This window comes from Gordonia sp. CNJ-863 (assembly GCF_001942325.1).
Classification (GTDB): domain Bacteria; phylum Actinomycetota; class Actinomycetes; order Mycobacteriales; family Mycobacteriaceae; genus Gordonia; species Gordonia alkanivorans.
Genome location: NZ_MKKG01000044.1, coordinates 1 through 230,686, shown reverse-complemented (window position 1 = coordinate 230,686; position 230,686 = coordinate 1). Strand labels below are relative to the sequence as shown.

The 230,686-nt window shown below is 67.5% G+C and carries 194 protein-coding genes and 15 pseudogenes; 106 read left to right on the top strand and 103 right to left on the bottom strand.

Annotated elements, in window-relative coordinates:
* Positions 1–1,655: 1,655 nt before the first annotated feature.
* Positions 1,656–2,987, bottom strand: coding sequence for an acyltransferase (locus tag BJF87_RS19395; protein ID WP_006357106.1), 1,332 nt, complete (start codon positions 2,985–2,987; stop codon positions 1,656–1,658).
* Between the two features lie 44 nt (positions 2,988–3,031).
* Here BJF87_RS19395 and BJF87_RS19390 point away from each other — a divergent pair, with 44 nt between their 5' ends.
* The gene (locus tag BJF87_RS19390; protein ID WP_187346522.1) at positions 3,032–4,234 is read left to right on the top strand and encodes a DUF3068 domain-containing protein; all 1,203 of its coding nucleotides are present in this window, start codon (positions 3,032–3,034) and stop codon (positions 4,232–4,234) included.
* 3 nt (positions 4,235–4,237) lie between these two features.
* Here the strand turns inward: BJF87_RS19390 and BJF87_RS19385 are convergent, their stop codons facing one another.
* Positions 4,238–4,708 carry an SRPBCC family protein gene (locus BJF87_RS19385; protein WP_006357104.1) on the bottom strand — a complete coding sequence of 157 codons (471 nt, stop codon included), beginning with the start codon at positions 4,706–4,708 and terminating at the stop codon, positions 4,238–4,240.
* A 68-nt stretch (positions 4,709–4,776) separates the two neighbouring features.
* The gene (locus BJF87_RS19380; RefSeq protein ID WP_006357103.1) at positions 4,777–5,967 is read right to left on the bottom strand and encodes a lipopolysaccharide biosynthesis protein; all 1,191 of its coding nucleotides are present in this window, start codon (positions 5,965–5,967) and stop codon (positions 4,777–4,779) included.
* A gap of 111 nt (positions 5,968–6,078) precedes the next feature.
* Between BJF87_RS19380 and BJF87_RS19375 the strand changes: the two genes are divergently transcribed.
* Both BJF87_RS19375 and BJF87_RS19370 read left to right on the top strand, forming a co-directional pair.
* Positions 6,079–7,014 (top strand): CoA ester lyase, encoded by a 936-nt coding sequence (locus BJF87_RS19375; RefSeq protein ID WP_006357102.1) that lies wholly within the window; start codon positions 6,079–6,081, stop codon positions 7,012–7,014.
* A 15-nt stretch (positions 7,015–7,029) separates the two neighbouring features.
* Positions 7,030–8,745, top strand: coding sequence for a hypothetical protein (locus tag BJF87_RS19370; RefSeq protein WP_075863738.1), 1,716 nt, complete (start codon positions 7,030–7,032; stop codon positions 8,743–8,745).
* Here BJF87_RS19370 and BJF87_RS19365 read toward each other — a convergent pair.
* On the bottom strand, positions 8,711–9,859 hold the full coding sequence (locus BJF87_RS19365) for a glycosyltransferase family 4 protein (RefSeq protein WP_006357100.1): 1,149 nt from the start codon (positions 9,857–9,859) through the stop codon (positions 8,711–8,713). The genes BJF87_RS19370 and BJF87_RS19365 overlap by 35 nt on opposite strands.
* Positions 9,860–9,927: 68 nt before the next feature.
* On the opposite strand from BJF87_RS19365, the gene BJF87_RS19360 reads away from it, so the two are divergent.
* Positions 9,928–10,689, top strand: a complete 762-nt coding sequence (locus tag BJF87_RS19360; RefSeq protein ID WP_075863737.1) for a bifunctional 2-polyprenyl-6-hydroxyphenol methylase/3-demethylubiquinol 3-O-methyltransferase UbiG — start codon at positions 9,928–9,930, stop codon at positions 10,687–10,689.
* A 3-nt stretch (positions 10,690–10,692) separates the two neighbouring features.
* Here BJF87_RS19360 and BJF87_RS19355 read toward each other — a convergent pair.
* The 8 genes and pseudogenes from BJF87_RS19355 to BJF87_RS19320 form a co-directional block, all read right to left on the bottom strand.
* Positions 10,693–11,465 (bottom strand): annotated as a pseudogene (locus tag BJF87_RS19355) (hypothetical protein).
* Between the two features lie 96 nt (positions 11,466–11,561).
* Complete coding sequence (locus BJF87_RS19350) at positions 11,562–14,108, bottom strand: ABC transporter permease (protein WP_006357097.1); 2,547 nt, start codon at positions 14,106–14,108, stop codon at positions 11,562–11,564.
* A gap of 21 nt (positions 14,109–14,129) precedes the next feature.
* Positions 14,130–14,957: an ABC transporter ATP-binding protein gene (locus BJF87_RS19345; protein WP_006357096.1), complete on the bottom strand. Its 828-nt coding sequence runs from the start codon at positions 14,955–14,957 to the stop codon at positions 14,130–14,132.
* 166 nt (positions 14,958–15,123) lie between these two features.
* On the bottom strand, positions 15,124–16,131 hold the full coding sequence (locus tag BJF87_RS19340; protein ID WP_035753757.1) for an esterase-like activity of phytase family protein: 1,008 nt from the start codon (positions 16,129–16,131) through the stop codon (positions 15,124–15,126).
* A gap of 61 nt (positions 16,132–16,192) precedes the next feature.
* Positions 16,193–18,019 carry a phosphoenolpyruvate carboxykinase (GTP) gene (locus BJF87_RS19335; RefSeq protein WP_042375092.1) on the bottom strand — a complete coding sequence of 609 codons (1,827 nt, stop codon included), beginning with the start codon at positions 18,017–18,019 and terminating at the stop codon, positions 16,193–16,195.
* A gap of 173 nt (positions 18,020–18,192) precedes the next feature.
* A complete protein-coding gene (locus BJF87_RS19330) occupies positions 18,193–18,639 on the bottom strand; it encodes a DUF6802 family protein (protein ID WP_006357093.1) in 447 nt (148 codons plus the stop codon).
* Positions 18,636–20,120 carry a hypothetical protein gene (locus tag BJF87_RS19325; protein WP_042375089.1) on the bottom strand — a complete coding sequence of 495 codons (1,485 nt, stop codon included), beginning with the start codon at positions 20,118–20,120 and terminating at the stop codon, positions 18,636–18,638. The genes BJF87_RS19330 and BJF87_RS19325 overlap by 4 nt, the downstream gene beginning before the upstream one ends.
* Positions 20,117–20,994, bottom strand: a pseudogene (locus BJF87_RS19320) (hypothetical protein). The gene BJF87_RS19325 and the pseudogene BJF87_RS19320 overlap by 4 nt, the downstream one beginning before the upstream one ends.
* 179 nt (positions 20,995–21,173) lie before the next feature.
* On the opposite strand from BJF87_RS19320, the gene trmB reads away from it, so the two are divergent.
* From trmB to BJF87_RS19300, 4 genes are all read left to right on the top strand, one after another.
* Positions 21,174–21,962 carry a tRNA (guanosine(46)-N7)-methyltransferase TrmB gene (gene trmB / locus BJF87_RS19315; protein ID WP_006357090.1) on the top strand — a complete coding sequence of 263 codons (789 nt, stop codon included), beginning with the start codon at positions 21,174–21,176 and terminating at the stop codon, positions 21,960–21,962.
* Complete coding sequence (locus BJF87_RS19310; protein WP_006357089.1) at positions 21,959–22,645, top strand: NYN domain-containing protein; 687 nt, start codon at positions 21,959–21,961, stop codon at positions 22,643–22,645. The genes trmB and BJF87_RS19310 overlap by 4 nt, the downstream gene beginning before the upstream one ends.
* A 229-nt stretch (positions 22,646–22,874) precedes the next feature.
* The gene (locus BJF87_RS19305; RefSeq protein WP_006357088.1) at positions 22,875–26,159 is read left to right on the top strand and encodes an MMPL family transporter; all 3,285 of its coding nucleotides are present in this window, start codon (positions 22,875–22,877) and stop codon (positions 26,157–26,159) included.
* A gap of 184 nt (positions 26,160–26,343) precedes the next feature.
* Entirely contained in the window at positions 26,344–27,690 is a 1,347-nt protein-coding gene (locus tag BJF87_RS19300; protein ID WP_006357087.1) for an aromatic acid/H+ symport family MFS transporter, read from the top strand.
* Positions 27,691–27,732: 42 nt separating this feature from the next.
* Here BJF87_RS19300 and BJF87_RS19295 read toward each other — a convergent pair whose 3' ends face one another.
* The 3 genes from BJF87_RS19295 to BJF87_RS19285 are packed head-to-tail and all read right to left on the bottom strand — an operon-like array spanning position 27,733 to position 30,960.
* Positions 27,733–28,428 carry a response regulator transcription factor gene (locus tag BJF87_RS19295; RefSeq protein WP_006357086.1) on the bottom strand — a complete coding sequence of 232 codons (696 nt, stop codon included), beginning with the start codon at positions 28,426–28,428 and terminating at the stop codon, positions 27,733–27,735.
* A gap of 34 nt (positions 28,429–28,462) precedes the next feature.
* Positions 28,463–29,683 carry a MacS family sensor histidine kinase gene (gene macS, locus BJF87_RS19290; RefSeq protein WP_006357085.1) on the bottom strand — a complete coding sequence of 407 codons (1,221 nt, stop codon included), beginning with the start codon at positions 29,681–29,683 and terminating at the stop codon, positions 28,463–28,465.
* Positions 29,680–30,960, bottom strand: coding sequence for an AI-2E family transporter (locus BJF87_RS19285; RefSeq protein ID WP_006357084.1), 1,281 nt, complete (start codon positions 30,958–30,960; stop codon positions 29,680–29,682). Before BJF87_RS19285 ends, macS begins: the two co-directional genes overlap by 4 nt.
* 76 nt (positions 30,961–31,036) lie before the next feature.
* On the opposite strand from BJF87_RS19285, the gene BJF87_RS19280 reads away from it, so the two are divergent.
* Both BJF87_RS19280 and BJF87_RS19275 read left to right on the top strand, forming a co-directional pair.
* Complete coding sequence (locus BJF87_RS19280) at positions 31,037–32,194, top strand: YbhN family protein (protein ID WP_006357083.1); 1,158 nt, start codon at positions 31,037–31,039, stop codon at positions 32,192–32,194.
* A 6-nt stretch (positions 32,195–32,200) separates the two neighbouring features.
* Complete coding sequence (locus BJF87_RS19275) at positions 32,201–32,650, top strand: DUF3054 domain-containing protein (protein WP_006357082.1); 450 nt, start codon at positions 32,201–32,203, stop codon at positions 32,648–32,650.
* A gap of 36 nt (positions 32,651–32,686) precedes the next feature.
* Here the strand turns inward: BJF87_RS19275 and BJF87_RS19270 are convergent, their stop codons facing one another.
* The gene (locus tag BJF87_RS19270) at positions 32,687–34,324 is read right to left on the bottom strand and encodes an NTF2-like N-terminal transpeptidase domain-containing protein (protein ID WP_035753751.1); all 1,638 of its coding nucleotides are present in this window, start codon (positions 34,322–34,324) and stop codon (positions 32,687–32,689) included.
* A gap of 188 nt (positions 34,325–34,512) precedes the next feature.
* On the opposite strand from BJF87_RS19270, the gene BJF87_RS19265 reads away from it, so the two are divergent.
* Positions 34,513–35,274 carry a pirin-like bicupin family protein gene (locus BJF87_RS19265; RefSeq protein ID WP_006357080.1) on the top strand — a complete coding sequence of 254 codons (762 nt, stop codon included), beginning with the start codon at positions 34,513–34,515 and terminating at the stop codon, positions 35,272–35,274.
* A gap of 41 nt (positions 35,275–35,315) precedes the next feature.
* Here BJF87_RS19265 and BJF87_RS19260 read toward each other — a convergent pair whose 3' ends face one another.
* From BJF87_RS19260 to BJF87_RS19250, 3 genes are all read right to left on the bottom strand, one after another.
* On the bottom strand, positions 35,316–36,032 hold the full coding sequence (locus BJF87_RS19260) for a sterol desaturase family protein (protein WP_006357079.1): 717 nt from the start codon (positions 36,030–36,032) through the stop codon (positions 35,316–35,318).
* Positions 36,032–36,793, bottom strand: a complete 762-nt coding sequence (locus BJF87_RS19255; protein WP_035753749.1) for a FadR/GntR family transcriptional regulator — start codon at positions 36,791–36,793, stop codon at positions 36,032–36,034. The genes BJF87_RS19260 and BJF87_RS19255 overlap by 1 nt, the downstream gene beginning before the upstream one ends.
* A 129-nt stretch (positions 36,794–36,922) precedes the next feature.
* A complete protein-coding gene (locus tag BJF87_RS19250; RefSeq protein ID WP_006357077.1) occupies positions 36,923–38,398 on the bottom strand; it encodes an NAD(P)/FAD-dependent oxidoreductase in 1,476 nt (491 codons plus the stop codon).
* 85 nt (positions 38,399–38,483) lie between these two features.
* On the opposite strand from BJF87_RS19250, the pseudogene BJF87_RS19245 reads away from it, so the two are divergent.
* Together BJF87_RS19245 and BJF87_RS19240 are read left to right on the top strand one after the other, a co-directional pair.
* A pseudogene (locus tag BJF87_RS19245) lies at positions 38,484–40,474 on the top strand (M13 family metallopeptidase).
* Positions 40,471–41,049 (top strand): potassium channel family protein, encoded by a 579-nt coding sequence (locus BJF87_RS19240; RefSeq protein ID WP_006357075.1) that lies wholly within the window; start codon positions 40,471–40,473, stop codon positions 41,047–41,049. The pseudogene BJF87_RS19245 and the gene BJF87_RS19240 overlap by 4 nt, the downstream one beginning before the upstream one ends.
* 34 nt (positions 41,050–41,083) lie before the next feature.
* On the opposite strand, the gene BJF87_RS19235 is transcribed toward BJF87_RS19240, so the two are convergent.
* The gene (locus BJF87_RS19235) at positions 41,084–42,211 is read right to left on the bottom strand and encodes an NDMA-dependent alcohol dehydrogenase (protein WP_075863736.1); all 1,128 of its coding nucleotides are present in this window, start codon (positions 42,209–42,211) and stop codon (positions 41,084–41,086) included.
* Between the two features lie 233 nt (positions 42,212–42,444).
* Between BJF87_RS19235 and BJF87_RS19230 the strand changes: the two genes are divergently transcribed.
* Entirely contained in the window at positions 42,445–44,574 is a 2,130-nt protein-coding gene (locus BJF87_RS19230; RefSeq protein ID WP_075863735.1) for an MMPL family transporter, read from the top strand.
* 102 nt (positions 44,575–44,676) lie between these two features.
* Entirely contained in the window at positions 44,677–45,633 is a 957-nt protein-coding gene (locus BJF87_RS19225; RefSeq protein WP_075863734.1) for a R2-like ligand-binding oxidase, read from the top strand.
* Positions 45,634–45,753: 120 nt separating this feature from the next.
* Here BJF87_RS19225 and BJF87_RS19220 read toward each other — a convergent pair whose 3' ends face one another.
* Genes BJF87_RS19220 through BJF87_RS19200 form a run of 5 tightly spaced genes read right to left on the bottom strand, consistent with a single transcriptional unit; the run spans position 45,754 to position 50,777 of the window.
* Positions 45,754–46,365 (bottom strand): ABC transporter ATP-binding protein, encoded by a 612-nt coding sequence (locus BJF87_RS19220; protein ID WP_006357071.1) that lies wholly within the window; start codon positions 46,363–46,365, stop codon positions 45,754–45,756.
* Entirely contained in the window at positions 46,362–47,213 is an 852-nt protein-coding gene (locus BJF87_RS19215) for an ATP-binding cassette domain-containing protein (protein ID WP_006357070.1), read from the bottom strand. The genes BJF87_RS19220 and BJF87_RS19215 overlap by 4 nt, the downstream gene beginning before the upstream one ends.
* Positions 47,210–48,076, bottom strand: a complete 867-nt coding sequence (locus tag BJF87_RS19210; protein ID WP_006357069.1) for an ABC transporter permease — start codon at positions 48,074–48,076, stop codon at positions 47,210–47,212. The genes BJF87_RS19215 and BJF87_RS19210 overlap by 4 nt, the downstream gene beginning before the upstream one ends.
* Positions 48,073–49,191, bottom strand: a complete 1,119-nt coding sequence (locus BJF87_RS19205) for an ABC transporter permease (protein WP_006357068.1) — start codon at positions 49,189–49,191, stop codon at positions 48,073–48,075. Before BJF87_RS19205 ends, BJF87_RS19210 begins: the two co-directional genes overlap by 4 nt.
* On the bottom strand, positions 49,146–50,777 hold the full coding sequence (locus BJF87_RS19200; protein WP_262339054.1) for an ABC transporter substrate-binding protein: 1,632 nt from the start codon (positions 50,775–50,777) through the stop codon (positions 49,146–49,148). The genes BJF87_RS19205 and BJF87_RS19200 overlap by 46 nt, the downstream gene beginning before the upstream one ends.
* A gap of 92 nt (positions 50,778–50,869) precedes the next feature.
* On the opposite strand from BJF87_RS19200, the gene BJF87_RS19195 reads away from it, so the two are divergent.
* Together BJF87_RS19195 and BJF87_RS19190 are read left to right on the top strand one after the other, a co-directional pair.
* Positions 50,870–51,190 (top strand): helix-turn-helix transcriptional regulator, encoded by a 321-nt coding sequence (locus tag BJF87_RS19195; RefSeq protein WP_035753735.1) that lies wholly within the window; start codon positions 50,870–50,872, stop codon positions 51,188–51,190.
* A 32-nt stretch (positions 51,191–51,222) separates the two neighbouring features.
* Positions 51,223–52,080 (top strand): alpha/beta fold hydrolase, encoded by an 858-nt coding sequence (locus BJF87_RS19190; RefSeq protein WP_035753732.1) that lies wholly within the window; start codon positions 51,223–51,225, stop codon positions 52,078–52,080.
* A 343-nt stretch (positions 52,081–52,423) separates the two neighbouring features.
* On the opposite strand, the gene BJF87_RS26160 is transcribed toward BJF87_RS19190, so the two are convergent.
* On the bottom strand, positions 52,424–52,588 hold the full coding sequence (locus BJF87_RS26160; RefSeq protein ID WP_155225629.1) for a hypothetical protein: 165 nt from the start codon (positions 52,586–52,588) through the stop codon (positions 52,424–52,426).
* Here BJF87_RS26160 and BJF87_RS19185 point away from each other — a divergent pair.
* Together BJF87_RS19185 and BJF87_RS19180 are read left to right on the top strand one after the other, a co-directional pair.
* A complete protein-coding gene (locus BJF87_RS19185; protein ID WP_075863732.1) occupies positions 52,587–53,261 on the top strand; it encodes a slipin family protein in 675 nt (224 codons plus the stop codon). The genes BJF87_RS26160 and BJF87_RS19185 overlap by 2 nt on opposite strands.
* 383 nt (positions 53,262–53,644) lie before the next feature.
* Positions 53,645–54,307 carry a hypothetical protein gene (locus BJF87_RS19180; RefSeq protein WP_373278702.1) on the top strand — a complete coding sequence of 221 codons (663 nt, stop codon included), beginning with the start codon at positions 53,645–53,647 and terminating at the stop codon, positions 54,305–54,307.
* Positions 54,308–54,441: 134 nt separating this feature from the next.
* On the opposite strand, the gene BJF87_RS19175 is transcribed toward BJF87_RS19180, so the two are convergent.
* Positions 54,442–56,643, bottom strand: coding sequence for a 3-hydroxyacyl-CoA dehydrogenase NAD-binding domain-containing protein (locus BJF87_RS19175; RefSeq protein ID WP_006357062.1), 2,202 nt, complete (start codon positions 56,641–56,643; stop codon positions 54,442–54,444).
* Between the two features lie 28 nt (positions 56,644–56,671).
* The gene (locus tag BJF87_RS19170) at positions 56,672–57,883 is read right to left on the bottom strand and encodes an acetyl-CoA C-acetyltransferase (RefSeq protein ID WP_006357061.1); all 1,212 of its coding nucleotides are present in this window, start codon (positions 57,881–57,883) and stop codon (positions 56,672–56,674) included.
* A gap of 129 nt (positions 57,884–58,012) precedes the next feature.
* Between BJF87_RS19170 and BJF87_RS19165 the strand changes: the two genes are divergently transcribed.
* The 7 genes from BJF87_RS19165 (at position 58,013) to BJF87_RS26925 (ending at position 62,751) form a co-directional block, all read left to right on the top strand.
* A complete protein-coding gene (locus BJF87_RS19165) occupies positions 58,013–59,182 on the top strand; it encodes a TetR/AcrR family transcriptional regulator (protein ID WP_139319553.1) in 1,170 nt (389 codons plus the stop codon).
* A gap of 55 nt (positions 59,183–59,237) precedes the next feature.
* The gene (locus BJF87_RS19160) at positions 59,238–60,176 is read left to right on the top strand and encodes an adenylate/guanylate cyclase domain-containing protein (protein WP_006357059.1); all 939 of its coding nucleotides are present in this window, start codon (positions 59,238–59,240) and stop codon (positions 60,174–60,176) included.
* A gap of 159 nt (positions 60,177–60,335) precedes the next feature.
* Positions 60,336–60,731, top strand: a complete 396-nt coding sequence (locus BJF87_RS19155; protein WP_006357058.1) for a hypothetical protein — start codon at positions 60,336–60,338, stop codon at positions 60,729–60,731.
* A gap of 50 nt (positions 60,732–60,781) precedes the next feature.
* Positions 60,782–61,072 carry a hypothetical protein gene (locus BJF87_RS26930; RefSeq protein WP_230461855.1) on the top strand — a complete coding sequence of 97 codons (291 nt, stop codon included), beginning with the start codon at positions 60,782–60,784 and terminating at the stop codon, positions 61,070–61,072.
* Between the two features lie 18 nt (positions 61,073–61,090).
* Positions 61,091–61,900, top strand: a complete 810-nt coding sequence (locus tag BJF87_RS19150) for a hypothetical protein (RefSeq protein ID WP_006357056.1) — start codon at positions 61,091–61,093, stop codon at positions 61,898–61,900.
* Positions 61,901–62,131: 231 nt separating this feature from the next.
* The gene (locus tag BJF87_RS19145) at positions 62,132–62,656 is read left to right on the top strand and encodes a hypothetical protein (protein WP_006357055.1); all 525 of its coding nucleotides are present in this window, start codon (positions 62,132–62,134) and stop codon (positions 62,654–62,656) included.
* Entirely contained in the window at positions 62,623–62,751 is a 129-nt protein-coding gene (locus BJF87_RS26925) for a hypothetical protein (RefSeq protein ID WP_262339053.1), read from the top strand. The genes BJF87_RS19145 and BJF87_RS26925 overlap by 34 nt, the downstream gene beginning before the upstream one ends.
* A 1,087-nt stretch (positions 62,752–63,838) precedes the next feature.
* Here the strand turns inward: BJF87_RS26925 and BJF87_RS19140 are convergent.
* Positions 63,839–64,780: pseudogene (locus BJF87_RS19140) on the bottom strand (sulfate/molybdate ABC transporter ATP-binding protein); the annotation flags it as partial.
* Between the two features lie 282 nt (positions 64,781–65,062).
* On the opposite strand from BJF87_RS19140, the gene BJF87_RS19135 reads away from it, so the two are divergent.
* The 3 genes from BJF87_RS19135 (at position 65,063) to BJF87_RS19125 (ending at position 67,275) form a co-directional block, all read left to right on the top strand.
* The gene (locus BJF87_RS19135) at positions 65,063–65,383 is read left to right on the top strand and encodes a hypothetical protein (protein WP_230461857.1); all 321 of its coding nucleotides are present in this window, start codon (positions 65,063–65,065) and stop codon (positions 65,381–65,383) included.
* A 51-nt stretch (positions 65,384–65,434) separates the two neighbouring features.
* A complete protein-coding gene (locus tag BJF87_RS19130) occupies positions 65,435–66,601 on the top strand; it encodes a hypothetical protein (protein WP_262339052.1) in 1,167 nt (388 codons plus the stop codon).
* A gap of 152 nt (positions 66,602–66,753) precedes the next feature.
* Complete coding sequence (locus BJF87_RS19125) at positions 66,754–67,275, top strand: hypothetical protein (protein ID WP_006357959.1); 522 nt, start codon at positions 66,754–66,756, stop codon at positions 67,273–67,275.
* A gap of 215 nt (positions 67,276–67,490) precedes the next feature.
* On the opposite strand, the gene BJF87_RS19120 is transcribed toward BJF87_RS19125, so the two are convergent.
* From BJF87_RS19120 to BJF87_RS19105, 4 genes are read right to left on the bottom strand one after another with little or no spacing between them, the layout of a single operon-like run.
* Positions 67,491–68,585, bottom strand: coding sequence for a sulfate/molybdate ABC transporter ATP-binding protein (locus tag BJF87_RS19120; RefSeq protein WP_035753723.1), 1,095 nt, complete (start codon positions 68,583–68,585; stop codon positions 67,491–67,493).
* Positions 68,582–69,403, bottom strand: a complete 822-nt coding sequence (locus BJF87_RS19115; RefSeq protein WP_085948631.1) for an ABC transporter permease — start codon at positions 69,401–69,403, stop codon at positions 68,582–68,584. The genes BJF87_RS19120 and BJF87_RS19115 overlap by 4 nt, the downstream gene beginning before the upstream one ends.
* Positions 69,404–69,405: 2 nt before the next feature.
* On the bottom strand, positions 69,406–70,110 hold the full coding sequence (modA, locus tag BJF87_RS19110) for a molybdate ABC transporter substrate-binding protein (RefSeq protein WP_006357962.1): 705 nt from the start codon (positions 70,108–70,110) through the stop codon (positions 69,406–69,408).
* Between the two features lie 32 nt (positions 70,111–70,142).
* The gene (locus BJF87_RS19105) at positions 70,143–70,544 is read right to left on the bottom strand and encodes a molybdopterin-binding protein (protein WP_042377121.1); all 402 of its coding nucleotides are present in this window, start codon (positions 70,542–70,544) and stop codon (positions 70,143–70,145) included.
* Between the two features lie 284 nt (positions 70,545–70,828).
* Between BJF87_RS19105 and BJF87_RS19100 the strand changes: the two are divergent.
* Both BJF87_RS19100 and BJF87_RS19095 read left to right on the top strand, forming a co-directional pair.
* Positions 70,829–71,844, top strand: a pseudogene (locus tag BJF87_RS19100) (ATP-binding cassette domain-containing protein).
* A complete protein-coding gene (locus tag BJF87_RS19095; RefSeq protein ID WP_042377106.1) occupies positions 71,844–72,689 on the top strand; it encodes an ABC transporter permease in 846 nt (281 codons plus the stop codon). Before BJF87_RS19100 ends, BJF87_RS19095 begins: the two are co-directional and overlap by 1 nt.
* A gap of 35 nt (positions 72,690–72,724) precedes the next feature.
* Here the strand turns inward: BJF87_RS19095 and BJF87_RS19090 are convergent, their stop codons facing one another.
* Positions 72,725–73,888, bottom strand: a complete 1,164-nt coding sequence (locus BJF87_RS19090) for an ROK family transcriptional regulator (RefSeq protein ID WP_035753835.1) — start codon at positions 73,886–73,888, stop codon at positions 72,725–72,727.
* 669 nt (positions 73,889–74,557) lie between these two features.
* On the opposite strand from BJF87_RS19090, the gene BJF87_RS19085 reads away from it, so the two are divergent.
* Positions 74,558–75,619 (top strand): sigma-70 family RNA polymerase sigma factor, encoded by a 1,062-nt coding sequence (locus BJF87_RS19085; RefSeq protein ID WP_006357967.1) that lies wholly within the window; start codon positions 74,558–74,560, stop codon positions 75,617–75,619.
* A 12-nt stretch (positions 75,620–75,631) separates the two neighbouring features.
* Here the strand turns inward: BJF87_RS19085 and BJF87_RS19080 are convergent, their stop codons facing one another.
* Positions 75,632–76,048, bottom strand: a complete 417-nt coding sequence (locus BJF87_RS19080) for a VOC family protein (RefSeq protein ID WP_006357968.1) — start codon at positions 76,046–76,048, stop codon at positions 75,632–75,634.
* A gap of 135 nt (positions 76,049–76,183) precedes the next feature.
* On the opposite strand from BJF87_RS19080, the gene BJF87_RS19075 reads away from it, so the two are divergent.
* Entirely contained in the window at positions 76,184–76,891 is a 708-nt protein-coding gene (locus BJF87_RS19075; protein ID WP_006357969.1) for a histidine phosphatase family protein, read from the top strand.
* A gap of 104 nt (positions 76,892–76,995) precedes the next feature.
* Here the strand turns inward: BJF87_RS19075 and BJF87_RS19070 are convergent, their stop codons facing one another.
* From BJF87_RS19070 to BJF87_RS19050, 5 genes are all read right to left on the bottom strand, one after another.
* Entirely contained in the window at positions 76,996–77,742 is a 747-nt protein-coding gene (locus tag BJF87_RS19070) for an SDR family oxidoreductase (protein WP_006357970.1), read from the bottom strand.
* Between the two features lie 38 nt (positions 77,743–77,780).
* Complete coding sequence (locus BJF87_RS19065; protein ID WP_006357971.1) at positions 77,781–78,797, bottom strand: phosphotransferase family protein; 1,017 nt, start codon at positions 78,795–78,797, stop codon at positions 77,781–77,783.
* Positions 78,794–80,008, bottom strand: coding sequence for an acyl-CoA dehydrogenase family protein (locus tag BJF87_RS19060; protein WP_006357972.1), 1,215 nt, complete (start codon positions 80,006–80,008; stop codon positions 78,794–78,796). Before BJF87_RS19060 ends, BJF87_RS19065 begins: the two co-directional genes overlap by 4 nt.
* A gap of 124 nt (positions 80,009–80,132) precedes the next feature.
* Positions 80,133–80,780, bottom strand: coding sequence for a TetR/AcrR family transcriptional regulator (locus tag BJF87_RS19055; RefSeq protein ID WP_006357973.1), 648 nt, complete (start codon positions 80,778–80,780; stop codon positions 80,133–80,135).
* 28 nt (positions 80,781–80,808) lie between these two features.
* Positions 80,809–81,513 (bottom strand): TetR/AcrR family transcriptional regulator, encoded by a 705-nt coding sequence (locus BJF87_RS19050; RefSeq protein ID WP_006357974.1) that lies wholly within the window; start codon positions 81,511–81,513, stop codon positions 80,809–80,811.
* A gap of 83 nt (positions 81,514–81,596) precedes the next feature.
* Here BJF87_RS19050 and BJF87_RS19045 point away from each other — a divergent pair.
* Positions 81,597–82,552: pseudogene (locus BJF87_RS19045) on the top strand (oxygenase MpaB family protein).
* A 62-nt stretch (positions 82,553–82,614) separates the two neighbouring features.
* Here BJF87_RS19045 and BJF87_RS19040 read toward each other — a convergent pair.
* On the bottom strand, positions 82,615–83,895 hold the full coding sequence (locus BJF87_RS19040; RefSeq protein ID WP_035753713.1) for an alpha-hydroxy-acid oxidizing protein: 1,281 nt from the start codon (positions 83,893–83,895) through the stop codon (positions 82,615–82,617).
* Between the two features lie 57 nt (positions 83,896–83,952).
* Entirely contained in the window at positions 83,953–84,246 is a 294-nt protein-coding gene (locus tag BJF87_RS19035; RefSeq protein WP_187346521.1) for a hypothetical protein, read from the bottom strand.
* A gap of 113 nt (positions 84,247–84,359) precedes the next feature.
* Here BJF87_RS19035 and BJF87_RS19030 point away from each other — a divergent pair, with 113 nt between their 5' ends.
* The 5 genes from BJF87_RS19030 (at position 84,360) to BJF87_RS19010 (ending at position 89,751) form a co-directional block, all read left to right on the top strand.
* Positions 84,360–85,502: a polyprenyl synthetase family protein gene (locus tag BJF87_RS19030; RefSeq protein ID WP_006357978.1), complete on the top strand. Its 1,143-nt coding sequence runs from the start codon at positions 84,360–84,362 to the stop codon at positions 85,500–85,502.
* On the top strand, positions 85,499–86,212 hold the full coding sequence (locus tag BJF87_RS19025; RefSeq protein ID WP_006357979.1) for a hypothetical protein: 714 nt from the start codon (positions 85,499–85,501) through the stop codon (positions 86,210–86,212). Before BJF87_RS19030 ends, BJF87_RS19025 begins: the two co-directional genes overlap by 4 nt.
* A 65-nt stretch (positions 86,213–86,277) precedes the next feature.
* Positions 86,278–87,135 carry a carotenoid biosynthesis protein gene (locus tag BJF87_RS19020; RefSeq protein WP_006357980.1) on the top strand — a complete coding sequence of 286 codons (858 nt, stop codon included), beginning with the start codon at positions 86,278–86,280 and terminating at the stop codon, positions 87,133–87,135.
* Positions 87,122–88,255: a glycosyltransferase family 2 protein gene (locus tag BJF87_RS19015; protein ID WP_006357981.1), complete on the top strand. Its 1,134-nt coding sequence runs from the start codon at positions 87,122–87,124 to the stop codon at positions 88,253–88,255. The genes BJF87_RS19020 and BJF87_RS19015 overlap by 14 nt, the downstream gene beginning before the upstream one ends.
* On the top strand, positions 88,252–89,751 hold the full coding sequence (locus BJF87_RS19010) for an NAD(P)/FAD-dependent oxidoreductase (RefSeq protein WP_006357982.1): 1,500 nt from the start codon (positions 88,252–88,254) through the stop codon (positions 89,749–89,751). The genes BJF87_RS19015 and BJF87_RS19010 overlap by 4 nt, the downstream gene beginning before the upstream one ends.
* 228 nt (positions 89,752–89,979) lie before the next feature.
* Here BJF87_RS19010 and crtI read toward each other — a convergent pair whose 3' ends face one another.
* From crtI to BJF87_RS18990, 4 genes are all read right to left on the bottom strand, one after another.
* A complete protein-coding gene (crtI, locus tag BJF87_RS19005) occupies positions 89,980–91,569 on the bottom strand; it encodes a phytoene desaturase family protein (protein WP_006357983.1) in 1,590 nt (529 codons plus the stop codon).
* Complete coding sequence (locus BJF87_RS19000) at positions 91,566–92,477, bottom strand: squalene/phytoene synthase family protein (RefSeq protein WP_006357984.1); 912 nt, start codon at positions 92,475–92,477, stop codon at positions 91,566–91,568. Before BJF87_RS19000 ends, crtI begins: the two co-directional genes overlap by 4 nt.
* A 37-nt stretch (positions 92,478–92,514) precedes the next feature.
* The gene (gene idi / locus BJF87_RS18995) at positions 92,515–93,099 is read right to left on the bottom strand and encodes an isopentenyl-diphosphate Delta-isomerase (RefSeq protein WP_006357985.1); all 585 of its coding nucleotides are present in this window, start codon (positions 93,097–93,099) and stop codon (positions 92,515–92,517) included.
* A gap of 152 nt (positions 93,100–93,251) precedes the next feature.
* Entirely contained in the window at positions 93,252–93,866 is a 615-nt protein-coding gene (locus BJF87_RS18990; protein WP_006357986.1) for a TetR/AcrR family transcriptional regulator, read from the bottom strand.
* A 93-nt stretch (positions 93,867–93,959) separates the two neighbouring features.
* On the opposite strand from BJF87_RS18990, the gene BJF87_RS18985 reads away from it, so the two are divergent.
* Positions 93,960–94,982 carry an ABC transporter permease gene (locus BJF87_RS18985; RefSeq protein ID WP_006357987.1) on the top strand — a complete coding sequence of 341 codons (1,023 nt, stop codon included), beginning with the start codon at positions 93,960–93,962 and terminating at the stop codon, positions 94,980–94,982.
* A gap of 22 nt (positions 94,983–95,004) precedes the next feature.
* Here BJF87_RS18985 and BJF87_RS18980 read toward each other — a convergent pair whose 3' ends face one another.
* The 3 genes from BJF87_RS18980 to BJF87_RS18970 form a co-directional block, all read right to left on the bottom strand.
* Complete coding sequence (locus BJF87_RS18980) at positions 95,005–95,604, bottom strand: CDP-alcohol phosphatidyltransferase family protein (protein ID WP_262339051.1); 600 nt, start codon at positions 95,602–95,604, stop codon at positions 95,005–95,007.
* A 117-nt stretch (positions 95,605–95,721) separates the two neighbouring features.
* Complete coding sequence (locus tag BJF87_RS18975; RefSeq protein ID WP_006357989.1) at positions 95,722–96,603, bottom strand: YhjD/YihY/BrkB family envelope integrity protein; 882 nt, start codon at positions 96,601–96,603, stop codon at positions 95,722–95,724.
* A 68-nt stretch (positions 96,604–96,671) separates the two neighbouring features.
* Complete coding sequence (locus tag BJF87_RS18970; protein ID WP_035753710.1) at positions 96,672–97,292, bottom strand: LysE/ArgO family amino acid transporter; 621 nt, start codon at positions 97,290–97,292, stop codon at positions 96,672–96,674.
* 85 nt (positions 97,293–97,377) lie between these two features.
* Between BJF87_RS18970 and BJF87_RS18965 the strand changes: the two genes are divergently transcribed.
* Positions 97,378–98,286, top strand: a complete 909-nt coding sequence (locus tag BJF87_RS18965) for a LysR family transcriptional regulator ArgP (RefSeq protein WP_006357991.1) — start codon at positions 97,378–97,380, stop codon at positions 98,284–98,286.
* 13 nt (positions 98,287–98,299) lie between these two features.
* Here BJF87_RS18965 and BJF87_RS18960 read toward each other — a convergent pair whose 3' ends face one another.
* Positions 98,300–99,628 carry an MFS transporter gene (locus tag BJF87_RS18960; RefSeq protein WP_006357992.1) on the bottom strand — a complete coding sequence of 443 codons (1,329 nt, stop codon included), beginning with the start codon at positions 99,626–99,628 and terminating at the stop codon, positions 98,300–98,302.
* 60 nt (positions 99,629–99,688) lie between these two features.
* Complete coding sequence (locus tag BJF87_RS18955; protein ID WP_035753708.1) at positions 99,689–100,675, bottom strand: Ku protein; 987 nt, start codon at positions 100,673–100,675, stop codon at positions 99,689–99,691.
* A gap of 108 nt (positions 100,676–100,783) precedes the next feature.
* Between BJF87_RS18955 and BJF87_RS18950 the strand changes: the two genes are divergently transcribed.
* The 4 genes and pseudogenes from BJF87_RS18950 (at position 100,784) to BJF87_RS18935 (ending at position 106,426) form a co-directional block, all read left to right on the top strand.
* Complete coding sequence (locus BJF87_RS18950) at positions 100,784–103,180, top strand: ATP-dependent DNA ligase (protein ID WP_035753832.1); 2,397 nt, start codon at positions 100,784–100,786, stop codon at positions 103,178–103,180.
* A complete protein-coding gene (locus tag BJF87_RS18945; protein ID WP_035753706.1) occupies positions 103,180–104,700 on the top strand; it encodes an MDR family MFS transporter in 1,521 nt (506 codons plus the stop codon). The genes BJF87_RS18950 and BJF87_RS18945 overlap by 1 nt, the downstream gene beginning before the upstream one ends.
* 49 nt (positions 104,701–104,749) lie before the next feature.
* On the top strand, positions 104,750–105,523 hold the full coding sequence (locus BJF87_RS18940; RefSeq protein ID WP_035753704.1) for a dienelactone hydrolase family protein: 774 nt from the start codon (positions 104,750–104,752) through the stop codon (positions 105,521–105,523).
* A gap of 166 nt (positions 105,524–105,689) precedes the next feature.
* Positions 105,690–106,426: pseudogene (locus BJF87_RS18935) on the top strand (metallophosphoesterase family protein).
* A gap of 17 nt (positions 106,427–106,443) precedes the next feature.
* Here BJF87_RS18935 and BJF87_RS18930 read toward each other — a convergent pair.
* From BJF87_RS18930 to BJF87_RS18915, 4 genes and pseudogenes are all read right to left on the bottom strand, one after another.
* A pseudogene (locus tag BJF87_RS18930) lies at positions 106,444–107,471 on the bottom strand (YdcF family protein).
* A 105-nt stretch (positions 107,472–107,576) separates the two neighbouring features.
* On the bottom strand, positions 107,577–108,002 hold the full coding sequence (locus BJF87_RS18925; protein ID WP_006357999.1) for a DoxX family protein: 426 nt from the start codon (positions 108,000–108,002) through the stop codon (positions 107,577–107,579).
* Positions 108,003–108,095: 93 nt separating this feature from the next.
* Positions 108,096–108,512, bottom strand: a complete 417-nt coding sequence (locus BJF87_RS18920; protein WP_035753701.1) for a nitroreductase family deazaflavin-dependent oxidoreductase — start codon at positions 108,510–108,512, stop codon at positions 108,096–108,098.
* Between the two features lie 126 nt (positions 108,513–108,638).
* Positions 108,639–109,115, bottom strand: coding sequence for an Lrp/AsnC family transcriptional regulator (locus tag BJF87_RS18915; protein ID WP_006358001.1), 477 nt, complete (start codon positions 109,113–109,115; stop codon positions 108,639–108,641).
* Positions 109,116–109,444: 329 nt separating this feature from the next.
* Between BJF87_RS18915 and BJF87_RS18910 the strand changes: the two are divergent.
* A pseudogene (locus BJF87_RS18910) lies at positions 109,445–111,738 on the top strand (transketolase-like TK C-terminal-containing protein).
* 69 nt (positions 111,739–111,807) lie between these two features.
* Here BJF87_RS18910 and BJF87_RS18905 read toward each other — a convergent pair.
* From BJF87_RS18905 to BJF87_RS18890, 4 genes and pseudogenes are all read right to left on the bottom strand, one after another.
* Entirely contained in the window at positions 111,808–113,340 is a 1,533-nt protein-coding gene (locus BJF87_RS18905) for an NAD(P)(+) transhydrogenase (Re/Si-specific) subunit beta (RefSeq protein ID WP_006358003.1), read from the bottom strand.
* The gene (locus BJF87_RS18900; RefSeq protein ID WP_006358004.1) at positions 113,337–113,642 is read right to left on the bottom strand and encodes an NAD(P) transhydrogenase subunit alpha; all 306 of its coding nucleotides are present in this window, start codon (positions 113,640–113,642) and stop codon (positions 113,337–113,339) included. Before BJF87_RS18900 ends, BJF87_RS18905 begins: the two co-directional genes overlap by 4 nt.
* A pseudogene (locus BJF87_RS18895) lies at positions 113,642–114,732 on the bottom strand (Re/Si-specific NAD(P)(+) transhydrogenase subunit alpha). Before BJF87_RS18895 ends, BJF87_RS18900 begins: the two are co-directional and overlap by 1 nt.
* Positions 114,733–115,064: 332 nt before the next feature.
* The gene (locus tag BJF87_RS18890; protein ID WP_006358006.1) at positions 115,065–116,627 is read right to left on the bottom strand and encodes a molybdopterin-dependent oxidoreductase; all 1,563 of its coding nucleotides are present in this window, start codon (positions 116,625–116,627) and stop codon (positions 115,065–115,067) included.
* A 169-nt stretch (positions 116,628–116,796) separates the two neighbouring features.
* Between BJF87_RS18890 and BJF87_RS18885 the strand changes: the two genes are divergently transcribed.
* Entirely contained in the window at positions 116,797–118,272 is a 1,476-nt protein-coding gene (locus BJF87_RS18885; protein WP_006358007.1) for an FAD-binding protein, read from the top strand.
* Positions 118,273–118,406: 134 nt separating this feature from the next.
* Here BJF87_RS18885 and BJF87_RS18880 read toward each other — a convergent pair whose 3' ends face one another.
* The 7 genes from BJF87_RS18880 to nadB all read right to left on the bottom strand — a co-directional run bounded on the left by BJF87_RS18880 (position 118,407) and on the right by nadB (position 125,492).
* Positions 118,407–120,731, bottom strand: a complete 2,325-nt coding sequence (locus BJF87_RS18880) for a cation-translocating P-type ATPase (protein ID WP_075863731.1) — start codon at positions 120,729–120,731, stop codon at positions 118,407–118,409.
* Positions 120,731–120,955 (bottom strand): hypothetical protein, encoded by a 225-nt coding sequence (locus tag BJF87_RS18875; protein WP_075863730.1) that lies wholly within the window; start codon positions 120,953–120,955, stop codon positions 120,731–120,733. The genes BJF87_RS18880 and BJF87_RS18875 overlap by 1 nt, the downstream gene beginning before the upstream one ends.
* Before the next feature lies 1 nt (position 120,956).
* Entirely contained in the window at positions 120,957–121,163 is a 207-nt protein-coding gene (locus tag BJF87_RS18870) for a heavy-metal-associated domain-containing protein (protein WP_075863729.1), read from the bottom strand.
* Positions 121,164–121,210: 47 nt separating this feature from the next.
* The gene (locus BJF87_RS18865) at positions 121,211–121,504 is read right to left on the bottom strand and encodes a metal-sensitive transcriptional regulator (RefSeq protein ID WP_006358011.1); all 294 of its coding nucleotides are present in this window, start codon (positions 121,502–121,504) and stop codon (positions 121,211–121,213) included.
* A gap of 170 nt (positions 121,505–121,674) precedes the next feature.
* Entirely contained in the window at positions 121,675–122,595 is a 921-nt protein-coding gene (locus tag BJF87_RS25935; protein WP_075863728.1) for a hypothetical protein, read from the bottom strand.
* Between the two features lie 165 nt (positions 122,596–122,760).
* Positions 122,761–123,765: an alpha/beta fold hydrolase gene (locus BJF87_RS18855; protein WP_075863727.1), complete on the bottom strand. Its 1,005-nt coding sequence runs from the start codon at positions 123,763–123,765 to the stop codon at positions 122,761–122,763.
* A gap of 74 nt (positions 123,766–123,839) precedes the next feature.
* The gene (nadB, locus tag BJF87_RS18850; RefSeq protein ID WP_006358014.1) at positions 123,840–125,492 is read right to left on the bottom strand and encodes an L-aspartate oxidase; all 1,653 of its coding nucleotides are present in this window, start codon (positions 125,490–125,492) and stop codon (positions 123,840–123,842) included.
* 132 nt (positions 125,493–125,624) lie between these two features.
* Here nadB and BJF87_RS18845 point away from each other — a divergent pair, with 132 nt between their 5' ends.
* Entirely contained in the window at positions 125,625–127,160 is a 1,536-nt protein-coding gene (locus BJF87_RS18845) for an FAD-dependent oxidoreductase (protein ID WP_006358015.1), read from the top strand.
* A gap of 11 nt (positions 127,161–127,171) precedes the next feature.
* On the opposite strand, the gene BJF87_RS18840 is transcribed toward BJF87_RS18845, so the two are convergent.
* On the bottom strand, positions 127,172–128,068 hold the full coding sequence (locus BJF87_RS18840) for an SDR family oxidoreductase (protein ID WP_075863726.1): 897 nt from the start codon (positions 128,066–128,068) through the stop codon (positions 127,172–127,174).
* Between the two features lie 124 nt (positions 128,069–128,192).
* On the opposite strand from BJF87_RS18840, the gene BJF87_RS18835 reads away from it, so the two are divergent.
* Together BJF87_RS18835 and BJF87_RS18830 are read left to right on the top strand one after the other, a co-directional pair.
* Entirely contained in the window at positions 128,193–129,788 is a 1,596-nt protein-coding gene (locus tag BJF87_RS18835; protein ID WP_075863725.1) for an NAD(P)/FAD-dependent oxidoreductase, read from the top strand.
* 14 nt (positions 129,789–129,802) lie between these two features.
* On the top strand, positions 129,803–130,237 hold the full coding sequence (locus BJF87_RS18830; protein WP_075863724.1) for an SRPBCC family protein: 435 nt from the start codon (positions 129,803–129,805) through the stop codon (positions 130,235–130,237).
* Between the two features lie 53 nt (positions 130,238–130,290).
* Here the strand turns inward: BJF87_RS18830 and BJF87_RS27125 are convergent, their stop codons facing one another.
* From BJF87_RS27125 to BJF87_RS18815, 3 genes are all read right to left on the bottom strand, one after another.
* Positions 130,291–131,760: an aminotransferase class I/II-fold pyridoxal phosphate-dependent enzyme gene (locus tag BJF87_RS27125; RefSeq protein WP_075863771.1), complete on the bottom strand. Its 1,470-nt coding sequence runs from the start codon at positions 131,758–131,760 to the stop codon at positions 130,291–130,293.
* A gap of 49 nt (positions 131,761–131,809) precedes the next feature.
* Positions 131,810–132,859 carry a hypothetical protein gene (locus BJF87_RS18820; protein WP_035753692.1) on the bottom strand — a complete coding sequence of 350 codons (1,050 nt, stop codon included), beginning with the start codon at positions 132,857–132,859 and terminating at the stop codon, positions 131,810–131,812.
* 75 nt (positions 132,860–132,934) lie between these two features.
* Positions 132,935–133,141 (bottom strand): hypothetical protein, encoded by a 207-nt coding sequence (locus BJF87_RS18815; RefSeq protein WP_006358022.1) that lies wholly within the window; start codon positions 133,139–133,141, stop codon positions 132,935–132,937.
* Between the two features lie 140 nt (positions 133,142–133,281).
* Here BJF87_RS18815 and BJF87_RS18810 point away from each other — a divergent pair, with 140 nt between their 5' ends.
* Positions 133,282–133,527 (top strand): DUF6480 family protein, encoded by a 246-nt coding sequence (locus tag BJF87_RS18810; protein ID WP_035753689.1) that lies wholly within the window; start codon positions 133,282–133,284, stop codon positions 133,525–133,527.
* Between the two features lie 297 nt (positions 133,528–133,824).
* Here the strand turns inward: BJF87_RS18810 and BJF87_RS18805 are convergent, their stop codons facing one another.
* Positions 133,825–134,868, bottom strand: coding sequence for an NAD(P)-dependent alcohol dehydrogenase (locus tag BJF87_RS18805; protein WP_006358024.1), 1,044 nt, complete (start codon positions 134,866–134,868; stop codon positions 133,825–133,827).
* Positions 134,869–135,067: 199 nt separating this feature from the next.
* Here BJF87_RS18805 and BJF87_RS18800 point away from each other — a divergent pair, with 199 nt between their 5' ends.
* Both BJF87_RS18800 and BJF87_RS18795 read left to right on the top strand, forming a co-directional pair.
* Positions 135,068–136,444, top strand: a complete 1,377-nt coding sequence (locus BJF87_RS18800) for an AarF/ABC1/UbiB kinase family protein (RefSeq protein WP_035753683.1) — start codon at positions 135,068–135,070, stop codon at positions 136,442–136,444.
* A gap of 104 nt (positions 136,445–136,548) precedes the next feature.
* The gene (locus BJF87_RS18795) at positions 136,549–137,907 is read left to right on the top strand and encodes a DUF3068 domain-containing protein (protein WP_035753681.1); all 1,359 of its coding nucleotides are present in this window, start codon (positions 136,549–136,551) and stop codon (positions 137,905–137,907) included.
* Positions 137,908–138,227: 320 nt separating this feature from the next.
* On the opposite strand, the gene BJF87_RS18790 is transcribed toward BJF87_RS18795, so the two are convergent.
* Positions 138,228–139,190 carry an alpha/beta hydrolase family protein gene (locus BJF87_RS18790; protein ID WP_006358027.1) on the bottom strand — a complete coding sequence of 321 codons (963 nt, stop codon included), beginning with the start codon at positions 139,188–139,190 and terminating at the stop codon, positions 138,228–138,230.
* Between the two features lie 410 nt (positions 139,191–139,600).
* Here BJF87_RS18790 and BJF87_RS18785 point away from each other — a divergent pair, with 410 nt between their 5' ends.
* The 6 genes from BJF87_RS18785 (at position 139,601) to BJF87_RS18760 (ending at position 148,500) form a co-directional block, all read left to right on the top strand.
* Positions 139,601–141,079, top strand: coding sequence for an amidase (locus tag BJF87_RS18785; RefSeq protein ID WP_075863723.1), 1,479 nt, complete (start codon positions 139,601–139,603; stop codon positions 141,077–141,079).
* Between the two features lie 75 nt (positions 141,080–141,154).
* Positions 141,155–142,816, top strand: a complete 1,662-nt coding sequence (locus BJF87_RS18780) for an FAD-binding dehydrogenase (RefSeq protein ID WP_075863722.1) — start codon at positions 141,155–141,157, stop codon at positions 142,814–142,816.
* Between the two features lie 115 nt (positions 142,817–142,931).
* The gene (locus BJF87_RS18775; protein ID WP_035753676.1) at positions 142,932–143,936 is read left to right on the top strand and encodes a Dyp-type peroxidase; all 1,005 of its coding nucleotides are present in this window, start codon (positions 142,932–142,934) and stop codon (positions 143,934–143,936) included.
* Between the two features lie 50 nt (positions 143,937–143,986).
* A complete protein-coding gene (locus BJF87_RS18770; protein WP_006358031.1) occupies positions 143,987–144,787 on the top strand; it encodes a family 1 encapsulin nanocompartment shell protein in 801 nt (266 codons plus the stop codon).
* A gap of 63 nt (positions 144,788–144,850) precedes the next feature.
* The gene (locus BJF87_RS18765) at positions 144,851–146,584 is read left to right on the top strand and encodes an ABC transporter ATP-binding protein (RefSeq protein WP_035753675.1); all 1,734 of its coding nucleotides are present in this window, start codon (positions 144,851–144,853) and stop codon (positions 146,582–146,584) included.
* Positions 146,581–148,500: an ABC transporter ATP-binding protein gene (locus BJF87_RS18760; RefSeq protein WP_042377116.1), complete on the top strand. Its 1,920-nt coding sequence runs from the start codon at positions 146,581–146,583 to the stop codon at positions 148,498–148,500. The genes BJF87_RS18765 and BJF87_RS18760 overlap by 4 nt, the downstream gene beginning before the upstream one ends.
* Before the next feature lie 101 nt (positions 148,501–148,601).
* Here BJF87_RS18760 and BJF87_RS18755 read toward each other — a convergent pair whose 3' ends face one another.
* Positions 148,602–149,297: a hypothetical protein gene (locus BJF87_RS18755; protein ID WP_042377118.1), complete on the bottom strand. Its 696-nt coding sequence runs from the start codon at positions 149,295–149,297 to the stop codon at positions 148,602–148,604.
* Positions 149,298–149,343: 46 nt separating this feature from the next.
* On the opposite strand from BJF87_RS18755, the gene BJF87_RS18750 reads away from it, so the two are divergent.
* A complete protein-coding gene (locus tag BJF87_RS18750; RefSeq protein WP_006358035.1) occupies positions 149,344–149,913 on the top strand; it encodes a YdeI family protein in 570 nt (189 codons plus the stop codon).
* Between the two features lie 44 nt (positions 149,914–149,957).
* On the opposite strand, the gene BJF87_RS18745 is transcribed toward BJF87_RS18750, so the two are convergent.
* The 3 genes from BJF87_RS18745 to rnhA are packed head-to-tail and all read right to left on the bottom strand — an operon-like array spanning position 149,958 to position 152,205.
* Positions 149,958–150,749 carry an SDR family oxidoreductase gene (locus tag BJF87_RS18745; RefSeq protein ID WP_006358036.1) on the bottom strand — a complete coding sequence of 264 codons (792 nt, stop codon included), beginning with the start codon at positions 150,747–150,749 and terminating at the stop codon, positions 149,958–149,960.
* Between the two features lie 59 nt (positions 150,750–150,808).
* Positions 150,809–151,720 (bottom strand): D-isomer specific 2-hydroxyacid dehydrogenase family protein, encoded by a 912-nt coding sequence (locus BJF87_RS18740; RefSeq protein ID WP_006358037.1) that lies wholly within the window; start codon positions 151,718–151,720, stop codon positions 150,809–150,811.
* On the bottom strand, positions 151,717–152,205 hold the full coding sequence (rnhA, locus tag BJF87_RS18735) for a ribonuclease HI (RefSeq protein WP_006358038.1): 489 nt from the start codon (positions 152,203–152,205) through the stop codon (positions 151,717–151,719). Before rnhA ends, BJF87_RS18740 begins: the two co-directional genes overlap by 4 nt.
* A 117-nt stretch (positions 152,206–152,322) precedes the next feature.
* Between rnhA and BJF87_RS18730 the strand changes: the two genes are divergently transcribed.
* From BJF87_RS18730 to BJF87_RS18720, 3 genes are all read left to right on the top strand, one after another.
* On the top strand, positions 152,323–153,090 hold the full coding sequence (locus BJF87_RS18730) for a methyltransferase domain-containing protein (RefSeq protein ID WP_006358039.1): 768 nt from the start codon (positions 152,323–152,325) through the stop codon (positions 153,088–153,090).
* A gap of 101 nt (positions 153,091–153,191) precedes the next feature.
* The gene (locus BJF87_RS18725; protein WP_075863721.1) at positions 153,192–154,478 is read left to right on the top strand and encodes a DUF4185 domain-containing protein; all 1,287 of its coding nucleotides are present in this window, start codon (positions 153,192–153,194) and stop codon (positions 154,476–154,478) included.
* A 21-nt stretch (positions 154,479–154,499) separates the two neighbouring features.
* Positions 154,500–155,039, top strand: coding sequence for a DUF1697 domain-containing protein (locus tag BJF87_RS18720; RefSeq protein WP_006358041.1), 540 nt, complete (start codon positions 154,500–154,502; stop codon positions 155,037–155,039).
* A gap of 13 nt (positions 155,040–155,052) precedes the next feature.
* Here the strand turns inward: BJF87_RS18720 and BJF87_RS18715 are convergent, their stop codons facing one another.
* From BJF87_RS18715 to BJF87_RS18700, 4 genes and pseudogenes are all read right to left on the bottom strand, one after another.
* Entirely contained in the window at positions 155,053–155,529 is a 477-nt protein-coding gene (locus tag BJF87_RS18715; protein WP_006358042.1) for a hypothetical protein, read from the bottom strand.
* Between the two features lie 58 nt (positions 155,530–155,587).
* Positions 155,588–156,859 carry an acyl-CoA dehydrogenase family protein gene (locus BJF87_RS18710; RefSeq protein ID WP_006358043.1) on the bottom strand — a complete coding sequence of 424 codons (1,272 nt, stop codon included), beginning with the start codon at positions 156,857–156,859 and terminating at the stop codon, positions 155,588–155,590.
* Positions 156,860–156,890: 31 nt separating this feature from the next.
* The gene (locus BJF87_RS18705; protein WP_035753826.1) at positions 156,891–158,285 is read right to left on the bottom strand and encodes a phosphotransferase family protein; all 1,395 of its coding nucleotides are present in this window, start codon (positions 158,283–158,285) and stop codon (positions 156,891–156,893) included.
* A gap of 115 nt (positions 158,286–158,400) precedes the next feature.
* Positions 158,401–158,776 (bottom strand): annotated as a pseudogene (locus BJF87_RS18700) (YybH family protein).
* Positions 158,777–158,874: 98 nt separating this feature from the next.
* Here BJF87_RS18700 and BJF87_RS18695 point away from each other — a divergent pair.
* Positions 158,875–159,753, top strand: coding sequence for a LysR family transcriptional regulator (locus tag BJF87_RS18695; protein ID WP_006358046.1), 879 nt, complete (start codon positions 158,875–158,877; stop codon positions 159,751–159,753).
* Positions 159,754–159,763: 10 nt separating this feature from the next.
* On the opposite strand, the gene BJF87_RS18690 is transcribed toward BJF87_RS18695, so the two are convergent.
* The 3 genes from BJF87_RS18690 to BJF87_RS18680 are packed head-to-tail and all read right to left on the bottom strand — an operon-like array spanning position 159,764 to position 161,690.
* Positions 159,764–160,540, bottom strand: coding sequence for a hypothetical protein (locus tag BJF87_RS18690; protein WP_006358047.1), 777 nt, complete (start codon positions 160,538–160,540; stop codon positions 159,764–159,766).
* 18 nt (positions 160,541–160,558) lie between these two features.
* Positions 160,559–160,999: a CoA-binding protein gene (locus BJF87_RS18685; RefSeq protein WP_006358048.1), complete on the bottom strand. Its 441-nt coding sequence runs from the start codon at positions 160,997–160,999 to the stop codon at positions 160,559–160,561.
* Positions 161,000–161,057: 58 nt separating this feature from the next.
* Entirely contained in the window at positions 161,058–161,690 is a 633-nt protein-coding gene (locus tag BJF87_RS18680) for a TetR/AcrR family transcriptional regulator (protein ID WP_035753667.1), read from the bottom strand.
* A 104-nt stretch (positions 161,691–161,794) separates the two neighbouring features.
* Between BJF87_RS18680 and BJF87_RS18675 the strand changes: the two genes are divergently transcribed.
* Together BJF87_RS18675 and BJF87_RS18670 are read left to right on the top strand one after the other, a co-directional pair.
* A complete protein-coding gene (locus BJF87_RS18675) occupies positions 161,795–162,928 on the top strand; it encodes a phosphotransferase family protein (RefSeq protein ID WP_006358050.1) in 1,134 nt (377 codons plus the stop codon).
* A 4-nt stretch (positions 162,929–162,932) separates the two neighbouring features.
* Complete coding sequence (locus BJF87_RS18670; RefSeq protein ID WP_035753664.1) at positions 162,933–164,069, top strand: hypothetical protein; 1,137 nt, start codon at positions 162,933–162,935, stop codon at positions 164,067–164,069.
* On the opposite strand, the gene BJF87_RS18665 is transcribed toward BJF87_RS18670, so the two are convergent.
* Complete coding sequence (locus BJF87_RS18665; protein WP_006358052.1) at positions 164,066–165,133, bottom strand: alpha/beta hydrolase; 1,068 nt, start codon at positions 165,131–165,133, stop codon at positions 164,066–164,068. The two genes, BJF87_RS18670 and BJF87_RS18665, sit on opposite strands and share 4 nt — an antisense overlap.
* 227 nt (positions 165,134–165,360) lie before the next feature.
* On the opposite strand from BJF87_RS18665, the gene BJF87_RS18660 reads away from it, so the two are divergent.
* On the top strand, positions 165,361–165,930 hold the full coding sequence (locus BJF87_RS18660) for a type 1 glutamine amidotransferase domain-containing protein (protein WP_006358053.1): 570 nt from the start codon (positions 165,361–165,363) through the stop codon (positions 165,928–165,930).
* 2 nt (positions 165,931–165,932) lie between these two features.
* On the opposite strand, the gene BJF87_RS18655 is transcribed toward BJF87_RS18660, so the two are convergent.
* The gene (locus BJF87_RS18655) at positions 165,933–166,550 is read right to left on the bottom strand and encodes a maleylpyruvate isomerase family mycothiol-dependent enzyme (protein WP_006358054.1); all 618 of its coding nucleotides are present in this window, start codon (positions 166,548–166,550) and stop codon (positions 165,933–165,935) included.
* On the opposite strand from BJF87_RS18655, the pseudogene BJF87_RS18650 reads away from it, so the two are divergent.
* Positions 166,549–168,008, top strand: a pseudogene (locus BJF87_RS18650) (aspartate aminotransferase family protein). The gene BJF87_RS18655 and the pseudogene BJF87_RS18650 sit on opposite strands and share 2 nt — an antisense overlap.
* Positions 168,009–168,032: 24 nt before the next feature.
* Here the strand turns inward: BJF87_RS18650 and BJF87_RS18645 are convergent.
* Positions 168,033–170,060 (bottom strand): OPT family oligopeptide transporter, encoded by a 2,028-nt coding sequence (locus BJF87_RS18645; RefSeq protein ID WP_006358057.1) that lies wholly within the window; start codon positions 170,058–170,060, stop codon positions 168,033–168,035.
* A 205-nt stretch (positions 170,061–170,265) separates the two neighbouring features.
* On the opposite strand from BJF87_RS18645, the gene BJF87_RS18640 reads away from it, so the two are divergent.
* Positions 170,266–170,925, top strand: a complete 660-nt coding sequence (locus tag BJF87_RS18640) for a TetR/AcrR family transcriptional regulator (RefSeq protein ID WP_006358058.1) — start codon at positions 170,266–170,268, stop codon at positions 170,923–170,925.
* A 132-nt stretch (positions 170,926–171,057) separates the two neighbouring features.
* Here BJF87_RS18640 and BJF87_RS18635 read toward each other — a convergent pair whose 3' ends face one another.
* The gene (locus BJF87_RS18635; protein ID WP_006359622.1) at positions 171,058–172,665 is read right to left on the bottom strand and encodes a GMC oxidoreductase; all 1,608 of its coding nucleotides are present in this window, start codon (positions 172,663–172,665) and stop codon (positions 171,058–171,060) included.
* Positions 172,666–173,099: 434 nt separating this feature from the next.
* Between BJF87_RS18635 and BJF87_RS18630 the strand changes: the two genes are divergently transcribed.
* On the top strand, positions 173,100–173,936 hold the full coding sequence (locus BJF87_RS18630) for an SDR family oxidoreductase (RefSeq protein WP_075863720.1): 837 nt from the start codon (positions 173,100–173,102) through the stop codon (positions 173,934–173,936).
* Between the two features lie 8 nt (positions 173,937–173,944).
* Here BJF87_RS18630 and BJF87_RS18625 read toward each other — a convergent pair whose 3' ends face one another.
* On the bottom strand, positions 173,945–174,361 hold the full coding sequence (locus BJF87_RS18625) for a DUF5313 domain-containing protein (protein WP_042375989.1): 417 nt from the start codon (positions 174,359–174,361) through the stop codon (positions 173,945–173,947).
* Positions 174,362–174,550: 189 nt separating this feature from the next.
* On the opposite strand from BJF87_RS18625, the gene BJF87_RS18620 reads away from it, so the two are divergent.
* From BJF87_RS18620 to BJF87_RS18600, 5 genes are all read left to right on the top strand, one after another.
* Entirely contained in the window at positions 174,551–175,036 is a 486-nt protein-coding gene (locus tag BJF87_RS18620; protein WP_006359619.1) for a MarR family winged helix-turn-helix transcriptional regulator, read from the top strand.
* A 267-nt stretch (positions 175,037–175,303) separates the two neighbouring features.
* Positions 175,304–176,995, top strand: a complete 1,692-nt coding sequence (locus BJF87_RS18615; RefSeq protein WP_035753659.1) for an MDR family MFS transporter — start codon at positions 175,304–175,306, stop codon at positions 176,993–176,995.
* Positions 176,996–177,104: 109 nt separating this feature from the next.
* The gene (locus BJF87_RS18610; protein ID WP_006359617.1) at positions 177,105–178,295 is read left to right on the top strand and encodes a CaiB/BaiF CoA-transferase family protein; all 1,191 of its coding nucleotides are present in this window, start codon (positions 177,105–177,107) and stop codon (positions 178,293–178,295) included.
* A 94-nt stretch (positions 178,296–178,389) separates the two neighbouring features.
* A complete protein-coding gene (locus tag BJF87_RS18605; RefSeq protein WP_006359616.1) occupies positions 178,390–179,922 on the top strand; it encodes a catalase in 1,533 nt (510 codons plus the stop codon).
* A gap of 123 nt (positions 179,923–180,045) precedes the next feature.
* Entirely contained in the window at positions 180,046–181,341 is a 1,296-nt protein-coding gene (locus BJF87_RS18600) for a competence/damage-inducible protein A (RefSeq protein ID WP_035753656.1), read from the top strand.
* A gap of 17 nt (positions 181,342–181,358) precedes the next feature.
* On the opposite strand, the gene BJF87_RS18595 is transcribed toward BJF87_RS18600, so the two are convergent.
* Positions 181,359–183,005 carry an acyl-CoA synthetase gene (locus tag BJF87_RS18595; RefSeq protein ID WP_035753654.1) on the bottom strand — a complete coding sequence of 549 codons (1,647 nt, stop codon included), beginning with the start codon at positions 183,003–183,005 and terminating at the stop codon, positions 181,359–181,361.
* Positions 183,006–183,298: 293 nt separating this feature from the next.
* Between BJF87_RS18595 and BJF87_RS18590 the strand changes: the two genes are divergently transcribed.
* Complete coding sequence (locus BJF87_RS18590; protein WP_035753653.1) at positions 183,299–184,285, top strand: triacylglycerol lipase; 987 nt, start codon at positions 183,299–183,301, stop codon at positions 184,283–184,285.
* Positions 184,282–185,133: an oxygenase MpaB family protein gene (locus BJF87_RS18585; protein ID WP_006359612.1), complete on the top strand. Its 852-nt coding sequence runs from the start codon at positions 184,282–184,284 to the stop codon at positions 185,131–185,133. The genes BJF87_RS18590 and BJF87_RS18585 overlap by 4 nt, the downstream gene beginning before the upstream one ends.
* A 56-nt stretch (positions 185,134–185,189) precedes the next feature.
* Here BJF87_RS18585 and BJF87_RS18580 read toward each other — a convergent pair whose 3' ends face one another.
* The 6 genes from BJF87_RS18580 to BJF87_RS18555 form a co-directional block, all read right to left on the bottom strand.
* Positions 185,190–186,524, bottom strand: coding sequence for an NtaA/DmoA family FMN-dependent monooxygenase (locus tag BJF87_RS18580; RefSeq protein WP_006359611.1), 1,335 nt, complete (start codon positions 186,522–186,524; stop codon positions 185,190–185,192).
* A 72-nt stretch (positions 186,525–186,596) separates the two neighbouring features.
* On the bottom strand, positions 186,597–187,370 hold the full coding sequence (locus BJF87_RS18575; protein ID WP_006359610.1) for an ABC transporter ATP-binding protein: 774 nt from the start codon (positions 187,368–187,370) through the stop codon (positions 186,597–186,599).
* Complete coding sequence (locus tag BJF87_RS18570; RefSeq protein WP_042375993.1) at positions 187,367–188,254, bottom strand: ABC transporter ATP-binding protein; 888 nt, start codon at positions 188,252–188,254, stop codon at positions 187,367–187,369. Before BJF87_RS18570 ends, BJF87_RS18575 begins: the two co-directional genes overlap by 4 nt.
* Entirely contained in the window at positions 188,251–189,870 is a 1,620-nt protein-coding gene (locus BJF87_RS18565; RefSeq protein ID WP_006359608.1) for an ABC transporter substrate-binding protein, read from the bottom strand. The genes BJF87_RS18570 and BJF87_RS18565 overlap by 4 nt, the downstream gene beginning before the upstream one ends.
* 59 nt (positions 189,871–189,929) lie before the next feature.
* Positions 189,930–190,805, bottom strand: a complete 876-nt coding sequence (locus BJF87_RS18560) for an ABC transporter permease (protein WP_006359607.1) — start codon at positions 190,803–190,805, stop codon at positions 189,930–189,932.
* Positions 190,806–190,808: 3 nt separating this feature from the next.
* Positions 190,809–191,969: an ABC transporter permease gene (locus BJF87_RS18555; RefSeq protein WP_040004230.1), complete on the bottom strand. Its 1,161-nt coding sequence runs from the start codon at positions 191,967–191,969 to the stop codon at positions 190,809–190,811.
* 296 nt (positions 191,970–192,265) lie between these two features.
* Between BJF87_RS18555 and BJF87_RS18550 the strand changes: the two genes are divergently transcribed.
* The 4 genes from BJF87_RS18550 to BJF87_RS18535 all read left to right on the top strand — a co-directional run bounded on the left by BJF87_RS18550 (position 192,266) and on the right by BJF87_RS18535 (position 195,094).
* Positions 192,266–193,120: a GntR family transcriptional regulator gene (locus BJF87_RS18550; protein WP_075863719.1), complete on the top strand. Its 855-nt coding sequence runs from the start codon at positions 192,266–192,268 to the stop codon at positions 193,118–193,120.
* Positions 193,121–193,204: 84 nt separating this feature from the next.
* Positions 193,205–193,720, top strand: a complete 516-nt coding sequence (locus BJF87_RS18545; RefSeq protein ID WP_075863770.1) for an NADPH-dependent FMN reductase — start codon at positions 193,205–193,207, stop codon at positions 193,718–193,720.
* The gene (locus BJF87_RS18540) at positions 193,717–194,223 is read left to right on the top strand and encodes a flavin reductase family protein (RefSeq protein WP_075863718.1); all 507 of its coding nucleotides are present in this window, start codon (positions 193,717–193,719) and stop codon (positions 194,221–194,223) included. The genes BJF87_RS18545 and BJF87_RS18540 overlap by 4 nt, the downstream gene beginning before the upstream one ends.
* Positions 194,224–194,308: 85 nt before the next feature.
* Entirely contained in the window at positions 194,309–195,094 is a 786-nt protein-coding gene (locus BJF87_RS18535; RefSeq protein WP_075863769.1) for an SHOCT domain-containing protein, read from the top strand.
* 27 nt (positions 195,095–195,121) lie between these two features.
* Here the strand turns inward: BJF87_RS18535 and BJF87_RS18530 are convergent, their stop codons facing one another.
* Positions 195,122–196,444, bottom strand: a complete 1,323-nt coding sequence (locus BJF87_RS18530; RefSeq protein ID WP_075863717.1) for an aspartate aminotransferase family protein — start codon at positions 196,442–196,444, stop codon at positions 195,122–195,124.
* 279 nt (positions 196,445–196,723) lie between these two features.
* On the opposite strand from BJF87_RS18530, the gene BJF87_RS18525 reads away from it, so the two are divergent.
* From BJF87_RS18525 to BJF87_RS18515, 3 genes are read left to right on the top strand one after another with little or no spacing between them, the layout of a single operon-like run.
* A complete protein-coding gene (locus tag BJF87_RS18525; protein WP_075863716.1) occupies positions 196,724–197,743 on the top strand; it encodes a phosphotransferase enzyme family protein in 1,020 nt (339 codons plus the stop codon).
* A gap of 48 nt (positions 197,744–197,791) precedes the next feature.
* Positions 197,792–198,568 carry a 3-oxoacyl-ACP reductase FabG gene (gene fabG / locus BJF87_RS18520; protein ID WP_075863768.1) on the top strand — a complete coding sequence of 259 codons (777 nt, stop codon included), beginning with the start codon at positions 197,792–197,794 and terminating at the stop codon, positions 198,566–198,568.
* 16 nt (positions 198,569–198,584) lie between these two features.
* Positions 198,585–199,331 carry a GntR family transcriptional regulator gene (locus BJF87_RS18515; RefSeq protein ID WP_075863715.1) on the top strand — a complete coding sequence of 249 codons (747 nt, stop codon included), beginning with the start codon at positions 198,585–198,587 and terminating at the stop codon, positions 199,329–199,331.
* On the opposite strand, the gene BJF87_RS18510 is transcribed toward BJF87_RS18515, so the two are convergent.
* Positions 199,328–200,617, bottom strand: coding sequence for a bifunctional 3,4-dihydroxy-2-butanone-4-phosphate synthase/GTP cyclohydrolase II (locus BJF87_RS18510; protein WP_006359597.1), 1,290 nt, complete (start codon positions 200,615–200,617; stop codon positions 199,328–199,330). The genes BJF87_RS18515 and BJF87_RS18510 overlap by 4 nt on opposite strands.
* A gap of 300 nt (positions 200,618–200,917) precedes the next feature.
* On the opposite strand from BJF87_RS18510, the gene BJF87_RS18505 reads away from it, so the two are divergent.
* Complete coding sequence (locus tag BJF87_RS18505; RefSeq protein WP_187346520.1) at positions 200,918–201,877, top strand: DUF808 domain-containing protein; 960 nt, start codon at positions 200,918–200,920, stop codon at positions 201,875–201,877.
* A 120-nt stretch (positions 201,878–201,997) separates the two neighbouring features.
* On the opposite strand, the gene BJF87_RS18500 is transcribed toward BJF87_RS18505, so the two are convergent.
* Positions 201,998–203,134, bottom strand: coding sequence for an IS30 family transposase (locus BJF87_RS18500; RefSeq protein ID WP_232283164.1), 1,137 nt, complete (start codon positions 203,132–203,134; stop codon positions 201,998–202,000).
* Between the two features lie 383 nt (positions 203,135–203,517).
* On the opposite strand from BJF87_RS18500, the gene BJF87_RS18495 reads away from it, so the two are divergent.
* Both BJF87_RS18495 and BJF87_RS18490 read left to right on the top strand, forming a co-directional pair.
* Positions 203,518–204,300, top strand: a complete 783-nt coding sequence (locus BJF87_RS18495; protein ID WP_075863713.1) for a sulfite exporter TauE/SafE family protein — start codon at positions 203,518–203,520, stop codon at positions 204,298–204,300.
* Between the two features lie 115 nt (positions 204,301–204,415).
* Positions 204,416–205,197: pseudogene (locus tag BJF87_RS18490) on the top strand (class I SAM-dependent methyltransferase).
* 68 nt (positions 205,198–205,265) lie between these two features.
* Here BJF87_RS18490 and BJF87_RS18485 read toward each other — a convergent pair.
* Together BJF87_RS18485 and BJF87_RS18480 are read right to left on the bottom strand one after the other, a co-directional pair.
* A complete protein-coding gene (locus tag BJF87_RS18485; protein ID WP_006357775.1) occupies positions 205,266–206,096 on the bottom strand; it encodes an aldo/keto reductase in 831 nt (276 codons plus the stop codon).
* Between the two features lie 158 nt (positions 206,097–206,254).
* Positions 206,255–207,160 (bottom strand): MurR/RpiR family transcriptional regulator, encoded by a 906-nt coding sequence (locus BJF87_RS18480; protein ID WP_075863712.1) that lies wholly within the window; start codon positions 207,158–207,160, stop codon positions 206,255–206,257.
* 193 nt (positions 207,161–207,353) lie between these two features.
* Between BJF87_RS18480 and BJF87_RS18475 the strand changes: the two genes are divergently transcribed.
* The 8 genes from BJF87_RS18475 (at position 207,354) to BJF87_RS18440 (ending at position 213,834) form a co-directional block, all read left to right on the top strand.
* Positions 207,354–208,700: a Rieske 2Fe-2S domain-containing protein gene (locus tag BJF87_RS18475; protein ID WP_075863711.1), complete on the top strand. Its 1,347-nt coding sequence runs from the start codon at positions 207,354–207,356 to the stop codon at positions 208,698–208,700.
* The gene (locus BJF87_RS18470) at positions 208,697–209,296 is read left to right on the top strand and encodes an aromatic-ring-hydroxylating dioxygenase subunit beta (protein WP_006357778.1); all 600 of its coding nucleotides are present in this window, start codon (positions 208,697–208,699) and stop codon (positions 209,294–209,296) included. The genes BJF87_RS18475 and BJF87_RS18470 overlap by 4 nt, the downstream gene beginning before the upstream one ends.
* A gap of 2 nt (positions 209,297–209,298) precedes the next feature.
* Positions 209,299–209,607 carry a hypothetical protein gene (locus tag BJF87_RS18465; protein ID WP_006357779.1) on the top strand — a complete coding sequence of 103 codons (309 nt, stop codon included), beginning with the start codon at positions 209,299–209,301 and terminating at the stop codon, positions 209,605–209,607.
* Positions 209,604–210,293: a type 1 glutamine amidotransferase gene (locus BJF87_RS18460; protein ID WP_006357780.1), complete on the top strand. Its 690-nt coding sequence runs from the start codon at positions 209,604–209,606 to the stop codon at positions 210,291–210,293. Before BJF87_RS18465 ends, BJF87_RS18460 begins: the two co-directional genes overlap by 4 nt.
* Before the next feature lie 56 nt (positions 210,294–210,349).
* Entirely contained in the window at positions 210,350–211,840 is a 1,491-nt protein-coding gene (locus tag BJF87_RS18455) for a glutamine synthetase family protein (protein ID WP_006357781.1), read from the top strand.
* A 45-nt stretch (positions 211,841–211,885) separates the two neighbouring features.
* The gene (locus BJF87_RS18450; RefSeq protein ID WP_035754009.1) at positions 211,886–212,206 is read left to right on the top strand and encodes a 2Fe-2S iron-sulfur cluster-binding protein; all 321 of its coding nucleotides are present in this window, start codon (positions 211,886–211,888) and stop codon (positions 212,204–212,206) included.
* A complete protein-coding gene (locus BJF87_RS18445; RefSeq protein WP_006357783.1) occupies positions 212,203–213,450 on the top strand; it encodes an NAD(P)/FAD-dependent oxidoreductase in 1,248 nt (415 codons plus the stop codon). The genes BJF87_RS18450 and BJF87_RS18445 overlap by 4 nt, the downstream gene beginning before the upstream one ends.
* 180 nt (positions 213,451–213,630) lie before the next feature.
* A complete protein-coding gene (locus BJF87_RS18440) occupies positions 213,631–213,834 on the top strand; it encodes a cold-shock protein (RefSeq protein ID WP_005193773.1) in 204 nt (67 codons plus the stop codon).
* Between the two features lie 100 nt (positions 213,835–213,934).
* Here BJF87_RS18440 and BJF87_RS18435 read toward each other — a convergent pair whose 3' ends face one another.
* Entirely contained in the window at positions 213,935–214,576 is a 642-nt protein-coding gene (locus tag BJF87_RS18435) for a trypsin-like peptidase domain-containing protein (protein ID WP_006357784.1), read from the bottom strand.
* A gap of 202 nt (positions 214,577–214,778) precedes the next feature.
* On the opposite strand from BJF87_RS18435, the pseudogene BJF87_RS18430 reads away from it, so the two are divergent.
* The 10 genes and pseudogenes from BJF87_RS18430 (at position 214,779) to BJF87_RS18385 (ending at position 227,593) form a co-directional block, all read left to right on the top strand.
* Positions 214,779–217,081: pseudogene (locus BJF87_RS18430) on the top strand (glycerol-3-phosphate 1-O-acyltransferase).
* Entirely contained in the window at positions 217,078–218,565 is a 1,488-nt protein-coding gene (locus BJF87_RS18425; RefSeq protein ID WP_006357786.1) for an HAD-IB family hydrolase, read from the top strand. Before BJF87_RS18430 ends, BJF87_RS18425 begins: the two are co-directional and overlap by 4 nt.
* 2 nt (positions 218,566–218,567) lie before the next feature.
* The gene (locus BJF87_RS18420) at positions 218,568–220,022 is read left to right on the top strand and encodes a wax ester/triacylglycerol synthase domain-containing protein (protein WP_006357787.1); all 1,455 of its coding nucleotides are present in this window, start codon (positions 218,568–218,570) and stop codon (positions 220,020–220,022) included.
* 31 nt (positions 220,023–220,053) lie between these two features.
* Positions 220,054–220,254: a hypothetical protein gene (locus BJF87_RS18415; RefSeq protein WP_006357788.1), complete on the top strand. Its 201-nt coding sequence runs from the start codon at positions 220,054–220,056 to the stop codon at positions 220,252–220,254.
* A gap of 55 nt (positions 220,255–220,309) precedes the next feature.
* A complete protein-coding gene (locus BJF87_RS18410) occupies positions 220,310–220,543 on the top strand; it encodes a type II toxin-antitoxin system Phd/YefM family antitoxin (protein ID WP_040004014.1) in 234 nt (77 codons plus the stop codon).
* Positions 220,540–220,938 (top strand): type II toxin-antitoxin system VapC family toxin, encoded by a 399-nt coding sequence (locus BJF87_RS18405; RefSeq protein WP_006357790.1) that lies wholly within the window; start codon positions 220,540–220,542, stop codon positions 220,936–220,938. Before BJF87_RS18410 ends, BJF87_RS18405 begins: the two co-directional genes overlap by 4 nt.
* Before the next feature lie 40 nt (positions 220,939–220,978).
* The gene (locus tag BJF87_RS18400; protein ID WP_006357791.1) at positions 220,979–222,421 is read left to right on the top strand and encodes a DUF3375 domain-containing protein; all 1,443 of its coding nucleotides are present in this window, start codon (positions 220,979–220,981) and stop codon (positions 222,419–222,421) included.
* Positions 222,418–223,005 (top strand): DUF4194 domain-containing protein, encoded by a 588-nt coding sequence (locus tag BJF87_RS18395; RefSeq protein WP_006357792.1) that lies wholly within the window; start codon positions 222,418–222,420, stop codon positions 223,003–223,005. Before BJF87_RS18400 ends, BJF87_RS18395 begins: the two co-directional genes overlap by 4 nt.
* Positions 223,002–226,400 (top strand): ATP-binding protein, encoded by a 3,399-nt coding sequence (locus BJF87_RS18390; protein WP_006357793.1) that lies wholly within the window; start codon positions 223,002–223,004, stop codon positions 226,398–226,400. Before BJF87_RS18395 ends, BJF87_RS18390 begins: the two co-directional genes overlap by 4 nt.
* Complete coding sequence (locus tag BJF87_RS18385) at positions 226,397–227,593, top strand: Wadjet anti-phage system protein JetD domain-containing protein (RefSeq protein ID WP_006357794.1); 1,197 nt, start codon at positions 226,397–226,399, stop codon at positions 227,591–227,593. Before BJF87_RS18390 ends, BJF87_RS18385 begins: the two co-directional genes overlap by 4 nt.
* Positions 227,594–227,614: 21 nt before the next feature.
* Here BJF87_RS18385 and BJF87_RS18380 read toward each other — a convergent pair whose 3' ends face one another.
* Both BJF87_RS18380 and BJF87_RS18375 read right to left on the bottom strand, forming a co-directional pair.
* A complete protein-coding gene (locus BJF87_RS18380; RefSeq protein ID WP_075863710.1) occupies positions 227,615–228,946 on the bottom strand; it encodes a DoxX family protein in 1,332 nt (443 codons plus the stop codon).
* Positions 228,947–229,078: 132 nt separating this feature from the next.
* Positions 229,079–230,389, bottom strand: coding sequence for a nitrate/nitrite transporter (locus BJF87_RS18375; RefSeq protein ID WP_035753994.1), 1,311 nt, complete (start codon positions 230,387–230,389; stop codon positions 229,079–229,081).
* A gap of 152 nt (positions 230,390–230,541) precedes the next feature.
* On the opposite strand from BJF87_RS18375, the pseudogene BJF87_RS25930 reads away from it, so the two are divergent.
* Positions 230,542–230,686, top strand: a pseudogene (locus BJF87_RS25930) (IS3 family transposase); the annotation flags it as partial.

The window sequence follows — 230,686 nt, the reverse complement described above, 5'->3', positions numbered from 1 at the left end:
CGTTGGATTCAGATCCGCGCCCTGCGCACCGAGGACGGCACCGCCGGAAACCAGTTCGCCCTCGGTGAGGTGGAGGTGTCGAACCTGCGCACCTCCACGCCGCTGCAGATCAGACACCGCGTCGTCCTGCCCGAACTCGGGGCGGGCACCACCGTCGCCCAGTGGCTGCTGTACTCCGAACTCAACGGGCGGGCCTGGTGCGTCGCCGATCCGGCTCGCGAGAAGACCCGCTGCGCACCGGGCCTCGGCCTGTCACCGGAGACGTCGTCGGTGTTCAGCCGCGCCCTGTCGGTTCCCCAGGACACCGCGGTCACCCCGTCGGCCGTTCTCCGGCCACGTCCCGGCGCCGCACTCGACCGACTGCTCGCCACACCGGGCGGCATGACGGCCACCGGACCGCGACCGGTCACCGACCCCCGCGGCAGCCCGGCCGCGGCCGTCGACGGCGACCCCGGCACCACGTGGACCGCGCCGCAGATCCCCGACGAGGAGAAGCCCGAGGATCGCGAGGACGACGAAGAGCCGGCCGACGACGCCACGCCGACCCTGGTCGTCCACCTGCCCGCCGAGCAGCGTGTCGAATCAGTGAAACTCGTTGCGCCGGGCGACTACCCGGCCACCCCGACCGAGGTCGCCGTCGATCTCGGCACCGGCGAACAGATCCGTGAGGTCGGCAAGGACGGCGTCCTGCGGCTCGACCCGGCGATCACCGACCGCATCGAGATCACCATCCGCGAACAGCGCGACCTGATCGACGTCAACAGCCTCGGATTCGCGACGCCCGCACCACCGGGCATCGCCGAGGTCGAGGTCTTCCCGGCACCGCGCGCACCCGCTGACGGTGACCGGGTCGTCGAGATCCGCTGCGGCGATGGCCTCGGCATCACCGCCGCCGGTCAGGTGGTCGGGATCTCCGCGCGGACCACCACGGCCGCACTGCGTTCCGGGGAACCAGTGGTGGCCCGTGCCTGCACGCCGGGCGAGCTGCGGTTGCCCGCCGGGCAGCAGGAGGTGTCCGTCAATCCCGGTCAGGCGTTCACCGTCGACGCCGTGTCACTGACGGTCGGGTCGCCGGTGGACGGCGCCGCGACGACCACGCCGGACGTTTCCGAGTGGACCGCGGCGAGTCGTGCGGTGCAGATCGATTCCGGTCCCGAACGCCTGCTCGTGGTCCCCGAATCCACCAACCCGGGCTGGGTCGCGCGGGTCGACGGCCGGGAGTTGTCGCCGGTGGTCGTGAACGGCTGGCAGCAGGGCTGGATCGTGCCGGCCGGGGCGTCGGGCACGGTCGAGCTCACCTACCGGTTCGACTCGCTGTACCGCTGGTCGCTTGTCGTCGGACTCGTGCTGATGGCCCTGCTGCTCGTCGCGGCATGGTGGCCGTCCTCGCGACGGGAGGCCGTCGCCGAACCGCGAACCGTGACCACCGGGCGGTTCACCCTGATGGCTGCCGGTCTGGGGATTCTCGGTGCGTCGTGGTTGTTGTCGGGCTGGTGGGGCCTGGCCGTGGGCATCGGGGTGGGTGTGGTCGCCGCGGCGATCCCGCCGAAAGCCGGGGTGACAACGACCTTCGCGATGATGATGCTCGCGACCGTCGGTCTGACCGCCGGTCCGTGGCACGCCGCCGGCGGCTACCACGGCTGGGAGTGGTGGGTTCAGTTGCCCGCGTTGATCGCGGTGTTGATGACCGGCTGGCTGGTGTTCTGGTCGGCCGGGGAATCCGAAGAATCCGCCGACGAGGAAGCAGCAGCCGGCCGGTTGCGTCGTCGGGTGTCGCGGTTGCGCAACCAGTTCCGCGCCGGTTCCTCGACGAAGGCGTAAGACGCCGCGGCGATCCCGACCGAGAGTCCCAGAGTGATCACCAGGACCAGGAGAGTGTTGCCGTTGAACGGCACGATGCCGAACAGCGGAAAGACTACTGCGAGGACCGCGACGTGCCAGATGAAGATGCCGTAGGACCAGCGTCCCAGCGCGAGCATCACGCGTGAGGTGAGGAACCGGAACGGCCCCGGGTTGCAGACGAGCGGCGCGAGAAGCGCGTAGCCGCACAGCGCACCGAGAGTCATCTTGGCGACGAACTCGATGTTGGTGACGTCGCCGAGACCGGTCGGACCGGCGAAGCGGGTGCACGCCAGCCCGTAGGCGACGACGAGGACCCCGAACATCAGCCACCGGTTCGCGCTGAGCCGTATCGCCAGGTTCATCCACCGCCCGCGTGGCGCTCCTGCGGTGTCGAGCACGCCGGCGACCTCGGCGAGGATCAGGCCGGCGACGAACCACGGCAGGTGACCGAACACCCAGTTCTTGGTCTCCACACCATCGGCGACGGGGAGCGAGGTGCCGACCCAGGCCCAGCCGAGGCTGAGAACGCCGAGCACCAAGAGCACCGGGATGCGCGCACCAGCTTGTCGGCCCCGCAACCGCACCAGTGCGAGACCTATGAGCGGGAGCAGCGCGTAGAAGGCGATCTCGACCGACAGGCTCCACATCTGGGTGAGTCCTGCGGTCAGCGTCAGGGGCACGAAGACCTGGGTCAGGGTGAGGTTGGCGAGCCAGACGTCGAAGTCGGCGCCCTGGGCCTCCGGCAGGAGAAGAAGCACCAGCACGACGACCACGACGTACGCGGGCCAGATGCGGACGGCGCGGTGCTTGAGATACCGCGGGATCGACGGATGCCCGGCACCTCGGTGCGCGGCGTCGACCCACGGCCGCCACAGGAGGAACCCGGAGAGCCCGAAGAACAGCGCGACGGCAAGGTCGAGGCGACCGAGGACGGGGCCGAGGACCGCGATCTCGACGGCCCGCGTCTGGAAGGCCACGTGCGTGATCAGGACGCCGATCGCGGCGAGCGCACGCATGCCCTCGAGTTGTGGGTAGAAGCGTCGCGACGTGGCCGCCGGACCGGCGGCGTCGGAGCGCGGCGCGCCGGAGCGGGAATCGGTGTTCGATGCTGCGACTGAGTCGCGGGCGGAGTCGGTGCTGGTCATGCTGGTGACAGGGTAGCCCGGTGGCATCCACTACCCTCGCCACCATGTCTTCGGAGCCGTCCCCGGTGCCCCCATCCGCGGTGGAACAGTCCGCACCTCACCGCTGGTCGACCGCGGATCTGGCCGGACCGACGCTCATCTTCATCGGCAGCTTCCTCGTCGCGGTGACCATCGCGCTGCCGACACTGCTCGTCGGCAACTTCCGCGAGATCCCGCTGAGCACCGACTTCACCACGGTGGCCACCGCCGAGGACGCGACGATCCTCGACCGCTGCTCGCTGGCGACACCCGCCGCACGGACACTCGACGCCGATCTGGTCCGCCAGCAGCGGGTCGTCGCGGTCCAGCCGTCCGACGAACATCGGGTCACGCTGCAGGCCGGCACCTCGGTCCAGGCCGAGACGCTGCGCATCGACGACCGGGCGGTGGAGCCGGAGGATCCGCGGCCCGGCAGTGGCGCCGACGCCGATTCGCCGGACGCCTGCAACGACGCCACGGTCAACGCGGTCAAGGACCGGGTGACCCTCGACCGGGAGACCGCCGAACCGCAGCTGTCCGCGCGCGGGGCGTCGGAAATCCAGTACGACAGCAATCAGGCGCCGGTGCTGGTGCCCGACCGCCGCGGTTTCACCTACCTGCTGCCCTTCGACACCCGCCTGACCGACCACGAGTTCTTCGACGTCGTCACGCGGACGACCGTGCCCCTGAAGTACGACGGCGACACCGAGGTCGTCGGCAAGGACGTCGCCCGGTTCCGCGCCGAGGTCCCCGAGACCGACCTCGCCCGGGCCGCGCTCGGCAGGCCGGTCGGCACGGATGTCGTCATCACCCGGCCGGCATCGTGGTTCGGCATCGACGGCCCGCGCCGCGACCTGACTGCCACTCTGCGACACCGCAGTTCGTGGGACCTGGCCGTCGAACCGCGGACGGGCACGATCGTCGACGCGAAGATCACCGTCGACGAGTTCTACGCCTTCCCCGACGGCACTCCCGGTGTGCCGCCGGACTTCCGGCTGCCGCACCTGCAGGCGACCTTCTCCTACGACGACACGACACAGTCCCAGATGTCGCGTCTCGCTTCGGATCTCGCGACGCCGATCACGATCTGGGGTCGTATCGTGCCGATCGTGACCGGCGTCCTCGGCGTCGCCGCGCTGGTCGTCGGGGCGCTCCTGATCAACCCGGCGTGGATGCCCGCGAGGTTCCGGCGGTCCGGCGGCGGTGGCACCGCCGGAACCGACGGATAGAACTCAGGAAGCAGCCTCGGCCGCAAGACGGCCGAGGGTGTCCTCGAGCTGGGCCTCGGTCACGAGCGGGAACTTCACCTGCTCGAGGAGCTTCTTGTCGGTGACCTTCGACCAGTCGTAGGTGTGCCGGACCAGCGTCTCGTTGGGGCCCTGGGCTTCCAGCTCCCACAACCACTCCCAGCCGGGAGGCTCGGTGCCGGCGGGAGTCGTCTTCCACGCCAGCAGCTTGTCCTTGGCGTACCCGGTGACGTGGTTGTCGGTCTTGTACTCGCCGCCCATGTGGTCGCCCGCCATGTTCATCGTGAACACTTCACCGACGTTCTGGATGCGATCGGCGTGGTCGACGCCGCGGATGAACCCCGAACCGTCGAGTGCCTGATGCCTCTCGGGATTGGAGAGGACGTCGAACACCGCGTCGACCGGTGCCTCGATGACTCGTTGGACAGTGACCTTGGTGACTCCGTTGTCGCTCATCACACAACCCTGCCGAAACTTCCCGATCCCGGCAACGTTCCTGCGTCTGGGCCGAATGTAACCGCCGATCAGCGTGTGAGCGCCCACGTGCCGGCGGCTGCGATCGTCACCGCGACCGCCGCGGTGGCCGCGACCCCGAGCACCGAACCGGCAGCGGTGAGGATGACCACCACCTCGATCGCCACGACGATCCACGTCACGAAGGCGACGCGGGTGCGATCACGGGCGATCGCCGACAGCAACACGACCTGGAGGACGGCGAGGGCGGCACCGATGTAGGCGAAGAGCCACAGGAGTGGGACGAGTTGGTCGTAGCCGTCGCCGAACACGGTCGGCACCAGCGGTCCCGCGAGCCCCGCGCCGAGAGTCAGGACCACGCCGACGCCGGCGACCACCGCCACTGCCTGCCGCAGGGAGACCCGGGACCGGGCGGGGTCGGCGAGGCGCGGGTAGAAGACGACGCCAATGGCCTGCGGCAGCCAGAACGCGACCTTGGTGGCTATCGCGCCGAGCGCGTAGACGCCGACCGACTCGGCGTCGAGAACCCGCGGTGAGAGCAGCAGATCCACCGACGACGCCACGATGAGCACCAACTGGACCTGCGACGCGCGGACCACGCTGAGGACTCCCACCGTGCCCGCGTCCGACGCGCGCTCCCCGACTTTCCCGACGACCAGCCAGACGACGACCGCCGAGACCGCGGCACCCACGGTTCCGGCGAGGAGTCCGCCCGCCGGACCGGCACCCGCGACGAAAGCGCCCACGATGGGCATCGAGCGCAGGATCCCGACCGCGGCCAACACCCACGACAGCGTCCGGAACTCGCCGCGCCCCTGCAGAATGCCCTGACCTGCGGCGATCAGTGCGAGGAACGGGGCAGCGCCGAGGGCGGCCAGTGTCGTGACCACATCGGTGCGCATCAGCAGGGCGACCAGCGGTGTGGCGACCGCGACCAGGAGGACCACATACAGGGTCGTCTGAATCCCCACCCGCCGCAGACGGCGCTCGTCGCAGCCCAGGACCACCTCGCGTGCGACGACGTTCTGCAGCGCCAGCGCGGGTACGCCCAACACGAGCATCGCCGACAGCAGGACCGCGAACTCGCCGTATTCGCTGACATCCAGATAGCGCGCGCTCGCGCTCAGATGGACCACGTACATGCAGATGTTGGCGACCATCGAGCCGACGGCCACCGATCCGACGGCGCCGACGGTGCCCGAAGCGGCCCGGCGCCGTCCGGTCGGCCTGGTCTGCTGCATGGCACAAGTGTGCCGAGTTGACACCGGCTCCCGCGCGCAGGGTGCTTTGCACCGGTCATCGGGCATAGGCAACGATGGGTAGGCTGCAGAATTCACGGACGAGAGACATCGATGTACGACGACAACACGACCTACGACGCCGAATCGACCGATGTCGGTTCGCGTATCGATCCGGTGCTGGCCCGAAGCTGGCTCCTGGTCAACGGCGCCCACTACGCGAAGTTCGAGCCGGCGGCTCGCTCGCGCGCCGACATCGTCGTGCTCGACATCGAGGACGCGGTGGCTCCCAAGGACAAGGTCGAGGCGCGGAACAACGTCGTACGTTGGATCGGCCCCAAGGACGGTTCCGGTCCCGGCGCCGGTGAATGGGTCCGCATCAACGGCTTCGGCACCCCATGGTGGGCCGATGACCTGGAGGCACTCGCGCAGACCGCCGTCGGCGGCGTGATGCTGGCGATGGTCGAGTCCGTCGACCACGTGACCGAGACCGCCAAGCGCCTACCGGGTCTCCCGATCGTCGCCCTCGTCGAGACCGCCCGCGGACTCGAGCGGATCAGCGAGATCGCCTCCGCCAAGGGCACCTTCCGCCTCGCCTTCGGGATCGGCGACTTCCGGCGGGACACCGGCTTCGGCGACAATCCGCTGACGCTGGCCTACGCCCGGTCGCGATTCACCATCGCCGCCAAGGCCGCTCATCTTCCCAGCGCCATCGACGGACCGACCGTCGGCTCCAGCGCTCTCAAGCTGAGCGAGGCCACCGCGGTGAGTGCGGAGTTCGGCATGACCGGCAAGATCTGTCTGACCCCCGCGCAGTGCGCCCCGGTCAACGAGGGCCTGTCCCCGTCCCAAGACGAGATCACCTGGGCGCGGGAGTTCTTCGCGGAGTTCGAGCGAGACGGCGGGGAGATCCGCAACGGATCGGACCTCCCCCGCATCGCGCGTGCCACCAAGATCCTCGACCTCGCGCGCGCCTACGGCATCACCGAGTCGAAGTTCGACGACGACCCGGTGCATGCACCCGCGCCGTCGGACACCCACCACTTCTGAGCCGCGCGGGTCGCGGTGTTCTCCGGACGGTTGCTGCCGACGCTCTACCTGGTGAGTGTCGTTGCGGCCGTGGCCGTCCTGGCGCCGCTGCTCCCCGGGTTGATCGGCGTCGGACCCGGTTACCTGCTGTACCGGGACGCGGTGTCGACGCCGCGCACCCACGTCACCGACACCACGCTGGGCATCGGTGACCTGCCGCCGCGCGCGGTACCGCAGGACTGGTTCGTCGCGATGGCGTCGACAGTGGTCGACGGTGGCACGGTGGTCACCGCGATCCTGCTGGCCGCCTTGGTGTTCGCGGGTGTCGGCTTCGGCCGATTGGCATTCCGGCTCGTCCCCGGCGCCGGGCGTACGGGCGCGGCGGCCGCCGCTCTCGCGGCGATCTGGAATCCCTATGTCGCCGAACGTCTCCTGCAGGGGCACTGGAGTCTGCTGGTCGGGTACGCCGCGCTGGGCTGGATTCTCGTTGCGGCATCGGAACTTCGGGATCACCACGACGCGGCGCGGTTTCTCCGGCTGGGTGGTTTGCTGGCCGCTGCGGGGTTGACACCGACGGGATCGGTGCTCGCCGGGGTCGTGCTGATCGTGGGGCTCGGGTGCCGTCCGGTCGGCCTGCGCCCCGCACTCATCGCCGCCGGACTGTGGGTCCTGAGCACTCTGTCGTGGGTCGTGACGGCCGTGATCAGCGACGCCACCACGACTTCCGCCGCCGCCGGCGTCGATGCGTTCGGCCTCCGGTCGGAGCCGGGCCTGGGACCGGTGGGAACCGTCCTTTCGCTGGGCGGCATCTGGAACGCTGATGCGGTGCCCACCAGTCGCTCCATCTGGTGGGCGGCGATCGCGACGCTGTGCCTGCTGCTCGTGGTCGCGATGGGCGCCGTCCACCTCTTCCGTCGTCGGACGACCCTCGATCCGCTGGTGCGAGGAATCGCCGCACTGTCTGTCGCCGTCGCGGTTCTGCTGATCGGCGGCAGCTTCGGTCCGGGAGAGTGGTTGCTGGAGTTCGCGGTCGAACACGTCCCCGGTGCCGGTCTGCTCCGCGACACCCAGAAGTTCTCCGCACTGCTCGTCCCCGGGGTCACGCTGGCCGTGGCCGGTGCGGTCGCGGCGGCCTGCCGGCGCGTGCCGTCGGGCTTCGCGTTCGTCGGGGTCGTGTTACTCGTCGTCGCCCCGCTGCCCGATCTCGCCTGGGGTGCCGGCGGTTCGGTGCGGCCGGTGGCCTACCCCGACGACTGGGCCGCGGTGTCGGCGATAGTGCCCGACGATCAGGGTTCGGTCGCCCTCTGGCCCGCGGACACCGTGCGGCACTACCGATTCGCGGACGGCGTCTCGCTCGATCCGGCGGCGCGGATGCTGCGGGCCCCGGTGATCGAGTCCGGTGCACTCACCGTCGACGGCGAGGTCGTCGACTCACCGAGTGAGCACGCAGCGGCCGTGGCGTCGGCGCTCGAGGCCGGCGGCTCACCCGAGGATCTCGCGGCACTCGGTGTGGGTTGGGTTCTCGTCGAGAACAATTCCCCGCCCGCCCGGCTCGCGGCGGACGCGCGCCTCGCCCACGACGGGGACGATCTCCGGTTGTACCGGGTCGACGATCCGGCCGATCGCGGTGCGGGAGCGGCCGATCGGACCATGGCGATCGCCGCACACCTTCTCTGGGCGGCGATGCTGGGGACCGGGGTCGTGGGGGCGATCGTCGTCAGCGCGCGAGAACGGCGTCGAACGTCTCGATGAACCCGTCGCACGTGGCGGCCCAGGAGTAGCGGCCCGCCCGAACCCGGGCGCTGTCCCCCAGCCGCTGGGCCTCGTCCGGGTTGTCGATGAGCTTCCTGGTGGCACTCACCAGTTCGTCGACGCCGTCGACGAGGAGACCGGTGTTGCCATCGTCGATGGAGTCGGCGAGACCGACCGAGCTGCGGTAGCCGATGGTCGGAACCCCGTGCTGCGCAGCTTCGACCACCGCCAGACCCCAACCCTCCTTGCGCGAGGGCATCAGGTGGACCCGCGCCTGCGAGAGCAGCTCGTGCTTGCGCTCCTCACTGACGTGACCGTGGAAGGTGACCGCGTCGGTGACCTCGAGTTCGCTTGCCGCCGAGCGCAGTTCGTCGGACCACCAACCACCGCCGATGACATCGAGGTGGACATCGATCCCGGAACGACGCAGCTGCGCCAGCACCGTGAGCGCGTCCTCGACCTGCTTGTGCGGCACCAGTCGCGACAGGACACACAGGCGCACCGGCTCGGAGCCGGCGTCGGACGACCGTACGGCGAGCACAGCGCCGGCGGGGACGGGGTCGATGCCGTTGCGCACGACGGAGATCCGATCCGCGTCGACGCCGAGCGCGACGAGTTCGGTCTTCGACGGCGTGGACACGGTGACATAGCGGTTCCGGCGATGAACCCGCGGCGAGAGTCGTGACTCGATGAACCATCCGACGTGCCCGAGTAACCGACCGGCAACCGGCCACTGCTCGCGATGACAGTGATGGACCAGCACCACCGTCGGTGCCGAGGCGACGGCGGTCGCGAAGAACGGCACCCCGTTCTGGGTGTCGACGACGACCTCCGGCCGACAGTCCCGGAGCGGCCCGAAGCCGAGACGCCCGGCCAGGATCGTCGCCAGCATGCGCGGATACACGCTGATCCGCCCGCCGGCGCGCACGAACCGCATGCCGTCGCGGTACTCCTCGCCGGCGGCGCCCGGATACGCCGAGGTCAAAAAGGTGACGCGGGTACCGCGTCGGGCCAGTTCGGCACCGACGCGCTCCAGATATGTCTCGCTGCCACCGCCCTGAGGGTGGCGGGTATCCCGCCAGCACAGCAGCAGGACGTCGGAAGGTACGCGCATCGCACGACAGCCTACCGCCGAGTAGCTGATGAACTGCCGAGACTCCGGTCGATTAGAGTTTCCCGACGATGACGACCACGACTTCCGGCCGCGACCGTATGGCCCGACTGGCCACCCTGCGGCGCGCGGCCGGGCTGCTGAACGACTTCCGCTACGAGCAGTCCGATCCCGCCCGGTTCTACGGCGCCCTGGCGGCCGACACCGCGGAGATGGTGCAGGCGTTCGTACCCGACCTCGACGGCGGCGTCATCCTCGACGTCGGCGGCGGTCCCGGCTACTTCGCCGACGCCTTCCGCGCACGGGGCGCGCACTACATGTCGGTCGAGCCGGACCCCACGGAGATGCACGCCGGCGGTCTCGAACATCGCGGTTCGGTCCGCGGGTCGGGCCAGAATCTGCCCTTCGCCGACGACTGCATCGACGTGACGGTGTCGTCGAACGTCGTCGAGCACACGCCGACGCCGTGGGAGATGGCCGACGACATGCTGCGCGTGACCCGTCCCGGCGGCGTCGTCATCATCAGCTACACGCTGTGGTGGGGTCCGTTCGGCGGCCACGAGATGGGTCTCACCCACTACCTCGGCGGACACCGCGCCGCACGTCTCTACACCCGACGCCACGGCCACCCGCCCAAGAACCTCTTCGGGACCTCGCTGTTCGCCGTCCACGCCGCCGACGGCCTGCGCTGGGCGGGATCGGTGACCGATCGGGCCGAGCTGCTGGCCGCCTTCCCCCGCTACATCCCGCGCTGGATGTGGTGGGTCATGCGCGTCCCGGGCCTCCGCGAGGTGCTGGGCACGAACCTCGTGCTGGTGCTGCGTAAGCGGTAGCCCCTATTCCGCGGGGAGACCGGCGGTGCAGTTCAGCGTGCCGCCGTTGCTGGTGGCGGTCGCGAGCTGTTCCCCGTCGACGAGGATGCTGCAGGTGACCGGACCGCGGACGACGATGGCCGACAGGGTCGCCTTGTTGCCCTTCACGTTCACCCGCTGCGACCAGGGCGAACCGGTGGCAGCGATGACCGTCGGCGAACCGCCACCCTTGCTGAAGCTGAGCGCCACGACGTCACCGTTTCCGGTGAGCTGGTAGACCACCGTCGCCGGACCCGGCTTCTTGCTCGGACTCGACGTCGTCTCCTCGGTCGTCGTCGTCGTGGTGGTCGGGGACGAACTGGTGGTCGTCGTCTCCTCACTGGTGGCCGTCGTCGACGACGAACCCGCTGCGGTGGGTGAGTCCTCGTCACCGCCGGACTTCGTGACCAGCACGACGACGAGTCCGAGGATCACCAGGGCGGCCAGCGCCACCAGCGCGAGGCCGATGGTGCGTCCCTTCGACGATCCGCCGCGTGGGGGCTCACCACCCGGGGGTGCGTCGTACGGCGATCCCGCATACGGCGAGCCGCCGGTGTACCGGGGATCCGCGTACTGGGGTTCGTCGTACTGGGTCCGGCGTGCGGCTCGGTGTACGGCCCGGGATACGGCTCACCGGCGTGCGGCTGGGTGTAGGCCTGCGACGGCGGCGCCGAGGGGTCGAAGTCGGGATCGAACTGTCGGGTCTCCGGCGGATTGTTCCGCGGATCGTTCGGATCGCCCTGGGGTGGTCGCGTCATGCGGACGATTCTGTCATCCGGTTCCTGATATCGACCTGTGAGCACGCGGCCCGGACAGAACCCGGGTCGCGTGGGCCACAGAACAGGAGGAGGGCGTCAGAGGTCGGCGATCGCCTCGAGCGGCCCCGTCCGGGCGGCGCGGACCGCCGGCCAGAGCGCCGCCAGCACACCGACCACCGCCGAGGCGACCAGCGTGATCACGATCAGCGACCACGGGATCACCGGCGCGCCCAGACCCCACGCCGCCAGCGTGCGCACGAGGGCGACGCCGATCAGCGTTCCGAGGATGACGCCGACGACGGCACCGAAGATCGAGATGAGCACCGATTCGAGGTAGATCGAACGACGCACCTGACCTCGGACCATGCCGATCGCACGCAACATGCCGATCTCGCGCTTCCGCTCCACCACCGACAACGCCAGGGTGTTGATGATGCCCAGCACCGCGATCAGCAGCGCCAGGCCGAGCATCGCGTAGAGCGTGCCGAGCATCTGGTCGATCTGCGCGGAGATCTGGCCCTTGAACTGGTCGCGGTCCTTGACCTGGACGGTCAGGTACCCGGCGGTCGCGTCCTCGAGCCCGGTCCGCAGGGTCTCCAGATCGGCACCGGCCTCGGCCTTCACGAAGACCGTGATGTCGAAACGCGCCGGGGGCGGGACCAGGCGGTCGTAGACCGCGGGACCGACGACCCACGGCTGGAGAGCCTCGTTGTCGGCGTACACGCCCGCGATGGGGACCTGAACCTGTTCACCGATGGGTGAGGTGAAGTTCAGGACCTGGCCGCGCTCCCAGCCCTTCGTCATCGCCGTGCGGTGACTGATCAGCATCCCGTCGGCCGGCAGCGTCGACGACGCGCCGTCCTCCATGTCCATGACCGTGACGTCACTCAGCGGTCCACCGAGCGCGGAGAAACCCTGCACCGGCTGATCGTCGACCTTCGCCTGCACGACGCCGAACGAGACCACCTCGCCGACACCCGGCACCTTCTCCACCGAGGGACCCACCGTGGGCGGCAACGGCCCCTGGTTGGTGCCCGAGAGGATGTAATCGGCGGTGATGCCGGAGTCGACGGCCTCGTCGACCGTGCCCTTGAACGACTGGCCGAGCGTGCCGATGATCGCCACCAGCATCAGGCCCAGCGTCAGGGCGAACGCCGTCGCAGCCGAACGTCGGGGATTCCGAACAGCATTCGTGCGTGCGAGCCGTCCGATCGTGCCGAAGGGCGCACCGACCACACGGCCGAGCACTCCCACGAACGGCCGCGCGAAAGCCGGTCCGACCAGCACCGCGGCCAGCACCAGACCGGCCGCGCCCGCGCCGACCGTCAGCGCCGGTCCGGAGCCCTCGTCCATCGCGCCGACGACGATCGCCACGATCGAGGCCAGGCCGATGACCGCACCGATGAGGGTGCGGTTGCGCAGGGATGCCGATCCCTCGGCGGCCGAGGCACGCATCGCCTCCACCGGCGGCACCCGGGCGGCACGAGCTGCCGGTACCCATGCGCTGATCATCGTCACCACGACGCCGACCAGTATGCCCGCGAGTACCGCGCCGACCCCGATCGTCAGCTCGCCCTCCGGCAGACCCGACGACGCACTGGTGAACGCCTTGAGCGCGGCCGCCAGGCCTATGCCGATGGCCAGGCCCAGCGCTCCGCCGAGCACACCGACGACGAACGCCTCGAAGAGGACCGACCGCGACACCTGTCGCTGACTCGCCCCGACCGCACGCAGCAGCGCGAACTCGCGGTTACGCTGCGCGACGATCATCGAGAAGGTGTTGTAGATGATGAACGTGCCGACGACCAGGCCGATCGCCGCGAACGCCAGCAGGATGTACTGGAAGATCTGCAGGAACTCGTTGACCTGCGCCTTCTGGTCCTCCCGTACCTGATCGCCGGTCCGCACCTCGTACAGATCGGCGTCGGAGCCGAGGAAGGTGCGCACCCGCTCCTGCAGTTGCTTCGGGGACACCCCGTCGACGGCCGACATGTCGACGAGCCCGACGTGGCGCCCGTCGGTGAAGAGCCCCGACGCGGTCGCCGCGTCGAACTGTGCGTTGACGTACCCGCCGGTGGAGGCGGGCAGGTCGATCAGTCCGACGACGGTGACGTCGAGCGGGGTGGAACTGCCCTGGCCGATGACGACCTTGGTCTTCGACCCGACCTTCAGCCCGGCCTCCTCGGCAGCCGAGGCGTTCAGGGCGATCTCGCCGGCGTCGGCCGGCCCGCGACCACCCGGCAGGATCCGGGACTCGTCGGGATCGAGCGCCTCGTTCTCCGGGATGTAGGTGGTGCCCACGCTCGGCGCACCACCCGTCTGGATGGCCTTGCCGTCGGAGTCGGCGACGGTGACCAACCCGCTGTTGTTGACGACGAGCTTGTCGATGCCGAGTGCGGTGCGCTGGTCACGCAACTGGTCGACCACCCACAGCGGAACGCCCGGCGACTGCCGATCAGCGGGCGTCACCTCGACCGCCACACCCTGCGCGGCACTGTCGAAGATGTCGGTGAAGGCCTTCGAGACGGAGTTGGTGAACACGATCGAACCGACCACGAAGGACGTGCCGAGGACGATCGAGAAGAGGGTCAGGAACAGACGTAGCTTGTGCGCCCGCAGGTTTCGCAGGGAAACCCGGCGCATCACCGATGATGACGCCACGGCTCAGAGCGCTCTGGAGGTCTCGGCGGGAGCCGACTGGGAGGGAGCGTCGGCGTGGTGGACCACGTCGAGGTTCTTCATCACCTCGAAGACGTCGTCGGCGCTCGGGCGGGCGAGCTCCTGCACGATCTGTCCGTCGGCGAGGAACACCACCCGGTCGGCGTACGACGCCGCGCGCGGATCGTGGGTCACGATGACGACGGTCTGCCCGAACTCGTCGGTGGCGGCGCGGAGGATCGACAGGACCTCACCCGAGGACCGCGAGTCGAGGTTGCCGGTGGGTTCGTCGCCGAAGATGATCGCGGGCTTGCCGATCAGCGCCCGGGCACACGCCACACGCTGCTGCTGGCCGCCGGAGAGTTCGCTGGGCAGGTGCCCGAGTCGGTCGGTGATGCCGAGTCGTTCGGTGACCGCGTCGAACCACTCGGTGTCGACGGTACGGCCGGCGATGTCGACCGGGAGGGTGATGTTCTCCTTCGCGGTGAGCGTCGGCACCAGGTTGAACGCCTGGAAGACGAACCCGATGCGGTCGCGGCGGAGCATGGTCATCGCCTTGTCGGACAACGCGGTGAGATCGGTGTCGCCGATGTGGACACGGCCGTCGCTCGCGACGTCCAGGCCGGCGAGGCAGTGCATCAGCGTCGACTTGCCCGACCCCGACGGGCCCATGATGGCGGTGAACTCGCCCTCGCGGAACTCGATCGAGACGCCCTTCAGGGCCTCGACGGCGGTGTCGCCCGTGCCGTACCTCTTGGACAGGTTCTCCGCACCCGCAGCCACTCCGTGTTTCGGCGCTCCGGCATCGCGGGCGGCCGCATCAGTCGTCGTCATGCCCTCAACGGTGCCAAATCCGACGCCGAATGGCTATCAGGTAACCCCCTGACACCACCCTGAGGCGGGAATTGTCACACCTTCCCATCCGCTCCCCGCTCAGCCCCGAACCGACGGAGGACCGATCCCCACCGCTCGCTGGGTAGGGCAGAGCTTCCGAGAGTCGCTATCTGGGCAGCTGAACCTCGAACGAGTGGACGCGGGTGGGCGCGCCGGCGTTCTGGGACACGACGAGCAGTGTCCTGCTGCGCGCGTTGGCGAACGGGTTGTCGGGGTGCCAGTTGCCCCAGGCGAGGCCCGACATGTCGCCGGTGACGAGGCGCGGCGTGCCGGTCGTGGAGAAGATGCGACGCTTCGGCATCGCCTTCTCCTTGCCGGAGAGCTTCTTGTTGCCGGTCACCGAGGTCGCGCCGCGGGTGGTGGTCCAGAAGATGTTGGTCAGCTTCCCTGCACCGCGCTCGAGGACGAGGAAGTCGGTGGAGTTGATGGCCAGCACGTCGGCCGCGACCTTGTTGGCGTCGGTGCGATAGACGAATTCGCGGTTGGGCTTGCCGAAGGTGAGCAGTCGCGCCGAGGTGCGACCGTCCTGCTTGAGTCCGCCCGCGGTGAGCACCGAGACCTGGCCCTGGGGACCGACGGCGAGGCCGGTGAGCCCACGCTGTCCGGCGACGCCCGACTTGGACGAGGGACGCCATGCGGCCGGCAGCGGGAGATCGCGGGTGAACTGGCCCAGCGGACCGATCTGCCGGACGAACTGGTTGTTGCCGCCGCTGACGACGGTGTAACCGCCGTTGGTCTTCCGGATGCCCTCGAACTGCGCGCCGCCCGGCAGCAACGGGACGAACCACGGCCCGAGGACCGTGCCGCCACCGTTGAGTGCGGGACGACCGACGAATGATGCGGTCTCCGAGGAGTATCCGATCCGGGCGGTGAAGAACCGTGCGGGGAGCACGTCTTCGGCGATCAGCGCGTACTGACCGTTACCGGTCCGGTCCAGGCCGGTGATCCGGTTGAACGTCGGGACGAAGTCGCCGAGCGTCGTCGTGTCGGTGTAGTACGCGCTGACGCCGGCACCGGAAGCCGGTGCGGCAGTGGCTGGTTGAACTGCGAGCGGAGAGGACAGCCCGAGTACACAGGCTCCGGCGATCGTGGCCCCCCACAAACGTGGCTTCATGAGGGGCACGATACCTCAACCGTCACATCAGCCTCAGGCCGAACTGCCTGATGGCCGCGGATCAGGCGAGACGCTGCTTGAGACCTTCGAGCTCGTCGCGCAGCGAGGTCGGCAGCTTCGGGCCGATGAACTCGAAGAGCTCCTCGATCGACGGGATCTCTTCGCGCCACTCGTCGGCCTTGAACGCCAGCGCCTCGGCGACGTCCTCGGCCGGCACGTCGAGCCCGGACACGTCGATGTCCTCCGGCTTGGCGACGATGCCGATCGGCGTCTCGACACCGTCGGCCTCGCCCTCGATGCGGCCGATGATCCACTTCAGCACGCGGCTGTTCTCGCCGAATCCGGGCCACAGGAAGCGCTTGTCGTCGCCACGTCGGAACCAGTTGACGTAGAACACCTTCGGCAGCTTGGACTCGTCGGCGTTCTTGCCGATGTTGACCCAGTGCTGCAAGTAATCGCCGACGTGGTAGCCCATGAACGGCAGCATCGCCATCGGGTCGCGACGCACGGTGCCGACCTTGCCCTCCGCCGCGGCGGTCTGCTCGGAGCCGACGGTGGCGCCCATGAAGACGCCGGTCTGCCAGTCGCGGGCCTCGGTCACCAGCGGGACGGTGGTCTTGCGGCGGCCACCGAACAGGATCGCCGAGATCGGCACACCCTTCGGGTCGTCCCACTCGTCGGCCAGCGACGGGCACTGCGAGATCGGGGTGCAGTAGCGCGAATTCGGGTGTGCGGCCTTGTGACCGGACTCCGGAGTCCAGTCGTTGCCGAGCCAGTCGGTGAGGTGCGCAGGCGTGGGCCCGTCGATGTCCTCCCACCAGATGTCGCCGTCGTCGGTGCGAGCGACGTTGGTGTACAAGGTGTTTCCGGCCTCGATGGTCTTCATCGCGTTCGGGTTCGAGTCGTAGCTGGTGCCGGGCGCGACGCCGAAGAAACCGAACTCCGGGTTGATCGCGTAGAGACGGCCGTCCTCGCCGAAGCGCATCCAGGCGATGTCGTCGCCGACGGTCTCGGCCTTCCAGCCCGGGATGGTGGGCTGCAGCATCGCGAGATTCGTCTTGCCACAGGCACTCGGGAACGCCGCGGCGACGTAGTAGACCTTGTTCGCCGGGCTGGTGAGCTTGAGGATGAGCATGTGCTCGGCCATCCAGCCCTCGTCGCGGGCGATGACCGAGGCGATGCGCAGGGCGTAGCACTTCTTGCCGAGCAGGGCGTTGCCGCCGTAACCCGAACCGTAGGACCAGATCTCGCGGGTCTCGGGGAAGTGGGTGATGTACTTCTCGGTGTTGCACGGCCACGGCACGTCGGCCTGGCCGGGCTCGAGCGGCGCACCCACCGAGTGCAGTGCCTTCACGAAGAAGCCGTCGTCGCCGAGGATCTCGAGGACGCGCGGACCGACGCGGGTCATGATCTTCATCGACAGGACGACGTACTCGGAGTCGGTGATCTCGACGCCCAGCTTCGGGTCATCCGAGTCCAGCGGGCCCATGCAGAACGGGATGACGAACATGGTGCGGCCGCGCATCGAGCCGCGGTACAGCTCGGTCATGGTGGCGCGCATCTCGGCGGGCTCGACCCAGTTGTTGGTCGGACCGGCGTCCTCTTCCTTCTCCGAGCAGATGTAGGTCCGCGACTCGACGCGGGCGACATCGGCGGGGTCGGAGCTGGCGAGGAAGGAGTTCGGCTTCTTCTCCTCGTTGAGCTTCACGAGGGTGCCGGCCTTCACCAGATCGTCGGTGAGGCGTTCCCACTCCTCGTCGCTGCCGTCGGACCACACGACCCGATCGGGCTGCGTCAGTTCCGCGATCTCGGCGATCCAGGCCAACAGACCCTGATGGTTGGTCGGCGCGCTGCTCGGGTCCAGTCCGGGAATGGTGGCTGCGGTCATCGTTGGGGCCTCCTGGCGAGCGTGTGACCTGCTGGAATGGTCACCGGTCAGTCGTCTAGGTGTCCAGGATACGTGCACCGAGCGGGCGCTAGGTGTGGGGGTCGGCGACTGCGGCTTATCCCACACTCAGGCGATATGGGACCAAAGTCCCTGGAAGACGGCCGTCGGCCTGCTCAGCCGATACGCCCCGAGCCGCCGGGAATCCACTCGCCGGTCTCCGGGTCGAGCACGGCCGAGCTGAAGCCGCCGTCGGCGCCGATCTCGGTGATCTTGTCGACCTGGCCGTCCCGGTCGCTGTCGGTGTACACGGTGAACCCGTCCGGACCGTTTCGCGTGAGGGAGTCGTTGACCCCGTCGTTGTCGGTGTCGACCTCCGCCGGGCCGAGATCCCAGATGCGGCCGTCCTCGTGCATCCACAGGTGGTCGTCGAGGTCGTCGGCGGCCGATTCCGCATGGACCGCGGCGACCGAGTCGACGTGCGGCTCGAACCCGGGGCCGGTGCCGGGCAGGTCGGCGGTCTCGAACGACCCGCCCGACAGCGCCCCCGCGTCGGGTCGGCCGCTGTCGCGCGGATCGGCCCCTGCGTGGTCGCCGTCGAAGATCGAATCCATCTCGTTCACCTTGTCCCGTCCTCGCCGGAGCCGGCCTGATCATTCGTGCTCGGGTCGTTCTCGTCCTTGTCATCCGCCCACAGCTGTTCGGAGCGGGCGAGGAGTTCGCGGTGCACGGCTTCCGCGCGGTCGCGGCGAACACGCACGTCCTGGTTCGCCGTGCCGCTGCGCAGCCTCCGGATCTCGTCGTCGATCTGCGCGACCTGCTCGCTCGTCCGCCGGGCTCTGCGTTCGTGGGCCCGGGCGATCTGCCCCGCGATCCGGGTCTCGGCCGCGGCGAACCGCAGTCCGAGCTGGTGGTCGAGTGCGGAGCGGGCGACGGTCAGCCGCTCGGTGCTGCGGCCCGTGCGGTCGGCGCGATCCAGCGCACCACGCCGGACGCGGATCACCCAGACCGCGACGCCGATCCCCAGCAACAGGGTCAGCGGCATGCTGATCCACTGCAGTGTCTGCACCGACGCCATCGGCGCGACGACGAGACGCCCCACGCCCAATCCGGTCGAGGCGCCGATGATGACGAGCAGCGCGTCCTCCGCACCTCCGCGCCGCCGCCGGTTGCCCGGCCCGTCGGCGGGCAACGGGGTCTCCGGCCACGGCTCCTGCGGGGACGGTTCGGGGTCGAGCCCGACGAGCGAGGTGGCCGCGACCTCGTCGATGCGCTCGTCGGCGTCCCGGCGGATTCCGTCGGCGAGGTCGGCCCACCGACTGCGCAGCCACGACTGGTGCTCGGCGCCGGTCCCCGGCGCGTCGTCGGCGACCAGTGCCGCGAGCCCGCGGACACGAGACTGCAGTTCGGCCGAGGACTGCGCTCGGGCTCGGGTCAGGCCGGCGCGCACGGCCGCGAGTCGATCGACCCGACCGCGATCCCGCGACGACACCAGCCGGCGCCGCGTACTCATCAGCTCGTCCAGCGCGCCGGATGTGTCGGTGTCGGTTCCGGCGTCGGTGTCGTCCAGCAGATGTTCGACGGCCCCGGCTCCCGCAGCGAGGCGGGCCCGCTCGACGCGCACCGCGGCGGGGGCCTCGAGCGCCTCACGTATCCAGCCGACCAGTGCGTCGACCCCGGACTCCTCGACGGCGCCGCCCAGCGAAGCGGCCGCCGACACCCCGAACAGCGGCATCGTCCCGAACGGATCGAGGGTCTTGCGATGGGCACGGACGATGCGGGGCCATTCCCAGAAGGCGTCGATCTTGGTGCACACCAGCGCGACGGTCCCGACCGTCCCACGCACCCGCTCGACGAGGTGGAGTTCCTCGTCACCCACCGACGACGACGGGTCGACGACGACCAGCGCGACGCCCGGCTGGTTTCCGACCTCCAGGGCCCGGGCGTGGGTTTCGAGATCGGGGGCCAGTTCCCGCACGGCGTCGACGAGTGTGCGCACTCCGACGCCGTCGGTCCCGACGACCAGGACCCCGGAGCCGGTACCGACGGCCGCGGCGTCGAATCCGGTCAGTTCCCGCGCTGCCTCGAGAACCCGCGTACTCATCCGGCACCTCCGGCCGCGAGCAGACGTTCGGCGTTCTCCCGATCGCAGCCCCGGGCCGCGGCACGTTCCAGCTCGGCGCGGATCTCGACCTCGCGCCAGAAGCGGACGCGGCCCACGCGGTCACCGAACGCCGCGCCGAGCTGCGTAACCCCGCTTCGGGCGTGAAGAGCACGGTTGAGCGCGTCCGCGTCGGCCGCCTCGTCTGATTCCTCCGTGATCAGCCGCAGCGCGGTGCCGATGCCGAACGCGTCGATCCGGCGCAGCAGTCCTTGCCGCAGCAACCGCTCCTGCAACTCGGGCGCACCGGCGAGGAACCGGCCGGCCATCGACGGCATCTCGGCCCGCTCGGCGGCCAGCCGGGTGAGGGCGGCGAACTCCGCGGCGCCGAGGTCGGCACACGCGAGCAGCTGGGAGACGGCGTGCACGGGCAGGCCCAGCTGCGTCGAGCATCGCCTGGCGACATCGACGGCGGCTTCCCAGTCCGGGTGGGTGTCGGCCTTGCCGAGGACGACGACCACGCGGTCGGCGGGCAGCGAGCTCAGCAGTTCGTGGTCGGCGCGGCGCGGCGGCCCGGCCAGGACGTGCAGCCAGAGGTCGGCGGCGGGTGCGTCCTCGCCCAGACCGGTCACGGTCGGCGCGAGTCGCTCGCGCAGGGCGCGCGCCATCGTGTCGCGCCCGACGCCCGGCCGCCGACCACCTGCACATGTAGAGGACGCAGAAAGCGGTGTCCGGCCGCGGAGAGGACCGGGACCAGCGGCGACGACGGCTCGACGAGGTCGGCGAGTCCGCCCTGCTCAGCGGCCGCCGAAAGCGGATCCCGGGGCGGCCGCCACCCGGGTGGCGGGTTCGTCGTTGTGCGCACGTTCGCCCCCACGTCTCAACAGCCCTTCCCCACAAGACACCCCGCGTGTTCCGCGGCTGGCCCGAGACTAATCCGGATTGGCCCCGATGGGCTTCCGGACCTCCACATCCCCGCCGACAGCGCGCTCTGTCCCCACGAATCCCCGACCGCTCGACGGACACGATCACCCGCGACTTCGCGGACAGGCCACGATGCGCAACGATGGACGGGTGAACAACAGCGCTGACAGGTCACGGTTGTACCCCCGCGTGACGAGCTTCCGATTCCGCCGGGGGACCTTGACGACCGGACAGCAACGCAACTGGGAGACCCTCTGGCCCGTCCTGGGCCGCGACCTCGAGATCGGTCCGGAGCGCATTCCCGAACCCCAGCTCGACCTGGACGCCATGTTCGGCCGGGACAACCCGAAGGTGCTGGAGATCGGCAGCGGCACCGGCATCTCGACCGCGGCGATGGCCGAGGCCGAACCCGACGTCGACGTGGTGGCGGTCGAGGTCTACAAGCCGGGACTGGCCCAGCTGCTCGGTCTCGTCGACCGCAACGGGTTGACCAACGTGCGCCTGATCCGCGGCGATGCGTCGATCGTCCTGCGGGAACTGATCCCGTCGTCGAGCCTCACCGGCGTCCGGTTGTTCTTCCCCGACCCCTGGCCGAAGTCGCGTCACCACAAGCGCCGGTTCGTCCAGACGGGCACACTGGAGCTGATCGCCGACCGTCTCGTCCCGGGGGGCGTGCTGCACATCGCCACCGACCACGCGGGTTATGCCGAGTGGATCGCCGAGAAGCTCGCCACCCAGGACGCCGACCGCCCCCACGTCGTTCAGCTCACCCGCGAGTCCCCGATCCTGCTGGAGCGGCCGACGACGAAGTTCGAGGGTCGTGCGGAACGAGAGGGCCGGTACGTCAGCGAGTTCGTGTACACGCGGCCCATCCCGCCGGCTTCCGCGTCCGGCGACACCCTCGACGGGAGCCCGGCATGACCGACCAGACCACCCCGGCCGGAACAACCGGCGGATTCGCGGACACCATCGCGGGCCAGACCGGCACACGCCGGATGCTGCTGGTCTGGGACGCACCCAACATGGACATGGGCCTCGGCGCCCTGCTCGGCGGCCGTCCGACCGCCGCACATCGTCCTCGATTCGACGCCTTGGGCCGCTGGCTGCTGCAGCGCACGGCAGATGTGTCGGCTCTCACGGAGAACGGCGGCGGCGTCGAGCCCGAGGCGACCGTCTTCACCAACATCGCCCCAGGTAGTGCCGATGTTGTGCGTCCCTGGGTGGATGCCCTGCGTAACGTCGGTTTTGCGGTTTTCGCCAAGCCGAAGCTGTCGGAGGACAGCGATGTGGACTCCGACATGCTCGACCACATCGAACTTCGCAGGCACACTGTTGGACTAGCCGGCGTGATCGTGGCGTCCGCCGACGGCCAGGCGTTCCGCGAGCCGCTCCTCCAAGTGGCCGGCGACGGAGTGCCCGTCACCGTCATCGGATTCCGCGAACACGCCAGTTGGGCCCTCACCACCGAGGAACTGGAGTTCATCGACCTCGAGGACATCCCGGGCGTGTTCCGGGAGCCCCTGCCCCGCATCGGGCTGGACTCGCTCCCGGACGAAGGCGCCTGGCTCACACCGTTCCGGCCGCTCAGCGCACTACTGCGCTGACCGGCGCATGGTGCCTCGTCGCAGGACGCCGAGGTGCTCACTGAGGGCGTCACCGACCCCGACACCTCAGGGATCACTCAGGCAACACTGTCAAGATCTCACGAAGAACTGACAGAATCGCGACCGGCACCGTTCACCTCCGGCACGGCGCCCCGTCCGAGCGCATCGACGGCCCGACACCCCCGATCGCGGCCGGCGCCCGACACGTCGCACACGAAAGGACATCAGCGTGTTCCGAGTAATCGGCACATTCGTGTATCGAATGCGCTTCCTCGTCATCGCGGTGATGATCGCACTGATGGCGGGACTCGGGCTATACGGTCTCGATCTCAGCAAGCATCTGAGTCAGAGCGGTTGGTTCGACCCCACGTCGGAATCCGATCTCGGTGCCCGCTACGCCGACAAGGCACTGGGACGCGATCACACGTCTGATGTCATCCTCCTGGTCACGCCACCGGAGGGCACGACGGTCGACGACCCGACCTTCGGCAAGAAGGTCGAGACCTTCGTCGAAGACCTCATCGCCACCCACCCCGACATCGTCGGGCGCGCCGACCCGGGCCTCTACGACCCGTTCCTCGTCCAGCCCGCACAGAGTGCAGTCCAGGAGCGACTGTTCACCCCGGACAAACGTCAGGCCTTCATCAGCATCGGTGTCGCCGGCAACGACGACACCACGGTGCTGGCCAACTACAACACCATCGAACCGTTCTTCGACGACATCGCCGAACGCTTCGACATACCCGGCGCCACCTTCGAACTCGCCGGCCTGCAGCCGGTCTCCGGGTCGATGGCCGACGGCATGGACAAGGACATCAAGCGCGCCGAGGTGATCGCGCTGCCGGTCGTCGCGCTCATGCTGTTCTTCGTCTTCGGGGGCGTCGTCGCGGCGTGTCTGCCGGTCCTGATCGGCGGCCTGACGATCGCGGGATCGCTGGGCATCATGAAGATCCTCGCGCTGACCACCGAGCTCAACATCTTCGCGCAGTCGGTGGTCACGCTGATCGGTCTCGGCATCGCGATCGACTACGGCCTGTTCATCGTCTCGCGCTTCCGAGAGGAACTCGGCGAGGGCTATTCCACGAAGGCCGCGGTCCGAAGAACGGTGATGACCGCGGGTCAGACCGTGGTCTTCTCGGCGACCATCATCGTCGCCGCCCTCGCCTGCCTGCTGATCATGCCGCAGGGATTCCTCAAGTCGGTGGCCTACGGCGCCATCGCCTCGGTCTCCCTCGCCGCGATCCTGTCGATCACCGTGCTGCCGGCGATCCTGGGCATCCTCGGGCCACGGGTCAACATGCTGTCGATCGGCTCGATCCTCAAGTACACCGCGATCCCGCTGGTCCGCCGCTTCTCGACCGAGGAGCGCGCCGTCGCGCTGGAGAACCGCTTCTCCGGCCGGATGAAGACCAGCCAGGAAGTCGAGAACGGCTTCTGGGGACGCCTCGCGACGTGGGTGATGAAGAACCCGCTGAAGACGGCGATCCCGACCGTGCTCCTCCTGCTCGCCCTGACGGTCCCGTTCGGCAGCATCCAGTTCGGCGGCATCAGCGAGAAGTTCCTGCCGCCGGACAACTCCGCACGTGTCGCGCAGGAGAAGTTCGACGAGTACTTCCCCAGCGAGCGCACCGAGGCGGTCAAGCTCGTCATCGTCTACGACGAGACAAACCAGGAAGACCAGAACAAGCTCGAGGCCATCGCCCGCCAGGCCGACCAGGTTCCGGGCTTCACCAACAAGTTCAGTGATCCCGACAAGGCCGGCTTCGGTTCGTACGACGCCGAGCGGTACCCGAACGTGGGCGTCTACCAGGTCTCGGCCGGCCTGGTCGACCGCACCAAGGCGGCCAAGGCGATCGACCAGCTCCGGGCGATCGACACCCAGGGCCTCACCATGTACGTGACGGGCACCCCTGCGCTCACCCAGGATTCGATCGACGCGCTGATGAACCGGTTGCCCTTGATGGCGATCATGCTGGTCCTGATCACCGGACTGCTGATGTTCCTGCAGTTCGGATCGCTGGTCCTGCCGATCAAGGCGGCGTTGATGACCGCTCTCGGTCTCGGCGCGACCCTGGGCATCCTGACCTGGATCTTCGTCGACGGCCACGGCGCGGGCCTCGCGAACTTCACCCCGGGTCCGCTGTTCGCCGCGATCCTGGTCCTGATCATCGCGATCATCTTCGGTCTCTCCACCGACTACGAGGTGTTCCTGCTCTCCCGAATGGTCGAGGCCAGACAGCGGGGAGCCAGCACCACCGAGTCCATCCGGAGCGGCATCGCCCACACCGGCGGGATCATCACCGCGGCGGCGGCGATCCTAGTCGTCGTGACCGGCGCCTTCAGCCTGTCCGACATCGTGATGATGAAGTACATCGCGTACGGCATGATCGCGGCGCTCATCCTCGACGCCACCGTGATCCGCATGCTGCTCGTGCCGTCGGTGATGAAGCTGCTCGGCGACGACTGCTGGTGGGCACCTCGCTGGATGCAGACCGTGCAGCGCAAGATCGGTCTCGGCGAGGCCGTCCTCGAGGACGAGCCCGACGAGCAGCGCGACTCCCGCGCGGCCCGCAAGATGAGTGCCGGCACGCTGGTCGCGGAGGCCCCGACCTCGGTCATGGCCGCAGCCCGGCCGCGCACCGCGCCCACCGGACCTGCACCCGCTCGCCGAGGGGCACCCGGACGCGACGGCCGGCAGCCCGTTCCCCCGCGTCCCGCACCCGGCGCACCCATGACGAACGCGCCCCAGCCCGGTGTACCCCAGCCGAACGGGCCGCTCACCAACGCGCCGGCGGCGAAGACGCGCCAACCCGGTGCACCCGTGCAGCGCAACGGAGGCCCGGGTCCCGTCCCGCCCGCACCCATGCCCGGGGACTCCCCCGGTCGCGCGGCCCCCGGCCGTGTCGGTCCGTCGGCACCGCCCACCGCGCAGCCGGCCGGTTCCCGGGCACCGGGCGCGTCGGCCGAGGCACCTCGTCCCGAGCGGCGCCCGATGGCGCCGTACCGGCGATCGGGTCTACCCAAGAGCGACCGTCCGGACACCGGCGGGTGGACGCTCGGCGAGGGCGGCATCCGCCTCGGCGACGCCGCCCCGCGGGGGAACGGCGACCGCCCGACGGGCACCACTCCCCCGCCGGCACCGCCGGTCCAGGCGCCTCAGCCGGCCGCCGCACCTGCGCGTGACGCCGATTCGCGGTCCCCACTGGGTCGACGCCCGACCCTCGACGACGCGGGTCGCCGGCCGCTGGCCGCATCTGTGTCGCCGGAGAACTCGACGCCGACGACTCGTGGTCGCCGGACCTCGGGACCGTCGCCGATGGAGCGTGGACTGAGTCCGGACGCCACCCCGGCGGCCACGCCCCGTCCGGGAACCGGCCCCGTCCCGCCGTCCGGGGAGGCCGACTCGGGCCGTCGACGCCCGCGGACCGACCGGCACGCCCGCTCGGACGAGACCGGTGACGACGCCCAGATCAGCGTGCAGGAGCTGCTGAAGCGCAGCCGCTCCGAGAAATGAGCACCGAGAAGTGAGTCGCCGACGGCCGGTGGGGGTTCGCCCCCGCCGGCCGTTCTCGTTATGGATCCGGTGTCGGCGTGGATCAATCGCGGATTGGTCAGGACTGGACATTGCCCCGATGTGACTGTGCCCACACCTGACGCATGATGTCTTCCAGCCCACCAACGCTGGAGGTACAGCCCGCATGGACTCTTCGACCTGGACGTCTCCGGAGCACCGTCGCAGTGTGCTCTGGATCGTCACCCTCGCCGCCGTCGCGATCGTCTTCGACGGCTACGACCTCGTCGTCTACGGCACGGTCCTGCCCACGCTGCTCGAGGACCCGGGACAACTGGGCAGTCTCACCCCGGCCACCGCCGGCGCTCTCGGTTCCTACGCCCTCGTCGGCGTGATGATCGGCGCCCTGGCGGCCGGAGCGTTCGGCGACCGGGTCGGCCGGCGCCGGATGATGTTGTTCAACATCGTGTGGTTCTCGGTCGGCATGGCGTTCACCGCGCTCGCGACCGACCTCGTCTCGTTCGGAATCCTGCGCTGTCTCACCGGTATCGGCATCGGCGGCCTGGTCGCGACCGCGGGGGCGATGGTCGCCGAGTTCGCGCCGACCTCCAAGCGAAACCTGTTCAACGCCATGGTCTACAGCGGGGTCCCGGCGGGCGGTGTCCTCGCCTCGGTGCTGGCGATGCTGCTCGCCGATCACATCGGGTGGCGCGGTCTGTTCTGGATCGGAGCACTGCCCCTCGTCACGCTCCTTCCGCTGGCGGTGCTCAAGATGCCCGAGTCCCCGCAGTGGCTCGCGGCACGCGGACGGTACGAAGAGGCCCGTCGGATCAGTACGCACACCGGTATTCCCGTCGATCTGCGCGCACGCCATCTCGGCATCGCGCCGGAATCCGTGCCCGCGAAACTCGGCTTCGCCGCCCTCGCCACGCGCCGATTCGCTGTTCCCACAATGCTTCTGGGAATGATGAGCTTCGTCGGACTGCTCTTGACCTACGGCCTGAACACCTGGCTTCCGCAGATCATGAAGGCGAACGGATTCGATGCGAAGGGATCGCTGTCGTTCCTGCTGGTCCTCAACGGCGGCGCCATCGTCGGCGGCCTGATCGCCGCCCGGTTCGCCGATCGCCGCGGCCCGCAGCAGGTGGTCGCGACATCGTTCTGCCTGGCCACCTTTGCGCTCGTGTGCCTGACCTTCGGTCTGCCGCTGCCGATCCTGCTCGCCGCTGTCGCGGTCGCCGGCACGGGCACCATCGGAACCCAGGTGCTGATCTACGGTTTCGTGTCGAACTTCTATCCGACCGAGGCCCGCGGCGCGGGTGTCGCCTGGTGCGCCGGCTTCGGCCGCCTGGGTGGGATCGTCGGTCCGGCCGTCGGCGGTCTGCTGATCGGCGCCGGGATCTCGTCGGGCACGGCGTTCTACCTGTTTGCCGGCATCGCGCTGGCCGGCGCGGCGGCCACGCTGCTGGTGGTCACACCGAGGGAGGCGCCGCCGACGCCGGTCCTGCCGACCGCGCTCGCTGCCACCGAATAGTCGCCAGGCACAACAGGTTCGACGGACGGTCTGGACGAGGACTCAGTCCTCCTCCAGGCCGTGCTCGATGACGTAGCGGGTCAGCTCCACCCGATTGCCCAACTGCAGTTTACGGAGCGTGGCCTGGACGTGGTTCTCGACCGTGCGGTGGCTGAGGGACAATCGCCGGGCGATCTGTTTGGCGCTCAACCCTTTCGCCACGAGTCGTAGAACCTCGGTCTCCCGCTCGGTCAGGACCGGCGTCGCCGGGGAGGCATCCGGCTGCTGCGACATCCGGCGGTACTCGCCGAGGACGAGGCCGGCGAGTCCGGGTGTGAAGACCGCCTGTCCGTCGGCGGTCGCACGGACCGCGGACACCAGCTCCTCGCGTGATGACGACTTCACGAGATATCCACTCGCCCCGGCCTTCACGGCCTCGAGAACGTCGTCGCGCTCCCCGGAGGCCGACAGCACGAGGATGCGGGTGCGCGGCGAGACCTCGAGCACCTCCGCGGTCGCATCGGCGCCGGAGCCGTCGGGGAGTTGCATGTCCATCAGCACGACGTCCGGCGTGACCGCGGCGGCACGTCGGCCCGCACTGGCCACCCCGTCGGCGGTGGCGACCACGTCGAAGCCCTCGTCGGCGAGATCTCGGGCGACCGCGTCGCGCCAGATCGGGTGATCGTCGACGACCATGATCCGCAGCCGTCCGGCCTCACCGTCCACCATGCGCCCACCCTCCGATTCGACCGTGCCCATCCGTCTCTCCCATCAGTCCCGCCGACCCTCGGTCCTACCGGCCCAACTGCCGCGGAACGGTGAACTCCCACTCGGTCCCGCCACCGGGTTCGGTGTCGAGGACGACCCTGCCACCCAGCGACTCGATCCGTCCGACAATGGATTTCGCGACACCGAGACGGCCTTGCGACACCGCTTGCGCCAACCGGCCCTCACCGATCCCGACGCCGTCGTCGCGCACACTCACCACCACGTCGTCCCCGAGATCCTCCACCAGGATGTAGGCCCGCGCTCCGGGACCCGCGTGGTGGTGGGTGTTGTCGAGGGCGTTGACCACCGCGGCGCGGATCTCCTGCCCGATGTGAGCCGGTACCGGAACGGGGTCGGCGGGTGCGCTCACCGAGACCCGGTCGTCGGCGAAGACCCGCAGGGCGGCCGCGAGGTCGACGTCGGCGGTTCCTCCTGCGCCGTCGAGCACGGATTCCGGGCTCGCGTCGCCGTCGGAGATCAATCGGCGCAGAGCCCGTTCCTGTTCGGCGGCGAGCGAAGCCAGTTCTGCGGTGGGCCCGCCGATCTCACGTCCGCGCCGGGCGATGAGTGCGAGCACCTGTAACACTCCGTCGTGCACCTCGCGCGACAGGCGTTCGCGTTCCTCGGCTGCCGCCGCGATTCGTGCTGCCGCCGAGAGCTTCTCATGGGAGCGCCGGGCATTCGCCGCGGCCAGCCCCACTGCCATACCGGTCGCGACGATCACGATGATCGTGGCGTTGCGTCCGAAGTTCAGGTTCAGCTCGCCCTTGACGAACGTGCTCGTTCCCCCGACGACGAGTCCGGCGACGATCCCGCCGACCGGTCCCGACAGGATCGCCACCGAGATGACCGCGTTGGTGGCCCACAGCGTCGTCGGCCAGGTCTGGTTGTTCCACGCCCAATCGGCGTCGGCGACATACGAGGTGGACAGCATCAGGCCGCAGACTACGACGACCTCGACGCTCACCCAGTAGCGGTTGCGGGCGAAGCCGACGAAGTACCCGACGCCGCTGACCGCCGTCCAGACGGTCAGCAGACCGAAGAGCGCCCACGCGACGGCCCGATGTTCCAGGTCGTCGTTGATCGCCAGCTGGAAGCCGAGCGCGTAGAGATAGGACAGGAGCCGGAAGATCTGCGCACCACGCCATAGTGGGCCGACCGGATCGACGTCGGCGGCGCGGGCCAACCGGCCCGCCTCGGTGTCCCGCATCTGCGCGACCCACCGCGCCGACGGCTGCGCGCTCATGACGTCCCGGGGTCCTGCGGTTTCGACTCGGGCTCGGCCGATTTCGGGGTCTCTCCGTCCGCCGTCGTCCCGCCTTCGGCCAGCACGTCCGCGGTCGCATCGGGATCGGCGGTGTCCCACACGGGTTCACTGGGTTCGGCGACGTACCCGCCGGTGACCGCCTCGGAAGCGGCGTGGGCGTCCGAGGTGCCCTTCAGGTGCCGAATCGCGGTGTTGAGGAAGGCGATCAGCGGCACCGCCAGCAAGCCGCCGATGATCCCCGCCGAGACCAGGCCCGCGGCGATGCCCAGGACCACCGCGACCGGATGCAACCGGACCGAACGGCCCAGCAGGAACGGCTGCAGCACATGGCTTTCGAGCTGCATCACGCCGACCACGATCGCGAGTGCCACGACCGCCGCGATCCAGCCCTGGGTGATCAGGGCGACCAGCACGGCCAGCGAACCGCTCAGCAGCGCACCGACGATCGGGATGAACGCTCCCAGGAACACCAGCGACGCCAGCGGAAGCGCGAGCGGCACCTGGAGGATCGCGAGGCCGACGCCGATTCCACAGGCATCGACGAAGGCCACGGCGACCGTTGCCCGGACATAGCCGACGAGCGTTCCGAACCCGGCGATCCCCGCTCGCCACACCCGATCGCGACTTCCGTCGGGCACGACGCCGGTCGAGAACCGCCAGATCTGGCCGCCGCCGTAGAGGAAGAAGATGAGGAGGAAGAGGGTGAGCAGAGCACCGGTGATGATCTCGCTCGCCGTGGTGGCGGTCGCGAGCGCACCGCTGGTGACCCGGTCCTGGTTGTGCTGCAGGAAGTCGAGGATGTCGGTGCCCGCGTTGCGAACCTGCTCGGGGTCGAGATCGAGCGGCCCCTCGATCAACCACGACTTGGTGCGTTCCACGGTGGCGCTGACCTCTTCGACCAACTGCGGGACGCCGCGCATGAACTCGCGCACCACGAAGGTCATGACCCCGGCGATGAAGCCCAGGGCCAGGAGGATGTTGAGGAGCACCGCCAGCGATCGCGGCACCCCGCGACGGTCGAGGGCGTCGACCGCGGGCACGAGCATCGCCGCCACGAGGATCGCCAGCGCGACCGGGACCAGGACCTCTTCGAACTCCACGAACAGCTTCGCGGCGACGTAAGCGGTGACGAGGAGCAGGAGCAGTCGCCACGCCCATTCCGCGGCGGCCCGCACCTGCGGGTGGACCCTGGCACGGTCGAGGGACGCGAGGTCGGGGGCAACGGACGGCCGACCGGCCGGTTCGGCTTCGCTCACGAGAGCAACAGTAGACAGTGGAGTCACCCGACGGTGGTGGACATGCTGGAGTACACCCTGGCCTAGGGTGTCACCTATGTCGGAGGATGTTGGCTCGCCGGGGGACGTGACCGCCCGCCCCGCCTCCCGTCCCCGCTTCTGGTGGGTGCGCTGGGTCCTCCTTGCCGTCGTCCTGGTGATCCTCGGTGTCGAGATCGTGCTGATCTGGCCCGAGTTGAAGGGCGCGTGGCTACGCATCGGCGAGATCAAATGGCACTGGGTGTTCGCCTGCGTCGTGGCCGCGATGCTGTCGATGGACAGCTTTGCTCAGGTCCAGCGTGCGCTGTTGCGCTCGGCCGGCGTCCGGGTGACGCAGTGGAAGTCGCTCTCGGTCATCCTCGCCGCCAACTCGCTGAGCCAGACGATGCCGGGCGGCCAGGTGCTCGCCCCGGCCTTCACCTACCGCGAGACCCGCAAGTGGGGCGCGACCCCGGTCGTCGCGTCGTGGCAGGTCGTGATGTCGGGTCTGCTCGCGGGTGTCGGACTCGCGGTTCTCGGCTTCGGCGGCGCACTGCTCGCCGGCGCCAAGACCAGCCCGTTCTCGGTCGTCTTCTCGGTGGCCGGGCTGCTCGCCGTCGCCGTCGTCCTGCAGTACCTCGCGAGCCATCCCGAATCGTTGAAGAGCACCGGCATCCGGATGCTGGGGTGGACCAACCAGATCCGCAACAAGCCCGACGATCACGGCACCGAGAAGCTCCTCGAGCTGCTGGAACAGCTCCGGGCGGTCCAGCTCACCAAGCGCGACACCTCCATCGCTTTCGGTTGGAGCCTGTTCAACTGGGTCGCCGACGTCGCCTGTCTGATGTTCGCCTGCTGGGCCGTCGACGCACATCCGAGCATCGCGGGACTGATGGTCGCCTACGCGGCGGGCAAGGCCGTCGGTACGGCGATCCCGCTGCTCCCGGGCGGGATCGGGGTAGTCGACGCCGTGCTGGTCCCGGCCCTCACCAGTGCCGGGATGCCCGCCGCCGACGCGATCACCGCCGTCCTGATCTACCGCATCATCAGCTACGTGTTCGTCGCGGCGGTCGGCTGGGTCGTCATCGCGCTCATGTTCCGCAACCGGATCAGGCGCGACGACACCTTCATCGACGAGGTGGAGCGCGACGTCGACGCGGCCGCGCGCGAGGACTCCTCCGGTACGGAACCCGGTCAAGGGTCCGACACTGATCCGCCGCCGGACCCGGTACGGTAATCCACCATGTCGATCCCGAACCCCGCCGAGGAGGGGACCTCGCCGGTGCGGGGGACCGCGACCGGACCGGTCGCCGCCCTGTTCGACGCGGTGGCCATCACGATCTTCGTGGTGATCGGCCGGGCCAGCCACGAAGAGGGGTACGCACCGGCCGCCTTCCTGCACACGCTGTGGCCGTTCCTGGTCGGATGTGCGGCCGGCTGGTCGATCACCTACGTGTACGCCCACGTGCGGTCCAGCGACTTCTTCGGCCACGACTTCCGGCCCGACCGCGTCGTGCCGGTCGGGATCGTCATCTGGTTCTGCACGGTGACCGTCGCGATGATCCTGCGGTTCATCCTCAGCCAGGGTGTGGCGGTCAGCTTCGTCATCGTCGCGACCGTGACGCTGGCGCTGTTCCTGCTCGGGTGGCGCGCGGTCTTCGCCTACCTGGGCCGCCGCGCCGCCACCCGCTGACCCCTCGCCGGCGTCTCGGACTGCCGGTGTTCGCGCCTACTTGATGGTGAAGTACTTCTGCGCCACCTGGAGCGCAGCGGTGCCCGACTTCGGCCCCTCGGTGTAGATCACGACGACCTGACCGCCCTGGACACCGACGAACCAGCCGGGGCCTTCCGGGCCGTTGGTCCCGACGAGCGCCTTCAAGCCGGGTGCACGGGTGAGGTCGCTGGCGTCTCCGGTGGCCGCGGTGGTGGTCATCGCCTTCAGGATCGGACCGACGAGCGCGGGGTCGAGGCCGCCGAGCTCACCACCGGCGACCTTGGTGGGCACGTTCTTCAGGACGAACGGCGCCACCGATGACGGCTGTCCCGCCGCGGCGCGTGCCAGTGCGACGCCGAACGCACCCATGTTGGTCATCGACATGTTGGTCTGGCCCGGGCGGTAGCCGATGGTCGCGATCCCGGGCTGGCCCGGCGTGGGAACACTGGCCCCCGGCACAGTGAACTGGACACCGAGACCGAGGCGGTCGAGCAACGTCTCCGCCTTCTCGGGTTGCGGCCCGGCGATGCGCCCGACCTCGTCGAAGACCGGGTTCAGCGTCGAGCCGACCGGGTAGGCCCGATCGATCTCGATGCCACGCTCGACCGCATAGGTGTTCTGCGCCATGCCCAGGATGGCGCCGCTCTGCGCGTCGAGGGTCAGGATCGTGGCCGGCTGCCCCACCTCGACCGCAGCGTCGCCGAGGGTCAGCTGCACACCCTGATCGACGGTCGACAACACATCCGGTCCGGGCGGCCCCTGTTCACCGGCGAGGCGGCGCGGCCGGAGGCCCGGGTTGACCATCTCGACCTGCCAGCCGGCCGTGGCATCGCGGATCGCCTGCCAGTAGTTGGTCAGGCCGTCCTCGAGCGGCGACGACAACCGACGGTCGGCCATCACGAGTTTGTCCGTGCGGTTGACGCTCACACCGGGCACCCGCCCGGGGTCGCCGGCGAGAACCTGCATGTCGGGATCGCGCAGCGTGACGGCGATGACCGGCTTACCCGGCGTCTCGGCCAGCTTCTCGCCGATGACCGCGGGGGTGATCAGCGGCGCGATCGGCGCGATCACGCCGGCCAGCGCTCGCGTCGTGGCCGCCAGATCGCGGGTTTGTGCAGGGTCGATGACGATTTCGTTGACCGGCTGGAGGTACATGAAGACCTTGCCCGACCAGCTGCGCACCGACGGCGCGGGTGTCGCGTCGGTGCGGATCTCGCGGAGGTGGCCGCCGGCACCGAGGCCGGGATGCAGGACCGCCGGATCCCAGGTGACCTTCCACCCGGACGACAGCTTCCGCGCGGTTCCCTCGCTGTTCGCCTCGTAGACGCGCCCCTTGTCCCAGTTCCACTTGGTGGTCAGGGCGAAGGTCGCGGTGCCGTCGCTGTACTCGACGGGTTTCTCGATGTCGACGTCGATCCGTTGTGCCGACATCTCTTTCAGCGTCGTGGTCAGACTCTCACCGGCTTGACCAGGGGCCGTCGTGAACTGCGCGGCACCGCCGGCGTCCTGGCGGCTCAGCGCGGTGGCGAAAGCGTCGATGGCGGCGGCGGCACCGGTGTTGGACGTTCCGGTGAGCGAACAGGAGCTCACAACGACGGCACAGGCGACCGCGGCACAAGCGGCGGACGTTGCGCGCTTGACCCAGATCTTCATGACGACAATTTTCACTCTTGTAACACTCGAAATCGACGCTCCCAGCTTCCATTCGGGAATCAAGCCGGTCACGAACGCGTCTCGTCCCGCAATCTTCGCGCCACAGCTGACGGCCGGGGGTGGTTCCGTTCACGAAACCGCGGCAAACCGGACCCCGGCCCGAGTCGTCCGACTGCGATGATGGACCCATGGCTTTCACGGTGATCCCCGGCGACGATCGCATGGTCACGACGACCGACTGGCTCACCTCGCGGCATGGGTTCTCCTTCGGCGATCACTATGATCCCGACAACACCCACTTCGGCGCCCTCCTCGCGTTCAACGACGAACAGGTGGCGCCCGGCGAGGGCTTCGAACTCCACCACCATCAGGAGAGCGAGATCGTCACCTGGGTGGTCTCCGGGACGCTCGTGCACCGCGATTCGGCCGGGCACTCGGGCGTGCTCTATCCGGGTCTCGTGCAACGGATGAGTGCCGGCACCGGCGTCGAACACTCCGAGCGCAACGACTCCTGGCCCGGGCTACCGGGTTCCGGGACCGAACCGGTGCGCTACGTGCAGATGTGGCTCATGCCCGACCGGCATGGACTCGCTCCGTCCTACGACCAGGCCGACGTCGCCGACCGACTGGCGGCCGGCGAGCTGGTCCCGGTCGCCTCCGGTGACCCCGACCGTGGGGCCGCGATCTCGGTCGCCAACGCCGGCGCCACCCTCTTTGCCGCTCGGCTGAGCCCCGGCGGGACGGTCGAACTCCCGACTGCCCGCTTCACACACCTGTTCGTTGTCGAGGGCCAGGCAGAGGCCACCGTCGAGGGGGAATCCGCCGCCTTGAACGCCGGGGACGCCGTGCGCGCCGTCGACGCCGAACTGATGTCGATCACCTCCGGCGCCGGCGCCGAGATCCTCGTCTGGTCGATGGCGACAGGGCTCGGGGGTTCCTCCGCCGGCTGAGTGGGCGAGGAGCTTGCGACGAGCCGTGTCGAAGCCCTGTCCTACTCCGTCCGCGACAGCGCGTGCAGATCCTTCGCCGTCGGCGACTTCTCAACGGTGTCCGGGTCGGGGTAGGTCCGGAGCAACCGGTCGGCGGTCCCGGCGGTGGTGACCGTGAACCAGTAGTGCTCGTTGCGGTAGTGGTGGAACCGGTGGTTGCGCCAGAGTCGGCGGTAGAACGCGTGTCGCGGCCGGTAGTCGGAGTGGATCAGGTAGTGCGTCCACTCGTAGACCAGGCCGATCGCCGGAAGTACGACGAGGAACGTGAGTCCCCGCTCGACGCTGGTGAAGACCAGCAGTCCGACGACGAGCGCGGCGACGATCACGACGATCAGCACCTGCCATGGGATGAAGATGAGCGGGATGTTGCGGGGGTTGTGATGATGCTCCCGGTGTTTGCGCGAGACGAGCGGATCGATGGTGATCGGCCCCAGCCGCTTGGGGCGCCAATGCAGGACGAACACGTGGATCAGCCACTCCACCAGCGGGAAGCTCGCGACCATGACGACGGGGACGATCAGGTCGGCGAGACCCCAGCCGCCCAACCACACTCGTGCCACCAGCGCGGCGACGAGGAAAGCCGCCATGATCCACGGCGACGGGTGCCTGAGGAACTCGGCGAAGGCGTCGCGCAACGACATCGAGTGCCGCGATCGCATGCGTCGTTCCTCGGCGGCCACCTGTCGGCGTGCCCGGATGTCGATCTCGTCGGCGGACATCAGTGTCCCTCTCCCTGTTTGGTGTCGGTTTTCTGGTCGGTCTCGGCGTTCTCGAGTGCCTCGCACACTGCGAGCAGAGTCGCCGTCGCGGGTTCGAGCAGAGCTCTGGCCGCGACCTCGGCCCGTTCGGGTTCGTGCGCGGCGATGGTGTCGACGAGCGCCCGGTAGCCCTCGATGTTCCCGACCTCGGGTTCCAGGACCCCGGCGAGAGCGGGGACAGCGGGCTCGTAGGCGGCGCGCAGCGAGTTGTACATGAGCCGGAAGGCGATCGAGTCGCCCGCGTCGACAACGGCGCTCCAGAACTCGAGGGCGGCGACCTGCTGGCCGATCGGGTCCGACTCGGCGGCGAGATGATCGAGGACCGCTCTGATCGCGACGAGATCGTTGTCGGTGGCACGCCGCGCCGCGAGGCGGGCGACCTCCGGTCCGACGGCGGCACGCGCCTCGATGATCGACCGCGCGACGCCGGGCACGAGCGCCCCGCCGCGGAGGAGCAGCCTCGGCAGCAGGTCGAGTCCGCCCGTGCGGGCGATGTCCTGGATGCGCGCGCCGTCGCCCTGGCGGATGGTGACCAGGCCGGCCGCTGCGACTCGCTTGAGAGCCTCGCGCACCGTCGGCCGGGAGACCCCCAGCATCCGCGCCAGTTCCCGCTCGCTGGGGAGCGCCTCGCCGGCAGCCAGATCGCCGGACAGCACGCCTTCGACGATCTGGTCGAAGACGATCTCGGGTGCGCTCTGCTGGGTCACCGGCTCGAAGGGCATACGTGTGACGGTAACCACGCTCGGTCAGGTGGTCAAGTGGTCAGACCAATTTCGCCTGGTCGGAAGCGCTGCACGTGGCCGCGCTGTCTCGACGTCGCGAATCCGTGATGAAGTCGCGATTCTGCGAGGTCAGCGCAGCTGATCGAGGAGCCGCAGCCACACCTCGCTGACCGTCGGATACGACGGGACCGCGTGCCACAACCGCGCAAGCGGAACCTCTCCGACGATCGCGACCGTCGCCGAGTGCACGAGTTCACCGGTCTGCGGTCCGACGAAGGTCGCGCCGAGGAGGACATCCCGCGTCGCGTCGACGACCACGGACGCGTACCCCGAGTAGTCCGGCCCCAGCAGATACGACCCGGCCACCGAGATCTCACCCTCGGCGACCCGCACGTCGATCCCGGCGTCGGCGGCCTGCTCCCGGGTCAGCCCGACCGACGAGATCTCCGGTCGGGTGAACACCACCTGCGGCACCGCGGCATGGTCGGAACCGGCGACGTACCTGATGTCGTCGAGTTCCCGGCCCTCGGCCCGCGCGGCGATGACGTCACCGGCGACCCGCGCCTGATACTTACCCATGTGGGTCAGCGCATTGCGGCCGTTGACATCTCCGACCGAGTAGAGCCAGGGGTGGCCCGGCACGGTGAGGTGATCGTCGACCCCCAGCGGCCCCTCGGCCGTCAGTCCGAGCGCGTCGAGACCCACATCGGTTGTCGCCGGCGACCGTCCGGCCGCAACCAGGATCTCGTCGACGGTGAGCTCACCCGCACCGTCGCCGGTGAGCCGGACGACCGCCGGGCCGCCGTGCAGTCGCCCGTATCCCGAGCCAGTGGCATCGGGCCGGTCGACCGCCTCGATCGTCGTCCCGAAGCGGAGGTCGGCGCCGCGCGCCCGCAGCGCGTCGGCAACCCGTTCTCCGGCAAAGGGTTCCATCCGTGGCAGCAGCCGGTCCCCGCGGATCGCCATCACGAGGCCGCGCACGCCGAGGTCGAGCAGCCACGTCGCGGCCTCGCAGGCCACGACCCCGCCGCCGAGCACCACCACCCGCTCCGGGATCTCGAGGATGTTGGTCGCGTCGCGCGACGTCCACGGCAGCGCCTCGCGCAGTCCCGGGATCGGCGGGACGGAGGCGGTGCTTCCGGTGGCGATGACCACCGCCTCGCGCGCGGTCAGCAGTTGGTCACCGACTCGGACCTGCTTCTCGCCGACGAGCCGGCCATGGCCGCGGATCACCTCGATACCGGCACCGTTGGCCCACCGCACCTGACCGGCGTCGTCGTGCGTCGCCCCGCCCCGATGTGCCGAGCTGTCGTCCAGCCGGCCGGTGACCGTGTCGCGCCACTCGAGCACGCCGGAGGGTTCCGGGTTCGACGCCGACGCCCGTTCCCGGGATCCGCCCAGCGATCGCGCCTCGCCGAGAGCGTTCCCGGGGCCGAGCAGCGCCTTGGACGGCATGCACGCCCAGTAGGAGCACTCCCCGCCCAGCAGTTCGTGTTCGACGATCGCGGCGGTGCGATCGCTGCCCCGTATCGCATAGTCTGCGGCGTTCTCGCCCACCGGCCCGCCGCCGATCACGACGACGTCGTAGCTGGTTTCTCCCACCATGGATCCACCGTAGGGACCTGCGCGGGACCTCGCGCGATTTCGCCGGTACCGAACGCTGCTGACGGATCGCCCATCCGGTGACAGGATGGAGCGCGTGACTGCTTCGAATACCGATCTCAAGTCCGGACTCGACCTCGAGTGGGTCGACGATTCCGTCCGCATCCAGGACGATCTGTTCGCCCACGTCAACGGCAAGTGGTTGGAGTCGCACGTCATCCCCGACGACCGTTCCGTCGACGGAGCGTTCCACGTGCTGCGCGACAACTCCGAGGAGAACGTTCGCGACATCATCACCGAGTGTGCGAAGTCGAGCCCCGCGAGCGGCTCCGACGCACAGAAGATCGGCGACCTCTACGCGTCGTTCATGGACACCGACCACATCGAGGCGCTCGGCATCGGCCCGATCACCGGCGAGCTCGAGAAGATCGCCGCCATCGACTCGGTGGACGCACTCGCCCGGCGCATCGGCCGGCTCCAGCGTCACGGCGCCGGCGGACTGTTCGGCTACTACGTCGACACCGACGCCAAGAAGTCCGACCGCTATCTGGTGCACGTCACCCAGTCCGGGCTCGGCTTGCCCGACGAGTCGTACTACCGCGAGGACAAGCACGCGGAGACCCGCACCGCCTACATGGCGCATGTGGAGCGGATGTTCGCCCTCGCCGGGTTCGACGATGCGGCCACCCGCGCCGCCACCATCCTCGACCTCGAGACCGCCATCGCGGCCGAGCACTGGGACGTGGTGAAGCGCCGCGACGCCGAACTCACCTACAACCTGATGACGCTGGACGAATTCTCATCCGCCGCAGACGGTTTCCCGATCGGCGAGTGGTTGGGCGGCCTGGGCACCACTGGTGATCCGACCTTCGCCGAGGTCGTCGTCGCCCAACCCTCGTTCGTGTCCGGGGCGTCGGCACTCATCGCCTCGCGTCCGCTGGACGAGTGGAAGACCTGGCTGACGTGGCGCCTCCTCCGCTCCGCGGCGTCGTACCTGTCGTCGGACTTCGTCGACGAGAACTTCGATTTCTACGGCCGCACGCTGACCGGCGCGGAGACCATCCGCGACCGCTGGAAGCGCGGCGTCGGGTTCGTCGAGGGCGCGATGGGCTTCGCGGTCGGCAAACTCTATGTGGCCAAACACTTCCCGCCGGAGGCCAAGGCCCGGATGGACGAGTTGATCGCCAACCTGGTGAAGGCTTATCGCCGCAACATCTCCGAACTCCCGTGGATGACCCCGGACACCCGGGAGAAGGCCCTCGCGAAACTCGAGAAGTTCACCCCGAAGATCGGCTACCCGGCCAAGTGGCGCGACTACAGCGCACTGAGCGTCGACCGTGGCGATCTCATCGGGAACGTCGCGCGCGCATCGTCGTTCGAGCAGGACCGCGAGTTCGCCAAGATCGGCGGACCGGTCGATCACGACGAATGGTTCATGACCCCGCAGACGGTCAACGCCTACTACAACCCGGGCATGAACGAGATCGTCTTCCCCGCGGCCATCCTGCAGCCGCCGTTCTTCGATCCCGAGGCCGACGACGCGGTCAACTACGGCGGCATCGGCGCGGTCATCGGCCACGAGATCGGCCACGGGTTCGACGACCAGGGCGCGAAGTACGACGGCGACGGAAACCTCGTCGACTGGTGGACGGACCTCGACCGCACCGAGTTCTCCTCCCGCACACGTAAACTCATCGATCAGTACGGCGAGTTCACCCCGACGGGCCTCGACCCGGAGCACAAGGTCAACGGCGACTTCACCATCGGTGAGAACATCGGCGACCTCGGCGGGCTGTCGATCGCGCTGGTTGCCTATGAGATCGCCAATGAAGGCACCGAACCCCCGGTGATCGACGGGCTGACGGGTACGCAGCGAGTCTTCTTCAGCTGGGCGCAGATCTGGCGCACCAAGACCCGCGACGCCGAGGCGATCCGCCGCCTGTCCATCGATCCGCATTCGCCGCCGGAGTTCCGCTGCAACGGCGTCGTGCGCAACATGGATGCGTTCTACGAGCCTTCGACGTGAAGCCCGGCGACGACCTGTATCTCGAACAAGAGCAGCGGGTTCGGATCTGGTGAGCGAGGCATCCGGCGCCCGCGGCCCGCATGACGGCGCCCCGCCGCCGGTACCGGGGTCGCGGGATGCCCTCGTCCTGGCGAAGGGCCGCGAGCTGACGGTCGCGCTCCTCCGGCCCATCGGCGCCGCCGTCGTGCTGCTGGCCGGGTACTTTCTGCTGCCGATCAACAAGAACAGCGACCTCAACGTCCTCGGCATGCTGCTCGGCGCGACCCTGCTCGTGTCGTTCTGCGTCTGGGAGGTCCGCAGGTTCGCCCGGTCGATCCATCCGATCGCGACCGCGATGGAGATGTTGGTCGCCCTGGCGACCTTTTATGTCGTCGCCTTCGCCGCCACGTACTACCTGTTCTCCGAATACGATCCGGGCAGCTTCAACGAGTACCTCACCCGCGTGGACGCCCTGTATTTCTGCCTGACGGTGTTCACCACGACGGGCTTCGGCGACATCGCCGCGGATTCACAGGGCGCCCGGGTAGCGGTGTCGATCCAGATGGCCAGCACCCTGGTGCTCCTCGGCCTGGGGTTGCGATTCCTCAACCTGCTGATCAATCAGCGACGCCAGGCCACCGCGGGGTGACCTGGCGTCGTCGATTCGCGTGTCGTCGGAGCGATCAGTAGTCGTCTTCCCCGTAGACGATCATGCCGCGAATGTTGTTGCCCGCCAGCATGTCGTCGTAGGCCTCGTTGATCTGGTCGAGCCGGTAGGTGTTGGTCACCAGGTCGTCGAGGTTGAGTTTGCCCGCGCGGTATTCGTTGAGCAGGGCCGGGACCTGGGTCCGCGGGCTCGCGCCGCCGAAGATCGCACCCTGCACCCGCTTCTGCATGAGCGTGAGGTCGAACAGGTTCATCTGGGCGTCCATCGCCTGGAAGTTGCCCATACCCACGACGACGACCTGTCCGCCCTTGCCGGTGAGGGCCAGAGCGGGCGCGATCATCGAGCCGTCGATCTCACCGACGGTGAGGATGGTGGTGTTGGCCATCTTGCCCCAGGTGATGTCGCCGATCGCCTCGAGTGCCGCCTCCATCGACGGGAAGGTGTGTGTCGCACCGAGTTTCTCGGCCATCTGCAGCTTGAACGGCACCGGGTCGACGGCGATCACGTGCCGGGCGCCGGCGGCGGCCGCACCCTGGATCGCGTTGATGCCGACACCGCCGATGCCGACGACGATCACGGTGTCGCCGGCGTGGGTGCCACCGATCTCGACCGCCGAACCCCAACCGGTCGCCACACCGCATCCGAGGAGGGCTGCGGCCTGCAGTGGGATGTCGTCCTCGATCTTCACCAGTGACGCTTGGTTGACCGTGATGTAGGGCGCGAACGTGCCGAGCATGCACATCTGCACGAGCGGCAGACCGTCATGGGTGCGCGCCCGGTTGGTGTCGTCGGAGATGGACAAGCCGGTCAGCAGGCGCGCACCCTCGTCGCAGATGTTCTGCTGACCGCGCGAACACGGCTCACACGTCCCGCATGCCGGGATGAACGCTGTGACGACGTGGTCGCCCTCCTTGAGACGGGTGACACCCGGACCGACCTTGGTCACGACGCCGGCGCCCTCGTGTCCGCCCAGCACCGGCATCGGCGCCGGGCTGTCACCGGTGCGGAGGTGATGGTCGCTGTGGCAGAGACCCGAGCTGACGAGCTTCACCTGGACCTCGCCTGCCATCGGGTCACCGAGCTCGAATTCCTCGATCTGCCACTTCTCACCCGGATTGCGGAGAACTGCACCTTTGGTCTTCACGTGTGCTCCTTGCTCGTGTCGCCCCGGAACAGGGCGTTAGATATCGCCGTCGGCTTATGCGACGTACATCACATGTTGGTCCAACTCCTCGGTCGCCGCAGCCAATTCACGTGATCGGTGTCACGCGTTCCCGCCGCGGCCATCCGGCTCCCGGATGGCACCGAAACGGTTGCATGCGACCGCCCTCGAGCCCTTCCTCCGCACGTGCGGAGGAGGAATGGAACGATGACCCCATGCCGGACAAGACCGTTTCGAGTCCCCGTCCCACCCGCAGGCTCCGCTGGCTCATCCCCGCCCTGCTCCTTCTGGGCTGGTTGATCGTCGGCGGCATCACGGGCCCGTTCGCCGGCAAGCTGGCGGGCGTCGCGAGCAACGACAACAGTTCGTTCCTTCCCGCCTCGGCCGAGTCGACGCAGGTCCAGGATCTGCTGGCCGACTTCCAGGACACCGACGAGATCCCCGCCATCGTCATCGCGGAACGCTCCAGCGGGATCACGCCCGGTGACCTCGAATTCCTGCGCACCACAACGGCCGACCTGGCCGGCACGCCCGGTTTCGGTCCGGCGGTCTCCCCGCCGATCCCGTCGCAAGACGGCCAGGCCGCCCAGCTCTTCGTCCCGATCCAGAGCACCGGCGAGCCCGCGGACGCGGTCGAGATCCTGCGCGACAAGCTGGCGAACGCACCGGACGGTCTGACGGTGGCGGTCACCGGTCCCGCCGGCCAGGTCGCCGACCTCGGCGAGGCCTTCGCCGGCATCGACGGCCTGCTGCTGCTGGTCGCGGGCGCCGTCGTGATCCTGATCCTGATCGTCGTCTACCGCAGCCCCATCCTGCCGCTCGTGGTGGTCATCTCCGCGGTTTTCGCCCTCGGACTCGCATCGGGACTCGTCTACTTCCTGACCAAGCAGGGCGTCCTCGACCTCAACGGTCAGAGCCAGGGCATCCTGTTCATCCTCGTCTTCGGCGCCGCGACGGACTACGCGCTGCTGCTCGTGTCCCGGTATCGCGAGGAACTGATAGCCACCGAGGACAAATACACCGCGATCAAGCAGGCGTGGCGCGCGACGATCGAGCCGGTCGCCGCGTCGGCGGGCACGGTCATCGCCGGTGTCCTGTGCCTGCTGCTGTCGGATCTGAACTCCAACAAGAGCCTCGGTCCGGTCGCCGCGATCGGCATCGTCGCGTCTTTCCTGGCGTCGATGACCTTCCTGCCGGCCGCGCTCGCGCTGCTCGGCCGCACCGCGTTCTGGCCCCTCCGCCCCAAGTACGCGCCGGAGGCCTCAGCCGACAGCGGCGCCACCCACCGCCTGTGGAAGCGCATCGCCGACACGGTCGCGTCCAAGCCGCGTGCCATCTGGGCCGGCACGTTGATCGTGCTGCTCATCGGCGCGGCGTTCGCCCCGACCTTCAAGGCCGACGGCATCGCGTCGACGGACTTCTTCATGGGCACGGTCGAGTCGGTGGAGGGCGCCGAGATCCAGGCCAAGCACTTCGACGCCGGTAGCGGCACGCCCACCTACGTCATCGCCGACCAGGCCGCCGGCACCGCGGTGCTCGACGCGGTCCGTGCGACCGACGGGGTGGCCAACGCCGAACTGCTCACCGAAGGCGACGCCCCGAAGGTCGTCGACGGCAAGGTCGCGATCACCGCGACGCTGACCGACAACGCCGAGTCGCTCGCCGCCCAGGACACCGTCTCCGACATCCGCTCGGCGGTGGACTCGGTCCCGAACGCCGACGCGCTGGTCGGTGGCACCACGGCCATCGACCTCGACACCCGTGAGACGTCGATCCACGACCGCAACCTGATCATCCCGATCGTGCTGATCGTGGTCTTCCTCGTGCTGGTCGCACTGCTCCGCAGCATCCTGGCGCCGGCCATCCTGCTGGCGACCGCGGTGCTGTCCTTCGCGACGACACTGGGTGTGGCGGCACTGCTGTTCAACGGTCCGTTCGGATTCCCCGGTGCAGACCCGGTGGTCCCGCTGTTCGCCTTCGTGTTCCTCGTGGCACTCGGCATCGACTACAACATCTTCCTGATGACCCGAGTGCGCGAGGAAGCACTCCGGCACGGGACCCGGATCGGCATGATCCGCGGCCTCACCGCGACCGGCGGCGTCATCACCTCGGCCGGCGTCGTGCTGGCGGCGACCTTCGCGGCACTCGCCGTGATCCCGCTGCTGTTCCTCGCACAGGTGGCGTTCCTGGTGGCGTTCGGCGTCCTCATCGACACGCTCATCGTGCGCACCCTCCTGGTGCCTGCGCTGACCCTCGACATCGGTCGCAAGATCTGGTGGCCGAGCGCGCTGGCCAAGCGCGAAGAAGACGACACGACACCGGAGCCCGTTCTCGACAGGGCGTAACATGAGCTACGGCAAGCGAATTCGCTGAACCTGACACTGTTCGCAGGGGAAAGCGTTAGCGTCAGGTATTCGTATTCTCCACGGCAGTTGGCTGGTGATCTCATGACGCTTATCGAGCACAAGGAAGAGGGCCGCCAGGACTTCTCCTCGTTGCGACCGGGAGGTCTCAACTGGGACTCGTTTCCGTTGCGTCTCTTCATCAAAGGCAACGCCCGCTTCTGGGACCCGACGGCGATCGACTTCTCGCGGGACGCCCAGGACTGGGTCGAGCTGAACGACGAGCAACGCCGTAGCGCAACGTATCTCGTGAGTCAGTTCATCGCGGGCGAGGAGGCGGTGACCGAGGACATCCAGCCCTTCATGAAGGCGATGTCCACCGAGGGCCGCTTCGGCGACGAGATGTACCTGACCCAGTTCTGTTTCGAAGAGGCCAAGCACACCCAGGTCTTCCGGATGTGGATGGACTCCGTCGGCCTCCGAGAAGACCTCCAGGCGTTCGTCGCGGAGAACCCCTTCTATCGCCGGCTGTTCTACGAGGAGCTGCCGGAGTCGCTGCACGCCCTGGAGCACGACGCGTCGCCACGCAACCAGATCCGCGCCAGCGTCACCTACAACCACGTCATCGAGGGCAGCCTGGCGCTGACGGGTTACCACGCCTGGCAGAAGGTCTGCACGCGCTACGACATCTTCCCCGGCATGCAGAAGCTGATCCGCTTCATCAGCGACGACGAGCGTCGCCACATGGCGTGGGGCACCTTCACCTGCCGCCGGCACGTCGCCGCCGACGACTCGCTCTGGGCCACCGTCGGCGAACGCATGGACGAGCTCCTCCCCCTGGCGCTCGGCATGATCGACTGGGTCAACCAGCAGTTCGACGAACAACCCTTCGGCCTCGACAACAACGAGTTCCTCACCTACGCCGCCGATCGCGCCCAACGCCGACTCTCCGCGATCGAATCCGCCCGCGGCCGCTCGGTCGCCGACATCGACGTCGACTACTCCCCCGAGGTTCTCGAAGACGCCATGGGCGAGGACGACGCGGCGCGGTTGCAGATGTAGGTCACGTCCCTCCGCCAAGGACCTCGACGCCGTGGTGATTTCCGTCCCTCTCAGCGTGGTTCGAGGGCAATGTGCCCTCGGACGGCGCTCAGGGGGCCGGAATTGCGAGCCGACCGCCCGTCACGACGGGTCCAGGTCGATGATCTGATCGCTCCGCGCGCCGACGAGCCGACGCTGGTGGCTGACCAGGACCATTCCCGCACCGTCGTCGACCAGCTCCTGAAGTAGTCCGATCACCGCCCGCGCCGAGATGGGATCGAGCATCGCGGTCGGTTCGTCGCACAGCACGAACCGTGGAGCCTGCACCAGCAGGCGGCCGACGCAGGCGCGCTGGAGCTGACCGTCGGAGACCTGTGACGGGAAGCGGTCGAGCAGAGCGGGGTCGAGGCCCACGCGGCCGGCGATCGCCTCGACGTCACAGTTCCGTCGCACGATCGCGGCGGGTTCGGCAACGATCCGTCGCAACGTCCATCGTGGGTTCGCGACCACGCGGGGATGCTGCGCGAGTAACCCGATGTTCCCCGGGCGTGGGTCCACACCGCGCTGCTCCACGCTGCCTGCTGCGGGCTCGGCGAGACCGGCGAGGATGCGCAGCAGCGTCGTCTTACCGGTTCCCGACCGTCCAACGACGCCGGTGATCGATCCTGCGTGCGCCGCGATGTCGAGGCCGGTGAACACCTCACGATCGCCGAAACTCGCGGTCAGGCCGCTGCCGACGAGCGTCGCCGTCATGAGACCGGCTCGAAGAAGGCGGCGACGTACTCGTCATCGGACGTAGCGAGGTCGGCGGCTGGGCGATGCTCGACGACCCGGCCGGCGCGCATGACCGCGACCCCGGCCAACCCCTCGCCCCCTGAACGAACCCCCACCCTTGCGGCGACACCCAACCCCTCGCCCCCTGAGGAGCGTCCGGAGCTTGCGGAGGACGCGTCACGAAGGCCCCCCCTCAGCGTCTCCGTGTCATGGGTGATCACCAGTACTGCGGCTCCGCGTCGGGCGGTAGCCGCCAGGAGGTCCCAGATGGCGGCGGCGAGTTCGGGGTCCAGAGCGGAGGTCGGCTCGTCGGCGACCAGCACCTGCGGATCGCCGGCCAGGGCTGCGGCGATGGCGGCACGCTGCGCCATACCGCCGGACAGTTCGTGGGGGTACAGCTCCAACGCATCGGGATCGAGATGGACAGCGTGACACAGCTCGACGGCGTCGCGCGCGCCGTCAAGGCCGGCGATCACCTCGTGGAGCTGAGAGCCGAGCGTGCGCACCGGCGTGAACGACGTCGCCGCCGACTGGGGGACCAACCCGACCCGGCGACCACGCAGTTCTCGCCAGCGTGGGTCGCGTCCACTGATCTCCTCCCCGCTGAAAGAGTCGTCGCCCAACGAGAGTCGCCCCGTCACGCTCGACCCAGGTGGGAGCAGTCCGCAAAGCGAGGCCGCGACCATCGACTTCCCGCAACCCGACTCGCCGACGAGCGCCGTCATCGACCCGGCAGGCAGTTCCAGGGTCACGTCGTCGAGTACCCGTACCCGTTCGCGGCGTCGGACTGCGACGTCGACGGTCACCCCGTCGAGACGAGCGCTCAACGCCACACCTCCCCGCTCGGCGGCAGCGTGGCCCGACGCAGCGAGGCCGCAGCGCCCGAGCACGCGAGCGCGGTGACGATGAGCGCCACACCGGGTACCACCAGCGTCCACCAGGCGCCGGTGATGACGTCGCCGCGGGCCTGCCCGAGGAGCGTGCCCAGGCTCGCAGCGTCCGGAGAGAGGCCGACGCCGAGGAACGACAGCGTCGTCTCATGCCACACCGCGTGCGGGAGAAGCACCGTCATCGCCACCAGCACCTGGCCCGACACCGCAGGCAGGAGGTGGCGGGTCGCGACGAACGTCCGCGACGCCCCGGCGAGCCGGGCGGTCTCCACCCACCCCGCTGAGGTCGCCTCGAGCAGTTCGGCGCGAACCACCCGTGCCACGGCCGGCCAGTGGGTCAGCGCGATCGAGGCGATGATCGCAACGGGCTCGCCGCGCCACATCGCGGCGATCACCACGCCGACGACGAGGTGCGGTAACGCGTTGACGCCGTCGACGACGCGCATCACGATCGCGTCGACCCACCCCCCGGCCGTCACCGACGCGATGCCGATCGTCACGCCGAGGAGCGTGGCCAGGACCGCGCACGCCAGCGCGATCAGCAACGAGATCCGCAGGCCCTCTGCGGTGCGCACCCCGAGGTCGTACCCGGAATGGTCGGTGCCGAGCAGTGCACCGTCGCCGGGGGCGCGCAACGCCTGCGCGAAGTCGGCGGTCTGGTCTCCCGCGATGAGCGGCCATCCGACCGCGAGCACTCCGATGACGGCGAGAACAATCCACGGGGCGGCAGTCTTGATCCGGTCGGCCGCTGTGGCCCAACGGTTCTCGTCGCGCAACGCCGGCTGGAAGACCGCGGTCATGCCCGTAACCCGATCCGTGGGTCAATCCACACCGCGGCCGCATCCGACAATGCCGATCCGATCAGGACGAGGACAACCGATCCGACGGCCAACGGCGCGAGAAGTGAGAAGTCGAGTGCCACTGCCGAATCGACCAGTGCCTCGGCGAGACCCGGCCAGCCGAAGACGGTTTCGACGATCGCGGCGCCCGCGATGAGTTCGGGCGACCGTGTCCCGAGCAGGGCCAGCGTGGGCAACACCGACACCGGAACGACGTGCCCGCGCAGCAAGGTCCATCCGCCCACACCTCGGGCACGGGCGCCCCGGACCGCGTCGGAAGCGGCCGCGTCGACGACCGCCGAGCGCATCGTCAACAGCAGCCACGGGATCATCGAGATCGTCAGCGCCAGATAGGGCAACACCGCGTGCGTGATCAGTCCGTCGAACGAATAGTCGTCACCCGGTCGTCGTGCGCCCGACGTCGGGAACCACCCGAGCCCCACCGCGAATGCGCTGACCAGCACGAGGGACACCACGAACGGCGGGGTGGCGGCGAGTATCGCGGCGAGCGCCGTGCAGGCGCGGTCGAGGAGCCCACCACGCCGCATGCCGATGACCGCGCCGAGAGCGATGGCGACGGCCGCGGCAGACAGCAACGCCGCCAATGACATTCCGAGGGTGAACGGGAGCCCTTGGCCGATCACGTCCGCCACCGACTGGCGCATGGTCGACGACCACCCCAGGTCCCCCTGGAACACCGCGACCCACCACTTCCACCAGGCCGCGAACCAGTGGTCATCGAGTCCGTATGCCTGCGTCACGGCACCCCGCTGCGCCTGCGTCGCCGACTGGTAATTGTCGCCGAGGTGCGCCGTCAGCGGATCGAACGGCGAGGCCGCGGCGACCGCGAACACCCCCAGCGACACGAGAAGCACCGTGGGGATCATCACCAGGATTCGACGTCCGAGGAGTCGAAGGACGGTCCGGGAGCGAGTGGGGCGTCGTGTGTGTTCGACTGTGCCGAAGGGCCTTTCCGGGGCGGGACGCGGGGTACCCGCGACCGGCTCGGTGGCCGCTCGGGTCTGCGTGGTCACGACGTCGGCGTCCAGGACGGCAGATTCCACCACGGCCCCCACGTCACGCCGTGCGAGTGGGGTTCGAGAATCGGCGCATCATGCGACCATCCGACACTCCTCGCGACATAGGCGTGGTGAACGAAGGCGAGGAAGACCTGCGACGGCCGGGCGGCGTAGACCTGCTGGATGCGACGGTACCGTTCGTCGTTCTCCGGCCCCGCTGCTGATTCGCGTGCCGCGTCCAGCAATTCGTCGAGACCGGGTGCCGTGAAGTTCCCGGGGTTGGAGTAGGGCGAGGAGCCCGGCACACGGGTGTGCAGGGCGTCGTAGACCTGGGCGTCAATGCTGTACGGGGTCGCGCCACCGCCGAGAAGCACACCCGCCGTGTCCATCTTGGTGACGATCTCGTCCCAGCTGGTGCCCCGCGTCAGCACCTCGACCCCGATCCTCTTCATCGACGCCGCGAACGCCACCGCCAGATCACGACGCAGGGTGTCCTCGGCGTTGTAGAGGAGCACGAAGGATGCGCGAACACCGTCGCGGACACGCACGCCATCGGGCCCGGGCCGCCAGCCTGCATCGTCGAGGATCGACGCGGCTCGTGACCGGTTGTAGGCGAACTGGGCGTCGGAATCGTAGGCGTCTCCATAGACTTTCGCGATCGGCGTGCTGGCCGGCTCACCCTTGCCGACGAGGACGTCATCCACGATCGCCGATCGATCGACGCCGACGTTCATCGCCAGCCGCGCGGAAGGATCTGCGGTGAAGGCGTTCTCGGACGGCAACGACACGCCCCGCCAGTCCGCCGACGCCACCACGGCGACGTCGACACCGGGCCGATCGACGAACCCGTCGGCGAGTCGCGGCGGGAGGCTCGCCCCGTCGGCCTCGCCGGCCTGCACCCGCTGCGCACGGGAATTGTCCTCGGAGACATGTGTGTAGACGATCTTGCGCAGCGCGGGCGGCTCCGGACGGTCGTCGCGGGCGACGAGGACCGCCTGGTCGGGGTCGAGGGATTCTAGGCGATACGGGCCTGTCCCGACTGGTTCGGTGTTGAGCGCCCACCGCGCGGCGGGCACCGTCTCCACCTTCTCCGACGGGACGATGCCCAGCAGCAGGTACGGCGAGGGATCGGCGTCGGTGTTCATGGTCAGCCTGATCGCCTGCGGCCCGTCGGATTCGACGGTGACAATCGGGGCGAAGTCGGTCGAGATGCTCGACGCGACCTTCGGGTCGACAGCGGCGCGATAGGTCGCGACCACGTCGGCCGAGTCGAAGGCACTGCCGTCGGAGAAGGTGACGCCGTCCTTGAGCGGCATCCGCCACGTGCGCGGTGCGACGCGTTCGGGCTTCGACGCGGCCAGCGCCGGTACGAGATCGGGGATGCGGTCGTCGCCGTCGGCGGCCGGCACCAACAGTCCGTCGTAGATCGGCGACACCCCGGACTGCCCGTAGCCGAGCATCGGGTTGAACTGTCCGAGCTCCTGGCTTTCGGCGAGCACGATCTGATCCGACTCCGGAGAGCCTTGCCCATCGGCGCATCCCGCGAGAACGAATCCGGCGAGCAGCGTCGTGGCAACCGACACGATCACCGGCCGTCCGCCGCGTCGGAGGGGCCGGCGGCCTACACGTGTCGTCACAGACATATGTTCCCCCAGACACACATCGGTCGCCACTCGGCCCCGCATTCACGGCCGGTGGTGTAATTCGAGGGACGGGACGAGCAGAGGAGGCATCGGTGACCGATTTCGACGCGGACTCATGGGCCGCGCGCTTCACCCTGCTCAGCGACCCGACGCGACTACGACTCGTCGCCGAGATGCACGCCCACCCGGGCTCGACGGTCGCCGAGCTCGCCGCCGCGATCGGCATCACCGAGAACGCCGCCTCACAGTCGATCCGGGCGCTCCGCGACCAGGGCTGGGTGCGGTCGGAGAAGGTCGGCCGGATGGTCCACTACGAGGTCGTCGGCGACGCGATCGTGCACCGCATCCTCCACGACATCATCGGAGTCGGCCACGTCTCCGCAGGTCACGGACACGATCACACACACCCGTGACAACGGATTAGAACACGTTCTAGTCTATTCGCGTGGATGTCTCCTTCGATGCGACCAAACGGGAACTGACGACCGACCAGGGCACCCTGCGCTACCACGAGGCCGGTGACGCCGAAGCGCCGCCGCTGATCCTCCTGCACGGGTCCGGTCCCGGTGTCACCGGTTGGCGCAACTATCGCGGCAACCTCGGCCACTTCGCGCAGACCCATCACTGCTACGTCATCGAGTTCCCCGGCTTCGGCGTCAGCGACGCGGTCGAGGGTCACCCGGTCCTCACCGCCGGCGGCTCGGTGATCCGCTTCATGGATGCGCTCGGTATCGACAAGGCCCCGATGATCGGCAACTCCATGGGCGGCGTCGTCGGCGTCAACCTGGCGATCAAGAAGCCCGACCGCGTCGAGAAGCTCGTCACCATCGGCGGCGTGGGCCCGAATGTGTTCAGCCCCAGCCCCAGCGAGGGCCTGCGACTCCTGCAGGAGTTCACCGACGCCCCCGATAAGGACAAGCTCGTCCGCTGGCTGAACTCCATGGTCTTCGACCGTTCCCTGGTCACCGAGGAGCTCATCGAAGAGCGCTGGGAAGCCGCGATCAACCCGGACGCCCAGAAGACCGCCCAGATGATGTACGGCTCGGCGGCTTTCGAGATGCAGCAGCAGTTCATGGCCGCCTCCGACACGCCTCCGTACTGGGCATCGATGCACAAGGTCTCCTGCCCGACGCTCCTCACCTGGGGCCGCGACGACCGCGTCAGCCCGCCCGACATGGCCATGGTCCCCATGCGCCTCATCCCCGACGCCGAGCTGCACATCTTCCCGAAGTGCGGCCACTGGGTGATGATCGAGGCCAAGGAGGCCTTCGAGGCGGCGGTCACCTCGTTCCTGACCCGCTGAGTTGTGTTCAGCGGTAGCAGTCTTCACCTCCGGCGGCACCCCGCCGCTGCCTGAGGTGCGAGGCGCCACCCCTTGCTGCCTGAGGTGCGAGGCGCCACCCCTTGCTGCCTGAGGCGCGAGGAGCGCAAGCGACGAGCCTCGAAGGCCCGGCGACATGCGCGCCCGAAGCGACCCACCGGAGAATAATCGATTGCCCACCATCGACACTGGTGGCATAGTTCCCGTTCGGCACGAGGACCAGCAGGCCGGAGCGGGGTACCGCGACGTGTTCCTGCGCGTCGGAATCCTGGTGCCTACCTTGATGGCAACGGGTCTTCTCAACCCTTTCAGGTTCGAGTCCTGATCACGGCACCGCTCCCGGGATCACGGGATCGGTCGGTCCTGCGGTCGTGTCGACGGATCGTTCGCGATTCGACGATGCGATCCCACCGGCCGGACCGCCCGCGAGCGGTGTCGCCACCACGTAGACCGACGAGCATTGCGACGCAACGGAAAGGAGGATCGCCATGCTGTTCTACCGCGAGATCACCGTCCCACCGGGTCACACGGTGCTGACCTACCGGGGTACCGAGGTCCGGTCCCTGCCGACCGGTCGTCATCGGATCTCCAAGCCCGATTCGACGGTGACAGTCGACCTGCGCGACCGACTGATCCCTGTTGCGCCGCAGGAGATCCTCACCTCGGATTCGATCTCGATACGTGTCTCGATGTCGTTGCGTGCCCGGGTCGTCGACGCGCGAGCGTTCGTCGAGCGGGCAGCCGATCCGATCGGTGCGGTTTACCTGGCCGCGCAGATCGCACTGCGCCAGGTCTGCGCCGACACCGCGTCGGAGGACCTGATCCGACGCGGTGATGTCGTCGACGTCGGCCCGATCCGCGAGGCGGCGGCCGAGGTCGCCGCAACCGTCGGTGCCGAGGTCCTCGATGCCGTCATCCGCGACATCATCGTGCCGTCGGAGATCCGAAGTGCCGCACTCGAGGTGGTCACCGCGAGGACCCGCGGTCTGGCGAAGCTCGAGGCGGCCCGGGCCGAGACCGCGTCACTGCGGGCACTTGCGAATGCGGGTCGCCTCCTCGACGCGCACCCGGCGCTGGCGCAGCTGCGGCTCGTCGAGTCGGTGCCCTACGGTGCGCGCGTCGTGCTCAGCGTCGGCGGTGCCGAGGTGCCGTCGGCGGACTGAGTTTCGCTCACCACATCCGTTCCCGCTCACCCATGAAAAGTGAGCGGGAACGGATCGTGTGAGCGATCGCTCAAGCGGGAACCCAATCGCCGCGCGCTGCGTCGTATCTCCATGCCACCCTTCCCCACCGATCGGTTCGGGCTCGTACATCGCGACGCGCACTGCACGCGGGTTTCTCCGACGAGCAACTGTCCGGCGCCGTCACGCGCCGCGAACTCGTACGACTGGTACCGGGTGTCTGGGTTCCCGCCGCCGACCAACCGACCGGCGTGGACTCCCTGGAGAAGCGCCACCGCCTACGTGCCCTGGCGGTCGCAACCTCGGGCCCCTCCGACGGTCATCCACTCAGCCACGTCTCCGCCGCAGCCCTTCACGAGTTACCCATGCTCCATCCGGATCTCAGCCTCGTCCACGTGACCACCGGCCGGGCCTCGGGCGGATCGATCCGCGCCCACCGCCACCTGCATGCCGCGCCATTGGACATCGACGAAGTGGTCGAGGTCGACGACATGCGGGTCACCTCCATCGAACGTACCGCCGTCGACGTCGCGACCATGGGGAGCTTCGACCAGGCTCTCGTGGTCTTCGACGCCGCACTTCGGATGAGTGCCGATCGGACGGTCATGGCAGATCTGCTCGCGGGCCGTCGACGCCAGAGTGCCCGGAATGCTCGCCGCGCCTTGCCGTTCGCAGACGCCGCCTCCGAAAGTGTCGGCGAGTCCTGGAGCCGCGCGCAGATGATCGACGCGGGACTTCCGACTCCGACGCTGCAGCGCGAGTTCACCGTCGACGGTCAGAAGTACCGTTGCGACTTCGGCTGGGAGGAACTGCTCGTCGGCGAGTTCGACGGCCTCCACAAGTACGGTCGGCTGCGCGGTGCAGACGAATCGGCGACGGATGTCGTGATTCGTGAGAAGCTCCGCGAGGATCGTCTGCGCGCCGAAGGCATCACCGTCGTCCGATGGACGTGGTCGACCCTCGAGGAACGTCGGCTCGTTCCACTGCTTCGACCCTGGCTCAAGAAGTTCGGGCTCCTCGCCGCCTAGTTTCGCTCACTGAATCCGTTCCCGCTCACCGTTGAAGGGTGAGCGGGAACGGAATGAATGAGCGAACGCAAGAACCCCGACCGGAACGAATCCGGCCGGGGCTCTTGATGTCTGCTGGTCACCCAGCGAGAGCCTTACTTGGCAGCGAGGTTCTCGTTGGTCAGCTTGGTGACACCCTGCTCAGCCTTCTCGACGAGCGAGGCCGGCGGCTCGAAGTGCTTGCCGTACTTGGCGGCGAGTTCCTTGGCACGCGCGACGAAGCCGGGTACGCCACCCTCGTAACCGTTGATGTACTGGATGACACCACCGGTCCAGGCCGGGAAGCCGATGCCGAAGATCGAGCCGATGTTGGCGTCCTCGACGGAGGTGAGCACACCCTCGTCGAAGCACTTGACGGTCTCGAGAGACTCGGCGAAGAGCATACGCTCCTTCATGTCCTCGAGCGGGATCTCCTTGGAGCCCGAGTTGAACTGCTCACGCAGGCCCGGCCAGAGCTGGGTGCGCTTGCCGTTCTCGTCGTAGTCGTAGAAGCCCTTGCCGTCCTTCTTGGCGGTGCGGCCGTTCTCGACCATCCAGTCGACGACGGCGTTCGAGCCGTGCTGCGGGACGTCCTTGCCCTCGGCCTTGAGCGCTGCCTCGGTCTCCTTGCGGATCTTCTGCGGCAGGGTCAGGGTCAGCTCGTCCATGAGCTGCAGCGGCGCGGCCGGGTAACCGGCCTGGGTGCCCGCGTGCTCGATGAACGCCGGTTCGACGCCCTCGCCGACGGCCGCGATGGCCTCGTTGACGAAGGTGCCGATGACGCGGCTGGTGAAGAAGCCACGGCTGTCGTTGACGACGATCGGGGTCTTGCGGATCTGCAGGGTGTAGTCAATGACCTTGGCCAGCACGGCATCCGAGGTCTTCTCACCCTTGATGATCTCGACCAGCGGCATCTTGTCGACCGGCGAGAAGAAGTGGATACCGATGAAGTCCTCGGACCGCTTCACACCCTCGGCGAGGATGGTGATCGGCAGGGTCGAGGTGTTGGAACCCAAGACGGCGTCGGGCTCGACGATGTCCTCGATCTCCTGGAACACCTTGTGCTTGACCTCGACCGACTCGAACGCGGCCTCGATGACGAGGTCGACGCCCTTGAAGTCCTGCGGGTCGACGGTCGGGTGGATGCGGGCGAGGAGCGCGTCGCTCTTCTCCTGCGTGGTCTTGCCCTTGGCGAGAGCCTTCGCCTCGAGCTTCTCCGAGTAACCCTTGCCGCGCTTGGCAGCTTCGAGGTCGATGTCCTTGAGGACGACCTCGATGCCGGCCTTGGCCGAGACGTACGCGATGGCCGCGCCCATCATGCCGGCGCCGATGACGCCGACCTTCTTGGCGGTGTACTTGTCGTAGCCATCGGGGCGCGAGCCGCCACCGTTGATGTGCTGCAGGTCGAAGAAGAACGCCTTGATCATGTTCTGCGCGACCTGGCCGGTGACCAGCGAGACGAAGTAGCGGGTCTCGATGATGTCGGCGGTGTCGACGTCGACGTAGGCACCCTCGACGGCTGCGGCCAGGATGGCGCGCGGAGCCGGCATGTTGGCACCCTTGATCTGCTTGCGCAGCAGGGCCGGCAGAGCCGGGAGGTTCGCGGCGAAGGCCGGGTTGGTGGGAGCACCGCCCGGGATCTTGTAGCCCTTGACGTCGAACGGCTGCTGGGCCTCGGGGTTCTCCTTGATCCATGCCTTGGCGGCGGGGATCAGTTCCTCGATGGAGCCGACGACCTCGTTGACCAGGCCGGTCTCCTTGGCCTTGGTCGGGTTGAAGCGCTGGCCCTGGAGCAGAACACCCATGAGGGCGTTCTGGATGCCGAGCAGGCGGACGGTACGGACGACGCCGCCGCCACCGGGGAGCAGACCGAGGGTGGCCTCGGGCAGACCGATCTGGACACCCTTGACGTCCGCGGCGATGCGGTAGTGGGTGTGCAGCGCGATCTCCAGGCCGCCACCGAGTGCAGCACCGTTGATGGCCGCGACGACGGGCTTGCCCAGGGTCTCGAGACGACGCAGCACCTTCTTCATGGCGTTGGTGGTCTCGGTGATCTGGGTGGCGATCTCGGCCTTGGAGACGTTCGAGCGGTCGCTCGTCATGTCCTTGAGGTCGCCGCCGGCGAAGAAGGTCTTCTTCGCCGAGGTCAGGACGACACCGGTGATGTCGTCCTTCTCCGCCTCCAGGCGGTCGACGGTCGCTGCCATCGACTCCTGGTACAGCGCGTTCATCGTGTTGGCGCCCTGGTTGGGGTCGTCCATGGTGAGGATGACGACGCCGTCGGCGTCCTTCTCCCAGTTGATCATGTTGTCACTCATGGTGTTTCAGAAGTTCTTTCTGTGAAGGTCAGAGACGCTCGATGATGGTCGCGACGCCCATGCCGCCACCGATGCAGAGGGTGATCAGGCCGTAGCGGCCGCCGGTGCGCTCGAGCTCGTCGAGGCAGGTGCCGTAGATCATCGCGCCGGTCGCACCGAGCGGGTGCCCCATGGCGATGGCGCCACCGTTGACGTTGACCTTCTCGTGCGGGATCTTCAGATCCTTCATCCACTTCATGACGACCGAGGCGAAGGCCTCGTTCAGCTCGAAGACGTCGATGTCGTCGACAGTCAGGCCGGCCTTCTTCAGCGCCAGCTCGGTGGCCGGCGTGGGGCCGGTCAGCATGATGGTGGGCTCGGAGCCGACCTCGGCGAAAGCGACGACGCGGCCGCGCGGGGTCAGGCCGTTGCGCTTGCCGGCCTCCTCGCTACCGATGAGCACGAGGCCCGAACCGTCGACGATGCCGGAGCTGTTGCCACCGGTGTGGACGTGGTTGATCTTCTCGACGCTCGGGTACTTCTGCAGCGCGACGTCGTCGAAGCCGGCCATGTCGGCGAGGGCGGCGAAGGCGGCCTTCAGCTTGCCGAGGCTCTCGACGGTCGAACCCGGACGACGGTGCTCGTCGTGGTCGAGGATGGTGACGCCGTTGATGTCCTTGACGGGCACGACGGACTTGGCGAAGTAGCCACTGGTCCAAGCCTTCTCGGCGCGAGCCTGCGACTCGGCGGCGTAGGCGTCGACGTCCTCGCGCGAGAAGCCCTCGATGGTGGCGATCAGGTCGGCGCCGATGCCCTGCGGGACGATGTAGTGGTCGTAGGCGGTGGCGGGGTCGGTGAAGAGTGCGCCGCCGTCGCTGCCCATCGGGACGCGCGACATCGACTCGACGCCACCGGCGAGAACCAGGTCGTCGAAGCCGGAGGCGACCTTGGCCGCGGCGAGGTTGGTGGCTTCCAGGCCGGAGGCGCAGAAGCGGTTGATCTGGGTGCCCGGAACGGTCTCCGGGAGGCCGCTGTTGAGGGCGGCGGTACGTGCGATGACCGCGCCCTGCTCGCCGACCGGCGAGACGACACCGAGGATGACGTCGTTGACGTCGGCGGGATCGAGGCCGCCGTGGCGGGCCAGAACCTCGTCGATCAGACCCGAGACCAGGTCGACCGGCTTGACGCTGTGCAGCGCACCGCCGCGCTGCTTGCCACGAGGCGTGCGGATCGCCTCGTAGATGAATGCTTGATCAGGCACGAAAGTGTTCCTTTCACACGAACCACCAGTTGGTTACTCACCGAGGCTAACGCGGAATCACTTATTTGGCTATACCCCGTGCTCAGCCGGTCTGGATCTCCGCCGAATGTGCGCTATGGTCTGTTCACCATGCCTGACCGAAAGACGACCCGCACCAAGGGCGCCGACCGCAAACGACAGCTCGTCGACTCCGCGGCGTCGCTCTTCGTCCAGCGCGGCTACGCGCGGGTGTCGGTCGCCGACATCGCCCGTTCGGCGGGCGTCACCGCCCCGTCGGTCTACCGGCATTTCGACGACAAGCAGTCACTCCTCGCCGCGGCTGTCCTCGCCGGTGTCGACGACCTCGAAGCGTGCACCGACCGCGTCCTCCGCGACGGCAACGACGCGGTGACGCTGATATCGACCGTGTGCGCGCTTGCCGTCGAGAGTCCGCAGACGGCCTCGCTCTGGCGCTGGACGAGCAACTACCTGACCGTCGAGCAGAACAAGCAGGTCGCGCTCCGCACCCGTGAGGTGATCGGGCAGTGGGCGGCGGCGATCCTGACCGACCGCGACGACCTGACCGAGCGCGAGGCGGTCCAGTTGGCGTGGGCGATACTGAGTGTCAGCGGCAGTTTGACCGTCCATCACACGCGAATGTCGAGCGCCCGCGCCCAGGAGGAGATCGAAAAGCTGGTCCGACGCCTGCTGACCCTGAGTCCGGCGACCGCACCGACCCTCGACACCGCACCGGTGATATCCGGTGTCACACGGTCGCGTCGCGACGAGATCCTCGACGCCGCGGCCGCCCTGTTCGCCGACCGCGGTTACTCCGATGTCGGCGTCGACGAGATCGGACGGGCCGTCGGAATCGCCGGACCCAGTGTGTACAAACACTTTCCGTCGAAGATGGCGATCCTGGTAGCCATCGGTTATCGCAGCGGCGCGCGCCTGGACGCCGGAGTGATGGCGGCGTACGGCGCAACCGACGACCCGGCGAAGCTCCTGGCGGCACTCGTCGACTCTTATGTCGACGTCATCACCAGCACGCCCGACCTCTCGGTCAGCTTCAACAACTCGTCCGTGCTCGCCGGGCAACCCGGCGCCACCGACCTCCTCGACATCCAGCGGCGCTACGTCGCGCGGTGGATCGATCTGCTCGTCGAGGTGGATCCTTCGCTCAAGCGCGACCAGGGCGCGGTCGCCGTACACGCGGCGCTGTCGGTCGTCAACGACGCCGTGCGGATGCGCCGAGGAGCACAGAGCCCGCAGTTCGCCGCTCGAATGGCCTATCTGATGAAGGGCGTGCTGGCGATCTGACTGCCCTGGCGCCGTTGCGCTCCCCAACGGCCCGGCAGTGCGAGACACTTTCTGCATGCCGGAAGACGCCCCCTCCCTCACCGCCGACGATGCCAACGAACCCCGCTACACGCGCGACGAACTGATCGCCGAGCTCGGCATCGAATCGGATTTCGCCGAGAAGGCCTGGAATGCTTTCGGTTTCGTGCGACGCTCGACCAACGACAAGGTCGCCACCGAGAGTGACGTCGCCGCGCTGCGCATGTTCGCCGCGTCGTCGGCGGCGATGCCGGAGTCGACTCAGATCGCGATGGCACGAGCGATCGGCCAGACCATGTCGCGTCTGGCCGACTGGGAGGCCGACCAACTTCGCGAGATCGCCGACGACCCCGACATCCCCTGGTCCCTCGAGCAGATGAGTGCCGCGCTGGGCCAGGTCCAGCAGCTCATCTGGCGACGCCACATGGCGCTGGCGCTGGAACGCCACGCCGATCACTCCGCGGATGAACAGTTCGATCTGATCGTCGGATTCGCCGACATCGTCGGGTACACCAGCCTCTCGCGCCGTATCGATCTGGCCGACCTCGAAGCACTTCTCGGGTCTTTCGAGGACGACACCTTCGACGTCGTCGTCGATCATGGCGGTCGCGTGGTCAAGACTCTCGGCGACGCGGTGATGTTCACCTTCGAGGATGCTCATGCCGCGGCGGCAGCAGCGATCCGAATCCACGAACTGTCCGAGAACGATCACGTCCCGCCGCTCCGCGTCGGACTCGCCCGCGGCCCGGTACTGACCAGGCTCGGCGACGTCTTCGGCGAACCCGTCAATATCGCCTCCCGGCTGGCGAGTTCGGCCCGGCCCGGCACCACTCTCATCGATGACACCATCGCCGACGAGATCAGCGCCGACGACCGGTTCTACCTCAAATCGATGCCCTCCCTGCGAGTCCGGGGATACAAGCACCTCAAGGCGCGCGTGCTCGAAACCCATCGCGACGGGCCGCTCAACGACTGACCGGCGAACCTCAACTCGACCGGCAGATTTCGATCGAGGTCTGGGGGTCGAGTTGAGGTTCGCCGGTGGGCTGTGGACATAGATCTGAAGGCCGCGACCTGCCGAACTAGGGTGGCGACCGAACATCTATGGTGGTCTGCGGCATCAAAAGGGGGATTTGTGTCGGACTTGGTTGTTGACCCGTCAGCGCTCGACACCGCAGCGTCGGATGTCTCGAACTGCGCGTCGCGACTGATGGCGCTCGAGCTGTCCTCGTATGCGGGCTTGGAGGGGACGTCTTCGACGTTCAGCGAACTGGCCGGCAACTTCAAAGGCGCGACCGCCGACATGTCAGTGGTGGCCGCCACCGCAGACGAGCACATCGCCACATCCCTGGCTAACCTGTCCGGCGCAGTCGCCGCGTTCTCCGAACTGGTGGTCGACGCCAAGGAGACCACCGTGGCAACGGACGGTCAGAGCGCCGGTCATATCCGAGACGCCGTTCCGTATCCCACGCGTCAGGGTGACCAGAAGAATCACGTCGTCCCACTCAGCATCCTGTTGTCGGTGCAGTAAAACTCATGCCTCCGAGTTATAGCGAGGTGACCTCTTGGAAACCAGAGGTCATGACACAAATCGCGTTCGGCATTGTTCGGCTCCAGGCACACCTGGAGGTCGAAGCGCCGAAGGCAGGCAACCCGGTCCTGAATCTGACAGGCGCGCAATGGCACGGGGAGGCGAGAACGCCGGCCGATAATCGCGCCGCTGGACTCACGAGCTGGATCAGGAACACCGCCGACGAATACGGCGACCTCGCGGCCGCACTGCGGACGGGCGCAGCCGACATCCGCGGCACCATCACCGCGCTCGAGAACCGCACCATCCTCGCAGACGGGGATGGTTACATCCTCGACTGAGGAAGCCGCAGCTACACAGTGAACTTCGATCAGGCGCGCGCGCCTGAAGGTGCAGAGTACGACGCCGGGCTTGCGTACGAGCACCACGCCGCTCTCATCCGCCTCGGAACTGCGGCTGACGACACCGTGACAGCGACCCGGGATGCTATTAATGGCGCACTCGGCGAGATCGGCGCCATAACGCCACCGTCTGTGGCCTCGAACCGAGGACTCATCGACCCCAACCTCGCGGAAAGCGATGCCAAAGCGGTCCGCGATGGCACGGCCACCCCCGAACAACGCGGACGTTTCGAGCGCATGATGGCGCTGACGCCGCAACAGTTGGAGGACCTAAGAGCGGGCAGACTGAGTGGACTGGACCCGTCCCGAATCGAGTACATCAAGACCGCTCTCGGGCTCGAAGGTGATCTATCCGGGCCAGCGGCGACCGCGGCTATCTCCGCCATTCAGCGACGAGGAGAGGACATCGCCGAGGCCTACCGCCGGACGAGGCGGTCAGTCGGTCAAGCGGGAATGGGTCCAGACGACGTCGCACGCATGAACTCTCTCGGCAAGTCGATGGCCAAAGGCTCATTCTTCCTCGGGTTGGGGGTGACGGTTTACGACGAATGGAGCAAGTACGATCGCGACGAGCAAGATGGTGGCGACGCTGTTACCGCCGTGGTCGGAGCGGTCGGCGGCGGAGCGATCGGAGGGGCGGCAGCAGGCGCCGTGGTGGGCTCGTTTGCCGGTCCTGTCGGCACGGCAATCGGAGCCGGAATCGGAGCCGCCATCGGCAGCAAAGCCGGATCCGACGCAATGAAAGTCGTGAAAGGTTGGTTCGATTGATGGCGCGACATGCTGACTCTGGTGACGGCGACCCGAAATCTCTGCCGCCGTGGAAACCTCGGTCTCAAGACAAAAGTCTGCGACGAAGGCTGTCCACCAGCCTGTCCGACAGTACAACCAGTTTCATGTTCTGGACACCCCTGGCGTGCCTGCCGTCCGGCCTCACTTTCTTCTTAGGACTGATGTGTGGAGGTGCGATATCAAACTGATCTGTGAAGGGGCGGCAAACTCGTGATCGCGGCGCCCGAGTACGCAATCGCCAACTTCGCGGCCACGGCCGAACTCCGGGCGACGTCGGCTGAGCTGACTTTCAATCCGCCGCCAGCGTGGTACGACCTCGAGACCTCCGCCGCGCACGGTGCGATGGCAAGTCGCGTGTTATTACGCGCAGAGATGCCGCCAGCAATGTTCGTGTCGAACGTGGTTGTTCAGTACTTCACTCTCGGTGACATCGAACCGGTTCGCCTCTCGGTACTCGATACGTCGCTCGATATCACGGCTCTTCCGCATGCCACGGTCATCGGCCACACCGTCGACCGAGACGGATACTTCTGCACAGACGACGGCGTGTACACCGCACAGGACACTGAGTTGCGCGTTCGCCGCGCGCAACTGGCCTACCGGACCCCAACCGGGCAGTCGGCCCTGACAATTTTCACTGCCACGACTACCGTGTCGGCGGCGGAAACAGTCCAATCAGAGATCAGAGAAATGGAAGACCAGTGGTTGACGACGACAATAAATGGCGACAGCTGAGCACCTACTTCACCGGCAAACTGTCGATGTTCATCACCTACCCGATCCTGACCTTCTGCATCGGAATTCTGCTCGGTTACCTGGCGTCGTCTTGACATACCTCTCGTCCCTCGGCGGTTCGCCGGGGACGTATCGACTCGATGAAGTGGCTTTCATCGAGTTCGACCTGGATGCGATGCCATCGGCAGTATGGCCGCACGGACAGCGCTTCCAGCGGTTCTTGATCGACTCGCCGTAGTATCCGCGCCCCGAGTTCATACCGGCAGTTACCTGGGTTCAGAGCCACGACAGTCGGCTGAAAGAGATTGGCTGACAGATGAAAGAGCATCGAAGCAGTAGGCATCGAGATCCACATCCCCTGCGCCGCCGGCGACCTGCCTCAGACATCAGATCCGAAGCCATTGCTGGCGCCGGCGACTACCTGAAGATCTGCATGGAGTGTCTGCCTTCGTCAGCCACTCTGTTGCTCGGCTTCTTATGTGGCGTTTCGATATGAGGATGGGCGCGAAATGATCGACAATGATCAAACGAATCGGCCTCGCCACCTACCTATAGTCATATGTGGGTGGGATGGGACGTCTTCGCCGTTCGGCGAACTGGCCGGAAACGTCAAGGATTCGACTGCTGGCATATCGGTAGTGGCGGCCACTGCCGACGAGCACTGGGACGTAGTGCCGGATCGAGCCTAGGCAAGATGGTGAAGGATTGGTTTGACTAGTGCGCAATCGCGAATCGGGAAGACATCGGGACAACGGTCCCGCCAAACTCCGACAATCGTTGGCCGAGAGTTATTCCCACTCGTCTACTGTTGTGAAGACACATTTGATGAACAAACTTGTCGTCGCCCCTTCAGGGGTTACATTCTTCCTCGGTCTTCTTCTAGGGATCAACGCATGGGGTTAGACAGGAAAGATCACTGACCGAAGATGATTGCTGCGCTTGAGTACGCGCTCGTGAAGGTCGGACGTGTCGCGACACTCGTTGCTACGACTCCTGACTAGGATTTCCTCGGTCCACCCGCTTTGTACGACTTGGGCGGCCGAGGTCGCGCATGGCGCTAGCGCGAGCCGGTGCTCTGTCGATCCGAAGGGCCCCGCCCCCGTTCGCTGCAAACATCGCCCTTCAAACTTCAGATTCGGCACCGGCGACGCCATGCTGAGTCCGTGACCTACAGTCTGCAAGTCACCGCTCGGCGACCGCACTGATGCGTACCTCGCTCGCCTTGACCACGAGCACGACGTCGAGCCCGGCGACCAACCCCAGATCGGCAACAGCCGCCCAGGTGACCTCGGCGGACACGACCTGATCGCCGACGTCGGTGTTCACCACCGCATGATCACCGCGGGGCACCACGTCGCGGACGATGGCGCGCAGCGTCGTTCGCGGACTGCCGTGCGGCTCTTCGAGATACACGGCGACGGCACGAGGTGAGAACGTCGCCGCGGCCGGCGTTCCTGCACCTAGACCACCAACGGGCACGTCCTCCCCGACCGACCCGACCACCTGACTACCTGACTCCTCGACGACCGTCGAGTCCTCACCGATCTGCCCCATGAACAGATTCAACCCCGACAGCGATGCGGTGAACCTCGCCCCCGGGTTGGTCAGAACCTGTCTTGTAGAGCCGGATTCGACGACCCTCCCCTGTTCCAGCACGACGATGTCCTCCGCAAGCCCGAGGGCGTCGACCGGGTCATGGGTGACCATGATCGTGGTGCGGCCGTGATCGGCGAGCAGACCGCGCAACAGGGCCCGCAATCGACTCGCCACATCGACATCCAGCGCACGAAACGGCTCATCCAACAGCAGTACCCGTGGTTCGGCGGCCATCGCCCGAGCGATGGCGACCCGCTGTGCCTGACCACCGGACAGCTCGTCGGGCTTCCGGTCCGCCAACTCCTCGACCTCGACGGCCGCCAGCCACCGCGTCACCCTTTCCGCCACCTCGGCACGCGTCAACCGCTGCGCCGACGGCGCGAAAGCCACGTTCTCCGCAACCGTCAGATGAGGAAAGAGCCGCGCATCCTGCGATAGCAGCGCCACACCCCGACGATGCGGCGGCACGAACACCCGATCGTCACGAAACACCTCATCGCCCAGACTGATACGCGATCCCCGGTCCCCCGCATCAGCCCCGCGAAGCTCATCGCGACGGGCCATTCAACGACTGACCGGCAGACTTCAGCTCGACCGGCAGACTTCGATCGAGGTCTGTGTGTCGAGTTGAGGTTCGCCGGTCGCCTGTGGACAGAGATCCGAAGGCCGCGACCTCCCGAACTATGGTGGCGACCGCACATCTATCGTGGTTTGCGACATCAAAGGGGGGGATTTGTGTCGGACTTGGTTGTTGACCCATCAGCGCTCGACACCGCGGCGACGCACGTCTCGAACTGCGCGTCGCGACTGATGACGCTCGAGCTGTCCTCGTATGCGGGCCTGGAGGGGACGTCGTCGACGTTCGCCGAACTGGCCGGCACCTTCAAGGGTGCGACCGCTGACATGTCGGTAGTGGCGGCCACTGCCGACGAGCGCATCGCCACCTCCCTTGCCAACCCGTCCGGTGCAGTGGCTGCGTTCTCGGAACTGGTGGTCGACGCCAAGGAAACCACCGTCGCGACGGACGGTCACAGCGCCGGCCGCATCCGGGACGCAGTACCTTATCCCACTCGTCAAGGGGACCAGAAGAACCATGTCGTCCCGCTCAGTGTCCTGTTGTCGGTGCAGTAGAGACTCATGCCTCCGAGTTATGACGAAGTGGCCTCATGGGAGCCCGAGGTCATGGCACAGATAGCGTTCGGCATCGTTCGCCTGCAGGCCCATCTGGAGGTCGAGGCACCGAAGGCGGGCAATCCGGTCCTGAATCTGACGTCCGGGCAATGGCACGGGGAGGCGCGCGGCGCTGCCGACACCCGGGCCGAGGGCGTCACTCGATGGATCCGGAACACCGCCGACGAATACGGCGACCTCGCAGAGGTCCTGCAGACCGGCGCCGCCAACATTCGCAGCGCGATAACCGCATTGGAAAGCCGGACCGCACTCGCCGACAGCAGAGGCTACATCCTCGACCGCGGAAGCCGTGGGTACGCGATCAACTTCGATCCCGCCCGTGCGCCGGATGGTGCCGAGTACGACGCCCGCGAAGCGTTCGAGCACCAGTCCGCGCTGTCAGGCCTCGCCACTGCTGCTGATGACACGGTGACTGCGACGCGGGACGCGATCAGTCGTGCGCTCGGCGAGATCGGCGGCATCACACCCACTTCCGTTGGCAAGAACCGAGGAGCCGTCGACGCCGCGCTCGCAGAAAGCGATGCCAAAGCGGTACGCGATGGCACGGCCACGCCTGAACAACTCGGCCGATTCACACGAATGATGGATGTCACGCCGGAGCAGTTGGCCGAGTTGAAGAAAGGCAACCATGCCGGCATGGATCCCTCACGGGCCAGGTACATCTTGAACGCGATGGGTTATGGCGACATCGATCTGAAGAGTGCTGCCGCGACGGCGGCGTTCGGCGCGATTGAGCGCCGAGGCCAGGACATCGGGTGGGTCTTCGACCAAAAGCAGCGATACGCTGGGACACGTCATTCTCGCTCAGTGTCCGGATTGACCCCCGAAGAAGTGTCTCGGAATTACAAGCTAGGGCGAGCACTGTTCCGTGGTTCCCAGGTCCTCAGCGTTGCTGTCACCGGATGGGACGAGTTCAGCAAGTACCGAGACGGGGACCAAAGCCTCGGCGACGCGTGGCAGTCACCGCAGGATCTGCGGCTGGGGGTGCGATCGGCGGCGCTGCCGCAGGGGCAGTCGTCGGAACGTTCTTCGGGCCAGTTGGGACCGCGATCGGGGCGGGCATCGGCGCTGCCATCGGCAGTATGGCCGGCGCTGACAGCGTTCAAGCAATTATGGATTGATAGGACGGGGAAACCAGATGAACAGACGTCGTACTGACAGGCCGAGGCACAGTTCGAACCGCCTTCCCCTCGACAACGGAGTCGCCGTAACCGATTGGCTGAAGAATGCCTTGGTTTGCGCTCCCACAGGGGTTGCATTCATCGCCGGGCTTTTCTTTGGCGATTTCCTCGCCTCGTAGGTGTCGAGAAGTGATCTCTGCGATCGAGTACGCAATCGTCAACTATGGCGCTACGGCCAAGCTGCACGCTGTGACAGCCGAACTCGAATTCATACCTTCAGTTTTCTGGTACGACATGGATCCAGAAGCCGCGCATCAGGCTTCCGCAAGTCGGGTACTACTCCGCGCCGAGGAGCCGACACCCCCTTTCGTCGCGAACGTCGTGCTCCAGTACTTCAGTTTCGGCGAGGTCCCGCCCATTCCCCTCGGAAGCCTTGACACGACACTGGACTTCACGCCTCTCGATGGCGCTGAGATACTTGGGCACCAAGTACTCGACGACGGGTACCGTTGTGTTGACGATGCGGAGTACACGTCTGGCGGAATCGATCTACGGGTCCGGCGGACTCAATTGTCTTACCAGATGGCTGACTTCGGATCTGCGCTGGCCATCTACACGGCAACGACGACTGTCGCAGCGTGGGGCGACGTAGAACGAGAAATCATCGAGATGGAAGAGCAATGGCAAACCAGAACGACCCGAATCAATTGAACGCAGAAGACAATCGGTGGACAAAGCCGAGTACCTACTTCACTGGCGTGGTCTCGATGTTGCTCACCTATCCAGCACTGGCCTTCCTTGCCGGCCTCATGTTGGCGTACTTCACCGCGTAGTCGGTAAGACCTCCTGTCAGCCCGCATCCGGCAGACGTCAACTCGACTTCCAGACTTCGATCGAAGTCGCGTAGTCGAGTTGAGGTTCGGCAGTCACCGCTCGGCAACCGCACTGATGCGTACCTCGCTCGCCTTGACCACGAGCACGACGTCGAGCCCGGCGACCAACCCCAGATCGGCAACAGCCGCCCAGGTGACCTCGGCGGACACGACCTGATCGCCGACGTCGGTGTTCACCACCGCATGATCACCGCGGGGCACCACGTCGCGGACGATGGCGCGCAGCGTCGTTCGCGGACTGCCGTGCGGCTCTTCGAGATACACGGCGACGGCACGAGGTGAGAACGTCGCCGCGGCCGGCGTTCCTGCACCTAGACCACCAACGGGCACGTCCTCCCCGACCGACCCGACCACCTGACTACCTGACTCCTCGACGACCGTCGAGTCCTCACCGATCTGCCCCATGAACAGATTCAACCCCGACAGCGATGCGGTGAACCTCGCCCCCGGGTTGGTCAGAACCTGTCTTGTAGAGCCGGATTCGACGACCCTCCCCTGTTCCAGCACGACGATGTCCTCCGCAAGCCCGAGGGCGTCGACCGGGTCATGGGTGACCATGATCGTGGTGCGGCCGTGATCGGCGAGCAGACCGCGCAACAGGGCCCGCAATCGACTCGCCACATCGACATCCAGCGCACGAAACGGCTCATCCAACAGCAGTACCCGTGGTTCGGCGGCCATCGCCCGAGCGATGGCGACCCGCTGTGCCTGACCACCGGACAGCTCGTCGGGCTTCCGGTCCGCCAACTCCTCGACCTCGACGGCCGCCAGCCACCGCGTCACCCTTTCCGCCACCTCGGCACGCGTCAACCGCTGCGCCGACGGCGCGAAAGCCACGTTCTCCGCAACCGTCAGATGAGGAAAGAGCCGCGCATCCTGCGATAGCAGCGCCACACCCCGACGATGCGGCGGCACGAACACCCGATCGTCACGAAACACCTCATCGCCCAGACTGATACGCGATCCCCGGTCCCCCCGCAGTAGTCCCGCGATCACCCGCAGCATCGTCGACTTCCCCGCGCCATTCGGTCCGACGACGGCAGTCGTACGGCCTGCGGTGAATCGGTGTTCCACAGTCAGCGGGGGCACCGCCTGGTCGATGGACACCAACAGGTCCTCGCCACTCACAGAACACCTGCCCCGGTCCGGCGTCGTCGTCGGCTGTGCACACCCACCACGACCACCAGCGAGATCGCCACCAGGACAAGCGACAACGGGATCGCGGCCTGCGGGTCGTCGATCGCCGACACGTAGATCGCCAGCGGTGCCGTCTGGGTGACACCGGGAGCGTTGCCCGCGAAGGTGATCGTCGCCCCGAACTCGCCGAGCGCCCGCGCGAACGCCAGGACCACACCGGCGAGCAGCGACGGCGCCACCAGCGGCAGGGTGACCCTCCACAACGTGCGGGTCGGTCCGGCACCCAGAGTCGCCGCGACTTCCTCGTACCGCGTACCCACCACGCGCACAGCACCTTCGACGCTGATCACCAGGAACGGCAGCGCGACGAAGGTCTGCGCCAGCACGACGGCGGTCGTGGTGAACGCGATATCGATACCGGCGTCGTGCAGATGTTCTCCGACGATCCCGAGGCGCCCGAAGGTGTACAACAACGCGAGGCCCCCGACCACCGGGGGGAGCACGAGTGGGAGCAACACCAGTGAGCGCAGCACACGGACGAACGGGCCGTCGTGGCGCGCGAAGATCACCGCCATCGGCACTCCCATGATCAGACACAAGACGGTGCTGAGCGAGGCCGTGATCAGCGAGAGCCGCAGCGCGTCAACCGAAGACGGGGATGTCACCTGCTCGATGAAACCGCCCCACGGCGACCGGAGCAGCAAAGCCAGTGGCGGCACGACGATCAGCGCGACACCGAGTGCGGCGAAACTGTATGTCCACAGCGGCAATCCGGTGGGATCACGAGGGACGCGACCGGGACGGCGCATCGTCACGGCACCCCGAAACCGGCATCACGCAGTATCCGCCGACCGTCCTCGCCGAGCACCAGGTCCCGGAACTGCGAGGCCAGTTCGTGGTCATCGGCGTCGGCGATCACCGCGATCGGATAGTCGTTGACGACCGTCGCGAACGCCGGATCGTTCACGGTGGTCACCTGGTCACCGGCCGCACGGGCGTCGGTCACATACACGACCCCGGCGTCGGCCTGTCCGGTCGCCACCTTGGTGAGCACCGCGCTCACCGACTGCTCCTCCGACACCGCGTCGATCGTGATCCCCGTGCGGCGTACCACGGTGTCGGTGGCGGCGCCGCACGGTTGAGCCACCTGGCAGACGACGGTGGTGATGCCCGGCTTCGTCAGATCGGCCAAGGACCTGACGTTCTTCGGGTTCCCCGGAGCGGTGACGATCACCAGGGTGTTGGTGGCAAAGATCTCGGGATCGACGGCCAGTTCGCCGAGTTTCGACATGTTCCTCTGATCGGCACTCGCGAAGACGTCGGCGGGCGCGCCCTGCCGGATCTGATTGGCGAGCGTCGACGACCCGTCGAAGGACAGGCGGACGTCGACACCGTCGTGCTGTCTCTCGAACTCATCGGCGATCGCGGTGAAGGTCTTCGACAACGACGCCGCGGCGGAGACGTCGAGGACTCGCCCATCCGACCCGTTCGCCGAGCAACCCGCGACGAGCAGCATCCCGACCACCACGAGGGAGATCACGCACCTCGTCATCGATCGGCTCGGCTCGTCTCGACCATCACGTTGGTCGACTTCACGATCGCGGTCGCGACCGACCCCGGCTCCAGCGCCAACTCTCGCGCCGACTGCGCACTCATCAGCGAGGTCACCTCGAACGGCCCGCACTGCATCGTCACCTGCGCCATGACCCCGTCCACCTGAACCTCGGTGACCAGTCCGGTGAACCGATTGCGGGCAGAACGCGCGACAGGCACCCCATCATCGGGCGCGACAGCACGCTCCCGCGCCAGCTCCGCGAGCCGGGCGCCGTCGACCGTCGCGACCGGGCCGTCGTCGGACTGTGCGAGCACCCCGGATGCGATCCACCTGCGGACGGTGTCGTCGCTGACGCCGAGCAGAGTCGCGGCATCCTTGATCCGTATCGCGGTCACGACGTTCACCCTAACCACATCTGCGTGATAGCTCCGGCTACCTATCCGCAGATGCGGAACAACAGCGCCTCTTGACTTCAAGTGAGCTTCAAGTCTTAGCGTTTACCTCACGCCGACCGTCGGAGTTCGGGCCGTCGGACCGATGAGTTCCGTGGGGGGTCACGGTCTGTCATGTCGAGGAACACCGGAGTTCCCCGACGGCCCCTGAGATGTCCCCCATCTACACCCGGAGACACCGGAAAATCGTTCGCCCTTGTCAGACCCCATCGATACCGTGGAGAGTTATGAGCTCAGTCACAGACCCCGCCGCCGCGCCCGGCGCCCTCGCGACGCCCGACGTCGCGATCGAGGCCATCGACCTGGTGAAACGCTTCGGCGATTTCACCGCGGTCGACGGCGTCAGCTTCACGGTCCCGCGCGGGTCCGTACTCGGCCTGCTCGGTCCCAACGGCGCCGGCAAGACCACCACTGTCCGCATGATGACCACCCTGTCACCACCGACGAGCGGGACCGCCCGGATCGCCGGTTACGACGTCCTCGAACAGCCCGGCCTGGTCCGGCAGAACATGGGCCTCACCGGCCAGGCGCGACCGTCGACGAGATCCTCACCGGTCGCGAGAACCTGCGCATGATCGGCGGCCTCTACGGCATCGGTCGCAAGACCCTGACCCGTCGCTCCGACGAACTCCTGGAGCAGTTCTCCCTCACCGAGGCCGGCAACAAACCCGTCAAGTCGTACTCCGGAGGTATGCGCCGCCGACTCGACCTCGCCGTCAGCCTCCTGGCCGCCCCGCCCGTGCTGTTCCTCGACGAGCCGACCACCGGCCTCGACCCGCGGAGCCGCTCGGAACTGTGGGATGTCCTGCGTGACCTGGTCGCCGACGGGACCACGCTCCTGCTGACGACCCAGTACCTCGAAGAGGCCGACCAGCTCGCCGACGACATCGTCGTCATCGACAAGGGCCGGATCATCGCCCACGGCACGCCGCTGCAGCTCAAGGAACAGGCCGGTTCGGCCAGCCTCGTGCTGACCGTGTCCCGGGGCGAGGATCTTCCGGCGGCCGAGGCGCTGCTGCGCAAGAACGGTGCCGAGGTCTTCGTCGACGTCCCCGCTCGCCGGCTCACCACCGCCTCCGGCGGCCTCGGAGACCTCCCCCGCGTCGCCGCCTGGTTCGACGAAAGCGGTATCGCCGTCGACGATTTCGGACTCGCGCGCCCGAGCCTCGACGACGTCTTCCTGTCCCTGACCGGCCACCGCGCCGAGGACACCACCAACACCACCGACGAGGAGATCGCCTGATGACCACCACTGCTGAGAAAGACGCGGTGGTCGCGAACACATCGCGCATCCATCCGACCACCCTCTGGCAACAGTCCTGGATCATGGTCAAACGCAACATGATCCACACCAGACGTATGCCGGAGATGCTTTCCGACGTCACGATCCAGCCGATCATGTTCGTCGTGTTGTTCGCGTACGTGTTCGGTGCGTCGATCCAGACCGACAGCGCTTCCTACAAGGAATTCCTGCTGCCGGGCATCATGGGCCAGACCATCGTGTTCACCGCGTTCATCGTGGCGTCGGGAATCACGGCCGATCTCGAGAAGGGCATCATCGACCGGTTCCGGTCGCTACCCATCCGGCGATCGTCGGTGCTGATCGGCCGGAGCATCGCGAGTGTCATGCACAGTTCCATCGGCATCGTGGTGATGTCGTTGACCGGTCTCGCGATCGGCTGGCGCATCCGCGGGTCGTTCATCGACGCCGTTCTCGCGTACTGCCTGCTACTCCTGTTCGGCTTCGCGATGATCTGGTTCGGCATTCTCATCGGGTCATGGCTGCGAACCGTGGAAGCGGTGAACGGCTTCATGTTCTCGACGCTGTTCCCGATCACGTTCCTGTCGAACGCCTTCGTCCCGACCGACCCGATGCCCACCTGGCTGCGGACGATCGCCGAATGGAATCCGATGTCATCGCTCGTCCAGGCGTTGCGTGTGCTGTGGGGCAACGGTCCGGAGTTCGGTCCGGGTTCGGCGCTGCCGCTACAGCATCCGGTGATCTCGACCATCATCTGGGCGGTCGCGCTGACCCTGGTCTTCGCACCGTTCGCCCTACGCGCCTACAACAAGCGGACCATCGACTGAGCCGCTAGGACATCGAGGGGACTACAGCGGCCCGTTCAGGCAGTCAGAGTGATCGCTTGCAGCGGGTCGCTGTAGATCGCGTCCAGGGAGACCGCGCCGGCCGCCTGCTGCTGCACCGTGGCTCCCGAATGCGACACTCGCACATCACGCTTGGCGACGATCGAGGTCTCCCGAACCGCGCGTGCCACCGTCGGAAGACTGGTCGGGTAGTCGGTGAACGCCTGACCGCCGAGGATGATGTGGTCCGGGTTGAAGATGTCGGCGATCAGACCGACCGTGCGGCCCAGCACCTCGGCGCGCTCTTCGAAGAGGGCGCGCGCGGTCGCGTCACCCGCACGGGCCAGGCCGTGCAGACCTTCGACGTCGGTCACCGAAAGACCCAGCGCCCGAGCGGCTTCGACGATCCCGGTGTCGCTCACCGCGGGCTCGAGTCGACCCGTGCGGTGCGGATCGAGCAGCGTGGTGGCGCCGGTCGGGAAGTGTCCGATGACCGGAGGTCCCGCGGTCGGGGTGTGGACGGTGCCGCCGACGCTGAAGGCGATGCCCAGCATCTCGCGGGCGTAGAAGTACAGGAAGCTCGACTGCTCGTCGACGGGGTTGAGGACCAGCTCGGCGGCTGCCATCGCCTCGACGTGCGAGGCGACGGACACCGGCAGGCCCACGGCCTCGGCGATCACCCGGCCGACGGGCGCACCTTCCCATCCGAGACGGGGGTGATCGACGATGCCGCCATCGGCGACACGCCCACCGAGCGCCACGCCGACCCAGAGCACGCGCTTCCCGGTCCACCGCTCGGCGAATCGACGAGCGCTCACGCCGATCGCGGCGAGGGTCTCCTCGGGGGTGTCGGCCTCCGGCGTCGGGATCTGGATGGCACCGACCACGCGGTGGAGCAGATCGTGGGTGGTGATCGAGGTGACCTTGTATCCGATGTGGATACCGAGGGTGAGGAACTCGGCGAGGTTGACCTCGAAGGGCAGACGCGGACGACCGATGGCTCCCGACGGGGCCAGGTCGGCGCGTTCGCGGATCAGACCAGCCTTCAGCAGAGCGCTGACCTGGCGGTTGACCGTCGAGATACTCAGACCGGTGCGCTCGGCGGCATCATCGCGGAAGAGGGGGCCGGCCAAGCGAGCGGCCCGGAGGACGAGCGCGGCCGGCTTGTTCGAGAGCTCGAGGCGCGGCGTCGAGACGTGCACCCGCTGATCCCCCTTCTTCACGCCGCGTCGGTCCGCGGTCGATCCCGGGAGCCGGGGCGACGGCACCGACGAAGGTACGGATGACAACGGTACGGGTTGGCGGTTGACCTGCGGTCCGCGGCGCACCGGCCGCGATGCAGGTCGCCGGGTCAGCGGAGTGGGCGCGGTACGCAGGGTACGGCCGGAGATCTCAGGAAGAATTGCAGTCATGATCGTCCTCGTCGAAAACCCCGCGCTCAGAGGGCGGGGCAGGGTGGCTGAAGTGCTCGGAAAAGAGACTTGGAGCGACACCCCGGACGAGGCGTCGGCTCAGCGCATTCGACGACAACAACAGAGAACGCGAGCGAGCGGCAGACGGCAGCCCAGAGCGGTGGTCACATAGGTGACCTCCGACAGGTTGCGGTCGACACTCGTCATGTCGATCAAGTTAGCAACGCCGACGCCGCGGCGGCAAGCCCGTTCCTCCAGGTGACGGAGTTTTCGATACCCACGCGACTACGCGTTCACCGGCGAGTTCAGGCACGTCCGCGACGTCGTACCCGGGTTGCACCCTCTGTGGTTCCACACCGACACCCTGCGGCTACCCGACCTGCGGCCCATCGCCGAGCGGACCGAGGTCGGTTGTTCCACCGAGTCGAGTGTGTCGGTGATCGACGGTAAATTGTGAGCATGACCACAACCGCGGGCGAGTCCGTCTCCGACGCCGAGTTCCTCGAGATCGCCGAACCGTTCCGTCGCGAGATCATCGCCCACTGCTACCGCATGATGGGCTCCCACCACGACGCGGAGGACCTCGCCCAGGAGACCTTCCTGCGCGCATGGCGCGGCTATGCCAAGTTCGACCACCGTTCCTCGGTGCGGACCTGGCTGCACAAGATCGCGACCAACACCTGCCTCACCGCGCTGCAGAGTTCTCAGCGTCGCCCACTTCCGTCCGGGCTCGGGGGCGACGCCTTCGATCCCACCGACGACCTGCTCCAGAACCATGAGGTGCCATGGCTGGAGCCGTACGCCGGCACCGTCGACGAGATCACCCCCGGTGACGCCGCCGACCCCGCCTTCGTCGTCGGCGCACGGGAATCGGTCCGGCTGGCGTTCATCGCCGCCCTCCAGCACATACCGGAACGACAACGCGCGGTGCTGATCCTGCGTGACGTGCTGCAGTGGCGGGCGGCCGAGGTCGCCGACACCATCGGCGTCACCACCGCGACCGTCAACAGTCTCCTGCAGCGCGCCCGCGAGCAGCTCAAGACCGCACGACCCCAGGCGGAGTCGGCGAGTGCGGACTCGTCGGTCCTCGACGACGACGCCAAACGGGAGCTGCTCGCCCGGTACGTGTCGGCCTTCGAGCGCTACGACGTCGATGCGATCGCCGAGATGTTCACCGACAAGGCCATCTGGGAGATGCCGCCATTCACCGGTTGGTACCAGGGCCCGGAGGCCATCGGAACCCTCATCCGCAAGAACTGCCCCGCGGAGAAGGCCGGCGACCAGATCCTGCTGCCCACGGTCGCCAACGGACAGCCCGCGTTCGGTCTGTACATGCGCGAACCCGACGGCGTCCATCGGCCGTTCCAGCTCCAGGTCCTCGACATCGATGCGCAGGCGAAGAAGGTCGGTTACGTGGTGGCGTTCTTCAGCGACACCATGGAAGAGGATTTCGCCAGGTTCGGGCTACCCGCCACTCCGTACGACGCACCCGCACGAACTGCGCCGAGCCCCTGGCACTGACGTCGACGCCGGTCAATCCTCGGAGTTCTGCGGCAGTTGAGAGGGGTCCATCCAGACCACCTCCCAGGCGTGACCGTCCGGATCGCAGAAGCTGTGGCAGTACATGAACCCGAAGTCCTCGGGTTCACGAAGCGGTGTGCCCCCGGCGGTCAGTGCCGTGCCGACGAGGCGGTCGGCGTGCTCTCGACTGTCGGCGGAGAACGAGACGAGAGCCTCTCGCCCCCGCGCGGGGTCGGCGATGCTCATGGCCGCGAACCCTTCGAAGCGTCGGCGCTGCATCAGGATCACCATCGCGGTGTCGTTGATCGGCATGCACACCGTGGCCGGATCGCAGAACATCTCGTCGAACCGGAAGCCCAGCGCGCCGAAGAACCGTCGTGACCGCGCGACGTCGGCGACCGGCAGATTGACGAAGAGCATCGGTGCCACAGGCGGCCTCCAGTCGAGATCGGGTCTCTCGGCCCCACCGCCCGAGCGCGTGCGAATCGCCGGCCGGGAGGGGGCCTCACCCAATACAGACCAGCCCCCGCAAACGAATTCATCGCCATCGAATAATGTTCACTCATGGGCGTCATCTATCTTGTGCGGCACGGTCAGGCTAATGCGTTGGCGTACGGCGTATCCGACGCCACCGACGACCTCCGGAACGGACCCGGCGGACTCACCGCCACCGGCGATACCCAGGCCGCGCTCTCCGGGTCGTTCCTTGCCGGCCAGGTGGAGCGGTTCACCGCAGCAGTCAGCGGCGACCTCGTTCGGCAGAGCCAGACACTGAACGGCGTGCTCGGTAGGTTCGAATCCCGCCCCGACGCCAACGTCGACGCGGGTTGGAACGAGTACTCGCTGCCCGCACTGGTGGGGCACGCCTCGCCCGAGATGTACCACGACAACCGTGCCTACCAGCAGCAGCTCGACAAGGGTTTGGCGGGATGGATCGCCGCCGGCGATCACGAGCCGGATCCGGGTCCCGACGGCGGTCCCGCCGAGAGTTACCCCCAGTTCAAGGCACGCGTGCACGACGCCGCGGCGCGGGCAGCCGAGGTGGCGGGTTCCGGCCAGACCGTTCTCGTGGTGTCCTCCGCGGGGACCATCACCCAGTGGATCGCCCAGTTGTGGGGAATCCCCGACGAGAACTGGCCGGCGATGGCGCGCACCATGGTCAATGCGTCGATCACCAAGCTCATCGTGGGCCGCCAGGGCGTCTCCGTCGTGTCGTTCAACGAACACGGACACCTCTCCGACCGCGAGGGCGGGGTCTCGACCGTGCGCTGAGGCCTACGGCCGCGCAACAGTAGACGAACGCAAGCGAGGAGCCGCGTCGAACCACCCCCGTCGCAGGGAGATTCGACGCGGCTCCTCGCCTGTGTTGAAGCTCGTTACGCCCGATGCAGATTCGTGCCCGGACGCGTGAGCACCACGTTCGGGAGCACCGCGTACCGCGACAGCTGCGTGATCGAGTGTGCGACAACAGCAACGTCTGCGGCCGTGATCATCTCGTCGGCCGGGATGCGGTCCTTGAGCCAGTCGGTCATGTCGGTGTTGACGTAGCCCGGCGCGATCGTCGTCGCGCTGACGCCGTTCTCCGACTCCTCGAGGTTGAACGTCTCGCACAGTGAGATCAGCGCAGCCTTGGTCGCACCATAGGCGGAGAGTTCGGGCTCCGGGTAGACACCGGTGATCGATGCCACCGCGATGACTTTCGCAGCACCTGAAGTTTCCGCGGTTGCCCGCAGCGTCGGGAGTGCCGCCTGCAGCAGGATGTACGGTGCCCGCACGTTGACCTCGTAGAGACGGTCGAAACGCTTGACCGGCATCTCCGCCACCGCGCCCTTGGACCCCATGCCCGCGTTGATGATCAACGCGTCGCAGCGCCCGAAGGCGTCGGCGTGCGCGGCACCGAGCGCGGTGATCGCGTCGGTGTCGGTCATGTCGGCCGGGACGACCTCGACCCGACCTGCGCCGTGCTCGCGGAGCTCGGCCGCCTTCTTCTCCAACGTTTCCCGACCTCGGGCACTGATCGTCAGGTCCCAGCCGTCGGCCGCGAACTTCTCGGCGATGGCCGCCCCGATTCCCCGGGATGCGCCGGTGACCAACGCGGCCCGGGTGTTCGACACTTCACTCATGCACTTGTCCCCGTATCTCTGTCTGCCCGGAATCGAGCTCAGCTGATGTGACGCAGACCGTCTGCGATGAAGGCTGCGGTGGCCTCGCCCGCACGCTCGGCACCGTCGCCCGCCGACGCACCCGAGAGCGCGCGGTAGGTGATGCCCTCGGCGATCACACCGAGTTTCAGATTGGCGAGCCCGAGGTAGAAGTCCCAGTCACCGAGGTCGGAACCGGTTGCGGTGGCGTACTTCTGCGCGATCTCGTCCACGGAGGCATAGCGATCGCTGGTCCACGCCGCGGAGAAGCCGAGCACCTGGTCGAAGGCCCCGGTCCGGTAGACACACATCAGCGCCACGTCGGTGAGCGGGTCACCGAGGGTGGACATCTCCCAGTCCACGACGGCGGCGATGCGCGCCGGATCGTTCGCGTCGACGATGGTGTTGTCGACGCGGAAGTCGCCGTGCACCACCGATTCCCGCGCCTGCTCCGGCACCCGCGCCGACAGCGCTTCGACGAGTCGCTCGACATCGGGCAACTCGCGCGTCTTCACGTGACCCCATTGCCGGGCCCACAGCTTCACCTGTCGGGCAGCGAATCCGGCCGGACGACCGAACTCACCGAGGCCGACCGCCTGGTAATCGACGGCATGGAGGTCGGCGAGAGTCCGGACGAGTCCGTCGAGGTTGGCGGCCACGTCGTCATCGGAGTAGGCGGCGAGATCCTCCGCGGTGCGCACCACACGTCCGTCGACGAACTCGACGACGGTGCAGGGCGCCCCGACGATCGAACCGTCGGCGTCGAAGGCGACGGTGCGTGCGACCGGCACCGAGGTCGACTGCAGCGCACTGGTGACCGCCCACTCGCGGTTCATGTCATGGGCAGACGGGGTGAGGCCACCGGTCGGCGGACGACGCGCGACCCATCTGGTCTGGCCGTCGGTGACGGTGTAGGTCAGGTTCGACTTGCCGCCGCTGATGAGGTCGATCGAGAGGTCACCGGCGAGTTCGACGCCGTTGTCGGCGAGGAGCCGACGGAGCTTGTCGGCCTCGAGAGCTGATTCGACACCGGTCATTTCGCACCCGCCGCAGCCTGTGCCTTCTTCGCGCGGCCGACAGCGCGGCGAGCGATGGCCCACCGATGGACCTCGGACGGGCCGTCGTAGACGCGGAACGGGCGGAGTTCCTGCGACAGTCGCGCGATCGGCAGGTCGGCGGAGACACCGAGTCCGCCGCACATCTGGATGCTGCGATCGGCGATCCGCGAATACGCCTCACCGGCAAAAGTCTTGGCGATCGACGTCTCGTCGGAGGCGTGGTTGCCCAGGTCCAGTTCGTGACATGCCTTGAGCAGCAACGCCCGCGAGGCGGCCAGGTCGATCTCGTTGTCGGCGATCATCTGCTGGATCATGCCGAGGTCACCGAGTCGGCCACCGAATCCCTCACGGCGCGAGACGTAGTCGACGGCGACGTCGTGACAGCGCTTGGCGGCGCCGAGCCAGCGCATGACGTGGGTCATGCGGGCCGGGCCGAGGCGGACCTGCGCGTAGCGGTAGCCCTCGTCGACCTCGCCCAGGATGTCCTCGTCGGGGACGAAGACGTCGTCGAACGTGACCTCGCAGTGTCCGCCGATCATCGCCTTGTCGATGGTGTTGATGTGACGGCCGACGGTGATTCCCGCGGTGCCGGCCGGAGCCAGGAACATCGTGGCGCCGCCGCGATCACCCGGCGACCCCGCGGTGCGGGCCATGATGATGAAGAAGCCCGCACCCTCGGCACCGGTGATGAAGTGCTTCTCGCCGTTGATCTTCCAGCCGCCGTCGACGCGGACCGCCTGCGTGCGCAGCGCATTGGGGTCCGAGCCCGCGCCCGGTGCCGGTTCGGTCATCGCGAAGGCCGAACGAACCTCACCCGTGGCGAGCGGGGCCAGGTACTTGTGGCGCTGTTCCTCGCTGGCGATGCGCTCGAGCATGTGGATGTTGCCCTCGTCGGGTGCACCGATGTGCAGCGCGACGGGGCCGAAGGTGGAGTAGCCGGCTGCCTCGAAAACCGGTGCGCGATCGGCCATGTCGAGTCCGTGTCCGCCGAACTCGACCGGTGCGTGCGGCGCGAAGATGCCCTCCGCCTTGGCCTTTGCGTTCATCTCGCGACGGAGGTCGTCGCCGCCGGCCGCGGTGATGTCGCCACCGTTCGCGTCCTCGAGCGGCAACACGTAGTCGCGGACGAAGCGTTCGGTCTTCTCGACCAGCTCGACCACCGCGGGATCGTGGCGCAGGTCTATGGGCATCGTGACTCCTTTGGCTGGACCGACGGGAAACTCACCCCGACGCCGACCGAGCGATCGTTCGGCCGTCCATACCTTGCCAGGCGATGCGATCCCGGTCAAGGCTGACCGGGTGAAATCCGTGCCCTCAGTTGGTGCGGTAACCGACGAGGGCGCGGGCGAGCTGGAGGTTCCGGGAGATCAGCTCGTCCGGCCCCAGCAGACCGTCGAGCTTGAACCAGGTCGAGACCCCGACACACATCGTCGCCACCGCCCGGGCCGCATCCTTCGGATACTCGGTGGTGAAGTCGCCCGCCTCCACGCCGGCGAAGACGATCTCGTCGACCATCCGCTGTTGACGGTCGCGGTGACCGATGTACTTCGGCCGGTAGTCGTCGTCGAGACTCCGAATCTCCGTGGACCCGACGAAGGCCTGTTCGCGGCGGTACATGTGGAACCGCAGCAGGGATTCGACGACCGCGTCGAACTGCTTCACCGGTTCCGGGCCGGCCTCGAGGATCGCCGCCTCCGAACGGGCCAGCAGGTCGGTCATCGTGCGCTCGAGCAGGCCCTGCAACAGGGACTGCTTCGACGGGTAGTGGTGGTACAGCCCGGGCACCGAGAGGTTGGCCCGCGCGGCGATCTCACGCACCGACGTGCCGTGGTAGCCCTGCTCGGCGAACGCCTCGAGGGCTGCGGCCAACGGGATCGGGAGCTCGGGCTCGCCGTAGTCACGCCAGGCGCCGAGAGGTTGCTTCGCCGGTCGTACGTCGGTTTCGCCGGTTCCGCTGCTCATGGGATCGACCATATCTGCCCGTGGAGCACTACTCACCATCGGCGCTGCCGTGGGACAGGCTCTTCTCCAGGATCTCCGCCGGGGACACGAGCAACGCGACGCTGAGGTCGACGACGTCGGACTGGGAGAGCTCGACGTCTCCCTCGAGCCACGCCGCGAGCAGTCGGCTCAGCCCACCGACCTGGTAGTGCGCCACGCCGGTGGCCTGGGCGGGGCCGACATGAACGTCGAGGATCGACGAGGTGCTCTGCAGTGTCAGACCGGCGAAGAGGGCGGTGGACTCCATCCGCTTCGCGGCGATCACCGGGCTCAGCAGTGCCTGTGAGAACAGCAGTCGGCCTTTGCGTCGATCCCGGTCGATGAGGTCGACGATGGCGGCAACCGCTCCCGACACTTTGGAGCGCATGGTCGCGCCCTCGGAGAACGCCGCCAGACCCGAGTGGGTGATCTCCTCGATGACCTCGTCGTACACCACACCGACGAGCTGATCGACCGACTCGAAGCTCTCGTAGAAATACCGTGCGGTCAGCCCGGCCCGCCGGCAGACGCCGCGCACCGTGACTGCCTCCGCGTCATCGGCTCCGAGCAGGTCGAGGGCTGCGTCGATCAGCGATGCGCGGCGTCGCGCGACCCGGGTATCGCCACCCTCGCCGCCGTATGCGCGAAGGGAAGCAGCCGAATCCGACGCAGCCGCATCAGACCCGGTTTCCGGGGTCGAAGGTCCTCTTCCCATGGTTCCTATCTTGACACCCCGGTAAGTTCATGTTTTATAAACGGGAAACAAACGTTTCCTAAATCGACCAGGAGGGGTGTTCGATGGCAACGGAGCCTATCACCAGTGGAAGTTCGGCCCTGTCGCCGCAAACGCCGGGGGACGTGACGCCGGAGATCGCGGACTTCCTCGCGGCGGAGAAGCCAGACACCGAGTTCCTCCCGTCGACCGCACGCATGTCCCGCGCCGAGCTCGACGCGCTGCCCTCCGCGCAGGATCTCGACCCCCTGGGCATCGGCGTCATCGCCGGCGCGGCGAACGTCATCATGCAGCTGAGCCTGCCCGCGGTCGGTTACGGCGTCTACGAGAGCCGCGTCGATTCGGGCAACCTGTTCAAGCATCCACTCAAGCGGGGTCGCACCACGCTGAGCTACCTCGCGGTTGCGGGTCTGGGCAGCGCCAAGGACCGCAAGGCCTACCGCAAGGCGATCGGCAAGGCCCACGCGCAGGTCCGCTCGACCGCCGACAGCCCGGTGAAGTACAACGCCTTCGACCCGAAACTACAGCTCTGGGTCGCGGCCTGCCTGTACCGCGGGACCGAGGACGTCCACCGGATCTTCGGCGGGGTGACCGAGGTGACCGACGAGTTCTACCAGGCCGGCGCCGTGCTGGGTACCACGCTGCAGGTGCCGCGGGAAGCCTGGCCGGCCGACCGCGAGGCCTTCGAGGAGTACTGGAACTCGACCGTCGAGACGCTCGAGATCGACCCGGTCATCCGTGGGTACCTGCTGCAGATCGCCCGTGCCGAGTTCCTGGGTCCGGTCGTCGCCAAGCTGCTGGCTGGTACTTCGAGATCTTGGCGATCGGCTTCCTGCCGGACAACTTCCGCCGCAAGATGGACGTCCGTCTGTCGCCGTGGCAGGAGCTGTTCTTCGCCAAGCACAACGCCGTTCTGCGCGCGATCATCACCCGCGCACCCAAGCCGGTCCGCAGCTTCCCGTTCAACGTCCTGCTCGCCGACGTCCGCTGGCGGATGCGCACCGGTCGGCCCCTGGTCTGAGCCTTCTGTCCCGGTTGGGGGAAGCCCGTCCCGCTCATCTCGAGCGGGGCGGGCTTTTCGGTTCAGACCCTCCGCAATGCCTCGCGATCGAGAGCGGTGGCATCGGTGTGACCGGCCAGGCCGAGGGTGAGGTCGAGTTCGGCGATGATGTCGGCCACCGCATCCCGGGCGCCGTCGGCACCGGCGAGCGCCAACCCGTACATGTGTGGTCGGCCGATGCATGCGGCGTCGGCGCCCAGCGCCAGTGCCTTGAACACGTCTGAGCCGGTGTAGATCCCGGAGTCGACGAGCACCTTGATCCGACCGTCGACCGCGGGTGCGATCTCGTCGAGGGCGTCGATCGTGCTGATCGCGCCGTCGATCTGACGTCCGCCGTGGTTGGACACGATGATGCCGTCGACCCCGGCGTCGACGGCGCGACGGGCGTCGTCGGGATGCAGCACGCCCTTGAGGACGATCGGCAACGACGTGCGTTCGCGCAGGCCGGCGAGGTCGTCCCAGTTCAGCGACGGGCGCGAGTAGATGTCGAGGAAGGTCTGAACAGCGGCCCGCGGCTGGGGCGACGTGAGGTTCGAGAGGAAGCGTCCGGGTGCGTTGCGCGTGATCGAGATCAGGGTCGCGATGGCGCCGAGCGAGATCTCCGGCCGCTCCTCGGCGGCGGTGCGCAGCCGATCGGCGACGATGTCGACGAAGCGCCGATCGGAGGTGTACTGCGCGATCCCCTCGCCCCGCGCGAACGGCAGCGATCCCAGGTTCAGATCCTGTGGCCGCCAGCCGAGCATCGTGGTGTCGAGGGTGACGACCACCGCGTCGGCGCTGATGGCCGCCGCGCGGGCGAGCAGACTGTCGACCAGGTCATCGTCGGTGGACCAGTACAGCTGGAACCAGCGGGGAGCTCCCGGGGTCACGCCGTCCATCTCGGCCGCCACGGTTTCCATCGGCACGCTCGCCTGGTTCGAAAAGATGTAGGGCACACCGAGCTCCGCGGCGGCATGACCGATCAGACGGTCCGCATCGGGAGCGGCGAGCGAGCCCGCACCCACGGGCGCAAACAGCACGGGCGCCGGGATGCGACGTCCGAACAGCTCCACCTCGAGGTTCCGCGCGGAGACGTCGCGGAGAATACGTGGCACGATCGCCCAGCGGTCCAGGGCCTGCCGGTTGGCCGCCATCGTCCGACCCTCACCGGCGCCTCCGCCGATGTACGCCCACGCGCGAGCCGACATCGACCGCTTGGCACGGCGTTCGAGTTCCGCGAAATCCGTTGGTACGCGGGGCTTTCGCCGATGGACACCAGCGGTGTAGATGTCGTTCTGCCGCGCTCGCCCGTATCCCGTGGTCATGGGAGCCGATCGTAACGTCGGCATCGCAGGCCCCGGGGAGGATTCCCGGGCCGGGTGTCAGCGCGTGGCGACAGCGGTCGCGCCGGCCGCGGCGACCGTCACGACGCCGACCGCCGGCCAGGCGCCGATCTTCTTCGCGAGCGGATGCGAACCGCCGAATGCCGCCAGATATCCGGCCAACAACCCACCGGCCACCGCCGGACCCTGCTTGACCGCCCACTGCCGGGTACACCAGGCACCCGCCGCCGCGAGGACCACCCCGCCGAGCTCTCGTCGACCGCTGTAGCGGGCCGCCGCGAAGCCGCCGACCAGACCCACAGCCACCACGGGCACCGTTGCATCCACTGCCATACGACCCAACCTACCGCCATCTGAGCGCCCCTCACCCATCCGACGGGTGTCACGGCACCGAAGACCGGGTACCCGCAACCCCGCGCCGACCCCGCACCCCGAAGGGCCTCGCCATGACACAGACCGCCGAGATGACCGACTCATCCCTCCCCCACCGGCCTGTCCTCGACACGAACTCCGGTCTCCGCGCGATCGACGACGCGACGACCGACCTCGAACTCGTCGAGGAGGTGCTGACTGCACATTTCCGTCGCCACGCCCTGACGCTGCACAAAGTGGGTGCCGAACTCACTCCGGCGGCGGACGCGATCGCTGCCCGCATCGGCGGCGGCAAACGCCTGCGCGCCGCATTCTGCCTGTGGGGAGCGCGCGGCGCAGCTCGTGGACAGGCGGTCCCCGGTGTCGTCGAGCTGGCGTCCGCGATCGAGCTGTTCCACTTCGCCGCCCTGGTCCACGACGACGTGATGGACGACTCCGACACGCGCCGCGGCCTGCCTACCATCCACCGCCTCTTCGCCGACACCCACCGTGCCCTCGAGCGCCGGGGAGATTCGGACACCTGGGGTACCGCGGTCGCCATCCTCGTCGGCGACATGTGCCTGTCGTGGTCGGACGACCTGGTCGCCGCGGCGGTCGACACCGTCGGCCGCGACACCCGCCAGGCCGTCCGCGAGACCTGGACCGAGATGCGCGACGAGGCATACGCGGGGCAGTTCCTGGACATGCTCAGCCAGACCGAGGATCACACCGACCCCGACCGTACCGAGCGCGTCCTCCGCTACAAGAGCGCCCGCTACAGCATCGGCCAGCCGCTTCGGCTCGGTGGCACTCTCGCCGGAGCCGACGCCGCCCTCCTCGCCGACTACGACCGCATCGGGCTCAGCGCCGGCGAGGCGTTCCAGCTGCGCGACGACATCCTCGGCGTCTTCGGCGACGAGAAGGTCACCGGTAAGCCGGCGATCGACGATATCCGCGAGGGCAAACGCACCATGCTGATGGCGCTGGCCGAGGAATCCGCGACGTGGACCGAACGGCGGATCATCGCCAACTGCCTCGGCAACCCGGACCTCGACGCCGCCGGCGCCGCACAGATGCGTGGCGTCGTGGAATCCACCGGCGCACTCGAACGCGTCGAACAGCGCATCGTCGAACTCGCCGAGGACGCACTCGGTGTCGTCGCGGACGCATCGGTGGACGAGCAGACCCGTCAGGCCCTGACCACCCTCGTCGAACGTTGTGTGTGGCGCCGCTCATGACCTCACGTGCTGTCCCGACGGTCGAGCTGCGCATCTGGGGCGTCGACCGGGTGATGCCCGCGCTCGGCCGGATGGCGTCGGGTCGGCGTGCGTTGCGCGCCACCCCCGGACTCCGGTTCGCCAAACTGCTCGGCACCGGCACCGCACAGACCTTCACGATGGAGAGCGCCGATCTGCGGCACTGGGCGGCGCTCACCGTCTGGCACGACGACGATGCGGCTCGCGCATCGTCGGATTCGCGAGTGCTACGACGCTGGCAGGACTCGAGCACCGAGGAACTTCGCATCACGATGCGCCCGCTCCGATCGAAGGGACAATGGTCGCGGGTCGATCCGTTCGGCCACGAGAGCAAAGGTTCACCGGTTGACCGTGCACGAAACTGGACGGGTCCGGTCGCGGCACTCACCCGAGCCCGGCTCCGGCCGACGACGATGGCGTCGTTCTGGCGGGCGGTTCCGCCGGTGGCGTCGGAACTTGCCGGCGCGCAGGGCAATCGGCTCGCGCTCGGCGTCGGCGAGTTGCCGATCGGCGTCCAGGGAACCTTCTCGCTGTGGGACTCCACGCGTGACCTCACCGACTTCGCCTACCACTCGCCCGCACACAAGTCCGCCATCTCGCGCACCAAACCCGCCCGTTGGTACGCGGAGGAACTGTTCGCCCGGTTCGCCGTCCTCGACGTGACCGGGACCTACCAGGGAAGATCGGCATGAGCACAACCAGACATCTGCCGCCCGGATCACAAGGAGCGCAAGCGGGAGCATCATCGCTGCCTGAGGTGCGAGGAGCGCAAGCGACGAGCCTCGAAGGCCCGCCGCGCAGAGCATCCCACCGCCACCACCTCATCCCGATCGCATGGGTTCTCCTCGCCGCGACCATCGGGGTCCAGATCGCATTTCCGCTGACCGGCGGTGGCACACTCCCGCTCACCGTCGCGAGCGTGGTGTTGCTGGCGTCGGCATCGGCCCTTCATCTCGCCGCCACGCGCGGGTTCGGGGCCGCGGTCGCGCTGGTCGTGATCGCCGGCGGCGGTGGACTTCTCGCCGAGGCGGTCGGCGTCAGCACCGGATTCCCCTTCGGCACATACGCATACACCGACGGCCTGGGGCTCAAGGTGCTCGGCGTCCCGGTTCTGGTGCCGCTGGCCTGGATCATGATGTCGTGGCCGGCGCTCGCCGTGACGCGGCGACTCGTCGGTGCCATGCGCTTGTCCGGCACACGGGCTCGCGTGGTGACCGCTTTCCTGGGGGCGTACGCGCTGACGGCCTGGGACGTCTTCCTCGATCCGCAGATGGTCGACCAGGGTCACTGGGTCTGGCAGTTCCCCGACCCGTCGCTGCCCGGGGTCGACGACATCCCGTTGACGAATTTCGCGGGCTGGCTCCTGGTCTCGTTCCTGATGATCGCCATCCTCGATCGGGTGATCGGTGCCGATGATGCCGACGCCGCCGATGACGCGGTACCTGTCACCGCCTATCTGTGGACCTACTTCTCGTCGGTGATGGCGCATGCGGTGTTCTTCGGTCGCCCGACGGTCGCGCTGACCGGCGCGGTGGTGATGGGCGTCGTCGCGATCCCGCTGCTCGTCCTCGAGGTGCGGGCGCTCCGGTCCAGGAGACACGGTGCGAGCGTCTGACCTCTGGCGCCGCACGGTGGCGGTCGGGACCGGCCTGTCACTGGCGTCGCTCGCTCTCACCGTCGACAACGCGATCCGCGTCCGCCGACCAGGTCTCGCGGACATCCCTCCCGCCGAGACTCTTTCGGTGTTGATCCCCATGCGGAACGAGATCACCCGGGCCGACCGCTGCATCACCGCCGTCCTCGAGGCCGTCGACCGATGGCCAGGGCCTTCTCGTGTGCTCGTCCTCGACGACGGTTCGGTCGACGGCACCGACGCCGTCCTCACACGGCTGGCCGCCCGCGACGACCGGCTCGAGGTGTTCGAGGGTTCCCCGCCACCGCCGGGTTGGCTCGGGAAGTCCTGGGCCTGTCAGCAGTTGGCCGACAACGCTTCCCCCGACGGCACCCTCGCCTTCGTCGACGCCGACGTCGTGGTCGAACCCCAGGCGTTCACGTCGTCGTCCGTGTTGTTGCGCAACGCCGGGCTGGATCTCGTCAGCCCCTACCCGAGGCAGGTCGCGACCAGTGCTGCCGAACGTCTGGTGCAACCCCTGCTGCAGTGGTCGTGGCTCAGCACGCTCCCGCTAGGCCTCGCCGAACGTTCCCCGCGCAAATCCCTGACCGCCGCGAATGGTCAGTTCCTGATGGTCGACGCCGCCACGTACCGCCGTGCCGGAGGGCATGAGGCGGTCCGCGACGTGGTGCTGGAGGACATCGCACTTCTCCGTGCGATCAAGGCTGCCGGCGGGCGGGGCGTGGTGGCCGAGGGAAGCACCGTGGCGACCTGCCACATGTACGACGGTTGGCACGAAGTCCGTGCGGGATACCGCAAGTCACTGTGGTCCGCATTCGGCTCCCCGGCCGGGACGTCGGCGGTGACCGCCGCTCTATGCCTCACGTACGTGATCCCGGCGTTGGCCGCTCTCACCGGTTCGCGCACCGGACTGGTGGGATACCTCGCCGGCGTCGCCTCACGACTCGTGGCCGCGCGCTGCACCGGCGGACGCGCCTTCCCCGACGCCCTCGGGCACCCCGTATCGATCGTCCTGTTCACCTTTCTCGCCGCGGATTCGACGATCGCCCGCCGTCGTGGCGAACTGCAGTGGAAGGGACGCACGATCGAGGTCTCCCGATGAGCCGCGTCATCGTCATCGGCGCCGGCGTCGGCGGACTCGCCACGGCGATGCGCCTGCAGGCGGCCGGTCATGACGTCACCGTGCTCGAGCAATTCGACACCGTCGGCGGCAAACTCGGCGTCATAGAGCACGACGGTTTCGTTTTCGACACCGGCCCGTCTCTGGTGACCATGCCGCACGTCCTCACCGAACTGTTCGACGACACCGGCGCCCCGGTGGACCAGTTCCTTCAACTCGACCGTCTGCCGGTCGCAGCCCGGTATCGATTCCCCGACGGCACGGTCCTCGACCTGCCCGACACCCTCGACGACATCCCCGCCGCGCTCGACACCGCACTCGGACCCGGATCCGGTGACCAGTGGTCGTCGTTTCTCGGTCGCGCCCAGGCGATCTGGGACGTCACCCACGGGCCGTTCCTCGAGTCGCCGATGAGCGTGCGGACGATGATCGGCGGGATCGCCACCCCGTCCGACGTCCGTACCGTGGCGCCCTGGAAAACGTTGCGCGGCCTCGGGTCCGAGTATCTCGACGATTCACGGCTCGCTATGCTTCTCGACCGTTACGCCACCTACACCGGTTCGGATCCGCGGCGCGCCCCGGCGGCTTTGGCGTCAGTTCCGTGGGCCGAGCAGGCCTGGGGTTCCTGGTATGTGCGCGGCGGTCTCGGCCGAATCGCCACCGCGATGCGGGATCGGTTGCTCACCATGGGCGGCCGGATCGAGTTCGGGGTCGAGGTGTCCCGGATCTCGACGGACGAGCACGGCCGCGCCGACGGCGTCGTACTCGCCGACGGCAACCGTCGCCCCGCCGACCTCGTCGTGGCGAATGCCGACGCCCGACAGGTCTTCGACCGACTTGTTCCCCGCCGTTCCGCTCGCATTCCTTCTGCACTGCTTCGTCGTTCGACACCGTCGCTGTCGGGCTTCGTCCTCCTCCTCGCGCTCGACAACCCGCCCGCCGATCAGGCCCACCATCACGTTCTGTTCGCCGAGGACTACGACGAGGAGTTCGACGCGGTCTTCGGTTTCAACGGCCCGCCGCGGCCTGTCGCACGTCCGACCGTGTACATCTCCGCGCCCGACGATCCGGAGATCGTCCCAGGTCCCGACACCGCCGCCTGGTTCGTGCTCGTCAACGCACCGCGGCACGACCCTGAGCACGGAGTCGACTGGGATGCAGCAGGACTCGCGGACAAGTACGCAGACCAGATCATGCAGGTGATGGCCGACCGCGGCCTGGACGTCCGCGACCAGGTCCGTCACCGACTGCTGGTCACGCCGGCAGATCTCGAGCGCCGCACCATGACTCCCGGCGGCTCGATCTACGGCTCGTCGTCGAACGGTCCGCGCGCCGCTTTCCTACGGCCGAAGAACACCTCGCCGATCCCGGGCCTGTACCTGGTCGGCGGGTCGTCGCACCCCGGCGGCGGACTCCCGCTGGTGATGATGTCGGCGAAGATCGTGGCGGATCTGATCGCCCGGTCTCCTTCTCCCTGAGGCGACCCCACCCTTGCTGCCTGAGGAGCGAGCGACGCGAACCCACTCTCGCTCCCTGAGGAGCGAGCGACGGCAGGCCACTGTCGCTGCCTGAGGAGCGAGGAGCGATAGCGACGAGCCTCGAAGGCCTGGTGACGTCATCTCATCAGCCTTCGAGCTCGCTTCGCTCGCACCTCAGGCAGCGGGAGGGGCCGCTTGCGCTCCTCGCACCTCAGGCAGCAGCAGGGGTCAGTGCGTCGGCGTCGGACCGACCGAGCGATCTCCGTTGAGCCGCTTGCGGATCAGTTCCGCGCTGATCAAGCACATCGGCAGGCCGATACCGGGTCGGGTGCTCGATCCCGCGTAGTACAGCCCCTCGACTTTGCGTGAGCGATTCGTCGAGCGCAGGAATGCGCTCTGGCGCAGCGTGTGTGCCGGTCCGAGGGCACCGCCGCACCACGAGTTCACGTTGTCGACGAAGTCCGCGGGACCGACCGTGCGTCGTACGACGATGCGGTCGGCGAGGTCGGGGACTCCGGACCACTGGCCGATCATCGCGATGGCTCGGTCGGCGACCTTCTCGATGTCGGGGTCGCCGGCACCGTTCATTCCGCCGTGTCCGAGGCCTGGATCGGGCGGGACCGGGACGAGGACGAACACGTTCTCGTGACCGTCCGGGGCCACCGAGTCGTCGGTCGCCGACGGCTTGCACACGTAGAGCGATGCCGGATCGGGTACGCGCGTGGGTGATTCGAAGATCGCGTCGAAGTTGGTCTTCCAGTCCTCGGTGAAGTACAGCGAGTGATGGGCCAGTTCGGGCAGCTCACCGCTCACGCCGAGGTAGGCGAGGACCGCACCCGGTCCCGAGGTGGCGCGTTTCCAGTAGCGCTCCGGGAAGGTCTGCAGATCGCCGGGAAGGAGCTTGGTCTCGAGGTGGTGCATATCGGCCGCGCCGACGACGATGTCGGCGGGCAGATCCCGCGTTCCCCCGTCGGCGGTTTGGACGCGAACACCGACCACCTCGGCGCGACGGCGGAGTCGACGACCCGGCCGTTTGCGCGTCAGCACGGAAGTCGCGGCCGTACCGGTGTGGATCACGACGCCGCGTTCGCGCGCGACGCGCTCGAGTGCGTCGACGAGGGTCGTGAAGCCCCCCTGGGGGTATCGGACGCCGTCGGCGAGGTCCATCCAGCTCATCAGGTGATACATCGACGGGGTCCGCTCCGGCGACGAACCGAGGAACACCGCCGGATAGCCGAGCACCTGCTGCAGGCGTCGGTCGCTGAACTTCGACGAGATGAAGGACTGGAGCGAGCGGGTCAGCAGCTTCGCGAGCGTCGGCGCGTTCTTCAGCACCGGCAGGCTCAGGAACGCGCGGGTGGAGTCGAAGCTCGTGTACAGGAACCGTTCGACGGCAAGGTCATATGCCTGGCGAGCCGTCTGGAGGTAGGAGTCGAGAGCCGCTCCGGCACCCGGTTCGATGTTCTCGAACACCTCTCGGTTGCGCTCATAATCGCCGAAAATGTCGAGTGGCGGTTCATCGGAACCGTTCTCCCCGAAGAACACTCGGTAACCGGGATCGAGTCGGACCAGATCGAGCTGTTCCTTCGTCGACGTGCCCAGCATTTCGAAGTAGTGGTCGAACACCTCGGGCATGAGCCACCACGACGGCCCGGTGTCGAACCGGAACCCGTCCTTGCTCCACAGCCCGGCACGTCCGCCGAGGTCGTCGTTCTTCTCGATCACCTCGACGTCGTGGCCGTCGTGGGCGAGTAGCGCGGCGGTGGACAGTCCTGCGACACCGCCGCCGATGACGGCGATGCGTTTGCGTGCGGTCATGCGTCCACTCCCCTTGCTGTGCGCGGCATCCCGCGTCGGGCGACGGCGGCCGCCGCGATCCTGGCCTTGCCGGCGTTGGGAACGCGGACACGGTTCAGTCTGGCTTCGGCGGCCGACGATTCACGCAGGCGTGCAGTGAGTTCCGCGAAGAGATCGTGTGCGGTGCAGACCGCGACGCGGCTGCTCGCCGGCAGGTGCGGGATGGCGGCTGCCGCGGCGGTGAGGTCGAGATCGATGTCATCGAGCCACAGCGACCAGGCGGCGTCGTCCGGGCTGTCCGGGTCCAGGCCGACCAGGTACCGGCGGCCCAATCCGTCACTGTCCTCGCCGAAGTCGCGGAGGAAGTTGATCTTCTGGAAGGCGGCGCCGAGACGACGCGCGCCGGGCGCGAGGTGGTCGTAACGCGCTTCGGCTTTCGCCTCTTCGGCGAGGAACGCGCGCAGGCACATCAGGCCGACGACCTCGGCAGAGCCGTAGATGTAGGACGCCAGGCTCTCGAAGTCGTGCTCGACCTCGGTCAGGTCTGAACGCATCGAGGCGAAGAACGGCGCCACCAGGTCCAGGTCGATGCCGACCCGGCGGGCGGTCCGTGCGAAGGCGTGCACCACCAGGTTGCTGCTCGACCCGGTGATCATCGCGGCCGAGGTCTGATCCTCGAGCTGATCGAGTTCGTTGCTGCGGTCGACGAGGCCTTGCTCGGGACGCGGCGCGTCGACGATCTCGTCGGCCACGCGGACGAGCGCGTAGATGTTGCGGACGTCGCGGCGGATGGCCGGGGCGAGCAGGCGCGAGGCGAGTCCGAAGGAACTCGAGTACGACCTGATCACCAGCGCCGCGCTCGCCTCGGCGACGGCGTCGTACCGCCGATGCGGCGGGACCAGTTCGGTATGACCGGGTAGATGCATCATCCGATGGCTCCTGCGGTGTGACGTTGGGGTTGGTATGTCATGAATTCGATGCCCGGGCAATGATCGGATGGGTCGCATCCGCGGCGTCGACGATTCCGTACGGATCGGGGCCGGGCAGCTGGCGCACCTGGTCGGCGAACCAGGGGCTGACGGCCCAGGGGGTGCGCAACGCGAGATCCCATACATCCGGGACCTCCGCCCAGGCGTACTCGGCGACCTCGTCCGGGCTCGGCTTCAGCGAACCCACGGGCCGCGCGACATACACGGGGCAGATCTCGTTCTCGACGATGCCGCTCGCGTCGACGGCCCGGTACCGGAAGTCGGGCAGGATGCATCGCACGTCGTCGACGTCGATGCCCAGCTCTCGCTGCGCGTACCGGTGCACGGCGTCGACGACGGCCTCGCCCGGACGCGGATGACCGCAGAACGAGTTGGTCCACACGCCGGGCCAGCTGCGCTTGGACAGTGCGCGACGGGTCATGAGGATCCGGTTGTCGGCATCGACCAGGTGGCATGAGAACGCGAAGTGCAGCGGTGTGTCGAGACCGTGCACGCCCTCGCGGTCGGCGGTGCCGCACGGGCGGCCGTCGGCGTCGGCGAGAACCACCGAGTCGTTGGTCATCAGTTCCTCATCAGAGTCGAGATCGTGGGTCGAGCCAGGTTCTCCCATTGTTCGTCACCGGGGGCCGAATCGGATGGGCCGGTCGGTCCCGGACGACGACACGGAGATCGCGCGCCGATTCCCTGGATTCGATGGTAGGCAGTGCGGGCGGATCAGCCCTGATCGCCGAGGCCGGCGGCACGCATCAACGCACACCAGGTGTCCACGTAGGCGTCCAGGTCGACGTCGCCGACGAGCGACTGCTGCACGACGACGCCTTGCATCACCGACACCATCGGAAGGGCCAGTTCTGCCGGTTCACCAGGCAGTTCGTGGCCGGAGTCGCGCCAGCGGACCAGGACGTGCTCGAAGACCTTCCGAAGCCCGAGGATGATCTCGCGAACGATCTCGCGCAGTTCGGGGTTGTTCGCCGCCTCACCCCAGATGGTCATCACCATCCGGAAGTCGTCGGTCAGCGGTGCGATCTCGGCCATCACACGCGCCGCGAGCATCCGGATGGCGTCCTCGGGTGACGCGGGGGCGCCGTCGCCGCCGACGAGGTCGCCGAGGCCGGACTCGTAGGCCAGGAAGACCGACCGCGCGACCGCGGCGATCAGCTGCTCCTTCGACGAGTAGTACGAGTACACCGCCCCGGCGCTCAGGCCGGATTCCCGGATGACGTCGGACATCGACGCCCGGTGGAACCCCTTCTCGGCGAAGCAGCGGCGTGCGGCATCGAGGATCTGCTGACTCCGCTCGAGTTTGCGTTCCGCACTGATCTTCGGCATTCGACAAGTGTAAAACGAATATTCGTTCTTGATTGCCATCAACGCTCGGCGCATACTTCTAAAAACGAGAGTTCGTTCTTTTTGGAGGCAGTGATGACCACGTACACCGAACCGTCCGATCGAAACCTCGCCACCGAGGATCGGCCGCCCGAACCATCCCGTTCACACGGACCGTCGTGGCGCATCGTCGTCGCCCTGGTCTTCGCCATACCGATCGTGGTCAGCACGATCGCGGCCATGTTCGTGTCCCTTGCGGTGGACCCCGAGCCGCACGACGTCCCGCTCGGCCTGGTCGCACCGGCACCCGCAGCGCAGGCCATCGAATCCGTCCTGGCCGATCGCGCCGGTGAGGATGCCTTCGCCGTCGAGCAGTTCGCCGATCCCGCCGCTGCGCGGGAGGCCATCGAGTCCCGGGACATCGTCGGCGCCATCACCGTCGGCCCGCAGGGCGTCACCGCCCTGACCGCCGAAGCCGGGTCCCCGGCGCTCGCCCAGATCGTCACCGGCGTCGGCGCGAGTATCGCCACCGCGCAGTCACTTCCGGTCACCACCGAGTCCGTGGTCGCCCCGCCGGCCACCGATGCACGCGGAACCGGATTCGCGGCGGGCTTGCTGCCGCTGCTCATCGCAGGTATCGCCCTGGGCGCAGCGGCCGCGATCGCCCTCGCCGGCCGGGTGTGGATGCAGGCCACCGTCGTGCTGGTCGGCCCGCTGGTGGCCGGCCTGGGATTTGCGGCGGTCTGGTCGTGGCTCGGGGTCATCGACGGGCGCGTGGTGCCGGTGGCGTTGGCTCTCACCCTCATGATCGGCGCGATCTCCTGGTTCACCGCGGGAGCCGGCTCACTCATCGGCGCACCCGGCGTCGGCATCGCCGCGATCCTGATGATGCTGATCTCCAACCCGCTGTCCGGGCTCGCATCGTCGCCGTACCTGCTCCCGGCTCCATGGGGAGCCCTCGGGCAGTGGCTGCCGACCGGCGCCGGCGGCACCCTGACCCGGTCGGTCGCCTACTTCCCCGACGCTTCGTTCGCCGGCCCGCTGTGGATTCTGTTGGGCTGGATCGCCGTCGGCGCGATCCTGCTCGCCGTCTCCGGCCTCCGGCCGCGCCGGGGCTGAATCGAACGGCGCCGGGCCTGCATCAGGCGCGCAGCCCGCGGGTCTGCCGGAACACCGCGACGAACAACTGGAGAAGGCCGATCGTCGCCAGGGTCGCACCGATCCCGGCGATGATCGCCGCCAGCGTCCGGGCAACGCCGTCGGCGAGCCCGACCTGCCACACGACCGTGGCCACGACCATCGCGATGAAGGCGAGGATCACACGCGACGGCCGCTCCCAGACCGTGACGGTTCCGGGGCCCTTCATCCCGGCGGCCTGGGCCGTTGCCCGCGTGCCTTCGAGGAACAGGGTGAGCACGGCGATCACGACCCCCGACCACGGCGGCGCACCGGCCATCACGACGATGCCCGCCAGGAAGATGTCGGACCATCGATCGGCCATCGTGTCGAGGACCCGGCCCCATTGCGTGGCCGCGCCGGTCTGGGCGGCGATGGCGCCGTCCACCCCGTCGAGGACCGCGGCGAGAAGGATCACGACGGCCGCGACCGCGAACCAGCCGCGCCCGGCGAACGTCACCGCGAAGGCGATCGCGGTGACCGCGGCGCCGCAGACGGTGATCACGTTCGGTGTGATGCCCAGTCGCACGAGGGTCGCGCACACGCGTTGCTGAGGAGCACCCACCGCTCGACCCAGAACGACCCGCGGGGATCGATTCCCCCGTGCAACTCCGACCATGCGTCGAGCACGGCATGCCGTTGTGTCCGGCGGGCCTGTCGGCGACCGGCCCGATGATCCGGTTCAGTCGACACGGCCGCCTCCGGCGGTCCGGCCCAGCGACTGTCCGACGGCCCAGCCGACGATCACCAGGATGTGCAGCACGTAGAGCCACAGTCCGGCCGCCACCACCCCGCCGATGACCCGGAGGCCTCCGTAGGGGATCCCGACGTCGATCGGCAGCGACAGGAACAGCAGGAACCCTTGCGAGAAGCCCGCGATGAACGACGCGGCGCCCAACGCGGTCACCGCCGAGACGAACAGAGACGGACCACCGGGCGTGACCTTCCAGTAGACCCAGGTCAGCGGGATCGTGAGAGTGAGCCAGACGACGAGGAACTCGATCACCACACGGGCCGCGAGATCCCCGAGGTCGCCGGTCCCCCCGCCGTCGGGGGCGAGCGTGGTGATCGACGATGCCACCGCGACCGCGACCGCCGTCAGCGGCGGCACGAAGACGAACAACACCAGGATCGAGAGCCGGGAGCGCCATCCGGTGAAGCGGTCCTTCTCCGGATGCATCATCAGGCAGGCACGTCGAAGTCCTTCCCCGTAGAACGACGCGGGGAAGAGCAGGACGAGCGCACCCCAGCCGGTCAGGCTGGTGCCGACCGACACCGCCTCGCCGAAGACGTCTCGGCCACCCATCTCCGGCGGAATCAGGACCGCCAGCTCACGCCAGGTCGACTCGGCTGCCGCATCCCCGCGCAGCCACGTCGTCGACCAGATCGCGAGGAGCACCCACGGGACGACGGCGATGGCGGCGTAATAGGTCAGGGTCGCCGCAGCGGCGGCGAGGTCGCCGCGGGCGAGGACCTCTTTGGTGCCGGACGCCAGCCGACGTACGGCGGACAGCACCGTGCCCGGCGCGGAACGCGCCTGCGGGGCGGCAGAACTGAGGATCACGCTGTCCGGTGTACCCGAAAAACATCTCGACTAGGCATGTCCCGGAGGAAGTGACCGACGACGCGCCGTCAGATCGAGGCGAAGAGCGCGACCGCCATCCCGATCATGATGACCGCGACGACGGCGTCGAGGATCTTCCACGCCCGCGGGCTGGCGAAGAGATGCGACAGGCGCCGAGCACCTCCCCCGAGCGCGGTGAACCACAGGATGCTGGCCACGCAGGCCCCGATTGCGAACGCCCACTTGCCGTTTCCGTGACCGTTGGCGATCGCGCCCATGGTCAGGACGGTGTCGAGGTAGACGTGCGGGTTGAGCCAGGTGAGCGCCAGCGCCGTGCCCACCGCGACCCATCGTCCGGCCGATTCCGCCTCCTCGGCGTTGGCGGCGATGGCCTCGTTGCTGCGCAGACAACGCTTGGCGGCGAGTAATCCGAGCACGAGGACATAGAGACCGCCGAGAAGCTTGGCGACGGTGATCACCTGCGGATGCGCCGCGACGATCGCGCCGAGCCCGGCCACTCCCGCGACGATGAGCACGACGTCAGAGATCGCACACACCGCCACGATGGCCCCCGTGTGCCGTCGCGCGACACCCTGCCGGAGGACGAAGACGTTCTGCGGACCGATCGCGACGATCAGGCCCGCGCCGGTGAGCAGACCGGCGATCGCGGGGAGGAGGTAACTGGACACTCGGTGAACGCTATGGAGTGCGCAGAGATCAGTACAGCGAATGTTCCTTGTGAATCATTAGCTGTTCTTCATCTAGTCTGATCGCATGGACATCAGCCAGGAGGGTCTGCGCACGCTGGCCGCGGTCCTGCGCGAAGGAACGTTCGACGCCGCGGCGTCGTCGCTGCACATCACGCCCTCGGCGGTCAGCCAGCGGATCAAGGCGCTGGAATCCGCGGTCGGCCGGGTGGTGCTGCGCCGGACCAAACCGGCGTCGGCGACTCCGGACGGCGAAGTGCTGGTCCGCCTGGCCAGGCAGTGGGAGCTGTTGCTCGCCGAGACGCGCGCCGAGTTCGTCGGCGAACCCGATGACGACGACGCCCCGGTGACCTCCCGGCCCCGTGTGCATCTGCCGATCGCGACCAACGCGGACTCGCTCGCGACCTGGCTGCTCCCGGTGCTCGCCCGGTTCCACCGTGAGCATGCGGTGGCCGTCGAGGTGTTCCGCGACGACGAGACCCGCAGCAGCGCCCTGCTGAAGTCGGGTGACGCGCTCGCCGCGGTGACGTCGGACCCGATCGCCATCCGTGGCTGTGCCCTGCAGTCCCTCGGCAGCATGCGGTATCTGCCGGTCGCGACACCGGAGTTCATCGCCACCTGGCTCTCCGACGGCCTCGACGCCGAGGCTCTGGCGAGGGCCCCGATGGTCCAGTTCGACCGCAACGACCACATCCAGCTGGACATGGTCGCGGCGCTGGCCGGACGCGCCGTCGACCCGCCGGCGGCCTACATCCCGTCCTCCACCGAGTACCACCGCGCGGTGTCGCTCGGAATCGGTTGGGGCGCAGTTCCTGTCGTCCAGATCCGAGAGCCACTCGACGACGGCCGCGTGCGCCTGATCGCCGACCACCACCTCGACGTCCCGCTCTACTGGCAGCACTGGAAGCTCAGTTCCCCTCTGCTGCAACATCTTACTGATCTGGTCGTCACCGGGGCCGCAGAGGTGCTGCGGTGACCGGGCAGGAGGGTCAGTCGTTCACCGACACCAGCGTCGGCGGCGTCTCGTCGACCAGTGGGTTCTCGATCTCGTCGCGCCACATGCGGGCCGCGAAGTAGAAGGCCCACGCGATGGGGACCGGCAGGAGGCCGGCCAAGACGAACGTCGCGGTCAGTCCGATCGCCGACGACACCGGAGCGGCGATCGCCATCGACACCGGCATCAGTGCGACCGACACGAAGAAGTCGAGGCTCGCGATCCGGCCGAGCAGTGCCGGCGGGACACGACGCTGGAGCAGCGTGCCCCACAACACCATCGGGCCGTCGAACATCACGCCCATGCCGACACCGGCCGCGACGAACATCCAGGTCGCGTCGGCGACACCCATCAGGACGAGTGGCACGCTCGAGAACGACCAGATGCCGAACATGACGGTCAGATACCGCCGCGGCATCGGCAGCGACGCGAACACCAGCGAGGTGGCGGCTGCGCCGATGCCGAAGCCGGCGAGCACCCACGCGTGCTGGGAGGCGCCACCGTCGATGCGCTCGCGCAGGGCGAAGGGCACGAGCACCTCGATCGGGCCCATCGTCGCCAGAACCAGGACGCAGGCGAAGAACAGGGTTCCCCACAGCCACGGCGTGCGGATCATGTAGACGAAGCCCTCGACGAGGTCGACGACGACACTGCCGCGTGCGCTCGTGCGTGCGACCTCCGCCTCAGAGGTCTCCGGTTCGCCGAGCCGTCGTGAGGTCACCGGGGTCATCACCAGGTAACAGCCACCCGAGGCGATGGACGCGATGGCGGCCAACACGACCGCCTGACCCGGCGCGGTGGCGCCGATGACCGCACCGGCGACCATCGGACCGACGGCCTGGAACACCACCGGACGGAAGAAGCCCTCGATGCCGTTCGCCGCCTGCAGCTCCGACGCGGAGACCACCCCGGGCAGCAACGCCGAGTACGCCGGGTAGTACATGCCCATCGTGACACCGGCGAGCAGCGACGCCATCACCACCATCCAGAGGTCGAGGACTCCGAACACCGAGGCCGCACCCACGGCACCGAAGGCCGCCATCTTGGTGACCTCGAGACCGATCATGATGTGGCGCTGCGAGATCCGGTCGGCGAGGACACCGCCGACGAGGGTCGACACGAGCATCCCGACCGCGGCCGTCCCGGCCGCCAGGGACACCTGTCCCGGTCCGCCGCTGAGGGCGATGACCTGCCAGATCACCGCGATGGTCCAGATCCCGTCACCGAACATCGCCAGGATCAGACCCGACGCCAGCAGCCGGTACTGCCGTCGCGCCAGGGGCTTCAGGGCGCGGGGCAGACGAATGTCGACGTTGGTGCTCACCCTCCGAGCTTGCCGGACGCCGCCGGTCTCAGGCCAGCGAATTTCCCGCGGAGAGCAGAGTCAGCTGGCCTTACGGGAGGCCTTCTTGGCGGGCGCCTTCTTCGCCGTGCTCTTGCTGCCCGACGATCCAGAGCTGCTCTTCGACGCCGCCTTCTTGGCCGGCGCCTTCTTCGCGGGCGCCTTCTTGGCGGCCTTCTTCGCCGGAGCCTTCGCGGCCGTGTCCTTCTTCTCCGCCTCGCCCTCGTCCTCGTCAGAGGAGGAGCCACGATCCTTCACCGAGGCACGCAGGGCGGCAAGCAGATCGGCGACCTCGGAGTCCTCCTCCTCGGGCTTCTCCTCGTCCGACTCCGGGAACGCCTCGCTGCCCTCGGCCTTCGCCTCGATCAGCTTGGACAGTTCCTCCTGGTACCGGTCCTCGAATTCGGACGGGTCGTAGTCGGAGGCCATCGACTCGATCAGCGAGGCCGCCATCTTCAGTTCCTGATCGCGGATCTCGGTGTCCTCGTCGAGGAAGCCGAAGTCGGGTTTGCGAACCTCGTCCGGCCACAACAGGGTCTGCAGCGTCATCACCCCGTCGACGACCCGCAACGCCGCCACCCGCGTGCGGTTGCGCAGGGTGAACGTCGCGATGGCGAGGCGATCGGTCTCCTCGAGGGCCTTGGCCAGCAACACGTAGGCCTTGGGCGACTTCGACGACGGCTCCAGGTAATACGGCTTGTCGAAGTAGATCGGGTCGACCTGTTCGGCCGGCACGAACTCCAGGATCGAGATCTCCGGGCTCTTCTGCACGGGCAGCGTGGCCAGGTCGTCCTTCGTCAGGATCACCGTCTCGCCCGATTCCGACTCGTAGGCGTTGGCGATGTCGGAGTAGTCGACCTCGGTGTCGGTTCCCTCGCGCACCCGGCGGTAGCGGATGCGGGTCCCGTCGGAGGAGTCGACCTGATACGACTTGCGGTCGTGACTCTCCGTCGCGGAATAGACCTTGACCGGTACGTTCACCAGACCAAAGCTGAGATCGCCCTTCCAGATCGAGCGCATGTCGAACATTGTGCCAGGCATTCGCACGGCACGTCGCCAACCGGGCGCAACACGGCGGGGCCGACATCCACGCGTCGATCAACCGGTCTCGGGGCGTCGGGTGTGGACAATGGAGTGATGGCAGGCGGAGAGAACCTGGAGGTCGACGGCCGCCGGATCTCGATCACCAATCTCTCCAAGGTGCTCTATCCGGCGACCGGGACCCGGAAGTACGACGTCATCGACTACTACTCGCGCATCGCCGACGTCATGCTGCCGCATCTGCGGAACCGGATCGTCACCCGCAAACGCTGGCCCAATGGTGTCGAGTCGACGCCGTTCTTCGAGAAGGACATGCCCGACAGTGCACCCGACTGGGTTCGCCGGTACGGAATCCAGCACAGCGAGCGGGTCATCGAGTACGCACTGGCCGAGGATCGCGCCACGCTCGTGTGGCTGGCGCAGATGGCGGCGCTGGAGATCCACGTCCCGCAGTGGCAACTACCGATCGGCCCCGACGGCGAGCGCATGGCCAACCGCATCGTCTTCGATCTCGACCCCGGTCCGCGGGTCCCCCTGCACGAGACCGCGGCCGTGGCGGTGGAGATCCGGAACTGGCTGGGCGGCACCACCACCTATCCGGTGACCAGCGGCGGCAAGGGAATCCACATCTACGCCCGACTGCCCAAGCCGGTGAGCTCCGAGGCCGCACGAAAGGTGGCTCGCGAGGTGGCCAACGAGTTCGCCCGGCAGAACAGCGATTTCATCACCGCCAACATGTCCAAGAAGATCCGCGACGACAAGGTCTTCATCGACTGGAGCCAGAACAACGCCTCCAAGACCACGCTGTCTCCGTACTCGTTGCGCGGGCGCGAGCAACCGTGGGTCGCCGCGCCCCGCACCTGGGACGAGATCGAGGACCCGAAGATCGCCCAGCTGCTCTACACAGAGGTCCTCGACCGCGTCGCCGACGTCGGCGATCTCCTCGGGGGTCTCGACGCGCCGTACGACGACGATCCGGCCACCGACGCCGACAAACATGGCGCCGAGGAGCCCGACGCCGGGGACTCGCAGGCGGGTCAGATCATCAATCTGCGGGAGTACCGTCGTAAACGGGACGAGTCCAAGACACCTGAACCCTTCGGCGACGAGAACCACCGGCAGCGCCTGCGCGAATCCGACGAGGATGCCGACACCGAATCCGAAACCGGCCCGCGCGAACCGATCTTCGTCATCCAGGAACACCACGCGCGGCGCCTCCACTACGACTTCCGTCTCGAACACGACGGGGTGCTGGTCTCATGGGCCGTCCCGAAGAACCTGCCGACCGATCCGGACCAGAACCGGCTCGCGGTCCAGACCGAGGACCATCCGATGGACTACGCCGACTTCGAGGGTGACATCCCGGCCGGTGAGTACGGCGGTGGTCACGTATCGATCTGGGACAAGGGCACTTTCGAGCTGGAGAAGTGGCGCGAGAAAGAGGTCATCGTCCGCCTGCACGGCGAGAAGGTGCAGGGCCGGTACGCACTGATCCGCACCGGGGACAAGAACTGGCTCGCCCACCTGATGACCGACGAGCCGCGCCCCATCGTCCCCGACAGCCTCACCGATCCGCGACCGATGCTCGCGACCGATGATCCGATCGACAAGCTCAACGAACGGGACTGGGCGTTCGAGGGAAAGTGGGATGGTTATCGGCTCCTGGTGCGGTCGATCGGCGGCGAGTTCCGGCTCACGTCCCGGTCGGGAATCGACATGACGAAGGACTTCCCCGAATTCGCGGGCATCGCCGACGATCTCGGACTGATGGACGTCGTCCTCGACGGCGAGGCGGTGGCCATCGACTCGACCGGCCGGACGAACTTCACGCTGTTCACGTCGCGGAAGCACACCGAGGAGCAGTACACGCTCAAACTGCACCTGTTCGACATCCTCTATCTCAACGGGACGTCGTTGCTGCGGAAACCGTGGTCCGTACGACGCGAACTCCTCGAGGAACTCGCGACCGCGTTCCGCCGGTCGCCGTATGTCGATGTGCCGCCGCTGCTTCCGGCGCCCGCGAGCGCGGCGATCGAGTACAGCCGCGAACACAACCTCGAAGGTGTTGTCGCCAAACGACGCGACTCGGTGTATCAGCAGGGCCGACGCTCCACCAAGTGGCTCAAGCACAAGAACTGGAGCGACATCGAGGTGGTGGTCGGCGGTTACCGGCCCGGGCGCGGCAACCGGTCACACACCATCGGGTCGTTGTTGCTCGGACTGCCCGAGGAGACCGGACTGCGCTACGTGGGACGCGTCGGCACCGGGTTCACCGACGCGCAATTACGGGCGCTAGCCGAAGAACTCGAGCCGCTGGAGATCTCGCGGTCACCGTTCCTCGACAAACTCGACCGGCCCATCGCGTCGAGCGCGGTCTGGGTGCTGCCCAAGATCGTCGGCGAGGTGCGCTTCATGGACTGGACCACCGCGGGCCACCTACGCCACCCGAGCTGGCGCGGCATCCGCCGGGACAAACTCCCCGGAGATCTCTGATGTCGAATCCCGCGCACCCACAGTCGAACAAACTCGACCGATCGGTGATCGTGACCGGTCTCGTGATCGTGTCGGGCATGATCATGGTGGTTCTCGACACCACCATCGTCAATGTCGCCCTGGAGTCGCTGAGCACCGAACTCGACGCCTCGCTGTCGACGACGCAGTGGGTGGTCACCGGATATCTCCTCGCGGTCGCCCTGGTCATTCCGCTCACCGGTTGGGCGATGGACCGGTTCGGACCCAAACCGACCTGGATCACCGCGGTGACGCTGTTCGTCGCGGGGTCGGCGCTCTGCGCGGCGGCGTGGTCGATCGAGACCCTCATCGTGTTCCGCATTCTGCAGGGTCTCGGCGGCGGCATGCTCCTGCCTGCTGGGCAGGCCATCATCACCCGCGCCGCCGGCCCCGACCGCCTCGGACGGGCGATGGCCATCCTCGGCGTCCCTATGCTCCTCGGCCCCGTCCTGGGACCGGTGATCGGCGGTCTGCTCGTCGAGTACACGAGCTGGCACTGGATCTTCCTGGTCAACGTGCCGGTCGGCCTGGTCGCGGTCGCACTCGCAGTGTGGAAACTGCCGTTCGGCGACACGGCGCCCGACCGTGACCGCCTCGACCTGCTCGGTCTCGCCGTACTCTCCGGCAGCCTGGTCTCCCTGCTCTACGGTCTGTCGCGGGCGAGCTCCCAGGGCGGCTTCGGCGAACCCGATGTACTCGGCTGGCTCGTCGGCGGTGCGGTGGGGCTGGGCCTCTACACGTGGCACAGCCTGCGCAAGGGAACCGACTCGATCGTCGACGTCCGGCTCCTCACCAACAGGGTGTTCGCCGCAGGCACCGTCTCGGTGTTCCTGGTCGCGATCGGACTCTTCGGCGGCATGCTGCTCCTTCCGCTCTACTACCAGACGGTTCGGGGCGAGGGAGCCCTGAACGCGGGCCTGTTGCTCGCCCCGCAGGGCCTCGGCGCGATCGTGGCGATGGTGATCGGCGGACGGATCACCGACCGCATCGGCGCCGGGTACGTGGTCCCGGTCGGCGTCGTGCTGGCGATGATCGGCACGTACCCGTTCACCCACGTGGGCGCCGACAGTTCCTACCTGTGGCTGAGTGTCGCCCTGTTCGTCCGGGGCATGGGCCTGGGTTCGGTGATGATGCCGACGATCTCGGCCGCTTACAGCGACCTGAGCAGGGAGGTCGTGACCCGCGCCGCCCCCACGCTCTCGGCGATCCAGCAGGTCGGCGCGTCGTTGGGTAGCGCGTTGCTCGTCACGGCGCTGACTCAGCGACTGACCCACGAGCTGAACGCCCACCGGATCCCGTCCTCGGGTGGCGGCACCGATCAGATCGGTTCCGTCCCACCGGAAGCCATGCCCGTCATCGGTCCACTTCTGGCGGACGCTTTCGGCTACGCATTCTGGGTCGCCTTCGCGCTCACCGCGGTGATCTTCGTTCCCGCGATGTTCCTGCCGCGTCACCGGTCCCGGGACGCGGACGCGACCCCGGCGCCACCAGCCGGGATCTGACGGTTTCGACGAACGCCCCGAACCAGCAGCCCACCAGGAGGAGTCACGAATGACACCCGACGTACACGGAGAGACGATCACGGTCCCCGCGGCCTTCGGCGACACCGAGATGTACGTGGCCCGTCCGGCCGTGTCCGACGGCAGGCCGCTGCCCGGCGTCCTGTTCATCACCGATGTGATCGGACTCCGCCCGCGAATTCGCGCGATGGCCGACCGCATCGCGTCGTGGGGTTACGTGGTCGCGGTGCCTCACCTCTTCTATCGCTACGGGACCGCCGACGAGTGGGCCCCGGTCGACGACCTGCTGTTGCCCGAGACCCTCGGCGCGTTCTTCCGGGCGGTGATGCCCCGGGCATCGACCCTCACCTTCGACGTCGCCCGCGCCGACCTCATCGCCTACCTCGGCGCCCTCCGCTCGGTGCCCGGTGTCTCCGCCGGCCCGATCGGCGTCACCGGGTACTGCATGGGCGGGCGACTGGCCCTGAACCTGGCGGCGGCGCGTCCCGCCGAGGTGGCCGCCGTCGGGATCTTCCACACCGGCAACCTGGTGACCGACGCGCCCGACAGCCCTCACCTGCACCTCGTCGACATCGACGCGTTCGTGCTGGCCATCCACGCCGACAAGGACCGCTCGCTTCCCCGCACCGCGGTCGCGCAATTCGAGCATGCGCTCATCTCGAGCGGCGTCACACATTCGGCAAGCGTCTACCCGGGTGCCGCGCACGGCTACACGATGTCCGACATCCCCGCGTACCACCACGAGGCCGCCGAGCACCACTTCGCCGAGCTCGAGGCGCTGTTCCGGCGAACCCTGACCGCCTGAGCGCCGGCCGGGGCCAGTGCGCCAGAGAACCTACCGATCGGTAGGACGACTGAGCCACACCATTGCGAGCGAAGTGTGTTTCGACTCGCGGCGCCCCCGTGGTGCGCGTACACGCGGTTCCTGGGACTAGCCTCATGGGAGTCAGTGACCGTGACAGGAGCTCTTCGTGTTCGTTGTCGCCCACATCAGCGACCTTCATTTCAACGGGACGCAGTTCAATCGCAGCCGCATCCAGTCGACGCTGAGTTACATCAACGCGCGCGCGGCCGGCATCGACGTCCTGCTGGTCACCGGTGACCTCGCCGACGAGGGGGCGCCGAGCGAATACCGAGAGCCTACGGCGTTCTCGAGAGTCCACTGCCGATGCTCATCACCGCCGGCAACCACGATGTCCGCGAACCGTTCAGCGCCACCCTGCTCGGCGCCGAGACCTCCGGGCCCATCAACCACTCCCGCCGCGTCGGCGACGTGTTGTTCCTGATGTGCGACAGCTCCATACCCGGACGAAACGACGGATACATCGACGACCAGACGCTCGCCTGGATGTCGGCCCGCCTCGAGGCCGAGGACCCGCAGACGCCCGTCTTCGTCGCCTTCCATCACCCGCCGGTCGAACTGCACATGCCGTTCATGGATTCGATCCGGCAGACCGGCGAGGAGCGACTGATCCCGCTCGTCGAACGCCACCCGAACATCGTCGCGTTCCTGTGCGGACATGCCCACACCCCCGCGGTGACCCGATTCGCCGACCGCCCGCTGTGCGTCGCACCGGGCGTCGCATCGACGCTCAACCTGCCGTTCGAGGGCACCGAGATCGTCAACCGCGGACAGCCGCCCGGCATCGCCTTCCACATCTACGACAAGGGACGCCTCGTCACCCACTACCGTTCGGTGGTGTTCTGACCGAACTCCCGTTCGGTCTAACCCTCGGTACCCGAACCGATGGCCGACGATCCGGCATCGAGCAGCTGCTTCAGGACCTGGCCGCCGAGATCGGTGAGCAGACCCGGCCCGGGATCGGGCAGATTCTGCGGGAGCGCACCGGGCTGATGGGTGGCGGGGATTCGAGCGGCACGCGTGGCCTCGAGCCGGATTCCCCGCGTCTGATCCTTGGTCAGCGGCGTCAGGTACTTGCTGAGATCGGTGGCAGTGGTGAGGGTTCCGACCACTCGCAGCCCGGTCGCACCGAAGTCCGCCGCCCCGCGACGGATGTGGTTGGGCGAGGTGACCAGGATGATGTCGCGAATACCCTTCGCACGCAGGATCTCCGAGGTGTTCTGCGCATTGGCCACGGTCGAACCCGACTTGTCCTCGGTCAGGATGCGGCCGGTGTCGACGCCGTTCTCGACCAGCCAGGTCTTCATCGCGGCGGCCTCGGTGATGCCGTTCTTGGGGGCCCCGCCGGTGACGACGATCGGTGCGGCGGTGGTGATCTCGGATTGTGCTTTACCCGCCGACACCCGATTCACCAACTCCGGGGCCATCTTTCCGTTCGCGTTCAACCCGAAGCCGAGGACGACGATCGCGACCCGACCCGACACGGGTTTGGGCGTGGTGTCGGGCACGATCTGCGCAGCGGTGGCGACTCCCGAGATCACGTTGCGGGCCGTGGTGGCGAGGAGCGGGTTCAGCACCCGCAGACGGCTGAGCGCGGCATTGCTGACCGACGCCTGCTCCATCTGATCGGCCCAGATCGCCTGTAATGCAAGCGCATCGGTATCCGCGGGAGCCAGGGTCAACGCCTTCTGCAACGCCGCCAGGCCGCCGGCGACGCTCCGTTCGCGAACTTCGACTGGGCCTCGTTGTACAGTCCGGCCGGGTCGACGGCGTCCGCCACTGTCACGACGCCCGCCCCGTCGGCGGGGAGAGATCCGACGGCCACACCGCCGAGCGCGGCGACCGCGATGGTCGCGGCAGCCGCCAGCCGGATACGCTTAACTCTGGTCACACCAGTCACTCGCGTAACAGTGCGAGACCACCGCAACGGCCCCGCACCCGTCCGATTCCAGATCGGTAACGGGCACGAGGCCGTCGCGACGCCTTCTCGTGCTGGTCAGCGGCGCAAGCCGGCAACCTTCAACAGTTCCGGACGACGCAGGACCAGGCCGATCCACATCAGGACGCCGAGGTAGACCGCGAACAGAACCGTGCTGAACAGCGGCTCCTCGATCCTCAAGTTCGCGGTGACCGCGCCGCCCAGGTAGGCGGTGATGCCGAGCGCGCCGAGCACCGCGGTACGCGGAATCGCGTACACGACAAGGCAGACGAGCAACACCACACCCATGACGATGGCCTGATCGGGGTCGAAGCCGAGCTTCTCGGTGCCGTCGATCACCGCCTGCGGGCGAGCCAGCTTCCCGACGACGTCGAAGGCGAGGAATGCGCCGACGATGACGCTGATGACGATTCCCACGATGCGGTGCCAGTTGCGGCTGGCGGTGGTCTCGGACGAGTTCCGTGTGGTGATGTCGGTGGCCATGATGTTCTCCCTGGTGGTCGAGCGGTGTGGTGGTCGTGCAGGGATAGACACAGCTCGTCGGAAAAACTCATCGACCGTCGTAACTCGCCCGGGTCAGGCGGACACCAGCTTCACCAGCGGGTACTCGCGGGTCGCCTTCTTCTGATACTTCGCGTACCTGGGTTGCGCACTGACGACGGCATCCCACGCGGCCTCTCGTTCCGGACCGGTCAACACCACCGGCGTGACCGGGACCGGTTGTCCGCCATGCCGTTCCACGGTTACGGAGTCGGGGTGGGCCGCGAGGTTCGCGTACCAGTCCGGATTGCCTTTTCCGCCACCGGAAGCCACGACCAGCCAGCCGTTGTCATGCGCGAACCAGCTGAGCGGCGTCTCTCGCTGCCGACCCGACTTGCGGCCCTTGGTGCGCAGGATGACCATGTCCATGCCCCACATCGTCCCGCTCTTGTTGCGAATCCGTTTGACGGTGCGCTCGTTCACCTTCCGCTGATACCACTGCCAGATCGACATGATCCTCCTTAGATTCGCTCCCCATACGGTCGTCCTCGACGCTATCCGGCACGACCCGGAGGAGCTTCTCGATTCCTGCTCGATGTACGCGCTGCTGACCCGCTCGGCAGGATCGACGCCAGGCGCCTACTCCGCGAGAGCGTCGAGGAGCGGTCGAACCCGGAAGTCCACCATCTCCCTCATCACGAGGGCGGTCGTCGTGCGCTTGACACCCTTGATGTCCAGGATGTCCCCGGCGATGCGATACAGGTCATCCGCATCCTTGGCGGCGACGTGGACCAGGAGGTCGGCAACTCCGGTGAGGCCGTGGACCTGCAGCACCTCCGGTATCGCCTCGAGCGCTGCACCGACCTGATCAAGCTTGCGCTGGGTGACATTGGTGAGCACGTAGGCCTGCAGTGGATATCCGAGGACAGCCGGATCGACGCGGCGTTCGAAGGACCGCAAGGCGCCGGCCGCATCAAGCTTGCTCAGCCTGGCTTGAACGGTGTTGCGGGACAGCCCGGTCCGTTCGGCGACCGCCATCACCGTCGCTCGCGGGTCGTCGGCGAGAGCCGTCAGGATCTTGGCGTCGATCCGGTCGGCCCGATGTTCGCTTGGCACGATGCCAACCTCCGTTCCACACACACCCATCAGGGTTGTGCATATTGCCCAGTCTCGACGTCAAGTATTGCGCAAAGAGAATGGTGTTGTTGGACTGTGTGCACCCCTTCTCGTAGAACCGGCCAGCTTCGACGGAACACGATCCCGTCGGCGACCCGGTTTTCGCCCCGTCGGCCGCGATCGATCCGTCGCCGCCGAGGGGGCGCCATTCAACATTCACATCCGCACGCCGTGCCGCGGTTCGCGTGGATGGTGTTCGAAAGTGAGTTCCCGTGCCCCAGTCCGCGTTCCTCGAGACCGTCACCGCTCCGCCGGCATCGGACGGCGCGGTGACGGCCGAGCTTGCCGCGCTTGAGTCGATCCAGCAACGTGTGCTCTGGTTGTCGACCTCGATGATCCACCACGCCAACCGGGTTCGGCCGAACCCCACCGGGCTGAAGGTCGGCGGCCACCAGGCGTCGTGCGCATCGATGGTCTCGATCATGACCTCGCTGTGGTTCGAGCACTTGCGTCCCGGCGATCGCGTGTCGGTGAAACCGCATGCGTCGCCGGTGCTCCACGGCATCAACTATCTGCTGGGCACGCTGGACGAGAAGTACCTGACCACGCTTCGCGAGTTCGGCGGTCTGCAGTCATATCCCAGCCGTTCCAAGGATCCGGACACCGTCGACTACTCCACCGGTTCGGTCGGCATCGGCGCGACCGCCCCGATCTGGGGCGCGATGGCACGACGCTACGTCGACACCCACGTCGGAGACACCGGCCGCGGCCGGCAGTACTCGCTCGTCGGAGATGCCGAACTCGACGAGGGCGCCGTCTGGGAGGCCATCCTCGATCCGGGGATCGCCGATCTCGGCGAGGTGGTGTGGATCGTCGACCTGAACCGCCAGTCACTGGACCGCGTCGTACCGAACATCGCCGCCCGTCGCCTGGAGAAGATGTTCGAGGCGGCCGGCTGGCAGGTCATCCCCGTACGGTTCGGTCAGCTGCTCGAATCGCTCTTCGCCCGCCCCGGTGGCGACGCACTGCGGACCCGCATCCTGCAGATGCCGAACCCGGAGTACCAGCGACTTCTTCGCTGCACCGCGGACGAGGTCCGGGACCGCCTGCCCGGCACCGGTTCCGAGAGTCGGCAGATATCCGATCTCATTGCCACGCTGGACGACTCGACACTCCTGGCGGCTGTTCGCAACCTCGGCGGACACGATCTGCAGGCACTGTCGCAGGCGTATCGACAAATCGACGACACCCGCCCTACGGTGATCATCGCCTACACCATCAAGGGTTACGGATTGCCCACCCAGGGCCACCCACAGAATCATTCGGCGTTGCTGACCGTCGAGGAGTACCGACAGCTGGCGGCCACCCTCCGGATGGACCCGGACCAGCCGTGGGGTCGCTTCGCCGAGGACGACCCGGCGGGCCGACTGTGTGCCGCTGCGGCACAACGGCTGCAACGGGATCCGGTCCCGCCGCTGCCCGATGTCGACATCCCGTCCGACTTCGGACGCACCCCGAAGGGCACCAGCACCACCCAGGCCGCGCTCGGCCGGTCGCTGCTCGACCTGACCCGCCAGTCGCCGGATGCGGCGAAAAGAGTCGTCACCGTCAGCCCGGATGTCAGCTCGACCACCAATCTCGGTGGCTGGGTGAACAAGGTCGGCGTCTGGTCGCCCACCGAGCGGCACAACTGGTTCGCCGACGACCCCGAGACGATCATGCACTGGAACGAGCGGCCCACCGGGCAGCACATGGAACTCGGTATCGCCGAGACCAATCTGGTGGGTCTGATCGGCGAACTCGGTGCCACGTGGAGCCGCTGGGGACAGCCGTTGCTGCCGATCGGCGTGCTCTACGACCCCTTCGTCGAACGCGCCCTGGAACCCTGGTCGTACGGCATCTACGCCGGCGGCCAGTCGATCCTGGTCGGCACCCCCTCCGGGGTGACGCTGGCGGCCGAGGGCGGCGCCCACCAGTCGATCAAGACGCCATCGATCGGCCTCGAGCAACCGGGTTGTGTCAGTTACGAACCGGCGTTCGGGATCGACGTCGAGTGGACCCTGCTGGCCTCTCTGTCCCGGCTCGGCCGCCCCGACGGCACCTCGGCGTATCTGCGTCTCTCGACCCGTCCGGTCGATCAGTCCCTCGCCGCGGTACCGGCCGACCCCGCTGCGCGTGAGCGTCGACGCCGCCAGGTCGTCGCCGGCGGTTATCCCCTCCGGCGGGGTGGGGACGCACAGGTGACGATCGTGGCGATGGGGGCCCTGGTCCCCGAAGCCTCAGCGCCGCAGATCGCTTGCAGCAGTCGGGGATCAACGCCGACGTCCTCTGCATCACCAGCCCCGGCCTTCTCTTCGAGGCCTGGCAGGCGCGGCAGGGGCGGGGTACCGGTGAGAGCTGGATCCTCGATCAGCTCTTCCCGGGCGACCGTGCCACCCCGATGGTCACGGTCCTCGACGGACACCCGCACACCCTGGCCTTCCTGGCCGGCATCAACCGGGTGCGCAGCACCAATCTCGGCGTCTCCAGGTTCGGTCAGGTCGGCTCTCTCGACGACGTCTACCGGCATCACGGCATCGACACCGACAGCATCGTCTCCGCCGCCCTCGACATCCTGCCCTGATCAGGCAACAGACCCCCGGGTCCCGCATTCGCGGAATCACCGGGGGTCTGTCGTCGAAACCGTAAGCGACTACAGCGCTTTGAGTTCCTCGATGACGCTGTCGACGCTCTTCTTGGCGTCGCCGAACAGCATCGAGGTGCCGTCGGCGAAGAACAGCGGGTTCTCGATGCCGGCATAACCCGAACTCATCGACCGCTTCAGCACGATCACCGAGCGTGCCTCGTCGACGTTGAGGATCGGCATGCCGTGAATCGGACTGGACGGATCGTTACGGGCCGCCGGGTTGGTGACGTCGTTGGCGCCGATCACGATCGCGACATCGGTACGGCCGAACTCGCCGTTGATGTCGTCCATCTCCTTCATCGCGTCGTACTCGACGTCGGCCTCGGCCAGCAGCACGTTCATGTGCCCCGGCATACGACCGGCCACCGGGTGGATGGCGTACTTGACCTCCACGCCCTTGGCCTCGAGCAGGCTGGCCATCTCCTTGACCGCATGCTGTGCCTGGGCCACGGCCAGACCGTAACCGGGCACCACGATCACCTGATTGGCGTACGCCATCTGGATCGCGGCGTCGGCAGCGGAGGTGGCCTTGACCGTGCCGCCCTCGGCGCCGGGACCACCGGCGACCGCGGCGTCGCCGCCACCGAACGAGCCGAACACGATCGCCGGGATCGACCGGTTCATCGCCTTGGCCATCAGGTTGGTCAGGATCGAACCGGACGCACCGACGATCATGCCGGCCACGATCAGCGCGGTGTTGTCCAGCGCGATACCCGCCGCCGCAGCCGACAGACCGGTCATCGCGTTGAGCAACGAGATGACCACCGGCATGTCCGCACCGCCGATGGGGAACACCACGAACAGACCCATCACACCGGCGGCGAGCAGCAGCCCGACCATCCACCACACACTCGCCCCGCCACCGTCGGTGGCCTGGACGCCGAGGTAGATCGCCAGACCCAACGCAACCAGCAGCAGCACGATGTTGGCGGCCTGGAACAACTTCGCGTTCGCCACGAAGGTCTTCTCCAGACCCTTCGGCATGATCTCCTGCAACTTCGCGAACGCCACCAGCGATCCCCAGAACGAGATCGAACCGATGATCGCCGCGATGAGCGAGCCCACCACCAGCGGCGAGGCCGGTTCGGTGTTGTGGAACACCGAGAACCCGGAGGTCTCGATGAACTCCGCCCACGCGATCAGCGCGACCGTGCCACCACCGACACCGTTGAACAGTGCCACCAGCTGCGGCATCGCCGTCATCTTGGTCTTCAGCGCCGGCGGGATACCCAGCACCACACCGAGAACCAGACCGATCGCGATCAGGACCCAGTTGATCGTCGGCACACCGACGGTCGAATGTCCGTCCTCGCCGACCGCGCCCGCGTTGTAGATGTAGAGCAGCGTCGCCGCCACCGCCAGACCCATACCGGTCGCGGCGATCCAGTTGCCGCGCACCGCGGTCTTGGGGCCGGTCAGGCCCATCAGGCCGTAGATGAACAACGAGAAGGACACGATGTAGAGCGCCATGACCAGGTAGGACAGGCCCTCGCTCGGGGTGTGCGCGCCTGCGGCGAGCACCAATTGCGAGCCGATCACTTGGCGGCCTCCTTCTTACCCTTGAACATGCCCAGCATCCGGTCCGTGACCGCGAAGCCACCGATCACGTTGAGCGTGCCGAACACCAGCGCGACGAATGCGATGATGCGCACACCCCACCCGGCATCGGCAGGGAGCTTGCCCAGCACCACCAGCGCACCGAGCACGACGATGCCGTGAATGGCGTTCGTACCCGACATCAACGGGGTGTGGAGGGTGTTGGGAACCTTCGAGATGACCGCGAAACCGACGAACCCGGCCAACACCAGGATCGCCAGATTCGCCAGAAGTCCGGAATACATCAGGCCTTCACCTCCTGGGGTGTTTCACGCGTGACGCACGAAGCAGCGAGCACCTCGTCGTCGAAGTTCGGTGTGATCGCACCGTTGTCGTCGAGCATCAGCTCGATGAGGGCGAGGAGGTTCTTCGAGTACAGCTCGCTGGCATGCTCGGGCATGGTCGCCGGCAGATTCGGCGGCGCGGTGATCGTCACGTCATGTTTGACGACTGTCTCACCGGGTTCGGTGAGCTCACAGTTGCCGCCGGTCTCACCGGCCAGATCCACCACGACGCTGCCCGGCTTCATACCCTCGACCGCGGCTGCGGTCACCAGGCGCGGGGCCGGACGACCCGGGACCAGCGCGGTGGTGATCACCACGTCGAAGCCCTTGATCGCGTCCTCGAGCGCCTGCTGCTGCTGCGCGCGTTCTTCCTCGGTCAGCTCGCGGGCATAACCGCCCTCGCCGGCGGCGTCGATACCGAGATCGAGCCACTGCGCACCGACCGACCGCACCTGCTCGGCCACCTCGGGGCGCACGTCGTAGCCGGTGGTCCGCCCACCGAGACGCTTGGCCGTGGCCAACGCCTGCAGACCGGCCACACCCACACCGAGCACCAGCACCGTCGCCGGCTTCACCGTGCCCGCCGCAGTGGTCAGCATCGGGAAGAACCGCGTCGACAGATCCGCCGCCACGATCACCGACTTGTAACCGGCGACGTTGGCCTGCGAACTCAACGCATCCATCACCTGCGCACGGGAGATACGCGGGATCGCCTCCACCGCGTACGCCTCCACACCCGCCGCACGCAGGGCGCCGATCTTGTTGTCGGCATTGCGCGGCGCCAGGAAACCGATCAGCTTCTGCCCACTGCGCAGCTTGCCGATCTCGGCATCCGACGGCGGCGACACCCGCAGCACCACATCAGCCGAATACGGATCACCGATCGTGGCCCCGGCCTCGGTGTACGCCTCGTCGGGAATCAGGGCGCCGAGACCGGCCCCGACTCCACCACGACGGGCACACCCTTGCCCACCAGCGAGGCGGCCACCTTCGGGACAAGCGCCACGCGGCGCTCCCCCGGGGCCGTCTCGCGCACGACACCCACTGTCATAACTCTCACCCTGTCTGGTGGCGACGCTGAGTCAGCGCCGCCTTGTTTTCGGCGCCGTCGTCGGCGCACATGCGTACAACGCCGTGACCTGCGTGCAAATCGTGCAGCTCCGCCATGTGTCGGCGGTGCGGACGACCTGACGCAGGTCACGAAGTGCTCGGGCTCTGACAGCGATGACTGTCACCCGGCTCACATATAGAGGTTGGAGAAACATAACACGGGCTCTCAGCGCAATCTCAGGAGAGTCGGATACCTCACTCAACCCTTGACAACGCCATTTCTCATAATCTTTATCTGACCAGCGTCCGGCCCCGAAATCGCTGGTGAGACGATCAGGCGATGGTGTATCTACGCTCGTCCAGACCGGTCGCGCCATCGGGCGCGGGGGACTGATACCGCTCGACCTGTGGGCGCCCCTGTTTGTCGATCGCACGGCACGTGACCGTGTGGTCGCCTTTGTCCGCTTGCCACACGAACTTCCACTGACGCCAGGTGTCGACGCTGTACTCGGTCGCCAGTTCCGCGAGCTGCCACGGCCCGTCGTCGATCCGGACCTCGACGCGCTCGACGCCGATGTGCTGCGCCCACGCCGTTCCGGCGATGACGACCTCACCCGCAGGATGTGAGGTACCCCGGGCCGGGCGGTCGATCCGTGAGGCCAGCTTGATGGGTCCGAGCGCGGACCATCCGCGATCGGTCCAGTACGCCCTGGCCTCGGAGAACCTGGTGATCTCCCAGTCGACCACCCACTTGGTCGCCGACACGTACCCGTACAGACCGGGAACCACCTGACGGACCGGATACCCGTGTTCGATGGGTAGCGGCCCGCCGTTCATACCGACCGCCAGCAGGGCGTCGCGACCATCGGTGATGTCCGAAATCGGTGTGCCACAGGTCCATCCGTCGACACTGGTGGAGAGCAGCATGTCCGCTCCGGGCCGCACTCCGGCGAGATCGAGGACCATCTGCATCGGCACGCCGAGCCATCGCGCGTTGCCGATCAGGTCTCCCCCGACGTCGTTGGACACGCACGCGAGTGTCACGAGCCGTTCGGTCATCGGCATCGCCAGCAGGTCGTCCCAGGCGAGCGTCACCTCCCTGTCGACTTCGCCGTGTATCCGCAGTCGCCATTCGACGGTGGTGAGCGTCGGCACCTGGAGCGCGGTGTCGATGCGGTAGAAGTCGTCGTTGCCGGTGATGAAAGACGTTGCGCCGGAGAGGTCGATCTCGGTACCCGGCGGGATCGGCGGTGCCGGGTCGACGGGCTTCGGCAGCAGGATCCGCGCACGGTCGGCCAGCGTGCTCGCGGTGTCGGCGAGCATGCGACGGCCGATGACGCCGATCGCGACGGCCGCCACGGCAACGCCACCCGCCGCGAGGACGAACCGGCGCGAGATCGGTTGGTGGACGCGATCTTCCGCATCACCATCCTCGACCGGCGGCGGCTCGTCGTCGAGCTGTGCCAGCAGCAGCCTCAGTACGACGATGCCCACGACCCCGGCGAGGACCGACGGCAGCGCATACGTCCACGTAGCGCCCGGCCGGTTCACCGCCGCCAGCACTCCGACGGCAGCGAAGACCGCGATGATCGCGGAACCGAGCGGTGGACGCCGCCGCTCGAGGTACCCGCAGGCGCCGGCGATCACGGCGATGATGATGCCCATCCCGACGAAGAGGGCGACCTTGTCGGCGATGCCGAAGGTCTGGATGGCCCATTCCCGGACCGCCTCGGGCGAGTGGTCGACCACCGACGAGCCGACCGCGAAGTACGGGGACGCGTCCGGCGACACCGGGACCGCGGCGATCTCCCCGGCCGCCAGTCCGGCACCCACCGCGACGATCCCCGCCAGCCACGGGGCCGCGGTGTGCGCACGAGGGGTCGACGAGAAGGTCACACTTCTTGATACCGGAGTTCGGGCACGTGGCGGCGGGTCGCGGCCGAAGGCCCGCCGTTCATCCGACGATCAATCGGCTGACCTGCTGATTCGGTGCGAACACTAAGGTGTCCCGATGAATGGACGCCAAGACTAGAACAGGTTCTAGTTAGTCCGCTAATCTGGCCGCATGGCTACCAGTACCGAGATCCCGGAGACCGTCGCCCTCGAATCGGTGACCGAATTCTCCGACGAGGTCGACGTCGTCGTGATCGGATTCGGCATCGCGGGCGGATGCGCCGCGGCAGAGGCCGCCGCGAACGGGGCGCGCGTCCTGCTCATCGAACGTGCCGCCGCGGCCGGCGGCACCACCTCACTGTCGGGAGGCTTCTTCTATCTCGGTGGCGGCACCGCCGTCCAGAAGGCGACGGGTCAGGACGACTCGCCCGAGGAGATGGAGAAGTACCTGACCGCGGTGTCCATCGACCCCGAGGCCGACAAGATCCACGCGTACTGCGTCGACAGCGTCGACCACTTCAACTGGCTCGAGGGGCTGGGCTTCACCTTCGAGCGCAGCTTCTACCCGGAGAAAGCCGTCATCCAACCGGGCACCGAAGGCCTGATGTACACCGGCAACGAGAAGGTCTGGCCGTTCAAGGACCAGGCCGTCCCCGCCCCGCGCGGTCACAAGGTGCCGGTTCCCGGCGAGACCGGTGGCGCCTCGCTGGTCATCGATTTGCTGGTCAAGCGTCTCGGCGAGCTCGGCGTCGAAGTACGGTATGAAACCGGCGCCCGGCAGCTCGTCGTCGACTCCGACGGAACGGTCGCCGGAGTGACCTGGAAGAGGCCCGGCGAGGAGGGCGTCATCCGCGCCACCTCGGTGATCATCGCCGCCGGCGGCTTCGTGATGAACCCCGAGATGGTCGCCGAGCACACGCCGCACCTCGCCGAGAAGCCGTTCGTCCTGGGCAACACCTACGACGACGGCCTCGGACTCCGCATGGGCCGCTCGGTCGGCGCCGAACTGAAGTACATGGACAAGGCGTTCATCACCGCCCCGATCTACCCGCCGGCCAGCATGGTCATGGGCGTCATCGTCAACAAGTTCGGCGAGCGATTCGTCACCGAGGACTCGTACCACGCCCGCACCTCGGGATTCATTCTGGAACAACCGGATTCGACGGCATACCTCATCGTCGACGAATCGCACATGAATCAGGAGCACAATTACCTGATCAAGTTCATCGACGGTTACGAATCCATCGCGGAGATGGAAGCCGCACTCGGCATCCCCGAGGGCAATCTGCAGCAAACGATGGCGCGGTACAACGAGAACGCCGCGAAGAAGGAGGATCCCGACTTCCACAAGGCGGCCGAGTTCCTCGAACCCCAGGACAAGGGCCCCTGGGCCGTCTACGACCTCTCACTGGGTAAGGCGGTGTACGCCGGTTTCACCATGGGCGGCATGGCGACCTCGCTCGACGGCGAGGTGCTCGACGAGTCGGGGTCGGTCATCAAGGGCCTGTACGCCGCGGGCGCGAGCGCCACCAACATCGCGCAAGACTGCAAGGGGTATTGCAGCGGAACTCAATTGGGCGAGGGATCGTACTTCGGTCGCCGCGCCGGTCGTCACGCCGCGGCGAAGGTGACCTCGCGTGTGAGCTGAAGTACCCACTCACTGAAGACCGCCCCTGAGAGACACCCTGTGGAGCGGGGCCGACGACACTATGTCGCCGGCGCCTCTCTGGAGAGTTGCTCTCAGGGGCGGTTCTCAGTTGGGCGTGTTTTCCGGGGCGGTTCTCAGCGGGTCGGGGAGAACCGGCGCAACCGCAGGCTGTTTCCCACGACGAACACCGAGGAGAGTGCCATCGCAGCCCCGGCGATCATCGGATTCAGCATTCCGGCGGCCGCCAACGGGATCGCGGCGACGTTGTAACCGAAGGCCCAGAACAGGTTTCCCTTGATCGTGCCGAGGGTTCGACGCGCCAGTCTGATGGCGTCGGCGACCACGCGTAGGTCACCGCTCACAACCGTGAGGTCGCTGGCCGCCATCGCAACGTCGGTGCCGGTGCCCATGGCGAGACCGAGGTCCGCCTGCGCCAGTGCCGCGGCGTCGTTGATGCCGTCGCCGACCATCGCCACCACGCGGCCCTGCTCCTGGAGTTCGGCGATCACCTCGAGCTTGCGCTGCGGGCTGACACCCGCGGTCACGTCGTCGATCCCGACCTCGTCGGCCACTGCGCGGGCCGCACCCTCGTTGTCGCCGGTGAGCAGCTTCGGCGTGAGACCCAGGCGCCGGAACTCGGCGATGGCCTCTGCCGACGACTCCTTGATCCGGTCGGCCACCGCGATCACGCCGACCGGAACCGGTTCGGACGCATCCTCTTTCGTATCCCCGACAAGCACGACGACCGCTGTCGCGCCACCCGACTCGGCGGTCGACACCGCGGTCGCGAGGTCGGCGGGTATCTGTACGGTCACCTTGCTGGGCGAGAGGACCCGGACTCGCCTGTCTCCCACGGTGCCGGCAACACCGGCACCTTGCGTGGACACGAAATCCCGGGCCTTCTCCGACACGTGCTCACGCCCCGCGTCGACGACGGCGCGTCCGATCGGGTGCTCCGACCCGGCCTCCACTGCCGCCGCCCACGCGAGGACCTGCGACTCGTCCCTACCGGCGGCCGCGGTCACCGTCGACACCGACATGTCGCCGGTGGTGACGGTGCCGGTCTTGTCCAGCACGATGGTGTCGACGCGCCGGGTCGACTCCAGCACCTCGGGCCCCTTCAGCAGGATGCCCAGCTGTGCGCCGCGGCCCGTGCCGACCATCAGAGCGGTCGGAGTGGCGAGCCCGAGCGCACACGGGCAGGCGATGATGAGGACCGCCACCGCCGCGGTGAAGGCGAAGGTCACGTCACCGCCTGCGAAGTCATCCAACGACGCCGCACCCAGCCAGAAGCCCAGCGTGGCAACGGAGATCGCGATCACCGCGGGCACGAACACCGAGGAGATGCGGTCGGCCAGACGCTGCGCGTCGGCCTTGCCCTCCTGCGCGGCGGCGACCATGCGTGCCATCTGCGAGAGCGCGGTGTCGGAACCCACCGCGGTCGCCCGGACGACGAGCAGTCCGCTGGTGTTGACGGTGGCGCCGATGACCGCATCACCCGCGGTCACCTCGACCGGGATCGATTCCCCGGACACCATCGACGCGTCGATTGCCGAAGCACCCTCGATCACGACGCCGTCGGTCGCGATCTTCTCTCCCGGCCGCACGACGAACTCGTCGCCGACGACCAACTGGCCGATGGGAATTCGGGTCTCGACGCCGCTCTCTGAATCCTGGGCCCGCTCGCTTCGCTCCCGGCGCCCGCGGACCACGACATCCTTGGCCCCGAGGTCCATGAGTGCACGTAGTGCATCACCGGCGCGCCGCTTGGATCGCTTCTCGAAGTAGCGACCCGCCAGCAGGAAGGTCGTGACGCCCGCGGCCGCCTCGAGGTAGATGTGCGATGCCCCATCGGTTCGTTGGGGCAGCAGGTCGAATCCGTGGGTGAGGCCGGGCGTACCGGCCGTGCCGAGGAAGAGGGCGTACAGCGACCAGCCGAACGCGGCGAGCGTGCCGACCGACACGAGCGTGTCCATCGTGGTCGCGCCGTGCCGCAGGTTGATCCAGGCCGCGCGGTGGAACGGGTAGGCGCCCCACACGACCACCGGCGCGGCCAGCGTCAGGGACAGCCACTGCCAGTAGGTGAACTGCCAGGCCGGGATCATCGCCAGCGCGATCACCGGGACCGACAGCACCGCCGACACGATCAGCCGCTGCCGAAGCGCGTCGAGTTCCGGATCTGCGGTCGGTGCGGTGTCGGTCGTGTCCGCTTCCGACCCGGTCGGCGGGTCGGGCAGGATCGGCGCGGCGTCGTAACCGGCGGCCCGGACCACCTCGATGAGGTCGTCGGCGGCGAGACCGGTGGGGACCTCGACGTGGGCGCGTTCGGTCGCGTAGTTCACCGAGGCGGTCACGCCGTCGAGTTTGTTGAGTTTTCGCTCGATGCGGTTCGCACACGACGCGCAGGTCATGCCGGAGATGTCGAGGTCGACCAGTTGCAGGCCAGGACTCGCGGACATCAGTGGTCGCCTCCATTCGTCACGTCGTCGTGATCGGTGTCGGTGTGTGTCGTGTCGCCTCGTGGGCTGGAGTCGGGAACGGTCGTCTCTACGACGCCGTGCGAGGGTGCGTCGTGGGTGACCGGCTCGGGTTGCGGTCCCCATGCCCGGCCGACGCCGAAGGCGATCGCGAAAGCGGCGATCAGCGCGACGACGTAGGCCAGAGGACCCGTGGGGATGCTCATGTCAGATCAGTGAATACCCGGCTTCGGCGACCGCTCCGGCGATCTCCTCGCGCGGGATCTCACGATCGGCGACGACGCGCACGGCTCCGTTCTCGAGGGTGACGTCGACGCTGGTGACGCCGGCGATCTCCTCGATCTCCTCGCGGACGGAGGCGACGCAGTGGCCGCAGGTCATGCCGGTGACGGTGTAGTTGCTGGTGGTGCTCATCCGTACTCCTCTGGTTGAAGTCTCGTGGGTGTGGCCGAACGTCGACGTCAGGACTTCACGAGCCGCGCGATCGCGGCCATGGCCTCGTCGACCTTCTCCTTGCCGGCCGCGTCGCTCTCCTGCGCGGCGCGCACGACGCAGTGGGCCATGTGCTCCTCGAGCAGACCCAGGCTGACCGCCTGCAGTGCCTTGGTCATGGCCGACACCTGGGTGAGGATGTCGATGCAGTACGAGTCCTCTTCGACCATGCGCTGCAACCCACGTGCCTGACCCTCGATGCGGCGGAGTCGCTTGAGGTAGTCGTCCTTGCGGCCGATGTAGCCGTGCTGGTGCTCGTCCATGTCGCTCCTGTTGTGACGGGTACCCCTCAGGGGTATGCCTCACCAGGTATACCAGCGTTCAACCGTCGACGGTACCCCCCTACCGTATGTGATCGCGATCGGCGGCCGTCGAGCGCGAGCGCAACGCGTAACCCCGACACGGGCGCGTCGGGGTTCGGGGATCGCGGGAGCTACGGCCGCAATGCGGCGGCGAGGCGCGCCAGGGCTACGGCGACGTCGTCGAGGGCCGCGCTGATCTCGGCGCGACGTGCGGCTTCGGCTGCGGAAACCGGCTCCGAGGAATGGTCGGCAACCTCTGCCTGCGCATCCGGGACAACCCCGGGCGGGACAGCTGCGCCCGCCGGAGAAGCGGCCTGCGGCACCACCGGGCCGGGTTGCGCCGGGCCGAGTGCCGCAGGGTTGGGTGCTGCAGGGTTGGGTGCTGCGGCGTTCGGTGCCGGAGCGTTCGGTGCCGCCGGGCCGGAAACGTCTCGGCCCGGCGCGACGGACCGGTGGCGTCGGCCGTGGTAGTCCTCGGCGGCGATCGGTTCGGCGTTCGTCGACCGGCGGCCGCCGCGGTATCCCGACTCAGGCGTGGGTTCGGGCTCGGCCCTGTGGGCCGACTCGGGAGCAGGTGCCCCGGCCGGGGGAAGCGGTGCGGGCGGCTGATGCGAGTCCGGCAACCGGTGCGACCCCATCCGCTGCGGATGCGGGGCCGGCGGCTGCGACCCCGTCCGGTCGGGACCGGGAGCAGGGCGTTGATGATGACCGGTTCCGGCACCGGACATCACCGACGGGGCGTGCCCGTTCGAATGCGCATAGAAATGGGGTTCGCCGTGGCCGACGAAGAAGACGCAGCCGACGCCTTCCGGCGATGGGACCGGGCACGGGTTGCGTTCGATGAGGGACTGGGCGCGATCGTCGAAGTCGTTCCACTCGAGCCAGAGGCGGCGGTCGTGCCGCGGGTGGGTGCTCGCATCGGTCGCGTGGTTCCCGCGATGGCCGATCGCGAGACGGCACTGCAACAACCAATCGGAGTCACCCGACAGTCCCAGCGCCGCCCGTTCGGTCGGCCGGCACACCACCGTCGACCAACAGCCTTCGCCGTTCATACGGACTCCCCTTCATACCTGCAGTACTTCACGTCTACGCGCGCCATCCAGCCATGCCACGCCGGTCTTCGCAGTGGTTCTCGAGTGTTCGTGCCGACCTCGGCTCGCCCCCCGGCAAGCGCCACGGCGTCCCCGGCGGCCGCGGTGCTGTGAAGATCCCGGGCGTCAGTCTACGAAGGAGGCCGGTCCGGTGCCACCCTGTTCGCCCCCGCGCGTCCCGGCGACAAACATCACGATCCGGCGATTCACCTCCTCCGGGCGATCGAGGTGGAGGAAGTGTCCGGCGTCCGCGATGACCGCGGCGGCACTGCCGTCGGGCAACACGCCCCGCACGTGGTCGGTGAATCTCGACTGCATGCAGCCGTCGTCGGCGCCGTGCAGATACAGCGTGCGGCAACGGGGTTCACCCAACCAGGCGTCGCGGAGGTCGGCGTACCGCGGATCGGTCCGGGGTCGGAGCATCGCGCGGTAGTAGCCCAGGGCGGCAGCGCGATGTGCGCGTGTCGGCAGGGCGGCCAGGGCACGGTCGACGTCGAGGTCGTAATTCGGCCGCGGGGTTCCGGGGCGTCGGATCCGCCAGCGTCGCCACAGCAGGGGGATCAGCCAGTCGAGACTCCGCTCGGGCAGCCACGGCAATTGGTTGAACCCGATGTACCAGCTCATCGTCGCCTGTCGTGCCAGGAGTCGGACCGCTCCCGGCCCCTCGGCGACCGCGCGCCGGATGGCGGGTATCGGCGGAACAGACATCGCGACCACCGCCGAGTACGGGTTGTCCGAACGGTGCGACAGGGCGTTGACCGTCAACGAACCCCAGTCGTGCCCGATGAGTACCGCGTCGGGACCGGCGCCCACCGCACGGTGGATCTCGCGGGCGTCGTAGGCGAGGGCCGCGACATGAAAGTCCTTGTCCCGCGGGATGTCCGACGGAGCGTACCCACGGGTGAACGGTGCGACGACGCGATATCCGGCGGCGACGAGTTCGGGCGCGAGGAGACGCCACGTCCACGCCGAATCGGGAAAGCCGTGCAGACACACCGCAACCGGGCCGTCGACCGGGCCCCACACCAGCGCGTGGAGGGTGATGTGTCCGAGGTCGATGGTCTCGTGTCGCGGGGTATCGGAGTGGTCGTGGGGTTCGGCGTCGTGCGCGTCTGGTGAGCTCTGGGTCATCGGCGCCAATGTATCGCTCGTATCCGACGACCGCATCTACTTGCGTGTTCGGGTGCGCGGCGCGCGCCTGGTGTTCAGACCGCGATGCCGGCGAATCCCGACTCGCGGATCTCCCCGTCGACGAGGCGGAAGGTGTGGGATTCCCCGACCTCGGCCGTGAGTGGGCAGTCCGTTCGGACGTGAGCGCCGCGCGACTCGGTCCGGGCGGTCGCGGCTGCGACGACCGCGGACGCGGTCAGCGTGAGTGCCGCGTCCTCGACCTCGCGCACCGTTGCGGGGATTCGCCGAGGCGCACTCGCGATCGTCGCCGCCGCGGCTGCCAGTCCGTCGGCGGACCGGCGGAGAGCCACCCGGCGCGACATCGTGTCCTGGAGCAGGTCGCGGTCGAGGATCGGCGCCGGTCCCGGCGTCGTGACGGGAACCGGGCGCGTCGGCCGCAGGTGACGTCGTCCAACGGCGACCGCTGCGGCACGGCGTCCCATGACGAGCCCTTCGAGCAGGCTGTTCGACGCCAGCCGGTTGGCCCCGTGCAGGCCGGTCCGCGCGACCTCCCCGGCTGCCAGGAGACCGTCGACGGCGGTGCGCGCCTCGTCGTCGGTCACCACGCCACCGCAGAGGTAGTGGGCACCCGGCACGACGGGGATGCGGTTGTCGGCAGGGTCGATACCGGCCGCCCGGATTCCGGCGCTCACCGTCGGGAATCGCCGCTCGAAGTCGGGCAACCCACTGATGTCGAGGTAGACGCACGGATGCCCGGTCAGCTCGATGGCGGTCTCCACGGCGTTCGCGACCACATCGCGTGGTGCGAGGTCGCCCATGGGGTGCACGCCGTCGGTCACCGACCGTCCGTGCACGTCGACGAGTCGACCGCCCTCCCCTCGCACGGCCTCGCTGATGAGCGTCCGGCGTCCGCGGGCGCCCGGCGTGTAGAGCATCGTCGGGTGGAACTGGATGAACTCGAGGTCGGCGACGTGCGCACCCGCCCGCAGCGCCAGCGCGATGCCGTCGCAGGTGGCACCGGACGGGTTGGTCGTCGCCGCGTAGAGATGCCCCGCACCGCCCGTGGCGAGCAGGACGGTCGGCGCGTCGACCACACCCCATCGAGCGTTCCGCAGATACGAGACCCCCGCGACCCGGCCGTCGTCGACCCGGATCCCGGTCACGATGGCGTCGTCGAGAAAGCGGATGCACCGCCCGGGGCCGGCTTCCCGCTGCGCGACGGCGTTGTGGAGCGCTCGCTGGATCGCGGCGCCCGTGGCATCGCCGCCGGCGTGGATGATCCGTCGCACCGAATGGCCGCCTTCACGCGTGCGCAGGAGCTCGCCGTCCGCATCGCGATCGAAGTCGGCGCCCCACGCGATCAGCGCGGACACCGACGACCATCCGTCGGCCAGGATCGGGCGCGACGCCACGGGGTCGGTGAGGCCGCCGCCCGCGGCGAGCGTGTCGGCGAGGTGCAGATCGATCGAGTCGACGTCGTCCGGACCGGTCGAGCGGACATCGGGCATGACCACCGCGACGCCGCCCTGGGCGTAGAACGTCGAGGTCGGCTGCTCCCCACGGTCGGGACGCCAGCTCGGGCCCTTGTTGACCACGACGACCGAGAGTCCGCTCTGTGCGGCGCAGAGTGCGGCGGTCAGGCCCGCGATACCGGCCCCCACCACGACGAGATCGGCACGGTCCGCGTCACCCGCGTCCGCCCCCGGTCCGTATGTGGACGTACTCATGTCATCCGCCTTTCGCCGGTCGTACTGTCTCAACTCCGGCGGGATGTTTTCGATTCCCAGTCGAAAACCCTACCCCGCAGCTCCCGGCGGCGAAATGTTTGATCGCGCCTGATCGCGGCAACCCCGACCACCATGAAAACCCTCTGGTTCGACCCGGCGAACGACTCCGATCACGCCGGGCTCCCCGACGTGCGTCCCGAGACCACCCCGTTCGGGACCGTCGACACCTATGACCAGATTGTCGTCGGCGGGGGCATCACCGGCCTGACCACGGGACTTCTGCTGGCGCGGGCCGGACAGAAGGTCGCCGTCCTCGAAGCCCGCCACATCGGCGCCGCCGCGACCGGCCACACCACCGGCAAGCTGTCGCTGCTGCAGGGCACGCGGTTGTCGTCGATCTCGAGTCGGCACGGGAAGCCCGCAGTGCAGGACTACGTCGACGCGAACCTCGAGGGCCAGGCCTGGCTCCGGCACTACCTCACCCACCGGGGTCTGCAGGTCGACGAGCGTGCGGCGCTGACCTTCGCCGCCACCGCGTCGGGTGCGAAGACCGTGGAGAAGGAGTTCGAGGCCTGCCGGGCGCACGACATCCCGGTCGAACACGTCGACGTTCCGGAACTCCCGTTCGACGTCAAGACGGCCATCCGTCTCGACGGGCAAGCGCAGATCGACCCGATGGTGGTGCTGCGCGCCCTCGCCGACGACCTGCGCGGGCACGGCGGCCACCTGTACGAGGGCGTCCGCGTGCAGGGCTTGCGCCACGGCACGCCGCACACCCTCACCACCGATGCCGGCGACGTCCGAGCCGAATCGGTCGTGATCGCGACCGGTGTTCCGTTCCTCGATCGCGCCGGGTTCTTCGCGCGGGTGCATCCGCAGCGCTCGTACGCGGCGGCGTTCACCGTCGACGAGGAGATCCCGCGCGAGATGTATCTCGGCGCCGACAATCCGTCGGTCTCGCTGCGGACCGCGACCCGACCGGGCTACGACGGCGAGCTGCTGATGGTCGGCGGCTTCGGACACGAGGTGGGCCGCACGAAATCCGAACGGCAGCATGCCCTGGACATGATCGCGTGGACCGAGAAGCATTTCCCCACCGCCCGCATGGTGGCGCGATGGTCGGCGCAGGATTACACGACGATCGACGAATTGCCCTACGTCGGACCACTTCTCCCCGGCATGGAGAGCGTTCAGGTCGCCACCGGGTTCGCCAAGTGGGGGCTCACCAACGGCGTCGCGGCGGCGTTGTCGATGACCGGGCGCATCCTCGGTTCGGAACCCCACTGGTCCAAGACCGTTCGCCCCTGGCGCTCCTCCGAGATCACCAAGCCCGGATCACTGGCGTCGGCAGCATCGGCCAACGCGCAGGTGGCCGCCTACATGGTGGGCGGCTACCTCGGCCTGCTGAAACCGGCGAACTCCTCACCCGCCGAGGGCGACGGCAGCGTCGGGCATTCCGGGGCCTCACCGAAGGGCGTGTGCACCGTGGCGGGCCAGACGCAGTCCGTCGCACCGCTGTGCACCCATCTGTACGGCGTGCTGCGCTGGAACGACGCCGAGCAGTCCTGGGACTGTCCGCTGCACGGCTCTCGGTTCAGTCATTCCGGCGAGGTACTCGAAGGTCCTGCGACTCGAAAGCTGTTCTCGCAGGACTCCTCCGACAGCTGATCCGCAGCACGTCACCGCGCGCCGAGAATCCGCCGGAACGCCGGTCCGGTCACCGTCGCGACGGGGCGTTGCAGAGCGCCGGCCAGCAGTCGGACGCCCAGGTCGAGGACCCGTGCGTCGATCCCGACGAGGATTCGGTCGCGGTCACCCAGCACCCCCGCGAGGATCGCGGTCGCCGCGGCGTCGGGGCGGGCACCTGGCAGTCGCCGGTCGAATCCCTTGGTGACGTACTCTCGCACCGCCGGGTCCACGTACCGGGCCCGCCGGGCGATCGCAGTGTGCACGACCCCCGGGCACACGATATGGATACGGGCTCGGGAGTCGTTCGCGCGCAACTGTTTCTGCATGCTCTCCGAGAACCCGCGAGCAGCGAACTTCGACGCCGAGTACGCGGACTGCGCGGGGGACCCCATCAACCCGAATGCGCTCGAGGTGTTCACGATTCGTCCACCAACGGCATCGACATACGGGAGAAACGCTCGCGTACCGTTCACCACGCCACCGAAGTTGACGGCCATGATCCGCCGCGCGTAGTCGTCGTCCTCGTCGAGGACCGACGCGACCATGGTAATGCCGGCGTTGTTGAACACCAGCGCGGGTGCACCGTGCCGTCGCGTCACCTCGTCGGCGTAGGCGGTGACAGCCGCGGCGTCGGCGACATCCACCTCGGTGGCGTCCGGTTCCACCCCATGGCGTGCCACCGATCTCGCGGTCTCGGCAAGGGCCCGCGTGTCCACGTCACTGATCAGCACTGGAATCCCCGCCGCGGCCACCCTGTTCGCCAGCGATCGACCCATGCCCGAGCCGGCGCCGGTGATCACGGCGATCCGCCCCGCACACAACCGGCGGAGGCGTTCGTCGGTGACTCGCGGATGCCACACGTGGCCCAGATTCAGGGAGATCTTCACCGTTTCGGACTACCCGCGCGGTCACGTCCTACACCTTCGCGCCGCGTTTGCCACGCGACCGGACGGGTATCCCTTCCACCCATGGGCCGGACGGCCCGCGTAGCAGCGAAGGGAGTTGGGGCGAGTGTCGGACGCGGTCGTGGTCGGCGCCGGACACAACGGGCTCATCTCCGCCATCAGGCTGGCCGACGCCGGCTGGGACGTCACGGTCCTCGAAGCCGCCCCCGAGGTCGGCGGCGCGATCAAGAGTGCCGAGCTGACCCCCGGTTATGTCACCGATCTGTTCAGCGCTTTCTATCCTCTTGCGGTCGCCTCCCCCGTGTTCACCGACCTCGCACTCGACGAACACGGCCTGAAGTGGAGCCGGGCACCGCTGGCGTTCGGCCACCCGGCCGGCCCCGAGGACGACGACGCCCCGGTCATCCACCCCGACGCCGCCGACACCGCAGCCCACCTTGCCACCTTCGACCGCCGCGACGGCCAGGCCTGGCTCGATCTGGTCGGTCAATGGGAGACGCTCCGACCCGCCATCCTCAACACCCTCTTCGGGCCGTTTCCGCCGGTTCGCGCGGTCCTGTCCCTCCTGCGCTCGATCGGCACCGCGGAAGCACTGCGTCTCGCGCGGTTCCTGGTGCTCCCGGCCGACCAGATGGTGCGAGAGCTCTTCCGCAGCGAGAAGGCCGGATTACTCATCCTGGGCAACGCATTGCATGCCGACATCCCCCTTCACGCACCGGGGAGCGGCGTGATGGGATACCTGCTGACCATGTTGGGTCAGGACACCGGATACCCGGTTCCAGTCGGTGGGGCGAGCGCCCTCTCGGCCGCACTCCGGCGTCGCGCAGAGAGTGCTGGTGCACAGATACATTGCGGCAGCCGAGTCTCCTGGATCGATGTCCGGGGCGGCCGGGCGGTCGGCGTCGTCGACCGCGGCGGACGGCGGTGGAAGGCCGATCGGGCCGTCCTCGCCGACGTCTCGGCATCTGCGCTCTACACAGAACTGCTCTCGCCAGCCGACGTGCCAGCGCGGGTGCTCGACGACCTCCAGCGGTTCGTCTGGGACACCCCGGTCGTGAAGGTGAACTATGCGATCGACGGGAAGATCCCCTGGCGCAGCTCGAATCTGACCGGAGCGGGGACCGTGCATCTCGGGGCGGACGCACGCAACATCGCCTACTCCACCGCCGACATCGAGACCGGCAACATCCCGGAACACCCGTTCCTGCTGTTCGGTCAGATGACGACGGCTGACGCGGGGAGGTCGCCTACCGGCACCGAGAGCGCGTGGTCTTACAGCCATCTCCCCCGTGGCGTCACCGACGACGAGGCCGCTCGACTCCTCGCCGCTCGAATGGACGAGGTCCTCGAGGAACACGCTCCGGGTGTCTCGGACATGATGGTCGGCCGCCACGTGCAGACCCCACACGACCTGCAGACCGCCAACGCAAACCTCGTTCACGGGACGGTGAACGGCGGTACGGCACAACTGTTCCAGCAGTTGGTCTTCCGGCCGACGCCGAACCTCGGTGGCGCCACGACCCCCGTGGACCGCCTATACCTCGCGGGGTCAGCCGCACATCCCGGAGGCGGAGTCCACGGCGCCTGCGGCAGCAACGCCGCCCGCGCCGCCCTCGCCTCTGACGGCCTGCGCGGGCTACCACGACGGACGTTGAGCCGCACCATCAGCAGACACCTCACCAAGTCCCGAGACAAAGACTGAACGGAGAACATTCCATGAATCGCGTCGAACGCCACACATCCGCAACTCCCGCACAGGTCTGGTCGGTGCTGTCCAACGGTTGGCTCTACGCCTCCTGGGTGGTCGGCGCATCACGCATCCGCGACGTCGATGCCAACTGGCCTCAGGCCGGGTCGAGGATCCACCACTCGGTGGGTGTCTGGCCGGCGCTGCTCAACGACGAGACCACATCGTGCGAATCCAAGGCCGGGCTGCTGGAGCTCTCCGCCGCCGGCTGGCCCTTCGGTCGCGCCCGCATCCGGATGACGATCGAGAAGGACGGCAACGGCTCGATCATCGGTATGGAAGAGTTCGTCGAGACCGCACCACTGAAATGGATTCCGCCGGTTGTGCAGCAGACGGCCATGTCTCCCCGGCTGAACGAGTGTCTGACCCGTCTGGCAATGCTCGCCGAGCGCCAACCCAGCTGACCTTCCCCGCCGTTCGCGGGTAACCGTCTACATGGCGTCTGCGCCCTTCGATATCAGGAAGGGCGGCACACGACCTTGATGGTGTCCAGATCGTCGTCTGCGGCATCGGGCAGGTTCATCCCTGCGTTCTTGCCGGTCCGCAGGTACTCGACCACCGCATCGTTCAGCACCTCGCCCGGGACCACCACCGGGATGCCGGGGGGATACGGCGTGATCTGTTCGGCGGCAACATGTCCCGGCGCGTCGTCGAGTGGTACCCGCTCGGTGTCTCCGAAGAACGCATCCCGCGGGAGCATCCTTGTCTCCAGCTGCAGCTCCTCCGGAGTCGGTTGGTGGATCGCCGGAGGGTGATCGAAAGATCCTGCGGCGGAAGCGAGGTCGCTCAGCGCGGTGAGCAACCGATCCGCGGTGTCCTCGTCGTCCGCGTGTGAGATGGTGGCGAGGATACGGCGGTGGTCACTCATTCCGACGTCGACGCAGTGGTGCGATCGGAGCCAGTCCGCACACTGATAGCCGCTGGCCCCGAGATCTCGGACGTCGATCAGGACCTGCATCTCGTCGAGATCGTGACTGGCCTCCTCGTGGAGCAGTTCGTCGTGCATCACGATCAGACCCTCCATCTCGTCGACGCTCCGTCGTATGTGTCGGGCCAACTCCAATCCACCACCGAAGATTTCGCGACCCGATTCGACCATGTTCCGGCGCCAACCGTCGAGCGCGGCGTAAATCGGGACACTCGGGCTCGTGGTCATGAGCAGGTCTGCACACTGGGACAGCCGGGAGCGGTCGATCAGGTCCCCCTGTACGTGGAACACCGACCCCTGTTCGAATCCCGCGCCCATCTTGTGAACGCTGACGACGCACAGGTCGGCTCCGGCATACATTGCCCACGTAGGCAGCTCGTCGTGGAACGGCAGGTGCGCACCCCACGCCTCGTCGACGATCAAGGGCTTGCCGTACTCGTGACACACGTCGGCGATCGCCCGGATGTCCGCGCAGGTGCCGTACGGCGTCGGACTGACGATGAGGAGGCCGGCCGCCTGCGGATCCGTCTCCCACGCCTTGCGTACCTCCTCGGGCGACGGCGGATGCGTCAGGTGGAGATTCTCGTCCCAGCGCGGGCGCACCCACCGTGGACGAAGGCCGGAGAAGATCAACCCGGCGACGATCGACTTGTGCGCGTCCCGGGTGATGAGCAGTTCACCGCCTTCACCGCCGGCCACCGCCATCATCGCTGCCTTCACCGACAACGAACTGCCGCAGGTGGAGAAGAATGCCAGTTCGGCTCCGACGGCATCCGCCATCAGCTCTTCGGCGTCGGACAAGTAGGCGTTGGACATCCGCCTGTCGTCGAGGCCGCCGGACGCGAGGACATCCGATTCGAACGCGGCCGCTCCGATCGTGGTACGGGTGCGCTCGTCGACGCCTCTCCCCTGCCGGTGGCCGGGCGGCGTGTAGCCGTATCGGTTGTTGCGACGGTACTTGTCGAGCGCTTCCAGGAGCGGAGCTCGAGATTGATCCAGAGACGGCATGTCGGACTCCGATCAGTTTGTGGCAGCACGATGCTGCGGGTCAGTGGGATTCGCTCATCTCGCCGCCCTGCGACGACTGCGCTGCGCGGCGTCGCAGGCGTTCTCGATAACCGTACGTCGCCCGGAGCACGTCGTCGTGGCTGTCGGCGCTGGACCCCAGCGCGCCGGCGAAGATCCCCATCGAGGTCGCCAGCCAGGCGAGGTTGAGGTAATTGTTCAGTCCTGCTTGAAATCCGAGCTGTGAGGACAGGAAGGTCTCGTCGATGACGGTCATCGCGGCGACGAGGACCGCGAGGAACAGGCCGACGTAGAGAACCACCGCGCTGAAGACGACGGTGCAGACCGTGGCCGTGTTGTAGAGGCGGGCGCGGGGCCGGTAGGTGTCGGTGGTCCGCTCCCAGAGGCGGTTGTTGACGATCAGCCAGAGTGTCGCCAGCACCATCGACAATACGGAGATGGCGGCCAGGCGCCACGGACTGAGCGCGTTGGCCATCGACCAGATGGTGGAGAAGAAGACACCGAACGACGCCGCCGCGGCCGCCGCTGCTGTCATACCCGTGAGCATCGGGATCAGACGCCACGGCCGGTTGCCGCGGACCATCCCCGCCGTCAGCAGCGCTCGCGAGACAAGACCCTGGGCCACAACGTATTCCGTCTCGCCGTCCCGTTCGACCACCAGTCCGCGAGACAGTTCGAACGGCTCGGTCGAGGAATCCTTGAGCACGGACACGACCATCGTGATCAGTTTTCCCAGCCGTCGGCGGGGCGAGGGCCCCAGCGCCGGCAGCGAGATCACCGCGGCGCCGCGTTCCCGGTCGAGTTCGGCCAGCACGACGCTGTCCCGGGCACGGGTGTCACCACCGAGCCCACTGAACAGACGGGGCATCTCCGTCACGAAGACCACGACCTCGTCCGGAATCCGGTCGGATCCCCAGACGGTCTCGAGATCACCGCGCGGGGTCATCTGAAGTGTTGTGTCACGGGTGACCGTGACCCCGCGGTAGTCCATACCGAACCGTTCGGCTATGCCGCGAATCCGGTCTTCCCCGTTGGTGATCAGCGTCTCCGGCAACCCGTGCTCGGCCACCATGCGCAGACTCGGGATACTCCTGCCCTCCTGGCGCTCGACGGTTGTGGAATCCACCGACGGCCTCCTCGGCGCTGGTCAGTCCGGCGGCTCGGGGTCGCCGGACGCAGGTGCCTCGAGATCGTCCTCGTCGTCGGATGTGGATGTCGGTTCAGCCGACGTCGGCTTCTCATCGGGTTCGTCGACGTGTTCCGCCTCGAGTTCGTCGACCTTGCGGCGCGCGTCGTCGGGTGTCTGGTCCGGTGTGCCGGTCTCGGCCGGCTCCATCGGAAGCTCTTCGGACATGTAGGGCCTTCACCACCAATCCTTTTCGGGTATCCGTCAGATGTCCGGTTTCCCGGTACGGACGTGTTCCAAACGCCGCCCCACGCCCCACGCGCTGGACTCGAAGTGTGGGACCCCGGTGACGCGGGTATGCGACTGACATGTCAGACGAACCACGCGAGTCAATGGACCCAGCACCGGAGGGGACACCCGACCTCGAGGCCGGTGGCGGCGTCGCGCCCGGCGACACCCCTCCCGATACCCCTCAGACGTCAGGCCTTTCGCACGAACAACCCGATCGGACCAAACGCTTCCCGGCCGGCGGGGTCGGCGCATTGCTGGGCGTCGGGCTGCTGGTGATCGCGATGGTGGTGATCATCATCGGGCTCATCACGATGGTTTTCTGAGGTCCGATCGGCCCGTCGGCGATCGGGAAGGATCGTCGAGGACCTGGCGTCGTGCCGAATTCCGTTGCGCCAGGGCACCATCTGTGTCGCGCCCACCCCCTCATGAGTGAAGGGAAGTTCGACGTGTCGCGGCGCATCGGTGCGTTGCTCGACCGGCGCGAGTTCCGTTGACGTCATGCGCGGCCGCCTCCTCGAGGTTGGTGCGGATTGTTCCGCGTACGGATTCCCAGCAACGAGTACATCAAACATCCGGCCCGGCCGCCGGTTGAGCGGACCGGGCCGAGACGAGTCGTCGGGTCAGAGCGTGGCCGTGTCGATGACGAACCGGTAGCGCACGTCCGAGGCGACCACCCGGTCGTACGCCTCGTTGATCCGGTCGGCGGAGATCACCTCGATCTCGGCACCGATACCGTGCTCGGCGCAGAAGTCGAGCATCTCCTGGGTCTGGGCGATCCCACCGATCATCGAACCGGAGAAGCTTCGGCGCTTGCCGATCAGCGCGCCCGCCGGGACCTCGATCGGATGTTCGGGCAGACCGAGTTCGACGAGCGTGCCGTCGAGCGCGAGCATGCCGAGGTATTTCCCGATGTCGAGGTTGGCCGACACGGTGTTGAGGATGAGGTCGAACCGCCCCCGCAACTCGCGGAAGGTCTGCGGATCACTCGTCGCGTAGTAGTGGTCGGCGCCCAGGCGCAGCCCGTCCTCCATCTTCTTCAGCGACTGCGACAGGACCGTCACCTCCGCGCCGAGTGCGTGCGCGATCTTGACGCCGACGTGTCCGAGACCGCCGAGCCCGATGACGGCCACCTTCTTGCCGGGACCCGCCTCCCAGTGTCGCAGCGGCGAATACAGGGTGATCCCGGCGCACAGCAGCGGAGCCGCCACGTCGAGCGCGATGCCCTCCGGGATGCGGCAGACATAGTTCTCGTCGACGACGATGGATGTGCTGTATCCACCGTGGGTGCGTTGCCCGTCACGGCCGGTCGCGTTGTAGGTTCCGGTGTTTCCCCGCTCGCAGTACTGCTCCTCACCGAGGCGGCACGGCTCGCATTCACGACAGGAGTCGACGAAGCAGCCGACGCCGACGCGATCGCCGACGGCGTAGCGGGTGACGCCTGCACCGACGGCCGAGACCGTACCGGCGATCTCGTGCCCCGGCACCACCGGGAACTTGGTGCCGTTCCACTCGTTTCGCGCCGTGTGGATGTCGGAGTGGCAGATGCCGGCGTAGGCGATGGCGATCGCGACGTCGTTCGGCCCGAGGTCGCGTCGCTCGATCGTGGTCGGTTCGAGCGGGCGATCCGCTGCCGTGGCTATGTACGCGTTGACCGTCGTGGGCATACGGGGATCTCCTAGGGGGTGGGGTGCTAGAGGGTGTCGACACTGTTCGCGGTCGAAGGACCGATGCGCGAGGGCGCATGGGTCGGCACGGAACAAGTCTGCCGTCGTCCGTGCGTCTCCGCCACCTCGGCACGTCGGAGCCCGACGCAGCCCGTGGAGACACTGGATCGGACATCGATGATCGTTACAATGGCCGACGGTGACTATCAACAGCTCGGCCGACGACGGCCGGCGCACGCAGTTGCACCCGGTGTCGCCCATCGCCGAGGTCACGCGATTCGGGACGACCACTGCGCACGCGGCTGCGGGCCTCGGACGCTTCGTCCTCCACACGGCAGGCGACGCGCTGCGCGGTCGCGCACCCAGTGCTGCGCGCGCCGCGCATGAACTACGCGCCACCTTCGAACATCTCGGCCCGACGTATGTGAAGCTCGGGCAGCTCATCGCCTCCAGTCCCGGCGTCTTCTCCGACGCCCTCTCCTCGGAATTCGAGTCGCTGCTCGACCGCGTGAAGCCGGCCGATCCCGACGCGATGCGCGCACAGTTCGTCGCCGAACTCGGCCGCCCGCCCGAAGAGGTGTTCGCACAGTTCGATCCGGTGCCGATCGCCTCGGCGTCTATCGCCCAGGTCCACACCGCGACCCTGCACAGCGGCGACGAGGTGGTCGTCAAGATCCAGCGACCCGGGATCGCCGACCGCCTGGCCCCCGACGTCGCGATCCTCGAGAGGGTCGCCGGTCTCGTCGAGATCTCCGAGTACGGCCGGATGCTCAGTGCACGCCACGTCGTCGAGGACTTCGCGGCCGGTCTGGACGCCGAACTCGATTTTCGGATCGAGGCCGACACCATGCGCGAGTGGTTCGAATGCCTACAGCCGGGCCCCTTCGGCGACCGCGTCCGTGTGCCGCGCGTCTACGACGAGTTCACGACGCCGCGCGTGCTGACGATGGAGCGCATCCACGCCGTCCGGATCGACGACGCCGCGGCGGTCCGGGCGGCCGGGCACGACGGCGTCGCGCTGTGCCGCAACCTCTTGTTGTCGCTGCTCGACTCGGCATTCCACGGCGGTCTCTTCCACGGCGACCTGCACGCCGGGAACGTCCTCGTCGATGACGCCGGGAAGATCGTGCTGCTCGACTTCGGCATCGTCGGGCGGTTCACGCCCCGCACCCGTCGCATCCTCCGCCAGCTCGTCGTCGACCTGGTGGTCCGCGCGGACTACGAATCCGCGGGTCGAGCGATCTTCTTGCTCGGCGCCGTGCACAAGCCCGGGTCGACCACCAAGGGCGCCGAGGACATCAAGAAGGTGACGACCCCGTTGTCGACGACCGATCTGGGCTCGATGTCCTACACCGACCTGGGCCGACAGCTCGCCGCGGTGGCCAAGGCCCACGACGCCCGACTCCCCCGCGAGCTGGTTCTGGTCGGCAAACAGCTGCTGTACGTCGAGAAGTACACGAAGCTCCTGGCCCCGAGGTGGAAAGCGATGTCCGACAAAGAGATTTACGGGTACATGGCCGGCATCCTGAAGGAGGCCGAACGCGATCGGCGCGCCGACCGGACCCGCACGAACTGATGCACGATCGCGAATCCCGGCATGTCGGGCCTACTGACGCGTACGGAACGCGAGACGCCCGCTAGGGTGATACCGATTACGCTGCTGATTCACAGGAGTCACACATGAGACGTTTCGTGCCGGCACTGCTGGCCTTTTTCGGTGCCGCGTTCCTCGCGGTCGCCCTTGCCATCCCGCTGTACCTGGTGCCGACGCTGAAGGTGGTGCCCCTCGACCTCGACATCACCTCGGATGCCACGACCGTCGCCGCCGACGGGTCCACCGGTGACCGCTTCCCGGCGGTGATCTTCGACCGTTGCTCGGTGTCGGAGGATCGTGCCCGCACATTCGAGGCGCATCTCACCCAGCAACGCCGCTCGGTGATCGTCGAGCCTTCGGACAGCCGCCAGGCGACTCTGCAGTCCGCGCAGACCGTCCTGATCGACCGCCTGCGCGACGCCGACGGTCAGGAGACCGAGCCCACCGTCGCCGCTGCCGGCGAGACCCGTACCTGTAAGGACGGCCTGCTCACCGCGAGCATCGACCGCGTGTCGGTGAACCGCAAGACGTCGGTCCCCAACGGTGCCGTGAGTTCGCTGCAGCTCGAGGCCGTGCCGCCGGGCGGCAACGTCAACGACGTCTCGGTCGCCCTGGACAACCGCAAGGGCTTCCAGTACAAGTTCGGGTTCGACGTCCAGCAGCGCGACTACCTCTACTACGACCTCAACACCCGCCAGGACTGCACCGCGAAGTTCCAGGACGAGGTCGAGATCAAGGGCATCAAGACCCTTCACTTCGCCTGCGACGTCCCGGAGAAGGACCTGTCGAGCCTGCCGAACGCCCAGGGCGAAGCCGCCCTCGGCACCATGCTGACGATGCCTGCCAAGTGGTGGGGCATCAGCGGTCAGGGCGTCCGCCCGAACGATCCGATCACGATGCACCGCCACGCTGCGGCGGTGCGCCACGTCTACGTCGAGCCGATCACCGGCACCATCGTCGACGGCCGTGAGGATCAGCACCAGTACTTCAAGTCGCCCGACCAGAGCGAGTCCAACCCCGAGGTCGTCCGCAACTTCCGCATGGACGCGCTGAAGGGCACCTTCAAGTGGGCCGACGGGATCGTCACCAAGCAGGCCGACACCGCCAGCGGATACGTGACGCAGCTGAAGCTCCTGGGCTTCTGGCTGCCGATCGTCCTCGGCGTGCTCGGCGTGATCATGCTGGCGCTTGCGGCCTTCATGTTCTTCCGCGGACGTCGCGACGACGCCGCCGTGGCCACCGCAGGCCCGGCTGCCACCGCGCCCGCCGCAGATGACCGCCGGACTTCCATGATCAAGCGGGACGGTCCGGCGGCCGGTACCGCATCGTCGGCCGGCAACCCGTGGGAGCGTCCGACCGAGCAGATCCCGAAGGTCGACGGCGGCGAACCGCCCGCCGACGACTCGTCGACGCGCTCCTTCCGCAAGCAGCCGCCGCCCGAGTAGGGCCAGCTGCCAGAACGACCACCGCGGGTGCATCCGGATCACCGGATGCACCCGCGGTGTTTTCGTATGGGTGCAGATGTAGCGAAAGGTGTCGGTCGGCGATACGTTCCGCTGCATCTGCCCTCGGCGCTCCCGTCGCGAACCCTCACCAGCCCTTCGAGACGGCCCCTCCGCAAGCTCCGGGACCTCCTCAGGGAGCCGGACGAGAGGCTCCGCAAGCTCCGGGCCGCATGCCACCCGCACAACAACAAGGGCCGGTGACCCGAAGGTCACCGGCCCTTGCCGTTGTCTCTATGAAGTTGCGAGACCGCCTACGCGGCTCAGAAGAACGCCGGGCGGAAGGTCTTGGCCCACGACTCCTTGAAGGTGCTCTGCCAGTAGTCCCACCAGTGCGCACCGTCCGGGGTGATCCGGGTGGTGAGCTTGACGCCCGGAACGAGCGCGACGCGGCCGACGTACAGCTGGCTGCTGGTCGACGCGGCGACCTCCAGCGGGATCATCTGCGCGAACTTGACCGGGTCGAAGTTGCTGCTGGTCGGGTTGACCGACGAGTCGTACTTGCTGCCGACGCCGCTACCGGACGAGATGTAGACGTGCTTGCCGGCCAGGTTGCCCGCGCTCAGGAACGGGTCGTTCTGGAACCAGCTGCCGGCCGGGTAGAAGCCCCACATGTTGGACGGGTTGCCGCCCATCTCGATGACCGAGGCCTGGATGCCCTGGGTGAAGCCCGGCAGGGTGACCGTCGGGTAGCCGCTGTAGGAGGCCACCGCTTGGTAGAAGCCCGGGTGACGCGACGCGAGGTTGAGCGCCGAGGTGCCCGACATCGACAGGCCGGCGATGCCGTTGCGACGGTTGTCGCTGCCATGGCGGGCGGCCATGTAGCGCGGCAGCTCGCGGGTCAGGAAGGTCTCCCACTTGTTGTTGCCGAGCTTGGGGTCGAAGGACTGCCAGTCGGTGTAGAAGCTGCCGCCGCCGCCGAACGGGATGGCGACGTTGGTGCCCTTGCCCGCCATGTAGCGGGCGACATCGGTGTTGATGAGCCAACCGCTGTTGTTGTTGGGGGCACGCAGGCCGTCGAGGAGGTACAGCGTCGGCTTCGGTCCGCCGCCACCAGCCGAGACGATGCACACGGGCACGGTCCGGTTCATGGCGTTCGAGCGGACGTACTCGACGTTGCAACCATTGGCTGCGGACGCCGGCGGAGCTGCGACCAGCGTGGCACCTGACACGGCCACGAGAGCCACGAGTCCGGCGACGAGGCGCTTACGGGCGCGAGTCAGCATTCGTCAGTTTTCCTTTGGATCTCGGCCGGAGCCGGCCGCTTCTGGGTCTTGCCTACCGGGTACTGCGGAAGTCATACGTAGGGGGATTCTATTGATCCCCGTCAGGAGCGGTACCCGTCGTTGTGAAGTGTAACGGCACGATAACGTCGCGGCAAAGGCTGGACGGGCCTTCGTGACACCGATGGGCAGTGGTGCGCGTCACATCTGCCTCATTGTGAACAGCTCATATGACCCATATGCGGCACAAGTGTCGGATTTTGCCCTTTGAACGGACGAAATTGTCGCGACCGCACCGTTATTCGTTTGGGTGGTTAACGGTGATGTGGGGATCAGCTCGATCACCGAGGCAGCCGTATCGGCCATCCAGGCCGCACCCCGACCCCGCACTCATTAGGGTCGGGGCCGTGGACATGGGTGAATACCTCGGCGCCGACGCCACCGCCCTCGCCGGGCTCGTCGCATCGGGTGAGGTCACGGCTGCCGAACTCCTCGACCTGGCGCGGGCCCGTGCCGCCGCGGTGAACCCCGACCTGAATGCGATCGTCATCCCGATCGAGGCCGAGGCCGACCACCGGGCCCGCACAGAGCTGACCGGCCCGTTCGCCGGCGTTCCCTTCCTGATCAAGGACCTCGCGCAGGACTACCGCGGCTATCCGACGACGCGCGGCTCCCGGTCGCTGGCGCGGCACGTCGCCACCGAGCACGCGACGGTCGTCCAGCGCTTCCTCGACGCCGGGCTGGTGGTCTTCGGCAAGACCAACACCCCGGAGTTCGGTTCCAAGGCGATCACCGAATCCGACCTGTGGGGTCCGGCGCGCAACCCCTGGAACCTCGACGTGACCCCCGGCGGCTCATCCGGAGGCAGCGCTGCGGCCGTGGCCGCCGGCGTCGTACCCGCAGCCGGCGCCAACGACGGCGGCGGCTCCATCCGCATCCCGGCGGCCTGTACCGGACTCGTCGGACTGAAGGCGTCGCGCGGCCTGATGCCGTTCGGACCCGCCACCGGCGAGCCGCTCTTCGGGATGGGCGTCGAGGGCGTCGTGACCCGCACGGTGCGCGATGCGGCCGCGCTCTACGACGCGATCATCGGGCCCACCGCGTCGTCGACCTATCCCGCACCCCTCCACACCGAGTCGTTCACGGCGCGGATCGCCACTCCCCCGCGGCTGCTGCGGATCGGGTTCACCACCCGTTCGGCCATCAACCCGGCACCTCATCCCGAGGCGGTCGCGGCCGTCGAGCACGCCGCGCAGCTGCTCACCGAACTCGGCCACCATGTCGAGGAGGTGGACCCGCCGCACGACGACGCGGAGCTGGCACGCGACTTCCTCGAGATCTGGTTCGCCAATGCGGCCGCCCAGGTCGACGAGGCACGCCGCCTGTCCGGCGCGGGGGACGCCGACTTCGAGGCGGACACGCTCGCCCTCGCCGAGATCGGCCGGGCGGCCGGGGTCGTGCCGCTCTTCCGGGCACTCGACCACGTCAACCACCACGTTCGCGCTCTCGAACGCTTCCACGACACGCACGACCTGCTCCTGACCCCGACCCTCGCCGTTCCGCCGCCGGCCGTCGGGTCGATGACGACCCCGCCGCTCCTGCAGCGGGCGGCCCGGCTCGCGGCCCGCGCCCGCGTGGGGAAGGTGATGTCGCGGGTGGGGATCGTCGACCAGCTCATCGAGGAGAACCTCGGCTGGGTGCCCTACACGCAGCTGGCGAACATGACCGGACGTCCGGCGATCAGTGTGCCGCTGCACTGGACCGGGACCGGGCTTCCGCTCGGGGTCCAGTTCGTCGGCCGGTTGGGCGCCGACGGTGATCTCCTGGCGCTCGCCGCATCCCTCGAAGACGCCGCGCCGTGGTTCCACCGGTACGCCGACATCTCGGTGTGACGCGGCGCTAATGTTCTCTCTGGGGCGCGTGTCCGGGTGGGGACAGGCGGCACATCGACGCGGTGAGGAGTTGTCGTGACGAAGCAGGTGGCCGACGCGGTGGTCGTCGGTGCGGGTCTGGCGGGTCTGGTCGCGACATATGAGCTCACCAAGGCCGGACGACGCGTGGTGGTCGTCGACCAGGAGAACCGCAACAATCTTGGCGGACAGGCATTCTGGTCGCTGGGCGGACTCTTCATGGTCGACACCCCCGAACAGCGCAGGCTCGGCATCTCCGACTCCGCGGACCTCGCCCTGCAGGACTGGATGGGGTCGGCGGGATTCGACCGCGACGACGAGGACTACTGGCCGCGTCAGTGGGCCCGGGCCTATGTCGACTTCGCGGCGACCGAGAAGCGGCAGTATCTGCACGATCTCGGGCTGCGCATCACCCCGATCGTCGGCTGGGCCGAACGCGGTGGCGGCTTCGCCGACGGGCACGGCAATTCCGTGCCACGCTTCCACCTCACCTGGGGCACCGGCCCCGAGGTCGTCCGGATCTTCGCCGAACCGGTCCTCGAGGCCGAGAAGCGAGGGCTCGTCGAGTTCCGGTTCCGCCATCGCGTCGACGAACTCATCATCGAAGACGGCGTCGCCGCAGGCGTGCGGGGCGCCACCCTCGCACCGACCGACCTCGAACGCGGCAAGGCGTCGAACCGCGATGTGGTGGGCGACTTCGAGATTCGCGCCGGAGCGGTCATCGTGACGTCCGGCGGCATCGGCCACAACCATGACCTCATCCGCAAGAACTGGCCGGTGGACCGTCTCGGCCCCGCACCCAAGACGATGATCTCCGGCGTCCCGGCACATGTCGACGGACGCATGCTCGGGATCAGCGAGGACGCCGGTGCGAGCATCGTCAACCGCGACCGCATGTGGCACTACACCGAGGGCATCCACAACTGGGACCCGATCTGGCCGGACCACGCCATCCGGATCATCCCGGGACCGTCGTCGTTGTGGCTCGACGCCAACGGCAACCGCCTCGCGCCGCCGAACTTTCCCGGCTTCGACACGAACTCGACGATGAAGGCGATCATGGCCGCCGGTCACGACTACTCGTGGTTCATCCTCACCCAGTCCATCGTCGAGAAGGAGTTCATGCTCTCGGGTTCCGAACAGAACCCCGACATCACCTCCAAGGACCTCAAGCTGGCCGCGAAGAGCCGACTCGCCAAGGGTGCCGCCGGACCGGTGGATGCCTTCGTGCGCAACGGCATCGACTTCGTCGTCGCCGACAACCTGCCCGAGCTGGTCAGCGGGATGAACGCGATCGCCCGCGGCCCCGAGCTCGATCTCGCGCACATCGAACGCGTCATCTCCGCCCGCGACGCCGAGGTGGAGAACAAGTTCTCCAAGGACGCCCAGCTGATGGCGATCAACAACGCCCGACAGTTCATCGGCGACAGGATCGTTCGGGTGGCCAAGCCCCACCGGATCCTCGACCCCGCGCACGGCCCGCTGATCGCGGTGCGGCTCAACGTCCTCACCCGCAAGACCCTCGGCGGCCTCGAGACCAACCTCGACTCGCAGGTGCTGCGACCCGACGGCAGCGCGTTCGACGGCCTGTTCGCGGCCGGCGAGGTCGCGGGTTTCGGCGGCGGCGGTGTGCACGGCTACAACGCCCTCGAGGGCACCTTCCTGGGCGGGTGCATCTTCTCCGGACGTGCCGCCGGAAGGGCCGTCGCGCGCAGCTGATCTCGACGTCCCGGCACGGCGGTTCGGGACGGCTCCGAAAAGGGTTGCCTGCCCTACTTTTTGACGGCACGGTCGGCGATCCCATTTCGGACATGGGTCGGCTAGGGTATTGGGCGTGCCCGTGCCGCAGACGATCCTGACGCGTAAGACCAAGTCGGCGATCTTTCTCGTCCTCACCATCAACGACGGTGGCGAGGACACGGTTCGTGATGTGCTGAAGGAGATCCCGGGACTGAACAACGCGGTGTCCTCGCGCGCACCGGAGGCAGCGTTGGCCGGCATCGTCTCGATCGGCTCCGATGCCTGGGACCGGTTGTTCGACGGCCCCCGCCCGCGTTCGCTGCGGCCGTTCGTCCCCTACGAGGGCGCGGTCCACACCGCGCCGGCGACCCCCGCGGATCTGCTGGTCCACATCAAGTCGGACCAGATGGACCTGTGCTTCGAACTCGGCCGCCTCATCACCGACGCCCTCGGCGACGCGGTGACCGTCGTCGACGAGGTGCACGGCTTCCGCTACTTCGACCTGCGCGACCTCATCGGATTCGTCGACGGCACCGAGAACCCCGTGGGACAGGCAGCGATCGACGCGATCACGGTGGGAGACGAGGACCCCGCCTTCGCCGGCGGCAGCTACGTCGCCATCCAGCGCTACGTCCACGACCTCTCGTCGTGGAACGACCTGAGCACGAGTGAGCAGGAAGCCGCGATCGGGCGCACCAAGCTCGACAACGTCGAGATGTCCGACGACGTGAAACCCCCCAACTCCCACATCGCGCTCAACAAGGTCGAGGACGAGAACGGCGAGGAGATCGACGTCGTCCGCGACAACATGCCCTACGGCGACGTCTCCGGGAACGGCGAGAACGGCACCTTCTACATCGCCTACTCCGCCGGCCCCGACGTCACCGAGGAGATGCTGCGCAAGATGTTCATCGGCGATCCGCCGGGTACCTACGACCGCCTCCTCGACTTCACCACCGCTGTCACCGGGTCGCAGTTCTTCACCCCGACCCTCGACTTCCTCGAGGACCTGCCGCCCGCACCCGGCACAGTCGAGCCCACCGTCGCGGCCCCGGCCCGCCGCACCGACGGTTCCCTGGGGATCGGTTCCCTGCACTAGCGCCACCACAGACAGACCATCGCCCGACACCACCGCACCAGGAGGCCACCATGAACAACCTGCACCGCGAGCTCGCTCCCATCTCCGATGCCGCGTGGGCGGAGATCGAGGAGGAGGCGACCCGGTCGTTCAAGCGGAACATCGCCGGCCGCCGGCTCGTCGACGTGAAGGGCCCGATGGGGGCCGACACGGCCGCGGTGACGCTGGGCCATCGCAGCAAGATCGACTCGCCGGCCGACGGCATCCAGGCGTTCATCAGGCGGACGCAGTCGCTGGTCGAGTTGAAGGTGCCGTTCACCGTCTCGCGGGAGGCCATCGACGATGTGGATCGCGGTGCGCAGGACTCCGACTGGGACCCGGTCGTCGAGGCCGCACGCCAACTCGCGCTCGCCGAGGACCGCGCGATCTTCGAGGGTTACGCGGCGGCGTCGATCACCGGCATCCGCTCCGAGGCCACCGCGACCCCGATCCAGCTGCCCGAGGACGTCCGCGACTACCCGGAGGCCGTCAGCCAGGCATTGACCACGCTGCGGCTCGCCTCTGTCGACGGGCCGTACTCCGTCGCCATGTCGGCCGACGTGTACACGCAGGTCAACGAGACGTCGAACCACGGATACCCCATCCGCCAGCACATCCAGCGGCTCCTCGACGGGGACATCGTGTGGGCGCCGGCGATCCGCGGCGCATTCGTCATGAGCACCCGCGGCGGCGACTTCGAACTGACGATCGGGCAAGACGTGTCGATCGGCTACGACTCCCACGACGCCGACGTGGTGAACCTCTACTTCCAGGAATCGTTCACCTACCTCACCCACACCGGGGAGGCGGCCGTCGCGTTGTTCGGCGGCTGATCGACGGGAGACCGACGTTCGCCCTTTAGCGGAGGCAACTAGTCTGGCGCAGGTGATCGTGCCATGTTGACCCGCCTCATCAGTACGTACCTGCAGCGGTACCGCATCAACATCGTCATGGTGGTGTCGCTGCAGCTCGTGGCGACCGCGGCGATGCTGTACCTGCCGAGCCTCAACGCCGACATCATCGACAACGGCGTGGCGACCGGCGACACCGGTTACATCATGCGCATCGGCGGCTGGATGCTGCTGGTGAGCGTCGTGCAGATCGTGGCGACGATCATCGCGCAGTTCTTCGGCGCCCGGGCCGCTCTCGGTGTGGGCCGCGACATCCGCGGCGACCTGCTGCACCGGGTGAACTCGTTCTCGGCCCGTGAGGTCGGCACCTTCGGCGCACCGTCGTTGATCACGCGCACCACCAACGACGTCCAGCAGGTGCAGATGTTGATCGTGATGAGCAGCGCGATCCTCGTGATGGCTCCCATCATGTGCTTCGGCGGGATCATCATGGGTATTCGCGAGGCCCCGGCACTGTGGTGGGTCATCGCGATCGCGGTGCCGATTCTCGGGCTGTCGATGGGTCTCGTCATCGCCCGCATGATTCCCGGGTTCCGGTCGATGCAGGAACGCATCGACGCGGTGAATCGTGTTCTGCGCGAACAGATCACCGGTATCCGCGTGGTACGCGCCTTCGTCCGTGAAGAGTACGAGCGGAAGCGTTTCGGCTCCGCCAACGACCATCTCGCCGACGCCACGCTACGGGTCGGCAAGCTGATGGCGCTGATGTTCCCGCTGGTCTTGGTGATCACGAACGTCACGATCGTCGCGGTCATCTGGTTCGGCGGGCACGCAGTGTCGGACGGCAACGTCGAGATCGGCGCGCTCACCGCGTTGATGAGCTACGTGATGCAGATCCTGATGTCGGTCATGATGGCGTCGTTCCTGGCCATGATGGCGCCGCGCGCCGCGGTGTGCGCCGAGCGCATCACCGAGGTCCTCGACACCGAGACCTCGGTGCATCCGCCGAGCGACCCGATCGGATTCGCCGGCCATCCCGGAACCGTCGAGTTCGACGCCGCCGAGTTCCGCTATCCGGGCGCCGACGATCCGGTGCTGAGCGGCATCTGCTTCCGCGTGACGCCGGGAACCACGACCGCCATCGTCGGTTCGACCGGGTCCGGCAAGACGACGCTCCTAGGACTCGTGCCCCGCCTCATCGACGCCACCGAGGGCAGGGTCAGCGTCGGCGGCACCGACGTGAAGCGACTCGATCCCGACGAACTGCGTTCGGTGATCGGCCTGGTCCCGCAGCGGCCGTACCTGTTCTCCGGGACCATCCGGTCCAACATCCTGCACGGCAAGTCCGACGCCACCGACGACGAGATCTGGGAGGCGCTGCGCATCGCCCAGGCCGACGAGTTCGTCTCGGCGATGCCCGACGGCCTCGACACCCGCGTCGCCCAGGGCGGCACCACCGTCTCCGGCGGACAGCGGCAACGGCTCGCGATCGCGCGTGCACTGGTCCGGCGCCCCGCGATCTACCTGTTCGACGACTCGTTCTCGGCCCTCGACCTCACCACCGACGCCAGATTGCGGGCGGCGCTGCGTCCGGCTACCCGCGACGCGTCGGTGATCGTGGTCGCGCAACGTATCTCGACCATCGTCGACGCCGAGCAGATCGTCGTCCTCGACCGGGGCCGCGTCGTCGGCATCGGCACACACGACGACCTGCTGACCTCGTGTCCCACCTACGCCGAGATCGCCGAATCCCAGCTGGCCATGGAGGAGCGCGCATGACCCGCCCGGGTGGACCGATGGCCGCCGGCGGCCCCGAGTCCAAGCCGCGCTCGTTCTGGCCGTCGATCAAACGGGTTGTCGCCCAGCTCGGTTCGTACCGCGGCCTGATGACGGTCACCCTCACCTCGATCGTCGGCTCGGTGATCCTGCTGGCCATCGCGCCGCGCGTCCTCGGACATGCCACCGACCTCGTCTTCAACGGGGTCATCGGCCGCATGCTGCCGGCCGGCGTGTCGAAGGACCAGGCGGTCGCAGGTCTGCGGGCCCAGGGTGACGACACCTTCGCCGACATGGTCTCGTCGATGGACGTGACACCCGGCGTCGGAGTGGATTTCGGCGACGTCGGCCGAGTCCTGTTCATCACCTTCGCGATGTACGTCGTGGCGTCCGGGATGGCGTGGCTGGCCGCATACCTGCTGAACATCATCGTGGTCGAGACGATCCGGGAGCTGCGCGCCCGAGTCGAGGAGAAGGTCCACCGTCTGCCCCTGCGGTACTACGACACGATGCCGCGCGGTGAGCTGCTCAGCCGGGTCACCAACGACCTCGACAATCTGTCGCAGAGCATGCAGCAGACCGTCGCCCAGTTCGTGAACTCGGTGCTGACCGTGATCGCCCTGCTGGTGATGATGATCTGGATCTCGCCACTGCTCGCACTGATCGCGGTCGCGACCGTCCCGCTGGCGATCGTCGCGACCGCCGTCATCGCGAAGCGTTCCAAGCCGCACTTCTCCGCGCAGTGGGCGTCGACCGGGGCTCTCAACGCCCAGGTCGAGGAGGCGTTCACCGGCCACGAGCTGGTCACCGCCTTCGGCCGTCAGCGCGAGATCGAGGCCACCTTCGACGAACGCAACGAGAAGCTGTACCAGTCGAGTTGGCGTGCACAGTTCATCTCCGGCGTCATCATGCCGACCATCATGTTCCTCGGGAACCTCAACTACGTGGCCGTCGCCGTCGTCGGCGGCCTGCGCGTGGCGTCGGGTTCGCTGAGCCTCGGCGAGGTGCAGGCGTTCATCCAGTACTCCCGCCAGTTCACGCAGCCGCTGACCCAGATCGGGTCGATGATCAATCTCATGCAGAGCGGTGTCGCCTCTGCCGAGCGCATCTTCGACATCCTCGACGCCGACGAGCAGACCCCGGACGTGGCGAACCCCAAGACCCCCGCGGTCGACAACGGGCTCATCGAGTTCGACGACGTCTCGTTCCGCTACGTCGAGGACAAGCCGCTGATCGAGAACCTCACCCTGACAGCGCGTCCCGGACACATGGTCGCGATCGTCGGACCGACCGGCGCCGGCAAGACCACCCTGGTCAACCTGATCATGCGGTTCTACGACGTCGATTCCGGGACCATCCGCGTCGACGGCGTGGACTCGGCCGAGATGACCCGCGATGACCTGCGCGAGCGCACCGGCATGGTGCTGCAGGACTCGTGGCTGTTCGGCGGGACGATCTTCGACAACATCGCCTACGGCGACCCCTCCGCATCCCGCGAGGAGGTGCTCGAAGCCGCCCGGATGAGCCACGTCGACCATTTCGTCCGGACACTCCCGGACGGTTACGACACCGTTCTCGACGACGAGGGCGGCGGCGTCAGTGCCGGTGAGCGTCAGCTCATCACGATCGCCCGGGCGTTCCTCGCCCGGCCCACGATCCTCATCCTCGACGAGGCCACCAGCTCCGTCGACACCCGCACCGAGCTGCTCATCCAGAAGGCGATGGCCAACCTGCGCACCGATCGCACGAGTTTCGTGATCGCACACCGACTCTCGACGGTGCGCGACGCCGACGTGATCGTCGTGATGGAGGACGGTCACATCGTCGAGCAGGGCAACCACGAGGAACTCCTCGCCGCCCGCGGCGCCTACTGCCGCCTCTACGAGAGCCAGTTCACCGGGGCGATCGAGGCGGGCTGACCTCCCGCTCCCCGAGGTGCGAAGACCGTGGGTAGTCACCAGGGGGCAGGTGTCGCCTTTCGTATCGCCCGGCGACACGAAAGGCGACATCTGCCGCGAGCTCAGTCTCCGCGCCCCCGCTCGAGCTCCCCGGCGATCTGGCGCTCGAGGCGTTCGGCGGCCAAGGGCGGCACGTCGATGAGCCCGTCGAGTTCGGCGCGCGCCTTCTTGTACGCGGCCTGGCGTTCCGCGGCGGTGGCACCCGAGTCGGAGGCGACGCTGATCAGCTTGCGGGCGCGGTCGAGCGCTTCCCGTTCGATCGGCGAGAAGCCGGCCTGCTTGCGGCGTCGTGCCTCCCGTTCCGCGGCGTCGAAGGTCGCAGCGTAGTCGCCGACCGCGTCCCGGTAATCAACGAAGTCCGCCGGGGCGAGCGTCGTCTCGGTGTCGCCGGCGTGCGGCGGTTCCGGTCTCAGGTCGTCGGCGTGGACCCGCGCACGATGGAAGGCGAGGGTGAGGGGTTCGCGCATGTCGGTCATGAGCGGGTACTCGATCAGCGTGGCCAGGTCGAGTTCGTAGGCGAACCACTTCTCGTTGAGCCCGTCATGCTGCTTGAGTGTCTTGCGGAGTTGCTCGACGGACGTCGTGGTCAGCTTCAGTTGTTCGGTCTGAGCGGCGGCCTTGATGCGCGCGAGTTCGATCTTGTCCTTGCGCCGCTTCTCGTTGTACTTCGCGATCGACCCGGCCCAGCCGCCGACGACACCACCGATGGGGAAGATCAGCCACCAGTTGTTGCTCGCGAACTCGAGAATGCCGGTCACGTTCTCAACTGTACCGAGGTGGACGGTCCGCGATTAGGGTGAACGCATGGCCGATCCGCGTGCGCCACAGCTCGCCGTCGACACCCTCGACGAGTGGCGAGAGTGGTTGCGCGACAACCACCAGAGCTCGTCCGGTGTGTGGCTCATCTTCTGGCGCAAAGACTCCGGACGCGAGCCGCTCGACTACGACGAAGCGGTCCGGGAGGCGCGCTGCTGGGGCTGGATCGACGGCCACAGCCGTGTCTTCGACGACGCGCGGCGCGGCCTGTGGTTCACGCGGCGTGGCCGCAACAGTCCGTGGGCGGCGTCGAACAAGGCGCGGGTCGCCGACCTGATCGAGTCCGGCCGCATGCAACCGGCCGGCCAGGCGGTCATCGACGACGCCAAAGCACGTGGCCTGTGGACCATCTTCGACGACGCCGAGGCCGGCATCGAGCCCCCCGAACTCGCCGCCGCCCTCGACGCGGACCCGACGGCCCGCGCCAGCTGGGACGCCTTCCCACCCAGCGCCCGGAAGATGGGGCTGGCTCAGATCGCGCTGGCGAAGAGACCCGAGACCAAGACCAAGCGGATCGCGACCATCGTCGAGCAGGCCGCGCAGAACATCCGCCCCTGACTGTCGGCTGAGCCCTCCCCGCTGGTTGAGCCCCGTCGAAACCCCTACAGGTCCGGGATCGGCAGGTCCAGGTTGGGGGCGATGATCCCGCCGTCGACCTCGAGGATCTTGCCGGTCACGTACGCGCCCGCCGGCGATGCGAGGTAGAGCGCGGCGGCGGCGATGTCCTCCGGCTCGCCGAGCCGGTGCATCGGGGTGGCACTCTCCACGGCGGTCCGCATCTCGTCGTTGCCTGCGACGATCTCCAGCGACGAGGTGAGGATCGCGCCCGGCGCGATGCCGTTGACCCGGATCTTCGGGTTCAGGTCCATCGCGGCGATCCGGGTGTAGTGCGCCAGAGCGGCTTTCGCGGTTCCGTAGGCGGCATACGCGCGACCGGGCACCCGGCCGACGGCCGAGGTGATGTTGATGATCGAGCCGTGACCGGTCGTCGCGAGCATCTGCTTGGCGCCGGCCACGACGAGCGCGTGAGCGTTGGCGACGTTGAAGTCGAAGGCGTCGACGAGGTGCTTGGGAGTGGTGTCGAGGAGCGGCCGGGGCATCGCGCCGCCGACGTTGTTGACGATCGTGTCCAGCCGCCCGAACTCCTCCACCGCCGCCTGGGCGAGCGCGGCGGCGGCGTCGGCATTGCTGAGATCGACCGGGACGACGTGGGCGCGCCGCCCGGCGTCGGCGATCTGTCCGGCCACCTGGTCGAGGTCGAACTCGCTGCGCGCCGCGATCACCACGTCGGCACCTGCCTGCGCGAAGGCCACGGCGATGGCCGCACCCAGGCCGCGACCGGCACCGGTGACGACGGCGACATGGTCATCGATACGGAATCTGTCGAGAATCACTCCCCGACCTTGCCACGAACGGGCCGGAAACGAGAACGTGTTCTAGAAACTGGCCTTGCTCAGTAGTCGCGGCCGGGTGTGACCACCGAGATCAGTTCCTCGCCCGCCGCGAATCGGCGCACGTTTTCGGCCAGCCACGGCGCCATCTCGCGTGTCAGGCCCGAGGCCGGGTTCGCGACGTGAGGAGTGATGATGACGTTCGGCAGCGACCACAGCGGGTGGTCCTCGGCCGGCGGTTCGGGATCGGTCACGTCGAGCGCCGCGCCGGCGATCTCACCGTCGACCAGCGCTCGGTACAAGGCCTCCTCGTCGACCAGCGGACCGCGCGCGATGCTCACGACCCACGCGTGACTCGGAAGTGCGGCAAGGGTTTCGGCGTTGATCATGTGCCGCGTCTTCGCCGTCGACGGCGCGGCGAGCACCACATGATCGACCGAGGACCACACCGAGTCCAGTTCGCTGGAGCGTCGCACCTCGTCGGCGCCGGGCACATCGCGGCCCGAACGGTTCACCGCGACGACACGCGCTCCGCACGCCTTCAACCGCGGGCCCAGCGACGCGCCGATGCCGCCGGCGCCGATGATGGCGACCGTCGAACCGTGCAGCGACCGCACCGAGGTGTCGATCCGCTCCTTGTCCCAGTGCCGCGTGACCGCGGTGTTGATCTGGCGGAGACCGGCGAGAAGCAGCGCGAGCGCGTGCTCGGCCACGTTCTCGGCGTAGAAACCGGCCGCGTTGGTCCAGACACGGCGGTTGTCGAGGAGGCCGGCATCCAGGAAGTCCTCGATACCCGCCGTCTTGAGGGCCACCCACTCGACGGCATCCGGCAGCTCGGGGAACTCGGCGGGCGGGCCGATCCAGACCAGTACCCGCGCCTCGTCGAGCCCGACGATCGTGCCGCCGGCGCCCTCGACTGCGGCGACGAGGTGCTCGTCCCGGTTGGGCTCGACGGCGACGGGCAGGCTGCTCACCGGGTGACCGCCCGGGCCGCGGTGGTCGCGAGTTCGTCGGCGATCTCGTTGAAGTGGTCACCGGCGTGACCCTTCACCCAGCGCCACTCGACCTCGTGACGCTTCTCCTCCTCGATGAGGCGGCGCCACAGGTCGGCGTTCTTCACCGGCTTCTTGTCCTTGGTCTTCCAGCCGTTCGCCTGCCAGCCGGCGACCCACTTCATGATGCCGTTCCGCACATAGGTGGAGTCGGTGTAGATGATCACCTTCGACGGCCTGGTCAGCGCGGCGAGACCCTCGATGGCAGCGGTGAGTTCCATCTTGTTGTTCGTGGATTCGGGTTCCGACCCGGAGATCCGCTTCTCGGTGCCCTTGTACCGCAGAACCGCACCCCACCCGCCGGGCCCGGGGTTGCCCAGGCATGCGCCATCGGTGGATATCTCCACGACAGCCGCACCATCGGTGCTGGTCGGGTTCTCGGAAGAAGGGTTCGCGGGATCTGTCACGCAGGGAAGCCTACGGCAGCGCCACGACGACTCCCCAGACCGATCCTGTCGCAGAACCACGCCGGCCGAAGCTCTCGCTCCGTGACACCACCCCCGCCGGACCCCTAGTGTGGACACATGGCTGTCTGGGATCCAGCACGCTATCTGCAATTCGCCGACGACCGGTCGAGACCCTTCCTCGACCTGATCGCGCAGATCCCCACCAATCCCACGACGATCGTCGATCTCGGATGCGGCCCGGGTCATCTCACCAAACATCTGCGCGCCCAGTGGCCGAGCGCCGAGATCCTCGGCATCGACGAGTCCGCGGCCATGATCGACCGTGCCATCAGCGACAACTTCGATCCACGCGCCAACTTCGACGTCGCCGACGTGGTCGACTGGACACCGCACCGCACGTTCGACCTGATGATCTCGAACGCGATGTTCCAGTGGGTCCCCGACCAGCTCGAGGTCATCGACCGTCTGCTGGGCCACCTCTCCGACGGCGGCGCCTTCGCGATCCAGGTCCCCAACGGGCACGACGCCCCGTTCCGCACCGCGCTGGCCGATCTCGCCACGACCGAACCGTTCGCCGAATCGCTGAGCGAGGTCAAGCCGCTCCCACGCCTCGACGCCGAGGACTACCTGCGGTTCTTCGTCGATCGTGGTTTCCGGGTGAACGCGTGGGAGACCACCTACCTGCATGTCCTTGGCGGCAACGATCCGGTGTTCGACTGGATCTTCAGCACCGGCGCCCGGTCGTACCTGCAGGCCTTGCCCACCCATCTGCGCGAGGAGTTCGTCCCCGAGCTCAAGCGTCGGCTCGCCGAGGCCTACCCTCGCCACGACTGGGGCACGCTCATGCCGTTCCGGCGCGCCTTCGCGGTCGCGACGCGCCACTAAGCGGCTCCCGGATCACGCCCCGGTCAAGCTTTGGCCACCTCCACCACTCGGACCTGCCACTTCTGCAACACTGGCATCAGCCGTAGCCACAGGGGGTCCCCATGTCCCGACGCAGCCGTGTACGCCTGCGCCCGTTCTCGCACGCCCTCGTGGTCGGTGGCGTGACCGTCGGCCTGGTCGCGGGCCTCCTCTCCGCGGCGGCCTCCCCCGCCGCCGCGGCGGCCTGCAACGTCACCGGCATCACCGGTGGCGACGTCGGCAGCACGGGCAGCTCCGGGTCCAGCGACCTCGGCTGGGGCAGCATCGACTTCGGTAGTTACCGCGCCGACGGCAAGAAGCCGCAGGGGCCGCTGCCCAAGCTCAAGGGCGCGACCACCGCCGTCTCGTGGGTCACCGGACCGCGGAGCCCTGAACGCACCGACGCCCGCTTCGGGATCACCGCCACCGACGTCGGGGTGCCGTGGGACAACGGTTCGGGTCAGGTCCTCATGGCCTTCGGCGACACCTGGGGTAAATGCGCCGGTCAGATGGTGTGGCGACACAACACGATGCTCCGCAGCGACGCGAACTCGAATCTCGACAAGGCCATCCGCTTCCCGACCGCCATACCCGGGTCGGTCCGCTCCGGCGCATCGGTGACGCCCGCGCATCCCACCTATTCGCAGCCGATGTTCAACGCAATAGGCGTCCGCAACACCGAGGTCGGACGCATCCCGACCGGCGGCATCTCGATCAACGGCACCCAGTTCCTGAGCTTCATGTCGATCCACAAGTGGCTGGGTCCGGGACGATGGGCCACCAACTACTCGGCGATCGCGGTGTCACGCAACAACGGTCAGACCTGGACCGTCGACAACAACACCATCCGTGCGAACCTCGAACTGACCGTGCCCGGCGTACCGCAGATCGCGCAGGGCCACAGCCGATTCCAGATGGGCGCCTTCCTGCGCAGCGGCGACTACATCTACCAGTACGGCACGCCCAACGGCCGGCACGGCTCGGCGTTCGTCGCTCGCTTCCGACCCGCGGACATCCTGAATCTGAGCCGCTACCAATACTTCCGGGGCGGCAACGCATGGTCGCCGAACCCGGCCGACGCCGCGCCGATCGTCGGGCGGCCGGTCAGCGAGATGTCGGTGGCCTACAACAACTACCTCAAGAAGTTCGTCATGCTCACCGAACGTGCCGGCACCGTCATGATGCGCACGTCCCCCACCCCGGTCGGCCCGTGGAGCGGCGAGCGCGTGCTCGTCTCCAACAAGCAGTCGAGCGGCCTGTACACGCCGTACATCCACCCACGTTCGAGCGGAAAGAATCTGTACTTCGTGGTGTCGCGCTGGGACGACTACAACGTGATGCTGGCGCGCACCGACCTGTCCAAGTTGTGAGGCCGCTGCCATCATGAACCGGTGAGCGAATCATCGACGACGCGCATCGTCCTCATCCGAGCGGTCAACGTCGGCGGCGCCAAGCTGCCGATGGCCGAACTACGGGAGATCGCAACCGAACTCGGAGCCACCGATGTCTCGACCTACATCGCGTCCGGCAATCTTCTCTGCTCACCACCGGGTGATCCCGCCGAGTTCGACCGTGCACTCGGGCACGAGATCGAGAAGCGCTACGGGTTCTTCCGCGAGGTCGTCAGTCGCACACCCGCCGAAGTGCGGGCAGCGCTCGACGCGCACCCCTTCGAGGTTGTCGACGACAAGTACTCCTACGTCTACTTCCTCGTCGCCGAACCCGATGCCGACAAGGCTGCCGCCTTCGAGGGGAAGGACTTCGGCGGTGACATCAAACGGGTGATCGGCTCCGATCTCCACATCCGCTACGCCGAGGGCGCCGGCCGGTCGAAACTCACCGCTCCTGCGATCGCGCGAGGGCTGGGTGTGCAGGGCACCGGCCGTAACCTGCGCACTGTGCGAAAGCTGCTGGATCTCACCGAGGGCTGACGAGATCTGCGGGTCAGCCGCGCGACAGGACCCGCGTCACGCGATCCAGGTCGGCGAGCTGATCCGACGTGGGCGCCTCCCACAGTTTCTTGGGCAGGGCCTCGAGCGCCTTGACCGCCGATTCGGCGCTGTCGAGGACCTCGGTGGCCTCGTCGCCACCGGTCTCGGCAGCCGCGATGAGCCGGTCGTCGAGTTCGAAGACCGCGTCGTCCAGCCGGTCGCGCGCCGACACCAGTTCCTCGTCGAGTGGGATGGCCGGATTGGCGTGCACGTCGGCGATCGCGTAACGAATACGCCGATGCAGCAATGCCTCTCGGCTGTTGTCAGTGGTCCAACTCGCCGGTGCGCGTCCTGGCCGGCCGGGGATGAGGTCGGTGGACCGCGCGAAGTTGCGCACCCGTTTGTCGGAGTCCCAGGCGAACCACGCCGCCCCGCCCAGGACGAACAGTGCGACCACCACGGTCGCGACGATGATGATGACCGCGATCATGACCGGATCACCCGATTCGGCACGCTTCGCACACGATCTCGCATGGTGTTCAGCCTACTCAGGCCGAGCCCACTCCCTTGGGCGCCTTGCCCGACATGAAACCGAACAGGTATCCGGCGACGCGTCGCATCTGGATCTCGTCGGCGCCCTCGGTGATGCGGTAACGCCGGTGGTGACGGTAGATGTGCTCGAACGGTTCGTGCCGCGAGTAACCCTTGCCGCCGAACACCTGCATGGCCTGATCGGCGGCGTCGCAGCACAACCGGTTGGCCTGGTAGTTGCACATCGACACCTCCGCCGACGCCGCGAAGTTGCCGTAGGTGTCCATCTTCCAGGCCGTCTCCCGGATGAGCGCGCGGACCATCGCGCAGCGCGTGTGCAGGTCGACGAGCGGGAACTGGATCGCCTGGTTGGTCGAGAGCTTCTTGCCGAACGGCGCCCGCTCGTTGGCGTACTCGACGGCACGGTTCACGCAGTATTGCGCCGCACCGAGACTCGAAGCGGCCTGCCGAATCCGGTTCTCGTTGAAGAAGTGCTGCACCACCTGCAAACCGGCGCCCTCCTCACCGAACACCGCAGACTCCGGCACCCGCACATCGCGCAGGCTGATGTGCGCGTGATCGGTGGGCATGTTGAACGTCCACAGGTACTCCTCGACAGCGAAACCCGGCGCCTGCGGGTCGACGAGAAACGCGGTGATGCCCCGTGCGTCACCGGGTTCGCCGCTCGTGCGGGCGAAGACGATGTCGCGGTGGGCGGCGTGGATGCCGGTGTTCCAGGTCTTCTCGCCGTTGATGATCCAGTCGTCGCCGTCGCGAACCGCGGTCGTCTCCATGTACGTCGCGTCGGAACCGTGCTCGGGCTCGGTGATTCCGAAGGCGAAGAACTTGGTCCCGGCAGCGAGCCCCTCGACCCACTCCTCCTGCTGTTCGGGGGAGCCGTACGCCAGCATCAGCAGCAGTCCGATGTTGTTGCCGACGATGGCGTGCTCGTTCTGCAGATCGCAGTGCAGGCCCAGCCCTTTCGACGCGAGGTGCTCGCGGATGATCGCCATGGAGAGGTTCGATCCGTCGCGGCCACCGAACTCCTTGGGGAACGGGTAGCGGAAATGGCCCGCGGCGTCGGCCCGCCGACGCGCCTCGCCGAGCAGCGCCTCCCATTCCGCATTCGGCAGACCACCGCGCTCCCAGTCCGTGCGCGAGTCCTCACGCCGGTGGTCGAAGAACCGGATGTTGTCGTCGGCCTGCTCGAGCGGCTTGATCTCCGCCTCGATGAAGGCGTCGAGTTCTTCCAGGTAGTCGCTCAGCGACTCGGGCAGTGCGAAGTCCACGGTGAATCCTTCTCGATCGGGTGTCACGCGGTCACGGATGCGGGACCGCGAAGTACTTCGGGTTGGCGACCAGCAACCGCGCCCGGACGTCGGCGGCGATCGCTGCGCGCACCTTCTCGTCGGTGCCGTCGAGTTCGCCGGACCGCAGCGCGTCGCACAGGGCACGCTGATCGGCGACGCCCAGGGCCGCCAGGCGCTGAGCACTCTCCGCGGCGTGGGTCGCGCCGAGCAGCACCTGGCGCCGGACGACGTCCACGACGTTGCCGGCGACCCGGGTGTGGAACCTGACCTGCGGTGACATCTCGGCGGTCACGGAGTCGGAGCGCAGGAAGCCGGCGAGGGCATCGAGCAACTCGAACGACGACGGCGACCCGTGCGGCTCCTCGTCGGGGACAGTGGCTTCGACGCCCAGCGGATCCGGGACAACCTCCGGCGAGACGACTCCCAGATCGAGCAGAGCGTCGAATTCCTGCTCGGCACTTCGTCGTCCGATCGCGGCGAGTTCGACGGACCGTTCGATGCCGTCGAGGTGCCGGTTGGCCTGCACCGCACAGATCAGACCCCACTTCACCGTGGCGTACAACTCCCACCAGCGGAGGGCTTCTTCGGTGGGTCGCCACCCGGCCACCTCGGCATAGGCGTCGAGAAGTGAAGCACGCTCGCCCATTCCGGCGACCGGGGTGGCGCCGCCGAAACGCCAGGCCTTCGCGCACAGCCAGCCGAGATCCTCGACGGGGTCGCCGATGTGGACAAGTTCCCAATCGAGCACCGCGGCAACACCATCGGCATCGACGAGGAGGTTACCGAGCCGGAAATCACCATGGACGACGCAGGAACCGGGAGACGACGGCGGCGGATTGGCCACGAGCCACTGGGTCGCGAGGACCAGGCCGGCCGGCATCGCGTCGAACTCACGCGGGAACAGCGCGTGAAGCGCCTCGACCGGGTCGACGAGTTCGTCGAGTCCCGGCGTCTGCGTGGCGTCGATGCGGTGGACGCGCGCCAGGATCCCGCCGCACTGCTCGACGAACCGGCCGCGTGCGGCGGCATACGTGTCGTCGCGGAGGATCCGCCGCGGGATCGACTCTCCACCGATGAAATTCATTGCCAGGTAGGGGAACCCGAGGACGCTGTCGTCGCCCAGGCCGACGTCGAGGATCTCCGGCACCGGAACCCCGGCGTCGGCGGCGGCCCGCAGGACCTCGGCTTCCGCGCCCAGTCCCCCGTCGTCCTCCGCGGCCGGAACGGCGCGGATGATGATCGGTTCGGGTACGCCGGCGGCGTCGACGAGGGTCGCGGCGTAGGTCGCGCGACTCGCGCCCGCGGGTAGTTGCCTGGCGGATTCGACCGACACCGGGGCGCCTCGCATCGTGCCGAGTCGTTCGGCGACTCGTGCGGCGACTTCGCCGGCCTCAGGCACTCCCACGCAGACCCATCCCTTCACGCGCCGATCGACTGCCGTGCCGGTGTAATCCCCGACACAGCGAAGCTAGCACGGAAGCTGAATCCACTGTCAGAAAAACGGCCGTGGCGGCCCGGCGTCAGCGCGCCGGGGTCTGGAACTCCGGCTGATCGATGATGCGCACCCAGGATCCGTCGGAGCGTCGGGTGACGACCTGTGCGCGAGCACCTGCGCCGTCGCGCGGCGGGGTCGAGGTCAAGGCCACATCGTCGCCGAAGACGAGCGTCGGCAGCGGGGGTTCGGCGACGAAGGTCGGCCGGTGTTCGAGGACCGAGGCCCAGAGGTCCCGGATCGCCGCCCTGCCCCGGGTGACCTGCCCCGGCGGGAAGGCCATGACCGCGTCCTCGTGGTAGATGGTAGAGCGACGCGACGGCGTCGGCATCGCCGGCGTTGGAGAACTCGACGAAGAGTCGGGTGACGTCTTCGGGGGTGCGGGCGGTTTCGCGGTTGGTCATGACTTCCTTTCAGCTGGACTTTCCAGGCTCCTTCACCATGCGTCGCCGGCATGAATAATTCCAAGTGATGGTTGTGATGGTGGGTATCATCCTCAGTTATGGAGATGCGCCAGCTCGAGTACTTCGTCGCCGTGGCCGACGAGGAGAGCTTCACCTCGGCGGCGCAGCGGGTGCACACCACGCAACCCAACATCAGCGCACAGATCCGAGGCCTCGAACGCGAGCTGGGATCAGCGCTCTTCGATCGCTCCGCACGGTCGGTCCGGCTCACCGATGCCGGGCGGGCCGCCCTCCCCGCAGCTCGCGCGGCTCTGGCTGCGGCCCGAGAGGTGACCGATGCGGTGTCAGAGGTTCGCGGCCTGCTCCGCGGGAGTCTGTCGGTGGGAATGGTCGAGGGGTGCACCATCGCACCGCTGTTCGCCGCATTGGGCACCTTCGGTTCCGCCCATCCGAAAGTCGCTCTGAGCCTGCGGGAATCCCCATCGGATCAACTGATCTCCTCGGTCGTCGACGGCAGTCTCGACGTGGCGCTGACCGGCTACGGCGACGAGCTACCGCGCGGCATCGAATCACTCACCGTCATCGCCGAACCCGTCGTCGCGGTGGTCCCGGCCGACGTAGAGCGAAGCACCTCCACCGGGCTTGCGGACCTGCGACAACGGTCTCTCATCTGCCTGCCGCGCGGCGCGGGTATCCGGGCCGTCTTCGACGACGCCGCAGTCGCGCAGGGCGGTCCCATCCGACCCGCGATCGAGGCGTCGTCTCCCGACGCGATCGTCGAATTGGTGTGCGGCGGCATGGGAACCGGCATCCTGAGTGCATCCATCGCCGCGGCGGACGATCGGGTAACCGGCCTGCCGATCGAGGGCGTCGACGTCCGCGCACGACTCGGCTTCCTGTGGAGAAGCGACCCGTCTCCCGCGACGCGACGGTTCGTCGACGTCGCCCACGAGGCCTTCGGCCTCGGTCCGGACTGACGCGGCGAGCTCAGCTCGCCAGCGCGTCCCCGGTCTCTTCGGTCGGCTTCTCCGGAACAGCCGGGTCGATCGGATCATCGGTGGGTGCGCCGGCGATCCAGTCGCCGATGCTCAATCCGCGACGGCCCCAACGATGGTCGAACCTCTGCGCCCGCGCGGTAGCCTTCTCCAGCTTGGCCGGCGAGTAGCGGCGCCGGGCCCACGTCGACTTCGGCCGGGCCAGACGGATGGCACCGGCCCACGCGAAGATCGGGATGAAGACGCCGACGATCGCGGTCGAGTACTTGCCCTTGACGACGCAGAAGATGGCGGCGGCGATGTTGATCGGTGCGGTCAGGGCGAACGCGATGGGGCCGAACTCGACGTCCGCCTCCACGTTGAACGGGTTGAAGCCGAGGATGACCATCCCCAGGGCGGCCACCGTCAGGGCGACGACCTGCACCGAGAGTTGGCCTTCGCGTGACCAATACACGTCCTGGAGACGGAGGATCAGCGCGAACTCGTCGAGCACCAGCGATGCGCCGACCCCGACCAGGACAGCACTGATCGACGCACCCGGTTCGACGCCGTTCACGCCGACGGAGATGAACGCCCCGACGATCATCAGGGCGAGCCCCGGGACCATGTGGTGGACGTGGAGGCCATCGGACACGTTGTTCTTGAACGGTCCCTTGCCGGCGCGGATCAGCCGGGTGATCACCCGTGTCACCACGAAGGTCACCGTGAACGAGGCGAACAACAGGAACAGCGGAAGTCGTTGATGTGTCAGATCATCGAGGAACTCCACCGTCGACTCACTCCCTCATCATGCGGGCACGATGCCCGTGCGCCGCTGCTCGATGATCAGGCAGCGGTCCTCCACGTAGAGCAGTCCGGCGTCCTCGGCGATCTTGCGGGCTTCCTCCGACCGGATTCCGAGCTGCAGCCACAGCGCCGTCGCGCCGGCCTCGACCGCGGCGCGCGCAACGTCGGCGCACTCGGGACCGGGGCGGAACACGTCGACGAGGCCGACCTGTTCGGGGACGTCGGCGAGCGATCGGTGGACCTTCTCGCCGACGATCTCGTCGGCGGTCGGGTTGACCGGGATGATCCGCCACCCGAGGTGCTTCATGTGCGCGGGCACCTCGTTGGCGGGCTTGGCCGTGTTGGCACTGGCACCGACCACGGTGATGGTGTCGTAGGTGGACAGGATCTTCTCGACGATCTCGTCTGTGGTGCGGGGGCCGGCGGAGTCTGGGGTAGCCATTCTGTGAGTGTATGTGCCGACGACGGACGATTCGCCACGTCACCGGCGATCGGAAGGGTCAGCGCATCACACCGTGAAGGACGATGGCCACCAATCGCTCTGCCCAGGTGTCGTCGAATTCCTGGTCCCGCAGCAGAAGCACGTGCAACATCGCCGATCCGCCGACCACCTCGATCAGACGGTCGGGGTCGACGTCGGGGTGCACCTCGCCGCGTTCGACCGCGACCACCAACCTCTCGCGCACACCGCCGAAGACCGCGGCGAAGCCGGCGTGGACACGGGCGGCGAGGGCCGGGTCGGCGGACATGTCGGCGATCAGGCCGGGCAGCGCGACCCGGGTCACCGGTCTCGCGAACAGGTCCCGGGCGGCGTCGACCATCGACCGCAGATCGGCCTCCATCTCTCCGGTCGACGGAGGTAAGCGCGTCATCTGCGCGAACACCACGTCGTGTACGAGCTCGGCCTTACCCGACCATCGCCGGTACAGCGCCGTCTTGGTGGTACCCGCCCGCTCGGCGATCGCGGCCATCGTCAGGCGGTGGTAGCCCACCTCGACGACGAGTCGGGCCGCGGTGTCGAGCACCGCGGAGTCGATCCGCGCATCACGGGGCCGGCCGGCTGCCGCCTCGACGGATTCCGCTCGATCAAGGCCGGCAGCAGCGAGACCAGCACCATCACGTCCAGCGTCCATGGGCCCAACTCTCGTCGCAGTCGCTGTTTTGCCGAAGTCGCTGCGGTCCCGCGACCCGTCTGCTGTCATTACGCTACTCACCGTAGCGAATCTTGGGGGTGCCCGTGGCCACCGAACCCGCCGTCGAACGCATCGACCACCTACAACGATCCAGCAGGGACAACACCTCGGTCCCGGACATCCTCGCGTCTTGGCTCGCCCGACAACCCGACACCCCCGACGCCACTCCGGAGGTGACGGTCGCGGCCGGTGGCGACGCCAACGGCATGTCGTCGGAGACCATCCCGGTCACCGCGACCTGGCCGGGCTCCGACACCCGCGAGTGGGTGATGCGGATGGCGCCCGCGGCCGGTGACATCCCGGTGTTCCGCACCTACCGGATGGACCATCAGTTCGAGGTCATGCGCAAGGTCGCCGCACTGACCGACGTCCCGGTCCCGCGCGTGCATCACCTCGAGCCGACGGGATCGCTACTCGGTGCGCCGTTCTTCCTCATGGACCGTCTGGAGGGTGACGTGCCGCCCGATGTCATGCCGTACACGTTCGGCGACAACTGGTTTGCCGACGCGGACCCGGCCGATCGTCGTCGTGCGCAGGACTCCGCGGTCCACGTCATCGCCGACCTGCACGCCATCCCCGACGCGGCGGAGCACTTCGATTTCCTGCTCGACGACCTGCCCGCGGGGGACTCGATCCTGGCGCGACTGCTCGCCTGGCTGCAGGACTGGTACGACCTGTCGGTCGAGGACATCGGTAGGTCACCCCTCGTCGAACGGGCTCTGGAGTGGCTCACCACGAACTTCCCCGACGACGCCGCCTCCGCCGACCCCGTGCTGTCGTGGGGCGACTCCCGGCTGGGCAACATGATGTTCGTCGACTTCGAACCGACCGCCGTGCTCGACTGGGAGATGGCGAAGATCGGCCCACGCGAGCTCGATGCGGCATGGGTGATATTCGCGCACAGCGTGTTCCAGGAGCTCGCGACGATGGCCGGACTTCCCGGCCTACCCGACCTCCTCCGCGAGGAGGACGTCCGCGCAACCTATCGGGAACGTTCCGGCGCCGAGCTGGGCGACCTGCGCTGGTTCTATGTCTACGCCGCCGTGCAGTGGTGCTGCGTCTTCATGCGTACCGGCGCCCGACGCGTGCACTTCGGCGAACTCGAGCGGCCCGACGACGTCGACGGCACGCTCTTCTACCACCGTCCACTGCTCGAACGTCTCCTCGAGGAAGGCTGATCGCATGTCCGGTCTCGGACCGCTCGACGAGTTCCCGATTCATCAACTGCCACAACCGATCGCGTGGCCCGCGAACTCCGATCGCAACTTCTACGACCGCGCCTATCTCAACGCCCACGATCGCAGCGGCAGCATCTTCTTGATAACCGGGATCGGTTACTACCCCAACCTCGGGATCAAGGATGCCTTCGTCCTGATCCGGCGTCGCCAGGACGACGGTCCGGACACCCAGACCGCGGTGCACCTGTCCGATGCCATCGACGGTGATCGCCTCGACCAGCATGTCGGCGGTTACCGGCTCGCCGTCGACGAGCCCTTGCGCTCACTGCATCTCACTCTCGAGGAGACCGAGGGTATCGCCGTCGACCTGCACTGGGAAGGCCTGTTCGACCCAGTCCTCGAGCAGCCCCACATCATGCGGCAGGGCACCAAGGTCACCCTCGATGCACAGCGCTTCGCCCAGGTGGGCACCTGGCGCGGGTCCATCACCGTCGACGGCGAACACATCGCGGTCGACCCGTCCACATGGATCGGGACCCGCGACCGATCCTGGGGAATCCGGCCGGTAGGCGAGCCGGAACCCGCAGGGCGACCGGCAGATCCGCCCTTCGAAGGCATGTGGTGGCTGTACGTGCCGATGGCCTTCGACGACTTCCAGCTCGTCCTCATCGTCCAGGAGGAGCCCAACGGATTCCACACCCTCAACGACTGCTCCCGCGTGTGGAAGGACGGCCGCGTCGAACAACTCGGCTGGCCGCGAATCTCGGTGCACTACGCCTCAGGGACCCGGATTCCCACCGGTGCAACCATTTCCGCCACCGCATCGGACGGATCGGCGGTGACGTTCGAGGTGGAGTCACTTCTCCCCGTCCCGATCCACGTCGGGGGCGGTTACGGTGGCGATCCCGACTGGCTCCACGGTGTCTGGCGAGGTGAGGACTTCACCGAGCGGCTCACCTACGACATGACCAGCCCGGAGATCGTGGGGCGCATGCCGTTCGGCGTCATCGACCACGTGGGACGGGCGACCTGCCGGGAAGGCGACGGCACCACCCGCACGGGCTGGGGCCTGTTCGAGCACGGTGCGCTCGGCCGCCACGACCCGTCGGGCTTCGCCGACTGGCTCAGCGTCGCACCCTAGTTCAGACTCGACAGGAATTCGTCGATCCGCGGCCACGTCTGCTCGACGGCCGCCGACCCGGCGATGAGTCCGAGATGGCTGGTCTCGACGGTCGCGAACTCGACGCGAGGTGACCCGGTGAACAGATCGACGCCGTGGTGGGCCGCCGCCCAGCTGACGATGGCGTCGCGGTGGCTGCCGAACAGTTGCACCGGCACCGAGACCTTCGCGAGGTCGACGGTGACGTCGTCGAAGGTGAGGACGCCGCGTGCCAGCTCGCCGCGCATGATGAAGTTTTCCCACATCTGCTCGGACGCCTTGCCCGGATATCCGGGCATCGTCTCCTGGAAACGGTCGATGGCCTTCATCCGAGTCAGCGCCTCGGTGTCGTCGGCGTTGCGGATGATGTAGCCGGGCTTCTTGAGTTCCCGCTGCCAGGCGGTGCCGCGGTAGGCGGTCCGCACGAGCGGGGCCGGGATGCCACCCAGGGCTCGCAGCGCGAGCGACACCGGTTTGGTCCCGATGGGCCGCATCAGGGTCTTCACCAGCGGGTACGGCGGGACCTGGTCGTAGTCCAGGGGGGTTCCGACCGCTGTGATCGACCGCACCGGCAGACCAGGGTCCGCGGCGGCGGTGAGGAACGAGATGGTGCCGCCGAGACTCCAGCTGAGCAGGTCGACGCCCTCGCCGGTCGACCGGCCGCCATCGAAGTCCGCCAGGGTCGCGGCGATCGCGCCGGGCACGATGTCGGCGAAGAAGTCGGCGAACCCGAGGTGGCGGTCGCCGCGGGTCATGTCCCCGAAGTCGAGCACGTACGGCACCCGTCCGGTGGAGAGCAGGTGTTCGACGACGCTCAGTCCCGGGGAGAGGTCGTAGCAGTCGGTCGACACCGCCAGCGGCGGGACGAGCAGCACCGGCCGCGTCGAGGCCCGCCGGGCGGAGTCGAGTTGTTCGACCGTGCCGTACCGCCGCACCTGCCGGTGCGGCGCGGTCACGAGCACGGTGTGCGGGGTTTGGTGCGATTCCCCGATCTCCCCGCCTCGGGCCAGGTGAACCAGCGTCGCGACGCCGTCGAGACCACCCATGACCGCTTCCCCCTTCACTTCGTCCGCCCCCGCGGGCGCGCGTGATCGCAGGCCATTCAACACGGTGCGTCGGCGAGCGACATGGTTGGGGCAGAGCGTGGGCGGGTATGTCCGGATCGAGGCACCACGGCGGGAGGCCGGTGCCGGCGATCAAGACGCGGTCGAACCGATCAGCCCGCACGGCGTTGCACATCCCTGTCCGCCGGTGCGTACGAGGAGGAAACACCATGGCCGAAGAACTCAACAACGTCACCGTCGCATTCCTGGTGGCCACCGAGGGTGCCGAGCAGGTGGAACTCACCGAGCCCTGGAAGTCTGTCGAGGCCTGCGGCGGGAAGCCGGTTCTGGTGTCCACCGATTCCGGCACCATCCAGGCCTTCGATCACCTGGACAAGGCCGACACCTTCCCCGTCGACAAGGTCCTCGAGGATGCCCGCATCGCCGACTTCGACGCCCTGGTTCTCCCCGGTGGCGTCGCCAACCCCGACTTCCTGCGCGCCTCGGCGCCGGCCGTGCGCTTCGTGCGTGGCTTCTTCGAGGCCGGTAAACCGGTCGCCGCGATCTGCCACGCACCGTGGACCCTCATCGAGGCCGACGTCGTACGCGGCCGCACCCTCACCTCGTTCCCCAGCATCAAGACCGACGTCATCAACGCCGGCGGCAACTGGATCGACGAAGAGGTCGTGACCTGTCGAAGCGGCGACAACGTGCTGATCACCAGCCGCAAGCCCGACGACCTCCCGGCGTTCAACGCCGCGATCGTCGCCGAGTTCGCCCACAGCCGGGTTCCCGGCTGAGGTCACACCACCGAGATCGGACCCTGCTCGCGTCCGGTGAGGATCAGCAACGCCTGCTCGCCCTGGCCGGTCAGCTCGGCCGCCTCCACCGCCGTGGCCAGGGCCGAGGCGAGCACCGTCCGCGGCAGCGTCGACGACGATCCGATGGCGCGGGCGATGTCGAGTCCGTGGACGGCCAGTTCGAAGGTTCTCGTCGGCAGATAGTGGGACAACAGGATCGAGCCCCACGGGGTGGCGACCCGCCGGTCGGCGATACCGCTGATCGCCTCGGCCGCGCGGTCCCGGCGTTCGGTCGCCCTTCGGAGCGGGTCTTCGCCGAGGTCGACGCCGGCGGCGACGCCGCGCGCGGTCACCTCCGGCGAGGACGCCAGCCCCTGGATTCGGGCGTAATAGCCTGCCACCGAATCGATGTCGACGACGTCCGGCTCGAGTTGGGCGAGATAGTCGGCGACCGTCGTCAACGAGCGGCTCGTGTGTCCGACCAGTGAACGGACCGACCAGTCCCCCAGTCCCGGCTGGTCCCACTGCTGCGGGCTCACCTCGGCGACCAGTGCCAGATAATGGTCGGCGCCCGCGAGGTAGTCCTCGATCGCCGCGCTCAACGGTTGCTCGACTGCCATGGTGTCTCCCTGGTTCTTCGGAGGAAACCGACTGCACAGCACACGATATTCGGCGTCGTGCCGCCGTGGTGTCCGAGGTCACCTGGGCCCCGGTCTGGATGCGCGCGGAGTGGTCGTCGCTCGTACGGTGTCTGTCATGACCACGCAGCCCGACAGCATCACCGGCGCCGCAGGCGTCGACACCCGCAATCTCGTCCGCTACGGCGGCCAGTTCTCGCCGGAGCTGATCGTCCGGGCATCGGGCAGCTGGGTCCACACCGCGGACGATCGACCCGTTCTCGACTTCACCTCGGGACAGATGTCGGCGATCCTCGGGCATTCGCATCCGGACATCGTCGCGACCGTCACCCGGCAGATCGGCGAACTCGATCACCTGTTCAGCGGGATGATCTCGCCTCCGGTACTGGAACTGTCGGCCCGGCTGTCGGACACGCTGCCCGACGCTCTCGACAAGGTGCTGCTGCTGAGCACCGGCGCGGAGTCCAACGAGGCCGCGATCCGCATGGCCAAGCTCGTCACCGGCAAGCACGAGATCGTGTCCTTCGCGCGGTCGTGGCACGGCATGACGCATGCCGCGGCGGCGTCGACCTACAGCGCCGGCCGCACGGGTACGGTCCGGTCGCGCCCGGCAATTTCGCGTTGCCGACGCCCAACCCCTACCGCCCCGACTTCACCAACCCCGACGGCGCTCTCGACTGGCAGCGCCAGCTCGACTTCGGTTTCGAACTCATCGACGCCCAGTCGACCGGATCGTTGGCGGCGTGCATCGTCGAACCGATCCTCTCCTCGGGCGGTGTGATCGACCCACCGGCCGGTTATTTCGCCGCACTCAAACGCAAGTGCGAGGAGCGCGGGATGCTGCTCATCGTCGACGAGGCGCAGACCGGACTGTGCCGCACCGGTTCCTGGTACGCCTTCGAGCGCGACGGCATCGTGCCCGACATCCTCACCCTGTCGAAGACGCTCGGTGCGGGGCTCCCGCTCGCCGCGGTCATCACCACCGCCGAGATCGAGCAGGCAGCCCACGACCGGGGCTACCTCTTCTTCACCACCCACGTGTCCGACCCGCTGGTGGCGGCCGTCGGCGTGACCGTGCTCGACGTCCTGCAGCGCGACGGCCTCGACACCCGTGCAGCACAAGCAGGTTCGGCCCTACGCGCCGGACTGCTCGAACTACAGGAGCGCCACGAATGCGTGGGCGACGTACGCGGCCGCGGACTCATGCAGGGCATCGAACTCGTCACCGACCGTGCGACCAAGCAGGGCGCCGACCGGCTCGGGTCTGCCGTGACCGCACGGTGTTTCGAGCTCGGACTCCACATGAACGTCGTCCAGCTACCGGGCATGGGCGGGATCTTCCGCATCGCACCCCCGCTGACCGCCTCCGACGAGGAGATCCGCACCGGTCTCGACATCCTCGACACCGCCATCGCCGAATGCGTCTCGGCGGCAGTCTGATCCGCCGAGACTGACCTCTCGGTCTCAGCCCTTGGGGTCGGTCTTGGTGGTGTCACCGGCGTCGAAAGCAGCCGCCTTCTCCGGCACCACACCGCTGGCGGCGGCCAGCTTGGCGATGCGGTCGTAGAGCAGGGCGACGACGCCGGCGAACACGATGACGCCGAGGATCTGCGCCCAGGTCTCGAAGCCGTCGCCGACGATGGCCAGCACGGAGTCGTCGCCGGTCGCGGCGACGATGCCCGCGAAGACCACGCCGAACAGTGCCTCACCGACGATCAGGCCGGTCGCGAGCAGCACTCCCATGCGCTTCTTGTGTTCGACTGCGCCGCCGCTGCGCTCGGCCCAGCGGTTGTAGAAGTGACCGAGGAAGGCGCCCACCGGGATGATCAGGGTGACCGACATCGGCAGGTACATGCCCATGCCGACCGCGAGCGGCGGCAGCCGGAACTTGCCCGCACGACCCAGCAGTTCGTCGATGAGGATGACGATCGCGCCGATGAGGGCTCCGAGTCCGATGAGGGCCCAGTTCAGATCGGCGCCGAGCACACCCTTGGCGAGGGTGGACAGCAGGCCCGCCTGCGGTGCGGCCAGAGCGTCGGGGCCGGCGCCGGGAGCACCCACGAAACCGAAGACGTCGTACATCAGTCCGAGGATCGGCGGGATGATCGCCGAACCGAAGAGCACACCGATCACCAACGCCACCTGCTGCTTCCACGGTGTCGCGCCGACCAGCTGACCGGTCTTGAGGTCCTGCAGGTTGTCATTGGAGATCGTCGCGACGCCGAAGACCACCGCGGCCGTGAACAACGTGTAGGCGATCAGGGCGTCGGTTTGGGCGGAGTCGGCACCACCGAAGGTCGCCTTGATGAGGAGAGCGGCGATGAGGACCACCAGGATGCCGACGCCGGAGATCGGGGAGTTCGACGAGCCGATGAGACCGGCCATGTAGCCGCAGACCGCCGCCACCGCCAGGCCGATGACGAAGACGAAGACGACGCTCACCGCGATGATCCCGGCTGCGCTGCCATCGAGGACCGTGCCGTGCACGAAGTCCCACAGAAGCAGACCGATCGGGATGAGCAGCACGAGGATGCTGCCGCCGACGATGTTGAACGGGATGTCGCGCTCGGTGATGTCTACGGTCACCCCCTCGCGGCGGGACCGCGACGATGCCAATGAGCCCTTGATCCCGCTTGCGATGGGTCCCATCACCTTGATGAGAGTCCAGATCGCAGCGATGGCGATCGCGCCGGCGCCGATCAGCCGGACGTCGTTGGCGAACACCGAGGAGACGACATCGCTGAGCGACTCTCCTGCCTCACCCTGGTTCTGGCTCTCGATGGGCAGCAGGACGCCGTAGGAGATCACCAGACCGACGAGCATCGCGACACCGACGGTGACGCCGACGAGGTGCCCGATGCCGATGAGCGACATCGAGAGTCCGGCACTGAACAGCGTGCCGCCCGCGCCGACCTTGATCGTCGTCGCGATCGAGTCGCTCAAGACCTTCAGCTTCGTCAGCAGAGCGAAACCCGCCGACGCGATCGAACCGATGACGATCGTGCGCAGACCGGCCTTGTTCTCCGCGGCACCGCCGGCCGAGTCGCCGACCTTCAGGACCTCAGCCGCCGCAACACCTTCCGGATAGGGCAAATCGGATCCGGTGACCAGCGCCCGGCGCAGCGGGATCGAATACATCACGCCGAGGATGCCGCCGATCGCACAGACGGCGACCGTGATCCAGTACGGGAATCCCGTCCACCACCCGATGATCACCAGACCGGGGATCACGAAGATGATCGCCGACAGCGTGCCGGCAGCCGACGCGATCGTCTGGACGATGTTGTTCTCCACCACCGAGTGGTTGGCGAAGTACCGCAGGATGCTCATCGAGATCACCGCCGCCGGGATGGCGGTGGCGAACGTGAGCCCGACCTTGAGACCGAGATAGACATTGGCCGCCGTGAAGACGAGGGTGATGACTCCGCCGAGGATGACCCCTCGGAGCGTCAGCTCTCGCAGACTCGTCGTGGCCGTGGGCGTGATCGCCATCAGGTCCCCTCACACAGGTCGTGGACGGCCCGCCGCGTGAGGGCGTGGACCGGATTCACTTGAGTACAGTCGATCCACCTTAGGGCCGGGTGGCCTGACCGACGCAAACCGGTCCGTCCGCGGAGGTCGGCGCGCGCGTCGGGACCCGGATAACAGGTCACAATCCCGGCGCCGCAAGCCTACGACGGTAGGGCATCATCTACCCATGACCGATGGGAAGACGGAGCAGTCTGCCCGTACCCGCCAGGCGCTGATCAGCGCGGCTGAGGAGCTGATCGCGCTGCACGGCGTGTCTGCGGTCTCCAGCAGGCAGATCAGCAAAGCCGCCGGTCAGGGCAACAACTATGCGGTCGGCCATCACTTCGGTTCCAAGGACGACCTGATCCGGGCCACCCTCGACAGACACAACGCCACCATCGATCGAATGCGTCAGAAGGCGCTCGACGCGATCGGACCGGACCCGGAGGTCCGCGACTGGATCCGGTGTCTGGTGTGCCCGGAGATCGAGTATGTCGGCGGGCTCGGCGCCCCGACGTACTTCGCCCGGTTCTTCGCGAATGTCTCCAGCGATCCGGCCACCACCATCCTGCTGTACGAGAAGATGGGCGAGTCGAAACCGCTGCTGGCGATCCTCGAGGGCTTGTACGGTGCGCTGCCGGAGTTCCCCGGTCCCGTTCTCGAGATCCGCAACAACATGACGCGCCACATCATCGTGAACATCCTGGCGGACATCGAGCGCGCCGCCGATTCCGGTGATCGCCCGGTCACGCCCTGGCAGCACCAGTGCTCGATCGTCGTCGACGCCCTCACCGGCATGTGGCTCGCCCCGGTCACCCCGACCACCGCGACCGAGAACCACCCCTGAACAGCGCGCCTGGAAACCGCCCGGTGCAGCGACATCGCCGACATAGTGTCATCGGGCGGCCCCTGGTGGGTGCATTCCATCGGCGGACCTCCTCTCGATCCCTGAGGTGCGAGCGAAGCGAGCCACGAAGGGTCAGATCGTGGCCCCCACGTCCTTGGCGACGATGTGGTCGAGCGCGCGTTCGGCCACCGCGGCGATGGTCATGGACGGGTTGCAGGCTGCGGTGGTGCCCGGCATGAGCGCACCGTCGAGGACGTAGAGACCGGGCTGCCCCTTGACCCGCCCCTCGAGGTCGCAGACCGTGCCCATGTTGGCGCCCCCGAGTGCATGCCACGTCGACGGGAAGAATGCGTTGGTGTCGGTGAGGATCGCGTCGGGCCCGGCGATCCTGCGGACCGCGCCGTCGATGTGTTTGGTCTGGATCTCCGAGTCGCCCTCGTGCGGCCACTTGATGATCGCGTCGCCGGCCCTCGAGTCGTAGGAGATGACTCCGCGTCCGGAACTGACACCGAAGCCCACCAGCATCGTGGTCCCGGCGTAGACCGGCATCGGGGGCAGAGACGCCTGGATGACGGTGAACGCACTCTTCGGGTTGCTCCAATTGGGACTGCCGTACACAACCGGACCGCCTTGCGCCGTGCCGAAATCGATGCTCGGGCTCGTCCACGTGTAGATGCGGTCGGCATTGGTCCCCCAGCCGCGGCCGAGGCCATCGGGCAGGTCGGTGATCGCGCCTGCCTCGCGGGCCCGCACGAGAAGCTTGGTGGTGTTGACACTGCCCGCCGCCATGATGAGCGTCTTGGTGACGATCTCTTTGTGCTCCAGCACCTTTCCGGTCTCATCGGTGCGTTCGACGTCGAGGGACCACTTGCCGTCCTTCCGCCTGCTGACCTGCCGGACGGTGTGCAGTGTCCGCACGGTCACGAGCCCGGTCGCCTCGGCCTGCTTGATGTAGGTGACGTCGACGCTGTGCTTGCCGCCGTTGTTCACGCCGATCGCGCCGTCACCGTTGGTGTAGGACGGCTTCATCTCACCGCGGAGCTCCGCCTCGGCGTATCCCCAGTCGATGGGCATCGGGATTTTCTGCAGCGGGAGTCCCTCGGCGCGAACCCGTTTGGCGAACTGACGCGGGGCCAGATACTGGGGTGACCGCACCACCGAGTCGGGTGCCACCGCGACCTTGAGCATCTCGGCGACCCGCGGATAGTGCACGCGGTTCATCAGCTGCCAGTCGAGAGCGTTGGGGAAGTGCTCGTTGAAGACCGCCTCGCTCGGCTGCAATGTCATGCCCTGATAGACCAGCGATCCGCCACCGAGTCCCGCCGGACACAACGCCGTCATGTTCTCGCCCGCAACCGATTCGAACAGTCCCACATAGGGTTCGACGCTCAGCGGTTTACCGAACAGATTCGGTGTGGACTCGTGCCACAGCATGCGTTTGTCGGGGCTCAACGCCCGCGGGAAGGTCTCCGAGTTCGGCCCGGTCGGCCATCGCTTCCCCCGCTCGAGCATCAGGACAGGCACACCGGCCTGCGCCAGGCGGAGTGCCGAGACACCTCCACCGAATCCGGAGCCGACCACCACCACCCGATGCTCCTCCCGGGTGCGCCGGACACGGCGCGTCGGCGCCGCCGACGCCGGGGTCCCGTTCGCGGACACAGCGATCGCGCCCGCTGCGCCGGCCGCGGTGACCGCCGCAGCCTTGAGGAAGGTTCGTCTCGTCGGTAACGCCCCGGACATGGATCTCCTGTCGTCGGTGCACGAGACGATCCCGCACACGCATGCACTGAGGAAGTCACGGCACTCTCGACCGCGATAGGGAGAAGATGACGTCTGCGAGATGCAGCCGCCCGAAGCAGAATTCGGCATGAACACAGTCCTGTCAAGGGCTACAACGGTTTTCGTCCCTCGTTCTGATCAGCTCGCCGCAAGGTTGACAGATGCTGAGTCATATGACTGAATCGATGGCCAGCGGGTCAACACGACAGACCCACAGCCGACGATCGACCCGGGGTGGGTCTGTCGAGTAGGGCCGCGGATCCGGCGGGCTCTTCTGATGCGCCCCCTCGGTCATGGTGCGCTGAGGGGTGCACACCCTGACCGGGTCTCGTGTCCAACTTGCTGCCCGCGTTCGCTGTTAGGGTGGCCCGATTATTCGCGGCCGGGGGAGATGCATGTCAGATCACTTGCAGGACAAGACCATCATCATCACGGGAGCCGGTGGCGGATTCGGCAAGGCCATCGCCCAGAGGTGCGCCTCGCGTGGTGCCCATGTCGTCGGCGTGGACATCGACACCGACGGTCTGACCGCCGTTGTCGACGGCATCGTCGCCGCCGGCGGATCGGCGGTCGCGCAGGTCGCCGACGTGACCGACATGGCACAGATGCGGTCGGCCGCAACGCTCGCCGTCGAGAAGTTCGGGGCCATCGACGTCATCGTCAACAACGCCGGCGTCATGCCGTTGGCCTTCTTCGCCGATCACGAACGCGCCTGGGAGAAGTGGCACAAGGCCATCGACATCAACATCAAGGGCGTCGTGAACGGCATCTCCGCCGTCTACGACCAGATGATCGCGCAGGGCCGCGGGCAGGTCGTCAACATCGCGTCGATCTACGGCAACGGCGGCTTCGAGGGATCGGGTGTCTACAGCGCGACGAAGGCGGCGGTCACCATGCTGTCGGACTCGTTGCGGATCGAGGCGAAGGGCAAGATCAAGGTCACCACGGTCAAGCCCACCGGTGTCGCGGGCACCAATCTGGCGAGCTGGATCGTCAATGACCGCGCGATCCGCGGCATCGTCGGCCAGCGCGCGGCGTCGTACCGGGAGCACGTCGTCCAGATGCTCAAGGGCGAACTACCGCCCGAGCTGACCGACGCGGACTCGATCCGGTACTGGCTCATCACTCCCGAGGACCTGGCCGACGCCGTCGTCCACGTCATCGATCAGCCCTGGGGGATCAGCCTCTCTGACGTGACCGTGCGCGCGAGCGGCGAGGACTACCTGTACTGACCTCGCAATCAGCGGCGACGATGCTCCCCGCGGTACTTGCGGTGGTACTCGTCGTACAGATCGGAGTTCTTCTCCCGCTCGAGCCGGTTGATCAGGTCTGGGTTGAGTCCGTGCTGGGCCAGCCGATGACGGCGGTACACGCGGTTCAGCGCGATCGAGAAGAACAGGTAGGCGATGAGGATCGGAAACGTCATGATGACCCGCACACCCCAGTCCGCCGGGACGAACATCATCGGGCTCACGAGGATGATGCAGGGGATGGCCCACCGCACGACCATCCGCCACGAGGCCCCGGGTCCCGCGAGGTCGTTCTCGACCCAGGCGGTCATCGACTTCGGCAGGGGCGCCCAGTAGCAGTACTTGATGTACTCCCAGACGTTCGGGGTGGTGCGTTGTGTCGTGCTCACTCCTCGATCGTGCCCCATCGGGGAGGCCGACTCCAAGCAGGTTGACGCAGGCCACACTCCCGTCGACCGGGCCGCTCCCACGCGATCGCCCATAGACAGACCCCGATAATCGGGCAAATGGGCCATGGCTGCGTGTGCTCGACGGCTGTTCGGTCGGTAGTCTGACCGCGACTCGGCACGGCGTACCGGCGAAAGGACTCCCCGATCATGAGCTCGGACCCGACGGCTGCCGACCCCATCGGCCCCGACGCCATCGGCGGCCTGGAAGCCGAGCTCACCGATTTCTGGCGACGCGGCCGAATCCGGACGCGTCTGCGGGCCCGCGAGATCGACGGCCGTCTCGACCCGTCGTGCTATCCGCTCATCTCCGTGCTCGCCCGTCACAACTCGATGCCGATGTCCGACCTGGTCAGTGCGGTCGGGATGGAGAAGTCGACGGTCACGCGGCAGATCGACGCGGTCGTACGACTCGGGCTCGCCGAGCGGCACCCCGACCCGCGTGACGCACGGGCCCGCATGGTCACGCTGACCGATCATGGGCGCGAACGGGTCGACGCCGTTCTCGCGTCGGCGATCTCCGAGTGGCGAGCCCGTCTGGCCCAGTGGAACCCCGAGGACATCCGCACCCTCACACGCCTGCTCCACCGGCTCGGCGAGGCGACCAACGACCCGGTCGTCGACCCGGAGTCCTGACGCGCCGGGTCGGGCAGGCGGCACAATTCCCCACCGGGTTCCGGGCATCGGGAATAACCCGTTTAGTTGCGCGTTACACCTTTCGCGCCCTATAGTTGCAGCATTCAACTAAACGGGCGGCGGCCTATGCCGGACCCCCGTTTCCGCCAGCTGTTCCCGGCACCTGAGTCCACGAGGTCGACGAGCCCGTTTTTCGTCGATGTTCTGTGGTCGCCGCCATCCGGCTCCGTCCACACGGCGCACGCACGACCCCGGAGGAACCCCCGTATGACAACGTCCCCACCACAAGTGGAACCCGTCGACACACCGATGACCCACAAGCAGCGCATCAACGCGCTGATCGGCCTGCTGCTCGGCATGTTCGTCGCCCTGACCTCGGCCACGATCGTGTCCAACGCATTGCCGACGATCATCACCCAGCTACACGGCACCCAGGATCAGTACACCTGGGTCGTGACGGCGACCCTGCTCGCTTCCACGGCCGCCACCCCGATCTGGGGAAAGCTGTCCGACGTCTTCAGCAAGAAGCTCCTCGTCCAGCTGTCGCTCGGCGTGTTCACGATCGGCTCGATGCTCGCCGGTCTGTCGACCTCGGTCTCGATGCTGATCGGCTTCCGCGTGATCCAGGGCCTCGGCCTCGGCGGCATGCAGTCGCTGGTCATGATCGTCATCGCGTCGATGTTCAGCCCGCGTGAGCGCGGCCGCTACCAGGGCGCCATCGCCGGCGTCATGTCGATCGCAACCGTCGCCGGACCACTGATGGGCGGCGTCATCGTCGACACGAGCTGGCTCGGTTGGCGCTGGACGTTCTACGTGTGTGTCCCGCTGGCCGTCATCGCCATGATCGTCGTGCAGCGCACCCTCAACCTCCCGGTCGTCCGGCGCAAGGTCTACATCGACTACGCCGGAGCCCTGCTCATCTCGGCCGGCGTCAGTGTCATCCTGATCTGGGTCACCCTCGCCGGCAAGAACTTCGACTGGGTCTCGGGCGTGTCGTTCGGTCTCGTCGCACTCGGACTCGCCCTGCTCGCCGTCGCGATCTGGGTGGAGTCCAGGGCCAAGGACCCGATCATCCCGCTGCACCTGTTCAAGGAGCGCACGACCACCCTCGCGACCATCGCCAGCATCGCGGTCGGTGTGGCCCTGTTCGGCGGCGCGGTGTTCCTGGGCCAGTATTTCCAGATCGCCCGCGGCTACTCCCCCACCGCGGCCGGGTTGCTGACCCTCCCGATGGTCTTCGGCTCGGTGGTCTCGGCGACCCTCTCCGGGCGCCTCATCACCAAGTACGGCCGCTGGAAGAACTACCTGGTCGCCGGCTCGATCGTGATGGCGGTCGGCTTCGGCCTCCTCGCGACGATCGACGCCCACACCAACATGGCGGTCCTGAGCGGCTACCTGTTCGCGCTGGGACTCGGTATGGGCATGACGATGCAGAATCTGGTGCTCGCGGTGCAGAACACCGTGGAGCCGAAGAACCTCGGTGCGGCCACCTCGACCGTGACCTTCTTCCGCTCACTCGGTGGTGCAGCCGGCGTCTCGGTGCTCGGAGCGGTGCTGTCGAACCACGTCACCGACCTGATCGGTAAGGGCCTGCGCGCGATCGGCATCACCCAGTCCGGCTCCGGCGGTGCCGGCCTGTCCAACCTCAACGAACTGCCCGCACCCATCGCGGCGATCGTCCGCGGCGCGTACGGCGACGGCACAGCCCGGATCTTCCTGGTCTCGATGGCGATGGCGATCGTCGGCACGATCGCGGTCCTCTTCATCAAGGAGGTCGCTCTCAACACCCTGACCGGTGAGGAGCAGCGGCTCGCCGCGGAGGCGGCCGTGGAGACGGCCGACGAGGAGTTCGCCCAGGTCATCGCCGGCGAGACGTTCGACGGCACAGGGGTCGACGCCGACCTCGACCGGCGGGCGCTCGCCGACCCGGCGGTGAAACCGGTCGACCGCAGCTCATGACCCCCGCCCGCGACGGCGCACAACGCCGATCGTGACGCGGGACTCACAGATGGTCGGGTTGATCCCGATCGCGTTGACGAACCCGACAAGTGCAGGTGATCCTTGGCCGGTGAATTCGGACCAGTCGCCCTCCTCGGACTCAGCCCTGCTGCCGCTGGAGGGGATCACCGTCGTCGCCCTCGAGCAGGCCGTCGCCGCTCCCCTCGCCACCCGGCACCTCGCCGACCTGGGTGCACGGGTCATCAAGGTCGAGCGCGTGGGTGAAGGGGACTTCGCCCGGCAGTACGACTCGGCTGTACGCGGCGGCGCGGGTTCGCATTTCGTGTGGCTGAACCGCGGCAAGGAATCGGTCGAACTCGACCTCAAGAGCGAAGCCGGCCGCGACGCGATCAAGACGCTGATCGCCGGAGCCGACGTCTTCCTGCAGAACCTGGCTCCCGGCGCCGCGGCGCGCCTCGGACTCGGCGCCGACGTCCTGCGCGCCGACCATCCCGAACTGATCGTCGTCGACATGTCCGGCTACGGCGACGCCGGCCCGTTCCGCGACCGCAAGGCCTACGACATGCTCGTCCAGGCCGAGACCGGCCTGATCTCCGTGACCGGGACGCCCGAGGACATGACCAAGACCGGCATCCCGTCCTCCGACATCGCCGCCGGGATGTACGCCCTCACCTCGGTGCTGTCGGCGCTGTTCCGCCGCGCCACCACCGGCATCGGCGCACGGGTGGCCGTGTCGATGTTCGACTCCACGGTCGAGTGGATGGGTCACGCCATGTACATGCGGCTCTACGGCGGCAAACAGATCGCTCGCGTCGGCCTCGGCCACGCGGCGATCGTGCCGTACGACAAGTACCCCACCCAGGACGGCACCATCCTGATCGGGGTCCAGAACGACCGCGGGTGGGACACGCTGACCCGCGTCGTGCTCGATCGCCCGGATCTCGCCGAGGACCCCCGGTACAAGACCAACATCGATCGCGTCTCCCGTCGGGCGGAGGTCGACGCCGTCATCGCGGCGGAGACCAAACGGTTCACCACCGAGGAGCTCGACCGGCGCCTCGCCGACGCAGGTGTGCCGGCCGCCGAGATCCGCGATCTCGAGGCCGTGGTCGAGCATCCGCAGCTCGGCGAACGCGACCGCTGGCGCGACGTCGACACCGAGGTCGGACCGATCAAGGCGGTGCTGCCGCCGATGACGTTCGACGACGTCGAGCTCGCGATGGGACCGGTACCCGCCCTGGGCGAACACACCGACGCGGTGCTCCGCGAGTTCGGCATCGTCGCGGGCGAGCGGCCGTGACGGCGATCGGCTCAGCGTAGGATCGGCTGGGCGGACCTGCAGCCCTCGGGTCGCGCATTTTCTTGCACGGATACGACGACCTCTCGGAGGCGATATGTCCGACGATTCGCTCTACACAACCCGGGATTCGGGCGCGCCGGCCGGGAGTGACGAACACTCTCTGACCGTGGGCGCCGGAGGACCGATCGTCCTGCACGATCACTATCTGATCGAGCAGATGGCCCAGTTCAACCGCGAACGAATTCCCGAACGACAGCCACATGCCAAGGGCAGTGGCGCTTTCGGGACGTTCGAAACCACCGAGGACGTCTCGGCCTACACCAGCGCCGCACTGTTCCAGCCCGGCGTGAAGACCGAGATGGTGGCGCGGTTCTCGACGGTGGCCGGCGAACGCGGCAGCCCCGACACCTGGCGTGACCCACGCGGTTTCGCGCTGAAGTTCTACACGTCCGAGGGCATCTACGACATGGTCGGCAACAACACGCCGATCTTCTTCGTCAAGGACCCGATGAAGTTCCAGCACTTCATCCGCTCCCAGAAACGTCGGCAGGACAACAACCTTCGCGACCACGACATGCAGTGGGACTTCTGGACGCTGTCGCCCGAGTCCGCCCACCAGGTCACCTGGCTGATGGGCGACCGCGGCATCCCGAAGACGTGGCGTCACATGAACGGCTACAGCTCGCACACGTATCTGTGGGTCAACGCCGAAGGCGTGAAGCACTGGGTCAAATACCATTTCAAGTCCGACCAGGGCGTCGAGCACCTGACGCAGCACGAGGCCGATCAGATGGCCGCTGCCGACACCGATTTCCACACCCGGGACCTGTTCGAGAACATCGACGCCGGTAACCATCCGAGCTGGACGCTGAAGGTCCAGCTCATGCCGTTCGACGACGCGGTGGGCTACCGGTTCAACCCATTCGACCTGACCAAGGTGTGGCCGCACGGCGACTACCCGCTGATCGACGTCGGCAAGATGACGCTGCACACCAACCCGGTCGATCATCACACGCAGATCGAGCAGGTCGCCTTCGAGCCGAACAACGTCGTGCCCGGCATCGGCTTCAGCCCCGACCGGATGTTGTTGGGCCGCGTCTTCTCCTACGCCGACGCCCACCGGCACCGTCTCGGCGGCAACTACAAGCAGATCCCGGTCAACGCGCCCAAGAACGAGGTCCACTCGTACTCCAAGGACGGCGCGATGCGTATCCACAACGTCACCGACCCGGTCTACGCACCCAATTCCAAGGGAGGCCCGTCGGCGCTGTATCCCGGTCAGGGCGAACCACAGTGGGCGGCCAACGGCGAGATCCTGCGCAGCGCCTATGTCGATCATCCCGAGGACGACGACTGGGGCCAGGCGGGAACGCTGGTCCGCGAGGTGTTCGACGACGACGCGCGAGAGCGGTTCGTCGACAACGTCGTCGGCCATCTCCTCAACGGTGTCTCCGAACCCGTTCTGCAGCGCGCGTTCGAGTACTGGCACCGCGTCGATCCCGACATCGGTGCCCGCATCAAGTCGGGCGTGACCGAGAAGAAGGACGAGTCCGACCCGAAGTCGGATGACCAGGCCAACCCGGCCCGGTCGTCGATGCAGGAGAAGGCGAAGGCCGAGAAGGCGTAGAGAACCTCACTCCCAGATCTCAACTCGGCCGCCAGACTTCGATGAGTCGTGGCCGAGTTGAGTTCGTACGGTTCGAACCAGCAGGCACCCTCACCGGAGGAGTCCCCGACTAGGCTCGAACCCGTGACTGTGCGCGCAGGAATCGTGGTGACCGGAACCGAGGTACTGACCGGACGGATCGCCGACCAGAACGGCCCGTGGGTGTCCGAGCAACTACTCGCGGCCGGCGTCGACGTCGCCCACATCACGATCTGCGGGGATCGCCCTGCCGACCTCACCGCGCAGCTGCGATTCCTCGCCGACCAGCAGGTCGATCTCATCGTCACCAGTGGCGGTCTCGGTCCCACGGCCGACGACCTCACGGTGGCGACGGTCGCCGAGTTCTGCGGGCGCGACCTGCAGCTCGACCCGGCTCTCGAGGAGCACATCGCCGGCATCATCCGACGCTGGCGACCCGACACCGTCGACCTCGACGACGGCCCGACCCGCATCGGTATCCACAAGCAGGCCCGCGTTCCCGCCGGTGCCGTGGCGATACCGCCCACCGGCACGGCGCCGGGCGTCGCCATTCCCGCAGTCCCCGGTACGCAACCCTTGCCGGCGATCCTCGTCCTGCCCGGCCCGCCCGGTGAACTTCAGGCGATGTGGCCGGCCGCGATCGCCTCACCCGCCATCGCCGACGTGGTGTCCCGGGCAGACGACCTCACGCAGGAGACCATCCGGGCCTACGGTCTGCATGAGGCCGAGCTCGCCGAGACCCTGCGCCGTGCCGAGGAGACCATTCCCGGCTTCGCTGCCCTCGAGATCACCACCTGCCTGCGACGCGGGGAACTCGACATGGTCACCCGGTTCGCCGCCGCCGACACCGCCACCTACGGACAGCTGTTGGACTTTCTCACCGAACACCATGGGAGACAGATTTTCTCGACCGACGGATCGACGATCGAGGACCAGCTCATCGCGACCCTCGACGGTCGGCTGATCGCCACGGCGGAATCCTGCACCGGCGGGCTCGTCGCAGCTCGACTCACCGACCGTCCCGGCTCCTCCGCCTACGTCACGGGCGGCGTCGTGTCGTACTCCAACGACGCGAAGTCCGATCTCATCGACGTTCCCGCCGAACTCATCGCCTCACGCGGCGCGGTCAGCGAGGAGGTCGCCGCGGCGATGGCCGAGGGAGCCCTCCGCCATCTCAAGTCCGATGTCGCGGTGTCGACCACCGGAATCGCCGGTCCCGACGGCGGCACCGAGGCCAAGCCGGTCGGCACCGTCTGCTTCGGCGTCGCGATCAAGGGCCGCCCGACCCACACGATCACGCGGCGCTTCCCCGGTGACCGGGAACGGGTCCGCTCCCTCACCACCACCGCCGCGCTGCATCTGGTTGTCGCACAGCTGAAGCGAGACCGGGCCGCCGGCTGACCTCCGCTGATCGAGACCTACAGCGGCCCCGTCGGCAACTGCCGGCGGACGAGCTTGCCCGTGGGATTGCGCGGCAACTCGTCGACGAACACCACGTCGCGCGGCACCTTGTACCGGGCGAGATGCGCCTTCACATGCGCCTTGACGTCCTCGGGCGAAGGGTTGGCATGCGGAGCCGCAACGATGAAGGCGCGCAGCCGCTTTCCGAACTCGTCGTCGTCCACGCCGATCACCGCGACGTCGTCGATGTCGGGGTGTTCGCCGAGCAGGTTCTCCACCTCGAGCGGATAGACGTTCTCCCCGCCGGAGACGATCATGTCGTCGTCGCGGCCGTCGATGTGCAGCAGGCCGTGTTCGTCGAACCGCGCCATGTCGCCGGTGGACATGAAGCCGTCGATGACCTCCTTGTTGCGTCCGTCGGTGTACCCCTCGAAAGGAGCACCGTTGCGGACGAAGAGCCTTCCACGGACGTTGGTTCCGGAGATCCGTCGACCTTCGTCGTCGAACAGGGCGAGGCGGCTGGTGACCGGCGGCCGGCCGACCGTGCCCGGCGCGAGACGCAGTTCCTCGGGTTGCGCCACCGAGGCGACCGCCACCTCGGTCGACCCGTAGAGGTTGTAGAGGACGTCGCCGAACGTGTCCTGGACGGCCTCCGAAAGCGTCGGCGACAGAGCCGATCCCGCGATCACGATGATCCGCAGCGCGGACGTGTCGTACTTCTTGATGACGTCGGGTCCGAGAGCCACCATGCGGTGGAGCATGGTCGGTACCGCGACCAGCACCTCCGCTTTGTGTTCGGCCAGCGCGGCCAGCGTCTTCTCCGGATCGAACCGTCGCATCACGACGGCCTTGTTGCCCAGAGCCGCCCCCACACCCCAGAGCGCGAAGCCGGTGGAGTGGAAGATCGGCGAGACGATCACCATGGTCCCGCGTTGCGGGAACGGGATTCGGTCGAGCAGAAGGGCGCTCGAGAACGGGGACAACTTGGAGCGCTGAGCCCCCTTGGGCAGTCCCGTCGTGCCGCTCGTCAGGATCACGAGTCCGGCCCACTCATCCGGTTCCGCGGGTGTTGACGTGTCCCCGCCGGCGACGATGTCGTCGAGGGTGCGAACCCCTTCGGGGACCGGGCGCTCGCCATCGACCCAGGTCACGATCCGGAGAGTCTCGGGAGGTAGGGCGTCGGCGAGATCGCTGAACTCCTCGTCGTAGAGCATCGCGACGATCTTCTCGCGTTCGGCGACCTCGACGAACTGGGTCTTTCCGAATCCCGTGTTCATCATGGCCAGCCGCACACCGGCCTTGCCCGCGGCGCTCATCGTCGTCAGCAGACCTCGATGGTCGCGCGCGATCACGCCGATCACCGAGCCTCGCTCGACGCCGGAGGAGAGCAGATGGTTGGCCAACGCGTTCGCGTTCGCGTTCAGTTCACCGTAGGTCAGTTCACCGCGTTCGTCGGCGACCGCACCCGCTTCCGGGTACTCGTCCGCACCATGCGCCACCACCGACGCGCAGGGCCCGATGATCTTCGCGCGCTTGACCGTGGTGAGGAGCTCTTTGGGTCGCGTGGGGTCCAGCAGACCCGAACGCTTGAGCACCTTGAAGGCGCCGACGGCGTCCTGCACCTGTTCGACGGCGGTTCCGACTGCGCCGGTCACCGAGACCATGTCCACTCACCTTTCGCGGCCGGAGCCGCTAGTCCGCGCCCACGGGGTCGGCTCGACGATGACGCGACGTTGGTCACGGGCGTCACCAGGGGCCGATGCAGGTGCCAGAGTAGGTCGCGACCTTGCGAGCAATTTCCCGCTTCGACGAAATCGGCCGGGTGCCAACGGTTGTCGTCGATCTTGCCGGACGCCTCGCGGCAGGTGGGGGGTCGGGCGGGCGATCGGGTAACTGATTCGTTGCGGATCCGCGACGACTCTGACAACATCTGTCCTCAGATCGAGGGTGGAGGAACATGTTCAAGATGAGACGGCTGACGACGATCGTCACCGCTGCGGTGGCATGCACGATGACAGCGACGTTGGGTCTGACCGGGGTGGGTTCGGCCGAGGCCGCGCCGTCGAAGAAACACCCCGTGTCCTGGGACTTCCGGTCCGCGATCCCCAACGTGCTCAACCAGACGTTGGACGCGAACTGGTCCCCGCCGGGCGCCAACGACCCGTCGTGCAAGCTGACCGAGGACCGCCCCAACCCGGTGATCCTGCTGAACGCCACCGCCACCACCCAGTGGGCCTACAGTGCCGGCGCCCCGTACCTCGCCAACCGCGGGTACTGCGTCTACACGTTCAACTACGGCAACATCACGCCGCTGCCGAGCTTCCCCATCCAGGGTCTCGCCGACATCGAGCGGTCAGCCCGCGAGGTCTCGCGCAACATCGACCGGATCATGCGCAGCACCGGGGCGAAGAAGGTCGATCTGGTCGGTTGGTCGCAGGGCGGTGGCCTGTTGCCGCACTACTACATCGACTTCCTCGGCGGCGACAAGAAGGTCGACAAGGTCATCGGCATCGCGCCCGGTAACCACGGTTCGACGGGCGACATGCTCACCTACGTACGGTATTTCATCCCGCCGTTCGGACCCGTCGGCTACGACATCTTCAAGGCACTGTTCCCCGCCTTCGCACAGCAGGCACAGTATTCGGACCTCGTTCGCAAGGTCTACGGCAACGGTGACACCAAGCCGGGACCCCACTACACGACGATCGTCACCAAGTACGACGAGATCGCGACCCCGTTCACCAACGGCTTCCTCGAGGGTGACAACGTCACGAACATTCTTCTGCAGCAGGACTGTCCGGTAGATCTCTCCGAGCACCTGTCGATCAACTTCAGCGAGCGCACCTGGCGTCACGTGAAGAATGCGTTGACGCCCGCCGAGGCAACGCGCGTACCCTGTTTCCAGGTCGACCCGTTCTATCCGGGAATGAGCGAAGGCAGATGACAGCAGAACCCGAGGCGTCCATCGACAACTCCGAGATCACTCCCCTCGGACCGGATTCGGTGGCCTGGACGGTCTTCGGCGACCTGACCTTCGTCCTGGGTGCGCCCCGTCGGCTCCTCATCGACGTCGCCCACCCCGTGGTGGCGACCGGCGTGCGCGAGTTCTCGGTCTTCGAGACCGACCCGTACGGACGTGCCGAACGCACACTCGACATGATCATGGGCGTCGTCTACGGCCGCGACGACGCACTCGCCATGGCGCGCCGGCTGCGCGAACGCCACCGCGACATCAAGGGCCGGAATCCCGACGGCTCCCGCTGGAGCTCATTGAATCCCGAAGCGTTCCACTGGGTTCACGCGAGCCTCGTGCACGGGATCTACACCCAGCAGAAGGAACTCGGACGAGGGTGGAAGCCCGGCGAGGTCGAGCAGTTCTACCTCGAGATGCGCCGGGTCGGGCTCATGTACGGCGTGCGCGAGCAGGACATGCCGGAGAACTGGGAGGCATTCTGCGCCTGGTTCGACGAGATGACCCGCACCCGACTCGAGCGTTCCGACATGACCGATCGCGTCTTCGGTGTGGTGACGTCGCCGAAACCGCCGCCGCACATCCCGGTCCTACGGCACGCGCTCGTCTGGAACACGACGGTCCGTCCCGTGGCCGGTCTCGTCCTGGCCACCGTCACCGCCGGTCTGCTCACACCGGAGCTCCGCGAGCTGCTCGGCATCGACTGGGGTGCCGGACGCCGCCTTCTCTTCCGCCTGATCTCGCTGCAGTCGCGGCTGATCATCCCGCGGTTGCCCAGGGCCATCCGCATGGTGCCGCACGCCCGCGCGGCGTACCGCTAGACGATCGCCTGTGTCCCCGCACGCCGAGACGTGCGGGGACACAGTGGTCTCGGTGATCAGAAGGCGCGCAGGTTCTCCCGGAGGGTCGATCCGGTGTACTCCTCACGGATGAGTCCGCGGCGACGCAGTTCCGGTGCCAGGCCGTCGGAGATCATCGCCATGTTCATGCGCGTGGTGGGCAGATAGAAGAGGAAGCCGTCTCCACCCGCCTCTTCCATGATCTCGCCCATCTTGTCCGCGATGGTCGACGGTGAACCGATGAGTCCCATGTCCTTGACCTGGAAGCTGCTCGCGACGACCTCGCGCAGGGTCTCGTCCTCGCGGCCGCCGAACAGTCCGGCGATCGAGGTGTACTCGCCGTTCTGCTTGGACAGATCGATGTCGCCGACCCTGGTGTCGGGATCGATGGCACCGAAGTCGATACGACCACCCGAGGTGTAGGACATGTTCCACAGGTTGTACTCGATGGCCTTGTCCGTCTTGCGGAACGCTTGCGCCGCTTCGTAGGCGGCCTGGGCCTCGGCGTCGGTGGCCGCGATCGTCGGGGTCGCGATGAAGAGGACCTTGATGTGGTCGGGGTTGCGTCCGGCGGCGGCCGCGCGGGCACGGATGTCCTCGCGGTAGGCCTTGGCGTCTGCGGCGTCCTTGACGATGGCGATCTGGGTGTCGTCGTAGTTGGCGGCGAGCACACGACCCGGCTCCGAGCTACCGGCCGAGCACACCGGCACCTCACGCTGCGGACCCGGGATGGTGTTCAGCGGGCCGCGGCACTTGAAGAACTTGCCCACGAACTCGATCGGGTTGACCTTGGTGTGGTCGGCATAGACGCCGGCGTAGGGATCGGCGATGACGGCGCCCTCCTCCCACGAGTTCTGCAGCGCCTTGACGACGTCGATCCACTCCATCGCCATCTCGTAGCGCTCGTCGTGTTCGAGATGTCGTTCGTAGCCGAAGTTCTGGGCAACCCGGTCGGTGACGCTGGTGACCACGTTCATGCCCACACGACCCTCGGTCAGGTGGTCCAGGGTGGTGAAGGCGCGTGCGGCGAGGAACGGCGGGTACTGGATGGTCGAGACGGTCGGGATGATGCCGATGTGCTTGGTGGCCTGCGTCATCAGCGGGACCAGCGGCAGCGGATCGTTCTTGGGGGCCATGAAGCCACGACGCAGCGAAGTCTCCGCGGAGTTGTTGTAGGAGTCCTCGACCATCGAGGTGTCCTCGATGAGGATGTAGTCGAAGCCGGCACGCTCGAGGCTCTTGGCCATGTCGACGTGGATGTCGGGCTTCATCCAGTCCAGGTGGTTGGTGCCGGTCCACGGACCGTCACCGTTCGTCGGGCTCCAGGGGTGAATGCCGAAGCCGTCTCCGAGGAACCAACCCATGTGGAACATTGCGATCTCCTGTCGTGAGAAATGATTGTGAGATGTGTTGCCACCGACCGGGATGGCCGGCGAGTCGTGGGGTCAGGCCGCCGCTTCCATGGCCTGGTATGCGCCGACCAGCGTCTGCGTGTAGTCGTTCGACGGCGCCTGCAGGATCGACATCGTCTCGCCCGATTCGACGACCTTGCCGCGGTTCATCACGAGCAGGTCGTCGGTGATGAAGGCGGTGGCCGGCAGGCCGTGCGAGATGAAGACCAGCCCGAGCGAGTGCGTCTGCACGTAGTCCTTGAGGAGATTGAGGACCACGGCCTGTGCCGACACGTCGAGTGCACTCACCGCCTCGTCGCAGACCAGGATGTCCGGTCCGACGACGAGAGCACGCGCGATCGAAAGACGTTGCCGCTGGCCGCCGGAAAGCTGGTGCGGATACCGCTCCACGAGTTCGGGTGCGATGCCGAGTTCGGCGACGATGGCGTCCACGGCGGCGTCGGCCGCCTTCTCGTCGAGCCCGCCGAGGATCTGCGCCGGACGTCGGATCGCCTCGCGGATGATCCGCCGCGGATCGAACGTCGTGGTGGTGTCCTGGGCCACGAGCTGCACCTTGCGGCGGTACTCGAGACGGCCGGGACGACGTTCCAGCAGCCGGGACAGGTCGCGGCCGTCGACCAGGACCTGCCCGGAGGTCGGTGCGGTGAGTCCGACGATCATCTTGCCGAGAGTGGACTTTCCCGAACCGCTTTCGCCGACGATTCCGGTGGCGCGGCCGCTCTCCAACTTGGTGGTCACCCCGCCGATGGCGGTCACCTTGCGCCCGTACTGCTTGTGCACGTCGACGACCTCGATGATCGTGCTCATGCTGCGGCCTCCTCTCTCATGACCGTGTCCAGCGTCGGAAGACGTTCCAACTGAGCGGAACTCAGCGTGGGCATGCATTCCAGCAATCCCCGGGTGTACGGGTGGGTCGCGTGGTCCAGGTCCCTGGCGGCGATGGTCTCCACGACGCCGCCGGCCTGCATGACGAGCACCTTGTCGGCGAAACGACGCGCGAGTGCGATGTCGTGGGTGATGAAGACCAGCGATGCCCCGTTCTCGATGGTGAGGCCGGTCATGAGTTCCATGACCGACACCGCCAGGGACGCGTCGAGAGCACTCGTCGGTTCGTCGGCGATGAGCAGTTCCGGCTCGGACGCCAGCGCGATCGCCATCATCACTCGCTGCCGCATGCCGCCGGAGAGCTGACCCGGTACCGACGTCATCACCCGGCGCGGTTCGACGATGCCGACCTGCTCCAGACGGGCCTCGGCGGCCGCGGCACGGCCCTTGCGGGAGCCGTACCTGCTCTTCGGGAGGACCGCCGTGAGCTGACTGCCCACCGACCAGATCGGATCGAGAGAGCTCATCGCGTCCTGGAAGATCATCGAGATCCCCTCACGCCGAGCCGGGATCCTCTGAGCCTTCTCCGCCAGCAACGAACGGCCCGACAGCGACATCCTCGCCGCCGACACCTCGCCAACACCCGGCGGGATGAACCCGCCGAGTGCGTTGGCGATGCTCGACTTCCCCGAGCCAGACTCGCCGACGATCGCGACCCGCTCGCGCCGGCCGATCGTGAACGAGGTCGGGTGGACCTTCTCCACCCCGCCGTAACGGATCGTCAGATCGGTGACCTCGAGGACCGGGGCAGCGGTGCCCGTCACGTCCTCTCCGGCTACCGAGACCTGGTCGGTGAGCGTGGTCATGGCTTGAGCTCCGAGTAGTCGATCACGCTGTCGGTGCGGAAGACGTAGCCCTCGACACCGTTGGCGAATGCGTTGAGCGGCTGCACGTATCCGATGTAGACGGTCGGCATCTGGTCCTGCAGGATGCGTTCGGCTTCGTTCCACTCACCCCATGCGGCCGGGGTCAGCGGCTCGCCGGAGGCGTTGCCGGCCGCGATGGCGTTGTTCAGCGGTGCGTAGTCGAAGTCCGGCCAGTTGATCGGCGATCCCGGGGTGTAGAAGAGGGACAGCACGTACGGCGGGGACTGCACGACCGCGTAGTCACGACCCATCGATGCCTGGAACGTCTTGTTGGCCAGTCCCTCCTGGAAGACCGCCGAGTTCACCTCGTTGAGGGTGACCTCGAATCCCGCTGCGCGGGCCGCGGTCTGGATCTGGACGGCCGACTCCTTGAGATCGGGTACGGCGTTGTTGACGGTCAGCTCGAACTTCACCGGCGTGGTGATCCCCGCGTTGCGCAGGATCTCCAACGACTTCGCCGGGTCGGTGGTGTTGCTCTTCAGGCCGTTGCCGTTGTAGTCCGGGAGCGTGTCGTTGAGGATCGACGAGATCGGACCCAGGCGGCCCTTGTAGACGTCCTTCATGATCGCGTCGTAGGGAACCGCGTACGAGAACGCGCGGCGGACCTCGACGTTGTCGAAGGGCGCCTTGGTGGTGGTCAGCGGGACGTAGACGTAGGCATTGCTGGGCACCGTGAAGATCTGGGCGGCGTTCGCGTCGCGCAGGGCGACCTGGTCGGCCGGACGCAGCTGGGTGGCGACCGATGCGTCACCGCTCTTCACGAGGTTGGAGCGCTGGCCGGCGTCGGCGACGACGCGCTGGACGACACGCTTCACCCCTGGCTCACCGAGGGCGTATCCGGGGTTGGCCTCGTAGACCATCTGCTGGCCGGGGGTGTAGCTGGTCAACTTGTACGCACCGAAGCCGAAGTCCGCGTTGGTCTTCGAGTACTCGACGCCGTACGGGTCGTCCGGGGTGGCGTTCGCGGTGAGCACCTCGGAGTCGTAGATGGCGTACGGGGTGTTCGCCAGCAGCGACAGCAGCGTGAAGCCGTGCGACGGATCGGCGATGGAGATGGTGACGGTGGCGTCGTCGACCTTCTTCACCTGATCGGTCGAGGTGATCACCGGAGCGCTGACGAACGACACGATGCTGGTGTCGACGTCGAACTTGCGCTTGAACGAGAAGATCACGTCGTCGGCGTCGAGGGCGTTGCCCGCTGCACTCTTCGCCTCGGTGTTGAGGTGGAAGGTGTAGGTCTTGCCGTCGGGACTGACCTCATAGCTCTTGGCCAGGACCGGCTCGAACTTGAAGAGCTCCTGGTGCGCCGAGAGGCCGTCGGAACCGGCGACGTACGGGTTGCGGATGAGGGTGGCACCGGTGTTCAGGAAGAACTCCGCGGCCTCGTAGCCGGTTGCGCTGGTCTCGTAGCTGAAGCTCGGGGGCTGGGCCGCGGTCACGATGACCACGCCGCCCTCGGCGGAGTTGTTCGACGACCCGCCACCACACGCGCTGAGTGTCAGTGCGGCGGCGAGGGCGAGCGCGGTTCCGCTCACCAGGGTGGACAGTCGTTTCATGGTTATCGGGGACTCCGTTCTGGGAAGGGTTGAGAGAGCAGCTGTTACACGTCGTGCGGTCAGAAACGTCGGCGACGGGAGATGAAGGTGGTGACTCGGGAGGCCGCCCACACGGAGTAGGCGAGTGCGAGGACCGGGAACAGGGCGGGCCACCAGCGTCCGACCGCTGCGTCCGCCGCTCCGTCGGCGAGCATGTTGCCCCACTCCGCGGTCGGGAGCGGGATGCCGACGCCGAGAAATCCCAGGCCGGCGCAGAAGATGATCCCCATTCCGAAGATCGCCGAGGCGTTCTCGAGGACGGGAGCACACGAGTTCGGGATTACGTGGCGGGTGAGAATGCGGAACTCGGATTCGCCGCTCATCCGCGCCGCGGTCACGAAACCGTCGTTTCGGGTGCGCAGCACCTCGGTGCGCATCAACCTGCCCTGGAAGGGCATGAGTACCAACGCGAGCGCCAGCGCGATGACCACCGAGTTGCGGCCGAAGAAGGAGACGATGACCAGCCCGCCGATCATGACGGGCAGCGCCTGGACCAGATCGATCGTGCGGCCGAGTGTCGCCGCGATCACACCGAGCGGTCCGCCCTTCGAGCCGTACATGCCGGCGATCGATCCGATGGCGATGCCGACGACGGTCGCGAGCAGGGTCACTCCGATCGCGATGGCGATGTCCAACCGGAAGGCGGTGAGAGTCCGGGACAGCACGTCGAATCCGTTGGAGTCGGTGCCGAACCAGTGGGCGCCCGACGGCGCGGTCGAGGGGGTGCCGACCACTTCGGTCGCCGCCTGCGGTGCCAGCATCGGCCCGAAGACCGCGAGGAGTAGCAGGAGGGCGAACGGGATGAGAGCCGCGTAGTCACGAAGCCCGGACGTCTTCCTGGCACTCGTTGGTGCACCGGACATTTCCGTCGTTGTGGAGAGCGGTGCCATGGCCATGTGTCAGACCTCCGGGTTGCGCGAGTCGCGTCGACGGGAATCGAGAAGGCCGGTGGCCACCTCGGTGAGGAAGTAGACGATCAGACACATGCCGGCGATGACGATCAGGAAGGACCGGAGGGCGAACACGTCCGACGAGCGGACCGCGTCGACCGCGTACTGACCCAGGCCACCGAGACCGAAGAGCGATTCCAGGACCACCGCACCGCCGAGGAGGAGGCCGAAGATCATGCCGAGCATCGCTACCGCCGACGGCAGCGCCCGGCGGTAGATGCTCAGGACGACCACTCGTCGTGGAGCACCGGAGGCGATCCGGAACCGCGTTGCCGGGCTGTCGATCTCGGTGTCGAGCGCAAGAACCAGCGACTTCACGAGGATCGCGGAGTGCGACACGGTCATCACCGCGACCGGCAGGATCAGGTGCGCGATGTAGGAGTTGGCAGCGGCGGTGTCGCCGGCGATGAATGCGTCGAGGACCGGGAATCCGGTCACCTCGGTCGGCGGCATGAGGATCGGGTCGAGTCGTCCGGACGGCGCCGGAACCCAGGCCAGCGTCGCGAAGAACACGAACAGGAACAGGATACCGACGACGTACTCGGGGATCGCTCCCGCCGAACTCGCGTACGAGCGAAGCACTTTGGAGAACCGGTTGGTCGGCCGGGTCACGACCAGGTAGGACATCGGCAGGCTGACCAGACAGGCGAAGAACAGGCCGGCGCCGATGAGCTCGAGGGTCGCGGGGACCCGGGTGGCCATGTCCTCGGCGACCGGGCGGCCGGTGGCGATCGAGTTGCCGAGGTCCAGGCTGATCAGCGAGGTCAGATATGTCCAGTACTGGGTCGACAGAGATCCGTTGAGCCCGTATGACTCCCGCGCCTGTTCGAGTGCGGCGCCGGACAGGCGGCCACCCGAGGCGGAGACCAGCGGGTCACCCGGGATCAGCTGGACGAGGAAGAAGGCGACGACGACGAAGATCAGGAGGTTGACGATGCCGCGGCCGGCCGCACGTCCGATCCACGCCCACTCGGAAAGTCGTGACAGGACCACCCTGACGGCGGACCCCTTCGTCCCGGCACCACCGCCACCGGCGGTCGTCGTCGCATGTCGTGCATCGACTGCGCCCGGGCCGGCAATGCCTGGCTCGACACTGATATCGACGGTCACTCGATCCCTCCCATCTAGGACTCGATCTGTTGGGTCTCGATCTGTTGGGTGCTGATCCTCTGGCCGATTTGTTTCGAATCCCGCGTCCTGGCGTGACTGGTCAATTGCGCGGGTTCACATTCGTGACCATTGACGCGTAGCCGCAGGTCAAGGGGCCGTTCGGCATCGGCAAGGTCGTTTTCGCGCCGAATGTGACGCACACAACTTGCCCGCGCCGATGCGTGCAAGAGTCCTTAGACTCACAACCCATCGGCAGTTCAGCCCCCGCTGTTGGAAGAAGATCGGAAGTCATCTCCATGACGACACCACCCCCATTCCACCCGCGTTCGCGCGGCGGTTCCGCGCGTGGGCGCCAGGTGTCGTCCCGCCGCGTCCGCGACCTCATACTCGCCTCGATTCGCAACGGCACCATCGACATCGACGCGCAACTGGTCGAGGAAGACCTCATGATCATGTTCAACTCGAGCCGCGGCTCGGTGCGCGCGGCGCTGAGCGAGTTGAGCGAGACGGGTGTCGTGATCCGGCGCCCACGTGTCGGCACGCGGGTGAACCGCCGGGATCTGGGTGTCGCACTCGACGACATCTCCGCAACCGGCGGCGAACTGGTTCACATCCAGGTGACCGATCAGTGCATCGTGCCGGCCTTCCCACTCATCCGCGAGCGCCTGAAGATCGACGACGACGTCGTGCGTCTCGTCGAGAACTCCTTCATCGCCCACGACGAGATCATCGGGATGCGCAGCGCCTACTTCTCCCCGCGGTTCAATGCCGACCCCAATGTCCTTCGGGACAAGCCGATGTCGATGGCACGGACACTCGCCGAGTTCTTCGGGGTCGCACCGGGCGGCGCCTCGGTCTCCATCGGCGCCGAGCGCGCCGACGAACGGACCGCACGCCTGCTCGACGTCCGGCCCGGCGAGACCCTGTTGTCCCGGGAGATCCTCTACACCACCGCCGACGGCACACCGGTGGAGATCGTCTTCGACCGCTTCCGGGCGGATCGGATCCGGTTCGAATCGCAGATCGACAACTCCGACGTCACTTGGTGCCCGGAGCCCGACCAGGTCTCTTCGGCGGAAGAATCCCTGCGCACCAAAGGGATATCGCAGGACCCGCAGCCCGGAGCGATCGGCTCTCCTCGCGCAATCTAGGGGAAATAGTCGGTTGACCAATCGGCAATGTCGCCCGCGCACTCTGCACGAGAACGCATCTCGCGACATTCGAAGGGGAGCATCGTGATCGTTTCCGTTGTGGCAGGCAATCCGAAGCCTGCATCGAGGACACTGACGGCGGCAAGCCTGTTGGCGTCGACCCTGACCGGCAAGGAACCCGACCATGTCGTCGACGTGGTCGACCTGGGTCCAGGCCTGCTCGGCTGGGGAGACACCGCGGTCGCGGAAGCCGTGGAGACCGTTGCGGGCAGCGACCTCGTCGTCTTCGCCTCGCCGACCTTCAAGGCCACCTACGCGGGGCTGTTGAAGCTCTTCCTCGATCAGTTCTCGACGAGTGACGGCCTCCAGGGCGTCACCGCCATCCCGCTGATGCTGGGTGCCGGACCCGCTCATTACCTGGCGCCCGACCTGCTTCTCAAGCCGGTGCTCGTCGAGCTGGGCGCGACCGTCCCGGCCGCCGGTCTCTACGTCGTCGACAAGCTCTACGACGACACCGAGGCATTCCAGCCCTGGTTCGACCGCTGGGGTTCGGTCGTGCTCGCCTCGACGAAGGCAACGGTCCCGGCCGGTGACCGATGACCACGTCCGTCACCCCCACCACCGACCTGGACAGCACCGAACTGCGAAAGGCGTTCGGCGCCTTCCCGACCGGCGTCGTCGCGTTCGCCGGGATGTCCGGTGCCGAACCGGCCGTCATCGTCGCCTCCTCCTTCGCCGTCGGCGTCTCCCAGGAACCACCCCTGGTGATGTTCGCCGTGCAGCAGAGCTCGACCACCTGGCCGATCCTGCGCGAGCTGCCCAGTCTCGGCGTCTCGGTGCTGGGCGAGAGCCACACCGACCAGATTCGCCAGCTGTCCGCCAAGGACAAGAACCAGCGTTTTGCCGGTGTCGAGACAACCGTGTTGTCCAGCGGGGCAATGCTCCTCGCTGACGCCCCGGTGCACTTCGAGTGCGCCATCGAGAGTTCGCACACGGCCGGCGACCACGAGATCGTCGTGCTGCGGGTGACCGGGCTGGCCAACGATCACTCGAAAAAACCGATCGTCTTCCACCGCTCGGCATTCGCGCGGCTCAGCGCCTGAGTCGACCCGCTCGTCGATTCGTGGCGTCGGACGTCGGCGATCCGTGTGTACCCTGTTGGGGCATTCCTCGACGAAGGACATCACGATGACCAGCCGTGTGACACCTGAAGCAGAGAACGCCATCATCGAGATCGCCGGCCGGTACGGCCTGTCTCGCGACGCCGTTCTGGCGATGCTTCTGGCGGTGAACGCCGGCGGTGGCACCATGGCCCAGTTCAACATCCCCGAACTCGGCGGCTCCGGTCAGTGGATGCGCGGCGGCATGACGATGGTCGGCGACATGTTCGACAACTCCCTCAAGTCCCGGGTCGATTCGCTGTGCAACGAACTCGCCGACGTCCTGACGACCACGTCGATCTTCCCGGCCGCGCCGGGGCAGCAGCCGGGCGCCGGTTTCGTCACCGCGGGGTCCTGGTGGCCGGCGGACCTCGGTGTGCCCAGCTCCACCGGGGGCCAGAACGACGTCCGGTACGCCGTGTTCCCGGCAACACGTCGCCTGGTCATCCAGGTCGCCGGGGTCACGCGGATCTTCGACACTGCGGATCACCGGATCGGGGGCGTCCAGCAGCAGCAGGGCTCCGGATACGGCTCGGTGAGCTTCTCCAGCCAGTACGGCACCTTCGACGTGTCGAGCCTCGTCGAGCTCGGACCGCAACGGGACGCCGGGACCCCGGTGGCGGCACCTGCACCCTCGTCGGACGCACCCGCGCAGCCGCCGGTGCCCGCCGCCACTCCGGAACCGGCGGCACCTGCACAGAATTCGTCCGCCATCGTCGCGGCGATCGAGTCGCTGGCCGACCTCCACCAGCGCGGGATCCTGACCGACGAGGAATTCTCGTCGAAGAAGGCAGAACTGCTCAGCCGTCTCTGACCCGAGGACCTGACCGGCGCCGTCCGATCAGCCCACGGTCGTGAGTGTCGTGGTCAGTGCGGATTCCAGTGCCGTGCAGAACCAGTCCACGTCCGGGTCGGAGAAGACGAGCGGCGGGCGGATCTTGAGAACGTTGCCGTGCTCGCCACAAACCGAGATGAGGACGTGGGCGTCCCGCATGGCCTCGACGATCGCGCGGGCGCGCCGCCGGTCGGGAGCACCGTCGTCGGTCACGATCTCCACCCCGATGTACAGGCCGGTGCCCCGGATGTCGTCGACGCCGGCGTGTTCGGCCGCGACGCCGGCGATCTCCTCCCGGAGGCGGCCGCCGATCCGGAGCGCGTGAGCAGGCAGGTCCTCGCTCTCGATGACGTCCAGCACCGCGGCCGCCGCCGCCATCGACACCGGGTTGCCCCCGAAAGTGTTGAAGTAGGGCTGTGTCAACGCGAATCGCTCGAGGACCTCGGACCGAACGGCCATCGCCGACACCGGCAGGCCGTTGCCCATGGGTTTGCCCATCGTGACGATGTCGGGCCGCACTCCGTGCCGGTCGAACCCCCACATGGCCTCACCGGTTCGGCCGAAGCCGGGCTGCACCTCGTCGGCGATGAACACCGCACCGTGTTCACGCACGGCCGCGACCGCGGGAGCGAGGACGTCGGGCGCGGCGAAGATGCCGTCCGACGAGAAGATCGTGTCGACGATGAGACAGCTGAGCCCGAAGCCCGCGGCCTGTAGATCGTCGGCGGCTCGGCGCACGTGATCGGCGAACGCCTCTGCCGCCGAACCGGTCCCACGCCGGTCGGGTGGCGGCACCGTGCGGACGTGGGGACCGAGCACCGCCGGCCCTCCGTTCGACGGCGAGATCGCCGTCACCGCCTGGGTATTGCCGTGGTATGCCTCGGTGGTGACGACGACCCCGGTCGTCCCGGTGTGCATCGACGCGACCCGCAGCGCCAGGTCGTTGGCCTCGGAGCCGGTGCACGCGTACATCACCTGGTCGATGCCCGGTCCGAGCGTGTCCAGCAGGCGGTCGGAGTAGTCGACGATCCCGTCGTGGAGATAGCGGGTGTGGGTGTTGATCGAGGTCATCTGCCGCATCACGGCGTCGACGACGTGCGGATGACAGTGTCCGACGCTCGCCACGTTGTTGTAGGCGTCGAGGTAGCGGTCCCCGTCGGCGTCGAAGAGGTGACTCCCCTCGCCGCGCACGAGGTGAACGGGCTTGCGGTAGAACAACCGGTACGCCGGCCCGAGCATCCGTTCACGGGCCTCGATGAGTCCGTCCCCGTGCCGCCCCACCGAACCACCGGTGTAGCTGTTGGAATCCATGATGTTGGAGAAGCTCACGTGGGGTCTTTCTTGGAGTAGTGGTGATCGGGATCGATCCGCCGAACGTTCTGGTCTGCTCGATGGGGACCACATCCGGGTACGCCCAGGCACAGTGGTCCGGGACCGGCTCGGCGTCATCCTCACTTCTACGCCGTATTGCGTTGGTGGGCAACGTATCGACGAGCCGTCGGCGCCCGGTTGTTTCCACCGCGTTTCCGCCGACCCGCGATCGCTACGGCCACGTTAAACATCGCCTTTTGGTCTGCTCTCGTTCGGATTCCGGGTGACACTGTTCCGGTGCCCGGACTACCCGCAGACCATCACGCCTTCGCGGAGAAGGCGTTGCGCCACTACGGCTTCGCCCCGTCCGCGACGCTCCGCTTGCTGAGTCTGTCGGAGAACGCCACCTACCTCGCCGAAGACCCCGCCCGTCGACTCGTTCTGCGCGTGCACCGTCCCGGGTATCACTCCATCGAGGCGATCCGCTCCGAACTGAGGTGGATGACCGCCCTGGGGGCGGAGAGCCCCGTGTCCACCCCCACACCGGTCGCCGCCGCCGACGGTGCCGAAGTCGTCGATGTGACCGTGGACGGCCGGACCCTTCTGGTGGACGCCGTCACGGTGGTGCCGGGGTGCACCGCCGAAGAATCGCCTGGCGTCGTCGATTTCGCGACGATCGGCGCGATCACCGCGCACCTGCACGAGCACGCCTCCAGGTGGCCGGCGCCCGCGGACTTCGTCCGGTTCACCTGGGACGTCGAGACCATCCTCGGTCCGGACGCGCGGTGGGGGCAGTGGCGAGTGGCGCCCGGGCTGTCCCCCGAAGACTGCGCGGACATCGACCGTGCCGTCCGGGTCATCACCGAACGGCTCACCCAGTTCGGCAGCGGGCCCGATCGGTTCGGACTCGTCCACGCCGACCTGCGGCTGGCCAACCTGATGGTCGATCCGCAAGCGGACCTCCCGGCGATCACCGTCATCGACTTCGACGACTGCGGATGGTCCTGGCACCTCGCCGATCTCGGGTCCGCCGTCTCGTGGGTCGAACACGAGCCCGGGACCGAGGACCTCATCGACGACTGGCTCCGCGGGTACACCGCGGTCCGACCGCTGCCGGACGCTCATCTCGCGATGATCCCGACCTTCGTGCTGCTCCGCCGCATCCACCTGACCGCGTGGGTGGCGTCCCACGCCGACGCCGACGCGGCTCTGGGCATCGCCGACGGCTTCGTCTCCGGCACCGCAGCTCTCGCCCGCAGGTACCTCGACGACCGGTCGTGGTTGCGACGGGTCGCCACCCGGACATCCGCGGCCTGACACCTCCGGTCACCGCCCCACCACGCACATCAGAGGAGCACCATGACCATGTTCAGCCAGGCCGGCCGATCGGTGATCGTCACCGGCGGCACCAAGGGAATCGGACGCGGCATCGCCCGGGTGTTCGCGCGGGCCGGCGCGGACGTCGCGATCGCGGCACGGTCGGCCGCCGAGATCGATTCAGCGGTAGCCGAACTCGACGGTCTGGGAGACGGCAAGGTCGTCGGGGTCATCACCGACGTCAGCGACCGGTCGTCGTGCGACGAGATGGCCCGGACCGTGCTGGAGACCGTCGGGTCGATCGACGTCGTCTGCGCGAACGCCGGCATCTTCCCCGAGGCGTCGCTCGCGACGATGACCGACGGGGACCTGAGCCAGGTTCTCGACGTGAACGTGAAGGGCACGGTGTTCACCGTGCAGGCCTGCCTGTCCGCACTCGCCGAATCGGGTAGCGGCCGGGTCATCATCACCTCGTCGATCACCGGCCCGATCACCGGCTTCCCCAACTGGTCGCACTACGGCGCGTCGAAGGCCGCCCAGCTGGGCTTCATGCGCACGGCCGCAATCGAACTCGCCGGCCAGGGGATCACCGTCAACGCGATCATGCCCGGAAACGTCCTGACCGAGGGGCTCGTCGAGATGGGTGAGGACTACATCGCGGGCATGACCCGCGCCATCCCGATGAAAGCCCTGGGAACCCCCGAGGACATCGGCCACCTCGCCGCGTTCCTCGCCACCCGCGAGGCCGGTTACATCACCGGGCAGGCGATCGCGGTCGACGGCGGCCAGGTGCTGCCCGAGTCACCGGACGCGATCCCGGCCTGACGGACGCGACGCCTGGATGGGTGAGACCAGCGGCGGGCCGGTCGCCGAGGATGTCCGCCGGCGCATCCTGGCGATGCTCGCCCAGGGGACCTTGACGCCCGGCGCCCGGCTCGGCACCGAGCGCGATATGGCCGAGGAGTTCTCGGTGTCGAGATCGACCCTGCGCAGTGCACTCCTCCCCCTCAGCCGGGCGGGCGTCCTGGAACGCCGAACCGGCCGCGGCGGAGGAACATTCATCCGAGCCGATGTCGTCGAGCGACACGCCGCCGAATCATCGAGTCTCCCACAGCTGCTGGCGGAGTCCGGACACGCCAGTGCGACGCGGGTGGTCGGTGTGGAACGACGGCCGGCGACACTGATCGAGGCGCGCGCCCTCGAGATCACCTCGAGTGCAGAGGTGTTCGCGATCCGGCGCATCCGTCTCGCCGACAGCGCACCACTGTCGGTGGACCTGGCCTGCTTCCCCGTCGAACTGGCACCCGGCCTGCCGGCGCACCCGCTGGACGGATCGCTCTACGAACTACTGCGCACGCACTACGGACTCGCCGCCGCCGAGACCACGGAGACCATCGAGGTCGGAGCCGCCAGCGGGCGCGAAGCCGACTGGCTCGACATCGGCGTCCGCCGTCCGCTTCTCGCCATCACCCGGGTGTCCCGCGACTGGGCGGGCATCCCGTTCGAGTACTCCTTCGACCTCTTCCGGGCGGATCGCGTCCGACTCGTGTCCACCTCGACGGTGACCCGCGAGGTGAAGGGAAGCTAGTTCGCGCGCGACCCCACCGAGAAGTCGCCGGTCTGACTGGCGTCGAACCCGCCGCCAGACGTGCCGCCCAGCAAGTGCCCGAGTCGCCGGCGCTTGGCGTCGAGGTAGCGGACGTTGGCCGGCATCACGCCCACGATCAGCGGGACACGCTGGGTGACCTCGATCCCGGAGTCGGTGAGTCCGCGGACCTTGTCGGGGTTGTTGGTCATGACGCGCGCCCGGTCGATCCCGAGGTCAGCGAGAATGGCTGCAGCGGCGCCGTATTCACGTCCGTCGACCGGTTCGTCGAGTTCGAGGTTCGCCTCGACGGTGTCGAGTCCCTGGTCCTGCAACCGGTAAGCGGCCAGTTTCTTGAGCAGCCCGATTCCCCGGCCCTCGTGCCCGCGCAGGTAGACCACGACCCCACCGTCGTAGCTGATGCGTTCGATCGCCGCGTCGAGTTGCGGTCCACATTCGCATCGCTGCGACGAGAATGCCTCTCCGGTCAGGCATTCGGAGTGGACCCGCACCAGCGGGGCACGCAGGTCGAGGCGGTCTCCGGACATCCCGGCGCTCACGAGGGCGATGTGTTCAGCGCCGGTCTCGGTGTCGCGGTAACCGATCGCGCGGAGTTCACCGGTCGGGGTCGGCAGGACCGTCTCCGCCCCGCGACGCACCCGGGGTGCCACCGACCAGCGGTCCGCGTCGTGGATACGGCGGTAGTTGACCAGCTCCTCGATGGTGAGCACCGGAAGGCCCATGCGCGAACCCATCGCGGCGACCTGCGGGTAGCGCATCATCGAACCGTCGGCGGCGACGAGTTCGGCGATCACGCCGACCGGGGCGACGTCGGCGAGCGTGCACAGGTCGACGGCGGCCTCGGTGTGTCCGGGACGTTCGAGGACCCCACCCGGCCGGGCACGAAGGGGTAGTACGTGTCCGGGCCGGGTGAAGTCTCGGGGGCCGGATGCGGCCCCGGCCAACATGCGCAGCGTGAGCGCACGATCGGCGGCCGAGATGCCCGTCGTGACTCCCTCCGCTGCGTCGACGGTCACCGTGTAGGCGGTGGCCTTGGGATCTTCGTTGTTGGTGACCATCGACGGCAGTTCGAGCATGTCCGCACGCTCGCCTGTCATCGGGGCGCACAGCAGACCGGAGGTGTTGCGCACGGTCCAGGCGGTCCACTCGGTGCTCACCCGGTCGGCGGCCAGGATGACGTCGCCCTCGTTCTCCCGGTCGGCGGCGTCGGTCACCAGAACCGGGCGGCCCGCGCGCAGGGCATCGATGGCGTTCTCGATGGCGTTCATCAGTTCTCCTCGACGTCGACGAAGAATGGTCGTCGTGGTGTCCCCACGACCTGCACGCCATTCGACACCGTCTCCGTGTCGGTATGGAAACCCGCGAGTGGCTGGCGAATTTCGCCGGTCGGCACCCGCGTCCCCGCAGGTCAGCGCGCGCCCGACGCCGAATTCCGCCACTCACAGGCCGCCGATTCGGGCAATACGCCGATCCGGGCGAACGGATGACCGGCCTCGCCGTCGTCTTCGGCATACTGTTCGATGACCGAAGCTCATCGAGCATGTAGCTCACCGAACCGGGAGGTCCCCGTGGCCAGTGGTCTCGTCGCCTTGCTCGACGACATAGCGACACTCACCCGTGCCGCCGCCGCGTCACTCGACGACATCGGCGCTGCGGCCGGCAAAGCGAGCGTGAAAGCTGCGGGTGTCGTCGTCGACGACACCGCGGTGACCCCGCGCTACGTCGACGGGTTCACCCCGGACCGCGAGCTTCCGATCGTCCGCAAGATCGCGATCGGATCGATCCGCAACAAACTCCTGGTCATCCTGCCCGTCGCGATGATCCTCAGTCAGTTCCTCCCCCAGGCGCTGCCGTACCTGTTGATCGCCGGTGGTTTGTTCCTCTGCTACGAGGGCGCGGAGAAGGTCTACGAGGCGATCGCCGGAGGCCATCACGAGGAGGAGTCGGGCTCCCGGAGGGGCGATCCCGAGTTCGAGAAGCACATGGTCAGCGGCGCGATCCGCACCGATCTGATCCTCTCGGCCGAGATCATGGTGATCTCGCTGTCCTCGGTCGAGGACGAGCCGTTCTGGACTCGCCTGGGCGTTCTGATCGTCGTCGCGTTCCTGATCACCGCACTCGTCTACGGCGTCGTCGCGATCATCGTGAAGATGGACGACGTGGGGCTCGCGCTCGCACAACGGGAGTCGACGTTCAGTCAGAAGATCGGCCGCGGGCTGGTCACCGCGATGCCCAAGATCATGTCGACGCTCACCGTGGTCGGCATCGCGGCGATGCTGTGGGTCGGCGGGCACATCCTCATCGTCAACGTGGGTGAGGCCGGCTTCCACTGGCCCGCCGACCAGTTGCACCACGTCGAGCACTGGTTCGGCGAACTGGTGCACGGCGGCTTCGGCGGCGTGCTGTCCTGGACGGCCGGAACCGTCCTGTCCGCAGTCGTCGGCCTGATCGTGGGCGCGATCCTCGTCGCGATTCTCCATGTCATCCCCAAGCGCAAGAAGAAGGACGCGGCCCCCCCGGCTCACTGACCGGTCCCAGCTGGAAAGCACCCCCGAGTTCCGCCCTCAGCAGCGGGGCCGCCGACACTGTGTCAGCGGCGGCCCTCTACCGGGTGGGCGGATTCTAGGGGTCCTCGCAACACCGGTTGGTTAGACGGGTACAAGTACATCACGCAGACGCTCGGCTGGGGTTCTCCAGTCGAGCGTTTTGCGTGGTCGACTGTTGAGTCGTTGGGCGACGAGTTCGAGGTCTGCGGCAGTGTGCACCGATAAGTCGGTGCCCTTCGGAAAGTATTGGCGCAGCAGCCCATTGGTGTTCTCATTCGAGCCTCGCTGCCAGGGTGAATGCGGGTCGCAGAAGTAGACGGGCACATTGGTGGCGATGCTGACCTGCTTGTGCGCGGCCATCTCACAGCCTTGATCCCAGGTCAACGATCCCCGCAGGTGCTCGGGCAGAGAACCGATCAGCGGGACCAGTACGTCACGGACTGCTTCGGCCGTGTGCTCGCCGGGTAGATGACCGAGGAGCACATAGCGAGTCGAGCGTTCGACCAGCGTCACGATCGCCGATTCCGACCGGCTGCCGACGATGAGGTCACCCTCCCAATGACCGGGCACAGCCCGATCCTCGACCTCGGCCGGCCGATCGGAAATCATCACCATCTCGTCGACGAACCGGGCAGTGCGTCGATCTGGGGACCGGTGAGGTTTGCGGTGGGTACGGCCGGTGCGTAACGCGTCGGCGAGTTCGCGGCGCAACCCGCCCCGGGCTTGGACGTAGATCGCCTGATAGATCGTTTCGGTACTCACTCGCATCGCCTCGTCATCGGGGAACTCGATGATCAAAGTGTGACTGATCTGTTCGGGAGACCATTGCACGGCGAGTTTGTCCGAAACGTAATCCCGCAACGGTCCACCGACCGCCAGCTTGGAGTCTTTTGGTCGTAAACGCGAACTCGCCCAGTTCCTTTGGGCCCGATGAGGGCGATACACCCCAGAAACGGAATAGGCGTCAATTTCTCGTTTGATCGTCGACGCCGCCCGACCCAGTTGCCGACCGATCTCCCGCAGCGAGTCGCCGGCCCGACGCATGTCGGCGATCTGTTCCCGCTCGGACAAGGTCAGAAACCGAGGATGCAATGGGGCTTCGATCCGGGCCAGCGACGGTCGCGAGTCAACAGTGGTCACACCAGTCTTGTAGTCGACGCGACGGCCATCAGGATGCAGGCGCGCGTTGCCGATCTTGCGGATCCCGCTATCCCAGTCCCGTGCGGTGCGGATGTGCACTCCGACTTGCTTGGCAGCCTCACGGCGGCAGACACCGGCAGCGCGCAGTGCGTCATAGCGGGCGCGCCCTGGATGCCCCGAAGTACCCCGTTTGCCGCGACCGCGTAAACCGGCTCGACGAACCCACCCATAGGCCGTCGCACCGTTGACTCCCACACTGCGCGCCGCTGCTGTCACGTTGCCGTATTCACGGTCCAACGCCTCGAAAAACAGCTCCTTCAACTCCGCAGAAACCATGATCCCCGCAACTCCCTGATAGCCAGGGTGTTGCGGGGATCACTAGAACCCAAGGTGTATCCCGGGGGCCGTTCTGAGGGGCGGATCTCCGGCAGTGTCCACCCCGGTGACCACCCAACCCGACGCACCGGGCACCCTCAGGAGTCGTGAGCACATGGGAACTGTTCGCCGTCCTGCTGGCCGGTGTGGGTGCGGGCGCGATCAACGCGATCGTCGGTAGCGGCACCCTGATCACCTTCCCGACGCTCGTCGCATTCGGGGTCCCACCGGTCACCGCGACCATGTCCAACGCGATCGGCCTCGTCGCCGGCGGCGTCTCCGGGACGTGGGGCTATCGGCGTGAACTCGAGGGGCAGTGGCCGCAGCTGCGGTGGCAGATACCCGCGTCGTTCGTCGGTGCGATCGTCGGCTGCTGGCTGCTTCTGCACCTGCCGGAGACGGTGTTCGAGACGATCGTGCCGGTGCTCCTGATCGCCGCGCTGGTCCTCGTGGTCGCGCAACCGCGCATCCAGAAGTGGGTCGGCCATCGATCGATCTCCCCCACCGGGGTGGGCCGCCCCCACCTGACCCCTCTGCGCATCGCCGCAATGGTGGCGGGCACATTCGCGGTCGGCGTCTACGGCGGCTACTTCACCGCCGCCCAGGGCATCTTGCTGATGGCGATCCTCGGCGTCGTCGTCCCCGACCACCTGCAGCGGATGAACGCCGCCAAGAACCTGCTCTCCCTGGTGGTGAACGTCGTTGCGGCGGTCACCTACACGCTGGTCGCCTTCGACCGGATCGACTGGTCCGCGGCCGGGGTCATCGCGGTGGGTTCCCTGCTCGGCGGTGTTGTCGGAGCGCGATACGGTCGACGACTCTCACCCCGCGCGCTTCGCGGGGTGATCGTCGTCGTCGGTCTGATCGGGCTGTGGCGGCTGCTGGCGTGAGTCAGAGCGGCCTGTCCCGAAGATGGGGGTCGCACTGCCGGTTTCGCGCGAACCCGCCCACACCCGACGGCCGCCGTGGACGATGGAGGCCGATGCTCCGACGGCGGGAGAAGCGATGGTCGACTGGGATGGTGCACGGTACGCGGAGGTGAGTGGCTCCAACGCATGGTCGCCGAGGAGTCGATCTCCGGTCTCGCGCTCATCGGGAACGAACGTCTGCTCGACGTCGGCTGCGGGGACGGGTTCATCACGATGCTGCTGGCAGAGCGATTGCCCGAGGGATCGGTGGTCGGCGTCGACGCCTCCCACCGGATGATCGACCGTGCCCTGGCGCGGGTGCCATTCGACACGCTGCGTGTTCAGTTCCACGTCGACGACGTGCTGGCCTTGCCATTCGACCAGGACTTCGACATCGCGGTCTCCTTCAACGCCCTGCACTGGGTGCACGACCAGGGAGAGGCGTTGCGGCAGATTGCGCGATGCCTCGTCGACGGCGGGCGCGCGGTGCTGCAGATGGTCTGCGCGACCGACCGGCCGAGCATCGAGGACGTCGCCATGCAGGTCGCGACCGATCCGCAGTGGGCCGGAAGTTTCGAGGCATTCGACGCGCCGTACGAACATGTGGAGCCCGCCCGTTTCGGTGAACTCGCCACCGCAGCCGGCTTCACCGTCGACGACCTGACGGTGAAGAACCTGTCCTGGACGTTCGATTCCGTCGAGGACTTCCACGCCTGGTTCACCGTCGGCTCCCCGGACTGGACGAACCGGCTCCCCGACTCGGAGACCGGCCGGTTCGTCGCCGAGGTGATCGAGAGATACCAGTCGACGGTCGGCGAACCCGCGTTTTTCCGGTTCAGCCAGTTGCGTGCCTCGCTGACCAGACGAGCCGGCCACTGAGGAGAAGGCAGAAGACGGGCGGGCCACCTGTTCAGGTGGTCCGCCCGCTAGCGCCCCGACAGGTCAGGTCAGGGGATGTAGTTGAACGTGTCCGGATCGGGGCCGATGCGCTCATCGGCGTTGAGGCCCTCGATCGCCGAGACCTCGTCGTCGGACAGCTCGAAGTCGAAGAGCGCGAAGTTCTCCTCGACGCGGGCGCGCGTCACCGACTTGGGGAAAACGATGTCGCCGCGCTGGATGTGCCACCGGAGCGTGACCTGGGCGGCCGAACGTCCCTTGGCCTCCGCGATCTTCGTGATGACCGGGTCGTCGACGACCTTGCCCTGCGCAATGGGTGACCATGCCTCGGTGGCGATACCGTGCTCGAAATTGAAGGCCCGCAGAGGATTCTGCGACAGGTACGGATGGACCTCGATCTGGTTCACGGCCGGAACCACGTCGGTTTCGTCGAACAGGCGCCGCAGGTGCGCCTGCTGGAAGTTCGAGACGCCGATGGCGCGGGCCTTGCCGTCGGCGTAGGCCTTTTCCAGTGCCTTCCAGGTCTGGACGTAATCACCCACGTCGGGCAGCGGCCAGTGGATCAGGAACAGATCGACCTGGTCGACCCCGAGGTCGGCATTGGTCTTGTCGAGCGCCTCGAGCGCGTCGTCGAAGTCGTGAAATCCGTTGTTGAGCTTGCTGGTGATGAAGACCTCGTCGCGAGCGAGGCCTGACTCGCGCAGCGCCTCGCCGACGCCCTTCTCGTTGCCGTACATCTCGGCGGTGTCGATGTGCCGGTAGCCGACCTCGAAAGCGGTCAGCGTCGCGGCCCTGGTGTCCTCCGGCGGAACCTGGAACACGCCGAATCCCAACTGAGGGATGGTGATGCCGTTGTTGAGCGTGATGTTGGGGACTGTCATACGCGATCTGTCCTTTCGTTGCAGCGAGACGAGGCCTACCTCGACAGGCGGGTCGCCGGTCATCCGACACGCGGGCCCGGACTCGCACGACCATGTTCAGGTTCAAGGCACGCGGAGGCGGGGGATATTCCTGACCACCCCTGACCTGCTCCGATGCGTCAACCCTTACGCGGAAGGCGACGCTGCCGTTCCTCGGCGAGCTGCATCTCCTCGAAGTCGGCGAGCCGGTCGCGGGCCGGCTCCCCGAGCTCTTTCGTCACCAGCGAGACCAGCAGCTCGGTGAGGACGAAGCCGTGCGCCATGGAATCGAAGGGGCCCGGACCGGTGTGACTGGTCGTCAGGACCGACGCGGCCTGCGACGCCAGCGGTGACAGGTAGACGTCGGTGATCAACACGAGTTCCGCGCCGCGCTCGGCAGCGCGCAGTCCCCATTCGATCGTGGTCTGCTGGTACCGCCGGTAGTCGAAGAGGACAGCCACGGTGCGATCGTCGACATCGGTCATCGCGGCCATCCGGTCGCCCGAATTCGGTTGCACCAGAACGACACCCGACCGGAGCATCCGGAGATACTGGTGTAACTCGGCGGCCAGCACCGAGGTGAACCGGCCGCCCAGGAGCATCACGCGCCGATCGGTGTCGGCGAGCGCGGCAACCGCGCCGGCCAGGTCGGCCCGCGACAGATTGTTGATGGTCGCCCGGACACCGTCGGTGTAGAGCGCCAGCGCATCGGCGAGGTCGGCGTCATCCGCCGGCCCGGCCCGGTCGACGCCGGGATCGTCGGTCGGGTACACCGTCACCGGGGAGAACAACCGCGTCTGAACCTCCGCGCGCAGGGACTCCTGGAACGCGCCGTAGCCGGGGAAGCCGAGTTTGCTCACCAGGCGCAACGCCGTCGGCGCGGAGACCTGCGCCTCCGCCGCGAGTTGCGCGATGGGAACGAGACCTGCGGTGGGATACCCGTCGGTGAGGGCCGCGACCACCCGAAGTTCACCGGGGGCCAACGATCCGCGTACCTGACGGATGCGTTGCGCGACGGTCCCCTCCAGCGGTGCACCCTGAGCCATGGGCGAAGTCTAGTTGTCGTGGTCGGGTCGGGACGGACCGAGACCGCTGCCCACGCCCACGATCCGCGCATCTTAGACGGGCAAGAGTCCAAATACCCGGAAACAAACGTTTTACATGTTACGCCTACACAATCCCGCGTAACGGATGTAACGTCGCTCGCATCCCCCGGTTCAGCTCGACCAGGAAGCAGCGATGACCTTGCAGAACAGCCCGTCGCACGCACCCGCCACCTCATGGGATGCGCCGCAGACGACCACCCCCCTCGATGACCGATGGTCCGATCTCATCCAGCACGACCGCGTCCACCGCACGCTCTACGTCGACCCCGCCGTCTTCGACGAGGAGATGGTGAAGGTCTTCGGCGGTCAGTCGTGGGTGTACCTCGCCCACGAGTCCCAGGTACCCGACCCCAACTCGTTCCTGTCGGTCCGCATGGGCCTGCGACCCGTCATCGTCACCCGCGATCGCAAGGGTGGCCTGCACGCGGTCTTCAACCGATGCGCCCACCGTGCGGCGACGGTGTGCCGCGAGGAGTCGGGCACCGCGAAGAGCTTCCAGTGCCCGTACCACGGCTGGACGTTCCGGAACACCGGTGAACTGGTCGGCGCACCGTGGCCGTCGGGGTACGGCGAACTCGACAAGGAGCGGTTCGGCCTCACCGTCGTCTCGAAGGTGGAGAGTTACCGCGGCTTCATCTTCGGCACGATGAACGCCGACGCCCCTCCGGTCGACGAGTGGCTCGGACACGCCCGGCCCTGGCTCGACTACTGGATCGACCGCTCCCCCACCAGTGAGGTCGTGGTGAAGTCCGCGGCCTACCGGATGGGCTACCGCGGCAACTGGAAGCTGGCGTTCGACAATGCCGGCGACGGTTACCATCCCGCGTTCTCCCACCGTTCCCTGCTCGAAATGGCCTCTCGTATGGGCGATTCGAAGGACATGTCGTACTTCGGCAAGACCCCCGACGACGGGCCGATGAAGGTGTACTCGCTGGGCAACGGGCACAGCGTCATCGATCAGCGCCCCGTGTACGAGGGCCCGGGCAGCTTCTGGGCCAATCAGCGCCCCCAGCCGGGCCGCGAGCGGTTCGAGGAGAAGGTGCGCGCCGAACACGGTGACGACGCCGACCGGCTCCTCGACCTGGCCATCGGTGCGCAGATCAACCTGAGCATCTTCCCCAACCTGCTGGTCATCGGAAACCAGATCCAGGTCGTCGAGCCGCTCGCGGTCGACCGCACCCAGCTCACCTGGCATGCCACCTCGATCGGCGGTGTCCCCGACGAGATCAACACCATGCGGATGCGCTCCCAAGAGGACTTCCCCGCTTTCGGCGAACCCGACGACCAGGCCAATTTCGAAGAGGCGCAACGCGGTCTGGCCGCGCCGGAAGCCGAGTGGGTATTCATGAACCGCGGCCTCGACACCGACTGGCAGACCATCGAGCACGACGGCGTGATCCGCAGCGCGGTCACCGACGAGATCCACATGCGCGGCTACTACGAGGAGTGGCAGCGCCGGATGCGAGGAGCACAGCGATGAATCTCGACCGCCTCCCGGACACCTACGCCGACACGTCGTCGTTCTCCTACCACGTCGACGCCGACTGGTACGACGAGCTCGACCGATTCCGGCAGGTCCTGGCCGACGACTGGCCGGTCTCACAGCCGACCGAATGGCATGGCGCGCAGTCGTTCCTGTTCGCCGAGGCCCGTCTGATCGACAGTGGCCGGTTCAACGACTGGCTCGACCTGTTCACCGGGGACTGCCTGTACTGGGTTCCGGTCACGGCCGGTGGTGGCGACCCCCGTCGCGAGGTCAGTCACGCCTTCGACGACCATCGTCGTCTCACCGACCGCGTCTACTGGTTGCGGACCGGTCTGGCCTACAGCCAGCTGCCGCCGTCACGCACACGACGACTGATCACCAACGTCGAATGTCTCGACCATCCAGACGGGCTCCGGTACGTGCGCTCCAACTTCGTCGTCCACGAGATGCGCGCGGGCACCGCGAAGACCTACACCGGCTGGTACGGGCATGTGCTGCGCGAGACCGACGACGGCTGGCGGATTCGGCTCAAGTCGGTCAACCTCATCGACTCCGAGCAGTATCACGAGAACCTGACCCTGGTGTTCTGACCATGGATATCGAAACCTCGTCCGCCGCCGGGCAAGCCGATCTCGCCCAGGCAGTCGACACGCTGACCGCCGAGCTGGAACTGCTGCGCGCACGGGTGGGACGTATCGAGCGCGAGGTCGCCGCTTCACGGCCTCTCGTGGCCGCGGTGCGCGCCCTCGACATCTGGGACTACACCCCGTACGGGGTGGCCCCCGGTAGCGACTGGGTGGCGATCGACCGGACTGCGGCGACGGAACTCCTCGCCGCCCTCGCCAAGATCGATCACTGGCAACCGTGGTCGACGCCGATCGAGGCGAGGCCACAACCATGAGTACCCGTACGCTCACCGTGATCACCCACGTGAACAATCCGTCGATCGGAGTCCTCGAGGAATCCGCGGTCGCCGGCGGCTGGACGATGTCGGTGGTCGGGCCCTTCCGTGGGGATCCGCTACCCGACGCCGACGTTGTCGAGGCGCTCGTCGTGCTCGGTGGGCCGCAGAGCGCTTATGACGGCGAGAGCCATCCGTACCTCGCCGACGAGGTCGCCTACCTTCGTGACGTCCATGCACGCGAGATCCCGCTTCTCGGCCTGTGTCTCGGTTCGCAATTGCTCGCCGACGCGCTCGGTGGGCGATCGCGTCCCGGGGACAGCGGCCTGGAGTGCGGTTTCATCGATGTCATTGCGACCAACCCGAAGTCGTTGCTCAACGGCACGTTCTTCTCCTTCCACTCCGATTCGGCGGACCCTCCGCCGGACGCGGAGATCCTGGCCCGCAGTGACCATTACCTCCAGGCCTGGCGCCTCGGAACGTCCACGGCGATCCAGTTCCATCCCGAACTCGACGGTGCGGGCATCGACGCCCTACTCGCCCTCGAGGGACCCAAACTCCGACAGTTCGGCGTCGACGTCGACGCCATCCGCGAATCCATCCCGACCGGCGGTCCCCAACCGGGGCGCCGCCTCCTCGACACCTGGCTCGACGACGTGCCGGTACGAGATCCCGCCCACCCCTGATCGATCGACCATCCCGACCAGATCCGCACCACCCGTCACCACTCCAGGAGGTTCTCATGACCGCAGCGAAGTTCGTCGAGAAGTACGACCTGTACCGACCCGAAGACCACCGTGCGGCAGAGCACGCCATCGACACCATCAACCGCGAGGGCATCGAGGTCGTCCGCGTGGTCTGGCCCGACCAGCACGGTCTGCTGCGCGGCAAGGCCCTCACCGTCCCGGCATTCTTGGCCGCGATGAAGGCCGGCAACGAGATCACCATGGCCCCGTTCTTCTTCGACACCGCCAACGCCATCGTGTTCAACCCGTTCAGCCCCGACGGCGGGTTCGACTTCGACGGCCTCGGCGGCAGCCCGAACGTCAAGATGGTCCCCGACCCCGGCACCTTCACCGTGTTGCCGTGGGCCGAGAAGACGGCCCTGGTCTTCTGCGACCTCTACATGTCCGATGGCAAGCCGTTCCCGCTCGCACCGCGCACCATCCTGAAGAACACGCTGGCCGAGATGGCGTCGAACGGCTACAAGCTGGTCGCCGGCATCGAGATGGAGTGGTACCTCACCAAGGTCGTCGACAACGGGCTGGGCACATGTTCGCTGGGCGCACCCGGCTCCCCGGCCGACCCGCCGTCAGTCGCTCCGGTCGCGCGCGGCTACAACTACCTGCTCGTCGACCACCTCGACGAGGTCGACGACATCCTGCGTCCGATCCGGAACGCACTGTCGGACATGGGCTTGCCGATCCGTTCGTTCGACGACGAGTGGGCGCCCAGCCAGATGGAGACCACCTTCGACATCCTCGACGGGCTGGCAGCCGCCGACGCGGCAGCATTGTTCCGCACCACGACCAAGCAGATCGCCAAGCGCAACGGCCATCTCGCATCCTTCATGTGCACACCCGCGATCGCGGGCTTCTACGCCAACGGCTGGCACCTGCACACGTCGGTCGCGGACAAGGAGACCGGCGCGAACCTGATGGTCCCCACCGGCGACACCCCCCTCTCCGAACTCGGTGTCAACTACGTCGGCGGCACCCTCGCCCACGGTGCGGCGGCGTCGGTGTTCACCACCCCGACGATCAACGGTTACCGCCGTCGTCGGCCGTACTCGCTTGCCCCGGACCGCCTCGCCTGGGGGCAGGACAACCGTGCCGCGATGATGCGCGTCATCAGCGCCCCGGGGGACATGGCCTCTCACGTGGAGAACCGCGTCGGGGACTCCGCGGCCAACCCCTATCTCTACATCGCGGCCCAGGCCGCCGCCGGTCTCGACGGCATCCTCAACCGCACCGACCCCGGTCCGGTCAGCGATGACCCGTACAGCGCCGACGTTCCCCAGCTGCCGGGTTCGCTGGCCGAGGCCATCGACGTGCTCGAGCAGGACGGGTTCTACCGCAAGGCTTTCGGGGACGGATTCATCGACTACCTGGTCACGATGAAGCGCAGCGAGGTCAGCCGGTACGACGCGTGGGTCGCCGAGAACCCGGACGAGTCGACCTACGTCAACGGCGTGACCGACTGGGAGCACCGCGAGTACTTCGAACTCTTCTGAGTTCGGACCGACAGATCGCAACAGGTAGGGATAGAGGAGTTGGCGTTGCCCACCATCACGTTCATCAGCCCCGACGGCACCAAGCATCAGCTGGAGGCGAAAGCCGGCGCGTCCGCGATGGAGACGGCTGTCAAGTTCGGCGTACCCGGCATCATCGGCGAATGCGGGGGTGGGTTGTCCTGTGCGACGTGCCACGTGTTCGTCGAGCCCGGCGACATCGACCGCACCGGCACGGCCGAGGACTTCGAGGAGGAGATGCTCGAAGACGCACTCACCCCGGCGACCGAGTGCAGCCGGCTGTCATGCCAGATCCGGATGACCGATGAGCTCGACGGGCTCGTCCTGACGATCGCACCCGAGCAGTGAGCGGGCGCATCCTGATCGTCGGCGGCGGCGAGGCGGGTCTCAGCATCGCGGTGACCCTTCGCGAGTTGGGCCACAGCGACGAGATCTGCCTGGTCGGCGCGGAACCCTTCTCTCCCTACCAGCGGCCTCCGCTGTCCAAGGAATTTCTCGTCGACGGAGATGAGCCGGCGGTGTTGCGTGCGCCGGAGTTCTACGCGGCCAACGACATCCGGCTCATCACCGGCCGTTCCGTGGCGTCGGTCGAGCGTTGTGACGACGACAACGGCGGCGGTGCCGCGACCCTCGACGACGGCACCGTCCTCGCGTTCGACCGAACCGCCCTGGCCACCGGTTCCGTCCCCCGGCGGTTGCCCGTACCCGGCGCCGACGGCGAAGGTGTGGTGGCACTACGCACCATCGACGACGCGCACGTCATCCGCGCGGGTCTCGACACCGCCCGCGACGTGGTCATCGTCGGCGGCGGCTTCGTGGGTCTCGAGGTCGCCGCGGCGGCGCGAGCTCGCGGCGCGACGGTGACGGTCATCGAGGCCGCCGACAGAGTCCTGGGACGTGTTGTGGCCGAGCCCATATCGGCGTTTGTTCGGCACAGTCACGAAACCGCCGGCATCCGGATCGAGACCGGCCGCGGGGTGACCGCCATCGGCGTCACCGGGGGACGCGCCGACTCCGTCATCCTCGACGACGGTCGATCGATCCCTGCTGACCTCGTCGTCGTCGGGATCGGCGCGGTTCCGACCACTGAGCTCGCGACACTCATGGGCGTGCGGTGCTGCCCCGGGATCGTCGTCGACGACCACGCCCGGACCAGTGACCGGTACGTCGTGGCGGCCGGCGACTGCACCCTACAACCGCATCCGCATCGGCCGGGAGAACTCCTCGCCGTGGAGTCGGTGAACAACGCCGTCGAACAGGGCAGGACCGCCGCCCACACCCTGCTCGACCGGGACCCCCCGGCTCGGGGAGTGCCGTGGTTCTGGTCCAACCAGGGCGCGCTGAAGATCCAGATCGCCGGAATCTCGGACGGCCACGACCGGTTTGTCGTGCGCCGAGGCGCCGAGGATCGGCTCACCGTGCTCTACTACCGCGACGACGTGCTCATCGCCGGCGACACCGTCAATGATCCTCGTGAGCACATGGCCATCAAACGGGCGCTGGCACAGGGGGCCGCGATCGATCCGGACGTGGCGTCGGACACGTCGAAGCCACTCAGGTCGCTCGTCACGCCCCTGACCCCGACCAGCTGAGTGAAGCGCTCCGCGTGATCGACGGTTGAACGCGCCGAGTCGGCACCCAGAACCCGCCATTGCGCACCTGTTTTGTGGAATTTCGCACTCCCCGTTTCCCAGGACGGGCTTTCTGTGCCACACTTGGCGGGCGGTCATCAGTTTTGGTGGCTGCTGAACTGAAGAAAGAAGTACAGCAGTATGGCACAGGGAACCGTCAAGTGGTTCAACGGCGAAAAGGGCTTCGGCTTCATCGCACCCGACGATCAGGGCGCCGATGTTTTCGTCCACTACTCTTCGATCACCGGTAGCGGCTTCCGCAACCTCGAAGAGAACCAGCGCGTCGAATTCGACGTGGAGCAGGGCCAGAAGGGCCCGCAGGCAACCAACGTCAGCGCGCTTTAAGCACACCTGACTTCACGAAGCGCCTCATCCGGCTCCGGCCAGATGGGGCGCTTCGTCGTTTCCGGGTTCGGCATCGAATCGGTTTCGCACGGCCCTGCAGTTACCGGAGTGCGCGCGGGAGACGTGACACCGGGACGACGACCGTGCCCTCGAGGGTCGCCGAGGACAGGATGCCGACGACCCGGCCCCGGCTGTCCCGGACACCCGCGCCGCTGTCGCCCGACTCCGAACGCAGGCTCGTCTGAATCGAATACGAGTCGTGCCTCGTCAGGAACGGCGGTGCGAGCGAGAAGCCGTGCGACGTCCGCAGCACCTCGGCCGGATCGGTGACCTTGCCCGTTCCGTAACCCGTGGTGATCCCCGACTTCCAGACCAGCTGTCCCCGGTCGAACTTCGCATTCCAATCCACCGGGTCGATACGCGCCGCGGTACGCGGAGCCAATCCGATGACCGCGATGTCGAGCCGTTGCGCAACGCGATTGGCGGTGATCGTCCCGATTCTCTTGCCCGTGCGGTCGTGGACGGCCCGACCCACGACCCCGCAGTGTCCCGCGGTCAGCGCCTTCTTGGCGGAGATGACCGCGCCGAGCGTGCAGCTGTTCGAGGTCACCACCGTGTCATCGATGCTGATCTCCATCCCCGACCGCACCGTCGGAGTTGCCGCGTCCGCCACCACCGCGGGGGTCGAGACCAGAGCCGCCGACGCGCCCAGCGCCGTCAACGCACGAATTCGAATGCCCATGTTTCCTTCCCCGGCAACCAGCTCAGCCTAACCGGGCGGTGACCTTCCGCGCCGAGGAGTGCCGCGGTCACCCGAAACCCGCCCCGCTCGTTGTAACCCACGACACAATGGGACCCATGGCGGTCTCCCTCAGGGAACCGCCATGGGACACCTGAGCACGGGAGCACACCGGCGCGGTGTCGACGACGATGACGTGAGGGTGATGCAGATGTCCGATCCCGTTCTGGTCCTGACCAAGGCCCGCACCTCGTGTGAGATGCGCGCGGTCAACGACTGGGCCGCGAACGCCTACCCGGACGCCGAGGTGCGGCAGGGCGCCGACGTCGATTTCGACGCCCTCTCGCCGAACACGCTCCTCGTGCCCGTACGGCCGGTGTGGCTACCGGCGGCGCGCCAGGGCGAGCGGCGGGTGACTCTCGGCGACGTGCTGGTGCTGTCGAATCCGCGTCGACCGCTCGGCCTCATGCAGCCGATAATCCGCAAACGACGGCCCGACGCTCTTCGCGTGGTGGCCGGAGAACCGGCGACCATCGCCGAGCTCCGCGAACGGCATGCGCGCGACCAGGCCGAGGGCGAACCCTTCGACCGGTACGTCCGGATCGCGGCGTCGGTCTCGGCCGAACGTGCCGAACGCCAGATCGTCGGCGACCGGTACAAGGTTCCGCGCCTGGTGGCCGAACAGATCAGCAGCTCGGCCAGATTCCAGAGCGGCGCGGCCAAGCTCGCCGCCGAACTCGGCCGACCCACCGATGCGGTGGTGTCCGAGGCCACCGACAAACTGTCCGGATTCGTCGCCACGCAGAGCAGGTTGATGGACGACATCTTCTCCGCGACGTTCAACCGTCTCCACGAACGCGCCTGGAACGTCGCCGTCGACGTCGACACCCTGAACTCGCTAAGGACGCTGAACAAGTCGACCGGCCTGGTCTTCCTGCCCTCCCACCGTTCCTACGTGGACCCGTTGGTCTTGGCAACGGTTCTGCGCAACAACGACTTTCCGCCGAACCTCGTGCTGGGTGGCAACAATCTGTCGTTCTGGCCGGTGGGTCCGGTCGCCCGGCGCGCGGGGATGATCTTCATCCGGCGCAAGTTCGGGTCGGACCCGGTCTACAAGTTCGCGATGCGTTCCTATCTGGCCTACATCATCGAGAAGAGGTTCAACCTCGAGTGGTACATCGAGGGCGGCCGGAGCCGGACGGGCAAGCTGCGCAAGCCGATGCTCGGACTCCTGAACTACGTCGTCGACGCCGCGGGACAGCTCGACGACGTCGACGTGACGATCGTTCCCACGTCGATCGTCTACGACCAGTTGCAGGAGGTCGGCGCGATCGCCGACGAGGACGCGGGTGGCGTCAAGAAGCCCGAGGGCGTCGGCTGGTTGCTGCGCTACGCCAAGGCCCAACGCAGCTACCTCGGCGAGGCCAGAGTCCGCTTCGGCACCCCGATCTCGCTGCGGGAGACGCTGGAAGAGGTCGGCGAAGGGCCCGCGCAGCTGGAGAAGGTCGCGTTCCGCGTGATGGACGAGATCAACTCTGCCACACCGATCACCGCCACCTCACTCGTCGGCTTCGCAGCGCTCGGTGCACAGGACCGCGCGTACACCCTGCCCGAGATCGAGGCCGTCCTCGCTCCCCTGCTCGACTACATCGACCGCCGTGGCCTACCCGGACCCGATCCCGCGCTCTGCCGCGGCGTCGGACTCGTCCGGACGCTGCGCGTGCTGGCCGGTAACGGCGTGGTCAGCTGTTACGAGGGCGGTTCGGAACAGGTCTGGTCGGTGGTTCCCGAGAACCGGGCCGTCGCAGCGTATTACCGCAACGGCGCGCTGCACCATTTCGTCGACCGCGCGATCGTCGAGATGGGCTTGCTGGCGCTGGCCGAGGGCGAGGTCAAGGCCGGGAGCACCCCCATCCGGAGCAGCCACGTCGGTTCCCCACCGGCACCCGACGAGGCGCTGCTGACCGCCGCACAGCGCGAGGCCCTCCGCATCCGCGACCTCCTCAAGTTCGAGTTCTTCTTCCCACCCAAAACCGAGTTCCTGCATCGGCTCGGCATCGAACTCGACCTCCTCGCTCCTGGCTGGCGGGCGGTCACCCCCACGCAGGAGTGGACCTACGAGGTGTTGCACGGCCACACCGGAGCACTGTTCGCGCGACGCACCCTCCAACCGTTCTTCGACGCCCAGCTGGTGGTCGCGACCAAACTGGTGGAACTGGGCAACACCGCCCAGGAGAAGGATGCGCTGATCGCGGACTGCCTCGGTCTGGGTCGGCAGCTCGCGCTGCAAGCTGTTCTGCGGAGCAGGATTCGGTGTCCAAGGATCTCTACGACGGCGCCTATCGTCTCGCCGACAACCGCGGCCTGATCCACGGTGAGGACATTGTCGATCTCCGCGTCGCCCGCCAGAACTGGCTCGACGAGGTCGAACTGATGCGGGATCGGCTCGCACGGATCGCGGCCATCGAGGACCTGCAGCCGATCGTCGTCGGGGAGGAAGAGCGGTGAGCGCGTTCACCGACCGGATGCGGGCCATCCGTTCCGCGCCGACGGGCAAGAAGGTGGCCGCGCTCTTCGACTACGACGGCACGCTGATCGAGGGCTTCTCCGCCGCCGCCATCATGCGGGCGCGGTTGCGCAGCATGGAGTTCGGACTCGGCGAGCTCGCCGACTTCCTGGTGATCGGCCTGCGCGGCGTCGTATCGGAGCAGGACTACGCCGAGGTCCTGGCGGCCACGCGGCCCACATTCGCGGGCAAGACCTACGCAGAGCTGATCGCCTTCGGCGAGCACCTGTTCAAGTACGAGACCGCAGCCAAGCTGCGTCCTCAGATGTGGCAGATCCTGCGTGCGCACCGGGAGATGGGGCACACCATCGTGATCGCGTCGTCGGCCACCCGGTTCCAGATCGAGCCGATCGCCCGCGAGATCGGTGCGGACTTCGCGCTCGCCACCGATGTCGAGGTCGTCGACGGCGTCGTCACCGGAAACATCAAAGGCCGACCGCTCTGGGGACCGGGTAAGGCAGCCGCGGTCCGAGAGTTGGCCCGTGCGAACGACATCGACCTCGACGCGTCCTTCGCCTACAGCGACGGCAACGAGGACATCCCCTACTTGGAGTCCGTGGGCAACCCGGCGGCGATCTCGCCCCGCCGAATCCTGCGCGCAGAGGCCGAGTCCCGAGGCTGGCCGATCATCGACCTGAAGAACCCCACCTACAACCGTCTCGGGATGCTGGCCCGGACCGGGGCCTTCTACGGCTCGTTCGTCGCGTCCGCCGCCGTCGGTGCCGCCGCCGGTCTGGTGCGTCGCGACCCGCACGCGCTCGTGGAGGCGCTGCCCACCGGCAACGACGTCGGGTTGTCCCTGGCCGGCGTTCACGTACAGGTGCTCGACGGCGGCGAGTACCTCTTCTCGGACCGGCCGTGCGTCTTCCTGTTCAACCATCAGTCGAAGCTTGACCTCCCGGTCATGATCAGCCTGGTCCGCTCGGATGCGACCGGCGTCGCCAAGAAAGAGGTCCAACGCGTCCCGGTGCTCGGCGAGATCCTGCGTCAGGCGGGGCTCGTCTTCATCGATCGAGCCGACCGTGGCAAGGCCATCGAGCAACTGGCACCGGCGGTGAAAGCGCTGCGCGAAGAAGGGATGTCCCTGGTCGTGTCGCCGGAGGGGACGCGGTCCCCGACGCCGCGGATCGGGAAGTTCAAGAAGGGTCCGTTCCACATCGCCATGCAGGCCGGCGTGCCGATCGTCCCGGTCGTGCTTCGAAACACCGGTGAATTGATGTGGCGCGGTGCGCAACTCATTCGCCCGGGTACGGTCGAGGTGATGGTCCTGCCACCCATCGACACCAGCGAGTGGACGGCCGACGAGATCGGCACCCGCGCCGAGGAGGTACGCCAGATGTATGTCACGGCGCTCGCCGACTGGCCGTTGGAGTCATTCGTCGACGATTCGGTGGAATCCCTGCACACACCGTCCGAGGAGGACTGACGATGGCCGACGAGGCTGATCTCACCGAAGGCGTCGACCGTCCCCTGGACTGGGCGAGCGACCCGCACATGACCTCGGTGGACACCATCATGTGGCGCGGCGACACGGACCGTCGTATGCGCGGCACGATCTGCATGCTGGAGATCTACGACTGCGATCCCGACTGGGACCGCCTGGTCGCCGCCCATGAGTGGGCGAGCCGGATGGCTCCGCGCTTCCGTCAGCGGGTCGTCGATTCTCCCTTCGGGACCGGGACACCCAGCTGGGCAGTCGATCCCGACTTCGACCTGCACTACCACCTGCGCCGGATCCGCCTCGGCGGCGACGGGAGCATACGCGCACTGCTGACCACCTGCGAACAGCTGGCCATGACTGCACTCGACGCGGCACGCCCGCCGTGGGAGGGCTACCTGATCGAAGGGTTGCCCGACGGCAAGGCCGCGTACTTCCTGAAGGCGCATCACGCGCTCACCGATGGACTGGGTGCGATCCTCGGCCTGGCACAGTTGCATTCACCGACGCGGGAGCACAATCCGAGCAAACCTCAGCCGCCGAGTCCCGACCCGGTGAACATCACGCCGCTCGACCTGCTCCAGCGGCAGATCGGCGAAGAGGTTCGCCGGATTCCACACCGCCTTGACACCGCGTTCCGCGGGGTCCGCGCGCTGACCAATCCGCGCCAGGCGTTGAGTACCGCTCTGCGCTATGGCCGTTCGGTGCCGCGAGTGGCCGGACTCGTCAGTCCTCCGGGTTCTCCGTTGTTGGCCCACCGCAGTCTGTCGTGGCGGTTCAGCGCCTTCGAGGTGCCGTTCGCCGACATGAAGGCAGCTGCGACCGCGGCGCGATCGTCGATCAACGACGTCTATCTCGCCGGGTTGATCGGAGGATTCCGTCTGTACCACGAGAAGATGGGCTCGCCCATCGAGACGATGCCGGTGGCGATCCCGATCTCGGTGCGGCGGCCCGAGGATCCCGCGGGTGGCAACCGAATCGCAGTGGGCCGGCTGGCCGGCCCGGTCGGTATCGCCGATCCCTTCGAACGGGTGCTCACCATCCGCGAGCAGGTCCGACAAGCCCGCCACGAACCGGCGGTCGACATCTTCAACACCCTCGGATCGGTGATGGCCTGGATGCCCGGCACAGTCCTGATGCGGTTCAGCGGCACGACGAGCCAGAACGACCTCCAGGCCAGCAACGTCCCCGGAATCCCCTGGGACACCTATGTTGCCGGCGCCAAGGTCGAGCGCATGTTCCCCTTCGGCCCGCTCCCCGGTTGCGCCATGATGGCCACGATGATCACCCACAACGGAACCGCCTGCCTCGGAATCAATTCCGACGGAGCCGCGATCACCGACCAGGAGTTGTTCGCGGACTGTTTGGTGGCAGGTTTCGGCGAGGTGCTCACGCTGGCCGCGGACGACGGCGTCACACCCGGCGAATTGAAGCGGGTGGTGTGAGGGCCCCACTCACAGACGATGGGGTGCAACGGTGAACACGGTGATGCTGACGCTGGTCCTCGTCGGCGGCGTGGCTGCGACGGTGTGCGCGATCATGGCGGCGTTCACCTATCTGCGTCGCGGACAGGAACCGTTGGTCGCCGACCGTCTCGCCCGCCGATGGCTGATCGCCGCCGCGATCTTCGGGATCAGTGCCATCGTGCTGCGGTTCGTGTGGTTGTTGCTGCTCTGAACGAGACGGGGCTTTCGGACTGGTTGCACTAGTCAGAATGGGCTTACACTGGGGCATGAAGTCCATCAGCAGCACCGAAGCCAAAGCCCGGTTGAACGCCGTCCTGGCCGAAGTCGAACGGACGGGACAGTCGGTCACGATCACGAACCATGGTCGGCCGGTGGCAGTGCTCGCCCCCGCTACGCCGCGGGCGCGCCGGTTCGGGCAGTTCCCTGGCATCAGGATTCCCGACAATTTCGATGATCCGCTGCCCGACGACGAGCTCGAGGCCTGGGAACCGAAGCCGTGACCGACATCCTGCTCGACACCAACGCTCTCCTCTGGCTCGTGACCGACCCAGACCGCCTCGCTCCGTCAGCTCTGGACATCCTCGGCGATTCCGCCAACAACCTCTACGTCTCGGCAGCATCGGCCTGGGAAATCGCGATCAAGACCAGGTTGGGCCGCCTGGATGCAGGCCCCCTCTTGTCGTCGTGGAGCGAAACCATTGCGGCGATGGCAGCAATGGATCTACCCATCGACGCGATCGATGGAGTACATGCCGGACAACTCGCGTGGGACCATCGCGACCCGTTCGACCGCATGATCGTCGCTCAGGCCACTCGCCGGGGGCTGACCATCGCCACCAGCGACAAGGCCATCCGCCGGGGCACACTGGTCCCCGTCATCGACACCTGCCGGTGATCGAGACGACGATGTCCGACGGGTTGCCTACTCTTGGTCCATGGACTTCCACGCGTTCACCGGCTTGTGGGAACGACATCCCGCATGGCGGCTGCTGCGTGCTCACCATTCCCCGCTCATCCTGACGTTCCTCGGGAACTACTTCGTCGAGGGTAACCGGGGTGCGAGTTCGGCCAACGACCTCGCCGCGGCGTTGGACGACCTCCTCTACGACCTGAACACCGCAGCCGCAGCGGAAGACGGACAGGCTCGATTCCCGAAGGAACCTCGTGCGTACCTCGAGGACTGGGCCGCAACGGAGGCGGGCTTTCTCCGTCGCTTCTACCCGCCGGGGGACGACGAAGTCCACTACGAGGTGACGCCGGCCTTCGAGAAGGCATACTCCTGGGTCGTCTCCCTCCAGGGCAGAGCCTTCGTCGGAACCGAGTCGCGGTTGCACACCGTCGTCGAACTGCTCCGGCAGATCGTGCACGGCGTCGAATCCGACCCGGGGGTCCGACTCGCGGAGTTGCGGCGGCGTCGTGCCGAGATCGACGCCGAGATCGACGCCGTCGAGTCCGGCCACATCGCGGTTCTCGACCAGACAGGGGTCCGAGACCGTTACCAGCAGCTGTCGTCGACCGCGCGTGAGCTGCTCTCCGATTTCCGCGAGGTCGAGGACAACTTTCGCCTCCTCGACCGCGCCGCCCGCGAGAAGATCGCCGCCTGGGACGGCCCGAAGGGCGAACTCCTCGCCGAGTTGGTGGGAAGTCGGTCGGAGATCGCCTCGTCCGACCAGGGGCGCAGCTTCCAGTCGTTCTTCGAGTTCCTGCTCTCCGACTCTCGGCAGACCGAACTGTCCGCCCTGCTCGACAAGGTGTCCTCGCTCGACTTCGTGGAAGTCGACCACCGCATCCGCGGCATCCACCACGACTGGTCGGAGGCAGCCGACCGCACCCAGCGCACCGTCCGCCAGATCTCCGAACAACTTCGCCGCTTCCTCGACGACCAGGTGTGGCTCGAGAACCGCCGAGTCTTCGACCTCGTCCGTGCCGTGGAGAGCACCGCGCTCGAGCTCCGCGGCGACACACTGGATTTCGGTCTCGACGTCGACCAGCCCGGGATCGAGATCGCCTTGCCCTTCGAACGGCCGCTCTACCAGCAGCCCGCCTCGGCGACCGTCGAGAGCCACATCGAGCACGCCACCGAGGACCTCGACGCCGAGCTGCTGTTCACCCAAACCTTCGTCGACCAGGCCCGTCTGGCTGCCAACATCCGCGCGATCCTGCCCGAGCGGTCGTCCGCGCTGCTGTCCGATGTGGTCGGCATGTACCCGATCGAGCAGGGCGCAGCCGAGATCGTCGGCTATCTCGCGCTCGACGACGATGACGTCAGCATCGACATCGACGCCTCCGACGAGACCCTGTTGGAATACCCCGATCCCAACGATCCGGACACCATCCGGCGTGCCCGGCTTCCGAGAGTCACGGTGAGGCGACGATGACCGACGAACGCGCCGTCGCGAGCACCATCATCCGGCTGATGCAGGGCGTGGTCTACCGCGAATCCGACGCGGATGCCTGGGCCACGCTCGAGCGATCCGGGGCCGGCGTACGCGACCATTTCGCCACGATCGGAGTCGACGTCGTCGTCGACGACTCCGAGGGCTACGCCTACCTCCGCTCACGGCCGGAACAAGAAGAACAGGAACCACTTCCGCGGCTGGTCCGACGCCGCGCACTGACCTACAACGTCAGCCTGCTACTGGTACTCCTCCGCAAACGCCTGCTGGAGTTCGAGATCACCGGCGGCGAGGGTCGACTCGTCCTGTCGACCGACCAGATCGTCGAGATGCTGCGCCTGTTCCAGGCCGAGTCGACCAACGAGGCACGCCTCGTCGACCAGGCCGAGAGCACCATCAAGAAGACTGTCGAACTCGGATTCCTGCGCCAACTGCGGGGCCACACCGACCAGTGGGAGGTCCGGCGCATCATCAAGGCCTACATCGACGCGCAGACACTGTCGGATTTCGCGGGCAAGCTCCGCGAGTACGCCGGACGGCCGGCCGATGACGGAGGAAGCCGATGACCGAGGGACTCTTCTCATCGGTCGAACTCGGCGGGCCCGCCCAGGGGGCGGGATTCCGTCTGCAGTACGTCGAGGTCCTCAACTGGGGCACGTTCGATCGACAGGTGTGGCGACTCACCCCTGGCACGGAGACGGCACTGCTCACCGGAGACATCGGATCGGGCAAGTCGACCCTGGTCGACGCGGTCACCACCCTGCTTATGCCCGCTCACAAGATCGCCTACAACAAGGCCGCCGGTGCGGAGGTCAAGGAACGCACACTTCGTTCCTACGTCGAAGGCCACTACAAGTCCGAACGACAGGAATCGACAGGGCGATCCCGCGCGAAAGGCCTCCGGCAGAACCGCAACACCTACTCGGTCATCCTCGGTGTGTTCGGAAACGGCGGCTACGACGAGACCGTGACCCTCGCTCAAGTGTTCCAGCAACGCGACACCGTCGGGCAGCCCTACCGGTTCTATGTGACCGCGACCAAACAACTCACCATCGCCACCGACTTCGCGGACTTCGGTTCCGACCTCCGCGACCTGCGCAAGCGACTCCGGTCCGGCGGTGCCGAGGTGGTCGACGAATTCCCGAAATACTCCACCTCGATGCGACGGCTGCTCGGCATACGGTCCGAGCAAGCGCTCGAACTGCTCCACCAGACGGTGTCGATGAAGTCGGTCGGCAACCTCAACGAGTTCGTGCGCGGACACATGCTCGAACCCAGCGACGCTTCCGAGCGTGTCCGCGACATCATCAGCCACTTCGACGACCTCACCAAGGCGTTCGACGCCGTCAAGCGAGCCCGCGAGCAGCTCGAGGCACTCGATCCCATCGTCGCCACCAGCCGCAAGTACGACGCCGCACTGGCCGAACGTGATGAGCTGGACCTGCAGCGCGCGGCCGTTCGGCTGTTCATCGCCGAGCACCGTTCCGGATTGCTCGCCGGCGAGATCGTCACGTACACCGCCGAAGGTGAAAGCCTATTACGCCGCCAGGACGAAGCCACCGCACGCCAGCGCGACCTGGCTCGCGAACGCGAGTCGCTCATCGAGGAGCGGGCGCGGGCCGGCGGTGACCGCGTCGGCGAACTCGAACGGCTCACCGCCGCGGCGCGCGACGATCTGCAGAAACGCCGGCACGGCCGGGCACTGTTCGACGCCACAATCGCCGATGCCGGATTCGATCCGGTGACCTCCGCCGAGCAGTTCAGCGCTCTGCGCGGCCTCATCGACGACGAACGTTCCCGGCTACTGGCGACCAAACGCGCATTGGACACCACGATCGCCGACGCCATCGGACACGAGAAAGACGCGGTCCGACGGGCGGATGCGATCCGCGACGAACTCGACGACCTCCGCAACCGCACCAGCAATCTGCCGCCCGACCAGGTACAACTGCGCGATCAGCTCACCACCGACCTCGGGCTCACCCACACCGATCTTCCTTATGCCGGCGAACTTCTCGATGTCGCCGCGGAGCACGGTGAGTGGCGCGGCGCGGCCGAGCGGGTTCTGCGCGGCTTCGCGCTCTCGCTGTTGGTGCCGCAGCAACACTACGATTCGGTCGCGGAGTGGGTCAACGGCCGACGATTGACCTTTCGAGGCGCCGGCGGCCGGAACGTCGGTGCGCGCCTGGTATATGAGCGCGTGCCGGGGCGACAGATTCCGTTACAGCGCCAGCCTTCCGACGTTCCCGTGCTCGCCGAGTGCCTGGAGATCAAGGACGGGCCCTTCGAGGACTACCTGCGTGCCGAGGTGTTCAAACGAGCCGACCACCGGCGCACGGAGAACATCGCCGAGTTCCGAGCGGCCACGCGCGCCGTCACACGCGAAGGCCAGGTGCGCTCCGGTGGTCGTCATGAGAAGGACGACCGGCACCGCGTCGACGATCCCCGGCGATGGGTCCTCGGCTGGGCCAACGAACGCAAGATCGCCGCGCTGCGTGACGATCTCGATGAGTTCGAGCGTCTGCAGTCGGCCGCCGCCACGGAGATCACCACGATGTCGGAACAGCGAGACGTCGTGCAGAAGCGCAGCGAAGCACTCGCCCGGCTAGAGGGATTCCATTCCTGGACCGAACTCGACGTCGACGAGGCCCGTCATCGCGTCGAGGCGCACGACGCAGAGCGGGCCCGTCTCGAATCGGGTTCCTCACGGCTGCAGGAGATCACGGTGGCGCTGGAACGCAATGCCGAGCACGCCGAGGCCCTCAACGCGACGATCAACGAGCTGACCGGCAAACTGGCAACCACTGCGGCGGCCCGACACCAGGCCGAGCAACTTCGTGCCGGGACCGACGCGTTCATCGCACAGCACGCCGAGGCCGACCTCACGACCGCACGGGCGTCGTATGACGCTCTGGCACAACGCCTCGACGTCATGCCGACCACGGCAGATGACTGCCCCGCGGCGGAATCGACACTCTCGTCCGTGCTGCATCAGCGGATCGAACGACTCACCCGTGAGCTCGGTGGTCACGGCCAGAACCTCGCTCAGTACATGGCCGAGGTCCTGCGACGATGGCCCGACCTGCGCGCCGACATGGACGCCGACGTCGGGTCCCGAGCAGACTTCGTCGCCTTCCGCGAGCGCGTCGCCACCGACGACCTCCCACGTTTCGAGGCCGAGTTCAAGGACCAGCTGAACAAGAACGCCATCCAGGAGCTCGCCGGGTTCAACAACTGGCTCAACCGGCAGGCCGCGTCGATCGACGAGCGCATCGCCCGGATCAACGAGGCGCTGGGCGCGGTGCCGTACAACCCGGGCCGCTGTATCCGGCTGGAGCGAGAAGCCACCACGAATCAGGAAGTGGTGCAGTTCCGATCCGATCTGCGGAACCTGACCAACGACAGCCTTGCGGTCGACGGTGACCAGTACTCGGAGCAGCGGTTCCTGGACGTCAAGCGGATCATCGAACGATTCCGCGGTCGGGACGGGCACGCCGACTCGGACAAGAACTGGACGCGCCGGGTCACCGATGTGCGGAACTGGTTCGTGTTCTCCGCCTCTGAGCGGGACGTGGAGACCGACATCGAGTGGGAGCACTACAGCGATTCCGACGGCAAGTCCGGCGGTCAGAAGGAGAAGCTCGCCTACACGATTCTCGCCGCCTCGCTGGCATATCAGTTCGGTTTGGAATGGGGCGTGCAGAAGTCTCGTGATTTTCGGTTCGCGGTGATCGACGAGGCGTTCGGGCGGGGATCGGACGTGTCCACTCGTTACGCGCTGGACCTGTTCGCCAAGCTCGGGCTGCAGTTGCTGATCGTCACGCCGCTGCAGAAGGTGCATGTGATCGAGCCGTATGTGAAGGCGATCGGCTTCGTGGACAACCCCACCGGCACGTTCTCACGGTTGCAGACGATGACGATCGAGGAGTACCGGTCCCGCCGAGACGGACAGTTGCGGTGAGCGGTCGCTGGACCTCGCCCGACGACATCGTTGCCCGGGTCCGACGCCGGTGGATCGACGGAACCCTGTTGCGCGCGTATGCAAGTGGCGGCCCGTTCGATCCAATCGAAGTACCGCTGCGCGGCCCCACCGCGCCGCAGATCGGTGATGACCTCGGTGCGGCCCGCGAATGGGTGTCCACGCTCGATCGGGGGCGGCGCGACGATCGGCACTACACGCTGCTCTGGCGGTCGATCGGTGGGCGGCAGGTCGGGCGGAACGAGCTTCCGGTGCGAGCAGTCATCGACTCGTTCGAGCAGGCATGGTCGCTGCTCGGCGTGGCGAGCGACGTCGCACAGTTCGACGAGGTGCTGCGCCTATCCGCCGGCACGCCCACAGTGCGCGCCTGGGTACTCCGACATCCTCACCGGGCCGTCGATCTGAGCTCGGAGTTCCCGCGGTTGATTGTGGCCTACGAATGGCTCGACGCACAACGCGGATCGGGCCGCTACCTACGCGAGATCACCGCCCCCGGCGTCGACACCAAGTTCGCCGAACGCTACCGGTCGGTACTGGCGTCGATGCTCGGTGTGTCCTCGACCGCCGCCGGTTTCCTCGCCGGGCTGGGCTTGCGCGCGAAGCCTGAGTTCGTGCGGTTGCGGCCGTCGTCGACGTTGGGGTTGCCCGAGCGGCTGACCGAGATCAGCGTCCGGGCCGACGAACTCGCGCAGGTGACGTTGAGACCGCGACGTGTGCTCGTCGTCGAGAACGAGATCACCTATCTCAGTGTCGACGTCCCCGAGGACGGCATGGTGTTGTGGGGCAAGGGGTTCGAAGTGGATCGCATCGGCCGGCTCCCCTGGCTCACCGATGTTCCGGTCTGGTACTGGGGCGACATCGACACGCACGGCTTTGCCATTCTCGACCGACTACGGACCTGGCTCCCCCAGACCGAGTCGATCCTGATGGACCGCGAAACCCTCTTCGCGCACCGGGATCGGTGGGTCACCGAGGATCGTCCGGCGACGTCTGCGCTCACCCGGCTCACACCCGCCGAGCGAGCCCTCTACACCGACCTCGTGGAAGACTCACTCGGCACACGTGTGCGCCTCGAACAGGAGCGAGTCGCTTGGGAATGGGTTCTCGCACGGTTCTCGTCGACGTCGTTGCGGTGCGCTGAGCGTGCCGGACGAGCCTCGGGCCGGTTCCGCTGATCGAACATGGCGTGCAGGATCTCACCGGAAGTACGGCTCGTCCTGGACCCAGTTGAATCCCCTGCTCCGCAACGTCATGGCGTCGTGGTCCATCCGGTGCGCGACGATCGTGGTCGGAGTGCCGTCGAGGTCGCCGCTCAACACGAGGGTGTCATCGTCGGGACGATCGATATCGAGGACCGCAGCTGGTTGCTGAAGCCGCAGTGTGCCGTCGGCGATCTCGGCCGGTATCGGAACGAGTGCACCGTGCATCATCTGCAGAGTCGTCGCGCCACCGGTGTCGAACACGAGCCGTTGCCAACGGATTTCGTCGGTCGTGAGTGGCGGCACCGACCTACCGTCGGTGCGAAAGTCCTGGACCGACCAGATGCCGTACAGCTCGGGCTTGGGTGCACCACCGCCGTACTCGTGGTACGCGGTCCAGCTGATCTGGGCCGCTCCGATCGCCACCCAGATGCCCAGGACCACCTGGATCCCCGCCGCCCACCGGTTGAGCTTGTCCTGTGTGAACAGTGCGGGCGGGTTGACGGGATTCGCTGATCGTCCGAATACGAACAGATCCAGGAGGTTTCGCATCTGCGGTGCCAACAGGATGAGCGAGAAGACCACGAGGTGGAACGAGAGGATCTTGACCGGGACGTCGAAGGTCATGTTGAGGATGAACACCTGGACCATCGCGACGAAGCTCACGATCGCGCCGAGCGTGGCTGTGCGCGACCAGAACAGCAGGAGACCGCCGAGTACCTCGACGCTGCCGAGCAGGATCTCGTAGACCGGTGAACTCCCCACCTGCATCCACAGCACCGACGCCGGGCTGAAGTCGCCGTACGGTTCGAGGAGCGTCGCCAGTGGGGGTTGGCCCATCTGCGACGGGATGAGCTTCGCGAATCCGTAGAACAGCATCTGCCCGCCGAGTGCGAGCCGCAGGAACAGCACCGTCCACGACCACAAGCGGATGTATTCTGGCCGTTGACGATCCAGGGCCGACCACAGAGCTGTGGCCACCACCGCGACTACGGCGATCAGGAACAGATAGACCCAGATCGCGGTCTGATCGCCACTCCCCGAGTCCAGATCGAGCACTGCCTCGACCCCGAAGATGTTGCGGCCGAACCACTCCATCACCGGTGCGAGAGCATTCATCTGCCACACGATCATGTTCTCCGGCAGCAGGTTTCCCAGTAGGCCGAAGAACATGAAGGTGATCTGCGCGAAGGTGAGGCAGAACAGTGCCGTGTAGATGAAGGCGAACCGGAACGCCACTTTCCTGGCCGGACCCCAACGACGGATCGGGGTCGAAGGTTCTCTGGTGGGGGCGGCCTCCGCGTCCTGGGCCGTGTCGATCACAGTCATATCGCGAGGCTAAGCCGGCGAAGGTGGCCGCCACATCGGTGAAAGGACCGAGATCACCCCCTACTTCCGGGTGAGTCACCTCCGGGTCATCCGGGGTTGACGACCACATCGATCGAGAGGGTCTGAAGGGTTTCAGGGCTGCTCGGGAACCGGACGGCCGGACTGGCGCGCCCACTGCTCCGGGTCGTCGAGCAGCAGCCGTGCGCGGCCTCTCCGGCGGTACCGCCAGATCTGTATCGCACCGAGTCCCCAGAGCAGGAACTGCGCGGCCATGGCCCAGGTGAATGCCTCGGCCGGATAGCCTTCGACGCCATCCGGGGTGCGCCAGTCCAGGATGAGACCGATCAAGCCGGCGGTGACGAGGGTCGCGAGGAACCCGGCCTGATTGATCAGCCCGGTGGCTGTGCTGGTGCGAGAGGCGGGGTTGGAGGTGCGGCCGAGATCGAAGCCGACCATCGACGCCGGACCACCCATCCCGCAGATGATCACGAGGATGACGAGCAGCCAGAACGGCGCCGGGCCGGGCCACGCCAGCACCACGGCCCAGGCGGTCGCGATACTCGCGATCACCCCGAGAACCAACGTCGAACGGTGCCAAGGTGATCGGGTGATCAGCCAGGCGAATGCCGGGCCGAAGCCCATGATCGCGAGCACCATGATCGTCAACAGAAGACCCGCGGCGCCGGCGCTCAGGCCCTGGCTCTCCACGAAGAAGGGATAGCCCCACAGGAGTCCGAGGACGTTGGCGCTGAAAGGTGTGGAGAAGTGCATCCAGAAACCCAGGCGGGTACCGGGATGTTCCCACGACGCGCTCAGGCTTTGCCGGATACCCGCCCACCCGAGGACCGGACCCGACACCGAGCGCGCCGTCGGCGAATCGCGCACCACCAGCCAGGTGGCCAGCAGCAGAGCGGCGCCCATGGCTGCGGTGGCGAGATACGCGTGCGTCCATCCCAGGGTCGACAGCGCCCACGTCATCGGGATCGCCGCCGCCACCGCACCCAACTGACCCAGCACCCCGGTGAGTTGAGTCATCAACGGGATCCGCTTCGTCGGGAACCAACTGGTGACCAACCGCAGAACGCACACGAACGTCATCGCGTCACCGATGCCGATGAAGAACCGGGACGACAGCGCCCACGGGTAGCTGTCGGCGATAGCGAAACTGACCTGCGCGACGACGAGAATCAGCGTCCCGGTGAGCATCACCCGCCGCGGCCCGAACCGATCGACCAGAAGTCCGACAGGGACCTGCATCAACGCATAGACCAGGATCTGCAGCACGACGAAGGTCGACAGCTGCGACGCGGTGATGTCGAAGCGTTCGGCCGCCAGCAAACCGGCCACGGCCAGCGAGGACCGCTGCAGGACCGCGACGAAGTAGACCGTGAGACCGACCAGCCAGACGACCATGGCCTGGCTCGAGCGCGCGGGTGCGGTCATCGGTCGCCGACGTTCACGCGCGCAGAATTCGTTCGGTCACCTCACCATTGTCGGGGTGCGCGCAACCGGTTTTGAGGTGGGCCCTTCGTAGTGGTCCAGTTGTTGTGCGACTCTGTTGCCCGAGTGTTTGGGCAGGAAGAATCGACGACGACATGGCAGGTAGCAAGCGCCGGCGGCATACGCCGGATCAGATCATCCGCAAGCTGGCCGAGGGCAACAAGCTCCTCGGGACCGGGCAGGAGTTGGCTGAGGTGTGCCGGCATCTGGAGGTCACAGAGTCGACCTGGCATCGCTGGG

What these genes read in the sequence shown, in the direction of transcription:
- BJF87_RS19395 (WP_006357106.1), bottom strand. Translation starts at nt 2,987, where the DNA reads ATGACCAGCACCGACTCCGCCCGCGACTCAGTCGCAGCATCGAACACC.
- BJF87_RS19390 (WP_187346522.1), top strand. Translation starts at nt 3,032, where the DNA reads ATGTCTTCGGAGCCGTCCCCGGTGCCCCCATCCGCGGTGGAACAGTCC.
- BJF87_RS19385 (WP_006357104.1), bottom strand. Translation starts at nt 4,708, where the DNA reads ATGAGCGACAACGGAGTCACCAAGGTCACTGTCCAACGAGTCATCGAG.
- BJF87_RS19380 (WP_006357103.1), bottom strand. Translation starts at nt 5,967, where the DNA reads ATGCAGCAGACCAGGCCGACCGGACGGCGCCGGGCCGCTTCGGGCACC.
- BJF87_RS19375 (WP_006357102.1), top strand. Translation starts at nt 6,079, where the DNA reads ATGTACGACGACAACACGACCTACGACGCCGAATCGACCGATGTCGGT.
- BJF87_RS19365 (WP_006357100.1), bottom strand. Translation starts at nt 9,859, where the DNA reads ATGCGCGTACCTTCCGACGTCCTGCTGCTGTGCTGGCGGGATACCCGC.
- BJF87_RS19360 (WP_075863737.1), top strand. Translation starts at nt 9,928, where the DNA reads ATGACGACCACGACTTCCGGCCGCGACCGTATGGCCCGACTGGCCACC.
- BJF87_RS19350 (WP_006357097.1), bottom strand. Translation starts at nt 14,108, where the DNA reads ATGCGCCGGGTTTCCCTGCGAAACCTGCGGGCGCACAAGCTACGTCTG.
- BJF87_RS19345 (WP_006357096.1), bottom strand. Translation starts at nt 14,957, where the DNA reads ATGACGACGACTGATGCGGCCGCCCGCGATGCCGGAGCGCCGAAACAC.
- BJF87_RS19340 (WP_035753757.1), bottom strand. Translation starts at nt 16,131, where the DNA reads ATGAAGCCACGTTTGTGGGGGGCCACGATCGCCGGAGCCTGTGTACTC.
- BJF87_RS19335 (WP_042375092.1), bottom strand. Translation starts at nt 18,019, where the DNA reads ATGACCGCAGCCACCATTCCCGGACTGGACCCGAGCAGCGCGCCGACC.
- BJF87_RS19325 (WP_042375089.1), bottom strand. Translation starts at nt 20,120, where the DNA reads ATGAGTACGCGGGTTCTCGAGGCAGCGCGGGAACTGACCGGATTCGAC.
- trmB (WP_006357090.1), top strand. Translation starts at nt 21,174, where the DNA reads ATGCGCAACGATGGACGGGTGAACAACAGCGCTGACAGGTCACGGTTG.
- BJF87_RS19310 (WP_006357089.1), top strand. Translation starts at nt 21,959, where the DNA reads ATGACCGACCAGACCACCCCGGCCGGAACAACCGGCGGATTCGCGGAC.
- BJF87_RS19300 (WP_006357087.1), top strand. Translation starts at nt 26,344, where the DNA reads ATGGACTCTTCGACCTGGACGTCTCCGGAGCACCGTCGCAGTGTGCTC.
- BJF87_RS19295 (WP_006357086.1), bottom strand. Translation starts at nt 28,428, where the DNA reads ATGGGCACGGTCGAATCGGAGGGTGGGCGCATGGTGGACGGTGAGGCC.
- macS (WP_006357085.1), bottom strand. Translation starts at nt 29,683, where the DNA reads ATGAGCGCGCAGCCGTCGGCGCGGTGGGTCGCGCAGATGCGGGACACC.
- BJF87_RS19280 (WP_006357083.1), top strand. Translation starts at nt 31,037, where the DNA reads ATGTCGGAGGATGTTGGCTCGCCGGGGGACGTGACCGCCCGCCCCGCC.
- BJF87_RS19275 (WP_006357082.1), top strand. Translation starts at nt 32,201, where the DNA reads ATGTCGATCCCGAACCCCGCCGAGGAGGGGACCTCGCCGGTGCGGGGG.
- BJF87_RS19270 (WP_035753751.1), bottom strand. Translation starts at nt 34,324, where the DNA reads ATGAAGATCTGGGTCAAGCGCGCAACGTCCGCCGCTTGTGCCGCGGTC.
- BJF87_RS19265 (WP_006357080.1), top strand. Translation starts at nt 34,513, where the DNA reads ATGGCTTTCACGGTGATCCCCGGCGACGATCGCATGGTCACGACGACC.
- BJF87_RS19260 (WP_006357079.1), bottom strand. Translation starts at nt 36,032, where the DNA reads ATGTCCGCCGACGAGATCGACATCCGGGCACGCCGACAGGTGGCCGCC.
- BJF87_RS19255 (WP_035753749.1), bottom strand. Translation starts at nt 36,793, where the DNA reads ATGCCCTTCGAGCCGGTGACCCAGCAGAGCGCACCCGAGATCGTCTTC.
- BJF87_RS19250 (WP_006357077.1), bottom strand. Translation starts at nt 38,398, where the DNA reads ATGGTGGGAGAAACCAGCTACGACGTCGTCGTGATCGGCGGCGGGCCG.
- BJF87_RS19230 (WP_075863735.1), top strand. Translation starts at nt 42,445, where the DNA reads ATGCCGGACAAGACCGTTTCGAGTCCCCGTCCCACCCGCAGGCTCCGC.
- BJF87_RS19225 (WP_075863734.1), top strand. Translation starts at nt 44,677, where the DNA reads ATGACGCTTATCGAGCACAAGGAAGAGGGCCGCCAGGACTTCTCCTCG.
- BJF87_RS19220 (WP_006357071.1), bottom strand. Translation starts at nt 46,365, where the DNA reads ATGACGGCGACGCTCGTCGGCAGCGGCCTGACCGCGAGTTTCGGCGAT.
- BJF87_RS19210 (WP_006357069.1), bottom strand. Translation starts at nt 48,076, where the DNA reads ATGACCGCGGTCTTCCAGCCGGCGTTGCGCGACGAGAACCGTTGGGCC.
- BJF87_RS19200 (WP_262339054.1), bottom strand. Translation starts at nt 50,777, where the DNA reads ATGTCTGTGACGACACGTGTAGGCCGCCGGCCCCTCCGACGCGGCGGA.
- BJF87_RS19185 (WP_075863732.1), top strand. Translation starts at nt 52,587, where the DNA reads ATGCTGTTCTACCGCGAGATCACCGTCCCACCGGGTCACACGGTGCTG.
- BJF87_RS26160 (WP_155225629.1), bottom strand. Translation starts at nt 52,588, where the DNA reads ATGGCGATCCTCCTTTCCGTTGCGTCGCAATGCTCGTCGGTCTACGTG.
- BJF87_RS19180 (WP_373278702.1), top strand. Translation starts at nt 53,645, where the DNA reads ATGCTCCATCCGGATCTCAGCCTCGTCCACGTGACCACCGGCCGGGCC.
- BJF87_RS19175 (WP_006357062.1), bottom strand. Translation starts at nt 56,643, where the DNA reads ATGAGTGACAACATGATCAACTGGGAGAAGGACGCCGACGGCGTCGTC.
- BJF87_RS19165 (WP_139319553.1), top strand. Translation starts at nt 58,013, where the DNA reads ATGCCTGACCGAAAGACGACCCGCACCAAGGGCGCCGACCGCAAACGA.
- BJF87_RS19160 (WP_006357059.1), top strand. Translation starts at nt 59,238, where the DNA reads ATGCCGGAAGACGCCCCCTCCCTCACCGCCGACGATGCCAACGAACCC.
- BJF87_RS26930 (WP_230461855.1), top strand. Translation starts at nt 60,782, where the DNA reads ATGACACAAATCGCGTTCGGCATTGTTCGGCTCCAGGCACACCTGGAG.
- BJF87_RS19135 (WP_230461857.1), top strand. Translation starts at nt 65,063, where the DNA reads ATGACGCTCGAGCTGTCCTCGTATGCGGGCCTGGAGGGGACGTCGTCG.
- BJF87_RS19130 (WP_262339052.1), top strand. Translation starts at nt 65,435, where the DNA reads ATGGCACAGATAGCGTTCGGCATCGTTCGCCTGCAGGCCCATCTGGAG.
- BJF87_RS19115 (WP_085948631.1), bottom strand. Translation starts at nt 69,403, where the DNA reads ATGCGCCGTCCCGGTCGCGTCCCTCGTGATCCCACCGGATTGCCGCTG.
- modA (WP_006357962.1), bottom strand. Translation starts at nt 70,110, where the DNA reads ATGCTGCTCGTCGCGGGTTGCTCGGCGAACGGGTCGGATGGGCGAGTC.
- BJF87_RS19095 (WP_042377106.1), top strand. Translation starts at nt 71,844, where the DNA reads ATGACCACCACTGCTGAGAAAGACGCGGTGGTCGCGAACACATCGCGC.
- BJF87_RS19085 (WP_006357967.1), top strand. Translation starts at nt 74,558, where the DNA reads ATGACCACAACCGCGGGCGAGTCCGTCTCCGACGCCGAGTTCCTCGAG.
- BJF87_RS19075 (WP_006357969.1), top strand. Translation starts at nt 76,184, where the DNA reads ATGGGCGTCATCTATCTTGTGCGGCACGGTCAGGCTAATGCGTTGGCG.
- BJF87_RS19070 (WP_006357970.1), bottom strand. Translation starts at nt 77,742, where the DNA reads ATGAGTGAAGTGTCGAACACCCGGGCCGCGTTGGTCACCGGCGCATCC.
- BJF87_RS19065 (WP_006357971.1), bottom strand. Translation starts at nt 78,797, where the DNA reads ATGACCGGTGTCGAATCAGCTCTCGAGGCCGACAAGCTCCGTCGGCTC.
- BJF87_RS19060 (WP_006357972.1), bottom strand. Translation starts at nt 80,008, where the DNA reads ATGCCCATAGACCTGCGCCACGATCCCGCGGTGGTCGAGCTGGTCGAG.
- BJF87_RS19055 (WP_006357973.1), bottom strand. Translation starts at nt 80,780, where the DNA reads ATGAGCAGCGGAACCGGCGAAACCGACGTACGACCGGCGAAGCAACCT.
- BJF87_RS19050 (WP_006357974.1), bottom strand. Translation starts at nt 81,513, where the DNA reads ATGGGAAGAGGACCTTCGACCCCGGAAACCGGGTCTGATGCGGCTGCG.
- BJF87_RS19040 (WP_035753713.1), bottom strand. Translation starts at nt 83,895, where the DNA reads ATGACCACGGGATACGGGCGAGCGCGGCAGAACGACATCTACACCGCT.
- BJF87_RS19035 (WP_187346521.1), bottom strand. Translation starts at nt 84,246, where the DNA reads ATGGCAGTGGATGCAACGGTGCCCGTGGTGGCTGTGGGTCTGGTCGGC.
- BJF87_RS19030 (WP_006357978.1), top strand. Translation starts at nt 84,360, where the DNA reads ATGACACAGACCGCCGAGATGACCGACTCATCCCTCCCCCACCGGCCT.
- BJF87_RS19025 (WP_006357979.1), top strand. Translation starts at nt 85,499, where the DNA reads ATGACCTCACGTGCTGTCCCGACGGTCGAGCTGCGCATCTGGGGCGTC.
- BJF87_RS19010 (WP_006357982.1), top strand. Translation starts at nt 88,252, where the DNA reads ATGAGCCGCGTCATCGTCATCGGCGCCGGCGTCGGCGGACTCGCCACG.
- crtI (WP_006357983.1), bottom strand. Translation starts at nt 91,569, where the DNA reads ATGACCGCACGCAAACGCATCGCCGTCATCGGCGGCGGTGTCGCAGGA.
- BJF87_RS19000 (WP_006357984.1), bottom strand. Translation starts at nt 92,477, where the DNA reads ATGATGCATCTACCCGGTCATACCGAACTGGTCCCGCCGCATCGGCGG.
- idi (WP_006357985.1), bottom strand. Translation starts at nt 93,099, where the DNA reads ATGACCAACGACTCGGTGGTTCTCGCCGACGCCGACGGCCGCCCGTGC.
- BJF87_RS18990 (WP_006357986.1), bottom strand. Translation starts at nt 93,866, where the DNA reads ATGCCGAAGATCAGTGCGGAACGCAAACTCGAGCGGAGTCAGCAGATC.
- BJF87_RS18985 (WP_006357987.1), top strand. Translation starts at nt 93,960, where the DNA reads ATGACCACGTACACCGAACCGTCCGATCGAAACCTCGCCACCGAGGAT.
- BJF87_RS18965 (WP_006357991.1), top strand. Translation starts at nt 97,378, where the DNA reads ATGGACATCAGCCAGGAGGGTCTGCGCACGCTGGCCGCGGTCCTGCGC.
- BJF87_RS18955 (WP_035753708.1), bottom strand. Translation starts at nt 100,675, where the DNA reads ATGTTCGACATGCGCTCGATCTGGAAGGGCGATCTCAGCTTTGGTCTG.
- BJF87_RS18950 (WP_035753832.1), top strand. Translation starts at nt 100,784, where the DNA reads ATGGCAGGCGGAGAGAACCTGGAGGTCGACGGCCGCCGGATCTCGATC.
- BJF87_RS18945 (WP_035753706.1), top strand. Translation starts at nt 103,180, where the DNA reads ATGTCGAATCCCGCGCACCCACAGTCGAACAAACTCGACCGATCGGTG.
- BJF87_RS18940 (WP_035753704.1), top strand. Translation starts at nt 104,750, where the DNA reads ATGACACCCGACGTACACGGAGAGACGATCACGGTCCCCGCGGCCTTC.
- BJF87_RS18925 (WP_006357999.1), bottom strand. Translation starts at nt 108,002, where the DNA reads ATGGCCACCGACATCACCACACGGAACTCGTCCGAGACCACCGCCAGC.
- BJF87_RS18920 (WP_035753701.1), bottom strand. Translation starts at nt 108,512, where the DNA reads ATGTCGATCTGGCAGTGGTATCAGCGGAAGGTGAACGAGCGCACCGTC.
- BJF87_RS18900 (WP_006358004.1), bottom strand. Translation starts at nt 113,642, where the DNA reads ATGTATTCCGGACTTCTGGCGAATCTGGCGATCCTGGTGTTGGCCGGG.
- BJF87_RS18885 (WP_006358007.1), top strand. Translation starts at nt 116,797, where the DNA reads ATGGCTACCAGTACCGAGATCCCGGAGACCGTCGCCCTCGAATCGGTG.
- BJF87_RS18880 (WP_075863731.1), bottom strand. Translation starts at nt 120,731, where the DNA reads ATGTCCGCGAGTCCTGGCCTGCAACTGGTCGACCTCGACATCTCCGGC.
- BJF87_RS18875 (WP_075863730.1), bottom strand. Translation starts at nt 120,955, where the DNA reads ATGAGCATCCCCACGGGTCCTCTGGCCTACGTCGTCGCGCTGATCGCC.
- BJF87_RS18870 (WP_075863729.1), bottom strand. Translation starts at nt 121,163, where the DNA reads ATGAGCACCACCAGCAACTACACCGTCACCGGCATGACCTGCGGCCAC.
- BJF87_RS18865 (WP_006358011.1), bottom strand. Translation starts at nt 121,504, where the DNA reads ATGGACGAGCACCAGCACGGCTACATCGGCCGCAAGGACGACTACCTC.
- BJF87_RS25935 (WP_075863728.1), bottom strand. Translation starts at nt 122,595, where the DNA reads ATGAACGGCGAAGGCTGTTGGTCGACGGTGGTGTGCCGGCCGACCGAA.
- BJF87_RS18855 (WP_075863727.1), bottom strand. Translation starts at nt 123,765, where the DNA reads ATGACCCAGAGCTCACCAGACGCGCACGACGCCGAACCCCACGACCAC.
- nadB (WP_006358014.1), bottom strand. Translation starts at nt 125,492, where the DNA reads ATGAGTACGTCCACATACGGACCGGGGGCGGACGCGGGTGACGCGGAC.
- BJF87_RS18845 (WP_006358015.1), top strand. Translation starts at nt 125,625, where the DNA reads ATGAAAACCCTCTGGTTCGACCCGGCGAACGACTCCGATCACGCCGGG.
- BJF87_RS18830 (WP_075863724.1), top strand. Translation starts at nt 129,803, where the DNA reads ATGAATCGCGTCGAACGCCACACATCCGCAACTCCCGCACAGGTCTGG.
- BJF87_RS18820 (WP_035753692.1), bottom strand. Translation starts at nt 132,859, where the DNA reads ATGGTGGCCGAGCACGGGTTGCCGGAGACGCTGATCACCAACGGGGAA.
- BJF87_RS18815 (WP_006358022.1), bottom strand. Translation starts at nt 133,141, where the DNA reads ATGTCCGAAGAGCTTCCGATGGAGCCGGCCGAGACCGGCACACCGGAC.
- BJF87_RS18810 (WP_035753689.1), top strand. Translation starts at nt 133,282, where the DNA reads ATGTCAGACGAACCACGCGAGTCAATGGACCCAGCACCGGAGGGGACA.
- BJF87_RS18805 (WP_006358024.1), bottom strand. Translation starts at nt 134,868, where the DNA reads ATGCCCACGACGGTCAACGCGTACATAGCCACGGCAGCGGATCGCCCG.
- BJF87_RS18795 (WP_035753681.1), top strand. Translation starts at nt 136,549, where the DNA reads ATGAGACGTTTCGTGCCGGCACTGCTGGCCTTTTTCGGTGCCGCGTTC.
- BJF87_RS18790 (WP_006358027.1), bottom strand. Translation starts at nt 139,190, where the DNA reads ATGCTGACTCGCGCCCGTAAGCGCCTCGTCGCCGGACTCGTGGCTCTC.
- BJF87_RS18785 (WP_075863723.1), top strand. Translation starts at nt 139,601, where the DNA reads ATGGGTGAATACCTCGGCGCCGACGCCACCGCCCTCGCCGGGCTCGTC.
- BJF87_RS18770 (WP_006358031.1), top strand. Translation starts at nt 143,987, where the DNA reads ATGAACAACCTGCACCGCGAGCTCGCTCCCATCTCCGATGCCGCGTGG.
- BJF87_RS18765 (WP_035753675.1), top strand. Translation starts at nt 144,851, where the DNA reads ATGTTGACCCGCCTCATCAGTACGTACCTGCAGCGGTACCGCATCAAC.
- BJF87_RS18760 (WP_042377116.1), top strand. Translation starts at nt 146,581, where the DNA reads ATGACCCGCCCGGGTGGACCGATGGCCGCCGGCGGCCCCGAGTCCAAG.
- BJF87_RS18750 (WP_006358035.1), top strand. Translation starts at nt 149,344, where the DNA reads ATGGCCGATCCGCGTGCGCCACAGCTCGCCGTCGACACCCTCGACGAG.
- BJF87_RS18730 (WP_006358039.1), top strand. Translation starts at nt 152,323, where the DNA reads ATGGCTGTCTGGGATCCAGCACGCTATCTGCAATTCGCCGACGACCGG.
- BJF87_RS18725 (WP_075863721.1), top strand. Translation starts at nt 153,192, where the DNA reads ATGTCCCGACGCAGCCGTGTACGCCTGCGCCCGTTCTCGCACGCCCTC.
- BJF87_RS18715 (WP_006358042.1), bottom strand. Translation starts at nt 155,529, where the DNA reads ATGATCGCGGTCATCATCATCGTCGCGACCGTGGTGGTCGCACTGTTC.
- BJF87_RS18695 (WP_006358046.1), top strand. Translation starts at nt 158,875, where the DNA reads ATGGAGATGCGCCAGCTCGAGTACTTCGTCGCCGTGGCCGACGAGGAG.
- BJF87_RS18685 (WP_006358048.1), bottom strand. Translation starts at nt 160,999, where the DNA reads ATGGCTACCCCAGACTCCGCCGGCCCCCGCACCACAGACGAGATCGTC.
- BJF87_RS18680 (WP_035753667.1), bottom strand. Translation starts at nt 161,690, where the DNA reads ATGGACGCTGGACGTGATGGTGCTGGTCTCGCTGCTGCCGGCCTTGAT.
- BJF87_RS18670 (WP_035753664.1), top strand. Translation starts at nt 162,933, where the DNA reads ATGTCCGGTCTCGGACCGCTCGACGAGTTCCCGATTCATCAACTGCCA.
- BJF87_RS18665 (WP_006358052.1), bottom strand. Translation starts at nt 165,133, where the DNA reads ATGGGTGGTCTCGACGGCGTCGCGACGCTGGTTCACCTGGCCCGAGGC.
- BJF87_RS18660 (WP_006358053.1), top strand. Translation starts at nt 165,361, where the DNA reads ATGGCCGAAGAACTCAACAACGTCACCGTCGCATTCCTGGTGGCCACC.
- BJF87_RS18655 (WP_006358054.1), bottom strand. Translation starts at nt 166,550, where the DNA reads ATGGCAGTCGAGCAACCGTTGAGCGCGGCGATCGAGGACTACCTCGCG.
- BJF87_RS18645 (WP_006358057.1), bottom strand. Translation starts at nt 170,060, where the DNA reads ATGGCGATCACGCCCACGGCCACGACGAGTCTGCGAGAGCTGACGCTC.
- BJF87_RS18640 (WP_006358058.1), top strand. Translation starts at nt 170,266, where the DNA reads ATGACCGATGGGAAGACGGAGCAGTCTGCCCGTACCCGCCAGGCGCTG.
- BJF87_RS18635 (WP_006359622.1), bottom strand. Translation starts at nt 172,665, where the DNA reads ATGTCCGGGGCGTTACCGACGAGACGAACCTTCCTCAAGGCTGCGGCG.
- BJF87_RS18630 (WP_075863720.1), top strand. Translation starts at nt 173,100, where the DNA reads ATGTCAGATCACTTGCAGGACAAGACCATCATCATCACGGGAGCCGGT.
- BJF87_RS18625 (WP_042375989.1), bottom strand. Translation starts at nt 174,361, where the DNA reads ATGGGGCACGATCGAGGAGTGAGCACGACACAACGCACCACCCCGAAC.
- BJF87_RS18620 (WP_006359619.1), top strand. Translation starts at nt 174,551, where the DNA reads ATGAGCTCGGACCCGACGGCTGCCGACCCCATCGGCCCCGACGCCATC.
- BJF87_RS18615 (WP_035753659.1), top strand. Translation starts at nt 175,304, where the DNA reads ATGACAACGTCCCCACCACAAGTGGAACCCGTCGACACACCGATGACC.
- BJF87_RS18605 (WP_006359616.1), top strand. Translation starts at nt 178,390, where the DNA reads ATGTCCGACGATTCGCTCTACACAACCCGGGATTCGGGCGCGCCGGCC.
- BJF87_RS18595 (WP_035753654.1), bottom strand. Translation starts at nt 183,005, where the DNA reads ATGGTCTCGGTGACCGGCGCAGTCGGAACCGCCGTCGAACAGGTGCAG.
- BJF87_RS18590 (WP_035753653.1), top strand. Translation starts at nt 183,299, where the DNA reads ATGTTCAAGATGAGACGGCTGACGACGATCGTCACCGCTGCGGTGGCA.
- BJF87_RS18585 (WP_006359612.1), top strand. Translation starts at nt 184,282, where the DNA reads ATGACAGCAGAACCCGAGGCGTCCATCGACAACTCCGAGATCACTCCC.
- BJF87_RS18580 (WP_006359611.1), bottom strand. Translation starts at nt 186,524, where the DNA reads ATGTTCCACATGGGTTGGTTCCTCGGAGACGGCTTCGGCATTCACCCC.
- BJF87_RS18575 (WP_006359610.1), bottom strand. Translation starts at nt 187,370, where the DNA reads ATGAGCACGATCATCGAGGTCGTCGACGTGCACAAGCAGTACGGGCGC.
- BJF87_RS18570 (WP_042375993.1), bottom strand. Translation starts at nt 188,254, where the DNA reads ATGACCACGCTCACCGACCAGGTCTCGGTAGCCGGAGAGGACGTGACG.
- BJF87_RS18565 (WP_006359608.1), bottom strand. Translation starts at nt 189,870, where the DNA reads ATGAAACGACTGTCCACCCTGGTGAGCGGAACCGCGCTCGCCCTCGCC.
- BJF87_RS18560 (WP_006359607.1), bottom strand. Translation starts at nt 190,805, where the DNA reads ATGGCCATGGCACCGCTCTCCACAACGACGGAAATGTCCGGTGCACCA.
- BJF87_RS18550 (WP_075863719.1), top strand. Translation starts at nt 192,266, where the DNA reads ATGACGACACCACCCCCATTCCACCCGCGTTCGCGCGGCGGTTCCGCG.
- BJF87_RS18540 (WP_075863718.1), top strand. Translation starts at nt 193,717, where the DNA reads ATGACCACGTCCGTCACCCCCACCACCGACCTGGACAGCACCGAACTG.
- BJF87_RS18535 (WP_075863769.1), top strand. Translation starts at nt 194,309, where the DNA reads ATGACCAGCCGTGTGACACCTGAAGCAGAGAACGCCATCATCGAGATC.
- fabG (WP_075863768.1), top strand. Translation starts at nt 197,792, where the DNA reads ATGTTCAGCCAGGCCGGCCGATCGGTGATCGTCACCGGCGGCACCAAG.
- BJF87_RS18515 (WP_075863715.1), top strand. Translation starts at nt 198,585, where the DNA reads ATGGGTGAGACCAGCGGCGGGCCGGTCGCCGAGGATGTCCGCCGGCGC.
- BJF87_RS18510 (WP_006359597.1), bottom strand. Translation starts at nt 200,617, where the DNA reads ATGAACGCCATCGAGAACGCCATCGATGCCCTGCGCGCGGGCCGCCCG.
- BJF87_RS18485 (WP_006357775.1), bottom strand. Translation starts at nt 206,096, where the DNA reads ATGACAGTCCCCAACATCACGCTCAACAACGGCATCACCATCCCTCAG.
- BJF87_RS18480 (WP_075863712.1), bottom strand. Translation starts at nt 207,160, where the DNA reads ATGGCTCAGGGTGCACCGCTGGAGGGGACCGTCGCGCAACGCATCCGT.
- BJF87_RS18475 (WP_075863711.1), top strand. Translation starts at nt 207,354, where the DNA reads ATGACCTTGCAGAACAGCCCGTCGCACGCACCCGCCACCTCATGGGAT.
- BJF87_RS18470 (WP_006357778.1), top strand. Translation starts at nt 208,697, where the DNA reads ATGAATCTCGACCGCCTCCCGGACACCTACGCCGACACGTCGTCGTTC.
- BJF87_RS18465 (WP_006357779.1), top strand. Translation starts at nt 209,299, where the DNA reads ATGGATATCGAAACCTCGTCCGCCGCCGGGCAAGCCGATCTCGCCCAG.
- BJF87_RS18460 (WP_006357780.1), top strand. Translation starts at nt 209,604, where the DNA reads ATGAGTACCCGTACGCTCACCGTGATCACCCACGTGAACAATCCGTCG.
- BJF87_RS18455 (WP_006357781.1), top strand. Translation starts at nt 210,350, where the DNA reads ATGACCGCAGCGAAGTTCGTCGAGAAGTACGACCTGTACCGACCCGAA.
- BJF87_RS18440 (WP_005193773.1), top strand. Translation starts at nt 213,631, where the DNA reads ATGGCACAGGGAACCGTCAAGTGGTTCAACGGCGAAAAGGGCTTCGGC.
- BJF87_RS18435 (WP_006357784.1), bottom strand. Translation starts at nt 214,576, where the DNA reads ATGGGCATTCGAATTCGTGCGTTGACGGCGCTGGGCGCGTCGGCGGCT.
- BJF87_RS18420 (WP_006357787.1), top strand. Translation starts at nt 218,568, where the DNA reads ATGGCCGACGAGGCTGATCTCACCGAAGGCGTCGACCGTCCCCTGGAC.
- BJF87_RS18410 (WP_040004014.1), top strand. Translation starts at nt 220,310, where the DNA reads ATGAAGTCCATCAGCAGCACCGAAGCCAAAGCCCGGTTGAACGCCGTC.
- BJF87_RS18400 (WP_006357791.1), top strand. Translation starts at nt 220,979, where the DNA reads ATGGACTTCCACGCGTTCACCGGCTTGTGGGAACGACATCCCGCATGG.
- BJF87_RS18395 (WP_006357792.1), top strand. Translation starts at nt 222,418, where the DNA reads ATGACCGACGAACGCGCCGTCGCGAGCACCATCATCCGGCTGATGCAG.
- BJF87_RS18390 (WP_006357793.1), top strand. Translation starts at nt 223,002, where the DNA reads ATGACCGAGGGACTCTTCTCATCGGTCGAACTCGGCGGGCCCGCCCAG.
- BJF87_RS18380 (WP_075863710.1), bottom strand. Translation starts at nt 228,946, where the DNA reads ATGACTGTGATCGACACGGCCCAGGACGCGGAGGCCGCCCCCACCAGA.
- BJF87_RS18375 (WP_035753994.1), bottom strand. Translation starts at nt 230,389, where the DNA reads ATGACCGCACCCGCGCGCTCGAGCCAGGCCATGGTCGTCTGGCTGGTC.